160 protein-coding genes, 1 tRNA gene, 1 other RNA gene and 3 pseudogenes (1 of these 165 cut by a window edge) are annotated in these 194,727 nt (G+C 59.1%); 74 read left to right on the top strand and 91 right to left on the bottom strand.

The genetic code is table 11. From position 1 onward, the window contains the following. Nucleotides 1-86 precede the first annotated feature (86 nt). Nucleotides 87-677 carry a 5'-deoxynucleotidase gene (gene yfbR, locus ACW5XC_RS07805; protein WP_042052862.1) on the bottom strand — a complete coding sequence of 197 codons (591 nt, stop codon included), beginning with the start codon at nt 675-677 and terminating at the stop codon, nt 87-89. 63 nt (nt 678-740) lie between these two features. Beyond that, a complete protein-coding gene (locus ACW5XC_RS07800; protein WP_042052861.1) occupies nt 741-1,175 on the bottom strand; it encodes a YccF domain-containing protein in 435 nt (144 codons plus the stop codon). A gap of 441 nt (nt 1,176-1,616) precedes the next feature. Here ACW5XC_RS07800 and tig point away from each other — a divergent pair, with 441 nt between their 5' ends. The 6 genes from tig to ppiD all read left to right on the top strand — a co-directional run bounded on the left by tig (nt 1,617) and on the right by ppiD (nt 10,055). Beyond that, complete coding sequence (tig, locus tag ACW5XC_RS07795) at nt 1,617-2,927, top strand: trigger factor (RefSeq protein WP_005345092.1); 1,311 nt, start codon at nt 1,617-1,619, stop codon at nt 2,925-2,927. An 86-nt stretch (nt 2,928-3,013) separates the two neighbouring features. Next, nucleotides 3,014-3,637 carry an ATP-dependent Clp endopeptidase proteolytic subunit ClpP gene (gene clpP, locus ACW5XC_RS07790; protein WP_005336979.1) on the top strand — a complete coding sequence of 208 codons (624 nt, stop codon included), beginning with the start codon at nt 3,014-3,016 and terminating at the stop codon, nt 3,635-3,637. A gap of 70 nt (nt 3,638-3,707) precedes the next feature. Then, nucleotides 3,708-4,982 (top strand): ATP-dependent protease ATP-binding subunit ClpX, encoded by a 1,275-nt coding sequence (gene clpX, locus ACW5XC_RS07785; protein WP_005336977.1) that lies wholly within the window; start codon nt 3,708-3,710, stop codon nt 4,980-4,982. Nucleotides 4,983-5,123: 141 nt separating this feature from the next. Further along, nucleotides 5,124-7,478, top strand: a complete 2,355-nt coding sequence (gene lon / locus ACW5XC_RS07780; RefSeq protein WP_005336976.1) for an endopeptidase La — start codon at nt 5,124-5,126, stop codon at nt 7,476-7,478. Between the two features lie 240 nt (nt 7,479-7,718). Beyond that, on the top strand, nt 7,719-7,991 hold the full coding sequence (gene hupB, locus ACW5XC_RS07775; RefSeq protein ID WP_005315375.1) for a nucleoid-associated protein HU-beta: 273 nt from the start codon (nt 7,719-7,721) through the stop codon (nt 7,989-7,991). A gap of 150 nt (nt 7,992-8,141) precedes the next feature. After that, complete coding sequence (gene ppiD, locus ACW5XC_RS07770) at nt 8,142-10,055, top strand: peptidylprolyl isomerase (protein WP_042052859.1); 1,914 nt, start codon at nt 8,142-8,144, stop codon at nt 10,053-10,055. Nucleotides 10,056-10,282: 227 nt separating this feature from the next. Here ppiD and ACW5XC_RS07765 read toward each other — a convergent pair whose 3' ends face one another. From ACW5XC_RS07765 to ACW5XC_RS07745, 5 genes are all read right to left on the bottom strand, one after another. Further along, complete coding sequence (locus ACW5XC_RS07765; RefSeq protein WP_040068106.1) at nt 10,283-11,875, bottom strand: ABC-F family ATPase; 1,593 nt, start codon at nt 11,873-11,875, stop codon at nt 10,283-10,285. A gap of 167 nt (nt 11,876-12,042) precedes the next feature. Beyond that, nucleotides 12,043-13,695, bottom strand: coding sequence for a cation acetate symporter (locus ACW5XC_RS07760; protein ID WP_042052857.1), 1,653 nt, complete (start codon nt 13,693-13,695; stop codon nt 12,043-12,045). Further along, complete coding sequence (locus ACW5XC_RS07755) at nt 13,692-14,003, bottom strand: DUF485 domain-containing protein (RefSeq protein WP_040068110.1); 312 nt, start codon at nt 14,001-14,003, stop codon at nt 13,692-13,694. The genes ACW5XC_RS07760 and ACW5XC_RS07755 overlap by 4 nt, the downstream gene beginning before the upstream one ends. Before the next feature lie 105 nt (nt 14,004-14,108). Next, nucleotides 14,109-14,735 carry a 3'-5' exonuclease gene (locus ACW5XC_RS07750; RefSeq protein WP_042052855.1) on the bottom strand — a complete coding sequence of 209 codons (627 nt, stop codon included), beginning with the start codon at nt 14,733-14,735 and terminating at the stop codon, nt 14,109-14,111. 2 nt (nt 14,736-14,737) lie between these two features. Continuing rightward, nucleotides 14,738-16,525, bottom strand: a complete 1,788-nt coding sequence (locus tag ACW5XC_RS07745) for a putative nucleotidyltransferase substrate binding domain-containing protein (RefSeq protein WP_042052853.1) — start codon at nt 16,523-16,525, stop codon at nt 14,738-14,740. Between the two features lie 168 nt (nt 16,526-16,693). Here ACW5XC_RS07745 and ACW5XC_RS07740 point away from each other — a divergent pair, with 168 nt between their 5' ends. The 3 genes and pseudogenes from ACW5XC_RS07740 to ACW5XC_RS07730 all read left to right on the top strand — a co-directional run bounded on the left by ACW5XC_RS07740 (nt 16,694) and on the right by ACW5XC_RS07730 (nt 18,347). Further along, nucleotides 16,694-17,500: a crotonase/enoyl-CoA hydratase family protein gene (locus ACW5XC_RS07740; protein ID WP_042052852.1), complete on the top strand. Its 807-nt coding sequence runs from the start codon at nt 16,694-16,696 to the stop codon at nt 17,498-17,500. An 18-nt stretch (nt 17,501-17,518) separates the two neighbouring features. Continuing rightward, a pseudogene (locus tag ACW5XC_RS07735) lies at nt 17,519-18,037 on the top strand (phage portal protein); the annotation flags it as partial. 58 nt (nt 18,038-18,095) lie between these two features. After that, nucleotides 18,096-18,347, top strand: coding sequence for an ogr/Delta-like zinc finger family protein (locus tag ACW5XC_RS07730; RefSeq protein ID WP_042052851.1), 252 nt, complete (start codon nt 18,096-18,098; stop codon nt 18,345-18,347). 55 nt (nt 18,348-18,402) lie between these two features. Here the strand turns inward: ACW5XC_RS07730 and ACW5XC_RS07725 are convergent, their stop codons facing one another. Next, nucleotides 18,403-19,470 carry a ParA family protein gene (locus ACW5XC_RS07725; protein WP_074042617.1) on the bottom strand — a complete coding sequence of 356 codons (1,068 nt, stop codon included), beginning with the start codon at nt 19,468-19,470 and terminating at the stop codon, nt 18,403-18,405. 382 nt (nt 19,471-19,852) lie between these two features. On the opposite strand from ACW5XC_RS07725, the gene ACW5XC_RS07720 reads away from it, so the two are divergent. Together ACW5XC_RS07720 and ACW5XC_RS07715 are read left to right on the top strand one after the other, a co-directional pair. Beyond that, the gene (locus ACW5XC_RS07720; RefSeq protein ID WP_234918646.1) at nt 19,853-20,023 is read left to right on the top strand and encodes a DUF4113 domain-containing protein; all 171 of its coding nucleotides are present in this window, start codon (nt 19,853-19,855) and stop codon (nt 20,021-20,023) included. A 55-nt stretch (nt 20,024-20,078) separates the two neighbouring features. Then, nucleotides 20,079-20,248, top strand: a pseudogene (locus tag ACW5XC_RS07715) (transcriptional regulator); the annotation flags it as partial. Between the two features lie 10 nt (nt 20,249-20,258). Here the strand turns inward: ACW5XC_RS07715 and ACW5XC_RS07710 are convergent. From ACW5XC_RS07710 to ACW5XC_RS07695, 4 genes and pseudogenes are all read right to left on the bottom strand, one after another. Then, nucleotides 20,259-20,858 carry a DUF6680 family protein gene (locus ACW5XC_RS07710; protein ID WP_052451190.1) on the bottom strand — a complete coding sequence of 200 codons (600 nt, stop codon included), beginning with the start codon at nt 20,856-20,858 and terminating at the stop codon, nt 20,259-20,261. A 93-nt stretch (nt 20,859-20,951) separates the two neighbouring features. Next, complete coding sequence (locus ACW5XC_RS07705; RefSeq protein WP_042052850.1) at nt 20,952-21,344, bottom strand: DUF4160 domain-containing protein; 393 nt, start codon at nt 21,342-21,344, stop codon at nt 20,952-20,954. A gap of 193 nt (nt 21,345-21,537) precedes the next feature. Further along, nucleotides 21,538-22,794 (bottom strand): annotated as a pseudogene (locus ACW5XC_RS07700) (replication endonuclease); the annotation flags it as partial. A 289-nt stretch (nt 22,795-23,083) separates the two neighbouring features. Then, a complete protein-coding gene (locus ACW5XC_RS07695) occupies nt 23,084-24,583 on the bottom strand; it encodes an alanine/glycine:cation symporter family protein (protein ID WP_019445254.1) in 1,500 nt (499 codons plus the stop codon). Nucleotides 24,584-24,931: 348 nt separating this feature from the next. On the opposite strand from ACW5XC_RS07695, the gene ACW5XC_RS07690 reads away from it, so the two are divergent. Further along, entirely contained in the window at nt 24,932-25,369 is a 438-nt protein-coding gene (locus ACW5XC_RS07690) for a GNAT family N-acetyltransferase (RefSeq protein WP_042052849.1), read from the top strand. Between the two features lie 76 nt (nt 25,370-25,445). Continuing rightward, on the top strand, nt 25,446-26,210 hold the full coding sequence (locus tag ACW5XC_RS07685) for a M90 family metallopeptidase (protein ID WP_042052901.1): 765 nt from the start codon (nt 25,446-25,448) through the stop codon (nt 26,208-26,210). 81 nt (nt 26,211-26,291) lie between these two features. Here ACW5XC_RS07685 and ACW5XC_RS07680 read toward each other — a convergent pair whose 3' ends face one another. The 9 genes from ACW5XC_RS07680 to ACW5XC_RS07640 form a co-directional block, all read right to left on the bottom strand. Beyond that, on the bottom strand, nt 26,292-26,888 hold the full coding sequence (locus ACW5XC_RS07680; protein WP_005336948.1) for an acetate uptake transporter: 597 nt from the start codon (nt 26,886-26,888) through the stop codon (nt 26,292-26,294). Between the two features lie 224 nt (nt 26,889-27,112). Beyond that, nucleotides 27,113-30,115 carry a DUF748 domain-containing protein gene (locus ACW5XC_RS07675; protein WP_042052848.1) on the bottom strand — a complete coding sequence of 1,001 codons (3,003 nt, stop codon included), beginning with the start codon at nt 30,113-30,115 and terminating at the stop codon, nt 27,113-27,115. Nucleotides 30,116-30,167: 52 nt separating this feature from the next. Next, nucleotides 30,168-30,929 (bottom strand): substrate-binding periplasmic protein, encoded by a 762-nt coding sequence (locus tag ACW5XC_RS07670; protein ID WP_042052847.1) that lies wholly within the window; start codon nt 30,927-30,929, stop codon nt 30,168-30,170. 36 nt (nt 30,930-30,965) lie between these two features. Beyond that, nucleotides 30,966-31,376: a MerR family transcriptional regulator gene (locus ACW5XC_RS07665; protein WP_042052845.1), complete on the bottom strand. Its 411-nt coding sequence runs from the start codon at nt 31,374-31,376 to the stop codon at nt 30,966-30,968. A 2-nt stretch (nt 31,377-31,378) separates the two neighbouring features. Then, the gene (locus tag ACW5XC_RS07660) at nt 31,379-32,347 is read right to left on the bottom strand and encodes a hydroxymethylglutaryl-CoA lyase (RefSeq protein ID WP_042052844.1); all 969 of its coding nucleotides are present in this window, start codon (nt 32,345-32,347) and stop codon (nt 31,379-31,381) included. After that, complete coding sequence (locus tag ACW5XC_RS07655; protein ID WP_042052843.1) at nt 32,344-34,314, bottom strand: acetyl/propionyl/methylcrotonyl-CoA carboxylase subunit alpha; 1,971 nt, start codon at nt 34,312-34,314, stop codon at nt 32,344-32,346. Before ACW5XC_RS07655 ends, ACW5XC_RS07660 begins: the two co-directional genes overlap by 4 nt. After that, nucleotides 34,311-35,165 (bottom strand): enoyl-CoA hydratase-related protein, encoded by an 855-nt coding sequence (locus ACW5XC_RS07650; protein WP_042052842.1) that lies wholly within the window; start codon nt 35,163-35,165, stop codon nt 34,311-34,313. Before ACW5XC_RS07650 ends, ACW5XC_RS07655 begins: the two co-directional genes overlap by 4 nt. An 11-nt stretch (nt 35,166-35,176) precedes the next feature. After that, entirely contained in the window at nt 35,177-36,778 is a 1,602-nt protein-coding gene (locus tag ACW5XC_RS07645) for a carboxyl transferase domain-containing protein (protein WP_042052841.1), read from the bottom strand. Further along, nucleotides 36,775-37,917 (bottom strand): isovaleryl-CoA dehydrogenase, encoded by a 1,143-nt coding sequence (locus ACW5XC_RS07640; RefSeq protein WP_042052840.1) that lies wholly within the window; start codon nt 37,915-37,917, stop codon nt 36,775-36,777. Before ACW5XC_RS07640 ends, ACW5XC_RS07645 begins: the two co-directional genes overlap by 4 nt. Nucleotides 37,918-38,223: 306 nt before the next feature. Between ACW5XC_RS07640 and ACW5XC_RS07635 the strand changes: the two genes are divergently transcribed. The 8 genes from ACW5XC_RS07635 to ffs all read left to right on the top strand — a co-directional run bounded on the left by ACW5XC_RS07635 (nt 38,224) and on the right by ffs (nt 46,127). Beyond that, nucleotides 38,224-39,381 carry an acyl-CoA dehydrogenase family protein gene (locus ACW5XC_RS07635; RefSeq protein ID WP_042052839.1) on the top strand — a complete coding sequence of 386 codons (1,158 nt, stop codon included), beginning with the start codon at nt 38,224-38,226 and terminating at the stop codon, nt 39,379-39,381. Between the two features lie 140 nt (nt 39,382-39,521). Continuing rightward, nucleotides 39,522-40,301, top strand: coding sequence for an enoyl-CoA hydratase (locus ACW5XC_RS07630; protein WP_042052899.1), 780 nt, complete (start codon nt 39,522-39,524; stop codon nt 40,299-40,301). Nucleotides 40,302-40,322: 21 nt separating this feature from the next. Next, complete coding sequence (locus tag ACW5XC_RS07625; protein ID WP_042052838.1) at nt 40,323-41,435, top strand: enoyl-CoA hydratase/isomerase family protein; 1,113 nt, start codon at nt 40,323-40,325, stop codon at nt 41,433-41,435. Between the two features lie 51 nt (nt 41,436-41,486). Then, complete coding sequence (mmsB, locus tag ACW5XC_RS07620; RefSeq protein ID WP_042052837.1) at nt 41,487-42,407, top strand: 3-hydroxyisobutyrate dehydrogenase; 921 nt, start codon at nt 41,487-41,489, stop codon at nt 42,405-42,407. A 52-nt stretch (nt 42,408-42,459) separates the two neighbouring features. Beyond that, complete coding sequence (locus tag ACW5XC_RS07615; RefSeq protein ID WP_042052836.1) at nt 42,460-43,239, top strand: SDR family oxidoreductase; 780 nt, start codon at nt 42,460-42,462, stop codon at nt 43,237-43,239. 358 nt (nt 43,240-43,597) lie between these two features. Beyond that, on the top strand, nt 43,598-45,034 hold the full coding sequence (gene arcD, locus ACW5XC_RS07610; RefSeq protein WP_005336921.1) for an arginine-ornithine antiporter: 1,437 nt from the start codon (nt 43,598-43,600) through the stop codon (nt 45,032-45,034). 105 nt (nt 45,035-45,139) lie between these two features. After that, nucleotides 45,140-45,928, top strand: a complete 789-nt coding sequence (locus tag ACW5XC_RS07605) for a sulfite exporter TauE/SafE family protein (RefSeq protein ID WP_042052835.1) — start codon at nt 45,140-45,142, stop codon at nt 45,926-45,928. A 102-nt stretch (nt 45,929-46,030) separates the two neighbouring features. Further along, nucleotides 46,031-46,127: signal recognition particle sRNA small type (gene ffs / locus ACW5XC_RS07600), an RNA gene on the top strand. A gap of 320 nt (nt 46,128-46,447) precedes the next feature. On the opposite strand, the gene ACW5XC_RS07595 is transcribed toward ffs, so the two are convergent. Further along, nucleotides 46,448-48,274: an ATP-binding protein gene (locus ACW5XC_RS07595; RefSeq protein WP_042052834.1), complete on the bottom strand. Its 1,827-nt coding sequence runs from the start codon at nt 48,272-48,274 to the stop codon at nt 46,448-46,450. 8 nt (nt 48,275-48,282) lie between these two features. Then, nucleotides 48,283-48,774, bottom strand: coding sequence for a molybdopterin-dependent oxidoreductase (locus ACW5XC_RS07590; RefSeq protein ID WP_042052833.1), 492 nt, complete (start codon nt 48,772-48,774; stop codon nt 48,283-48,285). A 338-nt stretch (nt 48,775-49,112) separates the two neighbouring features. Between ACW5XC_RS07590 and ACW5XC_RS07585 the strand changes: the two genes are divergently transcribed. The 6 genes from ACW5XC_RS07585 (at nt 49,113) to ACW5XC_RS07560 (ending at nt 55,266) form a co-directional block, all read left to right on the top strand. After that, on the top strand, nt 49,113-49,463 hold the full coding sequence (locus ACW5XC_RS07585) for an STAS domain-containing protein (RefSeq protein ID WP_005333409.1): 351 nt from the start codon (nt 49,113-49,115) through the stop codon (nt 49,461-49,463). After that, on the top strand, nt 49,460-49,876 hold the full coding sequence (locus ACW5XC_RS07580; RefSeq protein WP_019445317.1) for a hypothetical protein: 417 nt from the start codon (nt 49,460-49,462) through the stop codon (nt 49,874-49,876). The genes ACW5XC_RS07585 and ACW5XC_RS07580 overlap by 4 nt, the downstream gene beginning before the upstream one ends. Nucleotides 49,877-49,894: 18 nt before the next feature. Then, nucleotides 49,895-52,000, top strand: coding sequence for an SLBB domain-containing protein (locus tag ACW5XC_RS07575; RefSeq protein ID WP_042052831.1), 2,106 nt, complete (start codon nt 49,895-49,897; stop codon nt 51,998-52,000). Between the two features lies 1 nt (nt 52,001). Then, nucleotides 52,002-52,670 carry a P-loop NTPase family protein gene (locus tag ACW5XC_RS07570; RefSeq protein WP_005360129.1) on the top strand — a complete coding sequence of 223 codons (669 nt, stop codon included), beginning with the start codon at nt 52,002-52,004 and terminating at the stop codon, nt 52,668-52,670. A gap of 23 nt (nt 52,671-52,693) precedes the next feature. Continuing rightward, a complete protein-coding gene (locus ACW5XC_RS07565) occupies nt 52,694-54,184 on the top strand; it encodes a SpoIIE family protein phosphatase (RefSeq protein ID WP_042052830.1) in 1,491 nt (496 codons plus the stop codon). Nucleotides 54,185-54,264: 80 nt separating this feature from the next. Beyond that, nucleotides 54,265-55,266: a glycosyltransferase family 4 protein gene (locus tag ACW5XC_RS07560; RefSeq protein ID WP_042052829.1), complete on the top strand. Its 1,002-nt coding sequence runs from the start codon at nt 54,265-54,267 to the stop codon at nt 55,264-55,266. A 288-nt stretch (nt 55,267-55,554) separates the two neighbouring features. Here ACW5XC_RS07560 and ACW5XC_RS07555 read toward each other — a convergent pair whose 3' ends face one another. From ACW5XC_RS07555 to ACW5XC_RS07545, 3 genes are read right to left on the bottom strand one after another with little or no spacing between them, the layout of a single operon-like run. Continuing rightward, a complete protein-coding gene (locus tag ACW5XC_RS07555) occupies nt 55,555-56,190 on the bottom strand; it encodes a sugar transferase (protein WP_042052827.1) in 636 nt (211 codons plus the stop codon). Then, on the bottom strand, nt 56,187-57,380 hold the full coding sequence (locus ACW5XC_RS07550) for a glycosyltransferase family 2 protein (protein WP_042052826.1): 1,194 nt from the start codon (nt 57,378-57,380) through the stop codon (nt 56,187-56,189). The genes ACW5XC_RS07555 and ACW5XC_RS07550 overlap by 4 nt, the downstream gene beginning before the upstream one ends. Before the next feature lie 31 nt (nt 57,381-57,411). Then, nucleotides 57,412-58,467 carry a glycosyltransferase gene (locus ACW5XC_RS07545; RefSeq protein ID WP_236727546.1) on the bottom strand — a complete coding sequence of 352 codons (1,056 nt, stop codon included), beginning with the start codon at nt 58,465-58,467 and terminating at the stop codon, nt 57,412-57,414. 253 nt (nt 58,468-58,720) lie between these two features. Here ACW5XC_RS07545 and ACW5XC_RS07540 point away from each other — a divergent pair, with 253 nt between their 5' ends. From ACW5XC_RS07540 to ACW5XC_RS07530, 3 genes are all read left to right on the top strand, one after another. Then, nucleotides 58,721-60,136: a GumC family protein gene (locus ACW5XC_RS07540; protein WP_042052824.1), complete on the top strand. Its 1,416-nt coding sequence runs from the start codon at nt 58,721-58,723 to the stop codon at nt 60,134-60,136. A gap of 380 nt (nt 60,137-60,516) precedes the next feature. Continuing rightward, on the top strand, nt 60,517-61,368 hold the full coding sequence (locus ACW5XC_RS07535) for a hypothetical protein (RefSeq protein ID WP_143182527.1): 852 nt from the start codon (nt 60,517-60,519) through the stop codon (nt 61,366-61,368). A 296-nt stretch (nt 61,369-61,664) separates the two neighbouring features. Beyond that, the gene (locus ACW5XC_RS07530; protein ID WP_143182528.1) at nt 61,665-62,309 is read left to right on the top strand and encodes a tetratricopeptide repeat protein; all 645 of its coding nucleotides are present in this window, start codon (nt 61,665-61,667) and stop codon (nt 62,307-62,309) included. An 85-nt stretch (nt 62,310-62,394) separates the two neighbouring features. On the opposite strand, the gene ACW5XC_RS07525 is transcribed toward ACW5XC_RS07530, so the two are convergent. Continuing rightward, nucleotides 62,395-63,240, bottom strand: coding sequence for a DUF1194 domain-containing protein (locus ACW5XC_RS07525; RefSeq protein WP_042052822.1), 846 nt, complete (start codon nt 63,238-63,240; stop codon nt 62,395-62,397). A 167-nt stretch (nt 63,241-63,407) separates the two neighbouring features. Between ACW5XC_RS07525 and ACW5XC_RS07520 the strand changes: the two genes are divergently transcribed. Together ACW5XC_RS07520 and ACW5XC_RS07515 are read left to right on the top strand one after the other, a co-directional pair. Continuing rightward, nucleotides 63,408-64,175 (top strand): hypothetical protein, encoded by a 768-nt coding sequence (locus tag ACW5XC_RS07520; protein ID WP_042052821.1) that lies wholly within the window; start codon nt 63,408-63,410, stop codon nt 64,173-64,175. 90 nt (nt 64,176-64,265) lie between these two features. Beyond that, complete coding sequence (locus tag ACW5XC_RS07515) at nt 64,266-64,712, top strand: hypothetical protein (RefSeq protein WP_042052820.1); 447 nt, start codon at nt 64,266-64,268, stop codon at nt 64,710-64,712. On the opposite strand, the gene ACW5XC_RS07510 is transcribed toward ACW5XC_RS07515, so the two are convergent. Genes ACW5XC_RS07510 through ACW5XC_RS07495 form a run of 4 tightly spaced genes read right to left on the bottom strand, consistent with a single transcriptional unit; the run spans nt 64,690 to nt 69,672 of the window. Continuing rightward, entirely contained in the window at nt 64,690-65,166 is a 477-nt protein-coding gene (locus ACW5XC_RS07510; protein WP_042052819.1) for a hypothetical protein, read from the bottom strand. The genes ACW5XC_RS07515 and ACW5XC_RS07510 overlap by 23 nt on opposite strands. An 11-nt stretch (nt 65,167-65,177) precedes the next feature. Then, nucleotides 65,178-67,724 (bottom strand): hypothetical protein, encoded by a 2,547-nt coding sequence (locus ACW5XC_RS07505; protein WP_074042618.1) that lies wholly within the window; start codon nt 67,722-67,724, stop codon nt 65,178-65,180. Further along, the gene (locus ACW5XC_RS07500; protein WP_042052316.1) at nt 67,721-68,920 is read right to left on the bottom strand and encodes a glycosyltransferase; all 1,200 of its coding nucleotides are present in this window, start codon (nt 68,918-68,920) and stop codon (nt 67,721-67,723) included. The genes ACW5XC_RS07505 and ACW5XC_RS07500 overlap by 4 nt, the downstream gene beginning before the upstream one ends. Next, complete coding sequence (locus ACW5XC_RS07495) at nt 68,917-69,672, bottom strand: acyltransferase (protein WP_080771363.1); 756 nt, start codon at nt 69,670-69,672, stop codon at nt 68,917-68,919. Before ACW5XC_RS07495 ends, ACW5XC_RS07500 begins: the two co-directional genes overlap by 4 nt. Nucleotides 69,673-69,971: 299 nt before the next feature. Here ACW5XC_RS07495 and ACW5XC_RS07490 point away from each other — a divergent pair, with 299 nt between their 5' ends. Genes ACW5XC_RS07490 through ACW5XC_RS07475 form a run of 4 tightly spaced genes read left to right on the top strand, consistent with a single transcriptional unit; the run spans nt 69,972 to nt 75,089 of the window. Then, nucleotides 69,972-71,291, top strand: a complete 1,320-nt coding sequence (locus ACW5XC_RS07490; protein ID WP_042052315.1) for a lipopolysaccharide biosynthesis protein — start codon at nt 69,972-69,974, stop codon at nt 71,289-71,291. Further along, the gene (locus ACW5XC_RS07485; protein WP_074042619.1) at nt 71,279-72,685 is read left to right on the top strand and encodes an O-antigen ligase family protein; all 1,407 of its coding nucleotides are present in this window, start codon (nt 71,279-71,281) and stop codon (nt 72,683-72,685) included. The genes ACW5XC_RS07490 and ACW5XC_RS07485 overlap by 13 nt, the downstream gene beginning before the upstream one ends. After that, nucleotides 72,682-73,956 (top strand): glycosyltransferase family 4 protein, encoded by a 1,275-nt coding sequence (locus tag ACW5XC_RS07480; RefSeq protein ID WP_042053848.1) that lies wholly within the window; start codon nt 72,682-72,684, stop codon nt 73,954-73,956. Before ACW5XC_RS07485 ends, ACW5XC_RS07480 begins: the two co-directional genes overlap by 4 nt. Continuing rightward, complete coding sequence (locus ACW5XC_RS07475) at nt 73,953-75,089, top strand: glycosyltransferase family 4 protein (RefSeq protein ID WP_042053847.1); 1,137 nt, start codon at nt 73,953-73,955, stop codon at nt 75,087-75,089. Before ACW5XC_RS07480 ends, ACW5XC_RS07475 begins: the two co-directional genes overlap by 4 nt. A gap of 43 nt (nt 75,090-75,132) precedes the next feature. Here ACW5XC_RS07475 and ACW5XC_RS07470 read toward each other — a convergent pair whose 3' ends face one another. Next, nucleotides 75,133-76,179 (bottom strand): GGDEF domain-containing protein, encoded by a 1,047-nt coding sequence (locus tag ACW5XC_RS07470; RefSeq protein WP_042053846.1) that lies wholly within the window; start codon nt 76,177-76,179, stop codon nt 75,133-75,135. 1,263 nt (nt 76,180-77,442) lie between these two features. Between ACW5XC_RS07470 and hybO the strand changes: the two genes are divergently transcribed. The 11 genes from hybO to ACW5XC_RS07415 all read left to right on the top strand — a co-directional run bounded on the left by hybO (nt 77,443) and on the right by ACW5XC_RS07415 (nt 88,497). Then, nucleotides 77,443-78,576: a hydrogenase 2 small subunit gene (gene hybO, locus ACW5XC_RS07465; RefSeq protein WP_042053845.1), complete on the top strand. Its 1,134-nt coding sequence runs from the start codon at nt 77,443-77,445 to the stop codon at nt 78,574-78,576. Between the two features lie 2 nt (nt 78,577-78,578). After that, entirely contained in the window at nt 78,579-79,619 is a 1,041-nt protein-coding gene (hybA, locus tag ACW5XC_RS07460) for a hydrogenase 2 operon protein HybA (RefSeq protein WP_042053843.1), read from the top strand. Beyond that, nucleotides 79,612-80,799 (top strand): Ni/Fe-hydrogenase cytochrome b subunit, encoded by a 1,188-nt coding sequence (gene hybB / locus ACW5XC_RS07455; RefSeq protein WP_042053841.1) that lies wholly within the window; start codon nt 79,612-79,614, stop codon nt 80,797-80,799. The genes hybA and hybB overlap by 8 nt, the downstream gene beginning before the upstream one ends. Beyond that, a complete protein-coding gene (hybC, locus tag ACW5XC_RS07450) occupies nt 80,796-82,499 on the top strand; it encodes a hydrogenase 2 large subunit (protein ID WP_042053839.1) in 1,704 nt (567 codons plus the stop codon). The genes hybB and hybC overlap by 4 nt, the downstream gene beginning before the upstream one ends. Next, the gene (locus ACW5XC_RS07445; RefSeq protein ID WP_042053838.1) at nt 82,499-83,029 is read left to right on the top strand and encodes a HyaD/HybD family hydrogenase maturation endopeptidase; all 531 of its coding nucleotides are present in this window, start codon (nt 82,499-82,501) and stop codon (nt 83,027-83,029) included. The genes hybC and ACW5XC_RS07445 overlap by 1 nt, the downstream gene beginning before the upstream one ends. Then, on the top strand, nt 83,011-83,526 hold the full coding sequence (gene hybE, locus ACW5XC_RS07440; RefSeq protein WP_042053837.1) for a hydrogenase-2 assembly chaperone: 516 nt from the start codon (nt 83,011-83,013) through the stop codon (nt 83,524-83,526). The genes ACW5XC_RS07445 and hybE overlap by 19 nt, the downstream gene beginning before the upstream one ends. A gap of 131 nt (nt 83,527-83,657) precedes the next feature. Continuing rightward, nucleotides 83,658-85,280, top strand: coding sequence for an ABC transporter substrate-binding protein (locus ACW5XC_RS07435; RefSeq protein WP_042053835.1), 1,623 nt, complete (start codon nt 83,658-83,660; stop codon nt 85,278-85,280). Further along, complete coding sequence (locus ACW5XC_RS07430; protein ID WP_042053833.1) at nt 85,265-86,269, top strand: ABC transporter permease; 1,005 nt, start codon at nt 85,265-85,267, stop codon at nt 86,267-86,269. The genes ACW5XC_RS07435 and ACW5XC_RS07430 overlap by 16 nt, the downstream gene beginning before the upstream one ends. Next, entirely contained in the window at nt 86,259-87,074 is an 816-nt protein-coding gene (locus ACW5XC_RS07425) for an ABC transporter permease (protein WP_042053831.1), read from the top strand. Before ACW5XC_RS07430 ends, ACW5XC_RS07425 begins: the two co-directional genes overlap by 11 nt. After that, nucleotides 87,068-87,856, top strand: a complete 789-nt coding sequence (locus tag ACW5XC_RS07420; RefSeq protein WP_042053829.1) for an ATP-binding cassette domain-containing protein — start codon at nt 87,068-87,070, stop codon at nt 87,854-87,856. Before ACW5XC_RS07425 ends, ACW5XC_RS07420 begins: the two co-directional genes overlap by 7 nt. Then, complete coding sequence (locus ACW5XC_RS07415; RefSeq protein ID WP_042053827.1) at nt 87,856-88,497, top strand: ATP-binding cassette domain-containing protein; 642 nt, start codon at nt 87,856-87,858, stop codon at nt 88,495-88,497. Before ACW5XC_RS07420 ends, ACW5XC_RS07415 begins: the two co-directional genes overlap by 1 nt. Nucleotides 88,498-88,853: 356 nt before the next feature. On the opposite strand, the gene hypB is transcribed toward ACW5XC_RS07415, so the two are convergent. Then, complete coding sequence (gene hypB / locus ACW5XC_RS07410; protein WP_265339890.1) at nt 88,854-89,618, bottom strand: hydrogenase nickel incorporation protein HypB; 765 nt, start codon at nt 89,616-89,618, stop codon at nt 88,854-88,856. On the opposite strand from hypB, the gene ACW5XC_RS07405 reads away from it, so the two are divergent. Next, nucleotides 89,541-89,957 carry a hypothetical protein gene (locus ACW5XC_RS07405; RefSeq protein WP_236727567.1) on the top strand — a complete coding sequence of 139 codons (417 nt, stop codon included), beginning with the start codon at nt 89,541-89,543 and terminating at the stop codon, nt 89,955-89,957. The two genes, hypB and ACW5XC_RS07405, sit on opposite strands and share 78 nt — an antisense overlap. Here the strand turns inward: ACW5XC_RS07405 and hypA are convergent. The 19 genes from hypA to ACW5XC_RS07310 form a co-directional block, all read right to left on the bottom strand. Then, nucleotides 89,935-90,276 carry a hydrogenase maturation nickel metallochaperone HypA gene (gene hypA / locus ACW5XC_RS07400; protein WP_042053822.1) on the bottom strand — a complete coding sequence of 114 codons (342 nt, stop codon included), beginning with the start codon at nt 90,274-90,276 and terminating at the stop codon, nt 89,935-89,937. The two genes, ACW5XC_RS07405 and hypA, sit on opposite strands and share 23 nt — an antisense overlap. Before the next feature lie 84 nt (nt 90,277-90,360). Continuing rightward, complete coding sequence (gene hypE / locus ACW5XC_RS07395) at nt 90,361-91,365, bottom strand: hydrogenase expression/formation protein HypE (RefSeq protein WP_042053820.1); 1,005 nt, start codon at nt 91,363-91,365, stop codon at nt 90,361-90,363. Next, nucleotides 91,362-92,474: a hydrogenase formation protein HypD gene (hypD, locus tag ACW5XC_RS07390; protein ID WP_042053817.1), complete on the bottom strand. Its 1,113-nt coding sequence runs from the start codon at nt 92,472-92,474 to the stop codon at nt 91,362-91,364. Before hypD ends, hypE begins: the two co-directional genes overlap by 4 nt. Next, nucleotides 92,468-92,719 (bottom strand): HypC/HybG/HupF family hydrogenase formation chaperone, encoded by a 252-nt coding sequence (locus ACW5XC_RS07385; protein ID WP_040065728.1) that lies wholly within the window; start codon nt 92,717-92,719, stop codon nt 92,468-92,470. Before ACW5XC_RS07385 ends, hypD begins: the two co-directional genes overlap by 7 nt. A 5-nt stretch (nt 92,720-92,724) precedes the next feature. Next, nucleotides 92,725-95,163: a carbamoyltransferase HypF gene (gene hypF / locus ACW5XC_RS07380; RefSeq protein WP_042053815.1), complete on the bottom strand. Its 2,439-nt coding sequence runs from the start codon at nt 95,161-95,163 to the stop codon at nt 92,725-92,727. Then, a complete protein-coding gene (gene selB, locus ACW5XC_RS07375) occupies nt 95,160-97,085 on the bottom strand; it encodes a selenocysteine-specific translation elongation factor (RefSeq protein ID WP_042053814.1) in 1,926 nt (641 codons plus the stop codon). Before selB ends, hypF begins: the two co-directional genes overlap by 4 nt. 4 nt (nt 97,086-97,089) lie before the next feature. Further along, nucleotides 97,090-98,568: an L-seryl-tRNA(Sec) selenium transferase gene (gene selA, locus ACW5XC_RS07370; protein WP_042053813.1), complete on the bottom strand. Its 1,479-nt coding sequence runs from the start codon at nt 98,566-98,568 to the stop codon at nt 97,090-97,092. Between the two features lie 314 nt (nt 98,569-98,882). Then, nucleotides 98,883-98,974 (bottom strand) — tRNA-Sec (locus tag ACW5XC_RS07365). A gap of 213 nt (nt 98,975-99,187) precedes the next feature. Next, the gene (gene hycI / locus ACW5XC_RS07360; protein ID WP_042053812.1) at nt 99,188-99,679 is read right to left on the bottom strand and encodes a hydrogenase maturation peptidase HycI; all 492 of its coding nucleotides are present in this window, start codon (nt 99,677-99,679) and stop codon (nt 99,188-99,190) included. Further along, complete coding sequence (locus ACW5XC_RS07355) at nt 99,679-100,092, bottom strand: formate hydrogenlyase maturation HycH family protein (RefSeq protein WP_042053811.1); 414 nt, start codon at nt 100,090-100,092, stop codon at nt 99,679-99,681. The genes hycI and ACW5XC_RS07355 overlap by 1 nt, the downstream gene beginning before the upstream one ends. Next, the gene (locus tag ACW5XC_RS07350; RefSeq protein WP_005333324.1) at nt 100,085-100,900 is read right to left on the bottom strand and encodes an NADH-quinone oxidoreductase subunit B family protein; all 816 of its coding nucleotides are present in this window, start codon (nt 100,898-100,900) and stop codon (nt 100,085-100,087) included. Before ACW5XC_RS07350 ends, ACW5XC_RS07355 begins: the two co-directional genes overlap by 8 nt. Next, nucleotides 100,900-101,457, bottom strand: coding sequence for a formate hydrogenlyase complex iron-sulfur subunit (locus ACW5XC_RS07345; protein ID WP_042053810.1), 558 nt, complete (start codon nt 101,455-101,457; stop codon nt 100,900-100,902). The genes ACW5XC_RS07350 and ACW5XC_RS07345 overlap by 1 nt, the downstream gene beginning before the upstream one ends. Before the next feature lie 9 nt (nt 101,458-101,466). After that, complete coding sequence (locus ACW5XC_RS07340; protein WP_042053809.1) at nt 101,467-103,185, bottom strand: hydrogenase large subunit; 1,719 nt, start codon at nt 103,183-103,185, stop codon at nt 101,467-101,469. Nucleotides 103,186-103,265: 80 nt separating this feature from the next. Next, nucleotides 103,266-104,219, bottom strand: coding sequence for a respiratory chain complex I subunit 1 family protein (locus tag ACW5XC_RS07335; RefSeq protein ID WP_042053808.1), 954 nt, complete (start codon nt 104,217-104,219; stop codon nt 103,266-103,268). Nucleotide 104,220: 1 nt separating this feature from the next. Next, nucleotides 104,221-106,104, bottom strand: a complete 1,884-nt coding sequence (hyfB, locus tag ACW5XC_RS07330) for a hydrogenase 4 subunit B (protein ID WP_042053807.1) — start codon at nt 106,102-106,104, stop codon at nt 104,221-104,223. Beyond that, complete coding sequence (locus ACW5XC_RS07325; RefSeq protein WP_042053806.1) at nt 106,104-106,769, bottom strand: 4Fe-4S dicluster domain-containing protein; 666 nt, start codon at nt 106,767-106,769, stop codon at nt 106,104-106,106. Before ACW5XC_RS07325 ends, hyfB begins: the two co-directional genes overlap by 1 nt. Before the next feature lie 679 nt (nt 106,770-107,448). Then, the gene (kup, locus tag ACW5XC_RS07320) at nt 107,449-109,317 is read right to left on the bottom strand and encodes a low affinity potassium transporter Kup (protein WP_024944982.1); all 1,869 of its coding nucleotides are present in this window, start codon (nt 109,315-109,317) and stop codon (nt 107,449-107,451) included. Nucleotides 109,318-109,833: 516 nt separating this feature from the next. After that, nucleotides 109,834-110,691, bottom strand: a complete 858-nt coding sequence (locus ACW5XC_RS07315; RefSeq protein WP_143182529.1) for a hypothetical protein — start codon at nt 110,689-110,691, stop codon at nt 109,834-109,836. 138 nt (nt 110,692-110,829) lie between these two features. After that, nucleotides 110,830-111,867, bottom strand: coding sequence for a bacteriophage abortive infection AbiH family protein (locus ACW5XC_RS07310; RefSeq protein ID WP_202904093.1), 1,038 nt, complete (start codon nt 111,865-111,867; stop codon nt 110,830-110,832). Between the two features lie 325 nt (nt 111,868-112,192). On the opposite strand from ACW5XC_RS07310, the gene ACW5XC_RS07305 reads away from it, so the two are divergent. From ACW5XC_RS07305 to fdhD, 5 genes are all read left to right on the top strand, one after another. Continuing rightward, the gene (locus ACW5XC_RS07305) at nt 112,193-112,792 is read left to right on the top strand and encodes a 4Fe-4S dicluster domain-containing protein (RefSeq protein ID WP_042053804.1); all 600 of its coding nucleotides are present in this window, start codon (nt 112,193-112,195) and stop codon (nt 112,790-112,792) included. A 46-nt stretch (nt 112,793-112,838) separates the two neighbouring features. Beyond that, nucleotides 112,839-114,983: a formate dehydrogenase subunit alpha gene (fdhF, locus tag ACW5XC_RS07300; RefSeq protein ID WP_080771385.1), complete on the top strand. Its 2,145-nt coding sequence runs from the start codon at nt 112,839-112,841 to the stop codon at nt 114,981-114,983. 253 nt (nt 114,984-115,236) lie between these two features. Continuing rightward, nucleotides 115,237-115,479 carry a hypothetical protein gene (locus ACW5XC_RS07295; RefSeq protein WP_235657002.1) on the top strand — a complete coding sequence of 81 codons (243 nt, stop codon included), beginning with the start codon at nt 115,237-115,239 and terminating at the stop codon, nt 115,477-115,479. Nucleotides 115,480-115,895: 416 nt separating this feature from the next. After that, nucleotides 115,896-118,028, top strand: coding sequence for a sigma 54-interacting transcriptional regulator (locus ACW5XC_RS07290; RefSeq protein ID WP_042053803.1), 2,133 nt, complete (start codon nt 115,896-115,898; stop codon nt 118,026-118,028). Then, the gene (fdhD, locus tag ACW5XC_RS07285; RefSeq protein WP_236727566.1) at nt 118,025-118,909 is read left to right on the top strand and encodes a formate dehydrogenase accessory sulfurtransferase FdhD; all 885 of its coding nucleotides are present in this window, start codon (nt 118,025-118,027) and stop codon (nt 118,907-118,909) included. The genes ACW5XC_RS07290 and fdhD overlap by 4 nt, the downstream gene beginning before the upstream one ends. A 101-nt stretch (nt 118,910-119,010) precedes the next feature. On the opposite strand, the gene asd is transcribed toward fdhD, so the two are convergent. The 4 genes from asd to ACW5XC_RS07265 all read right to left on the bottom strand — a co-directional run bounded on the left by asd (nt 119,011) and on the right by ACW5XC_RS07265 (nt 123,634). Continuing rightward, nucleotides 119,011-120,123 (bottom strand): aspartate-semialdehyde dehydrogenase, encoded by a 1,113-nt coding sequence (gene asd, locus ACW5XC_RS07280; RefSeq protein WP_005345266.1) that lies wholly within the window; start codon nt 120,121-120,123, stop codon nt 119,011-119,013. Nucleotides 120,124-120,484: 361 nt separating this feature from the next. Beyond that, nucleotides 120,485-121,792 carry a D-amino acid dehydrogenase gene (locus tag ACW5XC_RS07275; protein ID WP_408649418.1) on the bottom strand — a complete coding sequence of 436 codons (1,308 nt, stop codon included), beginning with the start codon at nt 121,790-121,792 and terminating at the stop codon, nt 120,485-120,487. A 157-nt stretch (nt 121,793-121,949) separates the two neighbouring features. After that, nucleotides 121,950-123,470, bottom strand: a complete 1,521-nt coding sequence (locus ACW5XC_RS07270; RefSeq protein ID WP_042053799.1) for a cryptochrome/photolyase family protein — start codon at nt 123,468-123,470, stop codon at nt 121,950-121,952. Then, the gene (locus ACW5XC_RS07265) at nt 123,470-123,634 is read right to left on the bottom strand and encodes a DUF2256 domain-containing protein (RefSeq protein WP_074042620.1); all 165 of its coding nucleotides are present in this window, start codon (nt 123,632-123,634) and stop codon (nt 123,470-123,472) included. Before ACW5XC_RS07265 ends, ACW5XC_RS07270 begins: the two co-directional genes overlap by 1 nt. 460 nt (nt 123,635-124,094) lie before the next feature. On the opposite strand from ACW5XC_RS07265, the gene ACW5XC_RS07260 reads away from it, so the two are divergent. After that, nucleotides 124,095-125,480, top strand: a complete 1,386-nt coding sequence (locus ACW5XC_RS07260; RefSeq protein ID WP_042053797.1) for a tryptophanase — start codon at nt 124,095-124,097, stop codon at nt 125,478-125,480. Nucleotides 125,481-125,614: 134 nt separating this feature from the next. On the opposite strand, the gene cdd is transcribed toward ACW5XC_RS07260, so the two are convergent. The 3 genes from cdd to ACW5XC_RS07245 all read right to left on the bottom strand — a co-directional run bounded on the left by cdd (nt 125,615) and on the right by ACW5XC_RS07245 (nt 127,724). Next, the gene (gene cdd, locus ACW5XC_RS07255) at nt 125,615-126,499 is read right to left on the bottom strand and encodes a cytidine deaminase (protein ID WP_005333283.1); all 885 of its coding nucleotides are present in this window, start codon (nt 126,497-126,499) and stop codon (nt 125,615-125,617) included. 185 nt (nt 126,500-126,684) lie between these two features. After that, on the bottom strand, nt 126,685-127,371 hold the full coding sequence (locus tag ACW5XC_RS07250) for an LrgB family protein (RefSeq protein ID WP_042053795.1): 687 nt from the start codon (nt 127,369-127,371) through the stop codon (nt 126,685-126,687). Next, nucleotides 127,368-127,724, bottom strand: a complete 357-nt coding sequence (locus ACW5XC_RS07245; RefSeq protein ID WP_005333279.1) for a CidA/LrgA family protein — start codon at nt 127,722-127,724, stop codon at nt 127,368-127,370. Before ACW5XC_RS07245 ends, ACW5XC_RS07250 begins: the two co-directional genes overlap by 4 nt. A 164-nt stretch (nt 127,725-127,888) precedes the next feature. Between ACW5XC_RS07245 and ACW5XC_RS07240 the strand changes: the two genes are divergently transcribed. Then, entirely contained in the window at nt 127,889-129,598 is a 1,710-nt protein-coding gene (locus ACW5XC_RS07240) for a glycoside hydrolase family 36 protein (RefSeq protein WP_042053793.1), read from the top strand. 78 nt (nt 129,599-129,676) lie between these two features. Here the strand turns inward: ACW5XC_RS07240 and ACW5XC_RS07235 are convergent, their stop codons facing one another. Together ACW5XC_RS07235 and sbcB are read right to left on the bottom strand one after the other, a co-directional pair. Beyond that, a complete protein-coding gene (locus tag ACW5XC_RS07235) occupies nt 129,677-130,177 on the bottom strand; it encodes a hypothetical protein (RefSeq protein ID WP_005360277.1) in 501 nt (166 codons plus the stop codon). Nucleotides 130,178-130,332: 155 nt separating this feature from the next. After that, nucleotides 130,333-131,760: an exodeoxyribonuclease I gene (gene sbcB, locus ACW5XC_RS07230; RefSeq protein ID WP_042053792.1), complete on the bottom strand. Its 1,428-nt coding sequence runs from the start codon at nt 131,758-131,760 to the stop codon at nt 130,333-130,335. Nucleotides 131,761-132,103: 343 nt separating this feature from the next. Here sbcB and ACW5XC_RS07225 point away from each other — a divergent pair, with 343 nt between their 5' ends. The 3 genes from ACW5XC_RS07225 to ACW5XC_RS07215 are packed head-to-tail and all read left to right on the top strand — an operon-like array spanning nt 132,104 to nt 135,371. Further along, the gene (locus ACW5XC_RS07225) at nt 132,104-133,417 is read left to right on the top strand and encodes an anaerobic sulfatase maturase (protein WP_042053791.1); all 1,314 of its coding nucleotides are present in this window, start codon (nt 132,104-132,106) and stop codon (nt 133,415-133,417) included. 3 nt (nt 133,418-133,420) lie between these two features. Beyond that, entirely contained in the window at nt 133,421-134,536 is a 1,116-nt protein-coding gene (locus ACW5XC_RS07220) for a tetratricopeptide repeat protein (protein ID WP_042053790.1), read from the top strand. A gap of 34 nt (nt 134,537-134,570) precedes the next feature. Then, a complete protein-coding gene (locus ACW5XC_RS07215; RefSeq protein ID WP_042053789.1) occupies nt 134,571-135,371 on the top strand; it encodes a formylglycine-generating enzyme family protein in 801 nt (266 codons plus the stop codon). Here ACW5XC_RS07215 and ACW5XC_RS07210 read toward each other — a convergent pair. The 8 genes from ACW5XC_RS07210 to ACW5XC_RS07175 form a co-directional block, all read right to left on the bottom strand. Then, entirely contained in the window at nt 135,368-136,303 is a 936-nt protein-coding gene (locus tag ACW5XC_RS07210; RefSeq protein ID WP_042053787.1) for a LysR family transcriptional regulator, read from the bottom strand. The genes ACW5XC_RS07215 and ACW5XC_RS07210 overlap by 4 nt on opposite strands. A 186-nt stretch (nt 136,304-136,489) precedes the next feature. After that, nucleotides 136,490-137,872, bottom strand: coding sequence for a BatD family protein (locus ACW5XC_RS07205; protein WP_042053786.1), 1,383 nt, complete (start codon nt 137,870-137,872; stop codon nt 136,490-136,492). Then, on the bottom strand, nt 137,853-139,583 hold the full coding sequence (locus ACW5XC_RS07200) for a VWA domain-containing protein (RefSeq protein ID WP_042053784.1): 1,731 nt from the start codon (nt 139,581-139,583) through the stop codon (nt 137,853-137,855). The genes ACW5XC_RS07205 and ACW5XC_RS07200 overlap by 20 nt, the downstream gene beginning before the upstream one ends. Next, nucleotides 139,580-140,623 carry a vWA domain-containing protein gene (locus ACW5XC_RS07195; protein WP_042053782.1) on the bottom strand — a complete coding sequence of 348 codons (1,044 nt, stop codon included), beginning with the start codon at nt 140,621-140,623 and terminating at the stop codon, nt 139,580-139,582. Before ACW5XC_RS07195 ends, ACW5XC_RS07200 begins: the two co-directional genes overlap by 4 nt. Beyond that, the gene (locus ACW5XC_RS07190; protein WP_042053780.1) at nt 140,616-141,137 is read right to left on the bottom strand and encodes a DUF4381 family protein; all 522 of its coding nucleotides are present in this window, start codon (nt 141,135-141,137) and stop codon (nt 140,616-140,618) included. Before ACW5XC_RS07190 ends, ACW5XC_RS07195 begins: the two co-directional genes overlap by 8 nt. Beyond that, complete coding sequence (locus ACW5XC_RS07185; protein WP_042053778.1) at nt 141,137-142,120, bottom strand: DUF58 domain-containing protein; 984 nt, start codon at nt 142,118-142,120, stop codon at nt 141,137-141,139. Before ACW5XC_RS07185 ends, ACW5XC_RS07190 begins: the two co-directional genes overlap by 1 nt. An 8-nt stretch (nt 142,121-142,128) precedes the next feature. Then, entirely contained in the window at nt 142,129-143,106 is a 978-nt protein-coding gene (locus ACW5XC_RS07180) for an AAA family ATPase (RefSeq protein WP_042053776.1), read from the bottom strand. Nucleotides 143,107-143,250: 144 nt separating this feature from the next. Further along, nucleotides 143,251-144,789, bottom strand: coding sequence for an arylsulfatase (locus ACW5XC_RS07175; protein WP_236727565.1), 1,539 nt, complete (start codon nt 144,787-144,789; stop codon nt 143,251-143,253). Nucleotides 144,790-145,633: 844 nt separating this feature from the next. On the opposite strand from ACW5XC_RS07175, the gene ACW5XC_RS07170 reads away from it, so the two are divergent. From ACW5XC_RS07170 to rplY, 5 genes are all read left to right on the top strand, one after another. Beyond that, a complete protein-coding gene (locus tag ACW5XC_RS07170) occupies nt 145,634-146,911 on the top strand; it encodes an HD-GYP domain-containing protein (RefSeq protein ID WP_042053770.1) in 1,278 nt (425 codons plus the stop codon). A 120-nt stretch (nt 146,912-147,031) separates the two neighbouring features. Beyond that, a complete protein-coding gene (locus tag ACW5XC_RS07165; RefSeq protein ID WP_042053768.1) occupies nt 147,032-147,454 on the top strand; it encodes a CBS domain-containing protein in 423 nt (140 codons plus the stop codon). A gap of 240 nt (nt 147,455-147,694) precedes the next feature. Then, nucleotides 147,695-151,594, top strand: coding sequence for an ATP-dependent RNA helicase HrpA (hrpA, locus tag ACW5XC_RS07160; RefSeq protein WP_042053765.1), 3,900 nt, complete (start codon nt 147,695-147,697; stop codon nt 151,592-151,594). Between the two features lie 95 nt (nt 151,595-151,689). Further along, nucleotides 151,690-152,577 carry a hypothetical protein gene (locus tag ACW5XC_RS07155; protein ID WP_042053762.1) on the top strand — a complete coding sequence of 296 codons (888 nt, stop codon included), beginning with the start codon at nt 151,690-151,692 and terminating at the stop codon, nt 152,575-152,577. Between the two features lie 116 nt (nt 152,578-152,693). Beyond that, on the top strand, nt 152,694-152,981 hold the full coding sequence (gene rplY / locus ACW5XC_RS07150) for a 50S ribosomal protein L25 (protein ID WP_005333252.1): 288 nt from the start codon (nt 152,694-152,696) through the stop codon (nt 152,979-152,981). Between the two features lie 106 nt (nt 152,982-153,087). On the opposite strand, the gene ACW5XC_RS07145 is transcribed toward rplY, so the two are convergent. Beyond that, complete coding sequence (locus ACW5XC_RS07145) at nt 153,088-153,480, bottom strand: MerR family transcriptional regulator (RefSeq protein WP_005360322.1); 393 nt, start codon at nt 153,478-153,480, stop codon at nt 153,088-153,090. 122 nt (nt 153,481-153,602) lie between these two features. Between ACW5XC_RS07145 and ACW5XC_RS07140 the strand changes: the two genes are divergently transcribed. Beyond that, a complete protein-coding gene (locus ACW5XC_RS07140) occupies nt 153,603-154,778 on the top strand; it encodes a thiolase family protein (protein WP_042053760.1) in 1,176 nt (391 codons plus the stop codon). On the opposite strand, the gene ACW5XC_RS07135 is transcribed toward ACW5XC_RS07140, so the two are convergent. The 11 genes from ACW5XC_RS07135 to ACW5XC_RS07085 all read right to left on the bottom strand — a co-directional run bounded on the left by ACW5XC_RS07135 (nt 154,775) and on the right by ACW5XC_RS07085 (nt 167,076). Next, nucleotides 154,775-155,998, bottom strand: a complete 1,224-nt coding sequence (locus ACW5XC_RS07135; protein WP_042053758.1) for an EAL and HDOD domain-containing protein — start codon at nt 155,996-155,998, stop codon at nt 154,775-154,777. The genes ACW5XC_RS07140 and ACW5XC_RS07135 overlap by 4 nt on opposite strands. A gap of 116 nt (nt 155,999-156,114) precedes the next feature. Next, on the bottom strand, nt 156,115-157,380 hold the full coding sequence (locus ACW5XC_RS07130; RefSeq protein ID WP_042053756.1) for an outer membrane protein transport protein: 1,266 nt from the start codon (nt 157,378-157,380) through the stop codon (nt 156,115-156,117). A 252-nt stretch (nt 157,381-157,632) separates the two neighbouring features. After that, nucleotides 157,633-158,958: an outer membrane protein transport protein gene (locus ACW5XC_RS07125; RefSeq protein ID WP_040065665.1), complete on the bottom strand. Its 1,326-nt coding sequence runs from the start codon at nt 158,956-158,958 to the stop codon at nt 157,633-157,635. 402 nt (nt 158,959-159,360) lie between these two features. Next, nucleotides 159,361-160,140, bottom strand: coding sequence for a DUF3379 domain-containing protein (locus ACW5XC_RS07120; RefSeq protein ID WP_042053754.1), 780 nt, complete (start codon nt 160,138-160,140; stop codon nt 159,361-159,363). Beyond that, on the bottom strand, nt 160,133-160,732 hold the full coding sequence (locus tag ACW5XC_RS07115) for a sigma-70 family RNA polymerase sigma factor (RefSeq protein WP_042053753.1): 600 nt from the start codon (nt 160,730-160,732) through the stop codon (nt 160,133-160,135). Before ACW5XC_RS07115 ends, ACW5XC_RS07120 begins: the two co-directional genes overlap by 8 nt. A 13-nt stretch (nt 160,733-160,745) precedes the next feature. Continuing rightward, on the bottom strand, nt 160,746-162,257 hold the full coding sequence (locus ACW5XC_RS07110) for a BatD family protein (RefSeq protein ID WP_042053752.1): 1,512 nt from the start codon (nt 162,255-162,257) through the stop codon (nt 160,746-160,748). A 20-nt stretch (nt 162,258-162,277) separates the two neighbouring features. Further along, nucleotides 162,278-163,729: a VWA domain-containing protein gene (locus ACW5XC_RS07105; protein WP_042053751.1), complete on the bottom strand. Its 1,452-nt coding sequence runs from the start codon at nt 163,727-163,729 to the stop codon at nt 162,278-162,280. Continuing rightward, the gene (locus ACW5XC_RS07100; RefSeq protein ID WP_074042622.1) at nt 163,720-164,712 is read right to left on the bottom strand and encodes a VWA domain-containing protein; all 993 of its coding nucleotides are present in this window, start codon (nt 164,710-164,712) and stop codon (nt 163,720-163,722) included. Before ACW5XC_RS07100 ends, ACW5XC_RS07105 begins: the two co-directional genes overlap by 10 nt. Further along, nucleotides 164,709-165,248: a DUF4381 domain-containing protein gene (locus ACW5XC_RS07095; protein WP_042053748.1), complete on the bottom strand. Its 540-nt coding sequence runs from the start codon at nt 165,246-165,248 to the stop codon at nt 164,709-164,711. The genes ACW5XC_RS07100 and ACW5XC_RS07095 overlap by 4 nt, the downstream gene beginning before the upstream one ends. Further along, on the bottom strand, nt 165,233-166,135 hold the full coding sequence (locus ACW5XC_RS07090) for a DUF58 domain-containing protein (protein ID WP_042053746.1): 903 nt from the start codon (nt 166,133-166,135) through the stop codon (nt 165,233-165,235). Before ACW5XC_RS07090 ends, ACW5XC_RS07095 begins: the two co-directional genes overlap by 16 nt. Further along, a complete protein-coding gene (locus ACW5XC_RS07085; protein WP_042053744.1) occupies nt 166,126-167,076 on the bottom strand; it encodes an AAA family ATPase in 951 nt (316 codons plus the stop codon). The genes ACW5XC_RS07090 and ACW5XC_RS07085 overlap by 10 nt, the downstream gene beginning before the upstream one ends. A 182-nt stretch (nt 167,077-167,258) precedes the next feature. Between ACW5XC_RS07085 and fadI the strand changes: the two genes are divergently transcribed. Beyond that, on the top strand, nt 167,259-168,569 hold the full coding sequence (gene fadI / locus ACW5XC_RS07080; RefSeq protein ID WP_042053742.1) for an acetyl-CoA C-acyltransferase FadI: 1,311 nt from the start codon (nt 167,259-167,261) through the stop codon (nt 168,567-168,569). Continuing rightward, a complete protein-coding gene (gene fadJ, locus ACW5XC_RS07075; protein WP_042053861.1) occupies nt 168,569-170,716 on the top strand; it encodes a fatty acid oxidation complex subunit alpha FadJ in 2,148 nt (715 codons plus the stop codon). Before fadI ends, fadJ begins: the two co-directional genes overlap by 1 nt. Nucleotides 170,717-170,877: 161 nt before the next feature. Here fadJ and ACW5XC_RS07070 read toward each other — a convergent pair whose 3' ends face one another. From ACW5XC_RS07070 to ACW5XC_RS07055, 4 genes are all read right to left on the bottom strand, one after another. Further along, nucleotides 170,878-172,398 carry a SpoVR family protein gene (locus ACW5XC_RS07070; protein ID WP_019445117.1) on the bottom strand — a complete coding sequence of 507 codons (1,521 nt, stop codon included), beginning with the start codon at nt 172,396-172,398 and terminating at the stop codon, nt 170,878-170,880. Nucleotides 172,399-172,407: 9 nt separating this feature from the next. Beyond that, nucleotides 172,408-173,679, bottom strand: coding sequence for a YeaH/YhbH family protein (locus tag ACW5XC_RS07065; RefSeq protein WP_042053738.1), 1,272 nt, complete (start codon nt 173,677-173,679; stop codon nt 172,408-172,410). 23 nt (nt 173,680-173,702) lie between these two features. Beyond that, on the bottom strand, nt 173,703-175,625 hold the full coding sequence (locus ACW5XC_RS07060; protein WP_005333223.1) for a PrkA family serine protein kinase: 1,923 nt from the start codon (nt 175,623-175,625) through the stop codon (nt 173,703-173,705). Nucleotides 175,626-176,216: 591 nt separating this feature from the next. Then, nucleotides 176,217-178,133: a RecQ family ATP-dependent DNA helicase gene (locus ACW5XC_RS07055; protein WP_042053736.1), complete on the bottom strand. Its 1,917-nt coding sequence runs from the start codon at nt 178,131-178,133 to the stop codon at nt 176,217-176,219. A 355-nt stretch (nt 178,134-178,488) separates the two neighbouring features. On the opposite strand from ACW5XC_RS07055, the gene sstT reads away from it, so the two are divergent. Further along, nucleotides 178,489-179,739, top strand: coding sequence for a serine/threonine transporter SstT (gene sstT / locus ACW5XC_RS07050; protein WP_005345324.1), 1,251 nt, complete (start codon nt 178,489-178,491; stop codon nt 179,737-179,739). A 554-nt stretch (nt 179,740-180,293) separates the two neighbouring features. Here the strand turns inward: sstT and ACW5XC_RS07045 are convergent. The 3 genes from ACW5XC_RS07045 to pabB all read right to left on the bottom strand — a co-directional run bounded on the left by ACW5XC_RS07045 (nt 180,294) and on the right by pabB (nt 183,701). Continuing rightward, nucleotides 180,294-181,592, bottom strand: a complete 1,299-nt coding sequence (locus ACW5XC_RS07045) for a serine/threonine transporter (RefSeq protein ID WP_005345325.1) — start codon at nt 181,590-181,592, stop codon at nt 180,294-180,296. A gap of 216 nt (nt 181,593-181,808) precedes the next feature. After that, complete coding sequence (locus ACW5XC_RS07040; protein ID WP_005351753.1) at nt 181,809-182,375, bottom strand: CoA pyrophosphatase; 567 nt, start codon at nt 182,373-182,375, stop codon at nt 181,809-181,811. A 42-nt stretch (nt 182,376-182,417) separates the two neighbouring features. Continuing rightward, nucleotides 182,418-183,701, bottom strand: coding sequence for an aminodeoxychorismate synthase component I (gene pabB, locus ACW5XC_RS07035; protein ID WP_042053733.1), 1,284 nt, complete (start codon nt 183,699-183,701; stop codon nt 182,418-182,420). 294 nt (nt 183,702-183,995) lie between these two features. On the opposite strand from pabB, the gene ACW5XC_RS07030 reads away from it, so the two are divergent. After that, a complete protein-coding gene (locus tag ACW5XC_RS07030; protein WP_005351759.1) occupies nt 183,996-185,522 on the top strand; it encodes a fumarate hydratase in 1,527 nt (508 codons plus the stop codon). A gap of 207 nt (nt 185,523-185,729) precedes the next feature. On the opposite strand, the gene ACW5XC_RS07025 is transcribed toward ACW5XC_RS07030, so the two are convergent. Continuing rightward, nucleotides 185,730-186,308, bottom strand: a complete 579-nt coding sequence (locus ACW5XC_RS07025; RefSeq protein ID WP_042053731.1) for a PhnA domain-containing protein — start codon at nt 186,306-186,308, stop codon at nt 185,730-185,732. Nucleotides 186,309-186,491: 183 nt separating this feature from the next. Here ACW5XC_RS07025 and ACW5XC_RS07020 point away from each other — a divergent pair, with 183 nt between their 5' ends. The 4 genes from ACW5XC_RS07020 (at nt 186,492) to ACW5XC_RS07005 (ending at nt 190,963) form a co-directional block, all read left to right on the top strand. Then, a complete protein-coding gene (locus ACW5XC_RS07020; protein WP_042053730.1) occupies nt 186,492-187,712 on the top strand; it encodes a methyltransferase in 1,221 nt (406 codons plus the stop codon). Between the two features lie 308 nt (nt 187,713-188,020). Beyond that, entirely contained in the window at nt 188,021-189,484 is a 1,464-nt protein-coding gene (locus ACW5XC_RS07015) for a chitinase (RefSeq protein WP_074042624.1), read from the top strand. A 463-nt stretch (nt 189,485-189,947) separates the two neighbouring features. Continuing rightward, nucleotides 189,948-190,334 carry a GFA family protein gene (locus ACW5XC_RS07010; protein ID WP_080771386.1) on the top strand — a complete coding sequence of 129 codons (387 nt, stop codon included), beginning with the start codon at nt 189,948-189,950 and terminating at the stop codon, nt 190,332-190,334. Between the two features lie 20 nt (nt 190,335-190,354). After that, entirely contained in the window at nt 190,355-190,963 is a 609-nt protein-coding gene (locus ACW5XC_RS07005) for a histidine phosphatase family protein (protein ID WP_042053727.1), read from the top strand. A gap of 129 nt (nt 190,964-191,092) precedes the next feature. Here the strand turns inward: ACW5XC_RS07005 and ACW5XC_RS07000 are convergent, their stop codons facing one another. After that, the gene (locus tag ACW5XC_RS07000; protein ID WP_042053725.1) at nt 191,093-192,388 is read right to left on the bottom strand and encodes a sensor domain-containing diguanylate cyclase; all 1,296 of its coding nucleotides are present in this window, start codon (nt 192,386-192,388) and stop codon (nt 191,093-191,095) included. Nucleotides 192,389-192,445: 57 nt separating this feature from the next. Beyond that, nucleotides 192,446-192,970 (bottom strand): endonuclease SmrB, encoded by a 525-nt coding sequence (gene smrB, locus ACW5XC_RS06995; RefSeq protein WP_005333198.1) that lies wholly within the window; start codon nt 192,968-192,970, stop codon nt 192,446-192,448. 82 nt (nt 192,971-193,052) lie between these two features. On the opposite strand from smrB, the gene prmB reads away from it, so the two are divergent. Further along, nucleotides 193,053-193,988: a 50S ribosomal protein L3 N(5)-glutamine methyltransferase gene (gene prmB, locus ACW5XC_RS06990; protein WP_005360393.1), complete on the top strand. Its 936-nt coding sequence runs from the start codon at nt 193,053-193,055 to the stop codon at nt 193,986-193,988. A gap of 12 nt (nt 193,989-194,000) precedes the next feature. After that, nucleotides 194,001-194,727: the 5' portion of a chorismate synthase gene (gene aroC / locus ACW5XC_RS06985; protein WP_042053723.1), read on the top strand. 362 nt of this gene lie beyond the right edge of the window; the window shows 727 of its 1,089 coding nt (coding positions 1-727); the start codon lies at nt 194,001-194,003; its stop codon lies off the right edge, out of view.

The raw sequence follows: 194,727 nt of genomic DNA, 5'->3' as shown, positions 1-194,727 counted from the left end.
CCCCCTATAATAGCCCAAAAAAAACACCCCCGCCCCCCCGGTCCACCCCGGGCGGGCCCTTCTGTTTTCAGGTCATGTAGACTGGCTTAGTGAGCGTTAAGCTCATCGAGTGGCAGGGAGAAGCTGGCTACGAAGGTGTCGATAAAGTAGCGCATCTCATCGCTCATCCGCGCTTCCAGCATGGCTTCGAGGCGTTTGCGAGCTGGTTCAAACTCCCGATTGCCGGCGTTGATCTCCTCCAGACACTTGGTATAGGCGCAGAGGGTATCGGCATCCTTGACCAGCCTGGCCAGCTCGCCATCTTGGGCTGCCGAATCGAGCAGCGGGCGAAAATCCTCTACCAGTTCCGGCGGCAGCATGCCAAGCAGCCGCTGTTCGGCGGCCAGTTCTATCTTCTTGTACTCGCGGGCGATCTCGGGATTGAAGTATTTGACCGGGGTGGGCAGATCGCCGGTCAGCACCTCACTGCTGTCGTGATAGAGGGCCATCACGGCGGCGCGGTCGGCATTCACGCTGCCGCCAAACAGCCGGTTTTTGATGATGCCGAGGGCATGGGCTACCATGGCCACCTGCAGGCTGTGCTCGGCAATGTTTTCCGGCTGGATGTTGCGCATCAGGGGCCAGCGATAGATGAGTTTCATGCGGGCGAGATTGGCGAAAAAGTGACTGGGTAACATGATGGCCTCAACAAAAGAGAATAGAAAAGGGCAGACCCTAGTCTGCCCGCGCATTTCCCGCAGTTAGCGGATATAGCGGCCCGATTCCGCCTCCTGATTGGTCACAATCATCTGGCCAATGGGCGCCAGGCTGATCAGCGCCAGCTTGAGGTGCTGGATACCGAACGGGATACCGATAATGGTCACGAAGCAGGCCAGCGCGGAAGCGATGTGGCCGATGGCCAGCCAGACACCGATCAGCACGAACCAGAGGATATTGCCAATCAGTCCCAGCGTGCCGGTGCCGATATCGCTCTGGCCGGTCATGGTCTTGCGATTGACCGCCTGCTTGCCAAACGGGAAGAAGGTAAAGGTGCCGATCACGAAGCAGGCACGTCCCCAGGGGATGCCGACCAGCGAGATAAAGCAGACAAGACCGGCCAGCCACCAGGCCAGGCCCATAAAGACACCTCCCAGTACAAACCAGAGCAGATTGAACAAGAAGCGGAAAAAGACCATGTGAGTGACTCCAGATCATCAATTTGGTTGCCACCATAACGAGGGAGGGGTAGGGACGCAATGGTTGATTGGCCCAATCGCCATTTGGCTGGTCAAATTGAGTCGTCGTCCGCAACGGTGACCTGTTTATCGGCGAAAAATGGGTAATAAAGCGGCGTTCGGATGAAAAAAGGTGAGCAAACGCAAAATTATCCTCACTGGATGGTTGAACTAGAGGGCCTCTCTCCCCATATAAAGGGCAGTTTTGCACGAATTGTGCTTGCACGCCGCTCAATGTGGGGGATGTGTGGCTCGACTCGACCAAAGTGCGCCGCTATAATGCCGCGTCATATTTTCTCATCACAAAGACATATCGTTGTCTTTATAAACAGGAAGACTCCGGGCTTTGCCCAGGGGCAATAAAGGGTCAGCACACAGTGCTGAGTTGAACGAGGTAGAAGAATGCAAGTTTCTGTAGAGACAACCCAGGGTCTGGAACGCCGTCTTACCATCACTGTACCGGCCGCTACCGTAGACGCCGCTGTGCGTAAAGAATTGAATGGCCTGGCCAAAACTCGTCGCATCGACGGTTTCCGTCCTGGCAAGGCTCCGGTTGCCATCATCAAGAAGATGTTCGGCGCCATGGCTCACGCCCGCGTTGCTGATGAAATGATGCAGAGCAATTTCATCAAAGCCATCATCGAAAACAAACTGAGCCCGGCCGGTGCCCCGACCATGGATCCGAAAGAGATCAAAGAAGGTCAGGATTTCGAATTCACCGCCACTTTCGAAGTGTATCCGGAGTTCGAAGTTGCAGGTCTCGAGACCATCAAGGTCGAGAAGCCGGTTGCGACCGTGAAGGATGAAGATCTGGCCAACATGATCGACACCCTGCGCAAGCAGCACGCTACCTGGGCTGATGCCGATGTTGCCGCTGCCAATGGCATGCGTGTGACCATGGACTTCGTCGGTTCCATTGACGGTGAAGAGTTCGACGGCGGCAAAGCTGAAGGCTTCAACCTGGTGCTGGGCGCTGGCCGCATGATCCCGGGCTTCGAAGACGCCATCCTGGGCAAGAAAGCGGGCGACGAGTTCACCATCGAAGTGACCTTCCCGGCTGACTACCACGCTGAAAACCTGAAAGGCAAAGAAGCCAAGTTCGCTTCCAAGCTGATCAAGGTTGAAGAGCAGATCCTGCCTGAGCTGACCGAAGAGTTCGTGAAGCGTTTCGGTATCGAAAGCGGTTCTGTTGAAGAGCTGAAAGCCGAAGTGCGCAAGAACATGGAGCGCGAACTGGCTCAAGCCCTGAAAAACAGCGTGAAAGAGCAGGTTCTGAACGGTCTGGTTGAAGCCAACCAAATCGACCTGCCGAAAGCTGCCGTTGCTCAAGAGATCGACGCACTGCGTCAGCAGGCTCTGCAGCGCTTCGGTGGCTTCCAGGGCGGCAACGCTCCCGAGCTGCCGGCTGAACTGTTCCAGGCTCAAGCCGAGCGTCGTGTACGCGTAGGCCTGCTGCTGGGTGACGTGATCCGCACCAACGAGATCAAGGCTGACGATGCCCGTGTAAACAGCATCATCGAGTCCATGGCGACTGCCTACGAAGATCCGAAGGAAGTGATCGAGTACTACCAGAAGAACGAACAGATGCTGAACGGCGTTCGTAACCTGGCAGTAGAAGATCAAGCCATCGACCTGATCCTGTCCAAAGCGCAAGTGACCGAAAAAGAAGTTGCCTTTGACGAAGTGATCAACAAGTCTGGCGCCGCTGCCTAAGAACATTTGACTTAAGGTCAAGACTGTTAAGTATAATGGCTCGTGTGATCTCCACTCGGGCCATTTTATTTTAGGGACAATGCCTTATGTACAAGAACTATAACGATATGACCGATTCTCCCAGCAATGCGCTGGTCCCCATCGTGGTCGAACAGACTGCCAAGGGTGAACGTTCCTACGATATTTACTCCCGTCTGCTGAAAGAGCGGGTGATCTTCCTGACTGGTCAGGTTGAAGATCACATGGCCAATCTGGTGGTTGCCCAGTTGCTGTTCCTCGAGTCCGAGAATCCGGACAAGGACATCTATATCTACATCAACTCACCGGGTGGTTCGGTGACTGCGGGCATGTCCATCTATGACACCATGCAGTTCATCAAGCCGGATGTCAGCACCGTCTGCATGGGGCAGGCCTGCTCCATGGGTGCCTTCCTGCTGGCTGGCGGTGCCAAGGGCAAGCGTTTCTGCCTGCCTAATGCCCGCGTGATGATCCACCAGCCGCTGGGTGGCTTCCAGGGGCAGGCATCTGATATCCAGATCCACGCCCAGGAGATCCTGAAGATCAAAAATACCCTGAACGAGCGCCTGGCGTTCCACACCGGTCAAGACATGGCTACCATCGAGCGTGACACCGATCGTGACAACTTCATGTCCGCCGAGCAGGCCGTGGCCTATGGTCTGGTAGACGGTGTCCTGAGCCAGCGTAGCTGAGCAGGGTGTCCCGGTCTGTTGTAAACTCAACAGGCCGATCCATCCTCTATTGATAAAACGAGGTTGCTGAATGACAGAGAAACGCAAGGGTGAGGGTGATAAGCTGCTCTACTGCTCTTTTTGCGGCAAAAGCCAGCATGAAGTGCGCAAGCTGATCGCTGGCCCTTCCGTCTACATATGTGATGAGTGCGTTGAGCTGTGCAACGACATCATCCGCGAAGAGATCCGCGAGATCTCGCCCAAGCGCGATGGTAACGAGCTGCCAACCCCTCATCAGATCCGCGCTCATCTCGATGACTATGTGATCGGGCAAGAGTACGCCAAGAAGGTGTTGGCTGTAGCCGTCTACAACCACTACAAGCGTCTGCGCAACAGCGGCGAAAACAGTGGTGTTGAGCTCGGCAAATCCAACATCCTGCTGATTGGCCCGACCGGTAGCGGCAAGACCCTGCTGGCCGAGACTCTGGCTCGTCTGCTGGATGTGCCGTTCACTATGGCCGATGCGACCACCCTGACCGAAGCTGGTTATGTGGGCGAGGACGTGGAGAACATCATCCAGAAGCTGCTGCAAAAGTGCGACTACGACGTAGAGAAGGCCCAGCGTGGCATCGTCTATATCGACGAGATCGACAAGATCTCCCGCAAGTCGGACAACCCCTCCATCACCCGCGATGTCTCCGGGGAAGGGGTGCAGCAGGCACTGCTCAAGCTGATCGAAGGGACCATCGCTTCCGTGCCGCCGCAAGGTGGTCGCAAGCATCCGCAGCAGGAGTTCTTGCAGGTTGATACCTCCAAGATACTCTTCATCTGCGGCGGTGCCTTTGCTGGTCTGGACAAGGTGATCGAGCAGCGTTCCGTGAAGGGAACCGGTATCGGTTTTGGCGCCGAGGTGAAATCCAAGGATGCCAAGGCCACCCTGAGCGAGACCTTCGCCAAGGTAGAGCCGGAAGATCTGATCAAGTATGGTCTGATCCCCGAGTTCATCGGCCGCCTGCCGGTGGTCGCGACCCTGACCGAGTTGGACGAGTCTGCCCTTATCCAGATCCTGAAAGAGCCGAAAAACGCGCTGACCAAACAGTACGCTGCGTTGTTCGATCTGGAAGGGGTTGAGCTGGAGTTCCGTGACGACGCACTCAACGCCATTGCTCGCAAGGCGATGGAGCGTAAAACCGGTGCTCGTGGTCTGCGTTCCATCGTGGAAGCCGTGCTGCTCGATACCATGTATGACCTGCCTTCTCTGGAAGGGGTCAGCAAGGTGGTGATCGACGAGACCGTGATCAAAGGGGACTCTGCGCCCTTGATGATCTACGAAAATCCCGAAACCCAGGCTGCTGCATCAGAGTAAATGTCTGATTTTTAATCAAATGGAAGGGGCTTTTTGCCCCTTTCATGCTTTTTACGGTTTCGGCGATTGAATCTCATCTCTGCGCCCCCATATACTCAGCCAAGCGCTTTGCCAACGGTATAACAAGCCGAGAGGACATATATGAACCTAGAGCGTTCAGAACGCATCGAGATTCCCGTCCTGCCTCTTCGTGACGTGGTGGTTTATCCCCACATGGTCATTCCACTCTTTGTGGGGCGGGAAAAATCCATTCGCTGTCTGGAAGCGGCCATGGAGCAGGACAAGAAAGTTCTGCTGGTGGCCCAGAAGGATGCGTCAACCGATGAGCCGACTGTGGAGGAGATCTTCACCGTCGGGACAGTGGCCAATATTCTGCAGATGCTCAAACTGCCGGACGGCACCGTCAAGGTGCTGGTAGAGGGGGGCCAGCGTGCCCGCCTGGAGCGGATGATCGACGACAAAGATTTCTTTGTCTGCGAGGCTCAGTACATCCCCTCCCAAGCCATTGAGGAGAAGGATCAGGAAGTACTGGTTCGCTCCGCCATCGGCCAGTTTGAAGGCTATATCAAGCTCAACAAGAAGATCCCGCCCGAGGTACTGACCTCGATATCGGCGATCGACGATGCTGCGCGTCTGGCTGACACCATGGCGGCCCACATGCCGCTCAAGCTGGAAGACAAGCAGAAGGTGCTGGAGATCGTCTCTGTCTCCGAGCGCATCGAATTCCTGATGGCGATGATGGAGTCGGAAATTGACCTGCTGCAGGTTGAGAAGCGCATCCGTACTCGCGTCAAGAAGCAGATGGAAAAGAGCCAGCGCGAGTATTACCTCAACGAGCAGATGAAGGCCATCCAGAAAGAGCTGGGTGAGCTGGAAGATAGCCCGGATGAGTTTGAAGCCCTCAATCGCAAGATTGAAGAGGCTGGCATGCCGGAAGATGCCCGTGAAAAGGCCCAGGCCGAGCTCGCCAAGCTGAAGATGATGTCTCCCATGTCCGCCGAGGCTACCGTGGTTCGCAGCTATGTGGACTGGATGGTACAGGTGCCGTGGAAGGCGCGCTCCAAGGTCAAGAAAGACCTTGGCAAGGCGCAAGAGGTGCTGGATGCCGATCACTATGGCCTCGAGAAGGTCAAGGATCGCATCCTCGAATATCTGGCGGTACAGGCACGGGTGAACAAGCTCAAGGGCCCTATCCTCTGTCTGGTTGGGCCTCCCGGTGTAGGCAAGACCTCGCTGGGCCAATCCATCGCCAAGGCGACAGGCCGCAAATATGTGCGGATGGCCCTCGGTGGGGTGCGTGACGAAGCGGAGATCCGCGGTCACCGCCGTACCTATATTGGTTCCATGCCCGGCAAGCTCATCCAGAAGATGGCGAAAGTCGGCGTGAAGAACCCGCTGTTCCTGCTTGACGAGATCGACAAGATGAGCTCGGACATGCGTGGCGATCCTGCATCCGCCTTGCTGGAAGTGCTGGATCCGGAACAGAACAACAGCTTCAACGATCACTATCTGGAAGTGGATTATGACCTGTCGGACGTCATGTTCGTGGCCACCTCCAACTCCATGAACATCCCGGGCCCCTTGCTGGACCGGATGGAAGTGATCCGCCTCTCCGGTTACACCGAAGATGAGAAGCTCAACATTGCCAAGCAGCATCTGGTTGCCAAGCAGATCCAGCGCAACGGCCTGAAAGAGTCCGAGATCACCATCGAAGATTCTGCCCTGGTCGGAGTGATCCGCTACTACACCCGCGAGGCGGGGGTGCGGAGTCTGGAGCGCGAGATCTCCAAGATTTGTCGCAAGGCGGTCAAGCGCATCCTGCTGGACAAGAGCATCAAGCATGTTCAGGTCAATCAGGAGAACCTCAAGGAGTTCCTCGGGGTGCAGCGTTTCGATTACGGCAAGGCCACCGACCAGAACCAGGTGGGTCAGGTGTGTGGTCTGGCGTGGACCGAAGTGGGGGGCGATCTGCTCACCATCGAGACCACCAACATGCCGGGCAAGGGCAAGCTCACTTATACCGGTTCCCTTGGTGACGTGATGCAGGAGTCGATCCAGGCGGCCATGACAGTCGTACGGGCCCGTGCCGAGAAGCTGCGCATCAACGCCGACTTCTACGAGAAGCGCGATATCCACGTGCACGTACCGGAAGGGGCAACCCCGAAAGATGGTCCTAGCGCCGGTATCGCCATGTGTACTGCGCTGGTCTCCAGCTTGACCGGTAATCCAGTTCGTGCTGATGTGGCGATGACAGGGGAGATCACCTTGCGCGGCGAAGTGCTGCCCATCGGTGGTCTCAAGGAGAAGTTGCTGGCAGCCCATCGTGGCGGCATCAAGCGAGTGCTTATTCCGAAAGAGAACGAGCGTGACCTTGAGGAGATCCCGGCAAACGTCAAACAAGACCTTGAAATTTATCCGGTTCGCTGGATTGACGAGGTGCTGGAATTGGCGTTGCAGGACAATCCACAGGGGTTTGAGCGCGTTTCTGTCGTGTAAATGTTGATGCGCCGCAAATTTGGCGCATTCGGCGGGTGGTTAAGGCTTGCATGCGCCCGATAACGGAAGTAGCCTTGACCACCGATCGGGTACTCGTGATGAGTCGCAATGCGTTGTGTGGCGCGGGTTTGCGCCAGATTGTCACTTGCAACTGATCAGGAGGCTTGCTATAAAACCTCCACTTGTTGTGGCCAGGGAAATCAGCGCCGCAGCGGTGTTTGATAAAAGGGGAATATAAGAGTGAATAAATCTCAACTGATTGACAAGATTGCAGACGGTGCCGATATCTCCAAAGCTGCCGCTGGCCGTGCGTTGGATGCCTTCATTGATGCTGTTGGTGAAGCGCTGAAAGAGGGTGACCAGGTTGCTCTGGTTGGTTTCGGTACTTTCGCTGTACGCGAGCGTGCTGCCCGTTCAGGCCGTAACCCGCAGACTGGCGCGACCATCGAAATCGCTGCTGGTAAAGTTCCTGCCTTCAAAGCCGGTAAGGCCCTGAAAGACGCTGTTAACTAAGTCGGTCGCTGATATCCGTCGGCTACCGTCCTTGGTCGCAGACCAGACAAGTTAGAGAGTCTTCTCTCATACTGATTGACCAAGGCGCATCGCAATCGGTGCGCCTTTTTATTGTTTACGCCCATCGAGTTCGGGAGCATAAGTACAAACATGATGTTGGATAAACTACGCGAAGGGGCGCAGGGCAAGGTAGCCAAGGTTATCTTGGGCCTGATCATCCTCTCCTTTGCCTTGGCTGGTGTAGGTAGTTACCTGAACGGCCCGGCCCGTACCGCCCCCGCCACCGTCAATGGCACCGAGATCAGTGCTGCGGCACTGGAAAATGCCTATCGTAACGAGCGCGCCCGCATGGAATCCCAGATGGGAGAGGCATTCAGCCAGCTGGCCGCGAACCCCGATTACATGAAACAGTTCCGTCGCGGTGTGCTGGATCGCCTGATCGATCAGGCTCTGCTGGACAGCAAGGCCCGTGAACTGGGTCTGCGCATCAGCGATGAACAGATCAAGCAAGCCATCGTGGCCATGCCGGAGTTTGCCGAGAATGGCAAGTTCAACAATGACCGCTATCTGCAGCTGATCCGTCGTGCCGGCATGACTCCTGAAATGTTCCGTGACTCCCTGCGTCAGGACATGGTGCGTCAACAGTTGATGAGCGCCCTGCTGGGCACCGAATTCTCCCTCAAGGGCGAAGCGGAGCAGCTCGACAAGCTCTACAACCAGACTCGCGATCTGCGTCTGGTGCGTCTGGCTGCTGCCAACTACATGGCTGACGTTCAGGTCTCCGACAACGAGCTGGAGCAGTACTACAAGACCAATGGCGCTCGTTTCATGAACGACGAGCAGGTCAAGGTCGACTATCTGCTGCTGGACGCTGCCAACCTCGCCAAGGATATCAAGGTCACCGAGCAGGATGCCCAGGATTACTACGATCAGCACCAGGATCTGTTCCAGCGTGCCGAGCGTCGCCACGTGGCTCACATCCTGATCCCGTTTGGCAAGGATGAGAAAGCGGCAGAGCAGAAGGCTGAAGCCGTGCTGGCCAAAGCCAAGGCGGGCGATGATTTCGCCGCGCTGGCCAAGGCTAACTCTTCCGATACTTTCTCTGCCAAAAAAGGCGGCGAGCTGGACTGGTTCGAGAAAGGGGTGATGGATCCGGCCTTCGAGAAAGCCGCGTTCGCCCTGAACAAGGCTGGCGATCTTTCCGGCGTGGTGAAGAGCCCGTTCGGTTTCCACATCATCAAGCTGCTGGGGGTTGAAGCAGCCCAGACCAAGCCGTTTGCCGATGTGAAAGAAGAGACCATCACTCGTCTGCAAGCTGACAAGGCCAAGGAGAAGTTCTTCGCCGAGCAACAGAAGATGGCTGACAACAGCTTCGAAAACCCTGACTCGCTGGATCTGACCGCTGACGCCATGGGGATGAAGGTTCAATCTTCCGATTTCTTCACCCAGGCGACTGCTCCGGCTCCGCTGAACGATCCCAAGGTGCTCTCCGTGGCGTTCTCCGAACAGCTGCGCGATGACAACACCAACTCCGACGTGATCGAGCTGGCTGACGGCAAGGCGCTGGTGCTGCATATCACGGGTCACAAGCCCAAAGCGGTCAAGCCGCTGGCCGAGGTGAAAGAGCAGGTGATTGCCGCCATCAAGCATGACAAGGCTAGCGAAGTGGCCCGTGGCAAGGCCCAGGGCCTGCTGGACAAGCTGAAAGTCGGTGAGAGCATCACAGCCGATCTGACTGCACTCGGTCTGAAAGTGGAGACCCACAAAGGGGTTGCCCGCTTCGATCGCGAGCTGGATCAGAACCTGATTGCCCAGGCGTTCACGCTGCCCCATCCGATCGACGGCAAGCCGAGCGTGGCTCTGGTTGCCGAGACCAATGGTGACCGCGTTGTGGTTGCGCTGGACAAGGTCAACGTCCCTGCCGCCGCATCCGGTATGGCTGCCATGCTGCAAGCTCAGCTGGGTCAGGGCAAAGCTCAGGTGGATTACAAGTCTCTGATCGACGAGCTGCGCAAAGCGGCCAAGATCGAGTACTTCACCAGTGTGGAAGCGACCGTCGAGTAATCGGCACTGCACAACCCATTGAAAACGGCTCCTTGATGGAGCCGTTTTTTTATCTGTGGGCAAGAGGAGGAGACTCAAGCTCTGTGCTCTGTGCTCTGTGCTCTGTGCTCTGTTCTGTGGCGTGTAGTCACACCGCGGTTATACGCCATCTCAGTCGTCTAAAAACGGGATATAAAAAAACCGGCACGTGAGTGCCGGTTTTTCATTGCGAGCTTGCAAGGCGGGGGTTACACCACGCCCTGAGTGCGCAGGTAATCCTCGTAGGTGCCGCCGAAGTCGCGGATGCCATCTTCGGTCAGCTCCAGGATGCGGGTCGCCAGAGAGGAGACGAATTCGCGGTCGTGAGAGACGAAGATCAGGGTCCCCTGGTAGAGCTCCAGCGCCATGTTCAAGGATTCGATGGATTCCATGTCCAGGTGGTTGGTCGGCTCATCCATGATCAGGATGTTGGGGCGCTGCATCATCAGCTTGCCGAACAGCATGCGACCCTGTTCACCACCGGAGAGCACCTTGACCGGTTTCTTGATGTCGTCCTGAGAGAAGAGCAGACGGCCCAGTATGGAGCGTACAGCCTGCTCGTCTTCGTTCTCCTGTTTCCACTGGGCCATCCAGTCGAACACGTTGAGATCAGTGTCGAAGTCTTCGGCGTGATCCTGAGCGTAGTAACCGATCTGGGCGTTCTCGGACCACTTGATGGTGCCGGTATCCGGAGCCAGTGCGCCCACCAGTGTCTTGATCAGAGTGGATTTACCGATACCGTTGGTACCCAGAATGGCGACCTTCTCGCCCACTTCCATCATCATGTTGAGGCCCTTGAACAGGGGACCGTCGCCATAACCCTTGGAGACACCTTCCACTTCCAGGATGTTGCGATAGAGCTTTTTGTCCTGCTCGAAGCGGATGAAGGGGTTCTGGCGGCTGGAGACCTTGACGTCTTCAATCTTGATCTTGTCGATCTGCTTGAGACGGGAAGTCGCCTGACGGGACTTGGAAGCGTTGGCGCTGAAACGGGAGACGAAGGATTGCAGATCGGCGATCTGGGCCTTCTTCTTGGCGTTGTCTGCCAGCAGGCGCTCGCGCGCCTGGGTGGCGGCCAGCATGTAGTCATCGTAGTTGCCTGGATAGACGCGCAGCTCGCCGTAGTCCAGATCCGCCATGTGGGTACAGACAGAGTTCAGGAAGTGACGGTCGTGAGAGATGATGATCATGGTGCTTTCACGTTCGTTGAGCACCTGCTCCAGCCAGCGAATGGTGTTGATATCCAGGTTGTTGGTCGGTTCGTCCAGCAGCAGGATGTCAGGGTTGGAGAAGAGGGCCTGTGCCAGCAGCACCCGCAGTTTCCAGCCCGGCGCCACTTCGCTCATCGGGCCGTTGTGCTGCTCGAGCGGAATGCCGACACCCAGCAGCAGCTCGCCTGCGCGCGCTTCAGCGGTGTAGCCGTCATACTCGGCGACCAGACCTTCCAGCTCGGCGGCCTTCATATAGTCTTCGTCGGTGGCTTCGAGGTTGGCGTAGATGGCATCGCGCTCGGCGATAGCCGCCCACAGCTCGGTGTGACCCATCATGACCACGTCCAGTACGCGCATATCTTCGTAGGCGAACTGATCCTGACGCAACTTACCGATGCGCTCGTTGACGTCCAGGCTCACATTACCGCCAGTGGGCTCCAGATCACCACCGAGGATCTTCATAAAGGTGGACTTGCCACAGCCGTTGGCGCCGATAAGGCCATAGCGGTTGCCGCCGCCAAACTTGACGTTGATGTTCTCAAACAGCGGCTTGGCGCCGAACTGCATGGTGATGTTGTTGCTACTTAACAAGGTATGTGTCCCGATTGGTCTGTCAAATGGCGCGCATTATGGCACAGATCCCCCGAAAGTTTTAGCGAGAAGTGTGATCTTGATCGGGGCAAGCGGGGCGTGCAGCCGATTGATGGGCAATAAAAAAAGCCGGCGCGAGGCCGGCTTGGAAGGATGAACTTGATCTGTTAGTGGGAGGTAGCGCCAGAGGCACCCAGCCCGGTTTGGGAACGAACGAACTGCGGCAGGAACTTGGCATGCTCGTCGGCGGCGTTCTGGGAGCTGTCGGTGATGGAGAAGAACCAGATCCCGATGAAGGCCAAACCCATGGAGAAGAGGGCAGGGTATTCGTAGGGGAAGATGGCCTGGGCATGGCCCAGCACTTTCACCCACACGGTCGGACCCAGGATCATCAGGGTCACTGCGCTCGCCAGTCCCAGCCAGCCACCGTAGACGGCGCCACGGGTGGTCAGACGTGACCAGAACATGGAGAGGAACAGCACCGGGAAGTTGCAGCTGGCGGCGATGGAGAAGGCCAGACCCACCATGAAGGCGATGTTCTGCTTCTCGAACAGGATCCCCAGACCAATGGCAACCACACCCAGCACCAGAGTCGTCATCTTGGAGACGCGCAGTTCATCGGTCTCGTTGGCCTTGCCCTTCTTCAACACACTGGCATAGAGGTCATGGGAGACCGCAGAGGCACCGGCCAAGGTCAATCCGGCGACTACCGCCAGAATGGTGGCAAATGCCACGGCAGAGATGAAGCCGAGGAACAGACTTCCACCCACTGCATCAGCCAGGTGGACGGCTGCCATGTTGGTGCCGCCCAGCAGGGCGCCTGTGGCATCCTTGAAGGCCGGATTGGTGCTGACCAGCAGGATGGCGCCAAAACCGATGATGAAGGTGAGAATGTAGAAGTAACCGATAAAGCCAGTGGCGTAGAACACCGATTTACGCGCCTCTTTGGCATCGCTCACGGTGAAGAAGCGCATCAGGATGTGGGGCAGGCCGGCGGTACCAAACATCAATGCCAGACCGAGCGAGATGGCGGAGATGGGGTCGGAGACCAGCCCGCCCGGGCTCATGATGGCGGAGCCTTTCTCGTGCACTTTGACCGCTTCGCTAAACAGGGCGCCGATGTCGAAGTTGACCGATTTCATGACCATGATGGCCATGAAGCTGGCACCGGAGAGCAGCATCACTGCCTTGATGATCTGCACCCAGGTGGTGGCCAGCATGCCGCCAAACAGCACGTAGAGCACCATCAGGATACCGACCAGCACCACGGCCACATGGTATTGCAGGCCAAACAGCAGCTCGATCAGTTTGCCGGCACCGACCATCTGGGCGATCAGGTAGAGGGCGACCACCACCAGCGAACCGCAGGCGGAGAGGGTGCGCACTTCAGTCTGTTTCAGACGATAGGAGGCGACATCGGCGAAGGTGTATTTGCCGAGATTGCGCAGCCGTTCGGCGATCAGAAACAGGATTATGGGCCAGCCCACCAGAAAGCCGATGGAGTAAATCAGGCCATCATAGCCGGAGGTGTAGACCAGCGCGGAGATCCCGAGGAAGGAGGCGGCGGACATATAGTCACCGGCGATGGCCAGACCGTTCTGGAAGCCGGTGATACGGCCACCGGCGGCATAGTAGTCGGAAGCCGAGCGGTTGCGCTTGGAGGCCCAGTAGGTGATGAACAGGGTAGCGGCCACAAAGACCAGAAACATCACGATGGCGGCGACATTAAGGGGCTGACGCTCCACGGCGCCAGAGATTGCATCGGCCGCCAGCAGGGGAGTGGAGGCCAGTGAGGTCAACAGCAGCAACTTGCCTTTCATGATTGCACCCCTTTGAGGATCTTCTGGTTCAGTTCATCAAACTCGCCGTTGGCGCGAAAGACATAGACGCCGGTCAACACGAAGGAGGAGAGGATCAATCCTACCCCGACAGGAATGCCGCGAGTAATGGTCGACCCTTCGCTCAAGGGGGTGCCCAGCCAACCGGGGGCAAAGGCGATGAGCAGAATAAACGCCAGGTAGAGTCCCAGCATCAGAGCCGAGAGGGCCCAGGCAAAACGCTGGCGCTTGGCGACCAGCTCCTGGAAGTTGGGATCTTGCTGGATCCTCAGATAGCTTTGCTGTTCCATTGCAGTTCTCCATGACATGAGTGTCAGCGGTGGATGGGGTAACCCCGACGAGCAGGCAATCTGCTCATGTAAGCAAAATGTGAATTAAATGTTATTTCTCGACAATTAGACTTTGGGATAAGTGAGCGGCGAGCCGCAGGTCAGGCGCAGGTAGATGAGCGCGGCCGTGGTGGCATCGGCAAGGGCGTCGTGGGCGGGCAGGGATGGGAGTTCAAGGTGGCTGCAGATGGCACTTAAGTGAAGGTCAATGGCCGCATCGGGATAGCGGCGATAGAGGTGGTCGTGATAGAGCTGGCTCACCTCGATCCCTCGCTGGGGCAGGGTCAATCCCCACAATTTCTGGCAGGCAAGATTGAGAATGCGCAGGTCGTAGGCGATGTGATAGCCCACCAGTTCACGGGGGCCGATAAACGCCAAAAGTAAGCGCAGCGCGGCTTCCAGCTCCATCCCCTGTTGCAGATCCTGATGGCGCAGACCGTGGATCACTACCGATTGGCTGGTCAGGCTGGCCGGTGGCTGCACCTTGATGGCTAGGGCCTCGCCGGTCAGCAGCCGGTTACCCTGAATGCGCACCGCCCCGATGGAGACGATCTCGGCCTGCTCGGGATCGAGACTGGTGGTCTCGAAATCGAGGGCGATCCGTTCATCTTCCGGTGGGGTGGCAAAGAGCGGCGCGAACTCGCCAGTTCGGAACGCACGGCCATACCAGTAGCGTCGAACACGGCTCAACATGGCTATTGTCTCAGACGAAAGTGCAAGGTGAGCCACTGCTGGAACTTCTTCACCTGATGCAGCGCCTGACGCAACAGATCCCGCTCGCTGTGGCTGAGCTCGCTTGTCTGCACCCGACTATTGCCCCCCTTGAGCTGGCTGCGCAGCCTCAGTCGGATAAAGAGCCGGAACGCCTCTGCCAGATTGCTGCCATAGTCGGCACTGAGCCGATCGGCTGCCACCAGCGCGTCGATACGCCCCAGGGTTGAGGTCTCCAGAATGCCTGCCTCAAGGGCCAGCATGCGGATACCGTGCACCAGCGGGAACAGGCCGCCCCGCTTCAGATCCAGCCCTTCCGGTGGCTGTTCCAGCCGGCCAAACAGGGTGAGGGGGGCATGAAAGGCCACTGCCGGTCGCACCATCTCCGCCAGCAGATCCCGTCTGTCCGCCAACTGCTCGCGCAGCGCTCTGGCCACCGGCAGATGGAGCTGTCGATCCCCCGCGATGGGGTGAGCATCGGCCAGGGTGGCGAGCCAGAGCAGCTCATCCTCTTTTGCCGTGGTGCAGGCGCAGGCAATGGCGCTTTGCCACTCGATGCCTGTTTTTACCCAGGCCGGATTGTTCACCATCACCTGCCCGGGGCACAGCGGGTAGCCGAGTTGCTCCAGCAGACCGCTGAATTCGGCCAGATCGGCTGTCTGGGTGGGCCATGTCAGCCCCTCTGGCAGGATCAGGGCGTTGTCCTGATCGGTTTTGAGGATCTGCTCGCCGCGCCCCTCCGAGCCCAGCATCAGCAGGCAAACCTTATCCTGCACCTCGGAGGGGATCACCAGCGCAAAGGCTTTGGCGATCAGCTGTTCGTTGATGGTGGCGATCAGCTTCATCAAAAAGGCGGTGTGGATCCCTTGGGCAAACAGGGATCGGGTCAATTGTTGCTGCTCGCGGGCGACCGCTTCCAGCGCTGGCAGGCTGTCGGCGCGGGCGATACGCAACGTCAGCACGTGGGAGTGGGTCGAGAAGAGCCCCAGCACCTGGGTCAGTTGCAAGATCCCCGCCACCTCGTTGCCACGCCACACCACCAGTCGCTTGATACGATGGCGGGTCATCAGCAGCAGGGCATCAAACAGATAGCTCTCCAGCGGCAGACCAATCAGAGGAGTAGGGGTCAGCACCGAGAGGGGGGCCGTCAGCGGCAATCCCTTGAGGGTCAGGGCATGGAGCAAGGTCTTGCGGGTTGCCAGCGTGAGGGAGCCGTCGTGGGCCGGGTAGAGCAGGCAATCGGTCCCCTTGCTCACCATGGCTTCGGTCGCCGCCAGCAGTGACAGCTTGCTGTCGACGATAAGCGGTGCCTGCAGGTGGCCGGGTTCGATGCGGGTCAGGATAAATTCCGCCAGATTCTTCTGACCCAGCTGTTCGCGCTGCTCCTGCTGGCGCTGACGCTCGGCCAGATTGGCGGTGAAGTAGCTGGCAAACTGCGGATCCTGCTCACAAAGCGCCAGAAAGGTGTGGCGAGGAATGAGTTGGCAGAGGCTATCTTCCAGCGCGGTGAAGCGGTGGCGGCAGCGACCATCAAACTGGGCGCGCACATCGAACAGATCATCGACCCCGTAATCACCAAACTGGTGGTGAGGAGCAGACTCTTCCACGGCTCCCTTGATGATGAGATAGAGGCCGGGAGGCTCGTCTCCCTCCTTGAGCAGCAGATCCCCGGCCCGAAAATAGCAAAGCGAGAGGTGACGGGAGAGTCGCTCGCGCGCCTCCTCATCCAGTCGGTCGAACGGTGGTCTGGCAAAATTGAACAGGGTTGACATGACAGCGTCCTCTGCTGGCTTGCGGCACTCATGCAGCTCCCAGTGTGACAAAGGGAGGGGGAGGCGACCAGCCGACTTTAGTCTCAGCTGTACCGCTTGTTCACACTCTGATAACGTAGTGGTATGACCAGTGAGTCAGTTTCAAGGATCAAGGAGAGGACAAGGGAGATGGAAAAACCAAGGGTCAAGTGCGAGATCCACGACGGGATTGCCGAAGTGATGCTGACGCGGGGGGATAAACTCAATGCGCTGGACCGCGCCATGTTCAGTGCCATCGACGAGACGCTGACGCAGCTCGCCCGGCACAAGGGGCTGCGGGCGGTGATCCTGCACGGCGAGGGGCGGGCCTTCTGCGCCGGGCTGGATGTGAAATCCATGCTGAGACAGCCGGTGGCGGCGCTCGATATTCTCAAGCGCGAAGCGGACGAGGCGACCAATCTGGCCCAGCGGGTTGCCTATGGCTGGCACCAGCTGCCGGTGCCGGTGATTGCGGTGACCCAGGGAGTCTGTTTTGGCGGTGGCTTGCAGATCGCGCTCGGCGCCGATTTTCGCTTCAGCACCCCCGATTGCCGCTTCTCGGTGATGGAGATCAAGTGGGGCATCATCCCCGATATGAGTGGCTGCGTCACCATGCGCAACCTGATGGGGGTGGATACCGCCATGGAGCTGGCCATGAGCGGGCGCGAGCTGGATGCCGTCGAGGCGAAATCCCTCGGGATGGTGAGCCGGGTCTGCGCCGATCCGCTGGTGGAGGCGCGGGAGTTTGCCCGCACCCTGATCACCAAGTCGCCGGATGCACTGGCGGGGATCAAGCAGCTCTACAGCCAGGCCTGGGCCCGCAGTGACGAGGCGATGCTCAAAGAGGAGACCCGCCTGCAAAAGCAGATCCTGGGGCGACCCAATCAGTGGCGGGCCACCCTTAACAGCCTGTTTCGCTGGCGGCTGCCCTTCGGGCCGCGCCGCAATCCGCTCTGACTGCGAGCTGCACGAGCGATCTACGGTATGCCCGACTACTTGGGTGGCCTGCAGTCGGCGCTGCTCAATCAGGATGCCACCCTGTTTCGGCGCACATACTTTCTTAACGGCGCCCACATGGGGTTCATCTTCTACGCAACCGACCCGAACATGGACGACGACACCGAGGAGGAGATGAAGGAGATGATTGCGAGCAGCAAAGGGGGGGGGGGAACTTCCGCTCCATGTTCGTCAACATCCCGGACGGCAAGCCTGATGGCATCAAGTTGATTCCGGTGGGGGATATCGCCACCAAGGACGAGTTTGCGGCTATCAAGGGGATCACCGCTCAGGACGTATTGACCAGCCACCGCTCTCCAGCGGCGCTGGCCGGCATCATTCCGAGGAGGGCTCGGGGATCCCGAGAAGTACGATGCGACCTATGCCCGCAACGAGGTATTGCCGCTGTGCGAGCTTATCCAGGATGCCATCAACAGCGCGGGACTCCCTCGCTCCCTGCGGGCCGATTTTCGGGAGAATATTGGTTCAACTGTATAAACAAACAGTGTTCGCTGTGGCAAGATAGGCTGTTGATTTGCATAGAAAAGGGGGCGTAATGCGGGTTTATTGCAAAGTGTGTGGCCAGCGGGGCCGCATTACCAAGACCAACCGACTGAGCGATGATGTCTCGGATCTCTACTGCCAGTGCACTGACGCAGAGTGCGGCCACAGCTGGGTGGCCACCCTGTCGTTCGCCCACACCCTAAGCCCCTCAGCCAAGACCACCAACCAGCTGGTGCTGAGCCTGATGGGCTCACTGACGCCAGAGGGGCAGCAGCTGGTATTGAAAGGACTGGGGGCACTATAGCTCCCTTATTATTAAACTTAGATGTTAAAGTTTTTATGCAGTGTCTTCAGGAAAGCTAGACACAATTATTAATTATATAATCGGCTAAACGGTCAAATTCTTGGTCCATTTTTGACATAAGCGCCAACTGATTAGGAGCCCATCTTCCACTAACTTGAAGAGCTCTTGTGGGGTGAAAATTACTTAAATTTTTCAGAGGCACGCTTTGATAAATACTATCAGGCGCCATAACGTTCAAGTCTTCAATTTGAGCGCAAGCAGTTCTTGATACAAAACTAGGTACTGCTTGATATCCAGGGATCTGGCTTCTCAAAAGTGGGGTGAGACTCGTGTCCACAGCATCTTCAATCATTCTTAAGTGAGCTAGATCCGCGCCTACGGCAGTAGGTGTTGATGTTCCTGGTCTTTTTCTAGTATCAAAACCATTAAATAACCAGCCTGCAAATTTTGGTTTTCCTTTTGTTGAAATAAATGTGTCCTGTGGATTTCCTTGTAGGTGTCTATATTTTCCACTTTCCCAATCCTGAACGAACCTTGGCAGCATTTCCCCAATGAGACCAATACAGTAAGCAGAAAAAACATCAGCTGTGCACGGCACTAAAAAATAATCAGAGCAATACAGCGCAGACCTTACAAGTGTATTAAATGATGGTGGAACATCAATTATTACATAGTCATAATTCGTTTGATATCTTTGTATTGCAGCATTTGTAATTAGTGATGGAAGTAGGAAGCGATATAAGCCAGCACCTGAAACAACATCATTACCAACGTTTAGAAAGTCAGACATTGTATTTAACCAGAAATCACCTGGCACTATATGAATAATGCCATTCGTTGGTTGGATTTTTGGAAGGAAACAGTTGACAATAGGCAGCATATTCTGCTGGATGAAAGGCTGAACATATGCACGTATTGTAGAGCCTAATGGGGCTTGAGAAGATTTTGTTAAAATGTTCGTGAATACTGGCTCACTGAGGACAGCGATTGATAAATTACACTGTGGGTCAAAATCAATAAGAAGTACTTTTTTCCCCTTTTCAGCCAAGGATGTTGCAACATTCCAAGTTGAAGTTGTTTTTCCAACCCCACCTTTGTTATTAAATAAAGTCAACGTGATCATTTTATCCCTTTCTTAAAAGACACTATTAAGTAAAATAACAGTTTGATAGTTGTTTAAACTTAATTTACTCATTTAAAGTATGCAATGTCATTAGTGGTATAAATAACAAACATGGCCACGCGCGTATAATACTAACTCATATGAGTATGAGTCACGCTTTATCGTGTGTTAGAAACACGAATCTGTGACTCTGTTCATCCGCTCCAGCTGGCTTAGCGGCCGACGGCAACCAAGTGAGCACCAAGCTGACCAAGCTGGCTATGCCCACCCATGACACTCGAGCCTTGTTGGCCCTGATCCTTGAACTGCTCCTCCGCATCTGGCGCGTAGAGCTGCGTTACCAGAAAAAGGGGGGCATGCTTGCTGATTTCCCCCCGCCAACATGCAGCAGGGCGACCTGTTCGCCGCACAGCAGCAATATCCGCGCAGCGAGGCGCTGATGCAGGTCATTGACAAGATCAACCAGGGGCGGCTGGGGAAGGTCTACTTCGCGGCCCGCGGCCGCGACCCCCGGGAGTGGATGATGAAGCAGGAACAGTTAAGCCCCCGTTAGACCACCGCGCTCGGCGAGCTGCCGGTGGTGAAGTGAGTTCTTCAAGCCCCATCTTTGCCAAAGCACCGATACAGAGTGTGGTCACAGCTGGGTAGCCACCCTGTCGTTCACCCATACCTTAAGCCCCTCTCAGCCAAGACCGCCAACCAGCTGATATTGAGCCTGATTGGGTCGCTCACGCCAGAGGGGCGGCAGTTGGTATTGAAAGGACTTGGGGCGCAATAGCACCCTCATTTCAGCTCGATGGTGGGTTTTCTGGTGCTTGCTGTGCCTCGGAGGCATGAAGATTTACAACGTACATTGGTAAAGGGCGGCCTTTGTTTACAACTTGGTCGAGGCCGTCAAGGATGGCTAGCTGTGTATTTTCAAGATTCCCATGAGCAATTGGACGATAACAGTCTCTTTGAAGCTGGACTTTGTCATAGTCATAGTTCAAACACTGTGCAATTGTGTAAAGCATATTTGTAAATAGTTCGTCTGATTTCTTTGCCCAAAGGTCAAGCGACTCATATTCATTTTTTTGATTTAGATGGCTATTGTAGCTTTTCCAACAGTGAGTTACTGCCTGCTCATGAGATGTTTGATAACGAGTTCGAATGAAAGGCAACATTCGACCATAAAACTCTATGTCAATCATATTTAGAGCTTTCACATGGTCACGGTTGAGGCGTTCTGCTCTGGTAGACATCAGGGTTTGGAAGAGAGACATTCTGCGTGTTCTCTTCTCTTGAAGAGCCTCTATGAATTTTTGAGCTTGTACGGCAAGAATTGGTCCTATAACTACTGCAATTGTCATGACTACATCTTTGGATTCCATGTTTATGGCGTCGAGCACGTAAATACTCCTTAATGGTTCATAACACTTTACTCACCGGTGAATAGTGAGCACAATGAGTAATTTAACCGAGTGTGGTAATTTGTTAGCCTATCATAGGCCCAGATTGCTTATCATCTTTTCCGCACCAACCGAGTTGTCCTTCTCATTCAATTCTATCCATATTTTATTAAGTTCATCTTTTTTTGGGGTAAGAATGGCAAGAAGCTGTTTTTGGGTTTTCCTATCAATATTTCCCGCTAGTACTGAAAAATCGTTAAGACTGATTGAAACATCAATTTTATCGGAGTGAGTTATATGGATGTGTGGTACGTTGTGGCTCACATTCTCTTTTCTGATTTCTACTCTAACTTTATCCTTTCGCATAAGTAGAAACTCTGGAACGAACCGATTGCCAAAAAGCTCTCGCTTTCGTTCTGCCTGAGCCTTTTCTTCTCCACGATATACTTCATCACACAACTTAAGCAGAAAGCCTTCAATGCTCATATATTCTCCGAAAAACAGTGATTAGATGGAAGGTGGTATTAATTCGTTTATATAAACATCTATACAACACAGTATCACATCGGTAATCGTCACAAAAAGCTCACTTTAAAATCAGAATATTACTAACATATATCAATTGTCTAGACGTATTCGCTTGACCACCATTTTTTGCGGCAGGAGGTTTTCTTGTTGTTCATGCCAACGCCTCCCTGTAGTCGTCCTGTTCCTGCAGCCACTCCGGCGCATCCAGCCCTTCCAGTACCCTCCACATCTCTGACTGATAGGGGGCCTGCAGCATCTCTATCCAGCGGTGCGCCCCGGGGTGGCCTTGTGCCTGGTAGACCTCGTTGCACAGCTCAACCAGCATCGGCCATTCTTGGTCGCCTTCCGGTACCGCGTACCCATCCAGCAGATCCTGTTCGTCAGGCTGCCGGCCTTCTAGCTGCCAATCGGGCTCGCTTGGGGTTGCTCGGCTCGATTGCAGCTGGCCGTTTTCAAGCCAGAGGGTGTAACCATCTATCCTTACGCTTGCCCCAGCCCGCAAACGGTCTATAGAGAAGGGTGACAACCCCCATTGTTCCCTCATTATTTGGTCTGAGAAGGCATCAGTATCCGGTAGCGTACAGTTATTGTCAGAGCTCCAAGGTGCCGGGCTGTCGCCCGTCTTAACCCCAACCCCCCTCGCTGCAGCCTCGGCGGCTTTCCTGGCTCCATGGGTACCGGCAGGCACAATTTCCCACCCTTGCAGGCGGGTCTTGATGCCAAGGCGAGCGGAGGTAACGGCCATCAGGCGCTTGATGTCTTCGCCATAGCTGTTGGCCTGCTCCTCGACGAGGTGGGCCAGCTTGATGGGGTGTTCGGCGCGGGTCGCCAGTGCGCCGCCCATGGCGTGCAGATAGCAGCGAAAGATGCCGTTATCTGCGGCAAAGCGGGCCGCCTCAAAGCGTGGGTCTTGCAGCACGGGCTTGGGCGGGCCAACCAGATCGGCATGCTTCTTGGCGTTGCTGATGCGGCGCAGCTCGCGCCATACCCCGACCGGAGCGCCGCCGATCTGCTGGAAGGTGCGAATGCCCCACCAACTGGCCCATGCGACGGCATGCAAGGCGCCTTCATCAGCCGCGGTGCCGGCCTCTTCGTCGTCGTCCAGGTAGGCGCCGTCGATGTTCTTGACAATGTATTTGGCGATATAGCCCGCGGCATCCCCCTTGGCCCGGTCTATCTCTTTCCAGTCAAAGCGGGGTGTAAAGTCGGTAAAGGGTGGGCAGCCCTTGATATCCCGTACCAGTTCTTCGTGGTCATCAGTCAGGGCATAACGTTGCAGGATGCCGATCACCCGGTTGCGATCTTCCGGGCGCATAAATAGCAGCAGGTGCCAGTGCGGGGTGCCGTCGTGGTGGGCCTCGCAAACGCGAAATCCATAAACGGGCGCGTTCCACCGTTTGAGGGCCGCCCCTTGATATTTCATCAGGCGATGACCTATGCCCACTTTGCACCGGATTATCTCAATGACGCGGTCCGCTTTAACCCGCTGGAAAACCATCTTAGGCCAGCTTGATCTTCCGCGAGAATGGGCAGAAAAAAGTGTCCACATTTTGCCAATTTGGGTGTCTTTTCACGTCCCAAAGTGTCCCCTCATGTGGCACTTAACTCCTTGATTTAAATGTAACTCATTGAAGTTTTAGAAATAAAAATGGCAGCCGAGGCTGCCATTTTTTATTGATGTCTTATGTCGTTTTGATTCAGGAGGTCTTGCGATCCTGATCCGGCTCGAACTGATGGCCCGATTTCTCCAGCTCCAGGTTCTCTTCGGAGCGTTTGCCCACCCAGTAATCGGCGTTCTTGATGCCGAGCTTCTCCGGGTGGAATACGGGGTCAATACCTTGTGCCTGCTGCGCTTCATAATCCTTCAGACAGGTGAAGGCGGTTTTTTGCAGCAGCAGAATGGCGATGATGTTGAGCCATGCCATCAGGCCGACCCCGATATCACCCATGCCCCAGGCCAGATCTGCCGTCTTGACGGTGCCGTAGACGGTGGCAGCCATCAGCGCAATCTTCAGCAAGAAGGTGAGCCAAGGGCGATTAATCTTGCGGTTGATGTAGGCGATGTTGGTTTCGGCGATGTAGTAGTAGGCAACGATGGTGGTGAACGCGAAGAAGAACAGCGCGATGGCCACGAAAATGCTGCCAAAGCCCGGCATCATGCTCTCCATGGCGGTCTGCACATAGCCCGGACCTGCTGCGATACCGGCAATACCCGTGTAGATGGCGGCGCCGTCAGGCCCTTGTACGTTATAGAGGCCGGTGATCAGCAGCATAAAGCCGGTGGCGGAGCAGACGAACAGGGTATCGATATAGACGGAGAACGCCTGCACCAGACCCTGCTTGGCCGGGTGGCTCACTGCCGCAGCAGAGGAGGCGTGCGGCCCGGTACCCTGGCCCGCTTCGTTGGAGTAGACCCCGCGCTTTACCCCCCACATGATGGCCAGACCCAAAATGGCACCGAAACCGGCATCCAGACCGAAGGCGCTTTTCCAGATCAGCAGGATCACGCCCGGCAGCTGGCCGATATTGAGGGCGATGATGACGCAAGCCACGATGATGTAGCCCAGCGCCATAAAGGGCACCACGGTACTGGCGAAGCTGGCGATACGCTTGACGCCGCCGAAGATAATAAAGCCGAGCAGCAGCGCCAGACCGGCGGCGGTGACGTTCGGATCGATATTAAAGGCGGTCTGCAGGCTGGAGCCGATGGAGTTGGCCTGCACGCCCGGCAGCAGTACGCCGCAGGCGAAGACGGTCGCGATGGCGAAGGTCCAGGCGTACCACTTCATGCCAAGTCCTTTCTCGATATAGAAGGCCGGGCCGCCGCGGTATTCACCGTTGATCTTCTCTTTGTAAACCTGACCCAGGGTGGACTCCACGAAAGCAGAGCTGGCGCCGAGGAAGGCGACCATCCACATCCAGAACAGGGCGCCCGGGCCACCGAAGGTGATGGCGGTGGCCACACCTGCGATGTTACCGGTACCCACGCGACCTGCCAGGGTCATGGCCAGCGCCTGGAAGGAGGAGACACCGGCATCGGTGCTCTTGCCATCAAACATCAGACGCACCATCTCTTTCATATGACGCAGTTGCAAAAAACGGGTGCGCAGGGAGAAGTAAAGACCGACCCCCAGACACAGGTAGATGAGCGCAGGGCTCCAGATTACACCATTGATGGCATTGACGATTTCATTCATGTACAACAACTCCTTTGTTGTGTTTGTGGCGCTGTCTTGGCGAGATCTTGGCCTCGCTCTCTGTCACTGTTTTCGGCCCTGTCTGTTAACAATCCAGTTAACAAATGAGCGCGAGGTTGAGGGGTTAAGCAGAGCGCAAACACGCGCCATGCATGGCTTGTAACATATCGAGTTGTATCGGTGCTTCCCAGCGAAAAATGTTGCCTTGTTGCAAATTTGTGAATTGACAAGGGCGGGGGGATAATGGCAGGCAGCGTTTTCTATGAGTAAAGATGAGATCCTCCTTGTTGATCTGCGCCAGACAATGTGACGGGCGTAACACAATGGAAAGCAAACATGAGGCCAACAATGAAAAATGACCCTGAGACGTTGACGATCCGTCCCCCCGAGGCCGACGACGGGAGCGCCATCGCCCACCTGTTCACTCAATTGGGGTATCCTGCCGAAGGCGCTGACGTGACGACGCGCCTGTTGGCGCCGGATCCCGCGAGCGTTGTGCTGCTCGCCTCCCAGGGCAACAAGGTGGTCGGCGTGCTGGTGTGGCACAAGCTGGCACCGCTGCATGTTGCACCAGCTTGGGGCCTGATCTCGGCGCTGGTTGTCGATGAAGGGGCAAGAGGGGCGGGAGTGGGCGCAGCCTTGCTCAAGGGAGCTGAAGCAATGGCGCGGGCCGCTGGTTGCGCCCAGCTGGAACTCTCCAGCAGTCTCAAGCGCGAGGCGGCCCACCGTTTCTATCTGGCGCAGGATTATCAGGAGCGGCCGAAACGGTTCGTCAAACAGCTGTAACCTGTTTTTTGCATCAAAAGAAGGAGTAGGCGTGCTGGGATGGTTCAAATGGCTGGGTGGTCGCCCGCAAACGTCCATGAGTGAGGATGAGTTGGCGCTGTGGCGTCAGGCTCTGGCGGCTGTGCCCATCTTGCAAGGGCTCAGCGACACCGAGCAGACGACGCTTATCGGCTTGGGGCAACAGCTACTCAAGCGCAAGACCCTGACCCTGATCGGGGTAGAGCTCAGCCCACGCCAACAGGCGGTGCTGGCGCTGCAGGCGGCGCTGCCCATCTTGCATCTTGGGGCTGACTGGTATCGCGGCTTTCACGAAATCATCATCATTCCCGAGCCCGTGACCCGGCGCCAGGAAGTACAGGATGAGTTCGGGCTGGTGAGCGAGTTTGAAGAGGAGAACGCTGGCGAATCCTGGCCGCAAGGGCCGCTGGTGCTGGCCTGGAGCGAACTGCAGCAAGATGGTGACTGGGACGGCTTTAATCTGGTGATCCACGAGCTGGCCCACAAGCTCGATATGCTGGGCGGTGAGGCGGACGGTACGCCGCCGTTGCCGGGGCCGATGAGCAGCCAGCAGTGGCAACAGGCCTTTCAGAGCGCTTTCGACGAGTTGTGCCAGCAGCTCGACCGGGACGAAGTGACCGCCATCGATCCCTATGCGGCCGAACATCCTGCCGAATTTTTTGCCGTCAGCTGCGAGATCTTCTTTACCGATCCGCTGCGGCTGCAGCAGGTTTATCCCGCGGTATACCGGCAACTGAGCCAGTTCTTTAGCCAGGATCCCGCACTGCGTTTTCCCGCGACCCGTTTGCTGGCGGGGGAGGTGGATGCCGGGTCACTTGGCTGATAACCGATCTGTTGAACGTTTATTCGAAATAGTAAAAAGGCACCCGAGGGTGCCTTTTTCACAATCTGAATGGCTTGCCTATCAGGCAGCGGCTTTCAGCTGTACGGCGGCGGCTTTCTTGTGATCGCCGATCGGCATTACGGTGCGGCCGAACTGCTCGTTGATCACGGTGGCCATGGCCAGGTAGATGGCGCTGGCGCCACAGATGATGCCTTCGAAACCGGCGATGGTGCCGATCAGGGTGCTGCCTGTGAAGTCACGGGCGGCCAGCAGGAAGAACAGCACGGTCAGGGAGGCGAACACGAACTGCTTGGCGCGCGGGTAGTTGATGGTGCCAACCAGCATGAACAGGGTGAACATGCCCCACATCAGCAGATACCAACCCATGTAGGCGTGCGGAGTGGCTTCGGCCAGACCCATGGTCGGCATGATCAGCAGGAACACCAGGCTCAGCCAGAACAGGCCGTAGGAGGTGAACGCGGTCACACCGAAGGTGTTGCCACGCTTGTACTCCATGATGCCAGCAATGATCTGGGCGATGCCGCCGTAGCACAGGCCCATGGCCAGGATCATGGCGCTGATGGGGAAGAAACCTGCGTTATGGATGTTCAGCAGGATGGTGGTCATACCGAAACCCATCAGACCCAGAGGGGCAGGGTTGGCCAATTTTTCGCTCACGTGGCGTTCTCCAAAAATAGAGGTGGGGGTTAACAAAAGACGCGCGATTTTAGGCAGGCTGTGGCGCGCCCGCAAGGGGGCAAGGGGGATAAATCGTAAAAAAACTACGTGATTATTTGCATTAGCGGCCAAATGCTCACCAAGACAGGCTATTTGGTGAGCAAAAGGTGTCAAAATAGTTGAGGGGTTGTATTTTTATTACGCATTTGCGCAGTGCGGCGGCGTCACTGATCCAGTGTCAGGATCACTTTGGCTTCCTTGTCTTCTTCCTTGACCTGGCTGTCGAGCACGAACAGCCGCTCCGGGGCGATCCCCTGGCTGTCGACCAGAAACTCCTTGGTATTTTGCGCCCGGCGCATGGCGAGATTGCGCAGGGATTTGGCGGTGATGAGCTGCTGATCCCGCAGCAGGATCACCGCCTGGGCCCGCAGTGCCGCGCTCTCTTCATCCAGATGGAGGCGATCGGCCAGATCTTCCAGATCTTCGCCAAAGCGCTCTTCATAGGCCTGGGCCAGCGCCTCTTGCAGGGCGGGGTCCTGTTCCAGCAGGTCAAGATCCGCCTGATTGCCGGTGAGCTTGGCCAGTACCCGCTCCAGTTTTTGCCGTTGCAGGATGGGGCGCTCCTCGTTGAAGTTGACCTTGCCGCGAATGTTCATGCTGAGCTTGGGTCTATCCTTGAGGGCCTGCGCCAGCTTGACCAGTTTCTCCTGCTGGGTGGGGGTGAGATCGGGATCCCCCGGCAGGAAGGGAAGTTCGTCGAGATCTTCGGTGCCATCGGCCAGCGAGGCGAGCAGGGAGAAGGGGGAGGTGATCGCCTTGCTCAGGGTGTTGCCCAGCACATCCCAGAAGATATTGCCGATGCTGAAATCCGGTTGATCGAGATCGCCCTTCACCTTGAGGTTCATCTGTATCACCCCGTTGGCATCGCTTAGCAGGGCGATGGCCAGCCCCAGCGGCAGATCCTTGGCCTGATCGCTCTTGATCTTCTCGCCCAGTTGCAGCTTCTTGATGGTGATGTCGTTATCCCCCTCCAGCCGGTTGCCCTCCAGCTTGTAGTGTAGTTTCATGGAGAGCTGCCCCTTGTCGATGGCATAACCGGCATAGGTGCCCGAATAGGGGGTAAAGGTGGTGAGCTCCAGATTGTGGAAAGCGACCGCGATGTCGAGGATCGGGTTGGCGACCAGCAGGTTGGTACCGCCGCGAATGGTCACTGGCGCATAGCGATCCACCTTGCCGTTGAAGGCGAGATCGGAGCGTTGCCCCGGAATATTGCTGATATGGCGACTTTGGCCACCCAGCGAGGCGATATCGGCCACAAAATCCTGACTCAGACTGCGATCAGCAAAGCGCAGGTTGCCCTGCTCGGTGCGCAGCTGATCGATGGTGAAACGAAAGTCGGGAGCCTTGCTGCCTGCCGTCGCGTGAGTACCTTTGGTTGCCGCCGGTTGCGGCAACAGCAGCTGTTGCAGGTTGGTGGTGCCATCCTCGTTGATCTCGATGCGGGCAAAGGGCTTGTTCAGAGCAATGTCCTTGATCCGCATCTGCTGGCTGATGCCGTCATACGTCAGACCGGTGAGAGCCAGGGTGTTGAACTCCAGCAGCCGCTGATTGTCTGCCCGATCGACTACTTTGAGCCCGTTGATATCGAGCCCCCCTTGCAGGGTCAGCTTGCTCAGATCTCCCTGGGCGGTGGTGGCGAGATCAAGTCTGCTCTTGCTGCTCAGCAGCCCGCTTTGCACCTTGATGCGTACCAGATCGGCCAGATAGGGTTGTGCCAGCGTCAGGGGCAGCCCCTGCTGGTTGATGTCGCCGCTTAAGGTGAAAGGAGTCAGGGTCAGTTGGCCATCAAAGGCGAGGGGGCTGCTCTGGTTGAACTGGGTGGCCAGAGTCAGTTTGCTCGGTTGCTCCCCCTTGCTGCCCAGTGGTCCCAGCGCCAGCTTGAGGCCGGAGAGCTGGCGTGCCTGCGGTTTGCCGCTACTCGATTCGGTGAGGGTGAGATCACCCTTGTCGATAAGGATCTGCTTGATCTGCCACTGCCAGGGTTTGTCTGGCGCATGTTTCTTGCTGTTACCGGCTGTTTTTGCTTGTTGTGCCGACTTGGGCGCCGCATTGTTGGCCACCTCGTTTGCGGTGTGGGCCCCTTTGACGGGCTTGGCGGGGGCCTGTTCAATCAGCAAGTCAGCCAGATCCAGCTCCTGCTGTGGGTTGAGGGTGGCCTTGAGCAGGGGCTGTTGCAGGGTCATTTTGCCGATCTGGAGCGACTGTTTCTGGCCATCGACAGCCAATTCGCTCAGGGCCAACTGGCCGAAGCGGGCAAATTCGTCGCCCTTGTGTTTTTTAAGCTGCCAGTTGTCCAGGGTCAGCTTGCCTTTGGACAATTGCCACAGTACCCCTTGCTTGCCCTCTTTAAGCTGGTACTCCACCTCTGCATTGGCGTGGCCTTTGGCCAGATCCAGCTTGAGATAGGGTGCCCAGAGCGGGGCGAAGGGTTTCAGCTCGACCTGCTTGAGGCTCACCTTACCCTGACCCATGCCGCTCATCACATCGAGTTTGCCGTGAGCGGCGAGGCTGCTTTTGCCGTTGATGGCGGCGCTCAGCTGATAGGCGGTCGGGTGATTTGCCTCGGTGCGCAGGTTATCGAGCTTGAGGGTCACTTTTTCCAGACTGAGGGGCGGCAACCAGCCGGGTTCGCTCTCCTTGCGCTGATCCTGATAGCGCACATGCCCGTCAGTGACATTGACACTTGCAATATCGACCAGCAGCGGGGCGCTGGCTGTTTCGGGCTCGGAGGAGGGGGCAGGGGCGAGCAGGGTGGCTAGCGCATCGGTCAGATTGAGCCGAACATCCCCCTTTTTGTCTGCCAGCCGTTGCAACAGCACCACGGGTTTGGTCAGGGTGACGGCGGAAAGCACGACCCCTTTCTGCTGCCAGCTGGCTTGCAGGTCGGGGGTGATAAAGAGCTGCTCAAAACCGATGATGGGCTGCTGCTTGGCATCGAGCAAGGCAGTCGCGCCGAGAGTGAGAGAAGGGTTGCGCAGCCCTACGTCAATCTCCCCCAGCGTCAGTTGCAGGCCATAGTGCTCGGCCAGCCAGCCGGGCAGATAGCGCTGGACCAGACGGGGGGTTTGCCACAGCAGCAGAGTGATCAGGATAAGAAACAGCAGGAAAGCGTAGGCAAGGTAGCGCAGCAAGCGGAGCTTGGGGGACGCGGGCTCGGTGGTGTTCATTTGGTGCACTCCCATTTGGTTCCCGCCATGGTACAGAAAAGCTGGATAGTAATCATGGGGTTGCGTGCTGTTGTACGCCGTACTTTGTCCAAAGGCGATCCAGTTCACCCTTTTTTTGCAGCGCTGCCAGCCACTGTTCCAGCTGGGCAGGGGTAATGGGAGCCTCAGGGTGAAGGATGGCTCGGTGTTGATACTGTTGATCCCATTTTTGCGAGATCAGCAGCTGGTCGGCGGTGTCGGGGTGGGAAAGCAGATATTGGTTAAGGTAGGAAACGTTGAGAATGGCTACCTCACCACGCCCTTTGAGTAGCGCTTGCAGGGCGCTGATGTTGTCTTTGACCAGGGTGATATTGAGCTTGCGCTGCAGGTAGAGGGGATCAGCATTGAACTGGCCGATGCCGTAGTGGTAGCCGGTCACCCCGATGAGATGATGCCGAGAGGGGTCATCGAAAAAGCGCTGATCCCGGCCCGTTTTGTTCAGGGCCACATAGACCTCGCCACCACCGAGGAAGGGGGCTGTCATCTTGAATTTATCGGTGTCCCAGCCCCATTTGGTGTCTTCAAACAGCATCAGCGAGAAACGGCCCAGATCGAGCGCCTTGTAACGGTTGGCGGCCGAGGTGGGAACAAACACGAATCTTACCTCTTGCTGGATCTCGTTTAGCTTGGCGATGAGGTCCAGCGTCAGCCCTTCATAGCGGGAATCGGAGAGTTTGACCACAAAGGGGGCATAGGGGTATCCGCCAACCTTGATGAGGGGATGGCTCCAGCCAGAGAGGCTGAACAAGAGCAAAAACCAGCACCAATATCTCATGGGATCCCCAGGGCAATAGCTTGCTCCCAGATTCGGTTAATCTGCGCCAGTTTTCAAGCTGTTAAGGGAATTAACACAGCGCTGTTCGGCGGCTTCCAGCTCGGCCATCACCATCTGGATATCCTCCAGCTGCTGGCGCAGCACGCCGCGTTTTGCCTCGATCAGCTGGATCATGGAGTGAAGCTGGTTTTTGCTCGATTTGTCGGTGTCGTACATATCGAACAGCTCGCGGATCTCGGCCAGGCTAAACCCCAGCCGTTTGCCGCGAAGGGTCAATTTGAGCCGGATCTTGTCTCGATGGCTGTAGATGCGGGTTTGCCCCTCCCGTAGCGGGGTGAGCAGCCCCTCATCCTCGTAGTAGCGGATGGTGCGCGGCGTGACATCGAACTCGTGGGCCAGCTCCGAAATGCTGTAGGTGATCTCCTTGCCGGGCAGGGAACGGGACATGATCATGACTCCTGTTGCTGGGCGTGTGGCTGGCAGAGGCGGGCACGCAGCCGTTCGGCATTGGCGTGCAAGGCCTGACCGACCCGCGAGCCGTTGGCGCGGCCGAGCTGCTCGCTCACCCACTGGCCGGTGGCCGCCAGTTTGTCGAGATCCACCCCGGTTGTCATGCCAAGGCCGTGCAGCAGGTAGACCACCTCTTCTGACGCCACATTGCCGGAGGCGCCCGGCGCATAGGGGCAGCCGCCAAGCCCCGCCACCGAGCAGTCGATGGTGCGAATGCCGCGCTCCAGCGCGGGTAGCAGATTGGCCAACCCCTGGCCGTAGGTGTCGTGAAAATGGACCGCGAGTCGACCCGCCGGGATCTCGTGCAGCACCGCATCCAGCATGGGCGCCACCGTGCCCGGAGTGCCGACGCCGATGGTGTCCCCCAGCGAAATTTCGTGGCAACCGAGATCCAGCAGTTGCTCGGCCATGGCAGCGACCCGTTTCGGGCGGGTCGGGCCATCGAACGGGCAGGCGATGACGGTGGAGAGGTAGCCGCGCACCTTGATGCCGAGGCGGCGCGCCTCCTGCACCAGCGGGGCGAAGCGCACCAGCGACTCCTCCACGCTGATGCCGATATTGGCGCGGGTAAAACCGTCGGAGCAGGCGGTGAAGAGGCCAATCTCATCGGCGCGGGCGGCAATGGCTGCCTGCAGGCCTTGCAGATTGGGCACCAGAGCGCCGTAACGGGTTGAGCCCTTGCGCGGCAGTGCCTCGAACAGCGCTGCGGAGTCAGCCATCTGCGGCACTTTTTTGGGCGATACAAAGGCGCCAACCTCGATGCGCAGCAGACCGCTATCGGTAAGGCGCTGGATCAGCTCCAGCCGCTGTACCAGGGAGAGGGGCGCAGCTTCATTTTGCAGGCCATCTCGCGGCCCCATCTCCACCAAACTGACCCTGTCGTCACGGACGTCCTGTGATCGGTTCATGGGTGTTCCTCCTGTGAAGCAGTCTCTTCGGCAAAGCGCACCAGCACGGTTCCCTGGCTTACCTGCTCGCCTTGTTTGCACTGCAGGGCTTCAATTACCCCGTCCCGCTCTGCGCGCAACTGGTGTTCCATCTTCATCGCCTCCAGCACCAGCAGGGGTTGCCCCTTGCTGACTGTTTGCCCCTGCTCGATCAGCACGGCTACCACTATGCCGTGCATGGGGGCGATGGCGCCCTGCGCCTTCTCGTTTGCCTGCTCATGGTGGTGGCTGTGCTGCCGATCATTGGCCGCGAAGCGGATGCGCTGGCCCCCCAGGGTCATGATGAAGGTTGCCTCCGAGCCTTCGACCGTCTGAATGGGGATCTGTTGCCAGCAGCCACCCTGCTGCAGCCGGATATTATCGTCACCTCTCTGGTAGCAATGAGTCTCCCCTTGCCACTCAAACTGGCCGCCATGATCGTGAAGGGTCAATACCCGGTGCTCATCACCGATGCGCACCGCCGCTGTCCAGCAGCGATCCGGCCCCAGCCGAAATCCGCAGGCTTGCTGCCAGGGGGAGGTGCCCGCAGGGCGGCTCGCCAGCCAGAGGGTGGCCAGCGGCCAGGCGAGCTCAGGAATGGGCTGTGCTGTGGTGGGGATGGGCCATTGGGTATGGTGGCCCATGGCCAGGACGTCAGGCTCTTCACACAGGCGCAGCAAGAGCGCGCCGTTGTGCATCAGCGGCCCGAGATCCAGCGCCGCCAGCGCATCGGCCAGTTTGGCGAACGCCTCGGCGCGACTCTGGCCGTGGGAGATCAGCTTGGCGATCATGGGATCGTAATAGGGGCTCACCTCATCGCCAGCTGTAACGCCGGTGTCGATGCGCACGCCAACGGGCCAGTGGAGCCAGTGGATAGGCCCGCTGGCGGGCAGAAAACCGGCCGCCACATCCTCGGCGTAGAGGCGCGCTTCCACCGCATGGCCGCGCAGCACCACCTCATCCTGAGTCAGTGGCAGCGGCTTGCCCTCGGCCACTGCCAGCTGCCAGGCCACCAGATCCTGCCCGGTCACCGCTTCGGTGACCGGATGCTCTACCTGCAGCCGGGTGTTCATCTCCATAAAGAAGAACTCATCCTTGCAGAGCAGAAACTCGATGGTGCCCGCCCCCTGATAGTGGATGGCCTTGGCTGCGGCCACGGCTGCCTCCCCCATGGCGCGGCGCAGAGCCGGAGGGATGTCGGGGGCGGGCGCCTCTTCGATCACCTTCTGATGGCGTCGCTGCAACGAGCAGTCCCTGTCCCCCAGATAGATGGCGTTGCCGAGGCTATCGGCAAAGACCTGCACCTCCACGTGGCGAGCCTGGGGCAGATAGCGCTCCAGCAGCACCAGATCGTCACCAAAGGCGGCCTTGGCTTCCCGTTTGACGGCTGCCAGCGACTCGTCAAAGTCGGCCAGCTGATCGACCCTACGCATCCCCTTGCCACCGCCGCCACTGGCCGCCTTGATAAGTAGCGGGAAGCCAATCTGGCTCGCCTGATCGCGCAAAAAGTCCGGCCGTTGATCCGTGCCGTGATAGCCGGGCAGCACAGGTACGCCGGCTGCCTGCATCAGCGCCTTGGCCCCCGATTTGTCGCCCATGGCGAGAATGGCGGCGCCGCTTGGGCCGACAAAACGCAGGCCACGCTGCTCGCAGGCGGTGGCAAAATCGCTGTTTTCCGACAGAAAGCCGTAACCGGGATGGATGGCATCGGCGCGTGCCTCTTTGGCAATCTTCAGCACCTTGCCGGTGTCGAGATAGCTCTCTCTGGCTGGTGCGGGCCCCAGATGCCAGGCCTCATCGGCCAGACGGGTGTGCATGGCATGGGCGTCGGCATCGGAGTAGAGGGCGATGGTGTGAATGCCGAGGTGTTTCGCCGTCTTGATGATACGCACGGCGATTTCGCCGCGATTGGCGATCAGCAGGCGTTTAATCTGAGAGTGATGGGTCATGTCTCATCCTTGAAACGGGGACGCCAGGCGGGAGGACGTTTGTCGAAGAAGGCCTGCATCCCCTCCTGGGCTTCGAGCCCCACCCGAACCCGGGCGATGGTCTCGACGGTTTTCTCTTCGTGCAGGCGGGAAGGATGGGCCTCTATGGCCGCCAGCAGTCGTTTGGTCTCTTTCATCGCTTCCGGCCCGTTGCGGCACAGACGAAGGGCCTGTGCCCGCCCCTCCGCCAGAAGTTGATCCGGTTGGCAGAGTTGGTGTGCCACATTGAGCCGACAGGCGGTGATGGCATCGAACGGCTCGGCAGTGAGCATGTAGCGGCGCGCCTGACGCATTCCCATGGCACGTACCACGTAAGGGCTGATCACCGCAGGCACCAGACCCAGGCTCACCTCAGAGAGGCAGAAGCGGGCATCATCGCTGGCCAGCACCAGATCGCAGGCGCAGATGAGGCCCAGTGCCCCGCCATAGGCGGCCCCTTGCACCAGCGCCACCGTAGGGAAGGGAAGCTCATCGAGGGTCTGCATCAGCCGCGCCAGTACCCGGGCATCTTCGCGATTGTGCTCGAAATCGGCGTGGGCCAGATTACGCATCCAGTTGAGATCGGCACCCGCGCAAAAGTGTTTGCCCTCTGCCCGTAGCAGCAGGGCGTGAGGGCGTTCGGCGAGATCATGACCATGGAGATGGGCCAGATCATCGAGGCAGTCGAGCAGCCCCAGCATCAGGTCGGCATCAAAGGCGTTGTGGCGGGCCGGACGCGACAGCACCAGCTCGGCCAGCGGGCCGTGCCGCTCCAGCCGAAACGGGCCCTGTGTTGAAGAGCCAAGTGCTGAGGAAGTAAGTGGATCTGACATCGTTTTGCTCCTTACATCCGGAAGATGCCGTACTGCTCGGTTTCAATGCGGGCACCCTGACAGGCGGCGAGCGCCAGCGCCAGCACGGTGCGGCTCTGGGCCGGGTCGATAACGCCGTCATCCCAGAGGCGGGCGCTGGCGTAGTAGGGGTGACCCTGCTGCTCATACTGCTCGATCACCGGGGCACGGATGGCGGCTGCCTCCTGCTCGCTCAAATCTTTGCCCTCAGCAGCCAGTTTGTCCCGACGCACCTGCACCAGCACTCCGGCAGCTTGTTCGCCACCCATGACAGAGATACGGCTGTTGGGCCAGCTAAAGAGAAAATCGGGTTCATAGGCGCGGCCACACATGCCGTAGTTGCCGGCACCAAAGCTGCCGCCGACGATCAGGGTGATCTTTGGCACCCGGCTGCAGGCCACTGCGGTGACCAGCTTGGCGCCGTGCTTGGCGATCCCCTCTTTTTCTGCGCTACTCCCCACCATAAAACCGGTGATGTTCTGCAAAAAGAGCAGCGGGATGGCACGCCGGTTACAGAGTTGGATAAAGTGGGCCCCCTTCTGGGCACTGTCGCTGTGCAGCACGCCGTTGTTGGCGAGGATGCCCACTTCCATGCCGCAAATACGGGCAAAGCCGGTCACCAGAGTGGTGCCGAACAGCGCCTTGAATTCGTCAAAGTCAGAGCTATCCACCAGTCGTGCAATCAGCTCGCGGGCGTCGTAAGGGCGTTTGAGAGTGGTGCCCACCAGACCGTAGAGCTCCTCGATCGGGTAGCAGGGGGTCTCGTAGCCGGGGCTGCTCTCTATCGGCTCGTTACCCAGATGAGTAACCAGCGTGCGGGCGATGGCCAACGCATGGGCATCGTCACGGGCCATATGATCAGCAACGCCGGAGTGGGCGCAGTGCACTTCGGCGCCGCCCAGGGCCTCGGCGCTGATCTCCTCGCCGGTGGCAGCCTTGACCAGCGGCGGACCCGCCAGAAAGATGGTGGCCTGCTCCCTGACCATGATCGACTCGTCCGCCATGGCGGGCACGTAGGCGCCCCCGGCGGTGCAGAGCCCCATCACCACTGCCAGTTGAGGGATGTTTTGGGCCGACATGCGGGCCTGGTTGTAGAAGATGCGGCCAAAGTGATCCCGGTCGGGGAACACCTCGTCCTGCATCGGCAAGAAGGCGCCTCCGGAATCCACCAGATAGAGGCAGGGGAGACTCAGCCGCTCGGCGATGGTCTGGGCGCGCAGGTGTTTTTTCACCGTGAGCGGGTAGTAGGTACCACCCTTCACGGTGGCGTCGTTCACCACCAGCATGCAGAGCCTGCCCGAGACCCGGCCGATGCCGGTGATGATGCCGGCGGCGGGCACCGGCTCGTCATAGACCTGCCAGCCAGCCAGCGCCGACAGTTCGAGAAACGGGGAGCCCGGGTCCAGCAGCTGATTGATGCGCTCGCGGGGCAGCAGCTTGCCACGGGCCTGATGGCGGGCGTTGTTGGCCGCGCCGCCTCCTTGGGCGATCTCGGCAATGCGGGCATGGAGATCGTCGACCAGCTCCTGCATAGCGGCCCGATTGGCCATATATTCCGGGCTCGCCGTGTCGAGACGGGAGTGGAGCCTGCTCATGCGTTATCCCCCATCAGCTCGCGGCCGATGAGCCAGCGGCGGATCTCCGAGGTGCCGGCGCCGATCTCGTAAAGTTTGGCGTCCCGCAGTAGGCGGCCGGTGGGGTATTCGTTGATGTAACCGTTGCCGCCGAGCAGCTGGATAGCGTCGAGGGCCATCTGGGTGGCGTTTTCGGCGGCAAACAGGATGGCTGCGGCGCAATCTTTACGGCTGGTGTGACCCTGATCGCAGGCGCTCGCCACCGAGTAGACCAGCGCCCGGCTGCTGGCGAGGCGGGTATACATGTCGGCGAGCTTGCCCTGCACCAGCTGGAACTCGCCGATGGCTTGACCGAACTGCTTGCGCTCACGCACATAGGGCAGCACCACGTCCATGCAGGCCTGCATGATGCCAAGGGGGCCCGCAGCCAGCACCACCCGCTCGTAATCGAGCCCGCTCATCAGCACCTTGACCCCGCCGTGCAGGGTGCCCAGCAGGTTCTCCTGCGGCACCCGGCAGTTGTCGAACACCAGTTCGCAGGTGCTGGAGCCGCGCATCCCCAGCTTGTCGAGCTTCTGGGCGGTAGAAAAACCGGGAGTGCCGGCTTCAACGATAAAAGCAGAAATTCCTTTGGGGCCGGCACTGGCATCTGTCTTGGCATAGATGACGAAGGTGTCGGCATCGGGACCGTTGGTGATCCACATCTTGTTGCCGTTCAGCACGAAGTGATCGCCCTCGCGCTCCGCGGTGAGGCGCATGCTAACCACATCGGAGCCTGCGCCCGGCTCGCTCATGGCCAGTGCCCCCACATGCTCGCCACTCACCAGCGGTGGCAGGTAGCGCGCTTTCTGTTCCGCCGTGCCGTGGCGGTGGATCTGATTGATGCAGAGATTGGAGTGGGCGCCGTAGGAGAGGCCGACCGAGGCGCTGGCGCGGCTTACCTGTTCCATCACCAGCACGTGGGCCAGATAGCCGAGATTCACCCCGTCATACTCCTCCGCCACCGTGATGCCGTGCAGCCCCAGTTCACCCATCCGGGGCCAGAGATCACGGGGAAAGGCGTTGCTCTGATCGATCTCGCTGGCGCGCGGGGCGATCACTTTCTGGCAGAAGGCCGCAACCTGTTCGGTCAGGGCATTCAGGGTCTCATCCATCTGCATCCATGCTCTCCTTGCGGATATGACAATCGGGTAGGAAGGTTGGTTCGACCGGCTGACTCGGCTTCAAGGCTGGCAGTGGTCGGTCCATTTTTGTACTTCACTTCTGCCATAAGTTTACGTTAGCGTAAACGTAAATCAATTGTTAATCTGTTGTGTGTCGATAGAGAGGTGGTAGTGAGAGCGTCATCAGCTACCACGACAACAGCGCCATAGTGGCAGAGCCGACTGACGCAGCGTGTGGGCGCCGCGTCATAAAGCACTAACTCAGGAAAGTAAGCGCGGGGCAACAAGGGAGCGAACGACAAGATGGATTTTACCCTGACAGATGATCAACAGGCGTATGTGGAGGCGGCCGCCGCCTTTGCCGATGAGGCGCTCAAACCCCATGCCGCGCGCTGGGACAAGGATCATGAGTTTCCGATCCCGACCATCAAGCAGGCGGCCGGGCTAGGTTTTTGCGGTCTCTATACCCCGGAGCAGTTTGGCGGATTGGGATTGCCTCGCCTCGATGCGAGCCTCATCTTTGAACGCCTCGCCATGGGGTGCACCTCGACCACGGCGTATCTGACCATCCACAACATGGTGAGCTGGATGCTGGGTAGCTGGTTGCCCACCGAGGTTGCCAAAGAGTGGGTGCCCAAACTGGCCAGCGGCGAATTGCTGGGCTCCTATTGCCTCACCGAGCCGGGGGCAGGCTCAGATGCGGCGGCACTCAAGACCCGGGCGGTGCGCGAGGGTGACAGCTACCTCATCGAGGGGACCAAGGTCTTTATCTCGGGAGCTGGCAGCAGCGATGTGCTGGTGGTGATGGCCCGTACCGGTGGTGAAGGTGCGAAGGGGATCTCTGCCTTTATGGTACCGGCAGATAGCGCGGGCATCGTCTATGGCAAGCCCGAAGAGAAAATGGGCTGGAACAGCCAGCCGACCCGGGAAGTGGCGTTCAACGGAGTGCGAATTCCCGCCCGCTATCGGCTGGGTGAGGAGGGGGAAGGGTTCAAATTCGCCATGCAGGCCCTCGATGGTGGGCGCATCAATATTGCCACCTGTTCGGTGGGCACCGCCCAGCAGGCGCTGGACGATGCGCTGGCCTATGTGCAGCAGCGCCAGCAATTTGGTCACCCGATCAGCGAATTCCAGAGCGTGCAATTTCGCCTGGCCGATATGGCGACCGAGCTGGCTGCCGCCCGTCTGCTGGTGCGTCAGGCGGCTGACAAACTGGATCGCGGGGATCCCGACAAGAGTGCCTGGTGCGCCATGGCCAAACGGTTTGCCACCGATGTGGGTTATCGGGTTTGTGATGAGGCTCTGCAACTCTTTGGCGGCTATGGTTATATCCGCGAGTATCCGCTCGAGCGCTATCTGCGCGATACCCGGGTACACCGCATTCTGGAGGGCACCAACGAGGTGATGCGACTCATCATCGCGCGCCGCATGCTGACCGATCCCGGTTTGTCGCTGGGCTAACCGGTGGTCGCATCAAGGGTGTGTTGCCTGCCACCCGATTTGCACCGTGCCATGCCGGTTTCGGCTTTGTGAGCCAGCCACAGGTTGGTGTCACTCAAGCCTGTCATCATGGCGGCAGCTTCATCGACAAGGACAATGTTATGACAAGGATCAGACTCGAATATCATGGCCATGTGGCCTATATCACCCTCGACCATCCCCCTGCCAATACCTGGACCCTCGCCAGCCTGCAGGCCTTTTTGCAGATGATGGTGGAGCTCGACAGTCGTCCCGATGTGGTGGCACTGGTGATCCGTGGTGCGGGCGACAAATTTTTCTGCGCCGGTGCCGACCTCAATATGTTTGTCGAGGGGAATGTCGAGCTGGCCCGCGAAGTAGCCGAGGCCTTTGGCAAGGCCTTCGAGGCGCTGGCCCGCTTTCACGGCGTCAGTATCGCCGCCATCAATGGTTATGCCATGGGCGGCGGGCTGGAAGTGGCGCTGGCCTGTGATATCCGCATCGCCGAACAGCAGGCGTTGCTGGGACTGCCGGAAGCCTCTGTGGGCTTGCTTCCCTGTGCCGGTGGCACCCAGCGTCTGACCGAGCTGGTGGGGCCGGGCTGGGCCAAGCGGATGATCCTCTGCGGTGAGAAGGTGAGTGCCTCGCTGGCCTACGAGATGGGGCTGGTGGAGGAGGTGGTGAAAACCGGTCAGGCATGGGAGGCGGCGCACCAGATGGCCCATCTGGTGGAGCGCCAGAGCCCGAGCGCCCTGCGCGCCTGCAAAACCCTGATCAATCAGGGCCGCAGTGGTCCGCGGGATGCCGCCTTGCCCCTTGAGCGGTCGCTGTTTCTCGATCTCTTTAGCGATGCCAATCAGCGTGAAGGGGTTGCCGCCTTCCTGGAGAAACGCTTACCGCGCTGGCAATATGGCCCAACATAGTAAATCCATACGGAGCTGTATATGAGTGAGCCGGTCAAGGTTAGCTGTTATCCCACCGAAGATGGTCATCAGATCGGGGTGTTGACCCTCGACAGCCCTGCGTCTCTCAACGCATTGAGCCTGCCGATGATCCAGATCCTGCAACAGACGCTGACCCGTTGGGAGCAGGATCCCGCCATCGTCTGTGTGCTGCTGCAGGGGGCGGGTGAGAAGGCATTTTGTGCCGGTGGCGATATCCGCTCCTTCTATTACCGCAAGCAGGAGGTGAGCGAGGCGGAACTGTTCGAATATGCCCGCGACTTTTTCGAGCAGGAGTATCGGCTCGATCACCACATCCACTCTTACCGCAAGCCCCTTGTCTGCGTGGCGGACGGCATCTGCATGGGCGGTGGGATAGGCTTGTTTGCCGGCGCCGATTTCCGGGTGGTGACCGAGAAGAGCCTGTTCGCCATGCCGGAGGTGACCATTGGCCTCTACCCCGATGTGGGGGCCAGCTGGTTTTTAAGCCGGATGCCGGGGCGGCTGGGGCTCTGGCTTGGTTTGACTGGCGCCCGCTTCAACGGGAGTGATGCCATCGGCCTTGGGCTGGCGGATCATGCCATCGCCAGTGGCGAGCGCAGTGCGCTGTTGTCACGCCTCGCCGTGCTCGACTGGACTGGCAGTGGTGATCCCCGTGAGCAGATCGATCTGCTGCTCAGGGAATTGCACCGTGAGGTGGCGGCCCGCTTGCCGGCGCCAGTATTGCTACCCCATCAACAGAGGATCGATGCCTTGCTGGCGGGACGCACGTTGCAAGGGGTATTGGGTCGGTTGTTCGAGGCTCAGTTCGATGAACATGAAGCTGTGCTCCAGCAGGCGCAGCAGATTTGCCGCACCGGCAGCCCCATCAGCCGCGCCATTTTGTGGCGCCAATATTGGCAGGCTCGCCGCAACTCCCTGGCCGAAGTATTTGCCGAGGAGCTGACCCTCTCGGTCAACTGTGTGCTCAAGGGGGATTTTGTGGAAGGGGTACGGGCACTGCTGATCGACAAGGATAAAGATCCCCGCTGGCAACAGTTGCCACCGGAGGTGGAGTGGCTGGACGAGTTCTATCGCTGGCCGCAGGGGCGCAATCCGTTGACCTGCAAGGAATAACATCTTGGCAACCGGCGGACGCCGCCATCAGCAACGCAAGGAGCAAGCGGGATGACAAGGATAGGGTTTATCGGGCTCGGCAACATGGGGGGGCCCATGGCGGCCAATCTGGCCAGGGCCGGGCACAGGGTGCAGGTGTTTGATCTGGTTGCCCAAAACATTGAGCGCGCCATCGCCGCTGGCTGCATCGCCACGGGGGATGCCCGTGATGCGGCGACCGGCTGCGAGGTGGTGATCAGCATGTTGCCTGCGGGGGAGCATGTACGCGATCTTTGGTTGGGCGAGAGCGCCGGTGAGCGAGGTGGGCAGGATCTGCTGGCAGCACTGCCGGTTGGTGCACTGGTGATCGACTGCTCCACCATAGATGTCGACTCTGCCCGTCAGGTCGGGGAGGCGGCCCGCGCGCGTGGTTTGCGTTTTATCGATGCCCCTGTCTCGGGTGGTGTCGCCGGTGCGGCCGCCGGGACGCTCACCTTTATCGTCGGTGGCGACGGGGCGGATTTCGAGTCAGCCAAGCCCCTGCTCGCCTGCATGGGGCAGAATCTGTTTCATGCCGGGGCGTTGGGGGCAGGGCAGATCGCCAAGATGTGCAACAACATGCTGCTTGCGATCCACATGGCGGGCACCGCCGAGGCGTTGGCCCTCGGGGTGAAGGAGGGGCTGGATCCCGCCGTGCTCTCCACCATCATGGGCAAGAGCTCCGGCAACAACTGGAGTCTGGAGCGCTACAACCCCTGGCCCGGGGTGATGGAGAATGTCCCTGCCGCCCGCAACTATCAGGGGGGCTTTATGACCCGTCTGATGGTGAAAGATTTGGGGCTGGCCATGGCGCTGGCCGAGCATGCTCACAGCGCTGTGCCCATGGGGGCGCTCGCGCGTAACCTGTTCAACCTGCATGCCGCTCAGGGGCAGGGGAGCCGCGATTTCTCCAGCATCGTCGAACTCTATCTGGATAAACAGGGTCCCGCCTGACGGGCCACCTCTCTTCAAGGCATCTCCCTTCGACCAGCTACAAGGAGCATTGATGGATATCAAAGATAAGGTCATCGTTATTACCGGTGCCGGACGTGGCTTGGGACGTGCCATTGCGCTGGCCTTGGGCGCACAGGGGGCGACGCTGGCGCTGCTCGACATCAATCGCGCCGATCTGGAGGCGACCGCAGCCCTAGTGCGCAGCCAGAATGATCAGTGCGATCAAGATAGCCAGTGCGAGCTGTTTGTCTGCAATGTGGCGAGCGAAGCCGAGGTTGAGGCCGTGTTTGCTGCCATCAAGGGGCGTTTTGGCGTGCTGCACGGTCTTATCAACTGCGCCGGCATTTTGCGCGATGGCATGCTGATCAAGGTGAAAGAGGGTGAGCTGGTGGAGAAGATGACGCTGGCCCAGTGGCAGAGCGTGATTGACGTCAACCTCACCGGTACCTTCCTCTGCGGTCGTGAAGGGGCGGCGCTGATGGCGCAAGGAGGGCAGGGGGGCGTTATCATCAACATCTCTTCCATCGCCCGCGCCGGCAATATTGGCCAGAGCAACTATGCCGCCAGCAAGGCAGGGGTTGCCTCGCTGGTGGTGACCTGGGCGCGGGAGTTGGCGCGCCATGGCATTCGGGTGATGGGGATTGCCCCCGGGGTGTTTGCCACCGACATGACGGCGGCGATGAAGCCGGAGGCGATGGCGCGGATGCAGCAGGCCATTCCGGTCGGCACCCTTGGCGAGGCGCAGCAGCTGGCCGAGACGGTGAGCTTTATTTTTGCCAACGACTATCTGTCGGGAAGGATGATAGAACTGGATGGCGGTTTGCGTTTATAGGGATTTACATAATGGGCCCCGGTGTTTCCACCGGGGCTTTTTTATGCAGATTATTTATACAGAGAGTGCCTGAATGGCGATGCATAGGAACCATGCGAGTCAGGTTGTGTTGGCAGAAAAATGAGAAATATCAATGGGTCTTGGTTAATTTGAGCCAGCTCACAGGCCATATGGGTCAGTGCTGTAAAATTGCGCGCGGTCAAGGCGGTGCATGATTGACGGGACGAGGGATTGCGGTCGGAATAGTCATGCAATATAGTTGCCGCCTTTTTCACGGGGTCAGGATTCCCAGCCCCTCCCATATTGCGCGCAGTATGAATACGGACGCTCTGCCGCCGCCTAAATAAACAGGATTGAAATGGACAAGAAACTAGGGCTGGGCGCCCTCATTTCGCTGGTGATCGGCTCCATGGTCGGCGCCGGGGTCTTCAGTCTGCCACAAAACATTGCTGCGCATGCCAGTGCCGGGGCGGTCGCCCTGGGTTGGGCCATCACCGGTCTTGGCATGATCTGTCTCGCGCTGGTCTATCAGAACCTCTCCATGCGCCGCCCCGATCTCGATGGCGGTATCTTCAGCTATGCCAAGGCCGGTTTCGGCGATTTCATCGGTTTCAACGCCGCCTGGGGTTACTGGCTCTGCCAACTGCTGGCCAACGTCTCTTACGCCATCGTAGTGTTCAGCGCCCTGAGCTACTTCTTCGATACGCCTGACAACGTCATCTTCGGTGACGGCAATACGCCGGTGGCCATCACGCTGGCCTCCATCCTGATCTGGTCGGTGCATGCGCTGGTGCTGCGCGGGGTGCAGGTCGCTGCGCTGGTGAATATCGTCACCACCATCGCCAAGATGGTGCCGCTCATCGTCTTCTGTGTCGCGATCCTGCTGGCCTTCAACATGGATACCTTCACTCTGGATATCTGGGGCCAGAACAACATGGAGCTTGGCTCCGTGATGGATCAGGTCAAGTCCACCATGAAGGTGACCCTCTGGGTCTTTATCGGGATTGAAGGGGCCGTGGTGGTCTCTGCCCGTGCCCGTCATCGCAAGGATGTGGGCCGAGCTACCGTGCTGGCGCTGCTCGGCGCCCTGACGCTTTACGTGATGGTGACCCTGTTCTCGCTGGGTGTCATGAGCCAGCCGCAACTGGCGGCGCTCAAGAACCCTTCGACCGCCATGATCCTTGAAGCCGTGGTCGGCCCCTGGGGCGCCTGGCTTATCAACATTGGTCTGGTGGTGTCTGTGATGGGTGCTCTGCTCAGCTGGACCGTGCTGGCCGCTGAAGTGCCCTACATCGCGGGCAAGACCGGTGTGTTCCCGGGCTGGTTTGCCAAGGAGAACAAGAACGGCTCGCCGCAGGTGTCCCTCTGGTGCTCCACCTGTCTGGTGCAGATCTTCCTGATCATCATCTACTTCCAGAGCAGCACCTATCTGGCGCTGGTCAACATCGCAACCTCGGCGGCGCTGGTGCCTTACGTCTTTTCGGGCGCTTATGGCCTGAAGCTGGCATTGAAAGGGGAGACCTATCAGGGTCAACCTCATCAGCGCAAGCGTGACCTGCTGCTGGCCCTGGTGGCGACCGTTTACGGCTGCTGGCTGGTCTATGCTGCCGGTGTGGAGTACCTGCTGCTGGTGGCGCTGCTTTATAGTCCGGGCATCTTCATCTACTGGAAGGCGCGTCAGCATCACGGTCTGCGCGGCCTTAACCGATTGGAGCAGGGGATGACGGCGGCCCTGCTCGGCTGTGCCGTGCTGGCCTTCTACAAGGTGATGGACGGTACCATTCCACTGCACTAACCGGCACAATGAAGAGATGGCCCTCGCGCCATCTCTTTTTTTTCATGCAGATATCCACTGTTGCCCGGCCGTGTTGGCCAGTTTTTGTTTAACACAGGAATTTTTATGCTGTTTATGGGTTACCTCCTGCTGGGCGCCTTTGCCGGTATGCTGGCGGGACTGTTCGGGATCGGCGGCGGTCTTATCATTGTCCCCGTGCTGGTCATTACCTTTCGCGCCCAGGGCATCGACCCTGAAATCATTACTCATCTGGCCCTTGGCACCTCGTTGCCCACCATGATCTTTACCGGATTCAGCTCGCTGCGGGCCCACCGGGAGGCGGGCGCCGTCGATTGGGTGATGATCCGCCGACTCGGCGCCGGCATGCTGATCGGGGGTTGGCTCGGCGGCATGACCGCCAATCTGCTCAGCACCAGCACCCTCAATATCATTATCGGCTGCTTCGCCTGGAGCATGGCGCTACAGATGGGGCTCAACCTTAAACCCAAAGCGGAGCGCCATATGCCGGGGCCGCTCGGCACAGGCATTGCCGGTACCATCATTGGCTGGATGTCAGCCCTGTTTGGTATTGGCGGTGGCTCGCTCACTGTCCCTTATCTGAGCTGGAACTCGGTGCCAATGCGCAATGCGGTAGCGGCCTCTGCAGCCTGCAGCATACCCATCGCGCTGGCGGGGAGCCTCAGCTACCTCTATGCGGGTTGGGATCATGCCGATCTGCCCGAGTGGAGTGTGGGCTACATCTATCTGCCCGCCCTGCTGGGCATTGTGCTGACCAGTACCCAGTTCGCACGCATTGGCGCCAAGCTGGCACACCGCCTGTCACCCACACGCCTCAAGCAGGCCTTTGCCCTGCTGATGCTGCTGGTGGGGGCGAAATTTATGCTGTTTAGCTGATTCATTCAGCAGATTGTTGAAAAATAAGGCAAACGATCTGTTGGAGGGTAGAAAGCCGTTGCATTGAACGCCCAGTTTGCCTATTCTCCTCGCCGGTGGTCCTATTGGTCCTCTCGCATTGATAACCCGTCGACCTGGTCAGGACCGGAAGGTAGCAGCCAAGGCGGGGGACTCGAGTGCCGGGATGTGGCTGGTAGGGCCACCACTTGTTTCTGCAATTCAATAAGTTAGCTTCCTAAAGCCCTTGGTCATCCACTTTGTGTGGACGACGAGGAGCTCATCGATGAATCTCTGGCTCAGTCCCCACGGCATCTGGTATTACCGGAAAGTCACCACGCTCCCCTGTGGTCGCCGCAAAGAGATCAAAAAATCCCTGCATACCCGAGATAAGCCGACGGCCCGTGCAGCTGTTGCGAAGCTGCTTGCCTGCGTGCGTTCCAGACCCAAGCCCATTCAGTTGCCTGCAGACGTCAATGTTGCCCCACATGAGCAATCAGTAGCCAGGAATCAGGGGGGGGATTATTGCTTGGTGACACGCAGGGTGGCGTTGTATTTGAGCCGCCCATGGGAAATATGTCTGTTTATCTCGCTCAGTAGCGTCTCTTTATTGATGGGCTTGGTGATATATCCATTCATGTCATGGGAGAGATAGTATTGCTTGGATTCCGGCATCGCATCCGCCGTCAGGGCGATGATGGGGATATCTGCCCAAGGCATCTGGGAGGTGCGGATCCGGGTGGTGGCCACCAGGCCATCCATCACTGGCATCTGGACATCCATCAACACCAGATCAAATTCGGTGTGACCCAGTTTCTCCAGCGCCTCTTCTCCCTGAACGGCCAATGTGACCTGATGGCCCACGGAGTCGAGCATGGCGCCGATCACCTTGCGGTTGGTGGCATTGTCATCAACCAGCAAGATGCGATAGCTCTCCTGATCCAGCGGCTTGGACGGCAGGCAAACAATCGAGGGGGTCGTGGCTCTAGCGGGCCAGATGTAGGTAAAAGTACTGCCATGTCCCTCACTGCTCTCTACCGAGATATCGCCGCCCATCAGGCGTGCGAGGTTACGGGATATTTCAAGTCCCAGGCCCGATCCGCCATATTGGCGGGTGATCGAGACATCCGCCTGGGCGAAACGTTGAAACAGGTTCTTTAGCTGACTTTTGCTCATGCCGATCCCTGTGTCCTGGATCGAGATGCGTATCGAGTGGCGATCCTGCTCCAACAGGGTGCTATCAACATGGATCTTTACTTCCCCCTGATGGGTGAACTTGATGGCATTGCTCACCAGGTTGAAGAGAATTTGGCGCACCCTCAGCGGGTCGATCATCAACCACTCCGGCGTATCGGGGGCAACAGCCAGGGTCAGTTTGATCCCTTTTGCATCGCAGTTGCTCTGCATCAGGGCCCGGATATCCTCCAGCAACTGGGGCAAGTGATGGGGGGCCAGTTGCAGCTCGATCTTGCCCTCTTCCAGCTTGGATACATCCAGAATGTCGTTAAGCAGACCGAGCAGATGGTTTGCCGATTCGCGCGCCGTCTCCAGATAGTCTCGCTCCCTCGGATCCATATCCCGGTCGGCCAGCAGTGAGAGCATGCCGAGAATGCCATTCATGGGGGTGCGAATTTCATGGCTCATGTTGGCCAAAAAGCTGCTTTTGGCTCTTGTGCCTGCCTCTGCCGCCTGATTTGCCCGCAGCAGTTTGTCATTGAGCTGCTGCATCAGTTTGTGTTGCAGAAACGAGATATTCATTTGCCGCCAGATCAGCAGGGCGAGCACAAAGAGCAGCGCAAATTGCAGGGTCGCGATGAGTGTCGTCGTGATGATCTGCTCCCTCACGCTGTCGCGACGCGCCACATCAAACAGGGTCGCCTGCTGGTTCACCTCCAGAGTCAGCTGATGGAGCAGGGGGAGCAGGGAGGCAAGCTGTTGGCGCAGCTCCTGATGGGCAAGATTGTCGAGCGGCTTGGTGGCTTCCGGGCCGAGCCAGATATCCGCCAGAGAGATGTAGGATCGAATGGCTTTGCTTGCCTGCTGGTAGATCTCTGTTTGCTGAAGCAGGCTGCGATCCTTGCTCTCCAGCACCAGATCCATGCGGCTGACCAGAATATCGTATCTGAGCTGGAAGGTCGGTTGCGACTCATGGAGCAGCGAGCTTTGAAAACGCAGCGCTTCGTTATAGAGCTGGAAATAGTTCCACATCACGTTGTCTTCGCCCTGGCTGGTACTGCGCTGCAGATCCTGAAATTGCCGGTACTGAATGGTACCAATACCGGCAAAGGCTAGGAGCAGCACACAAAGCACCACAAACAAGAAACGTTGACTGGCCGCCATGGAACGCATGATGGGATCTACTCCACTTTTATCGCACTGATCTGCCAGATAGCCCGACCGTAATAGAGCTTGTTTTGCAGTTCGGGATATTGATCGAACGGATAGACAAGGAACAGCGGCCCTTTGTCACGCACCGACAGTGGCTTGCCATTGATCGTGCGGGCGAGGATGACCCGATACTGCTCGGCATCGCTTGTCGGCACCTGTACCGAGTAGTCATTGAGCGCGGTAATGGTGAGCTGTTTGCCGGTTGCCCCGACCTTGGCCAATACATCTTGCAGCAGCGGGCCGCGAAAGGTCTTGGCTTCGTCATACCAGGGGGTATGGGTTTTGATTTCGTGTACCGGTAGTTGATCCAGCATGGCGCTGTCCCACAGGGCCAGAGCCTGATGAGTGGGGCTGCTGATGGCGCCTTCAACCTTCAATACGGCACTGTCAGAGGTGGGGGCTGCGTATGCGGTGCCGCAAAGGGCTACCAGCAGTGGTGCGATGTAAAGGCCTGCTTTCATGATCTCTCCTTCCTGGGAAATGGCGGCATGGGTGCCGGGCCAACGGTGGCTTGTGAGCTGTGTCTAAGGGCAAGCAATAATCGGGCCCGGTGTAATGGGCTTGAATTATCAGTCATTTAGCCTGTTATCGGGCGATCTCGGCCCAGGTGAATTGCAGTTTGCAACGTGCGGGGGAGGTTAATTGCAATTTGGCAATCAAAACGAGGAGTGGGTGTCGGTGAATAAGGCGCAAAGAGTATCATTTGGAGAACAAGAGCCGTGGCACTGCCCGGCATAACATTTGCAACGTGCTGAATGCCGTGACAGCAAATAGTCTGAGAATCGACAAGGAGCTAGCGATGGAAAGCATGACTTACACCCTTAATGATATCCAGGTAGTGGTACTGGAAAACGAGTTTGACGCGATGGCCGTCAGTGAGCTCCGCCCGTTGTTTGAAACCCTCTCGACCCACCCGGGAGATATCCTGGCCGATATCAGCGATGTTCATTTTATCGACTCATCGGGGATCGGAGCCTTGGTATTTCTCTATAAAAGATTGATTATGAACGGGCATCAGATGGCCCTTGTCTGTGGACCCGGTCAACCTCATGACCTGCTGGAAATGCTGCATATCGACCGGGTGATCCCCTGCCATGAGAGCATCAAGGCCTATATGCGTTCCCGTGGCATGATGGCCGCTGCATCATGAAACGCTTTGGTATCCTGCTCTCGTCCATTCTGCTGTCGGGTTGTGCGCAGTGGCCGCCACAGGGGTATGGCGGCATGGCAGAGGCAAGACCCACCCGTATTCCGGTCAATGAGGATGAACGGCGGGTCTGGTCTCGTTATGATGAGCGTCAGAAGGAACTCGACTTGCAGCTGACGGAATTAAAGCAAGCGAGTCTGCAGGGGTGTATGCCTGCCGAGTTGAAACGACTACAATCTCAACGTATTGATATCGAACGGGATATGCACGGACGGCTCTGGTCGGATGTAGCCTGGCGTCAGACCGTGTTGGCACAATCACTACAACAAGTACGTTTGCGGCTGCAACAGACAACAGCGGATGGCTGTCGTGCTGATTGGTCAGGGCTCCCCTTACGCCAATGGGGGCAGACGTAACAGACGAAAAGGATGTCTATGAAACGGGGCGCTCTCGAAGGATTGATCTGTGTTCTCTTGCTGTTGTTCACCTGCCCGTTACTGGCCTCCACCTTGTTGGCTCCCGGTGATCGGTTGGCCATAGTGCAACCCGGTGAGCCTGCTTTTGATCAGCCTTTCCAGATCAACAAGCAGGGGGAGATTGCACTGCCTGAAGTTGGCAACGTCGTGGTGGGGGGGAAGACCCTGCAACAGGCGGATGAGCTGATCCGCACCGCCCTCAAACCTGTTTACAACAACCTCTCTCAATTGACCGTCACCTTGCTGGAGAAGCGGCTGCTGATCAGCGTGATGGGCTATGTCAAAAAACCCGGCAGTTATGATCTGGCGCCCGATGGCAACGTGCAGATGGCCCTCGATGCCGCTGGCGGTCTGGTGCCCGGTGCCCAGCTCAACAACATGCAGGTGCGGCGCGGCAGCACGGTATCTAGCTTCGACTACAAGCGTTATCTCGATACCGGCGATGCCAGCGTGTTGCCGCCATTGCAATCCCTCGATGTGGTGTTCGTGCCAGCATCCCCTTTGATCGGCAACGTGCAGATTGATTTTGATGCGGCAACCCTGGCGGCAGGCGGGGATGGGGATACCGGCAAGGCGATCAAGGTGTTTGGCGAGGTCAACAGCCCCGGCGCCTTCAGTTTCAAGAGTGGCAACTCCATCGTGGATCTGCTGATGCGAGCCGGTGGGGTGACCCGTTTTGCCGGGGTGGAGCGGATCCGGGTGATCAATGGTGATGCCCCCGAACTGTTCGATCTCAAAGCCTATCTCGACTCCGGCAACAACAAGCTGCTGCCCAATCTGGCGCCGGGCGCCACCATCTTCGTGCCCAAGGATGAAGAGCAGATAAAACGGGGGGCACGTACCATCTACATCATGGGCGAGGTGTTCAAACCCGGCGCCTATGAGGGGCGGGAAGGGGACTCCTTCCTCGATATTCTGGCCAATGCCGGCGGCCCGACCCGCTATGCCGAGAGTCGCCAGATCCGTTTGCTGCGCACCGATGGCACGATCGAACCCATCGACTTGCAGGCCTATACCGAGGGGATGCAAAAGGCGCTGCCCCAAGTCAAACCCGGTGATGCCATCTTTGTGCCGGAAAAGACCGATATCAACGAGAAGTCCTGGTTGAAGGTGGCCCCCGGGCGGGCGGTGATGGTGATGGGGGCGGTGCGGATCCCGGGCCGTTATGAATGGTCTGACGAAATGTCGCTGCTGGATCTGATCGCCCACGCCGGTGGCCCCAGCGAGCGGGCCGATATCGCCAAGGTGCAGATCCTGACCGCCGAAGGGGGGCAGGCCACGCCAACCCTGTTTGATCTCGACAAGTTCCTTCATCAGGGCGGGGCGCTGGCCAGCCTGCCGAAGATCCGGGCCGGATTCACCATCATGATCCCCGAGCTGCCCACCGATCCCAGTGACAACAAATCCCAGTGGGTGCGCCAGTCACCGGACAGTTCCATCTATATCTTCGGTCAGGTCGGGGCCCCCGGTCGCTATGCCTTCAATGAGCAGATGGGCTTTATCGACATCCTGTCGGCCGCCGATGGTCCGACTGCGGCGGCGGATCTGCGCAATGTGCGCATCGCCCATCGCAGTGGCAGCACGGCGCGGGTCAGCAAGCTCGACCTTGCCCTCTACTTTGAAACCGGCGATGAAACCTTGCTGCCCAAGGTGCTGCCCGGCGACTCCATCTACCTGCCGGAGAAGAATCGTCCCTGGCTCGATGAGCCCAAGGAGAACACCATTCGGGTGTTGGGGGCGATTGCCCGCCCTGGGCGCTACCGCTTTGACTCCTCCATGACCCTGCTGGATCTGCTGGCCGAGGCGGGGGGCCCGACCAGCAGCGCCTATATCAAGAAGATTGTGGTGATCAACATGGCCACCAGTGGTCAGGGGGATCAGGCCCGCAGCTTCGATCTCGACGGCTTTGCCAAAGAGCCCGACTTTAGCCAGTTGCCGGTGCTGCGTGCAGGGGACACCGTCTTTATCCCTGACAGCAAAAGCAGCAACTGGGCCATCTTCATGGATGGCATGCGCGACATTTTGACCACGATCTCGGTGGTGGCCCTGGTCGGGACGCTTTGATATGAGCATCCCCATTCAATATCTGGAGCTCGAATCCCTCTACGCGGCGACGGTCGCCCGGGGGATCCGCTCGCTGGCGGTCACCTCGTCGGAAGGGGGGGAGGGGGTGAGCTCCATCTGCGATGCGCTGGCAAGGCGCTCGGAGGCGGATGGGCTGCGCACCCTGCTGGTGGATCTCAACCTCTATCATCCCGGCCGCGCCACGGCGGTTGCCTGGGGGCCCAATGATGTGCCCGAGCCGGTGGCCACTGGCCGCTCCTTGTCCCTGCTCCCGGCGCCGGGCAAGGATCTGATGGCCTTTCGCAACAAGGATACCTTGCGTCAGCTGCTGGTTCGCTGGCTGGAGCATTACGATGTGGTGATCTTCGATACCTCGCCGCTCACCGCCCTCAATCGGGGCAATATTCCGGCCGATCAGGTGTGTGGGGCCTGTGAAGGTGCGCTGCTGGTGGTATTGGCCGGGGTGACCCCGACGACCGTGGTACAAAGTGCGGTGGATAAACTGACCCGTGCCGAGGCCAATCTGATTGGCGCAGTCTATAACGACAAACTCAACCCGGGGCTGGCTAGCGAGATCCTGCGCGAACTCAACCGGCTGCCCAGCAACCGGGTGACCGAATGGCTCAAGCGCTGGTGCCGGCGCAGTGCCTTGCTCAATTTCCGGATCTGATCGCCCGCTGATGGAGGCCCGATATGGATGACTGGTTGCGATCTGCTCCGGCAACCCTGCAGTCGGTGCGCGAACTGCGCAACCGGCTGGCGCAGGGACTCTCCCTGTTTCAGGTCTCCCCAAAGGATCAAGCCAACTGGCTGCTCTGTTTCAGTGAGCTGGCCACCAATAGCGTCAAACACACAGCTCCTCCCGCGACCCGGCTCTGGCTCACGCTGAAAGAGGATGAAACGGGTTTGAGTCTGATAGTGGAGGATGATGGTGGCCCGCAACCCGGCCTTGCCAGCGCGCCGTTACCCGATGAGCTGCAGGAGGGGGGATACGGGCTGGCGCTGGTGCACCAGCTGTTTGCCGAGGTGCACTTCTCTCGCGACGGTGAGCGCAATCGCGTGACCCTTCGCCAGCAGGGCCCGGTCAACCAACTGCCGGTGCTCGCGGTGATCGACGATGACAAGGTGATGCGTGCCCTGCTCACCGCCTATCTCCATGAGCACTACCGGGTTGAAAGTTATGCCGACTCCCATGCCGCCCTGCTGGCGCTCGGAAAGCAGCCCCCCGCGCTGGTGCTCTCCGATATCGAGATGGAGGGGATCGATGGCTTTGGGCTGCGCCAGCAGTTGATGAAGGATCCCAAGATGAAGGGGGTGCCCTTTATCTTCCTGACCGGTCATCAGGATCAGTGGACCCAGAGTCGGGCGGGGGCGCTGGGGATCGATGACTTTCTGGTCAAACCCATCACCAAGCAGGACCTGTTGCTGGCGGTTTCGCGGGTGCTGCAACGCTCGGAGCAGCTCAAGTCGCAATGGGGCGAGCAGCTGGATCAGCGCATGACCTCGGCGCTGCGGCCGTTATTGCCCGCCACCTCCATCGGGGGATACCAGCTGGCGTTGCAAACCCGGGCCGCCACCGTGGGGGGCGGGGACTTTCTGCTGGTCAAGGATCGGGTGCTGTGGCTCGGGGATGTGATGGGCCACGACGCGGAAGCCAAGTTCTTTGCCCATGCCTATGCCGGTTATCTGCGCGGCTTGCTGACTGCCCACGATCTGGAGCGTGCCCCCGCCCGTTTGCTGACCATCTTGTCCAATGCGGTTCACAGTGATCCGCTCCTTGGGGCTACCCTGCTCACCACCCTCTGCATTGAACTCGGCAACGAGGGGCGGGTGCAGTGGGCCAGCGCGGGCCACCCGGCGCCCTGGCTGGTCGGGCCCGGTACCATCCGTCAGGTCGGCGTGACCGGCCCCTTGCCCGGTTTGCGCCCGGATCCCCACTTCGTGACCAATGAGCGTCAGCTCAAGCCCGGCGAGATCCTGCTGTTCTGGACCGACGGCCTGCTCGATAGCCGTGACGCAGAAGAGCGCCAGCGCTGGGAGTCGCAGCTAAAAGAGATCTGCCTGACTTCGGGGCCCGGTCTTGAGCAACTGGCTCATCGCATTGCCCGCTGGTTTGATGAACGCATCAATGATGCCGCCCTCGATGACATGACCCTCCTGCTGGTCGCCTGTCCCGGCGCCTGATCCTGCCCCTCTTTACCTGACTGGCCCGCTCTATGCAGCGCCTCATTTCAGGTGGCATGGAGCCACGGGAGGAGGGCCTTATGTTACCCATGCAACAGATCTGGCTGGCCATCGATGCGCGTCAGGTCGGTGGAATAGAAGTTCACATTATCCACTTGGCCAACGATCTGCTGGCCAGGGGATTTCGCCCCACCATAGTGCTGGTGAGCAACCACGGCATGACCCCCTTTACGACCCTGCTCAAGCAACAGGGCTTGCCCTACGAGGTGTGCCACAACAGCCGCGATTTTATGCGCCGTCTGGCCCGCCAGCCTGCTTCTGTGCTGATCCATACCCACGGCTACAAGGCCGGGGTGCTGGGGCGGCTGACAGCCTGGTTCACCGGTAAATCGGTGGTCTCGACTTTTCACAGTGGAGATGACGGGGAGGGGTTGCTGAAGTTTTACAGCTGGCTGGATCGCACTACAGCGCGTTTTGCGAAGTGTATTGCAGTAAGCGAGCCCATCGCTCGCAAATTGCCTGTGCCGAGCACGGTGATCAGCAACTTTGTCCCCATGCCTGCGACGCCGGCTACGGTAACTGGCAACCGGATTGCCTTTGTCGGCCGCCTCTCGCCGGAAAAGGGGCCGGAGGCATTCTGCCAGCTGGCCGCCTTCTGCCCGGACGGGGCGTTTCATCTCTACGGGGATGGCCCCATGAAAAGCGCTTTGTTGCAGCAGTATGGTGATCGCGTCCAGCTTCATGGTTTCCAGAACATGGCCAATGAGTGGCACAACATCGACCTGCTCTGCATCACCTCCCGCTTTGAAGGGTTGCCGCTGGTGGCCCTTGAGGCGATGGCTCACGGCATACCGGTTTGTACCTTTGCGGTGGGGGGGCTGGTCAATCTGATCGACCATAAATCCAATGGCTGGCTGGTGGAGCCCGGCCATGTGCGGGATATGGCGGAGCTGGTCAACTACTGGCTGCGCAGCGATGGGGTGGTGCGCAGCAAAATGAGTCAGGCGGCCCGCAACACCATAGCCCGCGGATACAGCGTGAGCAACAGAGTGACCGATATTCTGGCCGTCTACGGCGCCTGAATCACGGAGAAACCTGTCAAAACGAGTGGCCGCTGGCCACTCGTTTTTTTATGTGCCGGTGTTAGGGGTTGCAGGGGGCGGATTGCTTCTGTGATCACGCAACGCTCGGGTTTCTGCGGTTGGTCAAACTGGCATCAGGCCTGTGGATGGGGCCAGATGATGGCGATCAGATCGCTGACTTCTTTGTGATCACCGCGGACGTGCCACAAAGATGCGCCATAAAAAAGGCCATTGCAGTGGCAATGGCCTGATGGGCGTTGAGATATGGTTGAGGTCGGCGCGGCGGAATTAGCGCCCCTTCTTGCCGACCATGATGGCAATCGTCTTGCCGATGATATGCATATCCTGCACCAGCCAGCGCCAGGGGTGGAGCAGGGCAACCGAGTAGGCCAGATCGAACGCCAGCTTGCTGCGCACATCATCCAGCGACTCGTCGTAACCCTGATTGACCTGCGCCAGACCGGTAATGCCGGGGGCCACTTCATAGGTGCGTTCGATAAAGTACGGCACCGCATCTTCCAGCCGGTTGGCGATCCCGGGTCGCTCCGGGCGGGGGCCGATCAGCGACATCTCCCCCTTGAGCACATTGATAAACTGCGGTAGCTCATCGAGCCGGGTTTTGCGCAGGAAGTCGCCGCTGCGGGTGATCCGGCTGTCCCCCTTGCCACACCAGACCGGCCCGGTAGCCGCCTCGGCGTCGGCGCGCATGGTGCGAAACTTGATCATGAAAAAGAGCTCGGTATGGGTGGCGTGGCTGCGCCCGATCCGCAGCTGACGAAAGAAGACTGGCCCCGGGCTATCGAGCCGGATGGCCAGCATGATCAGCGGCCACAACGGCAGCGTCAACAGCAGGCCAAGAGTGGCACCGAGCAGATCCATGCTGCGTTTGACCACCAGGGTCAATCTTGGAATGGGGTGTGTCATACGGCTTTCTCCTGTGACATGAAACGTATGGGGGCGCGCAGGCAGTAGCGCAGGGTGCCCATGCCGTTGTACCAGTGTCCGAGCACCAGATAGTGGATCTTGCGAAACAGATTGGGCCAGGGGTGCACAGGGGTCAGCTGGATCAGGATGACCAGCAGATACCCCAGCAGTTGCAGCCCCAGCAACAGCTGAAATAGCAGGGATTGGGTGGCCAGCGGGATGGCGCAGAGCCACAGCAGGGTCAGGCAGAGCGGCATCAGCACCCGCAGCCCCTTGCCACTGGCAAAGTTGAAGGCAACCCAGCCGAACTTGGGGTGCAGCAGGGGCAGCAACCGCAGCAGCTGCTGGGTGTTGCCGGCCCCGATCCGCTGGCGCCGTGTCGCCTCCAGCACGGCATCGGAAACTTCCAGCTCCAGTGCGGCGCAGCGATTGTCATAGACCGCCCGATACCCTTTGGCGATGGCCTGCATCGGCAGGATGAAATCGTCGTTGATGGTATCGGCGGCCAGCGGGGTGAGGCACTCCCGGCGCATCATGTAAAAGGCCCCGTGGGCCCCCAGCATGCCGCCAAGGGCCGACTCGCAGAGCTTGATCTGGCTTTGATAGTGCCAGTAACTCTCCTCGCCCTGAGAGCCCGGTTGCCAGAAGCGGTACGCTTCCCCGACCACCCCTACCTTGGGATCGGCAAAATGGGCGACCGCCAGCAGCAGGCTGTCGATGGGCAGCAGGGCCGAGACATCGGTGAGGGCCACCAGATCGCTGTGCACCCGGGTCATGGCCTCGTTGAGCACGGCGACCTTGCCGCGATTGCGGGGGTGATCAAACAGCCTGATCTGCAACTGCTGCAGGGCGGGATCACCGAGCTGGCTCAGCGCAATGGGGTAGCTGTTGTCGCTGCAGCCGTCGAAATGCACATGCACCCACAGCTTGTCGGCGGGGTAATCGAGGCTGGCGAGGTTTTGCAGCTTGGCTGCGATGGTCGCCGCCTCGTTGTAGACCGGCATCAGCAAAGTGATGGTCGGCAGCGCCTCATCGGCGGCGTCTGTTTTGAATCCCCGATCCAGGGGGCGGGGCGGATTGGCGACCTTGCGCGCCTGCCGACCACCGAATTTGAGCAGCAGGGGATAGCCCACATGGTGGTAGACCACCAGTACAGCGCACAGCCAGAACACGATCATGATCCATTCCATGGGATGCTCCTCTGGTCATCGGGTCGCTTGATCAGCGGCTGTAAAGCTGCTGATAGGCCTGAGCCATCCGGCTCAAGCTGCTTTGCTGGCACACAAACTCTCGGGTGACGGCACGCAGGCTATGGCACTGCAGCAACCCTTGTGCCAGAAGCTGGGCAAGGCGGCCGGGATCCCGCTCCGACAGGATATGGCCGCTGGCCTGACAGACGATCTCTCTGGCCGCCCCCACATCGCTCATCACCACCGGCACCCCGCACGCCTGTGCTTCCAGCACGCAGAGCGGCATCCCCTCCGCCAGCGAGGGGAGGCAGAAGAGATCCAGCCCCTGATAAAAGCGCGGCATGTTTTCGACCAGCCCCAGAAAATGGACCCGATGGGCGATCCCCAGCTGCTGACACTGTTGTTGCAACGCATTTTGCAAACTGCCGACCCCTGCCAACGCAAGATGCACCTCCTCCGGCAAGGTGCGGACCGCCTCCAGCAGCAAGGTGTGACCCTTGACCGATTCAAGGCGTGCGGCGCAGCCAATCAACTTGACTCCTTGCGGCAGCCCCATCTCCTGACGGGCGAGGGCGGCGGCGCCCGGGGCAAAACGCTGCTCATCGATGCCGTTGGGGATCACGGTTGGCGACAGCTGGCCCAGCTTGGCCAGCAGCTGGTTGGCCACCGGCGTGGCATCGGCCACCAGAATGGGTTTGAAGGCGCGCAGCCCCCACAGGGCCAGCGTGCGCTGATGGGGATCATCGAGATACCAGGCATCGTGCTCTGTGTGTACCAGGGTGGGCACCCGGGCCAGCCGACTGGCCAGACCGCCATAGAGCATGGGCCCCAGATGGTGGGTATGTACCGCGGCGGGCTTGAGTTGGCGCAGCAATCGGGTGAGCCGCCAGAGGGTTGCCAGCGACCAGCCCGCGGGCTTTTCCAGACAGTGAATGTGGCCAGCAAAGGGATGCAGAGCGGGCCATGCCCTTAGCACATCTCCTTTGCGCCCTTCGAGGGAGATGATATGCACCGGCTGCTCGGCAGGGCTCGCCTGAGTGAGGTTGAGCACCATGGTCTCCAGCCCGCCGGGCTGCAGGTGCTGCACGATTTGTACGACAGGTTGAACAACAGGTTGTAAGACGGGCTGGGCGCTGGCGCTCCCGCGGGGATGGGGTCTGTGCGACGGGGTTGATGACAACATGGTTCGCGCTCCGGCAAGGGAAGGGGTGACACCCCGGATAGCGGGAGAATGCGAATCTTGTACCACTCTTGCGATCTGCCCACAGAGGCGATCAGCTCCTCTGGTGGCATTGCCTTTGCATCGTGCGGGGGGAGGGCTTTTCTCAGGGAGTGATGCCATGCCTGTCCAGTTCTATTACAACCTCTACATCATTCTCTTTGCCGCCTGGCGCCGTCGTTATCTGCTGGTGATCCCGGTACTGGTGATGCCGCTGGTGGGCGTGACGGTCGGCCTGCTCACCCCCAAGGAGTATGAGAGCCGCACCACCTTTATGGTGCCGCAAGATGCCAACCAGACCCCGACCCTCAAGGATCTGATCACTCAGGAGAGCCTGAAAGATCGCTTTGCGGTGCTCGAAGCCCTGCTGCGCAGCCGTTATGTGCTGGATGGAGTGGCGCGGGATCGCGGTCTGGTCAATGACGAGACCCCGCCAGCTCAGCGCGATGCCATCATGGACTGGCTCTCGAGTGCCGTCTCGCTGCGGCTGATCGGCGATGAGGTGATCGAGATAAAGGTAAAAGCGGATTCGGCGGCCAACAGCGCCGGTTTGCTCGAAGCCATTTCGCGGCGCTTTTTCTTCAACCTGCTTAGCAAGGGGCGCCAGTCGGCGGAATCGTCCGAACGTTTCCTGCAAAGCCAGCTCGACAGCCGCCGCAGCGAACTGCAAGAGGCCGAGCAGCTGCTCGCCGACTTCAAACGGGAGCATGCCAGCGCCTTGCCCCAGCAGCAGAGTACCAACGTCGCCCGTCTCTATGGTTTGCAGGAGCGTTATGCCGAGAGCCTGATCACCTTGCAGCAGGCCAAGGCCCGGGTCGATCAGCTATCGCTGGGGCAGGAGAGCCAGCTGGCCCGCCAACTGGATGAGAAGCTGCAACTGATGCGCACCGAGCTGGTGTTGCTGCAGGCTCGCTACAGCGACGAGCACAGCAAGGTGCAGAGTTTGCGCTATCAGATTGACCAGTTGCAGCAGGAGTTTGAGCAGCTCAAATCCCAACCGGATATGGCCCGCGGGCCCGAGTGGCAGCTGGCCCAGACGCAGCTGACGGAGGCAGAGCAAAACGCCGCTGGCTTGAAGAGTCAGCTCGATGGGCTGGACAAGGTGGTTGACTCCCAGGGGGATACCGAGCGCCAACTCGCCGAGCTGGAGCGGGATCTTGCGGTCAAACGCACCCTCTATCAGGATTTGCTGCTGCGCTATGAGAAGGCCAAGGTGACCGGCGATCTGGGCAACTTCGAGCAGGGGGAGCGGATCAAGGTGATCGACAAGCCCTTTGCACCCAGCAAGCCGAGCAACTACCCGCTCTGGCTGTTTCTGCTGGCGGGCATTGTTGGCGGGTTGGGGCTCGGCTGCGGTCTGGCGCTGGTGGCCGAACTGGCGGATGCCAGCCTGCGCCGCTCCGATCAACTGGCCGCCCTGGTCAAGGCGCCGGTGCTAAGCCGCATTCCCTACTGCGAGCCGGTGCCGGACTATCCATCCAATAGTGATCATGCGCTGGATGGGCAGGTGTTGCCCTTGTCACCAGAACCGGGGTGATTGCCGTAAAAGCGGGCTGCCAGTCTGAATCTGGATATTTCTGAAAAGGCCTTGTGATAAGGCCTTTTTATATCGTGCAGATAGCGGAGTAAACATCGCGGCAGGCCGATAAAAGAGGATTGAGGCTGCATTTTTAATTTCCGCTTCTTGACTGTGGTTTTATCCAGTGATACAAGTGGAGCTGGCGTAAGACGTTGATAATACACTTATAAATCAGAAACCAGTCGGTAATCTGTGATTTTAAAATGAGTTAGTGGTTGTGATGACGAGTGGTAGGGTGGAGTTAGATGAAAGGTGTTACTCACTCATTAATAGTGCCTCCATCTAACTACAGGTTAAGGTAAATAAAGAGTGGAGTGTGTACATTGCTTCAGGAGTTAATGGTTTTTTTTGCATCAGCACGTGGTGTAGACGTATTTTGGTCGCCATTATCAGTTACTGTCCTAGGGGGGCTTATTCTAGCCATACTACTAAGGAATGGAAGCACAGACAAAGAAGCCATAAGGAGAAACAAAGGGTTAACGTTAACTGAAGTAAAGAATTTAATTCAGTCTGAATTGGATAATCGGCCTAGGCAGCAGTCAATACATGTCCAAAGTTCAAATAGTAAGAATCAATCAGGCAATGATGATTTTTTTGTTTTTTTTGTAATAGGGTTAGTATTCTTATCAGTAGGTTATGCTCGATATCAAAACCAAGTGTTAGATTACTCGGTAGTTGCAGCAACATCGCTCTTCGGTTTTTGGGTAGCAACAATATTATTCTCGTTATTTAAAGGGACTATTTCTGGTCGCGGATGGGCTACATATACAATTGTTGTTTGCGTGCTATCACTATTAGCTTTACCCATTCTTTACCTTTCATTAAACCCAATTTATGCTCCAGATGGTATAACCAATCTCCAGCAAGTAGCCACAGATTCTGGTTTTTTTGGGCTCATTAAAAATTATGGGGCGGAGGGAGTATCTTTCCTGTTTTTTCAAGTCATAGGTTTTTTTGTTTTATATGGGTCATGGTTATTCATACTACTTTCACTCATCTACATGGCTTCATCTACTTTGGTTGTATCAGGGGCTCGGGGGCGGCAACTTTGGTTTTGGTTGTCCATAAAAACATCTAAATTTGGCAAGCCTGTTAAAGGCACAATTATAGTTTCAGTATTGTACTTGGTTTCATTTTTCCTGATAAGTGGTTTGGTTTACAAATGGTTGTTACCTGTAAGCAATCTTTAACAAGCTGCAGAGTATTAATTTATGCAATGCTAGGCATTATGAGTATTTTGGAGCTTGGGTGATGGAGATAGCGGTGATACTCCACGTCAATATGGCAATAATGTTACGACCGTTGCCAGTTCGAGAGTGAGTTTTGGGGCAGAGAAGTGGCAAGATGGAAGGGTTTTGGCGAGTTAAAGAAACATATTACAGAAAGGCCGCGAACGTCCGATTACGCTTCGCTAATCGAACCTACAGTCCTTGCTTGCTGCAAGTATCGAATGTTGCAAGGCAGCTTATTTCAAACGTGAGGATCGATGAATCAACCCATGGCGCTCACTGATGGCTACACGTTTTGCATCGCAGGCACCGGTACGGAATACCGCTTGTGCGCTCCTTTTCTGCTCCCCGAAGCGGTAGACCCAGTAGCCATGCTGGCTGTTGTCAATCAGTCCCTCGACCTACATCCTTGTGCTGCATTATCACAAGATGCTTCAAGAGCTCGGAGCGCTGCCGCCTTTATGTTGCTATGTGTGGGACGAGCCGCGCAGGCAGAAGCCATTCTCCGAGAGGTGATCTCCGCGCAGATGGTTTCAGAGGACGATATTGCTCGCGTTAGCTCAGAACTACGCCTGGTGCAGGTTTTGCAGCGGCTCGACCGTTTGGACGAAGCTGTCAGCTTGGCCTCCCAAGTAGTTGAACGGTTGCAACCAAACTCCCTTATGCGGCATTTCGCACTGCATCATCTTGGCAAGGCTCTCGTACAGACCGGCGCCTATGATAACGCTCGCGCCGTGCTGTCAGAGGCGCTCTCTCTACGCCAGGCGCTGGGCAAGAGTGAACTTATCGCATCCACTCTGGGGGCGTTATCGTTGTTGCCCTCAGAAGAACAAGCGGCGCATCATCCATATGGTCAGACTTGGCATATTGGTCAATCGGGCGAATTTCGTCAGGGCGACTAGCCTTTTCGCGCTGTATTCAGGTCATCGTCGCCCCAAAAAAATCAGGGAGCCATGGCTCCCTAATCGCGACACACGGGGTGATAAATCAGCCGATGGCGGGCGCCAGTTGCCCGTTGGCGGGCTGCAGGCGTTCTTGGTTACGGCGTTGATAGCGCCAGGCCAGCAGTAGCGGCATACCGAGCAGCAGCTGGGCGGCCAGCGGGATCTCCTCGATGGGGGCGGCCAGTGCCCCTTCCGGAATAATGCCCCCCTCAATTTCGGCCGCCAGTTTGAGCTCCAGCGCATTGCCAAAGTCGGCGAAGGTGGTGGCATTGATAACAAACGCATCCTGACCGCCCGCCACGTTCTCCACATACCACTCTTGCAGCACCCCATCGGCATAGTCCTGACCTATGGTGATGCCGTTGATGGTATCAATGCCGGAGGCGAGCAGTTGATCCCGCACGGTAGAGGTATCCAGCCCGTTGTTCTGGATACCGTCACCTGACACATCCATCACCTGGCGGGCGGCGGTGTAGTTGTTGGTATCAAACTGCTGGGCACCAAAGGCCATGGCCGAACCGGGGGCCGTCATCCCCGCATAGGGGCGTACCAGGGCATCCAGGGTGGCAGCGAAGTTGTTGATGGAGGTCATATCGTAGAGGTGGAACCAGTCGGTCATCACGCTCTGCTGGTTGCTGCTGCTCCACATGATCATCTGTACGGCGATGGACCCGAGTTTGCCGCCACTGGTGTCGAGGATGGCGCTTTGTACATCCTGACTGTAAAAGGCGTCCACATACCCCTGTAATTGCAGATTGAATTCCGATGAACTGACGCTGCCCGACACATCCATCAGCAGTTGCAGTTCGGTATCGACTTCGGTCAAGGCGTATGCGGGGGAGGTTACCAACAACATCCCCAGCAGCCCTGCCAACGGTTTGAGTTTCATTGCTCACTCCTTCTCCCTGGCGCTAGTGCCAGCAGGGGGAATGAATAAAGCGTGCCAGCTTTGTTGCATCCTCTGACTTGGCTTGAGCCGGGTGAGACCGGGCAGGCATGGAACTTGCGAGAACTTGCGACAGCACTCAAAAGCGCTGATAACCGGCAGGAGTTGCGATGGAGATCCGTCCCTGGCAGTGGGCACCCAACTGGCTGCTACTTGGTTTGGCCAATCAGTGGGGCATGGTGTGGCTCAATATGGGCCACTTCAACCTGCTGGTGGTGTTGCTGATTGCTATCTGGTGGCAAATTGCATCGCGGGTTGCACCGAGCTGGCGCCCGCATCCACTGGCGCTCGCCCTCTTTATCCTGCTGATCCTGATCCCCAGCGCCAGTTGCAAGGCGCTGGCCTGTCTGTTGCTGGTGGCCTCGCTATGGCGCCGTCATCAGAGTGGCGATGAGCGGGCGGTGTTGCAGATTGTGCTCGCCTTTACCGTGGCGGTGTTGTGGGGGCAGCAGGTGTTTGCCCTGCTCTCCGGCCCTGTGCTGGCGCTCGACGCCTGGGGTGTGGGCCAGTGGTTGCAGATGCTGGGCTGGGAGACTCGCCTTGATGGCAATCGCATCGAGCGGTTGGGGGGCCATGCGCTGATCGTACTCAAGGGGTGCTCCTCGTTTTCTCAACTCTATCTGGTGGTGCTCTCCTGGCTGGTCTCCTGCTGCTGGCTGGCGCCGGAGCGCCCCCTCTACCGGCAGTGGCCCATGTTGCTGCTGGTTTGCCTGCTCTATATCGGGGCCAATCAGCTGCGGTTGGTGCTGATGAGCCTGGATCTGCGCTGGTATGGCTGGCTGCATACCGGCTCGCTGGCCCAGCTCTACCAGTGGGCAATCATGTTGCTGGTGATGACCATCCTCTTTCTAAGGGGGCGCCGTGATGCGCCTGTCTAAGGGATATCTGCGGTTGGTGGCGTTATCAGAGCCGGGTGGTCAATATGATGTTGCTGGTGATGACCATTCTCTTTATCCGGGGACGCCGTGATGCATCTATCTAGGGGATATCTGTTGCTGTTGCTGGTGGCGCTGCTCAGTGTTGCCGCCATGGGCTGGCGTTATCAGAACCGGGCAGTTAACGAGGGAGCCAAACCCATGCTAATGGAGCTGGTCCAGTTGGGATGGCGCTTGCGGGTGGCTACGCCGGTATTGGGCGGCACCTATGTCAGCTATCAGCTGGCCCATCCCCGCTGTGACGGCCTGCTGCAGGCCATGCAGGTGGCGCCGGATCGGGAGGCGATGTCAGTGACGCTGGCGGGTGAAGGGATGAGCCAAGGGGTGATGTTTTTAGGCGAGCTGCACCAGAGCCCGCCGCTGCTCTCGTACCGTCTTACCCAGGGTTGGCGCAAGTTGTGGGGGCTGACCCCCTATCCCCTCTATCGGGTGGCCTTGCCGACCACCTGCCTCGGCCTTATTGCGCCGCCGCTGGCGTGACCGACCCCGATTCACCGTTTGGCAGAATGCGGATCAGCAAGGTATTGGGGGCCAGCATGGGATCATAGCGGGGCTCCAGTTCAATGGCGCGAGCTCCCAGCAAGCGGGTGAGGGCGGTCAGCCGCACGCTCGCTATCCGCGCACTCTCCAGCATGTCGGTTTGCAGCCCGGGGCCGCTTACCAGCGCAATCCGGGCCGGATCCTTGCGGCCTAAAAACTGATGCAGCAGCTGCTCCTGATCCGCCGCAAGTTGCGTCTCCGCGTTCTGGTACTGCAGTTGCAGCTGGGGCTGTTCGGCCATTTGCTGTTCCCGCAACTGGTTGAGGATCGGCAGGGTCTCATTGACCGGCTCCTGACGGGTGCAACCGGTGAGGATCAGCAGCGGCAGCATCAGGGGCAACAGGCGGTGCAGGGCGCTGTCTTTGGCTGTTGAGCGGGGAGTCTGGTTGGCCATACGCAGTCACTTCAGGAGGATGAGTTGGCACCAGTTTGCAATGTTTTCAATCCCTTGGCCAGTTGTTCAATCTCTCGGCGCCACTGGATCCAGGCGGCAGAGGGCAGTTGCTCTGCCACCTGCCAGCGGGTCGGCAGCTGATCCCGCAGGCGCTCCAGCAGCACGGCGGCCTCCACCTGATAGCGGGCCTCCTGTTCTAGCCAGGCAAGCCAGCGCAGATCTTCGATGGCTTGCTGCAACAGCAACAGATCGTGAGAGAGGCGGTGTGCCTCGCAGGCTTGCGGGCCGAGCAGCATAAAGTCGCTCTCCCGCCCATCGGTGGGGTCGTAGGGCAGGGCGGTGGGCATGCGGCCATGCCACTGCAAATAGCCTTCGGCGCCGCTTTGCCACAGATAGAACCCGGCGGCTCTCGGGGTGCCCAGATTGTAAAACCAGGGGGTGACCTTGTGCTGGCGCACCCGTGCCACATCGGCCTTGTCGGCGCCAAAGCCTGCGTTGATCAGGGCAATCTCCACCTCTGCCAGCAGACCAGCCTGACCCGGATGATTGAAGTGGCCTGCGCGGATCACCGCCGGATCCCGCCGTTTCATCTCCCGCGCCAGGCTGGTAATGGCGGGCAGGGTGGCAAGCTCCGGCTCATCAAACAGGCTCCATGCCAGTGGGGGCAAGCCGCTGGCGGTCAGCCCCTGTTGCCGCGCCTGCCACTGATCAAGCTGGCTGGCAGGGTTGCCCCCCCAGCGTTTGAGCGGGGTATAGGCCAGCAGGGGCGGCACAAAGCCGAGCCCGGCCGCTTCTCCCATAATCTCCCGCATCCCCGCTTCATCCTGTGGCAGGGCGGGCGAGAGGCCGCTGATCCCGAGTTTGGCGAGCCGCTGCAGGTCGCAGCGACTGGCCGCGGCGATCTGCGCTTTTAACGCCTCGGGGTTGGGGCTCAGCCAGTTCAGATAGGGGGGCGCTTCGACATAGATGCCGATCGGCTTGCTGGCCGCGGGCAGAGTCATCGGCAGCACCTCGATAGTCAGCGGTAACTGCACCAGTTGCTGTTGGCTGAGCAGCTGAATATTGCCCAGATAGCGCCCCGCCGGCGCATCGCGGGGGATGGTGATCTGCAGCACCAGACGCCGAGGTACGTCTGCCAGCAGGGTGAGCCCGGCGATCCCCTCGACCAACTCCTGATCCGAGGGAGCCAGCAGGGTGCCGCTCGCCTGCGGGCGAACCAGATGCCACTTGCCGTAATAGGGGGTCAGCGCCAGCGGCGATCCTGCCTGCTCGGGGGGCTGGATCACCAGCAAGGGGGCCGGATCGTCGGTGGCGGCGTGGATGGCAAACTCCAGCAACAGCTGGCTGCCACGGGCGGCCAGCACGGGTTGCGCAGCCTGCTGCAACGCCTCGGCCGCAGATAGCGGGGCGATCTGCAGGGTTGGGGCTGCATCCGTAATCGGCGTGAGGCTCAATTGCTGCGCAGCTGGGGCTGGGGCTGGGGTTGGGGAATAGGGGGCCAGAGTCCACTTTTCCAAAAACAGCTGGCGCTGCTTGGTCAGCACGCTTGCGGTAGCGTCAGCCAATACGGCGAGATCTTTTCCACTATTCGGGAGAGCCTCTTTGCGGGTGCTGGCCGGATAGGGGGCAAGCAGCAGCCCCGCCAGGTATTTGGCATCCGGTGAGTGACCCACCAATGTGATAGTGAGCGGGCCGCCGGGGTGGTTCAGGGTGACATGAACCGGGCCGCCCTGTCGTGCCCCGAACAGCTGCCAGGGATCCGGATTTGGCAGTGCCTCGCGAGATTGCCCCGCCAGATAGCGCTGCGTTAGCCACTCCTGCGGTTGCCACTGCTCGGCCCAGATGGGCTCGCCATTGACCAACACGCTGCGCTCGAAGGGGTGGGGCAGGTACTCCCATTCACCTGGGTCATCCAGCCAGAGGGTGAGCTGGTAGCGTCCTTTGGCCAGGTCCAGCCGCACCCCGTCGAGATTGCGCAGCCCATCGCGCACAAGGGCATCGCCGGAGGGACGCAAGATGGGGGTGGGGTGGCCAATCAGCCGGGGATCCCCCGGGCTCAGGGGCTCAAAGCCGGTAAAGCGGGGCGCAGCCGCCGCCCCCAGATCCAGCGCAATGGTGCCCGCAGGCAGGGTCAGACCGGGTTCCCAGTACCAGCGGTGAATGGTCATTGAGGGGGCGTTATCGGCCATAAAGAGATAGAGCTTGGTGAGTTTGTCCAACGCCAGTGCTCTGGGCTGGCTGGTGCGCCACTCGCTCAAGGCAAAGCGCTGGGTGAAGGGGCCGGGTGCGACAATCCGCTCCAGATTGACCCGGCTGCGGTAGTTGACCGAGGCCTCGTCGTCGATACGCAGGATCAGGGTTTGCGGGTGGGCGCTGGGGTTATGGCCCTCGATCACCAGTTCATCATCGCTGCCTATTGGCCAGTTCTGGGTGCTCAGATCGAGCCGCTGGGGTGTCTGGTTACTGGTTAGGGGCAGCGGGGTCTGCCCCTCCAGCCGGGTAGTGGCCATTGCTGCATTGGCGCAGAGCAGGATAACCAGCCAGAGCCCTCTGCTCATCCGGGCAGCCCCTTCAACCAGTTGTTCAGCTCGGCAGCCTTGTGATCCCAGCTTTGCAGGGCCACCTGCTGTTGGCGCGTGTGGCGCCCTTCGCTGCGGGTGAGCCCCTCCCAGCCACTCTCCTGAAACCAGCCCGGATTGGGTTGATCAAAGGCGGCCCGGTTGATGGCCTGGGCCAGGCTCTCCCCATCGTGGGGGAGCTGGATCTGATCCCGATAGCCATCGAGGGCCGGAAAGTCGGTGCTGACGATGGGTCGTCCTGCGGCCAGATACTCGCGCAATTTCAATGGATTGCAGGCACGGATCTGGGCGTTGTCGACAAAGGGCAGCAGGCTCACCTGCCAGTGCTGGGCATAGGCCGCCAGCGTGTGATGGGGACGGGGCCCCAGCAGATGGATATTGGGGAGCCCCTTGAGGGGGGAGATATCGGTCTGGACCGGGCCAATCAGTACCAGATCCCAATGGGGCAGGGCGGCCGCCGTCTCTGCCAGCAGGGGGATATCAATCCAGTCGCTCAGGCTGCCGTAAAATCCGGCAATGGGACGGCCGGAGGGGAGATCCGCTGGCCGCTCTCTGGGGGGCATAAACAGCTCGAGATCCACGCCGTGGCTGAGAAGCCGGGTTTTATGGGAGGGAAAGCGGCTGGCCAGCGCAGGGCTGGCGGCCAGAATGAGATCCGCTTTTTCCACCAGTCGGGCCTCGCAGTGAGCGATGGCCTGATGATCCACCCCCGCCAGCGCCGAGAAGTCATCGCCGCAGTAGTAGATGACCGCCCGCTCTTCGAGCTTGCCAATCAGGTCGACGGCGCTGGGCAGGGAGATCCAGAGCAAGGGGCGATCCAACTCGGGCAGCTGACGCCGGATCTGCGCTGCCAGCCAGTGGCCATTGATTTTGCCCGCCAGCCGACTGCCGGGCAGCGGTAAGGCGAGCGGCGGCAGAACCCGGGGGCTGCTGACCTCTGATGGCGCAACCGACTGGCCGCCAGAATGGCGCGCGCCGCGCAGCACGGCCCCCAGTTTGCGGACGATGCGGGTGAGATCATGAAGGGTAAAGCGGGGACAGCGCATGCCGATGGAGTTGACCCAGAGCACTTGATAATCGGGCAACAGACGCTTGATCAGGTGTTGGGTGCTGGAGGGGTGCTGGCCCCAATCCTCTCCCAATACCACCAGTTGCGGCAATGAGTGTGGTTTCATGCAAAGGTCTCCGAAGCGTGTGCGGGGTCGCTGTGATCCTGTGGCTGCAACGGGCGCAGTACTGTGGCCGGGACACCCGCTGCCAGCACACCTGCGGGCAGATCCCGGGTGACGACGCTGCCTGCGGCGACAATGGTGCCGGCGCCTATGGTGACACCGGCCATCACCATCACCCCGGTGCCAAGCCAGACATCCTGCTCCAGCACAATGGCCCCCACCTGTTCATCGCGATCCGGCAGGCCCCGGGCGCGATCGCGGGCGTTGATCGGATGCCCCGGGTAGCCCGCCAGAAAGGCACGCCCTGCAATCCGGACGTTATCCCCCAGCACTATCTTGCTGCCCACCGCCAGGGTGGTTTGCCAGCCAATCCCGACATTGCGGCCAATCACCAGTCGTGGTGTCTGGCTCGATGCCCGGCCGCTGATAGTCATGGCGGCGCTGAGGCGGCAGTCGGCACCAATTTCGATGGTGACCGGGCCGCTGATATAGGGGATGCCGCCATAGAGATAGAGGCGCGGGGCGGGGGCCGTGAGGCGAGATTGAAACAAGGGGGTCCACCAGAGGGTGCGGGTTAGAGTCGCCAGCGCGTTGCTGCCCAGCAGATAGAGCCGATAAAGCAGCCGATGCAGGGGAGGGATCACGGGGAATGACCAGTGGCGGGCACTTTTGGCCAGGCTCCATACCCGGCGGGCCAGTGGCGTTTCCCCCTGTTTGGCCCAGCTTTTCATCCGGTGCAGGTTGATGGTGTTCATGGCGACCTCTCCCTCTGGTGCAGTCCGTTGCTCGCTAAGCAGAAAGCAGGGATCGGGCCAACAGGACGACCCCTGTTAGAACGAGCTAAATGGGGCTAAGAGGAGGGGCAGATTGCGCCGGTCGGTGCAATTTGCAGCCCGCGTTGTGCAAAACGCAAATGCCAGTCTCATTCTGGGCTTGTTCAGACCGGTTAAGCCGCGCAGAGGGGCTATCGCTTCTGGGCGGGAGTGAGTGGCGTGGGCTTTGCATTAGCGGTAGCTGACCCGAAGCGGGATGCTTCGGGAGGCTGGGAGGCCCTATGAAACTTGGTGTGAACCAGATTGCCATGCTCTATTACGCCGGTGGCTTGCTCCTGATGAAGGGGATCTCCCTGCTGATGCTGCCGGTGTTGACCCATCAGCTGCTGCCTCGCGAATACGGCCAGCTGGAGGTGCTGCTGACCCTCATCAATCTGGGTTCCCTTATTTTGGGCTTCGGGCTGGTGGATGCCCTCTACCGCTTTGCCGGATTGGCGAAAGATGAGCAGGAGCGCCAGCAGGTGGTGGCCCGCATGTTTGGTCTGGTCTGGATGATCGCCCTGGCCAGTCTGGTGCTGCTCTGGCTGCTGGCGCCTGTGGTGCAAGCCTGGCTGCCGGTTGAAACCCGCCTTGCGGATGTGCGCTGGGTGCTCTGCGCCCTGCCGTTTGAAGGGGTGATCGGCGTGCCGCTGGCATGGCTGCGGATGCGCAATCAGGCCCGGCTCTTTTTCGTGGCGACCGCAGGCAAGGCGGTGATCCAGTCGGTGCTGACCGGCTGGTGGCTCTGGCTCGGTTGGGGCGTGAGCGGGGTGCTGGCCTCCGGCACCCTGACCTGCGTTGCACTGGCGCTGCTGCTGAGTCTCTGGCAGTGGCGAGATAGCGGGATCCGCTTTGACTGGCAACACTATCGGCCGCTGCTGCGCTATGGATTGCCCCTGGTGGTGAGCGGGCTGGCAGGCTTTGCCCTGAGCGGACTGGATCGCTGGTTGCTGGCCGATGTGGTGGGGGAGGCGCTGCTTGCCTACTACGCCGTTGCGGGCAAGCTCGCGCTGGCGGTGGGGTTGTTGCTGCAACCCTTTGCCCTCTGGTGGTATCCCCGCCGTTTCATGCTGCTGCGTGAGCCGGATGGACTGCGGCTCAATGCCCACTACAGCGTGATGGGGTCGGTACTGGGGTTTGTCACCGCGGGGATTGTCGGGCTCACTGCCCCCTTGCTCATTCGCTGGCTGACCCCGGAGAGCTATCACGGGGCGATCGCCTATATTCCGCTGCTGGTGCTGGGTATGGCGGTGCGCAATGTTTCGGACTTGCTCAATGTCGGCTGCTTTAGCGGCGAGAAGAGCAATGCTCAGATGGTGATCAATCTGGGCTGCAGCGCCCTTGGGGTCGCAGGCTTTCTGCTCGCCATCCCCCCCTTCGGGGTTGCCGGGGTGATCTGGACCCTGCTGCTGGTCTATCTGGTACGGGCGCTCGCCTTTTATCTGGTGAGCCAGCGGTTGCTGCCGCTGCCGTATCGCCTCTCGACCCTCTGGGCCAGTTCGCTTGGGGCGCTGGCGATGGTCTGGCTCGGCCAATGGTGGGCAGGATCATGGCTCGTCTAACGCCAGCCATCTGGGCAAGCACCATCTGTCTGGTGCTGGCCTTGCTCTGGTGGCGGCTGCCCCATCCCTTGCTGCTACCGGTGCTCGGCCTTGCCATTCCCGCCATCTGGTTTGCCCTGCGCTGGCCCTTCTTGATGGTGCTGGGGTTTGTCACCTTCTCCTTCTTTCGGCTGCATGAGGTGTTCCCCCAGCTCTATCCCCTCAAGATCCCGCTGCTCTTCTCGCTGGCCGCCATCGGTGCGCTGGTCTGGCACATTTTGCTGACCGGCCGGATCAAGCCCTACTGGAGTCCAGCCCTGAGCTGGCTGACGGCCTTCTTTGTGATGGTCTCCATCGGTGTGCTGTTTGCCAGCAACCGGGGTGAGGCGATCGCCACCTGGACCGGCAGCTACAGCAAGATCTATCTGATGACCCTGGCCACCGCCTGGCTGGTGCGCACTCCGGGGGATTTTGCGCTGGCGGTGCGCACCTTTGTGGTGGCGGGCTGTCTGGTAGCGCTGGTGGCCCTCTACAACAAGGCGAGCGGGATCGGGCTGGTGGAGGGCACCCGGGTGACCATAGGGCGCGAGCTGGGCTCTGTGCTGGGGGATCCCAACGATCTGGCGCTGGTGCTGCTCTTTCCTGCCGGTTTTTCGCTGAGCTTGCTGCTCAATCAGGGTAATGGGGTGGGGGGGCGTTTGCTGGGGGGGCTCGGCTTTGCGCTGACTGCAGCCGCCATTATCGCCACCCAGAGCCGGGGTGGTCTGCTGGGTATCTGCGCCGTTGGTGGCCTGTTTGCCTGGCAGCGGGTGAAGTCGAAAACCCTGTTGATCTCGATGGGGATGGTCGCGCTGGTGGTGCTGTTTGCCGCCGCCGGGATCAGCGACCGGGCATCTGGCGGCGCCGCCGAGAGCGGGGTCGATGCCTCGGCCATGGGGCGGATCTACGCCTGGCAAGCGGCCTGGGGGATGGCGCTGGGCCATCCGTTGGTGGGGGTGGGCTTGTCCAATTTCTATTACAACTACTTCTTCTACAGCCCCCATTGGGATGGGCTTAATCATGCGGTGCACTCCACCTGGTTCGGGGTGCTGGCTGAAACCGGCTTTGTCGGGTTGGCGCTGTTTATCGGCATGGTGACGGTGGCCCTGCGCAGTTGCTGGCGTTGCCAGCTTGCTGGCATGCCTCCTGCAGTGATCACGGCAATGCAGGGGGTGATGGCCAGCATGGTGGGGTTTGTGATTTCGGGATCCTTCCTGACCCAGGGGTTTACCTGGCCCATCTATCTGGAATTGGCGCTGGCCGTCGCCGCCATCAAGTACGTGCAGCAGGCGGCCAGAGAGGTGAAGGCCATCTCTGAGGATCATCAGGAGGCAACCCTGTTGCCGGCAGTGCCACCAAAGGGAGCAAGAGGATGAACGCAACCCCTGTTTTGCTGGTTCACTACGGAGAGGACTGGATCCGCGGCAGCGAACGCTGCCTGCTGGATCTGCTGGCCCACCTCGATCGCAGCCGCTTTACGCCGTTGCTCTGGTGCAATAGCCCGACGCTGGCGGCAGAGGTGGCCACCCTCGGGGTAGAAACCATGGTCGAGCCGTTCAGCCTGCTGCTGGGATGGCAGGCGCCCCATTTTGATCTTGCGGCCCATCGGCGCCTCTCCCGGCGAGCCAGAGAGCTCATCACCGAGCGGCAGATTGGGCTGGTGCACGCCAACAGCGCGGCTCCTTGTCAGTGGCTGGCGGGGGTCTGTCGGGCGTTGCAGGTACCGCTGGTGTGCCACCTCCATGCCCGTTACCAGCCAAGAGACAGGTTCAGCCTGCGGGTCCATCAGGCAAACGTGCTGATCGGGGTGAGCGAGCCGGTGTTGACCGGTTGGCGCCAGGATGGCTGCATGGCCGATCGGTTGATCCGGGTACCCAACGGGGTGGATGCTGCTCGCCTGAATGGCGGTGCTCACTGGCCGGTCGTCGGCATGCTGGGCTTGCCACCGGGGGATATGATCATCGCCACCGTCGGCTCATTGATCAAACGCAAGGGGATTGATCTGCTGATCCGCTCGCTGGCTGCCCTGATGGCATCGGGGGAGGAGGCTCAGTTGCTGATTATTGGCAGCGGTCCGGAGCGGGAAGCATTGATGGCGTTGGCTGTCGAGCTCGGGGTGGCCGAGCGGGTCCACTTTCTCGGCGAGCGACCAGACAGCGCGGCTATCTTGCGCGGCGGGGTGGATCTGCTGGTCTCCGGAGCCCGTGAGGAGGTGTTTGGTCTGACGTTGGCGGAGGCGGGCATGTTGGGGCTCCCGGTCAGTGCCTATTGGGTGGGCGGCATCCCCGAAGTGGTGGAGGAGGGGGTGACCGGTTTGCTGGCAACCCCGGGGGATTGGGCCGAGATGGCTGATCACTGGCGGCAATTGAGCAATCCGCAGCGCCGATGTGAAATGGGGCGGGCCGCTCAGTTGCGTGCCGCACAGCTGTTCACGGTGGCGCGCTATGTCGACGGGGTCACGGCGGTGTGGGACGCCGCGCTGGCTGGTCGTTGGCACGCCACGGCCCCCACACCCTTCCGACCACTCATTCATTGGGCGGGGCTACGACTCCTTGCCAGAGGGCGCAATATGCTGGCGAGTGGGATGGCAAAAGTGGCGCAAAAAGTGCAACTGGGGTTTGGCCGCCGTAAGGGAGCAGCAAGATGAGCATGCAAACTGAGCCGGTGTTTGGAAAGATCATCGTTGTGGATCCTATCCCATTTCGCGGGGGCTCCAAGGTTGCGACCGAAGTGCTGCTCGATGAGTTGGCCAAACGGATGCCCGGGCTCACATGCCATGTGCTGACCCAGGATCCCGACTCCTGGTCCCGTTGCCAGCATCATCCTCTTTGGCTGCCCCACATATTGAAGGGGCGGGAGTCCGGCATCGGCTATCTGCTCAAACAGGGGTGGCAGACCCTGCTCATCCTCTGGCTGATGTTGCGTTTGGGGGAGGTGAAGTGCCTGGTGGCGGCGTCCGGGCCTGGGGTGGATCTCTGCTGTTACTGGGCGGCCCGCTGGTTGCGGTGCCGGGTGGTTCAGCTGATCCATGGCCCTGTGGGGTGCTCGGGCCTCTCTGCCAGAGCCTTGCAACGGGCGAGTTTTGTGTTTTATCTCGAATCGACCCGCAGCTCCCTGGCGGCGTTGCTGGCCCGGCTTGGCGAGACCGAGTTCCCGTCACACTGGCAGCCATTTACCAACGGTTTGAGCGAGATTGATTGGCCCAAAGTGACCCTGGGGGGGCCTCGTATTTTGTGGGCGGCCTCGTTGCTGCGCTGGAAGGGGCTGGAGACCATGCTGGCCGCCCATCAGATGATCCCTGATGCTCGCCCCGAGCTGATGGTGTGCTATCTGCAACCCAAGGGCACGCTGCAGCCCTGCAGCCAGCCTCAGCCACAGCTGCCAGACACGCACTGGTATGCCAACCCCGCCAATCTTGACGAGATCCGATCTCAATGCGGCATTTTTGTCTCCACCAGTCATCAGGAGCCCTTTGGCCTCTCCATTCTGGAGGCCATGGCGGCAGGATTATGCGTAGTGATCCCGGCCGATGGGGCCTGGTGGGATCGACACCTCACCGATGACGTGAATTGCCGCAAATATCAGCCAAACGATCCCGGCGATCTGGCGCAGGTGCTGGCCAGCCTCAATGCCATGCCCGACGTGGTCAAGCGACTTGGCCATCATGCCCGCCTGCATGCCATGGCCCATTACAACGCGGCGGATACCTATCAAAGCACACTGGATCAGTGGGAAGGTATGTTGCGATGGGATGCGTTGAGCCTTGCCGTGCATGGTTAGCGCGCAGTGGTTCCCCACGGGGAGGATGGGGGTGTATGAGGGATTATGGGCAGACTGGTTGTGGGAGGCTGGGTGACTCCGCCACTCTGATGCAGTTACGGCCGGATGATTTGGCGGTATAGAGCGCAGCATCAGCCAGTTTGACCAGTTCAGATGGCTGCCAGTGACTCGATGGTCTGAGGCAGGCAACACCCATGCTAACGGTCACCAGACCGGTGGCATTTTGTGCGTGTGGCTGCGCGAGTGCAAAAATCAGCCGCTGGATATGTTGGGCAATTTCATAGGCGGATTGACGCTCGACATGTGGCAACAGGATGACAAATTCCTCTCCGCCGTAGCGAGCCACCAACTCCCCCGAGCGGCGCCCGGATTGCGCCAGGGTATGGGCCAGCAATCGAAGGCACTCGTCACCGGCAACGTGGCCATAGAGGTCGTTGAACTGCTTGAAATGATCGATGTCGAGCATGATGAGCGCAATCGGCATCTCTGTCTGAATACAGCGCTCCCAGGCCTGGTTCAATGAGTTGTCGAACAGACGACGGTTGCCGATGTTGGTGAGCCCGTCGGTATTGCTGAGCGCTTCCAGTTTCCGGTTCGCTTCCGCCAGCTCCTTGGTTCTGAGCTCGATAATGAGCTCCAGCTCATGTTGGCGCTCCTCAAGACTGGTCATCGGGTAAATTTCGCTTTCCCGAGCCGCACTGTAAGGGATGGAGATACTGCTGTGAGCAATTTTCCACGCCATGGCTTCGTGTCGAAAAATCAGCACCAACCTGGCGGTTCTGCGGGAGAGGATAGGTTCTGATTTCGGTAGATGGATATGAAAGAAGGCGGTGACTGCTACCACATCAGCGGCCAGATCTTGCAGGGATACATCGAGTATTTCCAGGCGGATCCTGCCCGGGATCTGGGCAAAATCGCGGCGGGTTATCCGTATCCACTCATCCCTATCGGTAACCAGAACATCACTGCTGCCGGCAAAACCGCTGAAATTGTCGCTAAACCGCGTGGTGAGCCGATCATCCCGTGATGAATACAGCTCGATGTACTCATCAAACAGTGAGCGGATCAACTGTTCCCGTTCAGTGGTCATTGCGCTGGGCCCATGTGAAGTGGTCACGTTTTTCAAACGTTCGATTGAACTATAGTCAATTATGTCATTTTAATTGGCTATCTATCTTGATTTTTCTCGTTTTTTTGTTCAATACCCGCACTTGGCAAGTGTTCGTAGGGCCCGCCAGAAACAAGGCTCCATGGCGTGGTTATCAGAGGCATTCAGGGGGGGAGGCATTCTCTCTGCAACTGCAACTGCTGCGGGCTGCATTTCACGAGGTGAGCAGGGCTGTCAACGATTTCGAGTTCGATCAGACAAGGTAGTGGCTGGAGCCACTGCTCGGCTGATGATTAACACCCTTATCGTTTGTCATGTTCATCGTCATCCCAACTCATTTTTTAGGGTTGCCATTGAACAAGAACAATTATCATCTATATCGATAGAGATGGATATTTACGCTCTGGTTAATTACGCAGGGTGACGTGAAGGTAAATAGTGTGAATGCGTGCGGTAACATCTGTAACCGGATGCGCGAATGCATCGCGAGTTAAATATGAACACTATGTTGCAGGCAGCCTTCCACCTTGCCTTTTCTCTTACCATTAATTTGAATGCAGATTCACGATGATGCGTAAACATATCCGTGAACGCGATATTTTACTCACCAGCATCCAACACAATAAAGAGTGGGGGAGGCCATACTGATATGCATACCTCGGCGGCATCTTGTCACTAAGCTGTGTTAAACGGCAGGGAGGCCAAGCGAGGTTGTACTGTGTGGGCTAGCAGGAGCAATCATCTCCCTGCAGTGCGGGCAAGATGCAAGCAGATATCAAGCGACAGCAGGTAAATCGTGCCTTGCAGGCCATGCTTGCTACCGGTGGTAGCTGGCCATGAGACCGTTCTGGTGTGGGGGGGCAAGTCAGGAGGTTGTCCCGTGGATGACTGTATGGAATATGCAATGGAATGAGTAAAGATATATTCAATGGATCATTTATTGGTGGGCATCAGTATTGTGAAATGAGCGGTATAGCCAAGATTTCAATCATGTTAATTTGGCTCACAGTGAAAGAGAGGATATGCGGTGATTAATTATTTAATATCCAATTAAGTTCATAAAATTTACGGAGTCGCCAAATATCTCTTTGGGGGTAATTAATTTCTTTTGTGATGTGGCTCGCTATGAAAATAGGGGTAAGCCGGTCGAAATTGATAGAGATCAATACTGCAGGGTGGGTGAGTCCTTAGCATTTCTGTTATTAAGCATTTATCTAACAAGTGCTCACTACGGGAATAAGAAGAATGGTCGAGGATAATTTTTTATCGGCTCATGGGATTAATCGCCGTGATTTTATGAAATTGTGTGCCGGGATGGCCGCAACCCTGGGATTAAGTCAGCATGCCGTCGCCAAGATGGCCACTGCGCTCACCAGCCCCGAACGGCCGCCGGTGATCTGGATAGGGGCGCAGGAGTGCACCGGCTGTACCGAGTCGCTGCTGCGGGCCACGCACCCCACCATCGAGAACCTGATCCTCAATACTATCTCCCTCGAATACCATGAGGTGCTCTCGGCAGCATTTGGCCATCAGGCTGAAGAGAACAAGCACAACGCCATGACCCGCTACAAGGGCAAGTATGTGCTGGTAGTGGATGGCTCCATTCCGCTCAAAGATGGCGGCATCTACTGCATGGTGGCCGGTGAGCCCATCGTCGACCATATTCGCCGCGCGGCTGCCGATGCGGCTGCCGTCATTGCCATCGGCTCCTGTGCCGCTTGGGGCGGGGTGCCCGCCAGCGGTGGCAACCCGACCGGCGCCGTCAGCCTAGAAGAGGCGCTCGGCAATATCGGTACTCCCATCATCAATATCCCGGGCTGCCCGCCCAATCCCCACAACTTCCTCACCACGGTCGCCTACTACATCACTTACGGCAAGCTGCCGGCGCTGGATGCCAAGAATCGTCCGCTGTTTGCCTATGAGCGGCTCATCCACGAAAACTGCGAGCGCCGTCCGCACTTCGACGCAGGTCGTTTTGCCAAGGAGTTTGGTGACGAGGGCCACCGTCAGGGTTGGTGTCTCTATCATCTGGGCTGCAAGGGGCCGGAGACCTACGGCAACTGCTCGACTCTGGAGTTCTGTGATATCGGTGGTGGCATTTGGCCCGTTGGTATCGGTCATCCCTGCTACGGCTGCAACGAACAGGGTGTCGGTTTCAGCAAGGGGATCTTCCAGCTTGCCAAGGTTGAGAATCCGACCCCGCGGGTCAACAAGCCCGATGTGGCCATTCAGGAGGGGGGTCATATCTCTCCCACTTCCACCGCGCTGATCGGCGGTGCCCTCGGGGTGCTGGTTGGGGTGAGTCTGATGACGGTACGTGAACTCGGTCGCCAGCAGAAGCGCCATGAAGCCGGGCAGCATCCGTCACGGGAGGAGTGACCGTGAACAGACGCAACTTCCTCAAATTTGCCTCCGTCGGCGCGCTGGCTGCCGGGGCCACCGTGCCCGGCACCGCGCTGGCGGCTGCCAAAAACAAGCCACCCATTCCCGGTGCGCTTGGCATGCTCTACGACTCCACCCTCTGTGTCGGTTGTCAGGCCTGCGTGGCGGAGTGCCAGCGCCTTAACGGCAACCCGGCCAATCCGGCGGGCGAGCAGACCTGGTCCAACAACGACAAGCTGAGCCCCTACACCAACAACATCATTCAGGTGTGGAAGAGCGGCGCGGGCGAGCACAAGGATCAGCTGGTGGATGGCTATGCCTACATCAAGAAGCAGTGCATGCACTGCGTCGATCCCAACTGCGTCTCCGTCTGCCCGGTGCAGGCCCTTAAAAAAGATCCCAAGACCGGCATCGTTCACTACGACCCGAGCGTCTGTACCGGTTGCCGTTACTGCATGGTGGGCTGCCCGTTCGACGTGCCCAAATATGACTACGACAACCCGTTCGGGGCGATCCACAAGTGCGAGCTCTGCAACCAGAAGGGGCTTGAGCGGATTGATCAGGGTAAATTGCCCGGCTGTGTCGAGGTATGCCCGACCGGTGCCGTTATCTTCGGCACCCGCGAGGAGCTGATGGCCGAGGCCAGGCGTCGTCTGCTGGCGACTCCGGGCAGCGAATATGCCTACCCGCGCCAGACCCTCAAGGCCAACGACCCCTACCTGCACGAGGTGCCCAACTACCAGCCTTACGTCTATGGCGAGAAGGAGGGGGGCGGCACCCAGGTGCTGGTGCTGGCCGGGGTGCCCTACACCAAGCTCGACATGCCCGATCTGCCGGAGCTCTCCTCCGGGGCGCGCTCGGAGCATATCCAGCACACCCTCTACAAGGGGATGGTGCTGCCAATGGTGGTGCTGACCGGTCTCTCCGTGCTTATCCGTCGCAACACCAAGAACGGTCACGATCATCACGATGGTCACGATCAGGGCAAGGGGACGTCGGTCGATCAAGGGAAACAACAGGGGGGCAAGGATCATGAGTAACCACAAGGCACATCCCCTTGGCGGCAAGCTGGTCAGCTGGCCGGTGCTGGTGCTGGCACCCTTTGCGGTGCTGTGCGGCATGCTTATCCTCAAGCGCCTGATCTTCGGGCTGGGCTCGGTGACCGATCTGAACGGGGGTTATCCCTGGGGTCTCTGGATCTCCTTTGACCTCTTGATCGGCACCGGTTTCGCCTGCGGTGGCTGGGCGCTGGCCTGGGCGGTTTACGTCTTCAACCGGGGCGAGTATCACCCGCTGGTGCGACCGGCCCTGCTGGCGAGCCTGTTCGGTTATTCGCTGGGCGGCCTCTCCATCACCATCGACGTCGGCCGTTACTGGAACCTGCCGTACTTCTACCTGCCCGGTCACTTCAACACCTCCTCGGTGCTGTTCGAGACGGCGGTCTGCATGACCATCTACATCGGGGTGATGGCGCTGGAGTTTGCGCCCGTGCTCTTGGAGAAGTTCGGCTGGAAAACCTCCATGGCGCGACTCAACAAGATCATGTTCTTCATCTTGGCGCTGGGGGCACTGCTGCCCACCATGCACCAATCCTCGATGGGCTCGTTGATGATAGTGGCGGGGGAGAAGATCCATCCGCTCTGGCAAAGCTACGAGTTGCTGCCGGTCTTTTCGCTGCTGACCGCCTTCATCATGGGTTTTTCCATCGTGGTATTTGAGGGCTCTTTGGTGCAGGCGGGACTGGCGGGGCGGGGCCCCAATGAGAAGTCGCTCTTCTACAAGCTGACCCAGGTGATCGATATTTTCCTGATCCTGTTTGTGGCGCTGCGCTTTGCCGAGATCGTCATCCACGACAAGTCGGAGTATCTCTCCGAGTTCAATCGCTTCTCCATCATGTTCTGGAGCGAGATTGCGCTGATGATCTTCCCGTTGCTGGTGTTCCACTGGGACAAGAGCCGCCGGGATTCGCGCATGTTGTTCCTGGGGGCCCTCAGCATGCTGCTGGGCGCCGCCCTCTGGCGGCTGGATTACTCCCTGCTCGCCTTCAACCCCGGCAATGGCTACCACTACTTCCCCTCTGCGGAGGAGGTGCTGATCTCTCTGGGCTTTGTTGCCATCGAGGTGTGTGCCTATTTGCTGTTGATCCGGCTGTTGCCGGTACTGCCATCACTTGAACGTGTTCACCAAGATTATCAGGCCCGAGGGAAAGCCAACGTATGAGCCAACGTATCACCATCGACCCCATCACCCGCATTGAGGGGCACCTGCGTATCGACTGCGAAATCGAAGGCGGCAAAGTGACCAAAGCCTGGTCGTCCGGCACCATGTGGCGCGGGATGGAGGAGATCGTCAAGGGCAACGACCCGCGCGATGCCTGGATGATTGTGCAGCGCATCTGCGGGGTATGTACCTCCATTCACGCCATTGCCTCGGTGCGGGCGGTGGAGAACGCTATCGGCGCCAAGGTGCCGGTCAACGCCCAGTTTATCCGCAACCTCATCATCGCGGCCCACAACATCCACGATCACATCGTCCACTTCTACCAGCTCTCCGCGCTGGACTGGGTGGATATCACCGCGGCCCTTGAGGCCAATCCGCAAAAAGCGGCGGACATGCTCAAGGGGGTATCGACCTGGTCCCTCAACAGTGCCGATGAACTGACCAAGGTGCAGGATAAGATCCGCGTGTTGGTAGCGAGCGGCCAGCTCGGCATCTTTGCCAACGGCTACTGGGGTCACAAGGAGATGAAGCTGAGCCCGGAGGTGAACCTCATCGCCGTGGCACACTACCTGCAGGCGCTGGAGTGCCAGCGCGATGCCAACCGCATTGTCGCCATTCTGGGGGGCAAGAGCCCGCACATCCAGAATCTGGCGGTGGGCGGCGTGGCCAACCCCATCAATCTGGATGCACCTAGCGTGCTCAACCTGGAGCGGCTGCTCTACGTGAAGAGCTTTATCGACCGGCTCGGTGAGTTTATCGAGCAGGTCTACAAGGTGGATGCCGCCATCATCGCCGCCCACTACCCCGAGTGGCTGAACCTCGGGCAGGGGGCCAAGCACTATCTGAGCGTGCCGGAGCTCCCCACCGACGCCAACGGTGGCAGCTTCCTGATGCCGGGCGGCTATATCGAGAATGGCAATCTGGCGGGTTATCGCCCCATCGAGAGCCATCAGGATGGCTGGCTGATGGAGGGCATCGCCGAGAGCAACAAGCACGCCTGGTACAAGGATGACGAGCCCCTCAAGCCGTGGGAGGGCAAGACCGAGCCTAATTACACCGGCTGGCAGGATGACGGCAAGTACTCCTGGGTCAAATCCCCCACCTTCTACGGCAAGGTGGTGGAGGTGGGGCCACTTGCAGACCTCCTGGTCAAGCTGGCCGCCAAACACCCGGAGACGGTGGCGCATTTCGATCAGCTGAACGGCATCTACAAGGCGCTCACCGGCTCGGCCATCAAGACCGAACAGCTGCACTCCACCATGGGCCGCATCATCGGCCGTGCGGTGCGCTGCTGTGTGCTCAAAGATACCCTGTCCCATCAATGGAAGGCGCTGGTCGACAACATCGGCAAGGGGGACACCACCGCCTATATCAAGGCGGAGATCCCGGCGGATAAAGAGTTTCGCGGGGTGGGCTTTGAAGAGGCGCCGCGTGGCATGCTCTCCCACTGGATCGTCATCAAGGATGGCAAGATCGAGAACTATCAGGCGGTGGTGCCATCGACCTGGAACTCGGGCCCGCGCAACTTCAACGATGAACCCGGCCCCTACGAGCAATCGCTGGTGGGCACCCCGGTAGCCGATCCGGCCAAGCCGCTGGAAGTGGTGCGCACAGTTCACTCGTTCGACCCCTGCATGTCCTGTGCGGTGCACGTGGTGGATACCCAAAATGGCGAAACGACTCAGGTGAAGGTGTTGTGATGAACATCCTGATCCTGGGCGTCGGCAACCTGCTCTTGAGCGATGAGGCGGTGGGGGTTCGCATCGTCGAGGCGCTGGGGCGCAACTACCGTTTCGCCCCCGGCATCGAGCTGCTCGACGGCGGTACCGCTGGTATGGAGCTGCTCGAAGCGATGGCCAGTCGCGATCACATCATTCTGGCGGATGCGGTGCGCAGCGGTAATCCGCCGGGCACCGTCGTGACCCTGAAGGATGAGGAGATCCCGACCCTGTTTGGCCGCAAGATATCCCCCCATCAGCTGGGACTGGCGGATGTGCTCTCGGCGCTGCACATGACGGGGGAGTCGCCGAAGCGGCTCACTCTGATCGGCATTGAGCCTGAATCCCTCGAACCCCGCATCGGCCTCACCCCAGTGGTGGCAGCTGCCATGGGGGAGGCGACGGATCGGATTTTGACCCTGCTCGCTGCCGTTGGTGCGCCCGCCATTCCGCTCTCTGAGCAGGAGAAAGCTGAACAAGCGCGGGAGGGCCTATGGCGCAATCCTATTTAAGTGAGGTTGATGCTGTGCAGGAGTTTGCCGGCTTTGCCAGCAATCCCGCGCCTCTGCTGGTAGCCCAGTACGAGCGGATCGCTCGCGAAGAGATGCAGGCGTTGCCCTTCTATCACCCGGACATGCCAATCGTTGCGGAGTGCGTGGTGTTTGAAGGTCAGTGGCTCGGCTGCGTGCTCACCCCCTGGATGCTGAGCGTGGTGGTGCTGCCGGGGCCGGATCTGCTTTGGCCGGTGCGTAGCAACAGCGATCGGCTCGCCCTGCAGCTCCCCTGCGGCAACATGACCTTTATGGTGGGTGAACTGCCCGAGACAGGACAGTTGCTGGCCTGCTCCCTGATGTCGCCGCTCGATCCCCATCTCGGAGCCGGGGAGGGGCGAGCACTGGTGAGCAGCACCCTCAAGATGCTGCTCTCCTTGCCGGTGCAGCAAGGGGCTGGCGGCGTGGATCTGGGTCGCAGACGACTATTCGGTGCCCGGCGCAGTCAACCGGCATAGTCGCTAGGTTTCACGCGAAATCAAGTTTAGAATAGGGGGCCATTTTGGCCCCTCACTCCCATGTTCAGACACGCATTCCACCGCTTTTTTGAGTGATGATCCGTGAGTGGTACAAAACAAGAAGGATCCCCATGACTGTTTCTCGCAATTCCCTTCGCCATTACGCCAGATCCAGCGCTACCGCCCTGTTGACCCTGCTGCTGGGCACTGCCTCTCACGCGGCGCTGGCCGCTGCCCAACCTGTGCCTGCCGAGCTCAAGCTCGCCATCGGCAGTGAGCCCACCGAAGGGTTTGACCCTCTGCTTGGCTGGAGTCACGGCAGCTACCTGCTGCTGCACAGCCCGCTGCTCAAACAGATTGCTGGCGATAGTGCCGATCTCGGCTGGCAGAATGTGCTCACCCAATCGGTGACCCCGAGCAAGGATGGCAAAGGATGGCTCATTACCCTCAAGCCTGACCTGAAATTCTCCAACGGCGCGCCGCTCACCGCCGAGGATGTGGCCTTTACCTACAACAGCGCAGCCAAGGGCGGCGGCAAGATCGACATGGGCAACTTTGTCTCGGCCAAGGTGCTCTCACCCACCGAGGTGGCCATCACTCTTAGCGCCCCTCAGAGCACCTTCGTCAACGTGCTGGGATCCTTGGGGATAGTGTCGAAGCGGGATTACGATGCAAAAGCATATGCCCAAAAGCCGGTCGGTGCCGGCCCTTACCGGTTGGTGAGCTTCCTGCCCGGTCAACAGCTGGTGGTGGAGGCGAACCCCTATTACGCCGGTGGCCACAATGACTTCAAACGGCTGGTGTTTGTCTTTATCGATGAAGAGAGCGCCTATGCCGCGGCCCAGAGCAGCCAGCTCGATGTGGTGCGCATTGCCCCGTCACTGGCGCCCACCGTGACTGCTTCCCTCAAGCTCTGGGTGCGGCCGAGTGTGGAGAACCGCGGCATCGTCTTCCCCATTCCTGCTGCTGGTAAAAAAGATGCCAAGGGTTATCCCATCGGCAACGACGTGACCTCGGATGTGGCGGTGCGCCGCGCCATCAACTACGCCATTGACCGCAAGCTGCTGGCCGATCAGCTACTGGAAGGGCACGCCATCCCCGCTTACAGCGCGGTGGAAGGCTTGCCATGGCTAAACAAAGCCACCGCCTTCAAGGATGGAGATGTCGGCCACGCCAACGCCCTGCTCGACGAGGCGGGCTGGAAGATGGGCAGTGACGGCATTCGCCACAAGGGCGACCTGCGCGCCGCCTTTACCCTCTGGTACACCAGCGGTGACAGCACTCGCCGGGATCTGGCGGAAGCGGTGCGAGCCATGCTCAAACCCATTGGCCTGGAGGTGAGCCTAAAGTCCGGCAGCTGGGAGCAGGTGGAGCGGGAGATGCACGCCAATCCGGTGCTGATGGGGTGGGGGAGCCTGGATCCCATGGAGCTCTATCACCACTATCAGAGCGGCTCCGGTGGGGTAGAGTTCTACAACCCGGGCTATTACAGCAACCCTGTGGTGGATGGCCACCTCAAGCAGGCGCTGGATGCTCCGAACTGGCAGGCTGCCGTGCCGTTCTGGCAACAGGTGGAGTGGGATGGCAAGACCGGCGCCGGAGTGCTGGGTGATGCCGCCTGGGCCTGGCTGCTCAATGTGCAGCACACCTATCTCGCCAACAGTTGCATCGATCTTGGCAAGGGGGCGCCGGAAATCCACGGTAGCTGGTCCCTGCTCAACAACCTGCAGGATTGGCGGTGGACGTGCCGTTAAGTTCGTCCACTATGATTACTGCCACTCTAAAAGCCCTGCTGCGTCTGGCAGGGCTGTTATGTCTGGTCTCTGTCGCCACCTTTGTGCTGCTGAGTTACTCCCCCATCGACCCCATCAAGGCCTATATCGGTAACGATCTGCTCCATGTGCCGCCGGAGCAGTACGCCCGCATCGCCGCTCGCTGGGGGCTGGATCAACCGCTCTGGCTGCGCTACTGGCACTGGTTTAGCCAGGTGCTACGGGGGGATCTCGGTTACTCCATGCTCTACAACGCGCCTGTGGGTGAGGTAATAGGCCAGCGCTTTGCTGCCTCCTTCCTGCTGCTGGCGGGCGCCTGGCTGCTCTCCGGCTTTTTCGGCATTTTGCTGGGGCTGTGCGCCGGTCGCTATCTCAATCGCTGGCCCGATCGCCTGATTTGCCGGTTTGCCTATCTGCTCGCCTCCCTGCCCACCTTCTGGGTCGGCCTGTTGCTGCTCGCCCTGTTTGCGGTGCACTGGCCGCTACTGCCGGTCTGCTGCGCCTGGACGCCGGGGCTCGCTGCCGATGAGGCCGATTGGGCATTACGGGCGCGCCATCTGTTGCTGCCGGTGACTACCCTGGCGCTGCTCGGGCTGGGCAACATTGCCCTGCATACCCGGGGGCGGGTGGCCGAGGTGCTGGAGAGCGACTTTATCCGCTACGCCCGCGCTCAGGGGGATGGCGGCTGGCCCATGCTGCGTTTTCACGTGCTGCGCCACGCCCTGACCCCGGCGCTCTGCCTGCAGTTTTCCTCGCTCGGTGAGTTGATTGGCGGGTCGCTGTTAGCGGAGAAAGTTTTCTCTTATCCGGGACTCGGGCAGGCCACCGTGGATGCGGGGCTGCGGGGGGATATTCCCTTGCTGATGGGCATAGTGCTCTTTTGCACCGTGCTGGTTTTTATTGGCAACACGGTGGCCAGTGTGCTGTTGGCCCGCATCAATCGGGGCTGGGAGGGTGAGCATGCTGTTTAATCCGCTTCCCTCCATACTGCGGCTGGTTTTTGCCCTGCTCGGATTGGCGCTGCTGGCCACTTACGGCTGGAGCCTCTCTCATCAGGATGTGCCGATGGATCTGCTGGCGCGCCAGCAACCCCCCTCGCTGGCCCACTGGTTTGGCACCGATCAGATGGGACGGGATCTCTGGTTGCGCGCCTTTCAGGGTACCCTCACCAGTCTGGAGCTTGGCATCAGCACGGCGCTCTGCAGTGGCCTGCTGGCCATGGTGGCGGCAAGCGTCTCGCTCATCCATCCCAGATGCGATGCAGCGGTGCGAATGGTGATCGACGCCATGCTGGCGCTGCCCCATATGCTGCTGCTGATTTTGATCTGCTTTACCGTGGGGGGCGGCATGCGCGGGGTGATCCTGGCGGTGGCGCTGACCCACTGGCCCAAGCTGGCGCTCATTCTCTGCGCAGAAGCGCGACGGATAGCTTGCAGCGACTATGTGGTGCTGGCCCGCTGTCAGGGGATGGGGGCGCTACGTCGCTGGCGCACCCACCTGCTACCGGGCCTGTTGCCCCAGTGGTTTATCGGCACCCTGCTGATGTTTCCCCATGCGGTGCTACACAGCGCGGCCTTGAGCTTTCTCGGCTTTGGTCTGGCGGCCCACGAGGCCTCCCTTGGCCTGCTGCTGGCCGATGCCTTGCGTTATCTGGCTGGTGGCGGCTGGTGGCAGGCCCTCTTCCCGGGGCTGATGTTGCTGCTGCTGGTGTTGCTCTTTGATCAGGCTACCCGCGCCTTGCAACAGCTGCTGTGGCACAGGAGTGAACCATGCTGAGTTTTGATCAGGTGACCATAGAGGCGGCCCACTACTCCTGGCTGGGGCGACGCAGCTGGCAGCCATTACTGACCGATATCAGCCTGCAACTGGCGCCGGGGGAGATAGTGGCGCTGGTGGGGGGGAGCGGCGAGGGCAAGAGCCTGCTGCTGCAAAGCGCTCTGACATTGCTGCCGGACAATCTGCGCATGCGCGGCAGCATCTCTCTCGATGGCACGCCTCTGTGCGATGCCAGCCGGGCCAGCCTGCGCGGCCACACCCTCTGCTATGTGCCGCAGGGGGTAAGCGCCCTCAATCCGCTGCTGACGGTGGAGCGCCAGCTTGGCCGCGCGGCGCGCCTCTGCGGTCAGAGCGGTTCTCGCGAGCGGCTCGGCGAGCAGCTGCTGCGCTACCAGCTGCCCGCTTCCACCCTGGACCGCTATCCGCGTCAGCTCTCCGGCGGCATGGCCAAGCGCATTCTGGCCTGCACCGCGGCGCTCGGCGGTGCCCGCTACATTCTGGCGGACGAGATCACCGCCTGGCTCGACGAGGGGCTGGCCTGCCAGCTGCTCAGCCAGTTGCGTGAATTGGCCATTCAGGGCAGCGGCATCCTCTGGGTGACCCACGATCTGGCGCTGGCGGCCCGCTTTGCCGATCGCATCGTGGCCCTCCATCAAGGGCAGGTGAGCGATACCTTGAGCTGCCACCATCTGCGCCAGGGGCAGGGGAGCGAGATGCTCCGTGCCCACTGGCAGGCACTGCCGGAGTTCAACTCGCTCTTCTCTATGCCGGAGGTTTCCTGATGTTTGAAGTACGAAATCTCACCATAGCTCAGGGGGAACGTCCCCTCTGGCAGGGACTATCGCTGACGGTGAAAGCGGGCGAGCGGCTGGGCATCTCCGCGCCGAGCGGCCATGGCAAGACCACGTTGGGGCGGGTATTGGCGGGTTGGCAACCGGTTGGGGCCGGCGGGCAGATCCTGCTGGATGGGCTGCCGGTGCCTGAACAGGTAAAAGGCTATAACCCCATCCAGCTGGTGCCCCAGCACCCGGAACTCACCTTCAATCCCTATCGCACCACCGGCCAGGCGCTTTGGGATGTATGGCGCCCCGATGAGGCCATGCTGGCCCGCTTTATGGTCAAGCCTGAATGGCTCGGTCGTAAACCCGGCCAGCTCTCCGGTGGCGAGCTGGCCCGCATCGCGCTGCTGCGCGCCCTCGATCCCCGCACTCGTCTGCTGATTGCCGATGAGGTGACTGCCCAGCTGGATCCGCAGATTCAGCGCCAACTCTGGCGGGAGTTGATGGTTGAATGCGAGCAGCGCGGGCTTGGTATGCTTGTCTTCAGTCACCAACAGGCATTATTGCGCCAGATCTGCCATCGGGTGCTGCGCTTTGGTGAGGTGCCTGCGGAGCAGGAGGCTATGGCCCGTAGCGTGGCCTGAGGATTGGCTTCCCCCTCATCCCCAGCCCTTCTCCCGCAAGGGGAGAAGGGAGCAGAAGGTGCCATTTCGCCAGGCTCGGGGTTTAGGGTTTGGAGAACCTCTGGGTTTGAAAATATGGCTGGTTGTTATGCTCGAAGCTCCCCTGAGGGGTTTGAGGGCGTCGTATAGTCGCGGCATCCACAAACCGGTTCCCTCTCCCTGGGGAGAGGGTCAGGGTGAGGGGACGCGAGTATGAGGCGCGGGCCATTCGGTATAGAGAGAGAACGCCTGATAAGGTTTGTAGATAATAGGGAGGGAGGTATCAGCCTCCCTCTTTTGCTTTCTAACGTTATCAGCGGCGTTTAACCGGTTCAGGTTCAGGCAGTGGCCAGCCAGTTAAGCCAGGCATCCATCCCTTCGCCGGTGGTGGCACTGACCTGGATCACCTGAATATAGGGGTTGACCCGTTTGGCGTTCTCGATGCAGCGGGCCACGTCAAAGCTGACGTAGGGCAGCAGATCGATCTTGTTGATCACCATCAGCTGGGCGGCGGCAAACATGTCCGGGTATTTCAGCGGTTTCTCTTCCCCTTCGGTAACGGAGAGGATCGCCACCTTGTACTTCTCGCCGAGATCGAAGCTGGCGGGGCAGACCAGATTGCCCACGTTCTCGATAAAGAGGATTCCCCCTTGATTGGCAGGCAGCTGGTGGCAGGCGTCGTGCACCATTTTGGCGTCCAGATGGCAGCCCTTGCCGGTGTTGATCTGCACAGCAGGCACGCCGGTGGCGCGGATACGGTCCGCATCGGCGCTGGTCTGCTGATCCCCTTCGATCACCGCACAGGGGCGCTTGTCTGCCAGCTGGTGCAGGGTTTCGCACAGCAAGGTGGTTTTGCCTGACCCCGGGCTAGAGACCAGGTTGAGCACCAGCTGGGCCGCCTCGTCGAAGTGTTCGCGGTTGTGGGCCGCCAGCGCATTGTTCTTGGCCAGTACATCCATCTCGATGGCGATCAGCTGGCGCTGTCCCATGCCCGGGACCGACAATCCCGCTTCCCCTTTGCCGTAGTGCAGATCACCCTGCTGATGGTCATGGTCATGGTCATGGTCATGGTCATGGTCGTGGCTGTGATCATGGGAATGCACGTGGGAATGGCCGTGGTCATGAGAGTGGACATGATCATGATGATGGTCATGGGGGTGATCATGGTGGTGCTCATGGGGGTGATCATGCCCCTCATGGCTTATGGGAGCCCGCACCCCGTGGTAGTGGTGATGGACATCCCCCTGATGGTGGTAGTGGTGGTGAATGATCAGGGTGCGCGGTGCGCTCTGCTCGTGGTCATGGTGGTGATGGGGCTCATGACCATGTTCATGGTGATGTTCATGTTCGTGATGATGCTCATGATCGTGCTCATGGCCGGCAATCCGCGCCTGGCCGCATCCGCATACGCTACACATATCAACTTACCTCGATGTCGGTGATGCGCAGGCTATCACCCTGCGCGACTCGTAATTTGTATCCGCCACACCCGGGACAGGCCTGCCCGCGCTCGGTGAGGGTGACCGTCTGGTTGCAGTCGTAACACCAGGCCTCTGCCGCCTGATGCTGAAAGTGCAGCTGGGCGCCCTCGACGGCGGTGCCCTTGGCGGCCGCCTCGAAACAGAACGCTATGGTGTCCGGGTCAACGCAGGAGAAGTTGCCGACCTCAAGCCAGAGGGCGGTCACCTTGTTAAAGCCCCGCTGGGTGGCCTGCTCGGCAGCCAGATCGATGGCAGCCATGGCCAGAGACATTTCGTGCATGGTGACTCCTTAACCGATATGAGGAGGAGCAGTGACTCCTCCCCCTAATTGGGAAAACGGCATATGGGTGAACGGCATGGCCGCTCAACAGATCCGCGGCAGCAGCTCCCCTTGCGGTAGCTCCAGATAGCGGCGGCTGCCCCAGGGGTTGTTGAGGATCACCTTGTGGCGATCGCTCGCTTGCACCACGCCGATCTGGCTGGCTGCTGGGTTGAATTGCCGCAAGATGCCCAGCGCGTCCTGTGCCTGTTCGGCAGGCAGGGCCAACACCATGGTTCCTTCATTGGCGAGATCATGGGGCTCGAAACCGTAGAGCTCGCAGAGGCCGCGCACCGGATCGCACACCGGAATGGCGGACTCCTCCAGCTCGATGGCAACGCCGGAGGCGCTGCTCCACTCGTTGAGCACGGCGGCAAGGCCACCGCGGGTGGCGTCGCGCAGGGCGTGAGGGGTAATACCAGCTTTAAGCAGCGCTTCGACCTGTGGCCAGAGGGTGGTGCAGTCGCTCTTGAGATCAGATCCCAGTTGCAGGGCGTCACGGGCCATCAGGATGCAGGCGCCGTGGCTGCCGATATCCCGCGACACCAGAATGGCGTCACCGGCCTTGAGATTGCGAACCGAGATGCCCCGGCTCTGTTCGGGCAGGGGGAAGGTACCGACCCCGCTGGTGTTGATAAAGATCTTGTCGGCCGCTCCCTTGGGTACCACCTTGGTGTCGCCGCAGACGATACGGGCGCCGCTGTTGGCAAGCTCTGCTGCCATCGACTCGACGATGCGGGCCAGATCGGCGTAGGGGAAGCCCTCCTCGATGATAAAGCTGCAGCTCAGATACTCGGGCTTGGCCCCCATCATGGCGAGATCGTTGACCGTACCGGCGATGGCCAGCTTGCCGATATCGCCCCCCTCGAAGAAGAGCGGCGAGACGGTAAAGCTGTCGGTGGTGAAGGCAACGGGGCCGCTCACCGGCAGATGGGCGGCATCTTCACCGCGCAGCAGGATCTCGTTGCCAAAGTGGCGAAAGAAGAGCTGGTTGATCAGCTGATTCATCTCGACGCCGCCGCCGCCGTGGCTTAACTGAATTTCTCTCATTGGATCCCCATATATCGGTAGTAGGCATTGCAGGCCCCTTCGGAGCTGACCATGCAGCTGCCCATGGGCTGGGTCGGGGTGCAGCCCCGGCCAAAGACTTTGCACTGGTTTGGCTTGGCCAGGCCGCGCAGGATATCGGCGCACTGGCACGCCTTGTGGTCATCGATGGGAGTCTGATTAAGCGCAAAGTGACGCTCCGCATCGCGCTTGGCAAAGGCATCGCGCAGGCGCAGGGCGGAGGCGTTGATATCCCCCAGACCTCGCCAGCGAAAGTGCTCGCGGGTCTCGAAAAAGCGCTCGACCAGCCGCTGGGCGGCTTTATTGCCACTGGCGGTGACGGCACGGCTGTATTGCACCTCCAGCGCGTAGCGACCCTCCACCTTCTGGCGCACCATCATCAAGAGCGCCTCCATCACATCCACTGGTTCGAAGCCACTCACCACCACCGGCACCTGATAGCGATCGACGATAGGCAGGTAGATATCGGCGCCGGTGATGACGCTGACGTGGGAGGGGCCGATAAAGGCGTTCACCTTGGCAACCCCGTCGGCCATCACCGCATGAATGGCGGGGGGCACCAACACATGGTTGATATGAAACAGCAGGTTCTCAATCCCCTCAGCTTCAGCCGCAGCCAGCAAGGCGGCGGTCATGGGGGTAGAGGTCTCGAAACCGATGGCGAAGAAGACCACGGTTTTGTCCGGGTTCTCACGGGCGATACGCAGGGCATCGAGGGGGTCATAGACCGGGCGGATATCGCTCCCCTTGGCCCGCTGTTGGGCCAATGTGCCTTTGGAGCCCGGCACCCGGATCATGTCCCCCAGGGTGACCAGAATGACGTTTGGTTGACTCGCCAGCTCGATGGCCTGATCGATGCGCTCTTTTGGCATGATGCAGACCGGGCAGCCGGGGCCGTGGACGAACTCGATGCTGGCCGGCAGCAGCTGGTGCAGGCCGTACTTCATGATGGTGTGGGTATGGCCACCACACACCTCCATCACCCGCAGCGGTTCGGGCAGATCTTTGGCCAGTTCGGTGATCTGGGCGGCGAGGGCGCGGATCACCTCGGGCTGGCGAAAGCCCTGAAAGAGATCATTGAGGGTCAGCATGGCAAGATATCCTGTTTGGGCATCAGGGCCACCATCTGGCGGAAGCTCTCGAGGCTGGCCTGCGCCTCCTCTTCGTCAATCTTACTCATCACAAAGCCGATATGGAGCAGCACATAGTCGCCCACCTGGAGGGGCTCCTCGAGCAGCATGCAGCTGACGCGCCGCTGCACCCCCAGGGTATCGACGGTGACGCAGTTATCTTCGGGGTGCAGCTGCACCACCTGAGAGGGGATGGATAGACACATGGATTTCAGGACTCCGACAAGGTGGTACAACCGGTGGTGACAGGCTGATGCGTGGCAAGATGGTGGATGGCAAACCAGAGCTGACCGGCGGCGATGCCACCGTCATTGAGCGGCAGGGTTTCGCTGGTCAATACCTGCCGACCGGCGGCTTCGAGTGCGGGCACCAGCTGATCCATCAGCACCCGGTTTTGAAAGACGCCGCCCCCCAGCGCCACCGGATAGCCGGGGAAACGCCCGGCAAGGGCGATGACCAGATTGCTGATGGCGCGGATAAAACCGGCGGCCAGGCTGGCGGTGGAGGTGCCTTGGCGCCGCTCGCTGACAAGGGTATTGATGAGCTCGGCCCACTCGATCTGCAGCGGCCCTTCCGCTGATTGGCTGAGATCAAAGGCAAGGGGTAAGGGCTGTTCATCAGGGGCCAGCTGCAAGGCAGCCGCCTCCAGCAATAGCCCCGCTTCGCCCTCGTAATCGGGGGTGTCGATCACTCCCAAGAGCGCTGCCACCGCATCGAACAGTCGACCGATGGAGCTGGTGTAGGGGGCGTTGCGACCGAGATGCCAGAGCTGGTGCAGGTTGCTGATCCGCTTAAGGGGCAGTTGCTTGATCAACGGAATATCGAGGGCACTGATCTGCTCAGGGCTGTGCGATTCAAACAGCAGCCCCAGCAGCTGACGTACCGGCTCGCGAATGGCCGCCTCGCCGCCGATCAGCTTGAAGGGGGCAAGGTGGGCAACCCGCTCAAATCCCTTAACGTCTGCGATCAGCAGCTCGCCGCCCCAGAGGGTGCCGTCATCGCCAAGGCCGGTGCCATCGAAGGCAACACCCAGCACAGGGTCCGTGATGTTGTGCTCGGCCATCACCCCCAGCAGGTGGGCGTGATGGTGCTGCACCTCGAGGTGGGTCGCACCCTGATCCTGACAATAGCGTTTGGCCCACTGGCGGCTGAGGTAGCCGGGGTGGCGATCCGACACCAGAACTTCGGGTTTGAGATCGTAGAGATCGCGAAAGGTCGCCAGGGTCTGCTCGAAGTGCTCCTGCATCGGCAGGCTGTGCAGATCGCCGATATAGGGGCTGTAGATGCGCTGGCGGCTGAAGGCGAGCGCCAGTTGGTTCTTCTGTTGCGCCCCGACCGCCAGCAGCGGCGCCTTGACCGCCTCGTGCAGGCTGGGAGTGCAGGGGGCATAGCCCCGGGCGAGGCGCAACGTCTGGCGTCGCCCACCGGCCCACTGCACCAGACTGTCGTCGCACGGGTGCAGGATGGGGCGGTTGTGATCCAGGATGCCGTCAATCTCACTGCCGAGCTCCCTGACCACCACCTCGGATTCGATAAGGATTGGGCTGCCGCGACCATTGGCGCTGGTGGCCACCAGCGGCATGGCGCAGGCATCCAGCAGCAATTGGTGGAGTGGGGTATAGGGGAGCATGATGCCGAGGTAGGGGATGCCGGGGGCGATCCCCTCGGCCAGCGGCGCGGTTGTCAGTAGGGATTCTGAGAGTCGATCATCATTTTTGCGGTTGCGCAGCAAGGTGATGGGTCTGGCCTGAGAGGTGAGCAACTTCCACTCGTCTTCGCTGCCGGTGACATGCAGTTTGGCCTCGGCAAGGGAGCCCATCATCACCGCCAGCGGTTTGCGTTCGCGCCGTTTGAGCATTCGTAATCTGGCAACACTCTGTTCATTGCGGGCATCACACATCAGGTGATAACCCCCCATCCCCTTGACCGCAATCAGCGCCCCCGCTTGCAGGGCGCGGGCCGCCGCTTGCAGCGCATCCTCGCGCTCGGCCAAGGCATCGCCGCTGCCATTTCGCCAGCTGAGATGAGGCCCACACTCGGGGCAGCTCACCGGCTGGGCGTGGTAGCGTCTGTCCAGCGGGTTTTCATAGGCCGCCGCGCAGCGCGGGCACATGGCAAAGCCCGCCATGGCGGTATGGGGGCGGTCGTAGGGGAGGCGGCGGATGATGGTGTAGCGCGGGCCGCAGTGGGTGCAGTTGGTAAAGGGGTAGCGATGGTGGCGATCGTTGGGGTTGGCCACGTCCGTGGCGCACGCCTCGCACATCCCCTGATCCGGCGAGATGGCGACCGTGGCCGCGCTCTGCTGCTGGCTCGCTTTAATTCGAAACTGGCCATGAAATTGGCCATCGAAGTCGGGATCATGAGCAAGGGGCAATTCCCGCTCGCTGAAGTGATCGATGCGGCTTAAGGGCGGCGCCAATTCCCGCAGTTCGCCGGCAAAGGCGGCGAGCTGCTCGGGGGAACCCTCGGCGCCGATGGTGACGCCGTTGGCATCGTTCAAGACATAACCGGCAAGGCTGTGGCGCAGCGCCAGTCCATAGACAAAGGGGCGAAAGCCGACCCCCTGCACGATACCGTCGATATGAAATTCGCGGCGCAGCCGGTTGGCCGCATGACTCGGAGAGCCAGAGGGGGCGATGGTGGCGCTCATGCCGGCTCCATCTCATCTTGAGTCTGCGGCAAACGCAGCACCCGGCGCTCGTTCTCCTCGCGCCGCACCCAGCCATCCATCTCCATGCGCAGGCAGAACGGAATGGCGTATTTACGCGACAAGCCGGTGATCTCCTTGAGGGATGCCATGTCGATCAGATCTCCCACCTGCTGGCCCGCCAGCACGGCGGCGACCATCTGGTTGTAAAGGGCGGCGTCGTAGTATATGGGGCCATCGAGCTGCACCAGATACTTGAGTCGCGCCAGATTGCGCAGCTGCTTTTGCAACGCACCTTTTTGTAGCAGACCCTGCTGCAGGGCGGCGGGCAGCTGGCGGGTGATAAAGGGGTCCAGCTCCACGCCGCCGGGGCCCAGTTTACCGGGCTCGTACCCCTCCTTGCCTTGATCTCGCACCACCTTGAGCACCAGCTGTGCCTCTTCCCCCAGATCATCTTCCGACTCGCCACTGCCCGGTTGCCACTTGTCATGGTGCAGACGAATGAGCTGCTCGCTTTTGAGCTGCTGGAGCAGGGCCTGAGTGACCGGCAGGGCGATGCCAAAGCGGGTTGCCAGCTCGGCGGCACTCAGCGGTTCGCTGGTCAGCGTGGCGAGCAGCTGGTCGCGGCTTTGGGCCAGCCAGCAGTTATCCAGCAGCCACTCACCGAGGGGGGTGACCAGCTCGGGCCGCTGGTCAAAGCTGCTGGCCAGCACATAGCCGTTGAGCCCCAGTTGCAGGGTGGCCGGGTTGTAGTGCTCCAAGTCATCAGGCAGCTCGCCCAGCAGGGTGTGCAGCGCCTTGCGTCTGGCGGGATGGATGTCGCCGCACCAGACGATGCGGGCGCCGTGCAGCAGTTCGCTGCTGCCGTGGCGAATGATGGCGAGCGGCTGGCCAAAGAAGCAGGGGATGGGGCTGGTAAAGATCAGTCGCGCCAGCTGGGTATCCTTGATGGGCAGCTCTTTTATAGGTGCCTCTTTTATCGGCACACAACGGGCTCGGCCATGCCAGCTGCCAAGGGCCACTTCGACCTCCTTGTTGTGCAGAGAGGGGCGCAGTGTCTTGTTACTCAGGCTCTCGGCGTTGAGTCGCACGATAAGGTGGGTTGCCGCCTCGCACTGGCCAGCGGCGTTGGTAAGGCAGTGGCCGCGGGCCACCTCCTTGTGGGGCACCTTTTTAAGGCCCACCGCCACCCGGCAGACGGCGCCAATCTCGTCGACGCTCTGGTGATAGGCCTGCAGGGAGCGCACCTGCACCTCCCGATCGGCGGGGTAGAGGCGCAGCTTGTCCCCCACCTTGAGGCTGCCCTGTTGCAAGGTGCCGGTCAGCACGGTACCGGTGCCGTTGGCGGTAAAGACTCTGTCTACATACAGTCGCGGGGAGGCCTGTTCGCGGGGAGCATGATGCTCAGCCATATCTCCCAGCTGGCAGACGATGGCGGCGTGCAGGGCAGTCATATTCTCGCCGGTTTTGGCGCTGACGCTGACGATATCGGGCACCATGCCGCTCTCGTCCATCACCCGCTCCAGCAGGCTCTCTTCCAACAGCAAAAGCTCGTCGGGGGAGACCAGATCGCACTTGTTGATGCAGACCAAGAGACGCGGCACCCCCATCGCCTTGAGCAGGCGCAGGTGCTCGCCGGTCATCGGCATCCACCCTTCGTCGGCGGCAATGACCAGCAGCACCAGATCCAGACTCCAGAGCCCCGCTACCATGTTGCGGATATAACGCTCGTGGCCGGGCACGTCGATGACGCCTATGGTGTTGCCCTGACCGTCGTCGAAGTGGGCAAAGCCGAGATCCTGGGTCATGCCGATGGCCTGCTCATGGGCACGGGCAGTGGTGATCCCGGTGAGAGCCTTGATCAGCAGGGTCTTGCCGTGATCCACATGGCCGGCAAGACCGATAACGGCGCGATAGGGGGTCATGGGATCAGGGCTCCTCGGTCGCTTTTGTTGCATTGAACGGGGCGGGCAGCAGCAATTCCTTGAGTTGGGCGATCAACAGATCCATCTCGGTCGGTAGCAGGGTTGCCATATTGAGCAGCACCTTCTGCTGGCGCACGGTGGCGATGACCGGCACCGGCAGTTCGCGCAAATCATCGAGCAGCTGCTGGGCCGGGCGCGGGTCGGTGCATTCGAGCGCAGGGGCCGGGTAGAACTCGTCCGGCAATGTGCCGCCGCCCACAACCAGCTGGGCGGGGACCGGCACAAAGCAGCCGGGCAGGGCGGCCATCAGCTGGGAAGCTCTCGCCTGCATGGCGGCCGGGTTGCTCAAGGTACGCTGGGCGATACCCTCGCCGACGGGAGATTTGTTGAGCTTGTGGATGAGCAGGCGTTCGAGCAGGGCGTAGACGATGCGGCTCGGGCGGAAGGTACGCATCATGGGGTGTTTTTCCAGCCGCTTGATAAGGTCGCTGCGGCCACTGATGATGCCCGATTGCGGGCCCCCCAAGAGCTTGTCACCGGAATAGCAGACCAGATCTGCCCCCGCCTTGATGTACTGGCGCACCGAGGTTTCATCCGGTGCAAACTCTTCGGTGGTCAAGCCCGACCCCTGATCCACCGCCAGTACCACGTGTTCGGGCAGGGCGCGGGCCACCTCGCCGATATCGGGGGATTCAGTAAAGCCGCGAATGGCGAAATTGGATCTGTGCACCATCAGTACCAGCGCGGTCTGATCGGTGATGGCATCGAGGTAATCTTTGGCGGTGGTGATATTGGTGGTGCCCACCTCCACCAGTTTGGCGCCGGAGAGGGCCAGAATGTCGGGAATGCGAAAGCCACCGCCAATCTGGATCTGCTCGCCGCGCGAGACGATCACCTCGCGCCCCTTGGCCACCTCCTGCAGCAGCAAAAAGAGCGAGGCGGCGTTGTTGTTGACCACCAGCGAATCCTCGGCCTGGGTGAGGCAACGGAGCAGGGGAGCGATCAGCCCCTTGCGCCCTCCGCGTTTGCCGGTGGCGAGATCCAGCTCCAGATTGTTGTAGCCGGTGTTGAGGTCACGCACCTCGTCCCACAGCTCGTGACTTAACGGCGAACGCCCCAGATTGGTATGCACCAGGGTGCCGGTGGCGTTGATCACCCGGGTTTGACGCTGGCGCAACTGCTGTTGGCAGCGCTTGGCAATCAGCGCCTCGATCTGCTCGGGTGCGACCCCATGTTGGCGAAAATCTTCGCTCTGGCGCAGCTCGCTCAGGGTATCGCGCACCGCCTGAGTCACCAGCGGGCGGCTCAGCGCTTCGATAAAACCGGCGAGAAAGGGTTGCTGCAGCAGCTGCTCCACTTGCGGCAGACGGCGCGTTGGTTGCTGGCTGTTCTGTTGCTGTGAATCTGGCAGTGAATCGTCGGCAGCCTGACCTGATGCGGGCTGGCGGTGGGGGATGGCTGGCGCGTGAGACGAGTTCGGCATGGGATTACCAGTGCAGTGCGTGGGTTCGGGATGCGCACCGGTTTGCCGATAGAGAGGCCGAGCTGACGGGTTATGGCACTGCTGGCGATTTGCGGATGACTGCAAACTGGGTGCATCAATGAGCGGGTATAAATTAATGCTGCATCGATGCTGATAAATTAATTTTTGGCCAGCGAGATAACCTGACTTCGGATTATATTGGCAAGCGGAAAGCACCTTTTTTAAGGTATTACTTCAAACATATTGAACAAACAATGGAAATAACATCCAGGCCGAAAAATTCAGCGAGAGAGTATTTGTTCAATAGATAAATTTGGCGGAAGAGGCAGGAATCGAACCTGCCAAAGCCTTCTCGGCTCACATCGGTTTTGAAGACCGAGGAGGCCACCAGACCCCATCAACTTCCGTAACGGTCGCCATTTTGTGGCAAATTTCTGTGACTGGCAACGCTTTTTTTGTCATAAAAAAGCGAGAGTTAGCGATTTTTTGAAAAAATCAAAGAACCTTGTTTTATATCAAGTTCAGCACAATTAGCCCGATGTTTTTAATTTAACATCGGGCCTCGATCACATTGCCGGAACCGTCGGTCAATAACGGTCGTTAACAACTCGACAAATAATCACCGCTTGGCGTTGGCAATATTCCACTGATCCAGTTTATCTATTAACAGACTGGTGTCACTGGCGGCATCAAGATGCTGATAAAGATAATCCATCGCCTCGCTCACCATCTCGGTCATCGGGAAGGAGAACGCCACGATGGCCGGTTGTACCCCGACAAAGATCACCTCGGGGACAAAGGTCTTGAGCTCGTCGATCAGGAAATTGAGCGGCATATTGTGGGTCGAGAAGATAAACATCTCGGCGATGGTCTCGGGGGGGATCACCTGCAGGGTCCCCGCCTTCTCGCCGATCTCGGCGGCATCCACCAGCACCACTCGCTCCGGTTGCAGTTCCCGCACCTTGTAGACCACATTTTCCGGCGCGATGCCGCCGTCGATATGGATCCAGCCGGACAGGGGGGCGGCTTGCAGTTTGTCGGCAAGATAGGGGCCGGCACCGTCGTCCCCCATCATGGCATTGCCCACGGTCAACACGAGATTGCAGCCCATCAGCGGCTCCTTACCATCAGGTACATATGGGGGTCGTTAAAGAGGGCGGTGAGCTGATCCATAAAGGTATTGGTCCAGCCCAGCTCCTGCTCATCGAGCACGCCTTCGGCTTTGCGCAGTCGATCGAAGGCGCAGGCCAGCATATGGCAGTGCTCGCGATAGATGGTGATCTCGCCAAAGGTGAGAAACCCCTCCATCTTGCGGCGCGCTTCGCTCCCCTCTGGCAGCTTGGCTACCCAGTCGTGATAACCGGTCAGCGAGCAGACCAGGTCTGCTCGCAGGCAATCGACGATGCCGAGGTGATGGCCGATGGCGAGGCTGTAGTACATCACCTCTTTGGCTTCCTCGGGGACGTCGAACTGCTCGTCGACGAACTTGCGCGAGAGGCGATAGAAGAAAACCTCGTCAGCCATGCACCGCCTCTCCCTTGCCGGCCGCCCGGTTGAGGCAGGCGTTTGCGAGGTTGTTGACGATCTCCGAGAGGCGCGGATCGTCGTGCTGATCGAGGTAGCTCTGGATGCGCAGATCCACATCCTGCTGGGTCGCCCCTTCGAGCAGGGCCATAAACTCGTCGGCGATGATCCGCCCCTGCCGGTAACCGGCCATGCGGCGCGCTTCGCGCTCGATCATCACCCGGATTTCGTTGGGGATGCCGGTGTGGCGCAGTTCGACCCGCTCACCCGGTTGCACCTCGTGGCTGGTGGCTTTGAGTTTCTGTTCCAGCAGACCGAGCGCCACGGCAAAGCCGTAGATGGTAGCCGCCGGTGTCGGAGGGCAGCCGGGGATATAGACATCCACCGGTACGATCTTGTCGGTGCCGCCCCAGACGCAGTAGAGGTCGTGGAAGATGCCGCCGTCACAGCCGCAGGCGCCGTAGGCGATGCAGATCTTGGGATCGGGCGCCGCCTCGTAGGCGCGCAGGGCCGGTACCCGCATCGCCCGGGTCACCGCGCCGGTAAAGAGCAGGATGTCGGCGTGGCGCGGGGAGGCGACCACCTTGATGCCGAAACGCTCGGCATCAAACAGCGGGGTGATGGTGGCGAAGATCTCAATCTCGCAGGCGTTGCAGCCTCCGCAATCGACCCTGTAGACATAGGCCGAGCGGCGAATGTCCTTGAGCAGGGTCTTCTTGAGTTTGGTGATCTCGGGATCCTGTGCCAGCGGCACGGCGCGGGTATGGGCATGCCCGACAACCGGTTCTATGCCTTTGATCTTGCTCATCACATCCACTCCTTTTGTGCGGCCATCGGTGTGGCTATCGGTGTGATCAGGGCCGAGTCAGGCTGGCTCAGCATGCTCTGTTTTCGTTTGCAGTCGGGGCAGTGGTGCAGCCGCTCCGGTGTCGTGAGTGGTGTGCCTGCCTGCTTGAGGGTGTCCTCCACCAGCGCCACCAGCTTGCTCGGGGCAAAGTAGGTGCCGCACAGGGTGCAGGGGGCCAGCGCGAAGCGGGCCTCCTCATAGAGATCGGCCTTGTTGGTCACCGCCAGCTCGAACTCGGGGGAGAGGGCGATGGCGCGGGTCGGGCAAACCTCCTCGCAGCGGCCGCAGAAGATGCAGCGCGCCATGGAGATCTCCCAGCGCCGTTCGCCGGTCTCCATGTCCACTTCCATCACCAGCGCATTGGCCGGGCAGGCCTTGGTGCAGGCGGCGCAGGCGATGCACTGATCCGCCTGATATTTCGGTTTGCCGCGAAAATCCCGGTTCACCTCGTAAGGGGCGAAGGGGTACTTGGCGGTCGGGGTGCCAGCCTTGAGGATGGTCTTGAACAGCTTGATCATGATGACCCCTTATTTCAGCGGAGAGTTTTTGCGATCGATGCCGTAGCGCTCGATCTCCTTGTAGGAGACCACGGTGGATTTGCCCTTCTTGGGGTCGACCAGGGTGACCCGGTCGGTACAGGAGTAGCAGGGATCCAGACTGCCGATGATGAGCGGCGCATCCGCCACGGTATTGCCGCGCAGCATGTAACGCAGGGCAGGCCAGTTGGCGTAGGTGGCGGCGCGGCAGCGCCAGCGGAACAGCTTCTGGTTATCTCCCGTCATGCTCCAGTGGACGTTCTCGCCGCGGGGCGCTTCGGTAAAGCCCAGCGCAAACTTGCCCGGCTGGTAGGTGAAGCCTTCGGTCAAAAGCGGCCCCTCCGGCAGGTGCTCAAGGCCGAACTCAATCATGTCGAGGGAGTCGTAGAGCTCGTGGATCCGCACCAGCACCCGGGATTGCACGTCGCAACCCGCCTTGGTCTGGATCTCCATCGGCAGCTCGCGGTAACCGGCAAAATCGTGAACCCGGCGCACGTCACGCTTGAAGCCGCTCGCCCGTACCATGGGGCCGACACAGCTGAAATCGCGGGCAATCTGCGGCTCGAGCTTGCCGATACCGATGAGGCGGGAGGAGATGTTGGCGGTATCCAGCAGCATGGCCACCAGGGGTTTGAGCTCATCACGCAGCTCGCGCACCAGCTGGGCACCCTTGATGCGATCTTCCTTGAAGATGTCGCGGCGCACCCCGCCAATCAGGTTGAGACCGTAGGTCTTGCGGGCGCCGGTCAGCAGCTCGGCCAGGGTCATGGATTTTTCCCGCACCCGGAAGAACTGCATGAAGCCGGTGTCGAAACCGGTGAAGTGGCTCGACAGGCCGATGTTGAGGATATGGCTGTGCAGGCGCTCCACCTCCAGCAGCACGGCACGGATCATCTTGGCCCGCTCCGGCACCGGAATGCCCATGGCGTTCTCCACCGAGGTGGTGTAGGCGACACTGTGGGTAAAACCGCAGATGCCGCAGACCCGGTCGGTCAGAAACGCCACTTCGTTGTAGCCCATGCGGGTTTCCGCCAGCTTCTCCATGCCGCGATGGACATAGAAGAGGCGGTAGTCGGCATCGATGATGTCTTCGCCATCGACGAACAGACGGAAGTGGCCCGGCTCGTCGGAGGTTATGTGCAGCGGGCCGACCGGCACGATGCGGTTGGCATCACTGCCGAGCTCATTGACGAAGGGGTAGGTCTCGGTGTCGGTGGTGGGCATCGGGCGCTGGCGGTAATCCATGGCGTCCTTGCGCAGGGGATGGATATCCTCCGGCCAGTCGTCCGGCAGTACCAGACGGCGTTCGTCCGGCAGGCCGATGGCGCGCAGGCCGTACATGTCGCGGATCTCCCGCTCGCCCCACACCGCCGCCGGAATGGTCGGGGTGATGGAGGGGTACTCCTGGGTATCGGCATCTACAAGCACCTTGACGGTGATCCAGCACTTGGTATCGCCCTCCATGGAGAAGACGTGGTAGACGGCGAAGTGGCCGTTGAAGCTGCGCTCGTCATTGGCAAAGGAGAGCGGAAGCCAGCCCCCCAGCTGGTGGAAGATCAGGCTGGCGGTTTCGACCAGACTGGTGGGTTTGACGGTAATGGTGGCCTGATCGGCGGTTTGCCACTCCTCGTCGACGATGGCGTGGGGTAGTTGTGCTCGCACCTGCTGGATGTAGTCGCAGCCGATGCGATCCGAAATGGCGATGGTCATGCAGTTCTCACTTTAATGTTCGGGAATGAGCATTCACAAATGATGAAATCGGAAAAAGTTGCTGTGCTGGCGGGCATGGCTCAGACCCCGACCAGATAGGCGAGCAGCGCCAGCAGGGCCAGCCCCAACCCGTAGCGGGTGAGCTTGTGGGTGCGCACGAACTGGGTGCGGGCCATGGCGTTTTCGATGATGCCAGCCAGCAAAAAGGCCACCAGCAGCTTGCAGGCGAGGATCAGCGCCGCACCGATGAGCGCGGGCAGACTCCAGTTGGCTGCCTTGCCGAAGGGGAGGAAAATCACCAGAAAGAGCTGCACCACCACCAGCTGCTTGAGGCCGATGGAGAGCTTGAGCAGGGCCAGCCCCGCACCGGAATACTCGGTGAGCGGCCCCTCTTGCAGCTCCTGCTCGGCTTCGGCGCAGTCAAAGGGCAGCTTGCCCATCTCGACAAACACCGCAAAGGCGCAGGCGGCGCCCGCCAGCAGGGTGGCGATGGGCGCGGCCAGCGGCTGGGTCGCCACATAGTTGCTGATATTGCCCAGATCCGAGCTGCCCACCATCATCGCCATGATGAAGCAGGCGAGCACCAGAATGGGCTCCACCAGAATGCCGAGGGTCAGTTCGCGGCGGGCGCCGATCCCTGCAAACATGCTGCCGCTGTCGAGCCCCGCCAGCGAAAAGAAGAAGCGGAAGATGGCGAACAGATAGATGTCGGTGATGAGATCCCCGGCGATGGGGAAGGGGGACTCGTGGGTCAGGGTTGGCAGCGCCATCCCCACCAGCAAGAGGGCGGCGATCAGCAGCGCAGGCATCAGGTTGAAGATGATGCCGGCAGGCTCGGGGGTCACCTCCTGGCGGCGCAGGAGCTTGGCGATATCCCGGTAATCCTGCAGCGGACCCGGCCCCTGACGGGAGTGCATCTTGGCCCGTAGCACCCGGTTGAAACCGGTGGCGAGCGGCGCCAGCGCCAGCATGGCGATGGCCTGGGTCAGGGCGAGGGCAACCATGCCCCAGCTCGGCATTTCAAGAACAGGCATATCAGACTCCTACAGCCATCAGGATAAAGAGCGCCAGCACAACGCCATGCAGCAACCAGCCGGTCATTCCGCTGGTATCGCTCACCCCGTGCAGGGCGCTGGCCAGATCGAGCTGCGGCTGCTTGCGATAGAGCGGCGCGCAGAGTTGGCGCAAGGTGTGGGTGACACCGCCAGAGGTGAGGCTCATGCGCTCCTCGTAGGCGTAACCACAAGCCCACGGGGTGCCTGCGTGACGACGACCCAGCTTGGGCCCTTTGAAGATGGCCAGTACCAGCAGCGGGATGAGGAACAGCCCCAGCAAGGTGATGGCGATAACGGGTGGGGATAGGATCGCCTGGCGGCTATCGAGTGGCAGCAGGGTGGCGCCGGTGGCGACGCTTATCTGGCTCGTGACTTGAGTAGAGACGAGGGCCTGACCATAGCTGGCGATATGGGGGGCAATCCAGGGGGCGCCCAGACCCAGCACCAGACAGACCGCAGCCAGCAGCAGCGTGCCTGCCACCATGGCCCCCGGCACTTCGCGGGCGTGGCTCGCGTGTTCGCTGCGCGGTGCGCCGCAGAAGCAGATGCCATACACCTTGACGAAACACATCACCGCCATGGCGCCGGTCACTGCCAGCATCACTACCGCGAGCGGCGCGACGACAGAGGTGCCGAGTTTGGTCATGGAGAGCAGGGATTGGTAGATAAACCACTCGCTGACAAAGCCGTTCAGCGGCGGCAGCGCCGAGATGGCCATGGCACCGATGAGGAACGCCAGCGCAGTCCAGGGCATCAGCTTGGCAAGACCACCCATCTTGTCCATATCCCGGGTGTGCAGGCGGAACATCACAGAGCCGGTGCCCATAAAGAGCAGGCTCTTGAAGATGGCGTGGTTGAGCAGGTGATAGAGGGCGCCGAGCAGCCCCAGCACCACCAGCGCCGGCTGCTGGTTGGCGATGCCGATCATGCCGATGCCCATCCCCATCAGGATGATGCCGATGTTCTCCACCGTGTGGTAGGCGAGCAGCCGCTTGAGGTCATGCTCGGCCAGCGCAAACAGCACCCCGAGCACCGCCGAGCAGGCACCGAAGATCAGCACCACATAGCCCCACCAGAGCTGGCTGACGCCGAGAAAATCGATGCTGACTCGCAAGATGCCAAACAGACCCAGCTTGACCATGACGCCGGACATCAGCGCCGAGATATGGGACGGCGCAACGGGCTCGGCCACCGGCAGCCAGCCGTGCAGCGGCACGAAACCCGCGCGCAGACCAAAGCCGCAGAAGCTGAGCAGGAACACCAGCGAGGCCAAAGCGCCCGCCAGATGGTGCTCGCGCAGCGCAGCGAACTCCAGCGAGCCGCTTTCACGGCAGAGCAGCCAGAAGGCAACCAGCACCAGCGCCATGCCGATATGGTTCATCACCAAGTAAAGCCGGCTCTGTTTGGCAGCATCCGGGTTGGTCTTGACCAGCCAGTAGGTGGTGAGGGTCACCAGCTCGTAGCAGAGCAAGAAACCGAGCGCATTGTCGGCCAGTACCATACCCACCATGGCAAAGAGGAAGAGGTTCATCAGCGCGCCGATGGCCACATCCCCCTTGCCCTGATATTCGCGGATATAGGCAAAGGAGTAGAGGGCGACGGCGACGCCGACGGTGCTAATCACCAGCAGCATCAGCGCGGAGAGCATATCGAGGTGCACCGAGCCCAGCAGCCAGAGTTGGCCGTCGACGGGGGCGCCTTGGGCAAAGATCTGGATGGCGGCAACCAGACCCGCGAGCGACCCCAGCAGGGCAAGGCCGCTGTTGAGACGGTTGGCCAGTGCGGGCAGCTTTTGCAGCAGCAAACCGGCGGCAGCGCCCAGCAAAAAGAGCAGGAGCGTGGCCATAACAAGGGGGGACAACATCAGCGAACTCCCTCTGTGGTAGATAAATCGGAGGCAGGGATCGCCGTGGCAGGCGCCGAGAAGGCGGAGGCCCCTTGCGGGTTGGTGTCGGCCGCTTGCTGGCGACGGATACGGGCGGCGCGTTCGGTGTCGCCGTCATTGACCAGCTTCAGCGCCTGGGAGGGGCAGGCTCCGACACAGGCGGGGCCTTCGGCGCGAAACTCGCACAGGTCACACTTGACCGCGATGCTGCGCACCCCCGGTTCCCAGCTCAGCAGATCCTCGCCAAAGCAACGCAGACCGGCGGAGGTGGAGGGGTTGCTGGAGCGGATGGAGCAGGGGATATAGGTGTCGTAACTGGTGGCCACGGCCACCGGACGGCTGCCACCGCTCTGGATGGCGCCAAAGGGGCAGGCCACGGCGCAGAGATTGCAGCCGATGCAGAGCGACTCGTTGAGTTGCACGCAATCGCCGGTCTGGCGAATTGCCTCGACCGGGCACACCTTGATGCAGGGGGCATCGTCACAGTGACGGCACTGAACCGGCATGGTCGCCTGCTCGTGTCGCATAACGGTTAAACGGGGGGCTTGCTGCAAACCTTGCGCCTTGTGTACCTCGCTGCAGGCCGCCATACAGGTGCCACAGCCGATACAAAGCTTGGGGTCAGCGATAACGAAGCGGTTCATAGCCTACCTTGTCGTGTCGCGAACGGAGAAAGTAGGGGCAGGTTGGCAAGATACGGGCCAGATTGGTTTTTGCAGTGAAATTGGTTTTAAGTTTCTGTTTTTAAATGAATAAAAATTTCGCGTGGTTGGGTGAACGTGCTGATGTGGCTGTCGAACTGTGACGTTCGTCACTTGTGACGAAGCCATCGGGAGGGTTCGTCACCATGGAAAACGCAGCATGGGTAGGGTGCAAAGAACGCAGTGAATTGCACCGTTGGCAGCATATGGTCGCAGTGGTTTGCTCCCTTCTCCCCTTGCGGGAGAAGGGCTTGGGGATGAGGGGGAAAGTCAGCCATATGGTCGCGGTGCACGGCGCTGCGCTTGTTGCACCCTACGGCGGTGGTCTGTTCGGATAGAGGCCGCCTGTTTTGAAACCGTAGGTTCGATTAGCGAAGCGTAATCGGACGCACGATAACGCAAATATATCGGCAGCATACCGGGAGCAGGGGGCAATGAACGCAGTGAATTGCACCGTTTGCAGCATATGGTCGCCGTGGTTTGCCCCCTTCTCCCCTCGCGGGAGAAGGGCTGGGGATGAGGGGGTCGGTCATTGGGGTTAACGGAAAAGAAGAGGGAGGCCAATGCCTCCCTATCTATTTACTGACGTTTTCTATGCCATCAAAAGGCCATCAACCCGCCATCAGATATCCACCTGCGAACCCAGCTCGATGACCCGGTTGGGCGGGATCTCGAACTGATCCGGGGCACGCAGGGCGTTGCGCTGCAGCAGCATAAAGAGCTTGCCGCGCAGATAGAGATACCAGGGGCGGTCTTTCATGATCAGCGACTCGTGGGCCATAAAGAACGAGGTCTCCATCATCCGGCAGCTCAGCCCCTCGGCGTTGCAGCGGTGGAAGATCTCCTCCACGTTCGGGGTTTCGCGCCAGCCGTAGCTTGCCACCACCCGCCAGAAGGTGGGGGAGAGCTGCTCGATGCAGACTCGGCGCACATTGTGGACGTAGGGCACATCCTCCACCCGCAGGGTGAGCAGGATGATCCGCTCGTGCAGTACCTTGTTGTGCTTGAGGTTGTGCAGGAGCGCATGGGGGATCACATTGACCACCCGCGACATATAGACCGCAGTGCCGGCCACCCGGGTCGGCGGGGATTTTTCCAGCGAGGCGATCATCGGCTCAAGGGAGTTGCCGTGCTCGTTCAGGCGACGAATAAGCTGGAAACGCTCGCTCTTCCAGCTGGTCATCACGGTGAACATCACCGCGCCCAGGGTGAGCGGCAGCCAGCCGCCGGAGAAGATTTTGGCGAGGTTGGCGGCAAACAGCGGCACGTCGATACAGAGCAGCGCGGCAAACAGGATGGCCACCAGATACTTGTTCCAGTGCCAGCTGTTCTTGGCCACCGAGCAGGAGAGGATGGAGGTAAGCACCATGGTGCCGGTCACGGCGATGCCGTAGGCCGCCGCCAGATTGCTGGAGTGCTCGAAGCTCATGATGACGATCACCACCGAGATATAGAGCATCCAGTTGATGACCGGAATATAGATCTGGCCGGACTCCTGCTCGGAGGTATGAACGATGCGAATGGGGGAGAGATAACCGAGCCGCACCGCCTGCCGGGTCAGCGAAAAGACCCCGGAGATCACCGCCTGCGAGGCGATCACCGTCGCCATGGTTGCCAGCAGCAGCAGCGGTACCAGCGCCCATTTCGGCGCGAGCAGGAAGAAGGGGTTGGCAATGGCCGCCGGGTTACTCAGCAGCAGCGCACCCTGACCGAAGTAGTTGAGCACCAGCGAGGGCAGCACCACGATAAACCAGGCGAGGCGAATGGGATTCTTGCCAAAGTGGCCCATATCCGCGTAGAGCGCCTCCACCCCGGTGATGGCCAGCACCACGGCGCCGAGGGCAAAGAAGGAGGTGGTCTGGTACTGGATAAAGAAACGCACCGCCCAGATGGGGTTGAGCGCACCCAGCACCTCGGGGTTGTGGATGATGCCGCGCAGCCCCAGCACTGCCAGCGTCATAAACCAGATCAGCATGATGGGGGCAAACAGCTTGCCCACCATGGCGGTGCCATGTTTCTGGATGGCGAACAGCAGGGTCAGCACCAGCACCGAGAGGGTGACGATATAGGGGTCGAGGGCGGGGGTGAGAATGCTCAGACCCTCGATGGCCGACATCACCGACATCGCCGGGGTGATCACCACCTCGCCATAGAAGAAGCTGCCGCCAATCAGGCCGAGGATGATCAGCAGCGGCGTCCAGCGGGTGGAGGCGTTGCGGGTCGCCAGCGACATCAGGGTGAGAATGCCACCCTCGCCGGCGTTGTCGGCCCGCATCACAAAGGAGAGGTACTTGACCGACACCACCAGGATCAGCAGCCAGAAGATCAGCGAGAGAAAGCCGAGAATGGAGGCCGGCTCGACGCCGAACCCGAATTGACCTGACAGGCACTCGCGCAAGGTATAGAGCGGGCTGGTGCCGATATCGCCATAGACTACGCCAATCGCCGCCAGCATAACGCCGGACATGGCTTGTTGTTTATCACAGTTCATGAGTTCATCTTGTCAGTTTGATGTTTACACGTTTGCCAACGCACAGCAGCCCGACCTATCAGGAAAATCGTGATATTTAATCGGGAGAGAATTAATGGATTGCGATGGGAAAGGGCGCTAACGGAATAGTGATCTGCTTGTCATGGAACACAGTCTGTTCATCTGTCATTAAGCTTATAATGACACACACTCTGCGGGACTATGCTCAGTTATAAATAATCAAAAGTTCAATTTGAGTAAGAGAATTAATTATCCGGCGATTGAAATAGGCCGCGATAATGCAGGCAACTGTTTGTTTTATCTAGCGAAGTGGTTTGGCTACTCTCTTTTACCAAAATGGATAATAAATAGACGATAAAGTAATCACTAATTAAATGCTGGCAGGATGGCAAAGGGGAGGGGGGGGCAATGGAGTCTTTATTTGGAAGGGGAAAAAGGTAGGGTGCAATGCGCTGCGCTTATTGCACCCAACGTACTACGATTCTAAATATATCCCCCCTTAATTTATACCGAAAGTTACACGTTAAATCCAAATGAGATCTCAGCAAAAGGAGAGTTATTGTTATCAGATATGTTTGTTGTAATACTTGCCTTACACCACCTTCTCACGTTATCAATATATTCTTGCCTAGCATTTTTTAACTCAGACAACTCAAGTGAGCTCACAACAGATTCTAAGCCTGAAAAAGCGGTTTTATTGTCATAAAAAGGGGCAATAATACCTGTTGAGCACCACATTGTGATTAATGACCATATGCGACATAAACCTTTTAGCTCATAATCTAAGTCTGTCCACTGAACTTTTGGTAATTGTTCATTATGAGCAATGACTTTGTTTCTATATCTCATGGGATTGGATGTGTTGTTATTGATCCCGTTTATGAACGAAGATAGTTTGTCAACCTCTTCTATAGAGGTAAGGCTAGAATCTTTAATATAATGACTGACGTTATTCCAAACATTCTTCAATGAATGGTCGTCTTTATGTCCGCTCAATAGTTTTCCGTATGATGCGAATATTTTATAAGTGCATCCAGATAACCATTGAGAATGAAACATATAAGTTTCAAAAGGATTGCAATTAGTTTTAACTGTCTGAAAAGAAAATATGATCGCGCGAATCTCAATGATGTCTAATATTAGCTCATCAATCCCTATGTGATATCTCCCTGACTTGTAATATTCACTATTCAAGTAGCTTTTGGTGGCTTTTGCTCGTTCATGCCAATATTGCTTTTTCTCTTGATCATTAGCATACGCATCCTGATAACGTTTGTAATCCTCAATGCGTTTTAGCAAGTCATTTTCAGTTGCGTGCTTTGATGTTGCTTTGAGGGCATATAACTGTGCATTTTCCTCTGATTCAAATTTCAACTCACACTCCTAACGCTTTTAGAAAAACAGTTAACAGAACCAATCGTGCAAGAAATACAACCGTAAATATTTAAATTAAAATATATTTTGGGTCATCAAGCTTGTGAGGTTAAATTGTTTTGGGGTTACTGTGGAATATCAGAGTTCATCATAAGTGATGATTTCAATTTTTCCTCGGCTAACACCACACTTCAGGAGACTTTGTATATGTTTTTCTTTATCTGATACGTGGTAGCAATAAACTTTCCACATAACATCACCAACCTGATTCTTGATACGCTGAAAGTATGGCAAATCAATATTATTTAATGAATGGCCGATAATCACCACATCGTTAATATCATTTAGGTTACAAAAGTATTCCTCATTTTTCTCCAATACTGCTTCAACAGGTTTTCGTAGGGCGTACAGAGGATATCTGGCAATACTTTCTGCTTCTGAAAACATATGACCACTATATTCTCCGTCCTTATCAAATTCTGATGGCTCTGTAATATTCTCACCATGGCCAAAAATCAGTGCATTGTGTCTGGCTGCACTTCCATGAATATGCAGAACATGATCATCTTCAATGTTGTAGACAGATTGAAGTGTTGAGGTGTAATTGAAGTTAATAAATGTTGAATTAGTATTGAAAATAATTTTTTGTTCTGTGTCAGTTACATCAATACTATTAACCCAGTCAGTAAATGCTTCTTCGATATTAGAAACGTGAATTTTTGTTTGCTCAGTAAGCTCATCCTCTAGACCATAAATATCTCGTGGTCTAAAATCCTCTGAATTAACATCGACCTCATTGTGAATCGACAAGAAATTCTCTGCATCAAAATTACCAAGCGCATTTTCAAAATCATGCCAAGGCTGGTGATAACGTAAATCAAATGAATAGTACTCTTCTATTTCATCGAGGAAATCTTTTGCAAAATCATAAAAGTCGTTATAGCCTGTAGGTAATTCATGCCATAGGTCAAACCCATTGCCAATTATATAAAGTGTTTTCATATGATAATTATTCCGTAGCTTAGATAATATTTGAAATAATTTGCTCGCTATATTTTTGGCAAAAATACTTAAACCATACTTATTTATCTGCATGGAGAAGGTCTCAACAGCGCTGGTTGCCAACTGAAGCATGCTATCCAATTGGGTAGAGGGTAAAAAGGGCAATCGGCGCATAATCTGTCCGAGATCAATAAATTAGTCATTGATTGGATGTTGTTTGTTCGCTTGAGCTGAAAGGGCAGGGTGATGGCCTTTGTCAGCCGGTGTCGAGCTCGTCACTTTTGTCGTGTCGATCACACTTCCCATCCCGTCGTCACCCTCGTCAGCGGTGATAAACAGCACACTACGTTTTCTAATTACTTCTTTATTTTCAGTGGCTTGTGAATTTTTATCGCACCTTTGGCCCGTTTTGGTCTGATAAATGCTTTGTGGGGGGCTGGCCGCCTCTTTGCCTGTCGGCGGGCGGCCCGGTGTAACGAACCATTTAGGATCCCTCTCTATGAACAGCTTCGTGATTGCAGATCCCAGTCTCTGTATTGGGTGTCGTACCTGTGAGGTGGCCTGCGCCGTTTCACACCAGTCAGGGTCTTGCAGCGGGACCCTTGAGCGGGAGGGCGGCCTGCATCTTGCCATCGAGGATGGACATCTGGTCTCCAGGGACAGCTACTTTCAGCCGCGCCTGAAGGTGATCGTGGGCAGCAAGGTGACCACGCCGGTGCTCTGCCGCCAGTGTGAAGACAAGCCGTGCGCCATGGCCTGCCCGAACAATGCCATCGTCAGCGAGGATGGTTGCGTCAAGGTGTTGCAGGAGCGCTGCATCGGCTGCAAGTCCTGCGTGGTGGCCTGTCCTTACGGCGCCATGGCGGTGGTGCTCAAAGAGGTGCCCCCGGCTGCAGATTCGCTCTTCAAGCGTCCGCAGACCAAGGCGCAGGCGCTCAAGTGCGATCTCTGCCGTCACCGCGAGGCGGGCCCGGCCTGTGTCGAGGTGTGTCCGACCCAGGCGCTGCGGCTGGTCACGCCGGAGCATCTTGAAACCCTGAATCGGCAGAAGCAGCTGGCCAGTGCCGAGGCACTGCTGGCGATGCCGACGCGGGTGTGAGCGGGCTTGCCGAGCCGTTTTTCGTTAACAAACAAGAGTGTGAGTCATGAAAAAAGTCATTACCGTGTGCCCCTATTGCGGCACCGGTTGCAAAATCAACCTGCTGGTTGAAAACGACAAGGTGGTGGGGGCCGAAGGCGCCAACGGCCGGACCAACGAGGGGCAGCTCTGCCTCAAGGGCTATTACGGTTGGGATTTCTTGAACGACACCAACCTGCTGACCCCCCGTCTCAAGAGCCCGATGATCCGCCGCGAGCGCGGTGGCAAGTTCGAAGCAGTCTCCTGGGACGAAGCCATCGAGTTTGCCAGCAGCCGTCTCTCTGCCATCAAGGCGAAATATGGCCCGGACGCCATCATGACCACCGGCTCTGCCCGTGGCCCCGGCAATGAAGCCAACTATGTGATGCAAAAATTTGCCCGTGCGGTGATTGGGACGAACAACGTCGACCACTGCGCGAGGGTGTGACACGCACCCTCAGTCTCCGGTCTGGAGACAACTGTAGGCAACGGCGCCATGAGCAACGCCATTCCCGAAATTCAAGAGACCAAGTGCCTGCTGGTGTTTGGTTACAACGCTGCTGACTCTCACCCCATCGTCGCTCGCCATATCCTCAAGGCGAAGGCAAACGGGGCCAAGGTGATTGTGTGTGATCCCCGCATGGTGGAGACCGCCCGTATCGCCGATCAGTGGCTGCCGCTCAAAAACGGTTCCAACATGGCGCTGGTTAACGCCTTCGCCAACGTGTTGATCAATGAAGGGCTCTACAACAAGGCCTTTGTCGCCAACTACACCGAAGGGTTCGAGACCTTCAAGGCGACGGTAGCCAAGTACACCCCGGAATATGTGGAGGGGATCACTGGCCTCAAAGCCGCCGATATCCGCGCCGCCATTCGCACCTATGCCGAGTCGCCTGCGTCCATGATCCTGTGGGGCATGGGGGTGACCCAGTACGGTCAGGCGGTGGACGTGGTCAAGGGGCTCGCGGGTCTGGCGCTGCTGACCGGCAACTTCGGTCGCCGCGGCACCGGTTGCGGGCCGGTACGCGGTCAGAACAACGTGCAGGGCACCTGTGACATGGGGATGCTGCCGCACCAGTTCCCGGGTTATCAGTCGGTGGCCGATCCTGCCATCAGCGCCAAGTTTGCCAAGGCGTGGGGCGTGGCGTCGCTCTCCCAGAAACCCGGCTATCGCCTGACGGAGCTTGGCCATAAGGTGGAGGAGGGCAAGTGCAAGGCCTTCTACATCTTCGGTGAAGATCCGGCCCAGACCGAGGCAGATCTCGGTCAGTTCCGCCGCACTCTGGCGGGGATGGAGCTGGTGATCGTGCAGGATATCTTCATGACCCAGACCGCCGAGATGGCGGATGTCATTCTGCCCGCCACCAGCTGGGGCGAGCACGAAGGGGTCTACAGCTCGGCGGATCGCGGCTTCCAGCGCTTCTACAAGGCGGTGACGCCCCCTGAGAACGTGAAGCCGGACTGGGCCATCTTCTCGTTGATGGCGACAGCCATGGGTTACCCCATGGAGTACCACAACACCGAAGAGATCTGGGATGAGATGCGTGCGCTCTGCCCGCTCTATGCCGGGGTCAGCTACGACAAGATGGCCGATCTCAAGAGCGTGCAGTGGCCTTGCCCGACCGAGGATCACCCGGGTACCAGCACTCTGTTCGAGGGGAATGTGTTCACCACCCCGAGCGGCAAGGGTCAGCTGATCGCCTCCGAGTGGCGGCCGCCGCTGGAGCAGCCCTGTGCGGAGTACCCGCTGGTGCTCTCCACCGTGCGCGAGGTGGGTCACTACTCCTGCCGATCCATGACCGGCAACTGCTCGGCGCTGCAAACCCTGGCCGATGAGCCCGGCTATGTGCAGATCCACCCGAGCGATGCCAAAAAGCTCGGGGTGAAGGATCAGGCGCTGGTCTGGATCTCGTCGCGCCGTGGCAAGGTGATCACCCGCGCCAACTACAACGACCGGGTCAACGCCGGGGTGGTCTACATGACTTACCAGTGGTGGATCGGGGCCTGCAACGAGCTCACCATCGAGCACGTCGATCCCGTCTCCCACACGCCGGAGTACAAGTACTGCGCGGTGAAGATAGAGCGCATCGACAATCAGCCTGAGGCGGAAGTGTACGTCCAGACTGAATACAGCGCGCTCAAGGCGAAATTGCGCAGCGCAGCCAAAGGCTGACCCGCCCTAAAAAAGGACGTTCTGCACAAATAAGGGAACCCGACTCGGATTTATCGAGTCGGGCACCCTTTTATTACCCAAAAACAGGGGATAAATGATGCAACATGAAATTGGTCGCTTATTCGGAATTTTCTATATTGGCACCTATCTGGCGGCGATATTGCTGGGAATAGGTTGCTATATTTGGCGCGACGAGATGATATTTCTGCTCGGCTTCGGTTTTTTCGGCTGTTTTATGGCAGCAAGGCTTGCCATGAACAGCGTATTTTCTGCCTTGAGTATTTCCAGTGCCTGGCTGATCGGGTTTATCTCCACCACCTTGATCAACGGCCTGCTGCTGGGGGTGATCACCCTGCTGATCTACCTCACTCACCAGAGCGTCACCGCCGAGCTTGCCGACAACGCCAGCTGGCTGCTGATGGCCTTCCAGAGCTTGTCGGCCCTCTTTATCTTCGGTGGTCTGAAGTGCTGCCACAGCCGGATCATCACCTCATAAATTACCGATTTATGAGCAGCAAACGCCATCTTGAAACCCGTAGTCAGCGAAGAGGAGAGGCAGATCTGACAGTTGACGGCGGCCCACTTTTCGGACGCCTTAATTGAGATCAAGAACTGATGAAATAACCGGTTAAATATGGCCATCAGATATATTAAATCGGATTGTAATGAAATTTGAGCTCATCTATGATGAGTCGCCATTCCAATATATCCCCCGATAACGATGTTACTTTTTGTTGTCGTTCGTTAATAACAACTCTGGAATTGCAACATGCGACAATTTTCGTCACCGCTTTTCTTATTGGCAGCCGCTTTTACGGGCTGCGGCTATTTATTTTGGTGACGAGTGCTTGTCGTGATGCGATGGCATGGACAGCCTGACTGGTGACTAAATCGATATAACGTGAGGCCGCAATGCTAAATGTGAGTGCCATCCCCCTGGACGAGATCTCTCCCATCTGGGACGACGGTTTCCTCCTGCTCTCCAAATCCCTCCTGTCGGCCGTGACGCTCGATGATTTTATCCACAAACTCAACAAGATAGATGCCAGCTTCGGCGGCGTGACCCGGGTCAACCTGATCCTCAACATGGGGGCGGACGAGGAGGCCATCTTCTATTTCATGGGACATTCCGGCCCAAAGCATCTGGTCTGCCCCAAGGCAGAGCTGCACCTCTCCCCCCGTCCGACCAAAGAGACCCCGGAACAGGCCATCATTCTCGCTGCCGCCCGCTTTGAGAATCGCTGCCCGGCGCTGGATCGCGAAGGGGTCTACGGGGGGCTGCGCTCCTACTGCCAGCTCCCCATCACCACCGCCCGCAGCCACCTTGGCGGGGTCGAGTTTATCAACACCCAGCTCGACAGCTTCACCATGGAGACCCTGGCCAAACTGACCCAGCTGGCGGCCATTATCGCCATTGCGCTGGAGAACGTGCTCGACAAGGAGCGCACCCTGGAGCAGGCCAACTCCCTGCGTCTTGAGCGCGACAGCTGCAAAATTCTGGTGGATGTGACCAATGCAGTGATCAAACTGGTGCGCATCGCCGAGCTGCCCAAGAGCCTGTTTACCATCCTGCATCACCACTTCGGCATCAGCAGCTTGTGTCTGGCGGAGTACAACGCCACCTCCGACAGCTTCAAGAGCTATCTGGTCAATCAGCACCAGAGCGAGCAGCCGGGCATCATCGATCACTCCTGTTTTGAAAAGAAGTGCCTGCAGGGGGCCCTTGGCCACAGCGAGCCGTTTTTCGTCTATCGCGAACACGGCCACGGCTGCAGCAATCGCTGTCGGTTTACCTCCCAGATCCTGCCCCCCGAGGCCGACAGCTCCTGCATTTTGCCGCTGCGTTATCGGGGCAACCTGCTGGGGGTGTTGATCCTCTCGCACCCCAACGCCGACTTCTTTGCCGATATCGATATCTCATTGCTGGAGCAAGTGGCGGCGCGCACCGCCATTGCCATGAACAACGTGCAGGCGCAGCAGGAGATCTCCAACACCAACGGTGCCAAAGAGAAGACCATTCGCATCAACGAGCCGCAGATGCAGGGGGAGTTTCCCCACATCATCTACCAGAGCGCGGTGATGGAGAGCGTGCTGGAGAAGGTGCGGCTGGTGGCCGAGAGCGACAGCACTGTGCTGATCCTCGGCGAGACCGGTACCGGCAAGGAGCTGATCGCCCAGGCCATTCACGCCCTGAGTGCCCGCCACGACCACGAGATGGTGAAGGTGAACTGCGCCGCCATCCCGACCGGCCTTATCGAGAGCGATCTGTTTGGCCACGAGAAGGGGGCCTTTACCGGCGCCCTGACCCAGCGCATCGGCCGTTTCGAGCGGGCCCACAAGGGCACCCTGTTCCTCGACGAGGTGGGGGATATGCCGCTGGACTTGCAGCCCAAACTCTTGCGGGTATTGCAGGAGCACGAGCTGGAGCGGGTGGGGAACAGCAACCCCATCGCAGTGGATGTGCGGCTGGTGGCCGCCACCAACTGCGATCTGCTCTCCATGGTCAAGAACAAGCGTTTCAGAAGCGATCTCTACTACCGCCTCAACGTCTTTCCCATCGAGCTGCCGCCCCTGCGCGAGCGGCGCGAGGATATTCCGCTGCTGGTCAATTTTTTTATCAAGAAGATCGCCAAGCGGATGCGCCGCACCATCACCTCTATCCCCGCCGATGCCATGAAAATGCTGGTGTCACTCCCCTGGTACGGCAATATCCGCGAGCTGGAGAACGTCATCGAGCGCGCCGTGGTGATGACCCGCGGCCATGTGCTCAACCTCTCGCCTGATGAGCTGATGCCCCTCAAGGGCTACCACAAGATTGAGACCCTGGTTTATGACGAACCCGCCACGCCGCTCTTTACCGAGGAGGGGCCGATTGATGAGCGTGAGGCGATCATCGCTGCCCTGCGTGACTGCAACGGCATCGTCGCTGGCGAGCGGGGGGCGGCCAACCGCCTTGGCATGAAGCGCACCACCTTGCTTTCGAAAATGAAGCGGCTCGGCATCTCAGCCAGAGATCCCGAGATCATTGACGGGGTTGCACCATGAGAGAGGTAATTGAGCTTGAGGTGCGGAGTGAGCGGAGCGAGCAAAAACAGAACGAACAGTGCGAGCAGAGAGAACAGAACGAGCTGGCCCGCTGCGCTATCCACCGCGAGGTGGTGCACTACCGCGCCGATACACTGACCTGCGACAGCGAAATGGCGCTCCCCTCCGAGACGCCGGTGGCGCTGGTCTACAACGGCATCGCCCACAGCGTGATGATGTGCTCGGCCTCCGATCTGGAGGATTTCGCCATCGGGTTTTCGCTATCCGAGGGGATCATCGACAGTCTGCTCGATATCCACGACATCGAGCAGATCGATGGCTGTCAGGGGATTGAGCTGCATATCACCCTGGCCAACCGCTGCGTCCATCGCCTTAAAGAGAAGCGGCGCACCCTGGCGGGGCGCACCGGTTGCGGCATCTGCGGCAGCGAGAGTCTGGAGCAGGTGATCCGCAACCAGCCAAGCTTGCCCGATAGTCAGCGCCTGGCGGTGGGCCATATCGACAAGGTATTGAGCGCGCTGCGCCCGCTCCAGCTGCTGGGTCAGCGCACCGGCGCCACCCATGCGGCGGTGCATCTGGACGGGGAGGGCAATATTCTCGCCATCCGCGAGGATGTGGGGCGCCATATTGCGCTGGATAAGCTGGTGGGCCATCTGTGCCGCACGGGTCGCCGTGATGGTGCCATTCTGGTGACCAGCCGCGCCAGCTTCGAGATGGTGCAAAAGTGCGCCAGCGCCGGGGTGGAGATCTTGCTCGCCATCTCGGCCGCCACCGAGCTTGCGGTCGAGCGTGCCGAGCAGACCGGGCTGACGCTGGTGGGCTTTTGCCGCCCCGGGCGGGCCGAGATCTACAGCGGGTGCCAGCGTATCCTGCTCAAGTAATGGCAAGGCCGTGAACCCGCTAAACGGGTAACGAAAACAGCCAATAAAAAAGGGCGGGGAGTGTGACTCCCCGCCCTTTTTGTATCTGTTTCTGTGGCGGATTAGCGCGCCAGCAGGATACGCAGCATGCGGCGCAGCGGCTCGGCGGCGCCCCACAGCAGCTGGTCACCCACGGTAAAGGCGGCCAGATACTCAGGGCCCATATTGAGTTTGCGCAGACGACCCACCGGAATGCTGAGGGTGCCGGTAACGGCAGCCGGGGTCAGCTCGCGGGCTGTGATATCGCGATCATTGGGGATCACTTTTACCCAGTCGTTGTGGGCAGCCAGCAGCGCTTCGATCTCCGCCAGCGGCACATCCTTTTTCAGCTTGATGGTAAAGGCCTGACTGTGGCAGCGCAGGGCGCCGATCCGCACACAGAGACCATCCACCGGAATGACGGCGTTCTCGATACCCAAAATCTTGTTGGTCTCAGCCTGACCCTTCCACTCTTCACGGCTCTGGCCGTTGTCGAGCTTGGTGTCGATCCAGGGGATAAGGCCACCGGCCAGCGGCACGCCGAAGTTGTCCACCGGCAGGGTGCCGGAGCGGGTCTTTTCAGTGATCTTGCGCTCGATGTCGAGGATGGCGGAGGCAGGATCGGCCAGCTCAACCGCCACTTCGTCGCGCAGCATCCCCATCTGGGTGACCAGCTCGCGCATATGGCGGGCACCGCCACCGGATGCCGCCTGATAGGTGGCCACACTCACCCACTCCACCAGATCGGCCTTGAACAGGCCGCCTAGGGCCAGCAGCATCAGGCTGACGGTGCAGTTGCCGCCAACGAAGGTCTTGATGCCATCGTTCAGGGCCTGTTCAATCACATCGCCGTTGACCGGATCCAGAATGATGACGGCGTCTTTCTCCATCCGCAGGGAGGAGGCAGCGTCAATCCAGTAACCCTGCCAGCCAGCGGCTTTCAGGCGCGGATAGACATCCTTGGTGTAGTCGCCGCCTTGCGCGGTGATGATGATATCCTGCTTGGCCAGCGCTTCGATATCGAAGGCGTCTTGCAGAGTACCGGCATCGACGCCGAAGTTGGGAGCCGCCTCACCGGCCTGGGAGGTGGTGAAGAATGTGGGTTGAATATGGGCGAAATCCTGCTCTTCCTGCATCCGGCTCATCAGAACCGATCCCACCATGCCACGCCAACCGACCAAACCTACTTTTTTCATATTGTCCTACCCTGGATTGCTGCTAAAGAAACTCGCGATGACACCCGTAACCCCTTGTCTGGCGACGCCTGTTTACAAGCGGTTTACAGGCCATATAAAAAATATGCGCTGCGAAAAATGCGTCTATCCACATTACGGATTGTGACGGCTTGCGCAAGTCGAATTGCGCAATATTCTGTGCCGTTTGCTGCATTAACCGGCAGCCAGAGCACCGCTCAGGTAGACGGGGAGGGAGAAGGTCAACATCAGACGAAAAGGCCACCGTTTATGGCGGTGGCCTGTCAATAAAGCGGTTGAGGACGTTCTCTGCTGTTGTCTGGGGGCGTAGTTGGCGAGTGAAACAGCCCGACAGCTTGGGCGCTTAGCCGTAACGGGCCAGAGTGAGCCCCTCATCGCTGATGGCGGGCTCGCTGCCGCTGATCAGATCGCACAATAGCTGACCCGAACCGGCCGCCATGGTCCAGCCCAGGGTGCCGTGGCCGGTATTGAGCCAGAGGCCGGGAATGGGGCTTGGCCCCACCAGCGGGGTGCCGTCCGGCGTCATGGGACGCAGGCCGGTCCAAAACTCGGCTTGGCTGATATCGCCCCCCTCGGGGAAAAGATCCCCCACTACCATCGCCAGAGTGTCGTGGCGTCTCGGATTCAAGGCGAGGTTGTAGCCCGACAGCTCCGCCATGCCGCCGACCCGGATCCGCTCGTCAAAACGGGTGATGGCCACCTTGTAGGTCTCGTCGAGCACGGTACTGCGCGGTGCGGCCTCGGCGTTGATCATCGGCAGGGTGAGGGAGTAGCCCTTGACCGGATAGACCGGCAGCTCCAGCCCGAGCGGGCGCAGCAGCGGCCGTAGAAAACCGGTGGCATAACTGCCGAGCGCGCAGACGATGGCATCGGCGCGATAGCGCTGCTCGCCCGCCCGCACCGCCACGGCGCGGCCGCGTGCTTGCTCAATCTCGTCGATATCGCAGTTGAAGACAAACTTGACCCCGAGCTTCTCGGCTTCAAGGGCAAGGGCCTTGGTGAAGCGGAAGCAGTCGCCGGTCTCGTCGCCGGGCAGACGCAAGCCGCCGACGATTTTGCCGCGCACCCGCGTCAGCGCAGGCTCTGCCGCTTCGCAGCCGCTGGCATCCAGCGACTGGTAGGGGACGCCATACTCCTCCAGCACCTCGATGTCGCGCTGACTGGCATCGAGCTGGGATTGGCTGCGAAACAGCTGCAGGGTGCCGAGTTGGCGCCCTTCGTAATCGATGTTCAGCTCGTCGCGCAGCAGCTTCATGCAGTCGCGGCTGTATTCGGCCAGACGCACCATGCGCCCCTTGTTGGTGGCATAGGCGGTCGGAGTGCAGTTGGCGAGCATTCTGAGCATCCAGCGAAGCTGGAAGGGGTCGGCGGTGGGGCGCACGGTGAAGGGGGCATGCTTTTGCAGCATCCACTTGGCGGCCTTGAGGGGAATGCCGGGGGCCGCCCAGGGGGCCGCATAACCCGGGGATATCTGCCCGGCGTTGGCATGGCTGGTTTCAAGGGCGACGCCCCCCTGTCGCTCCAGCAGGGTCACCTTGTGACCCGCTTTGGCCAGATACCAGGCGCTGGTTACCCCTATCACGCCGCCACCGAGAACCACTATCTCCATATCGTCTTTCCTTGACTGATCTCCTGATGTGGCCACCACCATAATCAGCCGCCACAGGATATTCAACTGCTCTGCGCAGGATTGGGATCTCCGTCTGCTTGCCGGTCACAGGCTGGTGTTTGGTGCGATGACGCGCCTGATTGCCAGCGTAAATCGCTGCGCTGTTGTCAGTGTGAATGTGCCAGGGGACATGGCCCGCTTACAACTGCTCCAGCTTGATCTGGTAGTGCTCCGCCGTTGCCAGAATGGCTTGCTGCTGCGCTGCGGCTTGGCCATCCCAGTTGGCATAGGGGAGGGCGAGGCGGGGATTGCCGCCCAGTTTGTCCCGATTGCGCCAGAGAAAGTGCCAGTAGAGGCTGTTGAAGGGGCAACTTCCGTCGCCGTGGCGTGCTTTGACCTGATAGTGGCACCCCTTGCAGTAGTGGCCCATTCGCTCGAGATAGGCGCCGCTGCTGGCGTAGGGCTTGCTGCCCATCAGGCCGCCATCGGCAAACTGGCTCATGCCGCGGGTGTTGGGCAGCTCGACCCACTCGATGGCATCCACATAGATACCGAGATACCACTGATCTACCTCGTCAGGATCAATCCCCGCCAGCAGGGCAAAGTTGCCGGTCACCATCAGCCGCTGGATATGGTGGGCGTAGCCGTGCTCAAGGGATTGCTTTATGGCATGGCGCACGCAGGCCATCCTGGTTTCGCCGCTCCAGAAAAAACCGGGCAGCGGCCGCTTGGCCCCCAGAAAATTGGTGCGCTGATAGTCGGGCATCTTGTCCCAGTAGAGGGCACGGACAAACTCGCGCCAGCCGAGGATCTGGCGAATAAACCCCTCCACCTGCGCCAGCGTGATGGTGGCCTGATTGGCCTGCCAGTGGGCTTCGGCTGCGCGGATCACTTCAAGCGGATGAAGCATCTTGCTGTTGAGGGAAAACGACAGGCGGCTGTGAAACAGACTCCAGCCCCGCTCGCTCAGGGCATCCTGATAGCGGCCAAAGTGAGGCAGGCAGTGGGTGAGAAAATGGGCCAGCAGCTCGCGACTCTGGCGCCTTGTGATGGGCCAGGGCAGCCTGCTTGCATCTGCCTCGCCGATGGTGCTGACCCCGTGGCGGGTCAGCATGGCATCAATCTCGATCACCTCGTTGGCAAAGGTGAGGGGCGCCGGGATGGGCTGGCTCGCCGGCAGCTTGGCGCGATTCTCGTCATCAAAGTTCCAGCGCCCGCCAAGGGGTTGGCCGCGCTCATCGAGCAGCACTCGGTATTGCTTACGCAAGGCGCGGTAGAAGAACTCCATCCGGCTGTGGGGATAGCGCTGCCAGCCATCGCGGGGGGTGAGAAAATGTTCGCTCTCCACCTCGGTGGCAGGGATGGCAAGGCCCGCCGCCCAGCTTTTCAACTGGCTGGCAAGGCGCCACTCGTCCGGGCTCTGCCAGGCAAAGCTGCTGGCCTGATGTGCTTCGAGCTGAGCCTCCAGCAAGCCGGGCAAGTCGGGCCAGCGGGCACTCTCATCAAGAGTCAGGTAACAGACGCGGTGGCCCGCTTGGGTGAGGGCTGCCGCGAAGGCGCGCATGGCGGCAAAGAAGGCCAGCACCTTCTGGCGATGGTGGTGGCAGTAGTCGGTCTCCTGACGCAGCTCCGCCATCAGATAGCAGATTGCCGGATCCGGGGTGCGAAACCAGCTGTGAGCGGTGTTCAGCTGATCACCGAGAACAAGGCGCAGCTCCATCAGGCTGGCTCCTCATTATGTTGATGGCTACGGAGACGAGCGTGGCGACAGCGCTCGCTGCAGTAGCGAACCTCCTCCCAACTGCGCGCCCACTTGCGCCGCCAGCTGAAAGGGCGCTGGCAGACGGGGCAGATCTTCTCGGGCAGATGGGGTTTGCGATGCATGATGGCTTCCGGCCTTGACTGATGGGGGATGTGGCGTGTGGGTAGGGAGAATAACGAAGCGGGAGCGCGGGCGGATCAACCTCGCTGCCAGTTTGCCGCTCAGATGCGCACTTTGTGAGCGGGCGCACAGCCCGTCGGTGCGCCCCTTGTTTGCCAATTAACCAGCCGTTAACGTGGCGAAGCTGCCCGCTGGCAGCACCCATCAATGGATCTTGTTGGCCACCGACTGTCTACAACCGATATGGAGGGGAGTGATGCCAATCATGACAGCTACGCCCCGGGCAGCTTGCCTGCTCGCCCACTGGTATACCCGGGATCCCATTCTCACCTTCGATTTTCCTCACCGCTGATTGGCGGCACCCGCCGTTTGAATTTGTCAGCCGGACGACCCTGATCGCGCCGGCCTCTTTGCCAATCCCGATTTCATACACACTGGCCCCGCGCCGGTGAGGAGTCTTTTATGCGTCGTATACCCGAGCCGTTTCGTATCAAGATGGTCGAGCCCATCAAACAGACCACTGGCGCCGAGCGCCGTGTCGCCCTCGAGACCGCTGGCTGGAACCCCTTCCTGCTGCTGGCTGAAGATGTCTATATCGATCTGCTGACCGACAGTGGCACAGGTGCCATGTCCGATCGCCAGTGGGCCGGCATCATGATGGGGGATGAGGCCTATGCGGGCAGCCGCAACTTCGTCGAGCTGGAGCGCACGGTGCGCGAGATTTTTGGCTACCAGCATGTGATGCCCACCCATCAGGGGCGCGGGGCCGAGCAGATCCTCTTCCCCGAGCTGGTCAAGCGCTGCAAGGGCAAGGCTCCTGTCTTTATCTCCAACTACCACTTCGACACCACCAAGGCCCATGTGGAGTTGGCTGGCGCGCGGGCCATCAACCTGCTCACCCCGAAGGCCCTCGACACCACGGCCCCCTACGCCTGGAAAGGGGATTTTGATCTCCCTCGCCTGAGTGACACCATCGAGACCCTGGGGGCCGACAACGTGGCCGGCATCATCATCACGGTGACCTGCAACAGCGCCGGTGGTCAGCCGGTCTCCATGGCCAATATGGAGGCGGTCTCGGCGCTGGCCCGTCGCTACCATATTCCGGTGGTGATCGATGCCGCCCGCTTTGCCGAAAACGCCTGGTTTATCAAGGAGCGGGATCCGGCCTATGCCAAGTGCAGCATCAAGGAGATAGTGCGCCAGATGTTCGCACTTGGGGACATCTTCACCATGTCGGCCAAGAAGGACGGGTTGGTCAATATCGGCGGGTTGTGTTGTTTTAAAGAGGATCTCGACCTGTTCCGTGCGGTGCAGGTGCGCTGCGTGGCGATGGAGGGGTTTGTCACCTATGGCGGCCTCGCCGGGCGGGATATGGCGGCGCTCGCCATCGGCCTGCGCGAGGGGATGGATGAGGAGTATCTCACCTATCGCATCAGTCAGGTGGCCTATCTGGGTGAGCGGCTGGCCGAGGCGGGCATCCCCATCCAGACCCCCACTGGCGGCCATGCGGTGTTTGTGGATGCCAAAAAGCTGCTGCCCCATATTCCGGCCGAGCAGTTCCCCGCCCATGCGCTCGCCTGCGAGCTCTATCTGGAAGGGGGCGTGCGCGGGGTGGAGATTGGCTCCCTGTTGCTGGGGCGCGATCCCGCCACTGGCAAGCAGGAGGCGGCGGACTTTGAGTTGCTGCGTCTCACCATTCCGCGCCGGGTCTATACCCGGGATCACATGGACTATGTGGCCGACTGCCTGATCGCGGTGAAAGCGCGGGCCAGCGACATTCGCGGGCTCACCTTTGACTACGAGCCGCCGCTGCTGCGCCACTTCACCGCGCGGCTGAAACCGGTCTGATCAGCAACCGGTTAGACGGGGTGATCAACCGCGCCAAACCGTGCAGATCACCGGTCGCTCCCGGTTAAACGGCCAAGTAAAAAAGCCCCCGCACCAAGGTGCGGGGGCTTTCGTTTATCGACGCAAAGCTGGGGTCAGACCGCCTGATACTCCAGCTCGACGGAGCCCAGTGCCTTGAGGGTGGACTGGGCGGAGTCACGCTGGCTGATCTGGCCGTTTTTGTTCTCCAGCAGCACGGCGCGGCGGATGGTGGCGAGATCTTCGCCATTAAGCACCGCATGGGCGCAGGCCATCTGCATCGGCGGCAGGCTGGGGTTGAAGGCGGCGTTCTCGGCGTAGCGGCCCGAGAAGATGCGACCATCGGCAAACTGCAGCGCCACCGCGGCATAGCCCTGGCTATAGGGGGCGTAGCTTTGACGGGCGGCGGCCAGCGCGGCTTGCCACAGCGGGTCTTCGCTTTGAAGCTCAAGCTCTGCGTGATCCTGCGGGCTCATCAGCGCATCTGTGATGTCGAGATCCGCCGGGCCAAACGAGTGGGGCAGGAAGGATTGCAGGGCGCTCAGGTCATCGGGCAGAGAGACTTTCAGGATCTTGGCGGTGCTCAGCTCGTTCATGAACTGACGGCAGTGGCCGCAAGGGGTGTAGTTGACGGTGATTTCGCTGATCCCGGTCTCGCCACCCAGCCAGGCGTTGGAGATGGCGGACTGCTCGGCGTGCACCGAGTGGAACAGACCCTGGCCCGCGAACTCCATATTGGCGCCGAAGTACCAGGTGCCGCTCAGGCCACAGGCGATGGCACCGACATAAAACTTGGAGATGGGGGCTACCGAGCAGGCGGCAGCCAGCGGCAACAGGGCGAGGCGCAGGGCGCGATCATCGAGACCTGTGGCGGCTTTCAGGGTGGCGACTTGCTCCGGCGTGAAGCGGGCGTTGAAGTCGGCACTATCCAGCATGGGCTGCACGGCTGCTTTGAGCGGGGCAGAGAGGGTATCGAATGGCTTGGCAAAACGGGGATGCATAGTGTGTCCTCAAAGGCCAATTGGGCGGCCATTGTAGGGAGCAAGCTCGGGTAAATGTGTGAGCAGGCTCACGCCCTGACGGGCAAACGGATGGGGATGGTAATGGAAACGTTTGTCTTGTGCAAATTGTGCGGCAGGTCGCACCCCGACAGCGCTGCAGAGCTGTCGGGGTGGCTAATCATCGGTCAGGTGAGCCAGTGATAGATGGCAAAGAGGAGGGGAGCGACGGCAGCGGTGAGAATGCCGCACACCACCATGGCGAGCGATGCAAAGGCCCCCTGGGTGATCCCCTTCTCGGCGGAGGTGGCGGTGCCGATGGCGTGGGCACAGGCCCCCATCGCGAGCCCTTGAGCTTCCGGGTCGGTCACTTTCAGCAGTTTGAGCAGCGGGTAGCCGATCAGGGCACCGACAATCCCCACCACCACCACCACGGCGGCCGCGATGGCGGGAATGCCGCCGATGGACTGGCTGACGCTCATGGCGAGCGGGGTGGTGATCGATTTGGTCGCCAATGAGGCGAGCAGCGCCGGATCTGTGCCCATAAAATGACCGATCAGCAGGGTTGTGCACACCGAGATCAAGACGGAGGCGAGGGTACAGATTAGGATGGGCTTGAGCTTGGCCTGGATCTGGCGCGCCTGTTGATAGAGCGGCAGCGCCAGCGCCACCACGGCGGGCTCCAGCAGCATGGTAATGGGGCTGCTGCCGCGTTCGTACTGCTCAAGGGGCAGGTTGAACCAGAGTAGCAGGCCGATGATCACCCCGGTCGGCACCAGCACTGGGTTGATGATGGGCCAGGGCAGACGGCGATAGAGGGTGCGGGTGGCGAAATAGAGCGCCAGGGTCAGGGGAATGGCTAGCCAGAAGATCATTTGTTCATCCTCTGGTAGAGCCGACCGACGGTGGCGAGGATCAGCACGATCCCGAGCACGATGCAGAGCATGATGACGCCGAAGGATTGGCGCAGGGGCTCAAGCCAGGCCACCAGTCCGACTGCAACCGGCACGAACAGCACGCCCATGTGGCGCAGCAGCAAGCCTGCCCCCAGCTCGACCCAATGCAGCTTGATCAGTTGCAGGGAGAGCAGCACAAACAGCAACAGCATGCCGATGATGCTGCCGGGAAAGGCGAAAGGCAGGATGGCTGCCACGGATTTGCCTGCCAGCAGGCAGGCGACGATGACCATAAAGTCACGAAAGTACAGCAAGGCGCGTTGCGCGATCACGTGAACCTCATCGACTGGGAAGAAAAATCGCAGTTTACCAGAGAGGCCGGGTCGCGGCATTAAAACAATAACAACTGAAATCAGTTCGTTTGAAGCTGATTTGTATGCAGATTATCTGTTGAACATTGTCTGATAGAACCCTTTTCGAACTACAAGGAGTAGTGATGACATCCCTCTTGTCCCGAGTTCGCCAGCTGGCGAATGATAATGCGTTGCCACCCCATCTGCTTCAAACCCGTCAGTGGGAAGGGCCCCTGTGTCGGGTGCGACTCGACAACACTGGCGCTGATGCCACTCCGGTTGACCGCTGGGTGCTGTTTGACGGCAAGCTTGGCCTGCCGGTGGAGAGCGCCATCTATGGCGAAGGATTCCAAATGCTGGCCCAGACCATGGGGTGCTGGCAATCACCGCAACATGTCGGCCGTTGCCCCGATGCCAGCGTCTATCGCATCACCGATGACAATGGCTACCACACCATCCACAACCTGTTGCTGGTGGAGCATGGCAAGGGGTGGCTGCTGCTCGCCTTTGCCAGCTGCCACCGTTTTGGCGGGGAGTTTCGCCTCTATCCCGATGGTTGCTTGCAGATCCTGATGAACTGCGAAGGGCGAAAACTTGCGGCTGGTGAGCATTGGCAGAGCGAGGCGCTGATCTGCCTCGAAGGGGCGGAGCGCGAGGATCTGCTGGCTGAGCTGGCACGGCTGATCGAGGCCGAACATGGCTCTCTGATCGGCAAGGTGAGTGAGCGCCCGAGCGGCTGGTGCTCCTGGTATCACTACTACGCCGAGGTGAGCGCTGCCGATATTCGCGAGAACCTGCAGGTGCGTGCCGAGCGCTTCCCGGCCCTGCGCTATGTGCAGATCGACGACGGCTATCAGGCCAAAATGGGCGACTGGCTTACCCCGTCGGCCAAGTTCGAGCAAGGTGTAGCCTCACTGGCTGCCGAGATCAAACAGGCTGGCTGCGAGCCAGCCCTCTGGGTCGCGCCCTTTATTGCAGAGCCCGGTTCACAGGTGTTTCAGGAGCATCCCGACTGGTTTGTGAAGGGGGATGACGGCCTGCCGCTCCCCTCCGAGCGGGTCACCTATGGCGGTTGGCGTTGTACTCCCTGGTATGTGCTGGACGGCACCCACCCCGAGGTGCAGGCGCACCTCGAGCGGGTGTTCCGTACTTTGCGTGAGCAGTGGGGCATCCACTACTTCAAGCTCGATGCCAACTTCTGGGGCGCCATCCATGGTGGCCGTTTCCATGATCCGGCCGCCACCCGGGTTGAAGCCTATCGGCGCGGCATGGCCGCCATCCTGCGTGGTGCTGGTGAAGGCGCTTTCCTGCTCGGTTGCAACGCCCCCATCTGGCCAAGCCTTGGGCTGGTGCACGGCATGCGGGTGAGCGATGACGTGGAGCGCAATGGCCACCGCTACCGCCAAATTGCCCGTGAAGCCTTCTGCCGCGCCTGGCAAAATGACAAGCTCTGGGCCCTCGACCCCGACTGCATTTGCCTGCGGGATCTACCGAGCCAGCAGGCAAGCCAGGCGGATTACAGTTTCCATCTGGCAGCGCTGGTGGCAAGTGGCGGCATGATGCTGGCCGGTGATCGGCTGCAGGATCTCGATGAGGAGCAGGCGGCGCACCTGCGCAAGCTGCTGGCGCTTTGTGCGGCCCGGGCACCCTCTGCCCGCTTCGAGTCGATGGATTTTGCCTGCGGCGAAGTGAGCCTGCCTGAGGGGGGCACCCTGCTCTGCTTGTTCAACTGGGAGGGGCAACCACAGGAGTTTCTGCTGCCGGAAGGGGGAAGCGATTTTTGGCAGGGGCAGGCAGTCGGCACAACCGTGACCCTGCAAGGGGGCGAGGGGCGGGTGATCCACTACACCTGATCACAGCGTCACCATAAACAATTCAGGCTCCATCACGGAGCCTGAATTGTTTCAATCAGCGGTTATCAGCCACGTTTTTCAGTAACGCCACTCAAAACCGACGGCGTATTTGGCGGAACCATAGCCCGGGATATCACTGCCGGAGGCGATCGCCTTGAGGGTCAGCAACGGGGTGATGGGCACCCCCAGACCAAAACCGATGGCCAGTTGATCATTGGGGTTCCCCATCAGATCGACTCGCATCACCCGATAGAGGGACATGTCCTCGCTCAGGTGCATATAGGCTTGCGAAGCGCGGTTATAGACCTGACCAAACACCTCCAGCTGGAAACCTGACTGGGCGCTGATGGCCAGCGGTACCCCGACAAACTTGTAGAGATGGGAGCCGTTGAAGTAGCTGTTGGTGATCAGGGGAGTGAAATCAGTCTGCTGATAAAGGGTGTTGAAGTTCTGTTCTACGATGCGATAGGTCTGTTCGGGCAGGCGAGCAAGATAATCCGGCACATCGAACCGGTATGCGGCGTTGGCTGCCAGCGGCAGCAGGGCCAGTAATCCGAGCAGTGCGTGGTGACGAGGCATCAGCAAATGGCTTCCGTTCGGCCAAAAAGATCTCTTGCTTGGGAGACATCCGCTCAGGATGTTGCAAGATATTGGTTTTTGGGGAAATCCCCTTCGTCATTATGACCTGAAGAAGGGGACGGGCGGGAAGGATTTATTGTGAAACTACTCACAACTCATAAATCTTCCAGATAGTGGTAGAGACTCTTTAGAATCGCAAAGTTCCGTTCGTTACTCTGGTTCTGCTCGGCCAGCGCCTCGAGACGGGGCACATAGTCCGGCAGACGGCGGCTGAAGTAGTCGCTGCAGTGCAGGCGCCAGCGTTTCTGCTCTGTTTCGCTCAAGGTGTGTGGCCAGTTGCGGGCGCGGTAGCGGAACAGCATCTCCGGCAGCCGGGCATCGGTAAAGGCGAACTCCCGCTCACCCAGCAGGTCCGCAGGGGTGGCACGCACCAGATCCATGGTGGACTTGTCGCCGTGACCGAAGAAACCGGCGTAGAGCTGGGTATCGGGATCGCCGTCATTGCTGCCCGCAAACTCCTGATTGAACACTTCCACCAGTTTTTCCCGCACCTCGGGATGGGCGCGCAGCAGATCCAGGCTCTTGCGGCACTGCTCCCGATCGATGCCGAGCTCGTCGGCGCGCTCCGCGGTCAGGGTGGCGGCCGGCGCCAGTACCGGGCACTTGTTGATGTGCACCAGCTTCACCGGAATGCCCGCCAGATCCCCCAGCTCCTCTTTCTTGGTATAGAGGCGCTCGCGGATCTCCTCGCTGGTGAGCTCGATAAGCGGGGTGGGGTCGCGGGTCAGGTCGACCATGATCACCGCGTTCTGGTTGGTGGGGTGCCAGGCGAGCGGTGAGACCCAGCTTGCACATCCCTGCCAGGGGGAGAACATGCCTGAGACGTGTACCAGCGGTTTCATGGTCACCACGTCAATCAGCGCCTTCACCTTGTTTTTGTTACGCAGATCAAAGAGATAACCAAACAGCTTGGGTTGGGCTTTTTTCACCAGCTTGGCCATCTCGATGGTGGCCAGCACGTCCGAGAGTGCATCGTGAGCATTGGCGTGGGCGACGCCGTTGGCGACCGTCAGCTTTTCAAGTCTGAAACTCGGTTTCCCCTCATCGTCAAAGGCCCACTCGATCCCCTCCGGCCGCAGGGCATAGCAGGCCCGCAGCATGTCGAGGATATCCCAGCGGGAGTTGCCGTTCTGCCAGCTGTAGGCATAGGGGTCATAGAAGTTGCGATAGAGGGTGTAACGGGTCACTTCATCATCGAAGCGGATGCTGTTGTAACCCAGCACACAGGTATTCGGCGTGGCGAACTGCTCGTGGATCTGGCGAATGAAATCCGCCTCGCACAGCCCGTCCTTCATCGCCTTTTGCGGCGTGATACCGGTAATCAGGCACGCCTCCGGATCCGGCAGGTAGTCTGCCGGAGGCTTGCAGTAGATGACCAGCGGCTCGCCAATGATGTTGAAATCCGCATCGGTACGAATACCGGCAAACTGCGACGGCCTGTCCTTGGCGGGGCTGATGCCGAAGGTCTCGTAGTCGTGGAAATAGAATGTTGGCTCGTTGCCCGCGTGTGCTTTTTTGCTCATGTTGCTCGAGATGAGGTATCCGATGACGGTAGCGCCTGGCGCTAGGGTGGGCGGTGCCAGGCACCACAATTGCCTGCATGGTAAACCATAGCGCAGGCAGAACGAAGGGCGAGCCGTGCAGGTGGCGGTTTATTGGGCGGTTGCTCCCGATATCTTAGGCATTTCTGTCTTGCTCAGCGGGACTATACGACCAATTTATCTCGTAGGATGCGATGATTTTTTATGACATCAAAATGTTAGCCTGGTCCCATATCCGCTGGTTATAAGGGGTATAACCAGCGTGTGACGGCGGGAGCCTTTAGACTGCAGGCCTCAAAACAGCAATTTTGCAGGTGGTGCAGTTATGGTGATTACTCAGGGTCCACAGTTCAACGGCAAGGCATCCAAACGGATGCATGTGATGGCCAAACCTATCGGGGCCGTGTGTAACATCGACTGTACCTACTGCTACTACCTCAGCAAGCAGGATCTGCTGGAATACAAGAAGGGATGCTCGCCCCAGATGGACGAGCAGACCCTTGAGACCTATATCCGCCAATATATCGAGGGGCAGAATACCCCCGAGATCATCTTCTCCTGGCAGGGGGGCGAGCCGACGTTGCTCGGGCTCGACTATTTTCGCAAGGTGGTCGAGTTGCAGCGCAAATACCAGCCGCAAGGGGTGGTGATCGCCAACGATCTGCAGACCAACGGCATCCTGCTCAACGATGAGTGGTGTGAATTTCTGGCCGCCAACAACTTTCTCATCGGTCTGAGCATCGATGGCCCCGAGTTGCTGCACAACGCCTATCGGGTCAACCGAGCCGGGCGCGGTACCTTCAATCAGGTGATGACGGCGGTGGCGCTGTTGCACAAATACAAGGTGAAGTTTGCCACCCTGACGTGCGTCAACAACCTCACCAGCAAGAATGCGCTGGAGGTTTATCGCTTCCTGCGTGATGAGGTGAAGTCGCCCCAGATGCAGTTTATCCCCATCGTCGAGCAGAAGAGTTTTCGCACCACCGCGCCCCAGACCTGGCAACCGCAGGAGCAACTCAAGCAGGGGGACAAGCGCCTCAATCCCTGGCATAAAAATTCGGTAGTCGAGCCCTGGTGCGTCTCGGCTGAGGGGTGGGGGGATTTTCTCATCACCATTTTCGATGAGTGGGTGCAGCAGGATCTGGGGCGGGTCTTCGTGCAATATTTCGAGGCGAGTGTCGAGACCTGGATGGGACGCAAGAACCCCCTCTGTACCTTGGGGGAGATCTGCGGCAAGGGGCTGGCGATGGAGCCCAACGGCGATGTGTTTGCCTGTGACCACTATGTCTATCCCAAGTACAAGATCGGCAATATCCACCATCAGCCGCTCAGTGAGCTGGCGTATTCGCCCGCCCAGCAAGCGTTCGGCTTTGCCAAATCGCGCAGCCTGCCCCGCCAATGCCAGCAGTGTGACTACCAGTTTGCCTGCTATGGGGAGTGCCCGAAGAACCGCTTTATTCGTACCCACGAAGGGGAGGCAGGTCTGAATTACCTCTGTGCCGGTTGGTACAAGTTTTTCAGCCATATCGATCAGTCGATGGCCTATATCCTGCGCCGTGCCGGTTATCCGGTGGCCCATGGCAAGTACCGTGATGCGGTGATGAATAACGGCGTCATGACACATGGTCAGAGGAAATAAGCGATGCAGAGCATGTTGAGTCGCCACGAGTTTCGTCGCACCCGCTCCGGCACCATGGGCTCCTTGTGGCTGGCCCTTGGCATGGCCTTGTCTGGCGCAGCGCTGGCGGTAGCCAGCCCTGAGCCGCTGGTCACCACATCAGCGAATGAGGCATCCACTGCATCCGTGGCGGCCAGTGCCCCCTCAGCCGCCCAGATCCAGCAGTGGGCCTACAATGCGCAGGATATCTCCCTGCCAGTGGTGGAGCGGGCCGATGCCCTGCGCCAGCTGGCGGCTTATCCGAACCAGAACAGTCTGGTGGCGGTGGCCAGAACTCTGCGCGACGAGAGTGCGCTGGTGCGAGAAGCTACGGTCGTGGCTGCCGACCCTTATCAGTTTGCGCACCGCTGGCGACTGCTCTCACCGCTGCTGGCTGACAGCAGTGCCGAGGTTCGCCGCGCAGCTACCCTCAATCTGGCTCGCGATTATGGCGCCATGAATGAGGGGCAACTGAGCGCCATTGGCCAGCCGCTGGCGGAGTTGAGCGAGTATCTCGCCCGGCAGCAGGACCCTGCGCAGCAGCTGTTGCAGGCAGATCTCTATCGCTGGACCCGGCAGTGGGACAAGGCGCAGGCAAGCTACGAACAACTGCTGGCCAATCAGCCCGATAATCCCCTGATCTGGCTCGGCCTCTCTGACAACTTGCGAGCCCAGCAACGGGATGCCGAGGCGCTGGCCCTGCTTAACAAGGGGATCCTTGTGCTGCCACAGAATGCCAACCTCCATTACGCCAAGGCGCTGACTCAGGTGCGCCTCGATCAGAAGAGCGAAGCGGCAGTCACCATGGCACAGGCGGCGGAGCTCGCTGGCAATAACAGCTACTTCTGGTATCTCAACGGGGTGCTGCAAGAGCCGCTGGATCTCGAGAAAGCCATCGGCTCGTTCGAGCTTGCCTACCGGATCTCCGGCGCGCCGGAGCAGCTCTATGCGGTGTGCGATATCTACCTTCGCCACGATCACCCCAAGAGCGACGCCTGCATGAGTGAACTTGGCAAGATAGCGCCCCCCGAGGTGCTGGCCGAGCTCAATAGCAAGCGCGCGAGCAAGACGAGCACGCCGCCGGTTTCCGCTGGCCAGTGATGGCTGCCACTTCTCTTACTGCACAGGTCAGGTTATGACGATCATACCGTTCAAATTCGCAATTCCGTTGCTGGCGACCACCCTGCTGGTGGCCGGCTGCACCCTCTCGGTCAAACAGGGCAACCAGCCGCTCCATACGCTGCGACAGAAGATTGAAGCGGACATGGTGCTGGTGGAAGGGGGCCGTTTTGAGATGGGCTCCAACGACCCTGCCGCCAAAGCGAGCGAAGGGCCGCAGCATGCGGTCTCGCTCAACAGCTTCTACATGGCAAAATTCGAGGTGACCCAGGCCCTGTTCGAGGCGGTGATGGGCCCCTCCATCAGCTATTTCCAGGCGCCGGATGTACCGGTCAACAACCTCAGCTGGCAACAGGCCAATCTGTTTGTGACAAGGCTCAATGAGTTGACCGGCGCTCACTACCGCCTGCCCACCGAAGCTGAGTGGGAGTATGCAGCCAGGGGTGGCAAGCTGAGTAAAGGTTATCGTTACAGCGGCTCCGATCAGATTGACGAAGTGGCCTGGTACAGCGGCAACGCCAAGAATCGCGCCTATCCGGTGGGGCTGAAAAAGCCCAACGAGCTGGGGCTATACGACATGACCGGCAATGTGGGGGAGTTTGTGGCTGATGCCTATGAAGAGACCTTCTATCGCCACAGTCCTCAAGAGAACCCGAACAATGCCCAGGAGAGCAAGAGCCACCTCGCTCATAAGTCGGTGCGAGGCGGCAGCTACGCCTATGAGGCTGAATTGTCTGAAAATTTCCGGCGTGATTTCGCCAGCCAGTCGGTGATGATGGCTGACATGGGATTGCGACTGGTGCGAGATGCCCGCTAGGGCTGATCGATGGAGGTGGTCAGCCCCAGCTCGCTGACCACCTCGAACAGCTGCTGGCGTAGCCAGCGGTGGCCCGCCTCGGTGGTCCGGCTGGGATGCCAGATGGCCGACAGGCTGAATACTGATTCCTCGAAGGGGAAGGGGAGTACCCGCACATCATACATGCCGGCAAAGGTATTTATGATGGAGGTGGGCAAAACCCCGATGATCTCGCTGCATGCAATGATGGGCAGCATCTCCATGGCGGTCGGCACCCGTACCACGATATTGCGGTTGGCCATTTGCGGCAGGTGCTCGGCGGTGATCATGCTGCCTCTGACCTGCCACTGGGCCAACGCCACATGCTCCTCGGTAAAATAGGCCTCCACCGTCAAGTCGCTGCCCAGTCGCGGGTGGTTGCTGGCACACACCACCTTCACCTGTTCGCCATAGAGCACCTCGCTCTTGAGCATGCTGCGCCCGCTCTGGGTCATGTCGATGATGAGATCATAACGCTGCATCCGCAGGTCACTCTCCATATCCTCGGTAAAGAGGGGATGCACCTCGAGCGAAATACCTGGGGCGTGTGCCCGGATCTTGCACAGCAGCGCCGGGACCAGTTGGGCGCTGACCAGTCTGACACAGGCGATGGAGAAGACTCGCTGGGAAGTGCGTGGATTGAAAGTGCGCGAGGTCGAGAGGGTCGAGCTGAAGTTTTTCAGCGCGGCCGCCATCGCCGGATAGATGTCGATGGCAAACGAGGTGGGCTCCATCCCCACGACCTTGCGATTAAACAGAGGATCACCGTAGATCTCCCGCAGTCGCTTGAGGGCCTTGCTGACGGCGGGTTGGCTGATCTCCATGCGTGTCGCCGCCCGGGAGAGGCTGCGCTCTTCATAGATGGCGACAAAGATCGGGATCAGGTTCAGCTCGGTACTTCTGATGTCTAGCAAGAGAGGCCTCGTTACATGTTCGTGGAAAAATCACACTGCCTTGGTACTGCCGGGTAGCCGGAGGGGAGAACCTGCCACGCCAGTCAGGTGGCGTGGCAGCCAGCGGGTATCCCACCTTGGCAGTGTAATGAAGTGGGCAAAGTGGGACAACCAGTGCAGGGGGGGTTGCTGCGTGGCGCACTTTATTTATCTGTTGGCGTTGCAGGATGATTGATCCGCTGAGGTCGGTTTGCCAGTCAGGGGGGTCAGTTCCGGCAGAGCCGCTTGCCAGCCGATAATGTGGCCCAACCGTGAACGGATGTTGCCAAGACTGGCGTCCCGTTGCCTTTGCAGGCGCACCAGCAGGCGCCAGCCCATCCTGAGCGCATCAGCCCGATCAAGGGGAGCTTGCTGGAATACAACCTGTTGTTGCTGCCAAGCCGGATCGGAACTGACACGGCTAAGTTCCAGCCAACCCCTCTTGGCCCGCAGATAGCGATAGGCAAGTACCCGCACCGCTCCCCACTGCCTGCTCCAGATGGCGGCTCCATATTGCCAGCCGAGTGGGCGAGGGTGGTGACGGTAGTAACGGGTCATAGCCAGGAGCGCCAGCACCAGCAGGGCTACACCACCGGCTACTCCAAGCAACCGATGCCAGTAGGCCGCCAGCCAGGAGGCGGGAGTGTGGCGTACTTGCAGGGTCTGCCCAGGGAGGGTCAGGGTTTGGAGCTGGCCAGTCTGGCTGTTCCACCAGGCAAGCTCCAGCGCGGGCAGGGTCAACTCACCACCGCGCTGCACGATGTAGGTAGTCTGATCTTCCCGTGTCGAGAGGTACTCCCCCCGCTCCTGGGTATCGTTCAGTCGGGTTTGCGCCGGATAGGCCTGTACCCGCCCATCACTTGCAAGCGGAGTGATCAGCGGCGGGATCAGTACCGAGAGGGTATCCTGCCCGCTGGCGGTTACGGTGCGGGTGATAGCATCCCCCACCCGCAGCTCGCCATCAGCATGGTCATCCGCAGAGCGCTGCCAACGCTGGCTCAGGGTGAGATTGCTGGCGCTCAGCCAACGCCCGCCGACCGTCAGGGCTGGGTCGGGCAGAGCGGCGGCAAAACGCTGAGGGTGGGTGGTGAGGGTGATCTGCCGGGAGCCCCCTTCAGGGCGCGCCACGGTGGCCCGCACCGCGATGGCGGGGATCTCGAACTGGCCGGATTGCAGGGGATAGAGCGTCAGCTCCCAGCGCTGGTGCGACCAGGTCTCGCCATCGCGGCGCTGGGTGAAGTTGGTCGCCAGCTCGCTGCGCTGCTTGATCATGACCCCCGGCAGCTCGAACTGGCCGATGCGGGTACCCGCGGTAAACCAGCGGTTGGTCGCCAGCTCCAGATAGAGGGTGATCTGTTGGTTGACGGCATAGGGGCGCTTCTCCTCCCCCTGATCTTTGAACCAGCTCTTGAGGGTCACCTGAGTGGCGTCAGTCGCATCAGCGGCCTCGGCAGCCTGTGCTTCGACCGTGAGCAGCAAGGCCCCGAGCAGGGTAGCGGTCGCCACATATCCGCACAGCCAGTGGCGGAGTTTATTGTGCCGGTTGCACATGGGTAGGCTCCTTGTGGGTGGCAGAACGAGGACGGACGGTTGCGCCCGTTTGTTGCGCTTGTAGCTGGAGGCGGAATTTGGCTTGCAGGAAGTCACCGGGATCAGACTCCACCCGGCGCAGCCACTTTTCGGCCTGTGCCGGATTGGCCAGGATCTGATCTGCGGTCAGGGTTTCGCGCGCCATCAGGGATGAAGCCACGGTCTCTTCTGCCCCGTCGGCACTGCGTGGCTCATCATCGGGCAGTTCGCTGGAGTGATCAGGTCCATCCGGCGTGCCGGTCTGGCTCTGACTGGCGCGGTTGATCTCGTCAACAATCCCGCTCATCACCTGATAGTTATGGGCGGCTGATTGGCGCACGCTCGGGTCGCTGGCCTCGTCAGCCAGTTTGCGGAACAGCCGGCGGGCGGCCAGATACTCACGTTGTCTGGCGAGGGCATTGCCGGCATAGAGCAGAGCCTGTTCTGAGTCGGCTTGCAGGAATGCTGACTGGGCCAGCGCAAACTCGGCACCATAGTAGTAGGCCACCCCCTTGTAGAAGGGATCTTCATAGTGTTTAGCCGCCTCCAGATAGTCCCCCTGCTGGAAGTACCACTGCCCCTGCTGATCCGGGGTGAGCCAGAGGTTGAACCACTGCTGTTTCAGCTCCTTTGCCCAGTGATTGATCGCAGGCTCTGTCGGCTCTGCGGGTGCCAGCGAAAAGGTGGTGGCCTGCGCAGGCGTCGTCTGTAACAGGGAGATACCGATGGCTGCCACCAGACCCCACTGCACCAGCCAGCCTTTGCGAAACCAGAGCAGCAGCAGGGCGACGACCGGAAAGAGCAGGTAGTAACCCATGTCCTGCCAGGGCATCAGGGAGTCGTTGTGGATCAAAAAGTTGCGTTCAATCCCCCGGTTGATGCGTTCTACATCGCCATTATCCACCGTCATGGTGAGCAGGGTGCCATCGCTGTCACTGGCCAGTCGCCGTAGTGAGGCAAGCTCCAGCGGGCGTTTGCCACTCAGGGCCGGGTCGCCAGCGGCCAGGATCAGCAACTGACGGGATTGACCACGGAAATAGTCAGCCAAGGGGGCAATGGCGGCGGGGCTGATGCCATCACTCACCAGCAAAACTGTGCTGCCGGTCTCATCGGCCAGAAGCTCGGTGAGCAGCGGGATCACCTGTTCGGTGCGCTTGCCCGCTTTAGGCATGATCTCGGGACGGATGGCGGCGAGGATAGGGTCATAGACGGCACTGTCACGGGTCAGCGGCATGGCGGTGTGGGCCGAGCCGGCAAAGACCACCAGCCCGTTGCGCCCGCCATCGCGGGTCGCCAGCAGATCGCTGATTTTCTGCTTGGCCCGCGTCAACCGGTTGGGGGCGATATCCGTTTCCAGCATGGAGTCGCTGTTATCGAGCAGGATCAGCAGGGCGCCCTGATCTTCGCCAAAGGGGGAGGGTTCACGGCTCCAGGTCGGCCCTGCACAGATCAGGATGGCGAGCCCCATCAGCAGCCCCAGCATCTTGAGGGGCAGGTTCTTTTTCCAGCCGGTGTCCCCCAGCGTCAGCGCCTCGCGCAGATGGGGCGGCAGCCGCTGTTGCCAGCTGTTCGCTTCATCCATGTGCCAGCGCAGCAGCAGGATGGCGATAAGGGGGAGCAAGGCCAGCAGCCACCAGGGGCGCAGAAAGTGGGCATTCAGCCAGAGCTGTTGCCAGTAGAGGGGATCCATCATGGCGTGTCTCCTGAGAGAGCAGTGCGCAGGCGGTAGCGCCTGAGGGTCAACAGGGAAAAGAGGGTGAGATAGAGGCCAACGCTGACGGCGATGAGGTAATGGTGCAGGCTTTCGCGGGTCTGAAAGCGGGTGCTTTCGTAGCGTTGTGGCTCCAGCTCACCGATCACCTGATAGGCGCGCGTCAGCTGCGCCTCATCAAGAGCCTGAAACAACTGGCCGCCGGTCAGGGTCGCCAACTGTTGCAGGGTATCGAGATCGAGTGCCTGTTCGCCGACGGTGGCCGGGTCCCCCATGGCGATAGTATGCAGTCGCACACCGTTGACAGCGGCTACCCGGGCCGCATCCCGCGGGGTGACAAAACTGCCGGTGTCGTTGCCATCGGTAAGGATGATGACGACTTTCTCCCGCTTGGCGCTGTTCTTGTCTTGTTGCCCGTGGCGATCACTGTTGTTGAACACTTTGATTGCCAGACCGATGGCATCCCCCAGATGGGTGCTCTGGCCTGCCATGGCGACATCGGTCTCCTGCAGCAGGGTTTGCCAGGTGTCGAGATCGGCGGTAAACGGCGCCTGGAGAAAGGCGGCATCGCCAAACAGGATGAGCCCGAGTCGATCTCCTTTACGCGTTGCAGCAAATTGTTTAAGCACCTCTTTGGCGGCGTCGAGCCGACTGAGGGACTTGCCGGGGTCGGGGGAGAAGTCGGTCTCGGCCATGGAGCCGGAGAGATCCAGCACTATCATCACATCCCGCCCGAACCGCTCGCGTACCTGAGGCGGGCCATAGATGGTGGGCTTGGCCAGCGCCAGTACCGCCAGTAGCCAAACGGTGATCAGGGCGATCCGTTGCCACCAGCTGGCAGTCAGCTGGGTTGCCCCCTCACGCGGCGGCTCATCCAGCAGGTCGATCAGCAGATCGAAGAAGGGTACCTTGATGGCACTCTGCCGGGTGCGATAGGCCGGAATAAGGCGAAACACCAGCAACGACAGGGGCAGCAGCCAGAAACAGTGGGGGTGGGCAAACTCGAGACCGGCATCAAGCATGATGGGCCTCCGTCGCCAACGAGGCTGTTTGTATTGGAGTCTGGTGGTGGGCAAGCCAGTCGTTGCAGAGGGAAACGAGGCAGAGCTGATCACTGACGGTTAACACCACTTGATCACAGACCAGCGATACCAGCCAGCGCTCCCCCAGTTCGGTAGCGAAACGGGGCTGCCTATCAGCCATGGCATTATCGAGAGTCTGCAGCAACGCCATGCCAAACAGCTTGCCGTGCCGGGGATCTAGGTGGGTCAACACCTGCTTGATCAGGTGAAACAGTGCCAGACTGGCCCCGGCATCAGACCAGTTGATCGTGCGCAGGGCCGCCTGCGCTTCACGGCGGTAACGCTGTTGCCACCAGCGCTGTGCTCGGTGATAGAGCCAGAGCAGCGCCAGCGCCCCCAGGCTCAGCGCCAGCAGCAGCCAGCCTGCGGTTTGCGGTTGCCAGCTGATGGTGGGTGGTACGGTCACGTCCTGCAATTCGCGCAGCATATAGGTGCCGGGCAGCTTGTGGTTCATCAGTGGTCTCCTCCCAATGCGGTAATGAGGCGGGCGAGGTGGTGGCCACCAGTGTCGAGGGTGATAAGCGGCAATCCCTTGAGGGCCATCAGTCGCAGCAGTTGCTCTTTTTTCAGCTGCTGCTGGCGGGCTAGCCCCTGATCCAGCACAGGTATCTGGTGGGGAGCAATATTGAGCTGGTACTGGCCATCGCCGACTACCCAGCGGGCGTCTGCGGCTGTGGTCGACAGGGTCGACTCGAGGGGATCGGCGATGTGCAGTGCCAGCACATCGTTGTGCTGCTGCAAGTAACCGATGCGGGCTAGGTCGGCCTCGGTTACTCCAGCCCAGTCGCTGAGAAAGATCAGGGTGGTATTTTTCAACTTGAGGCGGCCCAGCATCGCCAGCAGGGGGGCCAGACCGGTCGCCTCGCTGTCGCGGCTGATGGCCGAGAGAGCATGATTGGCGGCACAGAGCTGGCGCAGTCCTGCCAACCAGTGGCCACGGGAGCGCTGGCCGCGCAGCCACGCCACACCATCGCAGTACAAAATGGCGAGCCCGACCCGATCGCTCTCTTTGAGTACTTGCCAGCCGAGCAGGGCAGCGACTTCGGCGGCCACCACCGACTTCATCACCTCCACCGAGGAGAAGAACATGCCGCTGCGCTGATCAACGCAGAGGATCACGTGACGATCTTTCTCTTCGCTATAACTGCGCACATGGGGGCGGCCGGTGCGCAGGGTCACTTTCCAGTCCAGGGTGCGAATATCATCCCCTTGCTGATAGTGGCGCAGTTCTTCAAAGTTGAGCCCACGGCCGCGAAAGCGTGACGGGTGGCGGCCGCACAGCAGGTTGCCGCTGTTTAGCCTGGGTAGCAGTGAAAACTGGCCGACCAGCCCCTGTAGCCGGACCAGTGTCAGGTAGTCGCAGTGGATGCGGGGGTCACCACTGGGCGGTTGCCCGCCCTGTGTCAGCCTGTCATGGGATAAGGAGCGAGGTATCATGGTATCGCTTACCCGATGACGATGTGATCGAGCAGAGTCATCACCACCTGCTGGGGATCCACCCCATCTGCCAGCGCGTCATAGCTGAGGGTAAAGCGGTGGCCAAGCACGCTGGGCACCATGGCGCGCACATCGTCAGGCAGCACATGGTTGCGCCCTTGCAGCCAGGCATAGGCGCGGGCGCACTTGTCCAGAGCAATGGATGCGCGGGGGCTGGCGCCGACCGCAATCCACTGTGGCAGCCCGGTAGCCGGGTAGCGATCGGGGTGTCGGGTCGCCATGACCAGCGCAATGATGTAGTGCTCCACCAGCGGTGAGACCGTCATGGCCGAGAGCTCTGATCTGGCCTGCAAGATGAGCTCAGGGGAGAGGGGGGCGAACCCCTCGTTCTGCTCACGGGTACCGCGCTCTTCGGCCCGCACCAGCCGAATGATGGCAAGCTCTGCCTCATCATCGGGGTAGGCGACCGAGACCTTGAGGGCAAAACGGTCCATCTGGGCTTCTGGCAGCGGGTAGGTCCCCTCCTGCTCGATGGGGTTCTGGGTGGCCAGCACCATAAAGAGCTCGGGCAGGCGATGGCTCTTGTCACCGACGGTGACGGTGCCTTCGGCCATCGCCTCCAGCAGCGCCGCTTGAACCTTGGCGGGGGCGCGGTTCACTTCATCGGCCAATACGATGCTGTTGAAGATGGGGCCTGGCTGGAAACGCAACTGGTGGGCTCCGTCACGCTCCTGATACATCTCGGTGCCGGTCACATCGGAGGGGAGCAGGTCGGGGGTGAACTGAATGCGGCCGAAGCTGGTATTGAGGGCTTCTGCCAGCGCCTTGACCGAGCGGGTCTTGGCGGTACCGGGCAGACCTTCAAGGAGCACGTGGCTATTGGTCAGCAGGCCGATGACCAGGGCGCGGATCACATGGGACTGGCCGACCACACTGTGACCAACCTGTTCGATGAGTTGCGAGATCTGTTGTTGCAAGGGGTTCATAGGGTTTTCCACAGGGTACATTTAACGAGACAGAGATCGGGCTAGGAGGGGGCCAACGGGTTTTCAATTTCCAGCCGGCACGGGGCGAGCCGGCTGGAAATTGAAAACGCCCACCAGAGAGTGATGGGCGTTGGAGTCACCGCCTTACTTGATGGTGGCCACTTTTTGCTTGAGTGCGTCCAGCTCTGCCAGTTTGCCCTTGAGCATCAGGCTCTGGGAGCTAATGCTGGCCGGGTTCATCTGGAAGCTTTGTTGCATCGGGTAGTTGGGCAGAGTGTCGAAGAACTCTTTCAGGATCCCCTGTACCGGTACGAACAGCCACATGTTGTCTGCCATCCAGCGCATATACATGCCTGACTCGTGTGGTGCTTTTTCGAACGGATCGGCGCGCAGGTTGATGATTTGCGGCCAGTTCGGGGTAGCTCGGACGGCATCAGAGATGTTGCCCTCCATGGTGGCAAAGTTCAGCTTGAAGTCATTCCAGCGCACGGCGTTGAGCTCGCCGTTTGAGGAGAAGTAGAGCATGGAGTTGCGCGGGGAGGTGTCGGCTTTTCCGGCGAGGTACGGCATGAAGTTGTAACCGTCCAGTTTCACCCGCCATTGTTTGCCGTTGGCCTTGTAGCCCTTGGCCAGCTTCTCTTTCACATCCGGTACACCGGCAGCGGCCAACAGGGTCGGCATCCAGTCCTGATGGGCCATCATGGCGTTGACCTTGGTGCCTGGCTTGATCACGCCCGGCCAGCGAACCAGTTGCGGAACCCGCATCCCGCCTTCCCATGTGGTGCCTTTTTCGCCATAGAAGGGGGTGGTGCCGCCATCCGGCCAGCTGACGGTCTCGGCGCCGTTGTCAGTGGTGTAGATCACGATGGTGTTGTCGGCGACCCCCAGCTCGTCCAGTTTGTCGAGCAGGATCCCCACCTGATCATCGTGCTCCAGCATGCCATCGGCATAAATGCTGACGCCGGATTTACCCTGATACTTCTCTTGCAGACGGGTCCAGACGTGCATGCGGGTGGCGTTGTGCCAGATGAAGAAGGGCTTCTTGGCCTTGACTGCTTTTTCCATGAACGCCAGCGATGACTCGAGGAACTCTTCGTCAGCATGCTCCATGCGCTTGCGGGTCATGGGGCCGGTATCTTCAATCTTGCCGTCGGCAGAAGATTTGATGACGCCGCGTGGGCCGAACTTCTTCTTGAACTCCGGATCTTTCGGGTAGTAGTAGGTTTCCGGTTCTTCTTCTGCGTTCAGGTGATAGAGGTTGCCGAAGAACTCGTCGAAGCCGTGCTTGGTCGGCAGGTGCTGGTTCTGATCGCCCAAATGGTTCTTGCCGAACTGAGCCGTCATGTAACCCTGTTCTTTGAGCAGATCACCGATGGTGGGTGCCCAATCCGGAATGCCGTGGGTGGATCCGGGCATGCCGATGGTCAGCAGACCGGTACGGAATGGCTCTTCACCGGTAATGAAGGCGGCGCGGCCGGCGGTGCAGGATTGCTGACCGTAGTGATCGGTAAAGAGGGCCCCTTCATTGGCGATCCTGTCCAGGTTCGGGGTCTGGTAGCCCATCATCCCCTGGTTGTAGGCACTGATGTTCCAGTAGCCGATGTCATCGCCCATGATGGCAAGAATATTGGGCTTGGCGGCTACTGTGGCACTACCAGCGGTGGCCATTAAGGCAAGGCTCATGGCTATTTTGTTTATTTGAATGGCCATTATTGGCTCCACTCCTAATCTGATGTGAATTGGTACACAAAATGGGCGATGAAAGCAGCGTGCGTTTAACGCGGTGGAAATATCATCCCGTGCAGGCTGTTGGAGGGGATGGAATACCCGGATGGGCATATTCCCCTTTATCGCTGTCGTTATGATCTGCAAAGAGTGATATGACCTAATAGCCCGAGTTAACCGCAGCTTGGAAATCAGCTTTCAACAGTTTTACTCTATAAATCCCGTTTATCCTTGTCGCCTTATAGCGAATATAACCGCTGGTTATCCGTTATTTTTTCTCCAACCCTTCGGTCGCAGGCTATCGGGTGGGCTGCGAGCGAGCATGGGAAGCTGTATCCAGAAGGAGGAGGTGTCTACCGCTATCGATGGCGACAAGGCGAATAAATGGGTGATGGAGTTCACAGTTCGGCTAATCAATTTAGGGGATGAGAGCAGTTATGAGCGTTGTGGTGTGCCTTTATTAAAATATCTTACTGGCAAGTCGAGCACTCTTTAATTCTGATTAAGTCATGATTAAGTAAAGTTGGGGTGTTGATTGTTTCTCTTAGATATGAGTTTTTAAAACTGCTCACAATCTCATCGCGAGATTTAAAAAGTCTGCTCGCATATTTTTGAACGGATACATATGACTTGAATGGGAGTGGCCAAATAAATCCAGCTGTAATTTTTGTCTATTCAAGGTGCCAGGGTCATAAATGCCTATAAAAACAAGGTAAAAGGCTCGGCTATTGACTAAGTTGATAGAAGGCGAAGCATAAAACAGCGCCAGTTTGATACAACAACATCGCATGGGACCCGGATCATGGACAGAGCGCAGGGCGTAGCCCCTTTTTCGTTGCAAGTGGATCTAAGGCAGGTGGTGTATGCCCTGTCAGCCTCGCTGGATCTGGTGGGAATTGGCGATGTGGCCCACGGTAAACGGGTCGGGATTATGGCTGCCGAGTGCAGCCGGGAGCTGGGGATGAGTGAGGCCGAACGCTGTCTGCTGTTCGAGCTCGGAGTGCTGCATGATATCGGTGTCTCCTCGACCATCACCCATCATCATCTGGTCAGCGAGTTCGATTGGGAGTCCTCCCAGCGCCACTGCGAGGTGGGATATCAGCTGCTCAAGGATTTCCGTTTGCTGGCCCCACTGGCCCTGCCTATCCGTTATCACCACACCCACTGGCACCAGCTGCGTGAGATGGCTGATGTGGACCCCAATGTAGCCCGTCAGGCCAACCTTATCTTTCTGGTGGATCGCTGCGATGCGTTGGCGGCGCCCTACTATGGCGATGGTTCATTGTTGATGCATACCAACGAGATCCGCGCACGCCTGCAGGATTTCCGTGACGAGTTCTTTGCCCCCGAGCTGGTGGATGCCTTCCTCAAGGCGTCTCGCTCTGAGGCATTCTGGCTGCAGTTGGAAGCGCGCTCCATCAATGATTACATGCTGGAGATGCTGCAGGTGCGGGAGCCTTGCCTGACTTTCAACGGGGAGCTAAAAGCGCTGGCGCAGATCTTCTCTGGCATTGTCGACGCCAAAAGCCCATTCACGATGACGCATTCGCTCGGTGTGAGCAGGTTGTCTCGGGCATTGGCCGAGCAGATGGGAGTCAGTGCCATACATTGTGACATGCTGGAGATCGCCGGTTTGCTGCATGATCTGGGCAAGCTCAGGGTGCCGGACGAGATCCTTGACAAGCCTGCCAGCCTGACGAAAGAGGAGCGGGCCATCATCAATACTCACAGCTTCGAGACTTACCAGATCCTGCGCCATATCGAAGGGTTTGAAGAGATTGCCTGCTGGGCGGCTTATCACCATGAGGAGCCTGATGGGGAGGGCTATCCGTTCCACCTGCCGGCATCCGCCATGGCGCTCGAAGCGCGGATCCTGCGGGTCGCTGATATTTTTCAGGCAATGGTGCAGGACAGACCTTATCGCCGCGGTCTGCCGGCTCGTGACGCATTGACCTTTATGCAGCAACTGGTGGATCAGGGGCGGGTCGATCCCGCTGTAGTGGCGGTGCTGGCCGATCACCTGCCGCAGATGATGATGGCAGCCATTCCGGATCGCGAGCCGGATCATGCCATCAATTGAGGGAGGGGCTGGCCGCTGACTCATACTGCCGCGAGCCAGCTATGCTTGGAACAAGCCGAGCATGGTGCCGGTACCGGCGCACAAGACGCCAGCTTGATGGACTACCGTAGGGGAGCAGATATGGAATCGCTAAAAGCCAAGGATTATATGCAGAGCAGACCCGTCACCTTCACTGCCGACATGATGGTGCAAGCTGCGGTCGAGAAATTTCTGAACAGTCATCAGCTCGGTGGCCCGGTGGTGGATGGGCAGGGCCATCTGATTGGCTGGATCTCCGAGCAGGATTGCATCGCAGTGCTGCTTAAGGAGGCCTATCACTGCGAACAGGTGGCGCAGGTCAAGGATGTGATGCGCAAGGAGGTGTTGTCGGTGGGACCCGATACCAGCATTTTGAGCCTGGCGGAGATGATGATGGGGCAAAAGCCGAAGATCTATCCGGTAGTGGAGGAGGGGCGTCTGCTCGGTGTCATCAATCGTCACAACGTCATGCAGGCCATTCACGCCCAGCTCACCACCTGTTTTGTCCATCACACCCACGGTTAACCCTGCTTTTCTCTCTCCCAAGGCAAGCTTCGGCTTGCCTTGGCTATTTCATATACTGCGATTTATTCATGTTATGCCATCTTACAATGGTTGTTTTGTCATGTTTGAGGATCGGCCAAGCTCTCTGTCTTCCCATATATAACGCTACGTTAAGGCTTGCACCGTTCCGGCTCGCTCTTTAGGATCGCTCGCAGCTAATCGATATGGCCCCTTTGGGCACCTATTTAAGGAATTCGTACCTTGTCTCTCTCTATCGAGGCGCTGCGCCGCCGTCTCTCTGCCTGCATGAACCTCGACGCCCGCCGCCTTTCCAGCCGTCTGCACAGGGTCAAGAAGCTGCCCGAGGTCAAGCAGGCTGCCGTGCTTGAGACTATTGCTGCTGATTTGGCCGTCGCCGAAGCGCGCTATCAAACCCGTCTGGCCGGAGTGCCAAAGGTCACCTATCCGGACAATCTGCCAGTCAGCCAGAAACATGCGGAGATCGCCAAGGCGATTCAAGAGCACCAAGTGGTGATCATCGCAGGGGAAACCGGTTCGGGCAAAACCACCCAGATCCCCAAGATCTGTCTGGCGCTCGGGTGCGGGGTGAAGGGCTTTATTGGCCACACCCAGCCGCGCCGTCTGGCGGCCCGTACCGTGGCGGCCCGTATTGCCGAGGAGATGGAGTCCGAACTCGGCCACTACGTGGGTTACAAGGTGCGCTTTACCGATCAGGTGAGCGAGCAGACCCACATCAAACTGATGACCGACGGTATCCTGCTGGCGGAGATCCAGAACGACCGGATGCTCACCCAGTACGACACCATCATCATCGATGAGGCCCACGAGCGCAGCCTCAATATCGACTTCATTCTGGGCTATCTCAAACAGCTGCTACCAAAACGCCCCGACCTCAAGGTGATCATCACCTCGGCCACCATAGACCCCCAGCGCTTCTCCCGCCATTTCAACAAGGCGCCGGTGATCGAAGTCTCCGGTCGCACCTATCCGGTGGAGGTGCGCTACCGTCCACTCACCAGTGACAAGAGTGAAGGGCTGGAAGAACGCGATGAACTGCAGGGGATTTTCGATGCGGTGGAAGAGCTGGCCCGCGAAGGGCTGGGGGACATCCTCATCTTCATGAACGGCGAGCGGGAGATCCGCGATACCGCCGATGCCCTGCGCAAGCTCAATCTGCGCGACACCGAGGTGCTGCCGCTCTACGCCCGCCTCTCCAACGCCGAGCAGAACAAGGTATTCCAGCAACATGCCGGACGGCGCATCGTGCTCGCTACCAACGTGGCGGAGACCTCGCTGACGGTGCCGGGCATTCGCTACGTCATCGATCCGGGCACCGCCCGCATCAGCCGCTATTCCTGGCGCACCAAGGTGCAGCGCCTGCCCATCGAGCCGGTCTCCCAAGCCAGCGCCAACCAGCGCAAAGGGCGTTGCGGTCGGGTGGCAGACGGTATCTGTATCCGCCTCTACTCGGAGGAGGATTTCAACGGCCGCCCGGCTTTTACCGACCCCGAGATCCTGCGCACCAATCTGGCCTCCGTCATCCTGCAGATGTTGGCGCTCGGCCTTGGCAACATGGAGGCGTTCCCCTTCGTCGAGCCGCCCGAGTCACGCCATATCAAGGATGGCCTGACCCTGCTCAAAGAGCTGGGGGCGGTAAGGGAATTGCCCGCCACCGGCGAGCGCGAAGCCAAACTGCAGCTGACCGAAACCGGTCGCCAGCTCTCGCGCATCCCTCTTGATCCGCGTCTGGCGAAGATGGTGATCAGCGCGGCGCAGACCGGCTGTTTGAGCGAGGTGATGGTGATCACCGCCGCCCTCAGCATTCAGGATCCCCGCGAGCGGCCCATGGAGAAGAAGCAGGCCGCCGACGAGCAGCACAGACGCTTTGAAGACAAGGATTCCGACTTCCTCGCCTTCGTCAATCTGTGGAACTACCTGAAAGAGCAGCAGGATACCCTTGGCAGCAATCCGTTCCGCCGCATGTGCCAGAAGGAGTTTCTCTCCTACCTGCGGGTGCGCGAGTGGCAGGACATTCACTTCCAGCTGCGCCAGACGGTGAAAGAGCTTGGTTTTAAAGCCAACCATGAACCTGCAGATTTCAAGACGGTGCACTGCGCGCTGCTGACCGGCCTCTTGAGCCATATCGGCAACAAGGATCTGGAAAAACCGGAGTTTCTCGGCGCCCGCAACGGCCGCTTTCACCTGTTCCCGGCCTCGGGTCTGTTCAAGAAGCCGCCCAAGTGGGTGATGGCCGCAGAATTGGTGGAAACCTCGCGCCTCTACGCCCGTATCAACGCCAAAATTGAGCCCGAGTGGGTGGAGCCGCTGGCAGGCCACCTCATCAAGCTGCACCACAGCGACCCCCACTGGTCGAAGAAAAACGGCGCCGTAATGGCCAAGGAGAAGGTGACCCTCTATGGCCTGACCCTGGTCAACGAGCGTACCATCAACTTCAGCCGTATCGATCCGGCGCTGTGTCGTGAGCTGTTTATCCGCCGCGCGCTGGTGGAGGGGGATTTCGAGACCCGTCACCGTTTCTTCAGCGATAACCGCAAGCTCTTGGCCGAGGTGGAGGCGCTGGAGCACAAGTCGCGGCGTCGCGACATCCTGGTGGATGACGAGGATCTGTTCCGCTTCTACGATGCCCGTTTGCCGGAGGAGGTGATCTCTGCCCGTCACTTCGACAAGTGGTGGAAAGAGGCGCAAAAGCGGGATCCCGAGCTGCTCAACTTCGAAAAAGAGATGCTGATGAAGGGGGATGCCGCCCACATCAGCGATCTCGACTACCCCAACTTCTGGCAACAGGGGCGCCTCAAGCTCAAGTTGACCTATCAGTTCGAGCCGGGTGAGGCGGCGGATGGTGTGACCCTGCATATTCCGCTGCCGCTCCTGAATCAGGTGGAGGTGAAGGGGTTTGAGTGGTTGATCCCCGGGCTGCGTCACGAGCTGTTGGTGGCCCTTATCAAGTCGATGCCCAAGCCGATGCGCAAGAACTTTGTGCCGGCGCCCAACTATGCCGATGCGCTGCTCGCCAGTATCAACCCCGAGCAGGGGCCGCTACTGGACGAGATGGAGCGCCAGCTGCGGCGGATGACTGGCGTGACCGTGCCCCGTGAATCCTGGGACTGGGCTGCGGTACCCGATCACCTGAAACTCACCTTCCGGGTGGTGGATGACAAGCACAAGAAGGTAGCGGAAGGCAAAGATCTGGAGGCATTGAAAGAGTCCCTGCGCGGCAAGGTGCAGGAGACCCTGTCGCAAGTGGCGGATGATGACATCGAGCAGTCCGGTCTCACTCTGTGGAGCTTTGGCGAGCTGCCGCAAGAGTACAGTCAGAAGCGGGGCGGGTTCGAGGTGAAGGCCTATCCGGCCCTGGTGGATCAGAAGGATTCGGTTGCCATCCAGCTGGTGGAGAGCCCTGTGGTGCAGCAGCAGCTGATGTGGGCCGGTCAGCGCCGGCTGGTGCTGCTCAACGTGCCATCTCCTATCAAGTATCTGCAGGAGAAGCTGCCCAACAAGGCCAAGCTGGGGCTCTATTTCAACCCGTTTGGCAAGGTGGCGGAGCTGATAGATGACTGCATCGCGTGCGGCTGCGACAAGCTGATCGAGCAGCATGGCGGGCTGGCTTGGGACGAGGCCGGTTTCGAGGCGCTCAAGGAGTTTGTCCGCGCCGAGCTCAACGATGCGGTAGTGGAGGTGGCCAAGCAGGTGGAAGCCGTGCTGACGCTGTCCCATGAGATCAAGAAGCGGCTCAAGGGCAAGATGCAGCTCGACACCGCTTTTGCCATGTCAGATATCCAGCAGCAGCTCGGCAACCTTATTCACAAAGGTTTTGTCACCGAGACCGGCTGGCAGCGGTTGCCTGACTTGCTGCGCTATCTGCGCGCCATCGAGCGTCGCCTGGAGAAGCTCGCCATCGATCCCAACCGGGATCGGGTCTACATGCTCAAGGTGCATAGCGTGGAGTCGGAGTACAAGGCGCTGCTGGCCAAGATCCCCAAATCCCAGCTTGTTCCCACCGAGGTGGCCAATATCCGCTGGATGATCGAGGAGCTGCGCGTGTCGTTCTTTGCCCAGAATCTGGGGACCCCTTATCCGGTCTCCGATAAACGGGTGCTTAACGCCATCGCTCAGTGCTAAGCTGCTATCTAACTGTTTTAACAGCATGATAGCGGGTGATGAGAAGGGGTTGCCGGTCAGGTAGCCCCTTCAAACCGCAAATCAGGGAGGCAAGGATGCTGGGGATCTGGTTGAGTGTGGCGCAGGTGGTGATCAGCGGTTACCAACCCATCGCGGAACAAACCTGGGTACAGTTGAACCCGGAATATTACCCGCTGGCGCGCACGCCGCCTGCGATGTTTGTGGCTTGGCGTGGCAATCAGTTTCCGTCGCTGGCCCAAAAGCAGAAGCACGGTCGCTGGCAGATCCTCTTTCCCGCCCGATTGGTGCCCCCTTTCGATCTGTTCGAGGGGGAGGCGCAGCTCTCCAAAACCTATCTGGCAAGGCTGCGGCGCATCGACGAGATGGCTTACGGGGTCGTCCCCGGGCAGGCTGTTGCGGCTGCTGCAATCGTGCAGCAGGGGAGTGGTTCCCCTGATTATCACGCGCAACCTGTCGCGCCCTTTATTGCCGAGTTCCGCACACCCCAAGAGGCGTTCGGTGGTGTTGATATGCCCAGCGATCCCGCCGAGAACGAACCTCTTCTGGTTCAGCTGGGGGTGACCTTTCGCACAGCGGGGATGAGTGGTATCCAAGGGTATGAGGGAGTAGCGAGCACCGATATAGCGCTCGCCAGCCACACGGATAGCTTATCCGCAGGCAGTGACATCATGCTTACCCTCTCGGCTCCTGCGGCCGGCGGTCCACAAACTGTGTGTCATCAGGTCGCCGCAGGGGAGACCCTGTGGCGTATAGCGAACCAGTTATCCAGTGCTCGGGGAGCCGATACCTACAGCTATTTGCTGGCGCTGGTGGCAGAGAACCAGCAGCGGCTTGGCAAGAGCATTCGAGTCAGAACGGGGGAGGGTCTCTACTGCCCGCGCGCCGAGACCTTGGCGCGGTTTGATGCCCTGAGCCCGGCTCAGCGTCAGCAGCAATTCGCCCGGTTGGAGCAGGGGCGCTAAATGCAGAGTCGGTACCTTGTATCAGAGTTTGGCCCGTGGTAGTATTCGCGCTCGTTTTGCGAGGTGCTGACCGGTCGCAGTTAGCACCATAAATTCATCCAAAAGAGATACATACTATGTCTTTCGTATTCCAAGCTGAAGTCCGTTCTGACCTGGGGAAAGGTGCGAGCCGCCGCCTGCGTCAAGCTGACCAAGTTCCTGCCATCGTTTACGGTGCAGGTAAAGAAGCTCTGTCCATCACTGTTGACCACAAGAAAATGATCCTGGCTCAAGAGAAGCCGGAATTCTATGAGTCTGTACTGACTCTGGTTATCAACGGTGAAGAAGTTAACGTAAAAGTGAAAGCTATCCAGCGTCACCCGGTACGTTACAAGCTGATCCACCTGGACTTCGTTCGCGTTTAATAGCGAACCGTCAGGTTGAAGAAAAGCCACTCTCAGGAGTGGCTTTTTGCTATCTGGTATCTTGTGAGCAGGCTGAAGGGACTTACCTGATAAGCCAGCAAGGCGGTTATCCCAGCTGGCTAAGGGCTTGTTGGCAACGCTGCTCGGCGGCATCAAGCTCCAGCAGTACCATCCTGATATCTTCCATCTGCTGTTGCAGTGTCTCCCGTTTTTCCTCAACCAGTCCCAGCATGGTCTGTAACTGGGTGCGGCTGCTCTTGTCGGCATCATAGAGATCAAACAGCTCGCGGATCTCGGCGAGGCTGAATCCGAGCCGCTTGCCGCGCAGGGTGAGCTTGAGGCGAACCCGATCCTGCTTGCTGTAAATGCGGGTTTGTCCCTCTCGGGCGGGATTGAGTAACCCCTGATCCTCATAAAAGCGGATACTGCGCGTCGTAATATCAAATTCCCGGGCCAGCTCACTGATGCTGAAGCGCCGTCCTTCATCCTTGTTGTTCATACAGACTTCTTGGCGAACTAAATCCTGTCTGCACCTTACCTAAACGTAAACTGCACTGCAACTCTTGTTCCATTGCGTCAGAACCCCTATGTTATGGCCATGTAACAAACAGAGGCAGGCAAATGGATATTGCAATTGTGGCGGCAAAACGGACTCCGATGGGGGCGTTTCAGGGGGCATTGGCAGAGGTGACTGCGCCTGAGTTGGGTGCCTATGCCATCGAGGCGGCACTACAGCAAAGTGGGCTGAGTCCGGAGCAGGTCGATGAAGTGTTTATGGGCAATGTGCTGGCGGCGGGCGTGGGGCAAGCGCCAGCTCGGCAGGCGTTGTTGAAAGCAGGGTTGCCAGATAGTGTGCCTGCTACCACGGTCAACAAGGTGTGCGGATCCGGCATGAAAGCTGTGATGCTGGCGGCGGATACCATCCGCCTTGGTGACAACAGGGTGGTGGTGGCAGGGGGGATGGAGAGCATGAGCCGTGCCCCCTATCTGCTGGATAATGCTCGCAGCGGCTTTCGGATGGGGCATCAAAAGGTGCTGGACCACCTCTTCCTCGACGGTTTGCAAGATGCCTATGATGGCCAGCTGATGGGGATACATGCCCAGCGCAGCGCCGATCAGGCCGGTTTGACCCGCACTGCCATGGATGAGTTTGCCCTTGCGTCATTGCAGCGGGCCCGCGATGCGCAGCAAGCCGGCGCGTTTGTGTCCGAACTGACAAGCGTCTATCGCGGTGAACGCTTGTTGCTGGCCGAAGACGAGCAGCCCGGCAAGGGCAGACCGGAGAAGATCCCTACCCTGAAGCCTGCGTTTGGCAAGGAGGGCACCATTACGGCGGCCAATTCGAGCTCTATCTCGGACGGTGCGGCGGCGCTGATATTGATGGATGGCGCCACGGCGCAAGCCTGGCAGGTACCAGTGCTGGCACGGATCGTCGGTTATCAGAGCCATGCAGCATTGCCCGCCGAGTTTACCTCTGCGCCCATTGGCGCCATTTCACGCTTGCTGGCGCGTCTGGCATGGTCGGTGGAAGAGGTGGATCTGTTCGAGATCAACGAGGCCTTCGCCATGGTCACCATGCTGGCCATGAGCGGGGTCGGCATCCCTCATCACAAGGTCAATGTGCATGGTGGGGCTTGTGCGCTTGGTCATCCGCTGGGGGCGAGTGGCGCGCGCATTCTGGTGACGCTGATCGCCGCGCTGCGGCAACGGGGTTTGCGGCGAGGCGTGGCCGCGCTCTGTATCGGAGGCGGTGAGGCGACAGCTATCGCGGTCGAGGTGAATGACGAGACGAGTTAATTGGTGGCTTCCATCGCCAGCAGTTGTTCCGTGACCCAGGTGGTGGCGGCCAGATAGAGGTGACTAACCTTATCCTCGCTCAGCCCCAGGCGGGCTGTTCTGGCCGTTACCCGCGACCAGTTGGCGCTCTCGTAATCTTCACAAAACGCGAGGTAGAAACCCAGATTGCCTTTGCGCTCCAGCAGCGCCAGTCGAATATCGTCGATAAGAGGGATAGTGCCGAGCAGCTTGTCCATCGGCTGCTCCATCAGTACATCCAGCAGGGAGAAGAGACCGGTGATAAAGGCCTGTTGTGCCTGCTGGCTCGGGGCGTGGGCGTGGGCCAACAGTTCACAGAATCGAGCACGGATCATCGACATCTGGTAGAGTTCGGCGCTCTTGCCCTTGCCCGCACTGGTCGCGGCTACTAGCGAGACAAAGCGTTTTAGCTGGGTGTTGCCCAGATAGATGGCAGCCTGGCGAAATGACGAAATAGGGTTGGTGTGGCCTTTGAGATGGTTGACATAGCGCAACAGCTTGAGGGAAAGGGAGATATCCTGACTGAGCAGCTGCTCAATCTTGTTGATATCAGGCTCTGCCTCGTTGACCACGTTGAGCAACTGCATCACCACGACTTGCGCAGGCTCCATGGTGGCTTGCTTGACCATCTCGGGTCGACTGAAGAAAAAGCCCTGGAACAGCTGGATCCCCAGCTGTTTGACCCGCTCGAACTCCGCCTTGTCCTCTACTTTTTCCGCCAGATAGGTGAGCCCCAGCGTCTGATGCCGCTGGATAAACACTTTGATCTGCATCAGGGGGGTGGCACGAAGATCAAACTTGATGATGTGGATAAAGGGGAGGAAGCGCTCCCAATCCGGCGACATGGTGAAGTCATCGAGTGCCAGTTGATATCCCAGCTTGTGCAACTGTTTCACCTTTTCCAGCAGGGCATCATCCGGTGGGGAATCTTCCAGGATCTCAATCACCACTTTTTCGGGCGGCAGGCACTCTGCCAATCCCTCCAGCAGCAGTGAGTGGGGGAAATTGATATAGCAGGGGCGGCCCCCCAACAGCTGATCGATATTTTGTTGCAGGAACTGTTCGACCACCAGGCGTGACGTCGCCTGCTGGGAGGAGATACTCGGGAAGACATTATTCAGACTATCGCGAAAGAGCAGCTCATAGGCATGAGTGTTGAGGTCTCTGTCGAGGATCGGCTGTCTTGCTACGTAGGAATACATGCCTTGCTCCAGTAAAGGTACTGGGTTGATTTTATGGTGTTGCAGAACACTATGCCAGTGTTCACCTTATTGAGTAAGGCAATAATTGGCATAGCGTTTTTTTGCAGGGAAGGAATTTAGAAGAGATAGCTCAATTGTGCACCAGCCAGCCAAGCATCTCCTTCGGAGGTACCATCAAAGCGGGATTGATAGCTGCCTTGGGTGAAGCTTTCATGCACGTCTACTTTCTTGCCATCGATCAGGGTCAGCCCCAGATCCACGCTCAGGTTGGGCGTGAACTGATACCCCATTCCCAGGCTATACCAGAGGCGATCGGCATCCGGGATGGAGATGGTACGACGATCGGCTGGCACCGGGCTGGCATCATAGGCCATGCCGGAGCGCAGTTGCCATTTGGCATCCAGTTGATAGGTCATCCCCAGAGCATAGCGCCAGCTATCTTCCCAATGCTCTTCTTTAATTGGTAGGGTGCCCAGATGAGCGAGATTGGCCGTCAACGATGTAAACTTGCTCCAGTCAGTCCAGTTGATGCTGCTATGGATCGCCAGTTTATCGTTTATCTGCTGGAAGAGTGCCAGCTCAGCCGTCGCAGGCAGCGGCAGCACCAGATTGCCTTGATCGCTGATGCTTACAAATGTACCCGGCACTACTGGCACTGGCTTACTCAGGGTCGCATCCCCCTTGAGCTTGAGATCAACGCCATTGCGGTAGGAGAGACCTATCCGGGTTCGCTCGCTGGGGGTCAAAAGAATACCTGTGTTCCAGCCGAGTTCGCGGCCATCGCCTTTCACATGCTTGGCAATGACGCTTTGACCATTGGTTAGGGTGGTGGGATAGGTGCCGCCTACTTCCCCTTCACCCTGAATGAGAGAGAGCCCCACCCCAATGGAGAGCATGTCGCTGACGCGATAAGCCAGCGCACTCCCCAAATCGACGGTTCTGATGTCAGAGATATTACCGAAATGACCGGCATGATAGCCCTGCGGCATCTTGATCCCCAAGCCGTAGTGAGAGGTGGCAGATAATCCCATGCTCAGACGTTCGTTAATCGGCGCAATGAAATATAGGTTCGGGATCCAGGCATCATCTGCGATATCGTTGGCTATGGCATTCTGGGTGCCGAAATTGTCGCGTACCTGGCCGCCGATATTGACATCCGGTTTCAGGTAGATAACGCCACTAGAAAGAGTAGGGCTACGAAAACGGGTGATAGCACCGGGATTGCGGCCCAATACTGAGGCATTGTCCGCAATAGCGGCCTCTCCAGCAAAAGCGCGGCCAAGACCCGTCGCTGATTGTTCTGATAACTGGTAGCCCGCGGCATGGGTCTGACCCGCGATCACCAGCAGGGCGATGGCGGATGGTTTGATGATGGGATGCATGGCAAGATCCTTGCTGTTACCCGAAGGTTCAATCGGTCATATGAATGGAGGCAGGATTTTATATGGTATGACCAGTAAGGCAACGGTAATGGCCAGTATCTGGATAAAACAAGATTTAATGCTGGGAAGGCGCGATCTAATAGCTTGATTAAAAAAGAAAAATAAACACATGTGTGCTACATGTGTGCGCTGAAATGGCTATTTCGGACAAAAAAAGAGCGCCTGATGGCGCTCTTTCAATTTTATCAATAATCAGAACTTCATGTTGAATTGGGCAGAGGCCAGGAAGGCGTTGCCGTGGGAAGTACCCTGCCAGCGTGGATTGTTGATAGTTCCATCGTGGCTTACCAAGCCCTCATTAACATCGACCTTCTTGCCATCAAGGTAGGCCATGCCAAAGTCAACGCTCATATCGGTGTTGATATGGTAGGTGGCGCCAGCGCTATACCAGATACGATCTGAGTCCGGAATACTCAAACTACGGTATTCAGCTTCAATCGGGGTGTTGTCATAGGCGAAGCCCAGACGCGCTTCCCAAGCCGGATTGATATACCAGGTACCACCGATGGAGTAGCGAGTAGAGTCTTTAAACTTTTCTGGCTTATAAAGACATACGCCTGGTTTGCCCGGAGAGTTACAACTGGCGCTTGTGGCATTCAATTCTTGGAAAGCACTCCAGTCAGTCCAGTTAACAGAGTAGTGAACGGCAAACTGTTGGTTCAGGCGATGATAACCGGCAAATTCAGCTTGAGCAGGCAGGTCTAGCTTCAAGTTACCATCTACAGTTGCGCCTTTGGTTGTGGTTGTGGAGCCACTAAAGTCACCGTCAAAGCTCATATCGACTTGTGAACGATAAGTCAGAGCAAAACGATGGTTTTCGTTAACTTCATAGAGAGTACCGATGTTCCAGCCAAAGCCCCAAGTATCCCCTTTAAGATGAGCGACGGAGGTCTCTGCAGGAGTTCCTGTTGGTTTACCAAGTACACCAGCAAAGCGATTCAGCTCTGCAGCACCATAAACAGCGTTAATACCAGCACCGATGCTGAGTTGTTCGTTAATTCGGTAAGCGATGTTTGGGTTGATATTGAAGGTGATAAGGGATGTATCACCAGCGCCCGAGCCGGCCGCAAAATTTTTGTCATATTCGGTAGACAGGCCGTAGTTGGAAAATAGACCAATACCCCATGCCCACTGGTCATTTAACGGTTGAATAAAGTAAGAGGCCGGAACAAATGCTGCTGGCGCAATCCCAGAAGCAGAGGCGTCACTATTAAAAACGTTTGGAATTGAAGCCCCGTTAGGAAGTGTGAGGTTACCACTAGTTTTTCCCTCCACATCAACATCCGGTTTGATGTAGGTGCCGGAGACAGAAACTGCCATCTTGTCGAAGGTGGTCATGGCGGCCGGGTTACGGGCCAGCACGGAGGCGTTGTCGGCAATAGCTGCTTCACCGGCATAGGCGCGACCCAGACCGGAGGCCGAGTGCTCGTTCAACTGGAATGCCGCAGCATGGACTTGACCGGTGGCCAGCGCGATGGTTGCGGCAATCAGGCTCTTTTTGAAAATAGTTGTCGTCATGGTGTTCTCTCTTGTAGGCAGATTTTTTTGCCGATATTGGCTGCACGTTCAATGCAAACCTCGACAAAATCCGTTTTTATTTCAGCTTCTTCCCAATCAATTCTGGCGTGATTCTATGGATCTGGTAGGAGGTAAGAAATCAGACCAGTGACAGCAGAATACATAAAAGTGATCGATGTGTTAATCATTTGTTTTAACTTGCTGTTTAATTCATCATTTTCACGGTCTAAAGGCGTAATATTGACCTGGATTGCCGATCTCCGTCACAAAAATAATTTTGTCAATTTTTCGAAATCTTGAGGCAAATGAGTGGCAAAGAGGAGTAATCAGGGGGAGAACAGGCAGCGGCTCGTGACCGCTGCCTGCAATTGAGGATGGTTCTGAGGTTGTTAACCGGCGATGTTAAATGTCCCACTGCAGACGTGACTGCAGGGCGTTGGCAACGGGGGCAAGTGGCTCTTTCATCTCGCCAATCAGTACCATGTTGGCGCCTTTGAGCTGGACAATCTCTCCTTTGAGGGTGCCATCTTGAAAGGTGGCCTGTTGCAGGGTTAATGGCACATGTTTGGGCACTAAAAAGAGAGTGACTGGCCCCATCTTTCCCTGGATCACCATGTGCAAGGCTGGTCCTTGATAAAACGAGCAGTGATTGACATAGGTCACCTTGAGCCCATCCATCCCGCTTAAGGTGGCGCCATACTTCTCCATCTTGGCATTGATGTTATGCAGATTGACCTGCTCATCGACACCTTCAATAAAGGGTTCTTCGCCATAGACATGAGCCATCGCCACCTGTGCGAGGGAGAGGGCCGCAGGAGCTGTTTCTGGCAGCGTGATCCAGCGGGTGCTCATTCCCAGCAGGAAGGCGACCGATGCAGCCAGGGCGATCTGGCGCCAGGATGTTGATGTCCGGAGCTTGACTGGCGCCGTGCCAAGGGGTCGGGATGGCGGCATCTCATCTTGCGCGTCACTGTCTTGCAGCATGGCTTGCCTGAGCAGGATCCGTTCGGCCAGTCCGGCGGGAACCTCTACCTGCATGGCGCGCTTGAGGCTTCTGTCGAACTGCTTCATCTCGTCGAGATAGTTCCGATTGGCTTGGCTGGCGTCAGCGGTTCTGAGAAAGTCCGGTTGTTGATCGTTGGGCTGGATCATGGCGTTGCGGCGAAATTCGAGTTCATCCATGTCCGTGTCCTCTTGCTTGGTTCTTCTGCTCCATCGCCTCCTTGATCTGGTTGCGGGCGCGAAACAGGCGGGTCATGACGGTGTTCTTGTTGAGGCCGAGCATCTCGGCAATCTCCTCACCACTGAATCCTCCCACGACTTGCAGCAGCAGTGGCTCCTGGTACTCCTCGGGTAACCGGGCGATGTGACGGTGCAACCACTCGTTCTCCATCTCCTGTTCACTGTGCAGCGCATCGTGCTGGGGTTGAGGGTGATCGTCGAGATCCACCAGCTCCAGCTGTTTGCGTTCAAAGCGGCGGGCGTTTTCCCGTCTGAGGATAGTGATCAGCCACCCTTTGGCCGCCTTGTCATCCTGCAGGGTGTCGATAGCCTTCCAGGCACGCAGGAAGGTCTCTTGCACCAGATCTTCCGCCACGTTGGGATCCCGGGTCAGCCAGTAGGCATACCGATAGAGATCGCCATGCAGCGCATGAACCAGTGCTTCAAATATGGTTTGTTTGTCAGCCATGGGATCAGAGACCGGCGAAGTGGCCGGATCATTTCCACCAATATGCTGCTGAGCACGTTTTTTTCTAAAAAACAGCAGTGCCATAGGGCAATCCTTGTCAGGGGGCGTGGCGGCGGGAGCGGGAACTCCCGTGCGCCAGCAGGTAAATCAGATGCGCAATACCGGCCGTTTCATCAGCCCTGAGGGACCGCGCCAGAGCGCGCCACTCGATGGGCGGGCCAGAAGAGGGCCGTGCAAAACAGGCTCGCTCGAGTGCGGCGAGCCCGTTGCCGAGCCGATTATGCCCAGCGTCTGGCAACTGGCCTAATTGATAATAGGAGACCTGCCAGCGCAAGGTCGCCCATCGGGTCAGTGCCTTGCGACTGGCATCCGGCTGGTGTCGGGCAAGGGCACGTTGCAGTTGATAGAAGGCGCGCCAGCGGGGCCAGTGGCGCCATAGCGCACGCAGCGTTATGGCCAGCACGGCCCACCAAAGGCTCTCTCGCAGTGCCATCTGCGATGTCTGCTGATCAGGTTGCCGATTTGTCGTTGCCTGAAACGTCAGCGTGATGGCTGGCAGGCTGGCCTGCTCAATCCGGCCACTTTGGGTATTAAACCAGGGCAGATCAATGGGGGGCAGCTGGTAGTCGCCGCTCTGCTCCGCGACCAGAGTCTGGCGCCACTGTCGCTCAAACAGCAGCTTGCCATCTCGGTAACGCTCCTGCTGTTGCTCGCCATCGGGATGTGCCTGTATGCCGTTTGGCAGTTGATGGGCCATCAGGGGGGCAAGCTGTATCTGGCCGCTGTCACCATTTTCCATGGTCAGGGTGAGGATCCGGATCAGTGGTTCACCCACTTCCCCCGTGGAGGCCGGTTCAAGCCGTTGACTCAGGGTCAGCCGGGTGGCCACCGGCGTGGCGGGGGCTTTGTCGACCCGAACCTCGAGTGGTGCCGCACGGGCCGAGAGTTTTTGCGGCTTGTTCCCTTGCTGCGTGAGCTGTCCCTGCAAGCGGGGTGAGTCGAGGAGCCATAGCCCAGGCGCTTTTGCCTGAATGAGCCAGCTGCGGGTGAGCCGGCCGGGTAGACCAGCCTGAACGGGGGCGATCCACTCGTCGCTACCGAGGCGACGGATGGTAAAGTGGGCAGAGCTGAGCTCGCTCAGGGCCGGGTTTTGCATGCTGGTAGGCAGCCAAAGAGTCAGGCGGTAGATCACCGGCTGGCCGGGATAGAGAGGGCCCTGATGATCAAGGCTGGCCTGCATCTCGAGGGGCGAGGGGGCTGCGGGTTGCGGCAGCGCCGCTGTTTTCACCTCTCTCAATGGCAGGGTGAGCGAGGGGGTGAACTCATTTCCGAGCTTGAGCGGGGCAATCACCACCTTTGTATTAGCGGGTGAGTCGCTCTGGTGCAGCGGGATCTGCCAGCGAGTCAGTTGTTGTACCGGGGTCGTGACCCGGCTCATGGTCACTCTGCCCACTGCAAACTGGCGCAGTAGGGGGGTGAGCTCAAGCTCGCTGCTCTGGCGCTCGCCATCCGCTTCGATGATCAGCAGCCAATCGCTGGGGTCTACCCCCGGCAGCAGCTCTGCTCGGGGGGGCAAGGCCCAGCAAAGTGGACTCGCGAGTGCGAGCAACAGCCCCCATCCTGCCCGCGTCACCAGGGCTCCTCCACCTTGATCAGATCCCGGCGCAGCGCCTCTTTGCGCAGTCGCTGCTCCAGCAGCAACACCGGGGGAGAGGGGGGCAGGGGCATTGCTGCAGCCTGCTGTTCAGCCGATGGCTTGGGTTGCTTGCTGGTGCTGGTATCGGGAGCGGCGGCCGTACCGCCTTGCAACAGAGAGAGGTTATAGAGCGCATCTTCATGGCCGGGTTCAAGCGCCAGAGCGGCCAGATAGGCCTCTTTGGCTGCGGCAAACTCCCCCAGTTGCAGCAGGGCATTGCCGCGGTTGTAGTGGGCAGTGGCGCTCGTCACTTCTTGATAGGCTGCGATAGCTTGCCGATAGACTCCGGCCCGATACCAGGCGTTGCCGCGCCAGACTGGATCGTTGAAGGTGCGAGCTGCCCGTTGAAAATCCCCCTCTTGATAAGCCTGCATCGCTTGCAGGTCTACCCTCTCTGCTGCTTGCAGGTCTTGTGGCGAAAGCAGCTGAGCACCCACCATCAGCGCCATCATCAACCGGGCGCCGACTCTGGCCAGCAAGGCCAGCGATAACAAGGGGATCAGCAGCCAGGGGCCTAAATCGAGAGGCGCCGGGGTGAGGGCCGAGGTCGTGGTGGGGAGGGGAGCAAAGTGGGGGACATCGCTATCAAGCCATTGCAGCTCACCGCCGAGGCGATTGGCCAGTGCGGCAATGGCCTGACTATCGGGGGCGGGCAACTGCGCGGGCATGCGGGTGGCAAACCCCAACTCATTGGCCGGAATGGCGGGCATGGGTGCCGGTTGACCGCTGCTGGCAAGCAGAATATCGAGGCGTGCCGACTGGGTGTGGCGGCAAAGAAGCCGTTGCTGGCAGGGCCACAGAGCGGCGATTTGGGTCATCTGATTCCGGGTGAGGTCGTCGGTGATCAGCAGCAGACGCGCTTGTTCTCCAGGGGCCAGCTGCTTCATGGCAAGTTCCACCGCCCGTGCCGGGTTGCTGCCCTGCAGCGGCATGATATCGGGGCGCAAGTCGGGCAGTAGCAGCGAAAGGGCCTGATGATCCCGGGTTGGCGGCATGGCGAGGTAGGCGTCGCCTGCGTAGAGGATCAGCGCAATGCGCTCGCCCTTGGCGCTGCTCAGCAGCTGCTGTAATTGCCATCTGACCCGGGTCGCCCGATCTGGTTTGAGATCGGTGGCGGTCATCGAGCGTGACAAGTCCAGTAGCCAGATATCTAGCGGTGGTGCAGGCTGCTGTTGCAGCTCACCGCGCAGTGCCGGTCCACTCAGGGCCAAAATGACGGGCAGGGTTGCCAGCCAGAGCCAGGGACGTTGAGGACGGGATGCTGGCAGCAGATAAGCCTGCATCGCAGGTGCGAGCAGCGGGGGCTGGCGACGACGGTGCCACCCTTGCCAGAGCCAGGGGATGAGTGCGATCAGCCACAGGGGGCGGAGCAAGATCAGCTCCATCTGCGCGCGCCTCGTGCCAGCCAGTTACGCACCATGCGAAACTCCAGTCTGCCGTGCCTTGATGGCAGAAGCAGCAAGCCACAAAGCAGTGCCAATGGCCAGGGGTAGAGCTCGATCACCGGCTGGTACTGGGCAACGGGCATAGGGGCAGGTTCAAGGGCATTGAGAGTCGCATTGATGGCATCGAGATCGCTTTGGGTTCGCGCCCTGAAATAGCGCCCCTGTCCTGTCCGGGCCAGCGCTTGAAGAAGCGGCTCGTCCAGTTCGCTGCTGGGATCGGCCTGACCGCTGCCCGCCTCATCGTAGGGTTGGATAAAGGTATCGGGATCGGCCCCGACCCCCAGCGTGTAGATCCGTATTCCCTGCGCTGCGGCGAGTTTGGCCTCCTGCAGCGGGTCGGCATTGCCTGCGGTATTGCGGCCATCAGTGACCAGCAGCAGGGCGGTGGGGCGACCCGGATCCCCATGCTGACGTGCCAGCTGGATCGCCTCGCCAAGGGCGGTGGTTCGGCCGACCAGATCAAAATCGAGCTCGTCGCTCAAGGTCAACAGCGCCGGGATCTCCTGAGTGAGGGGAGAGAGCAGATAGGCGTGATCGGCAAAGACGATGAGGCCCACCCTGTCTCCGGCCCGTTTGGCGATCAGCGCCTTGATCTGCTGGCGCACCGCCGTCAGCCGTGCTTGCTGCTCGCCGTTATCGAGCATATCAGGGGTGCGCATGCTGTCTGACAGATCCACCGCCAGCAGCAGATCCCGACTCCCCTCATATTGGACCACCGGTTCCCCCCACCACTGGGGGCGGCAGAGGGCGAGGATAAGGGCGCACCAGAGCAGCATGGCGCGCCAGAGCGGCAATCCGGCCTGAGGGCGCAGCAGCGCAAACCCGGGGTGAGCCAGATAGCCGCGGCGCAGGGGCGGCAAGCCGAAGCGCACCAGCAAGGGCAGTACCAGCGCCAGCGCAAACCAGGGCCAGGCCAGGATCATGAATGCCTCCGTGCGGTTTTACGCCCCGAGCGGGGGGAGAGCTGCAAGAAGAGGGTCTGACCCCAGCGCCGATAATCTTGCCGCAACTGTTCGCACTGCTCGCTGCTCGGGTTCTGGCTGCCATAGAGCCAACCGCTCCAGTGAGGGGCGAACTGGCTGAAATCGCTGCCCCCGTGGCGATCGACGAAGGCGAGCCACGCCTCTCCCTGCAATTGGCGCGCCTCGGGCCAGCGTTGCAGTGCTTCATGACGCAGGGCCTCCTGTATGCGTGCCACCAGCAGCGCCGGATCTCCCTCCAGCTGATGACACCAGCGGCGGTAACGTATCACTCTCCGGGCAATCAGGACGATCAGTAGCAGCAATAAGCCGGTGATCAATAGCCACAATAGCGCCAGCACTCTGGGATCAAGACTCTGTTCAATCAGATCCGGCCCCGGGTGGATGTCGCGCATCAGGGCGGCCAGCGGCGGGGTGATAGCCTCGGAGGCGGGACTGGCGCTGTCGAGTTCGGCGGGCGAGATCATCCCTGATGACATAACCCCTCCTGCCACTGCTGTTGCAGCGTCTGGCTGTTATCGAGCAGATAGAGGCGCTGCACCAATGGCAACAGCAACTGCTTGCCGTGGGCCAGCTGCTGCTCGGCGGCATGCCGGTAGCGCTGGGAGAAACCGGCATGGCTCCCATCCAGCCAGCCTTGATAGTGCTGCCCTGGCCGATCGATAGCCACTGGCAGCTGGCCGTCAGGGGGAAGGGCTGCCTCGAGGGGGTCACGGATCTGCCAATAGTGAATATCGTGGCGGCGGGAGAGCAGCTGCAATTGCTGACAGAGCGCCGACTCGCAGGGTCTGTGATCGGTGATGATCGTCAGCTTGGCACCGTGAGGCAGCTTCACGCCGGACAAGGTGTCGCCCAGCGAGTGAGAAAGCGCCCGGCGGGCCAGCCCTTGCTGATAGTGATGGCAGAGGGATTCGAGCAGGGGCAGCACGCTGCCGCGCTGGCTCTGGTGATTTGGGATAAGCCCGTGGCAGATCAGGGTGTTGTGCAGCTTCTCCCCTTGCCAGATCAGGGCTGCAGCCAGCTCGCACCCCAGTCGCGCCTTGAGCTGCAGCGTGGAGCCGAAATACATGGCGGGGGAGAGATCAAGCAGCAGCCAGTGCGCCTGATCCAGCTCTTCACTATAGAGACGGGTATAGGGACGACCGAGGCGTGCGGTCACTCGCCAGTCGATATGGCGCACCTCGTCACCAGCCTGATAGGCGCGCAGCTCCCGAAACGTGAGTCCGGGAGAGCGGACCGGTTTGCCGCGTTCGCTGCTGCTTCTGCCTGCGTGAGGTGGCTTCCTGGCCTTGGCCCATAGCCGGATATTGAGCAGCCGTGGCAGCGACAGGGCGATATCGGGATGCAGACCGGGTTCTAGGGGCATGGCACCTGATCCAGCAGTTGGGCGATCAGGATATCGTTATCCAGATTGTCGGCCAGTGCCTGATAGCTGGGGATAAGGCGGTGGCGCAGCACCGGATAGGCTTGCAGCTGAATATCTTCCGGCAGCACATAATCACGTCCGGCAAGCCAGGCTCGGGCGCGGGCGGAGCGAGCCAGCCCCAGCGTAGCCCGAGGGCTGGCCCCCACGGCAATCAATGGCTCAAGGGCAGGGCACAGGCCGCTGCCCGGGCGAGTGGCGCAGACCAGCTCCACCAGATAGTGTTCCAGTCGGCTTTGCATGGTCACCGCCAGCACCTCGCTGCGGGCACGTTGCAAGGTGCTCTGGCTCAGGATCACTGGTGCCGCGCCAAGCTGTTCGCCGCTGGCGTTGAGCTGCAAGATGGCGAGCTCCATGGTGGGGCTCGGGTAGTCCACCATCAACTTGAGCAAAAAACGGTCGAGCTGAGCCTCCGGCAGGGGATAGGTTCCCTCCTGCTCGATAGGATTCTGGGTGGCGGCGACCATAAAGAGAGGCGGCAGCCGCCAGCTCTTTTTGCCCACGGTGATCTGGTGTTCGGCCATGGCTTCCAGGAGTGCTGATTGCACCTTGGCCGGCGCCCGGTTGATCTCGTCCGCCAGCACCAGATGGTTGAAGAGGGGGCCTGGCTGGAATACAAAACTGGCATCCTGCGGGTGAAACACCTCGCTGCCGGTGAGATCGGCAGGAAGCAGGTCGGGGGTAAACTGGATACGGGCAAAGCGCCCTTCGACGGCGCCAGCGAGCGCCTTGACGGCGCGGGTTTTGGCCAGCCCGGGAGCCCCTTCGATTAACACATGTCCTTCACATAACAGGGCAATCAGGAGCCCTTCTATTAGCTCCTCCTGCCCCAGGATCTGACTGCCAAGATAGTCCCTAAGTGCTCTGAACTCGGCCGCTGCCATGCGATAAACCCGTTGTTTTTATGGAAGTTGATCTTTTTATACTCCAGTTGCTCCCCAAGGGCGAGCAAAGGGGCCTTGCCGTGCTTAATTTAGTTTCAATCAGCTGTATGAAACTTGTGATTGGATTGTTAAGATGTGGCGCAATGAGGTCAGACCTCTGCCTTTTAAACCAAGGAGCCAGGATGAAACAGCCATTGAAACTGACGACTCGCCAGGGCGAACGGATTGCCGTCGTGGCGGGGCTGCGTACCCCCTTTGCCAAGCAGGCCACCGCCTTTCATGGCGTGCCTGCAGTCGATCTCGGCAAACTGGTGGTGAGCGAAATGCTCGCCCGTACCGATCTTGATCCCAAGCTTATCGACCAGCTGGTGTTTGGTCAGGTGGTTCAGATGCCGGAAGCCCCCAACATTGCCCGTGAAATCGTGCTTGGCACCGGCATGAGCGTCAATACCGATGCCTATAGCGTCTCCCGCGCTTGCGCCACCAGTTTTCAGGCGGTGGCCAACGTCACCGAATCCATCATGGCCGGTACCGTAGACATCGCCATCGCCGGCGGTGCTGACTCCTCCTCCGTGTTGCCTATCGGGGTGAGCAAGAAGCTGGCCCGCGCCCTGGTGGATCTCAACAAGGCGCGCAATCTGCAGCAGCGCTTCAATATTCTGCGGACATTGAGGATCAAGGATCTGCTGCCGGTGCCGCCCGCTGTGGCGGAATATTCCACCGGCCTCTCCATGGGGCAGACCGCCGAGCAGATGGCCAAGAGCCACCAGATCAGCCGCGAGGCGCAAGATGCGCTGGCTCACCGCTCCCACACTCTGGCCGCGCAGGCTTGGGCCGATGGCAAGCTCAGTGGCGAGGTGTTTACCGCCCATGTGCCGCCCTACAAGTCGCCGCTGGAGCGGGACAACAATATCCGTGAAAGCTCGGATCTCGCGAGCTACGCCAAGCTCAAGCCGGTGTTTGACCGGGTTCATGGCACAGTGACTGCGGCCAACGCCACGCCGCTGACCGATGGCGCCGCCGCAGTGTTGCTGATGCGCGAAGGTCGGGCGAAAGAGCTGGGACTCGAACCGCTTGGCTATATCCGCAGCTTCGCCTTCTCGGCCATCGATGTCTGGCAAGACATGCTGATGGGGCCCTCCTACGCTACGCCGCTGGCGCTGGACAGAGCTGGTATCACGCTCGGTGATCTGACCCTGATCGACATGCACGAAGCCTTTGCCGCCCAGACGCTGGCCAACCTCAAGATGTTTGCCAGCCACGAGTTTGCCCGTGACAAGCTGGGCCGCGATCAGGCCATCGGCGAGGTGGACATGGAGAAGTTCAACGTCCTCGGTGGTTCGCTGGCCTATGGCCACCCCTTTGCCGCGACCGGTGCGCGGATGATCACCCAGACCCTGCACGAGCTGCGTCGTCGCGGCGGGGGACTGGGGCTCAACACCGCCTGCGCGGCGGGTGGATTGGGCGTGGCTATGGTGTTGGAGGTTGAATGATGAGCGCTAAGACTTTTTCCCTGGATGTTCGCAAAGATGGCATCGGCATCCTCACCATGGATGTGCCGGGCGAGAGCATGAATACCCTCAAGGCCGCCTTTGTGGAGGAGATCCGCACCGTGCTGGCCGAAGTGAAACGCAACAAGGATTTGATCGGTCTGGTGATCACCTCCGGCAAGAAGGACTCCTTCATCGCCGGCGCTGATATTACCATGCTGGCCGCCTGCACCAGTGCCAAGGATGCCGAGACCCTGTCGCGAGAAGGGCAGGAGATCTTTGCCGAGATCGAGGGGCTGACCATTCCGGTGATCGCCGCCATTCACGGCCCCTGCCTCGGTGGCGGGCTGGAGCTGGCGCTGGCCTGCCATGGTCGGGTGGTGACCGATCACGGAAAATCTGTGCTGGGATTGCCGGAAGTGCAGCTCGGTCTGCTGCCGGGCTCTGGCGGTACCCAGCGTCTGCCTCGCCTCATCGGGGTGGCCAAGGCGCTGGATCTGATGCTGACCGGCAAGCAGGTGCGGGCCAAACAAGCCAAGAAATTGGGGCTGGTGGACGATGTGGTGCCGCCGTCAATCTTGTTGGATGCTGCCATCAAGCTGGCCAAGAAGGGCAAACCGCGCCATCAGTTGAAACGGGATCTGCAGGGCAAGGTGCTGGAGACCAACAAGCTGGGCCGCAAGGTGCTGTTCGATCAGGCCAGCAAGGGGGTGAAAGCCAAGACCCGCGGCAACTACCCGGCGCCGGAGCGGATCCTGGATGTTGTGCGCATCGGCGTGGAGGAGGGGATGAAAGCCGGTCTGGCCGCTGAATCCCGCCACTTTGGCGAGCTGGTGATGACAGCCGAGTCTGCCGCTCTGCGCTCCATCTTCTTTGCCACCACCGAGATGAAGAAAGAGGTCACCTATCAGGGGGCCGAGCCGCGCAAGGTGGGCCACGCGGCCGTGTTGGGCGGTGGTCTGATGGGGGGCGGCATTGCGTTCGTCACCGCTACCAAGGCGGGCGTGCCGGTGCGGATCAAGGATGTGGCAAGCGCCGGGATCGGCAATGCCATGCGCTACAGCTACGACATTCTGGCCAAGAAGCTCAAGCGTCGTCACATCTTGCGCAGCGAGCTGGAAAAGCAGATGAGCCTGTTGACCGGTACCCTCGACTACTCCGGTTTCCACCGGGTGGACATGGTGGTTGAGGCGGTGTTTGAAGATCTCAATCTCAAACACCAGATGGTGAAAGACGTGGAGCGCGAGTGTGGTGAGCACACAGTGTTTGCCTCCAACACCTCTTCCTTGCCCATCAACCAGATTGCGGCAGAGGCGGCGCACCCGGAGCGAGTCGTGGGGCTGCACTACTTCAGCCCGGTGGACAAGATGCCGCTGGCGGAGATCATCCCCCACGCTGGCACCAGTGCCGAGACGGTCGCCACCACCCTGGCTTTTGCCCGTGCCCAGGGCAAAACCCCCATCGTGGTGAAGGACGAAGCCGGTTTCTATGTCAACCGCATCCTGGCGCCCTACATGAATGAGGCGGCAAGACTGGTGCTGGAAGGGGAGCCGGTGGAGGTGCTGGATAGCGCGCTGCTGGACTTTGGCTTCCCGGTTGGCCCCATCACCTTGCTCGATGAGGTGGGGATCGATGTGGGCGCCAAGATCTCCCCCATCCTTGAGAAAGAGCTGGGCGGCGAGCAGTTCCAGGCGCCCAAGGCGTTCGACAAGCTGCTGCAAAATGATCGCAAGGGACGCAAGAACGGCAAGGGCTTCTACCTCTATGGCAAGGCGGCACCGCGCAACAAGCTGACTGGCAAAGAGGGCAAGAAGACGGTGGACGAGAGCGTCTATGGCGTGCTCGGCATCAAGCCGTCTGCCAAGCTGGCTCGTCAGGAGATCGCCGAGCGCTGCGTGTTGCTGATGCTTAATGAAGCGGCCATGGCGTTGGATAGCGGTGTGGTGGCGTCGGCCCGTGATGGCGATATCGGCGCCATCTTCGGTATCGGCTTCCCACCATTCCTTGGCGGCCCGTTCCGCTACATGGACACGCTTGGGATTGATCATCTGGTTGGCCGTCTGGAGTATTACCAGAAGCGCCATGGCGACCGGTTCGCCCCCTGTGCCCGTCTCAAGGCGATGGCCGCAGAGCAGCAGACCTTCTACTGATAATCGCTGCAGAGTGACCGCAAGGCAAAGAGGCCCGCACATTATGCGGGCCTCTTTCTATATTGTGGTTTGTTCGGGTTGTGCTGCGATGATGAAGGCAGAGGCGAAAGCTGATAAAAAACGGCCCACTGAAGTGGGCCGTCGAGATATAGGGGCATGGGTCAGATCCCCGGTTTGCGCTCCGGACAACGGCCGATGATATCGGGTGGTAGTTCACCGTTGTCCTGCTCCAGCACTACATCAAACCCCCACAGCTGATGCAGGTGTTTGAGCACCTCATGGCGTGAGTCGCCAAGGGGTATGCGGTTGTGGGGCACATAGCGCAGGGTGAGGGAGCGATCCCCCTTCACGGCAACGTTGTAGACCTGAATATTGGGTTCCAGATTGCTGAGGTTGTATTGGGCCGACAGGGTATTGCGCACCTGACGGTACCCCTCGTCATTGTGGATGGCGGAGACCTTCAGATAGTTCTTCAGATCGTCGTCATCAATAGCGAACAGCTTCATATCCCGCATCACTTTCGGGCTTAAGAACTGGCTGATAAAGCTCTCATCCTTGAAGTTCTGCATGGCAAAGTGGAGGGTTTCGACCCAGTTGCTGCCGGCATAGTCGGGGAACCAGTATCTATCCTCCTCGGTCGGGTTCTCGCAGATGCGGCGCAGGTCGGTAAACATGGCAAACCCTAGCGCATAAGGGTTGATCCCCGAGTAGTAGCGACTGTTGTAAGCAGGTTGATAGACCACATTGGTGTGGCTGTGCAGCACCTCCATCATGAAGCGATCGCTCAGCTTGCCCTCGTCATAGAGGTGATTGAGGATGGTGTAGTGCCAGAAGGTGGCCCACCCCTCGTTCATCACCTGAGTCTGCTTTTGCGGATAGAAATACTGGCTGATCTTGCGCACGATGCGCACCACTTCCCGCTGCCAGGGCTCCAGCAAGGGGGCATTCTTCTCGATGAAGTAGAGAATGTTCTCCTGGGGCTCTGCGGGGTAGCGCCTGTCCTCCACGCCAGCCGCTTTATGCTGTTTGGGCAGAGTACGCCACAGCTCGTTGACCTGAGTCTGCAGATAATCTTCCCGCGCCTTCTGGCGCCGCTTCTCCTCGGCCATCGAGATCTTCTGGGGACGCTTGTAGCGATCGACCCCGAAGTTCATCAGGGCATGGCAGGAGTCGAGCAGCTGCTCCACTGCCTCGATGCCATGCTTCTCTTCACACTGGGTGATGTAGTTCTTGGCGAACAGCAGGTAGTCGATGATGGAGGAGGCATCGGTCCAGGCTTTGAACAGGTAGTTGTTCTTGAAGAAGGAGTTATGACCGTAGCAGGCGTGGGCCATCACCAGCGCCTGCATCGGCATGGTGTTCTCCTCCATCAGGTAGGCGATGCAGGGATCTGAGTTGATGACGATCTCGTAGGCCAGCCCCATCTGGCCGCGCTTGTAGTTGCGCTCTGTATGGATAAAGCGCTTGCCGAACGACCAATGCTGATAGCCGATGGGCATGCCGACGCTGGAGTAGGCATCCATCATCTGTTCGGCGGTGATCACCTCGATCTGGTTGGGGTAGGTGTCCAGCTTGTAGAAACGGGCGACCCGGGCGATCTCCTGGTGATAGGTCTCCAGCAGATCGAAGTTCCAGTCTGGTCCGTCATCCAGTGGCGCTACACGTTTTTCTGTTTCGATCATGTGACCTCCTCACGCCGCTTGTTTCTTGAACAGCTCGCGGAACACCGGATAGATATCCTCGACCTTGCGAATGTGCTCCATCGCAAAGTGGGGGAACTGGCTGGCTACCGACTCATATTCGTGCCACAGGGTCTGGTGGGCACGGGTGGTGATCTCGATGTAGGAGTAGTACCGCACCCTTGGCATGATGTCCCGCGCCAGGATCTCCCTGCATTGCGGTGAGTCATCGGCCCAGTTGTCACCATCCGACGCCTGCGCCGCATAGATGTTCCACTGGTTGGCGGGGTAACGCTCATTGATGATGTCGTTCATCATCTTGAGGGCGCTGGATACGATGGTGCCGCCAGTCTCCTGGGAGTAAAAGAACTCGTGTTCATCCACCTCCTTGGCCTGGGTATGGTGGCGGATATAGACCACCTCGACGTTCTTGTAGGTCCGGCTCAGGAACAGATAGAGCAGGATATAGAAACGCTTGGCCATCTCCTTGGTGGCCTGATCCATGGAGCCCGAGACGTCCATCAGGCAGAACATTACCGCCTGGCTGGAGGGGACGGGCCGTTTGACGAAGTTGTTGAATTTGAGATCGAAGGTGTCAATAAACGGCACCGCATCGATCCGTCGTTTCAGCTCTCTGATCTCCTTCTCGAGCAGGGCTATTTCCGCAAAGTGCTCGTTGGGATCGGTGGCCAGCAGAGCCAGCCGCTCTTCCAGTTCGTGCAGTTGGCGTTTCTTGCCCGCTTGCAGCGCCATGCGCCGCGCCAGCGAATTTTGCAGGGAACGCACCACGTTGATGTTGGCGGGCACCCCGTTGGAGGTGTAGCCCGCCCGATAGGTTTTCACCTCCATTAGCTGGTTGAGCTGGGTTTTCTGCAGCCTGGGCAGCTCCAGATCTTCAAACAGCAGATCGAGATACTCATCCTTGGAGATCTGGAACACGAAGTCATCGGCCCCTTCACCCTGATTGGATGCCTGCCCCTCGCCGGAACCCTGTCCGCCGCCCCCTCCTTTGGGGCGGTCAATCTTGTCGCCGGAGACGAATTGATCATTACCGGGATGCACCATCTCCCGTTTACCGCCTTGCCCCTGATGGAAATGGGGCTCGCCGATATCCTTGGTCGGGATGCTGATGCTCTCGCCCTTGTCTACGTCCTGAATGCTGCGTTTGGAGACAGCATCCGAGACCGCTTGTTTTATCTGCTTCTTGTAGCGGCGGATGAAGCGCTGCCGATTGACAGCGCTTTTGTTTTTGCCGTTGAGCCTGCGGTCGATAAAATGCGCCATAACTCCCCCTTGAACAGTCAGGGTCAGGATGACTTGCGTACCCTGAGATACCATTCGGAGAGCAGTCGCACCTGTTTACGGGTGTAGCCTTTCTCCATCATCCGTTCGACAAAGTTATCGTGCTTCTTCTGCTCCTCAGCCGAGGTTTTGCTGTTGAAGGAGATAACCGGCAGCAGCTCTTCCGTGTTGGAGAACATCTTCTTCTCGATCACGGTGCGCAGCTTCTCGTAACTGGTCCAGTTGGGGTTACGGCCTGCATTGTTTGCCCGGGCACGCAGCACGAAGTTGACGATTTCGTTACGGAAATCTTTCGGGTTGCTGATCCCGGCAGGTTTTTCAATTTTCTCCAGCTCGCTGTTGAGGGATGCTCTGTCAAACAGCTGGCCGGTTTCGGGGTCACGGTACTCCTGATCCTGGATCCAGAAGTCGGCGTAGGTGACGTAGCGATCGAAGATGTTCTGCCCGTACTCGGAGTAGGACTCGAGATAGGCAGTCTGGATCTCCTTGCCGATGAACTCCACATAGCGTGGGGTCAGATAGCCCTTGATGAACTCAAGGTAGCGATCGTGCAGCTCTTGCGGGAACTGCTCGCGCTCGATCTGTTGCTCCAGCACATAGAAGAGGTGCACCGGGTTGGCGGCCACTTCCGCGTGGTCGAAGTTGAAGACGCGGGAGAGGATCTTGAACGCAAAGCGGGTAGAGAGACCATTCATCCCTTCGTCCACACCGGCGTAGTCGCGATACTCCTGATAGCTCTTCGCCTTCGGATCGGTGTCTTTGAGGCTCTCGCCATCATAGACCCGCATCTTGGAGTAGATGCTGGAGTTTTCCGGCTCTTTCAGCCGTGACAACACCGAGAACTGGCCCAAGAGTTCAAGGGTGCCCGGAGCGCATTTGGCCTCGGTCAATTCGCTGTTGATCAGCAGCTTCTCGTAGATCTTCACCTCTTCCGAGACGCGCAGGCAGTAAGGCACCTTGACGATGTAAACCCGGTCGAGGAAGGCCTCGTTGTTCTTGTTGTTGCGGAACTGCTGCCACTCAGATTCGTTGGAGTGGGCCAGCAAGATGCCGTCAAAGGGTAGGGCAGAGAGACCTTCGGTACCGTTATAGTTTCCCTCCTGGGTTGCTGTCAGCAGCGGGTGCAGCACCTTGATGGGGGCCTTGAACATCTCCACAAACTCCATAACCCCCTGGTTCGCTTTACACAGCGCACCTGAGTAGGAGTAGGCATCGGCATCATCCTGGGCGAAGTGCTCCAGCATGCGGATGTCGACCTTGCCGACCAGTGAGGAGATATCCTGGTTGTTGTCATCACCCGGTTCCGTTTTGGCGATGGCAATCTGATCGAGGATGGAGGGGTTGACCTTCTCCACCTTGAACTTGGTGATGTCGCCGCCAAACTCGTGCAGGCGTTTGGCCACCCAGGGTGACATGATGGGACGCAGGTAACGGCGCGGGATGCCGTACTCTTTTTCCAGGATCTCCCCATCCTCTTCGATATCGAACAGGCAGAAGGGGTGATCGTTGACCGGTGAGCCCTTGATGCGATAGATGGGCACCTTCTGCATCAGGGATTTGAGTTTCTCTGCCAGCGAGGATTTACCGCCGCCAACGGGGCCCAGCAGATAGAGGATCTGTTTCTTCTCCTCCAGCCCCTGGGCGGAGTGTTTGAGGTAGGAGACGATCTGTTCGATGGCCTCTTCCATCCCGTAGAAATCCTTGAAGGCGGGATAGCGTGCCACGACGCGGTTGGAGAAGAGTCGGCTCAGTCTGGGGTTGGCTGAGGTGTCTACCATCTCCGGCTCACCAATGGCGGTCAGCAGACGTTCGGCTGCGGAGGCGTAGCAGGCTTTGTCCTGCTTACACATATCCAGGAACTCCTGGATGGTATATTCCTCTTCTCTCGCTTTTTCATATCGCTGTTGGTAATGCTCGAATATGCCCATAACTTTGCCCTCGTTATAGTCGCTTACCCTGAAAAAAGTGGATGACTGCTTTTGTGTTGTGCGCTTTTAAAGCCTAGTCAACAGACTCCAGTAATCCATCACGGTTGATAGGTTAAATTCTGAAGAAACCTGCCCGATCCTTGTGCGGGGAGGGTCAGTCAACAACACCGCTATGTTACTGACTGTTAAATTATTTTTGCCACGATAGTGAGGTAAATGTCAAAGACATAAAAAATAAATGTTTATGGGAAAGAGGGAACTTATTGCGAAAAGATTAAGGGGGTTGACGAAAGGCAATGGGGCTGCGGGTTGGCGGGGTTATGGATGAGAATGTCATTACGTGAACGTCAACGTAAATTACTTTGTTTGGAGTTTTGGCTCTAATTTTTACATTGACGCTACATTTTGAGTGCCCTAGATTGGCGATGTGTGAGCAGCAAGATGCTTTAGCAAGAGAGTTGACTGTTGCCTCACCAAGCTCTGTTTAAGCACGTTTCCGTTGGCTTGACCCTCGCAACCGCGAGGGTCTTCTTTTTCTGTGTCTGTAAACGCTTGTTTCTGCTGGTGGCTATTGACGCCGCCAGCACTCATCTAGCAAGGGTAGGCTTGTTGCACTGCCGCCAGGACGCGGGCAAACGGGTGGGCGGCCAACTGGCCTGCACCCGCCAGCGATTTGGCCTTGATCCGGCTGGCCAGCGGTGTGGTGATGCCGCACAGGAAACGGGCCAGAACACGCGCATCCACCGAACCTGTCTTGGCAATCAGCGGATCGCACCAGGCGCGGATCCCCGCCTCGTTTGGCATGGTCAGTGAGGGTAGGGGCTGGAGATGTGCCACCTCGCCGCGACAAACCGAACAGTGGCCACAATGAACCGGCGCCACCTCATCGGCAAAATAGCGGGCGAGGCGGTGGCTCAGGCACTCACTTGAGGTGAAAAAGTCGAGCATGGCTTGCAGTCTGGCCAGCTCGCTCCGCTCTTTTTGCTGGAACAGGGCGTGCAGGGCATTTGCTTCCTGCTCGTTGTCCCACCCCTGACGGGTGATCCGGTAGACCTCGGTCATCTGTTTGCTTTCAAGCTCGATCCAGCCTTGCTGCTGCAGGTAGTCGAGCGCCGCAACGGCCCGCTGCCGCTCCCCCTGATAGCCCTGCCAGAGGGCATCAAAGTCCATGGTGCACCAGCTGCGCGCTTGCGGGGCGCAGGTGAACAGCTGCTCCAGAAAATGGCGGCGATCCGGATTGAAGCGGCTCACTATCTCATCTTTATCCAGCACAAATTTGAAGCGGTAGTCGGCGTAATAGCTGTAGGCCGGGGTGATGATGCCCGCCATCTCCAGATAGACCAGCAGGGTTTTAAGGGGCAACTGGCGGATATTGGTGTCGTTGGAGAGGCGCAGCAGGGTGAATTCCCACTCGCTTCCACTCTGCTTGATGATGGCAAGAAGTTGGAGAATGGCACTCAAATCCGGCGTATCGCCGTAGACGAAGTTCTCCAGCACCGGCAGCTGGCTCTGGTTGGCCAGCACGATACAGCGCGATGGTTGGCCATCCCGTCCGGCGCGGCCAATCTCCTGGCTGTAGTTCTCGATGGATTTGGGCAGATCGTAGTGAATGACCCGCCGGATATCCGCTTTGTCGATCCCCATGCCAAAGGCGATGGTGGCGACGATGCAGTCCACCTTGCCCGCCATGAAGTCGTGCTGGATTTGACTGCGCAGCGCCGAGTCGAGTCCGGCATGATAGGCGCGGGCGTTGATCCCTTCTCTAATGAGTTGCTCGGCACAGGCTTCTGCGGTGTGTTGCAAGGTGACGTAGACGATGGTGGGGGCCGCCGGATCGTTGGCCAACTCCTGCGTGAGCCAGCTATCCCGCGCATCGGGCGCCAGGGGAATGACCGCCAGATCAAGATTGGGGCGATAGAAACCGGTAACCACGACCCCCTCCGGCGCGATGCCGAATTTGGTCTGCATATCCTGAATCACCGCCGGTGTGGCGGTGGCGGTGAGCAGCAGCACCTGCGGGATCTTCAGATCATGGCGATAGCTCGGCAGCTTGAGGTAGTCGGGGCGAAAGTTGTGGCCCCACTCAGAAATACAGTGAGCTTCGTCAACCACCAGCAGTGATAGGGGCACTTGCTGGATAAAACGGCGAAAACGCTCGTTCTTGAGTCGCTCTACCGAAATCATCAGGATCTTGAGCTGGCCATCCAGCGCCTGCTGCATCACTCGTCGACTCTCCTCCGGGCTCTGGCTTGAGTCGAGGGTAGCGGCGCTTATTCCCTTGCTTTTGAGGAAGGTGAGTTGATCGTGCATCAGCGCCAGCAGCGGCGAGATAACCAGGGTCAGGTGAGGCAGGGCGAGGGCAGGTAGCTGATAGCAGAGGGACTTGCCGGAGCCGGTGGGAAAGATGGCGGCGGCACTCTGACCTGCCAGCACCCGGCTGATCACCGCCTCCTGACCTGGTCTGAGTGCGGAGAAACCAAAATATTGGTTGAGCAGGGATGGGATCATGGCAAGGCTCCGCGGCAAATGGGGGATGATAGCACAGCGACACCGGTCACGGGTGGCACAGGAATGGTCGTGAGGGTGAGGGCAGAGAGTGTCGATAAAACGTACAAAAATGGGTGGTTGCGCTGTGGTTAAGGTTTTGTTGCGGTTTTTTGTGATGGAAACGGGATATTTTTTGGTGAGTCTCTGGAAAAAAAAGATGGCGAATGGGATATTCCGACATGCAATCCGGTGACTGGCGGATCGGCCCGACAGAAGGCTGGCCACAGACACCACATCCGGGCGACAGGGGTCTCCCGATGAGTGGTTGCAGACAGGACTCATGATTCATGCACTACGGTGCTTAGGGACTTTTTTGATGACACAACAACACCCCCTCCTTCGGCTGGTCAATAGCACCAGCCTGGTCAGCCAGATCCTGGTTGGTCTGGTATTTGGTATCTTGCTGGCACTGTTTGCGCCCGAGTGGGCGAAAACGGCAGGTCTGCTCGGCAGTCTGTTTGTTGGCGCACTGAAAGCAGTAGCCCCTCTCCTGGTATTCGTACTGGTGATGGCGGCCATCATTGGTCACAAGCAGGGTCAGAAGACCAATATTCGCCCGCTGCTGGCTCTCTACCTCTTTGGTACCTTCTCTGCGGCCGTGGTCGCGGTGATTGCCAGCTTCCTGTTCCCCTCCAACCTCCATCTGGTGGCCAATACTGCCGAGATCACCCCGCCAGGCGGGATCACCGAGGTGCTGCAGACCCTGCTGTTCAACGTGGTGACCAACCCGGTCAAGGCGCTGATGGATGCCAACTATATCGGGATCCTGGCGTGGGCCATCGGTCTGGGTATCGCCATGCGCCATGCCAACGAGAGCACCAAGGCGCTCATCACTGACCTGTCTCACGGTGTCTCCGCCATCGTGAAAGCGGTGATCCGCTGTGCTCCGCTCGGGATCCTGGGTCTGGTTGCCTCCACGCTGGCAGAGACCGGCTTTGACGCCCTGTTTGGCTATGCCCAACTGCTGGTGGTGCTGATCGGCTGCATGCTGTTTATCGCCTTCGTGGTCAACCCGTTGATCGTCTTCTGGAAGATCAAGCGCAACCCCTATCCGCTGGTGCTGACTTGCCTCAAAGAGAGCGGTGTGACCGCCTTCTTTACCCGCAGCTCTGCCGCCAACATCCCGGTCAACATGGCGCTCTGTGAAAAACTGCGCCTGCCCAAAGATACCTACGCTGTCTCCATCCCGCTGGGTGCCACCATCAACATGGCAGGTGCGGCCATCACCATCACTGTGCTCGCCATGGCGGCGGTACATACCCTGGGGATGGAAGTGGACATGGCAACGGCCGTGCTGCTCTCTGTGGTTGCCACCGTCAGTGCCTGTGGCGCGTCCGGTGTCGCCGGTGGCTCCTTGCTGCTGATCCCGCTGGCCTGTAGCCTGTTTGGTATCAGCAACGACATCGCCATGCAGGTGGTGGCCGTCGGCTTTATCATCGGCGTGTTGCAGGATTCTGCCGAGACAGCGCTGAACAGCTCCACCGACGTGCTGTTCACCGCCGCTGCTTGCATGGCCGAAGATGAAACCCTGCTGGATGTGGCTCCGGTACCGAGCCGCGAAGCCTGATCTCGCAACGGTCAGTTTCGCAACACACTTGCGCCCTCTTCGGAGGGCGCTTTTTATTGCCGGCTTTGCTCTGTATTCCTCTTTGATCAATTTCATTGGCTGATGTGCCGGACATTCTGTCGCCCTTCTCCAGGGCGCTGCCTTATCTTTATCCCTTCGAGTTGTGCTTCCTCCTTCTGTTGTGCGCTACACATTTTTGCCTGCTCTGCCAACAGCCGATTGCTATGGCTTACCCCAGATCTTCAAGACAATCACAGCATCACAGAAGAACGAAGATAGCTGGCTGCGGCAGATGAGCTCAACCCGTCCTATCAGACACGCCATCATGATTTGGTGAGGGGGAGTAAACGTGTTGGCGATATTGAGCTGCGGGTATGGGGGCGTCATGTTGATACCCGAAGTGCTCTGTCATGGCGCTGGTGAGCATGCAGATATCCAATAAGGTGGGGGAATAATAAGGAGAGAGCAGGGGAATCGCGGAGGCACAGATTGCAGAGATAAAAAAGCCAGCAGAGTGTTCGGCTGGCTTTTTGCTATCAGTGGCAGGTGGGGGATTAACCGACCAGCTGATAGAGGATGGCGGAGATGGCGATCATCCCCATCACAGCGACAAATACGTTGCTGATATGGCCCTGATATTTCGCCATGGCCGGTACGCGCTTGATGGCGTACATCGGCATGATGAACAGGATGGTAGCGATGATCGGGCCGCCCAAGGATTCAATCATGCCCAGGATGGAGGGGTTGGCAATGGCAGTGCCCCACAGGGTCAGGATGAAGAAGGCGATGATGAACATCTCGACTTTCTTGGCGTTCGGCTCTTTGCCGGACTTGCGCATGTTCTGCACGATCATCCCTTTCAGACCTTCACGGGCACCCAGATAGTGGCCGAAGAAGGAGGAAACGATGGCCACGAACGCAACCAGCGGACCAAAGTAGGAGATGATGGGGCTGGCATGCTGGTTGGCCAGATAGGAGAGCACGGCGATGTTCTGAGCCTTGGCTTCTGCCAGCTGGGCCGGTGTCAGGCTCATAACGCAGGAGAAGACGAAGAACATCACGAAGCCCAGCAGCACCATGGCGGTACGTTTGAGAATGGCATCGGCTTTCTCGACAGCCTGATCACCGTGGTCGCGGCGCTGGGCCAGGGAGAAGCTGGAGATAGCCGGGCTGTGGTTGAAGGAGAAGACCAGTACCGGGATGGTCAGCCACAGGGTAGTGGCGAAATCCTTGGCAGAGGGTACTTGCTCCAGCGCCGCGCCGGTCCAGTCCGGGATCAGGTAGAGGGAGATACCGGCCAGAATGGCGATCAGCGGATAAACCAGCAGCTCGGTCACTTTCAGCATCAGCTTTTCACCGGCCAGCATCACCGACATCATGCCCATGATCAGCACGATGGAGAGGATCCAGCGCGGCGGGGCACTCATCTGCAGCTGGTTGACCATAAAGCTTTCGACGGTGTTGGTGATACCCACGCCGTAGATCAGCACGATGGGGTAGATGGCGAAGAAGTAGAGCAGGGTGATTAATTTACCGGCACCCACGCCAAAGTGCTCTTCCACCACTTCGGTGATGTCTGCATTTGGCTTTTTGGAGGAGAGCACGAAGCGGGCCAGACCACGGTGGGCCAGATAGGTCATGGGACCTACCAGCAGCGCCATGACGACCAGCGGCCAGAAACCGCCCATACCCGCGTTGATCGGCAGGAACAGGATCCCCGCGCCAACCGCGGTCCCGAACAGACTGATGACCCAGGTAGAGTCGCGTTTTTCCCAACGAGTGGTTTGAGTTGAGCTGATCCCTTGCTCTGTTGACGCCGCAACTCCCTGCGTGCCAGTGACTGTGTTTGACATCTATCTCACCCCGAATGTGTGGTTCTTATTAAGTCGGCGCAAGGATACGGTTTTTCTAATCAAAAATGTTGATCAAATTCATCTTTACGGCACGAAAAACCGCACTTTCTTATGGAAATGTGATCAAAACAAGAAAAATTCAATTATTGTTTATCAATTGGCACGTTATTTTAGTGTTAATGATTAAATCTCGCTCAGCCAAATGTAGGTAAATTGTTATTTTGCGAGATGCTGGGCTAATTGGTTGATCATGCTGGCGGTAGCCCCCCAGATAAAGTGCTGTTGCCAGGGGATCCAGTAGATGGTGTGCGCTTTCCCCCCTCTGGAAAGGGTCAGGGGGATGTGGTTGCGCCGATCCAGCAGATGGGTCAGCGGCACTTCAAAGGCGTGATCCACCTCATCCGGACTCAGGATGAGGGGATAGTTGCCATCGAGCAGCCCCAGCACCGGCAGCACCTCGAATCGTGACACTGTATTGAGCGGGTTGAGGGTGCCGATCACTTCAATCAGCCGGGCCGGAATACCGAGCTCCTCTTCGGTCTCCCGCAGCGCCGTGGCAATCAGGTTTTCGTCGCCGGGATCCTGTCGCCCGCCGGGAAAGCTGATCTGCCCCCCATGATGACGTAGCCGTGGGCTGCGCCGGGTCAATAACACGCTGAGCCCCTCGTCGCGCATCACCACCGGGATCAACACCGCCGCCGGACTGAGCCCGCCGATGGCGAGGCGATGGGCCGGGGCGGGTCGCTGCAACTGGAAGCGGGTCAGCAGTTCGTGGCGATCCATGGCGGGGAGCTCTCCTGTGCGTTGGCCAGACAGTGGGGAGGGTTACAGCGCCGACAGCGGCGGCAGGATGCGGGCAACCTTGTCATAGGTCTCCTGATATTCGCTGTCGGCGTCGGAGTCGGCGATGATGCCGCCACCGGCCCAGCAGTGCAGACGACCCGCTTCGGCGATCAGAGTGCGAATGCAGATGCTGGTATCCATCCGGCCATGCTGGCTGAGATAGCCGATGCTGCCGCAATAGGCATTGCGGCGCTGTGGCTCCAGCTCTTCGATGATCTCCATGGCGCGGATCTTGGGGGCGCCGGTGATGGAGCCACCCGGGAAACAGGCCCGCAGCAGATCGACCCCTTGCCAGCGTGCATCCAGCTCACCATGGATGGTGGAGACCAGATGATGTACCGCCGGAAACGACTCCACCGCAAAAAGATGAGGCACGCTGACCGAGCCAGGCCGGCTGACCCGACCGATATCGTTGCGCAGCAGATCAACGATCATCAGATTCTCTGATCTGTCCTTGTCCGCCTGCGCCAGCTCCCGCGCGACTTGCCGATCTGTGGCCGGATCGGGGTGGCGAGGGCGAGTGCCCTTGATGGGTTTGGTTTCGATATGACGGCCATCGAGCAGCAGGAACCGCTCGGGGGAGAGGCTCAGCAGCGCACTCTCCGGCAGGCGGATAAAGGCTGAGAAGGGTGCCTTGTTGGCGGTTGCCAGCAGGCAGTAGGCCTGCCACTCATCCCCCTGATAGGGGGCGCTGAAACGCTGGGTCAGGTTGATCTGGTAGCAATCCCCCGCGGCAAGGTATGCCTGAATGCGGGCAAACTTCTCGCCATACTCGGCGCGGCTCATATTGCTCTGCCACGCCCCCAGCAAGGCAAAAGCGGGGGCCGGTTTGGCCTGCTGCTGTTCAAGCCAGGCCAGCCGGGTGGCAAGGCCTGCTTTATCCCCCCAGTGCACCAGCTGCCAGTCGCCGGTCGCCACATTGCGCAGCAGCGCCCAGTCGTAGATGCCCACCGCCATGTCTGGCACCGCGATATCGGCGGCGGCCTGCACTGGCAGTCGCTCGAAGCGACGGCCCAGATCATAGCCAAACAGGCCGAGGGCGCCGCCAATAAAGGGTAGGTGAGTGGCACACAGATCCAGCTCCCCCAGCAGCTGTTGCTGGGTATGAGCCAGCAGGGCGAGGGGGTCTTCGTGGTGTTTGCTGATATTCGCCTTGACACGCAGAGTGGTCACTTCGCCGCGGGTTTCGAGGGTCGCCAGCGGATCGGCAGTGATGATATCAAAGCCGTTATCAGCGCCGAGTGGCCCCGCCGATTCCAGCAACATGGCCCACGGCTGATGTTGCAGGCGGGCAAAAAGCTGATGGAGCTCAGCACTATGGTCTAGATGATGGATATGAAGTGTTGGCGTCATTTTATGTTACACAGGCAACAGTTTGGTTCCCGAACCCTAGTCGGTGCTGGTGGGCAAGCGTATCATAGGTGTCGGTGACTTAAGAAAAAACTGCCGTGTCGTTCGTTTTTTGCTGGTTGATAGTTTTTAGCCAGCACGTCAGCACGGCCCATCATATGGAAGCCCTTGCCCTGCTCCGTGGCAGAGACAAGGACCAGTGAGGATGATATGAGCATTATAAAAAAACAGGATTTCATCGATTCTATCGCAGATGCCCTCCAGTACATCTCCTATTACCACCCGTTGGATTTTGTTCAGGCTGCCAAAGCGGCGTATGACCGCGAGGCCAACCCGGCCGCCAAAGATGCGCTGGCCCAGATCCTGATCAACTCCCGCATGTCCGCCGAAGGTCATCGTCCGCTCTGCCAGGACACCGGCATCGTGACCTGTTTCGTCAAAATTGGTATGCAAGTCCAGTGGGACAGCGACATGACGGTGCAGGAGATGGTGGACGAAGGGACCCGTCGTGCCTACACCAATCCTGACAACCCGCTGCGCGCCTCCGTGCTGGCCGATCCGGCCGGCAGTCGCAAAAACACCAAAGACAACGCCCCTGCCGTGGTCCATATCGACATGATCCCCGGCAACAAGGTGGAAGTGAGCATCGCGGCCAAAGGCGGCGGCTCCGAGAACAAATCCAAGATGGTGATGCTCAACCCCTCTGACGATATCGTCGAGTGGGTACTGAAAACCGTGCCGACCATGGGTGCTGGCTGGTGCCCGCCCGGCATGCTGGGCATCGGCATCGGCGGTACTGCCGAGAAAGCGGCGGTGCTGGCCAAAGAGGCTCTGATGGAGCACATCGACATTCAGGAGCTGATCGCTCGTGGCCCGCAAACCACCGAAGAGAAGCTGCGGGTCGAGCTCTACGACAAGGTCAACAAGCTGGGGATCGGTGCCCAGGGGTTGGGCGGCCTCACTACCGTGCTGGATGTGAAGGTGAAATCTGCGCCGACTCACGCCGCCTCCAAGCCGGTGGTGATGATCCCCAACTGCGCCGCGACTCGCCACGTTCACTTCGAGCTGGATGGTTCAGGCCCTGCCGAACTGACTCCGCCGAAACTGAGTGACTGGCCGGAGATCACCCGTGAAGCGGGTGGCAACGTGCGCCGCGTCAACGTCGATGGCATCACCAAGGCCGAGCTGGCCAGCTGGAAGAGCGGTGATACCGTACTGCTCTCCGGCAAGATCCTCACCGGTCGCGACGCCGCCCACAAGCGTATCGCCGACATGCTGAAAAATGGCGAAGGGCTGCCTGAAGGGGTCGATTTCACAAACCGCTTCATCTATTACGTTGGCCCGGTCGATGCGGTGCGTGACGAAGTAGTTGGCCCGGCTGGCCCCACCACCTCTACCCGGATGGACAAGTTCACCGACATGATGCTGGGTGAAACTGGCCTTATCGGCATGATCGGCAAGTCCGAGCGTGGTCCGAAAACCGTCGAGAGCATCAAGCAGCACAAGGCCGTCTATCTGATGGCGGTGGGCGGCGCCGCCTATCTGGTGGCCAAGGCGATCAAGAAGGCGCGCGTGGTAGCTTTTGCCGATCTCGGCATGGAAGCGATCTACGAGTTTGAAGTGGAAGATATGCCGGTGACCGTAGCGGTCGACTCCGAGGGTAACAACATCCACGAAACCGGCCCGGCCTACTGGTCGGCCAAGATTGCCGAGCTGGACGGCAAGCTCTCCTCCTGAGTGACCATTTCCGCTGCCGGTTAACGACATCGGCCATGTAAACAAGGCGCATCCATCCGGATGCGCCTTTTTGCTTTGGCTGGCCTGTTATGGGCTCATCAGGTTGGCCGTTTGTGGCAAGCGGGCATAAAAAAGGATGGCGTGACGCCATCCTTTTTCGTTGTGCTTGTGCTCTGGTAGTAGACAGCAGAGCAATCGCCCTTGGCTTTAGGCCTTTTTCAGGTAGGCCGCAACCAGAACGATCTGCACGCCGTTGACCTTGCCTTCAATATGGAGCGGGTTGTTGGTCAGACGGATGCCCTTGACCAGGGTGCCGCGCTTGGCGGTAAAACCGGCACCTTTCACGTCCAGATCCTTGATCAGGGTAACGGAGTCGCCCTCTTGCAGCACGGCGCCATTGGAGTCAACTGTCGGTACGTTGTCGTCATCTTCGTCAGCAATACCAGCTTCAGCCCAGGCCTTGGCTTCGTCTTCCATGTACATCATGTCCAGCAGATCCTGAGCCCACACTTCACCCTTGCCGGAGAGTGCTTTGAGCTGGCGCCATGCCATCACCTGCACCGCAGGCACCTGGCTCCACATGCTGTCACTCAGGCAACGCCAGTGGTTGACCACCAGGGTATCCGGTTGTTCCAGCTGACCACGGCAGGTGTCACAGATAGCAACGCTGTGATCATCGTCGCTGGCGGGGGAGTGAGGCACCACGAAGGCGGTCAGCGCCTGCTCGGCGCTGCACAGTTCACACTTGGCGCCCGCGCGCGCTTGCAGAATGGCGTTGATGGTCATGTTGTTGGTCCCATAGCTAGTGTAAAGCGTCCCGCGTTGGCGGGGCGCGTGAAAGAGGGGGCGGAATATAGCATAAAACCCCGTACTTTGTCAGGTCTGCCCTGGCTCACAGGGTGGGTGGTGCTGTTGCGCGGCGCTGATACGTCAGGTATTGAGAGTGCAATTTGAAGCGGGATCGCTAGAATGAGCCTCCTTTTTGACTGCAAGGCAGGGGCATTCGTGCTGGCTCAACGTTTTCAACAACTGGATCGACTGCTCACCCGCTACCAACGCTGGTGGCAATATCAGCCATATCATCATCTGACCATGGCCTTTGCCGATGAGGCGCCCGAACTGGCGGCGTTGCTCAATGGGCTGACGCTCTGCCAGTTGGCAGAGCTCGATGCGGATATGGATGCACTCAGCACGCTGCTTGCCCCTTGGATTGCCGAGGGAGCCGAGCTGCAGCAACTCAGCCAGCTTGCCCCGTTTACCCCGGAGCCCATCACTTGCAGCAAGGAGATGGCGCTGCATATGCCGGGGCGCAAGCAGGCCCAGATCGAGTCGTTCACCGCCTGTCTGCCGGCCCATCAGGGCCCCTATCTGGAGTGGTGTGCCGGCAAGGGGCATCTTGGGCGGCTGGTGTCACTTCATCGACAGGCTCCGATCCTCAGTCTGGAGTTGCAAGGGCAGCTTTGTGACGAAGGTCGGCTGCTGGCCGAGCGGGATGGCGCCAATATGACCTTTACCTGCGCCGATGCCTTTGCCCCCGAGTCGGCGGTGCTGATCGCCCCCGAACATCATGCCATGGCACTCCATGCCTGCGGTGAGCTGCACACCCATCTGCTGGAGCGGGTGGCCGAGCGCGGTGCCCGCGGAGTGACCATCTCTCCCTGTTGTTACCACCTGATCCGCAGCAGCCACTATCGCCCGCTGTCGGCCGCGGCCAATGCCAGCGAGCTGGTGTTGAGCAAGGCGGATCTCAAGTTGCCGCTACAGGAGACGGTGACTGGCGGTGCGCGGATCGCTCGCCTGCGTGAGCAGGAAGTGGTGTGGCGGCTCGGGTTTGACTGCCTGCAGCGTCAGGTGCGCGGTGTGGATGAGTATCTGCCGGTGCCCAATATGCAAAAGAGCCTGTTGACCGGCACATTTGAGGCATTCTGCGTTTGGGCTGCTGAACGCAAAGGGATTGTGCTGCCCGCCGGGCTGGACTACCCCGCCTGGTTGGAACACGGGGAGCGCCGCTTTGGTGATGTTGCCCGCATGGAACTGGTGCGCCACCTGTTTCGCCGTCCCCTCGAGATCTGGCTGGCGCTGGATCGCGCGCTCTTTTTGCAAGAGCAGGGCTATCGGGTCGAAGTGGGGGAGTTCTGTGCCAAACCCATGACCCCGCGCAATATCCTGATCCGTGCCGTGCGTGCCTGACATCCGGCTATTTTGAGCATTTTTCTTGAACATTGATGATGGCTGACAGGTTGAGCCTGCCAGCCATTTTTTTTCATCACGAACAATGACCGTATGGCTGGTCACCTGGCCGTCTCAACTGTTCTAAAAATGGGCGACAGATCACGCTCTGGTGTTTTCGTTTGGGTTCCTTTTCTTTGTTTCAGCTGCACTGAACATCACAAGGTGAAATGGCTCACAAATTCTGCTTATTTCTTAATTCTCATCGTGAATTTAGTTGTTGAAACACCTACTCTTGGAACGCATTAATTCAAACAAGGACGATAAACATGTTCAAACCCAAGCGTTGTGCCTGGCTGATCGCTGCCGCCTGCGCATTGCCAAGCTATGCCGCAATGAGTGCAGCCATGAATATTCAACCCGACCCGCAAAATGCGGGAGGATATGTGATTGCGGCCCCGGATCTGGCCGCCATGGAAAAAGCCAAGACGGCTAATCCCATGTATGCAATATGGGCCAAGGCATTGGCGACCCGGTCAAATAAAATCGTTGATGCCATTGAACCGGGTCTGGCAAGCAATCCTGACAACGTAAAACGGGTTGAACGGGTATTTCCCCAATCTGAATGGGAATATTTAACCCAGATGGCAGCGCCGGAATATACTTATGTCCGCTTCTTGCGAGCCATCGGTAAATTCCCTGCGTTCTGTGGCGAATATACTGACGGGCGTGATTCTGATGCGATCTGTAAAAAATCCATCGTGACCGCCTTTGCCCACTTCTCTCAGGAGACCGGTGGCCATATTGCCAAGGAGAACGTCTCCGATAACCCGCTGGGGCTGGAGGAGTGGCAACAGGCGCTGGTGCATGTGCGGGAGATGGGCTGGTCAGAGGGACAGACCGGCTATACCACCGGCTGTGGCCAGAACGACTGGCAGAACAAGAAGTGGCCTTGCAGCACGGGTCAGGGGTACTTCGGCCGCGGCGCCAAGCAGCTTTCTTACCACTTCAACTACGGTGCCTTCTCCGAGGCGATGTTTGATGGTGATGCCTCCGTGCTGCTCAACAACCCGGGGCTGGTGGCGGACTCCTGGCTTAACCTCGCTTCTGCCATCTGGTTTTTCCTCACCCCGCAGGCCCCGAAACCGGCCATGCTGCACGTGATTGATCGTACCTGGGTACCCTCCAAACGGGAAGCTGACGCCGGTATCGGCTATGGCTTTGGCACAACCATAAACGTCATCAACGGCGGCATCGAGTGTGGCGAGCAGAACAAGGACAAGGGGCAGCCGGTCAATCGCATCCGCTACTGGGAAGGGCTGGCCAACCACTACCAGATCCCGATCAAGGCGGATGAGAAGAACACCTGCTGGCAGCAGACTCCCTATGGCAGCCTCAATCTCAACGGCGCTACCGACGTGCTCTACACCAACTGGGATGGCAACTGGAAATATTATCCGGATCGCCCGGGCGGTTACTCCTTCGAGTGCGAGCTGGTGGGCTTCCAGACCGCTTATTCTGCGCTGGTGCCGGGTGATTACGAGAAGTGCGTGACCAACTTCTACGGCTCCCACGCCAACTGGCCGAAAGTGCGGATCGTCGCCAAGCTCGATCCCGCCCCGGTCGATCCGGTTGACCCGCCGGTTGATGGTCAGCCTGCCTGGGATGCCAGCAAGGTCTATACCGCTGGCAGCAAGGTGAGCTACAAGGGCGCCGTCTATCAGGCCAAATGGTGGACTCAGGGGGATGATCCCGCCAAAGGTGGCCCCTGGGTTGTAGTTCCTGCCAAATAAGATGGCGTAATTTAACTCCCAAAGAGGAGAGGGGGGATAACTCCTTCTCCTCGTTAATTATCAACAGTGCATCACTGAATATTATCTTGTATTTTTAATGGTGCTTATGTTCTAACTGATAAGGTGAGTTTCTATCTGAAATTTGAAATGGTGTTGAAGCAAAGTTAAGAATAAAATTTATATTCAGGTTCGTTAGCCCCCATAAACTAGCATCTTATGATGAGCGTAGTGCGCTACTTGCGAATACATTTTCCACCATAAAATGAAACCTCTCATTGCGAATATGAGGAGTATTTTCTCTATTGGTAAACTGTCATTTATCACCTGAAATGGTGAGGTCTTGCTATATCACTCTGATTTATCTCGGTACATTGTCGCTTATTCTCTTGAGAAAATAGATGTAAACGGCCGGTTTATATTGGTAATCTCTTTGGCTTGTGCAAAATTGCAACGAGGGGGCGAGGTGAAGGGGGGGTGTCATTGCGGGGCGATCCGTTATGAGGTGCTGACTGCACCTTTTGCAGCCGATTTTTGTCACTGTCGGGATTGCCAGCACACCACGGGGGCACCGGTCGGGGCCTGGATGGACTTTCGCGCCGAAGAGGTGCAGTGGTTATGCGGCAAACCGACCGAGTATGCGTCTTCAGATTTTATCCGCCGGGGATTTTGCGCCGAGTGTGGCTCCTCCCTTACATATCGCAGTACCCAGTACCCTGAGTATCTCACGTTGGCCATCACCTCCCTCGATAATCCGGATGCTGTTGCGCCAACCTACCACATCCATACCGAAAGCCAGCTTCCCTGGTTGCCGATCCAGGACGAGTATCCCCGTTATCCCAAAGGGAAGTAACCCCAACAAAGGAGGTTGGCATGGAGCTGGTCGTTATCCGCCATGGCGAGACGCAAGCCAATGCGGAAGGACGGTATCAGGGTGCACTGGATATCGGGCTTAATAAGAGTGGCCAGAGGCACATTGCCCGATTGGCTGACGAGATAGCGGCCACTCAGGCCCCGTTCGATCGGCTGCTGGCGTCCCCGCTGCTGCGAACAAGGGAGAGCGCTGCCATCTTGTCTCGTCAGTTGGGATTGCCTGTGGAACTTGTGCCTGCCTTTCGTGAGCGGGATGTCGGCCTGTTTGAAGGGCTAACGCAGGTAGAGGCAAGAACACGCTATCCCGAACTGTGGGCGCGCAATATCACCCGGCGCTGGGCTGAAGCTCCTCCCGGTGGTGAAACCATTGATGAGGTGATTGCCCGGGTCTCGCAGGGACTCACGGAACTTGCTTCGACCATGCAAGGGGAGCGGGTATTGCTGGTGGCGCACGGTGTGGTCGCCAAGGTGATCCGCGCTGTAACGATGGCCGGTTTTGATGACTTCTTAGAGTGGCAATTGCCCAACGGCGGCATGCTGTCGGTGAGGCTCTCTCTGGCTGATGACGGCCCACTGCGCTTTAGCCGTCCCCTTGATGGTGGTGATTGAAGAGTGCACCAAAAACAGGACGAAAAAAGCGCTACCGAAGAGAGTAGCGCTGCTTTTTGTGTACGTTGCGGTTGGTTATCTCTGCAGGCACAGGTTAGCAGTGTCATCAGAGGGCAGGGGCGTGCGCCATCAGGTCGGCTCCGGCTCCTCTTTGCGGCAGCAGTTGCGCCCCTGTTTCTTGGCCAGATAGAGGGCGGTGTCGGCTCGTCTAACCATCTTCTCTGCAGTGTCATGGCTGCCCTTGCTGGCGCTGATCCCGATACTGATGGTGAGGGAGATCTCAAGAGCCCCGTCCAGTGCATGGTGCTGGGATTCGATGGCGAGCCTGATCCGCTCTGCACTGGCCCAGGCGAGCTCGAGGGAGGTTTCCGGCAGCAGCACGATAAACTCTTCGCCACCCCAGCGACCCAGCATGTCCACCTCCCGCAGCTGTTTGCTGATCCGTTTCACCAGACTCAGGATCGCCAGATCCCCCTGCTGATGGCCAAAGGTGTCGTTGACTTCTTTGAAGTGGTCGATATCGATCAGCAGCAGGCTCATGGTATGGCCGAAACGCTGGCAGCGTTGCATCTCGGCGTTGACCAGCTCGTTGAAGCGGCGCCGGTTGGCAATGCCGGTGAGGGGATCCGTGGTAGCGGCGACCTTCAACTCCTCCACCAGTCGGGCTCGCTCCGAGATATCCCGCAAGATGGCGGTCATCTCGGTGGTCGGGCCCAAATTGATCTTGGCGATGGTCACCTCCAGCGGAAATTCGCTGCCGTCTCGGCGCAGACCCATCACCGAGGCGCGGGCATGCATTGGGCGCGAATTGATGGGGGAGCTGCTGAAGGCTTTGAAATAGGTTTCGTGATTGGCGCGAAAACGCTGGGGAAGCAGGGTTTCCAGCCGCTTGCCGAGATAACTCTCGTCGATGCCGAACATCTCGCAGGCGGCGGTATTGATAAGCTCGATGCGTGACTCGCTGCTGACACTGATGATGCCGTCATAGGCGGAGTTGACCACTGCCTCGAAGCGGCGGCGACTGGTGGTGAGCGCCTCTTCCAGCTGCATCCTGGCGGTGATGTCGATGGCGGTCACGATAATCCGGTTGATCCGTGCCTGCTCGGGGATGATGGGGGAGAGAATAAAGCGCCACCAACTGGTGCGCGACAGGCTGTCGATGGGCAGCTCGCTCTCGAGCCCTGTCTGCATGCGCACACATTCGTGCATTGGCGGCTCGATGGTATTGGTGATGTAGCGGGGAAACATCTCGCTCAGCTGTTTGCCAATGCTGCCAAGGACATCCATCTCGAACGCCTTGGCAAAAGTATCGTTGGCAGAGACCAGCACAAAGTGATCATCCTTGTCGAGGCTGAACACCGCCACGGCAGCGCCGATGGCGTCGAGAGATGACTTTATGTCGGCATGGGAACCCTGTGTAAACATGCGACCTCCACGGCGAATAACATATTGATATTCAGTATAGTGTGGTCGTTTGGCTAACTACTCTTCGATATCCAGCAACACCAGAATGGCGCTGTCGCCGCCCCATTCACGGGGTGCCTGATGGAAGGCGCGCACATTGGGGTGCTGGGCCAGCCAACTGGGAATGCGCTGTTTGAGAATATGTTTGCCGATGCCGTGCATCACCGAGGCGACGTGAATGTTCTCTTTCTGGCAGAGGGTGAGCAGGGCGGCCAGCTCCTGTTTTGCCTGCTGCTGATTCATGCCGTGCAGATCCAGGTAGATCTCCGGCGGATAAATGCCCCGCTTGAGCTTTTTCAGCTCAAATTTTGACACATCTTCCCGCACGTAACGGGTCGGCCCATCATCGTCGAGATGGGGCTGATACTCATCGCTGAAATAGTGGTCAACCCCAAGCTTTTCGCGGGTTTCGCGCAATTCGCGTTTCTGCTTGACCGGGCGTAACTCGGCCCTTATGGTATCTTGCTTGATTTTCCGGGTACCTTTTATCGCATCGCGGAACAGCAGGGTTTCCTCGTCTGTCGGTGAGGGCGTTTTTTTCATCAGATGCTCATGTATTAGGTATGCGTCTTGCCCGCAACGTAAACGGGGCTCGGGCCGGATATTACTCGACTTGGAGGTGGATTTGGACAAGATATTTATCGATGAGGTGGTTGCCGAGATGCACACCATCCAGGACATGTTGCGTTGGGCCATGAGTCGTTTCAACGACGCCGGGATTTTTTACGGTCATGGAACCGACAACGCCTGGGATGAAGCTGTGCAGCTGGTACTGCCCGCGTTACATCTGCCACCGGATGTAGACCCGGCCATGCGCCACTCCCGTCTCACCAGCAGCGAGCGTCACCGTATCGCCGAGCTGATTATCCGCCGCGTACAGGAGCGGGTACCGGCCGCCTATCTTACCAACAAGGCTTGGTATGCCGGTTGGGAGTTCTACGTGGACGAGCGGGTGCTCATTCCTCGTTCCCCCATTGCCGAGATGGTGGCCAACCGTTTCGCACCCTTCCTCAAACATGAACCGACCCGGATCATGGACTTGTGCACCGGCTCAGGTTGCATCGCCATCATCATGGCCCACGAGTTCCCGGAAGCGGAAGTGGATGCCATCGACATCAGCATCGATGCGCTGAACGTGGCTGAACGCAACATCAACGATCACGGGCTGGAGCAGCAGGTCATTCCTATCCGCTCCGATCTGTTCCGCGATCTGCCGGCGGGCGACAAGTACGATCTCATCGTCTCCAACCCGCCCTATGTGGACTCCGAAGATATGTCGGATCTGCCGGACGAGTTCCGTCACGAGCCCGAGCTGGCGCTGGCGTCCGGCTCCGATGGTCTCAAGCTGACCAAGCGTCTGCTGGCTCATGCGGCAGATTTCCTCAAGGATAATGGCGTGCTGGTGGTCGAAGTGGGCAACAGCATGATCCATCTGGAAGCCCAGTTCCCCGAGATCCCCTTTACCTGGGTTGAATTCGAAAACGGCGGTCACGGCGTCTTTGTAATGACCCGTGACGAGCTGGTGCAGTATCAGGATCATTTCGCCATCTACAAGAACTAAGCAGGAGCGCGCATGGCAGGGAACAGTTTTGGTCAACTCTTTCGGGTCACTACCTTTGGCGAGAGCCACGGCCTGGCGCTGGGCGCCGTGGTCGATGGTTGCCCGCCGGGGCTGGAGATCAGCGAAGCGGATCTGCAGGGGGATCTGGATCGGCGCAAGCCGGGCACTTCTCGCTACACCACGCCGCGCCGTGAGCCGGATGAGGTGAAGATCCTCTCCGGGGTGTTTGAGGGGAGAACCACCGGTACTTCCATCGGGCTCTTGATCGAGAACACCGATCAGCGCTCCAAGGATTACTCCGACATCAAGGATCTGTTCCGGCCGGGTCATGCTGACTACACCTACCACCAGAAGTATGGTCAGCGGGACTATCGCGGCGGTGGTCGCTCTTCCGCCCGCGAAACCGCGATGCGGGTAGCGGCGGGGGCGATCGCCAAGAAGTACCTGAAACAGGTGCATGGCATCGAGATCACCGGTTTTCTATCCCAGCTTGGCCCCATCAAAGCGGAAGGCTTTGACGCGGCGCAGATTGAACAGAACCCCTTCTTCTTCCCCGATGCGGGCAAGCTGGAAGAGCTCGATCAATACATGCGTGACCTGAAAAAAGAGGGCAACAGTATCGGTGCCAAGGTGCAGGTCATTGCCAGCAATGTGCCGGTGGGTCTCGGTGAGCCGGTGTTTGATCGTCTCGACGCCGACATTGCCCACGCAATGATGGGCATCAATGCGGTGAAAGGGG

Source organism: Aeromonas sp. 25-AL00135, from assembly GCF_054052385.1.
This window is presented reverse-complemented; position numbering and strand designations above follow the sequence as displayed.

Bases quoted from the DNA above. Each gene is read 5' to 3' on its own strand.
- yfbR (WP_042052862.1), bottom strand. From the start codon at position 677: ATGTTACCCAGTCACTTTTTCGCCAATCTCGCCCGCATGAAACTCATC.
- ACW5XC_RS07800 (WP_042052861.1), bottom strand. From the start codon at position 1,175: ATGGTCTTTTTCCGCTTCTTGTTCAATCTGCTCTGGTTTGTACTGGGA.
- tig (WP_005345092.1), top strand. From the start codon at position 1,617: ATGCAAGTTTCTGTAGAGACAACCCAGGGTCTGGAACGCCGTCTTACC.
- clpP (WP_005336979.1), top strand. From the start codon at position 3,014: ATGTACAAGAACTATAACGATATGACCGATTCTCCCAGCAATGCGCTG.
- clpX (WP_005336977.1), top strand. From the start codon at position 3,708: ATGACAGAGAAACGCAAGGGTGAGGGTGATAAGCTGCTCTACTGCTCT.
- lon (WP_005336976.1), top strand. From the start codon at position 5,124: ATGAACCTAGAGCGTTCAGAACGCATCGAGATTCCCGTCCTGCCTCTT.
- ppiD (WP_042052859.1), top strand. From the start codon at position 8,142: ATGATGTTGGATAAACTACGCGAAGGGGCGCAGGGCAAGGTAGCCAAG.
- ACW5XC_RS07760 (WP_042052857.1), bottom strand. From the start codon at position 13,695: ATGAAAGGCAAGTTGCTGCTGTTGACCTCACTGGCCTCCACTCCCCTG.
- ACW5XC_RS07755 (WP_040068110.1), bottom strand. From the start codon at position 14,003: ATGGAACAGCAAAGCTATCTGAGGATCCAGCAAGATCCCAACTTCCAG.
- ACW5XC_RS07750 (WP_042052855.1), bottom strand. From the start codon at position 14,735: ATGTTGAGCCGTGTTCGACGCTACTGGTATGGCCGTGCGTTCCGAACT.
- ACW5XC_RS07745 (WP_042052853.1), bottom strand. From the start codon at position 16,525: ATGTCAACCCTGTTCAATTTTGCCAGACCACCGTTCGACCGACTGGAT.
- ACW5XC_RS07740 (WP_042052852.1), top strand. From the start codon at position 16,694: ATGGAAAAACCAAGGGTCAAGTGCGAGATCCACGACGGGATTGCCGAA.
- ACW5XC_RS07730 (WP_042052851.1), top strand. From the start codon at position 18,096: ATGCGGGTTTATTGCAAAGTGTGTGGCCAGCGGGGCCGCATTACCAAG.
- ACW5XC_RS07725 (WP_074042617.1), bottom strand. From the start codon at position 19,470: ATGATCACGTTGACTTTATTTAATAACAAAGGTGGGGTTGGAAAAACA.
- ACW5XC_RS07720 (WP_234918646.1), top strand. From the start codon at position 19,853: ATGCAGCAGGGCGACCTGTTCGCCGCACAGCAGCAATATCCGCGCAGC.
- ACW5XC_RS07705 (WP_042052850.1), bottom strand. From the start codon at position 21,344: ATGAGCATTGAAGGCTTTCTGCTTAAGTTGTGTGATGAAGTATATCGT.
- ACW5XC_RS07695 (WP_019445254.1), bottom strand. From the start codon at position 24,583: ATGAATGAAATCGTCAATGCCATCAATGGTGTAATCTGGAGCCCTGCG.
- ACW5XC_RS07690 (WP_042052849.1), top strand. From the start codon at position 24,932: ATGAAAAATGACCCTGAGACGTTGACGATCCGTCCCCCCGAGGCCGAC.
- ACW5XC_RS07685 (WP_042052901.1), top strand. From the start codon at position 25,446: ATGAGTGAGGATGAGTTGGCGCTGTGGCGTCAGGCTCTGGCGGCTGTG.
- ACW5XC_RS07675 (WP_042052848.1), bottom strand. From the start codon at position 30,115: ATGAACACCACCGAGCCCGCGTCCCCCAAGCTCCGCTTGCTGCGCTAC.
- ACW5XC_RS07670 (WP_042052847.1), bottom strand. From the start codon at position 30,929: ATGAGATATTGGTGCTGGTTTTTGCTCTTGTTCAGCCTCTCTGGCTGG.
- ACW5XC_RS07665 (WP_042052845.1), bottom strand. From the start codon at position 31,376: ATGTCCCGTTCCCTGCCCGGCAAGGAGATCACCTACAGCATTTCGGAG.
- ACW5XC_RS07660 (WP_042052844.1), bottom strand. From the start codon at position 32,347: ATGAACCGATCACAGGACGTCCGTGACGACAGGGTCAGTTTGGTGGAG.
- ACW5XC_RS07655 (WP_042052843.1), bottom strand. From the start codon at position 34,314: ATGACCCATCACTCTCAGATTAAACGCCTGCTGATCGCCAATCGCGGC.
- ACW5XC_RS07650 (WP_042052842.1), bottom strand. From the start codon at position 35,165: ATGTCAGATCCACTTACTTCCTCAGCACTTGGCTCTTCAACACAGGGC.
- ACW5XC_RS07645 (WP_042052841.1), bottom strand. From the start codon at position 36,778: ATGAGCAGGCTCCACTCCCGTCTCGACACGGCGAGCCCGGAATATATG.
- ACW5XC_RS07640 (WP_042052840.1), bottom strand. From the start codon at position 37,917: ATGCAGATGGATGAGACCCTGAATGCCCTGACCGAACAGGTTGCGGCC.
- ACW5XC_RS07635 (WP_042052839.1), top strand. From the start codon at position 38,224: ATGGATTTTACCCTGACAGATGATCAACAGGCGTATGTGGAGGCGGCC.
- ACW5XC_RS07630 (WP_042052899.1), top strand. From the start codon at position 39,522: ATGACAAGGATCAGACTCGAATATCATGGCCATGTGGCCTATATCACC.
- ACW5XC_RS07625 (WP_042052838.1), top strand. From the start codon at position 40,323: ATGAGTGAGCCGGTCAAGGTTAGCTGTTATCCCACCGAAGATGGTCAT.
- mmsB (WP_042052837.1), top strand. From the start codon at position 41,487: ATGACAAGGATAGGGTTTATCGGGCTCGGCAACATGGGGGGGCCCATG.
- ACW5XC_RS07615 (WP_042052836.1), top strand. From the start codon at position 42,460: ATGGATATCAAAGATAAGGTCATCGTTATTACCGGTGCCGGACGTGGC.
- arcD (WP_005336921.1), top strand. From the start codon at position 43,598: ATGGACAAGAAACTAGGGCTGGGCGCCCTCATTTCGCTGGTGATCGGC.
- ACW5XC_RS07605 (WP_042052835.1), top strand. From the start codon at position 45,140: ATGCTGTTTATGGGTTACCTCCTGCTGGGCGCCTTTGCCGGTATGCTG.
- ACW5XC_RS07595 (WP_042052834.1), bottom strand. From the start codon at position 48,274: ATGCGTTCCATGGCGGCCAGTCAACGTTTCTTGTTTGTGGTGCTTTGT.
- ACW5XC_RS07590 (WP_042052833.1), bottom strand. From the start codon at position 48,774: ATGAAAGCAGGCCTTTACATCGCACCACTGCTGGTAGCCCTTTGCGGC.
- ACW5XC_RS07585 (WP_005333409.1), top strand. From the start codon at position 49,113: ATGGAAAGCATGACTTACACCCTTAATGATATCCAGGTAGTGGTACTG.
- ACW5XC_RS07580 (WP_019445317.1), top strand. From the start codon at position 49,460: ATGAAACGCTTTGGTATCCTGCTCTCGTCCATTCTGCTGTCGGGTTGT.
- ACW5XC_RS07575 (WP_042052831.1), top strand. From the start codon at position 49,895: ATGAAACGGGGCGCTCTCGAAGGATTGATCTGTGTTCTCTTGCTGTTG.
- ACW5XC_RS07570 (WP_005360129.1), top strand. From the start codon at position 52,002: ATGAGCATCCCCATTCAATATCTGGAGCTCGAATCCCTCTACGCGGCG.
- ACW5XC_RS07565 (WP_042052830.1), top strand. From the start codon at position 52,694: ATGGATGACTGGTTGCGATCTGCTCCGGCAACCCTGCAGTCGGTGCGC.
- ACW5XC_RS07560 (WP_042052829.1), top strand. From the start codon at position 54,265: ATGTTACCCATGCAACAGATCTGGCTGGCCATCGATGCGCGTCAGGTC.
- ACW5XC_RS07555 (WP_042052827.1), bottom strand. From the start codon at position 56,190: ATGACACACCCCATTCCAAGATTGACCCTGGTGGTCAAACGCAGCATG.
- ACW5XC_RS07550 (WP_042052826.1), bottom strand. From the start codon at position 57,380: ATGGAATGGATCATGATCGTGTTCTGGCTGTGCGCTGTACTGGTGGTC.
- ACW5XC_RS07540 (WP_042052824.1), top strand. From the start codon at position 58,721: ATGCCTGTCCAGTTCTATTACAACCTCTACATCATTCTCTTTGCCGCC.
- ACW5XC_RS07535 (WP_143182527.1), top strand. From the start codon at position 60,517: ATGGTTTTTTTTGCATCAGCACGTGGTGTAGACGTATTTTGGTCGCCA.
- ACW5XC_RS07530 (WP_143182528.1), top strand. From the start codon at position 61,665: ATGAATCAACCCATGGCGCTCACTGATGGCTACACGTTTTGCATCGCA.
- ACW5XC_RS07525 (WP_042052822.1), bottom strand. From the start codon at position 63,240: ATGAAACTCAAACCGTTGGCAGGGCTGCTGGGGATGTTGTTGGTAACC.
- ACW5XC_RS07520 (WP_042052821.1), top strand. From the start codon at position 63,408: ATGGAGATCCGTCCCTGGCAGTGGGCACCCAACTGGCTGCTACTTGGT.
- ACW5XC_RS07515 (WP_042052820.1), top strand. From the start codon at position 64,266: ATGCATCTATCTAGGGGATATCTGTTGCTGTTGCTGGTGGCGCTGCTC.
- ACW5XC_RS07510 (WP_042052819.1), bottom strand. From the start codon at position 65,166: ATGGCCAACCAGACTCCCCGCTCAACAGCCAAAGACAGCGCCCTGCAC.
- ACW5XC_RS07505 (WP_074042618.1), bottom strand. From the start codon at position 67,724: ATGAGCAGAGGGCTCTGGCTGGTTATCCTGCTCTGCGCCAATGCAGCA.
- ACW5XC_RS07500 (WP_042052316.1), bottom strand. From the start codon at position 68,920: ATGAAACCACACTCATTGCCGCAACTGGTGGTATTGGGAGAGGATTGG.
- ACW5XC_RS07495 (WP_080771363.1), bottom strand. From the start codon at position 69,672: ATGAACACCATCAACCTGCACCGGATGAAAAGCTGGGCCAAACAGGGG.
- ACW5XC_RS07490 (WP_042052315.1), top strand. From the start codon at position 69,972: ATGAAACTTGGTGTGAACCAGATTGCCATGCTCTATTACGCCGGTGGC.
- ACW5XC_RS07485 (WP_074042619.1), top strand. From the start codon at position 71,279: ATGGCTCGTCTAACGCCAGCCATCTGGGCAAGCACCATCTGTCTGGTG.
- ACW5XC_RS07480 (WP_042053848.1), top strand. From the start codon at position 72,682: ATGAACGCAACCCCTGTTTTGCTGGTTCACTACGGAGAGGACTGGATC.
- ACW5XC_RS07475 (WP_042053847.1), top strand. From the start codon at position 73,953: ATGAGCATGCAAACTGAGCCGGTGTTTGGAAAGATCATCGTTGTGGAT.
- ACW5XC_RS07470 (WP_042053846.1), bottom strand. From the start codon at position 76,179: ATGACCACTGAACGGGAACAGTTGATCCGCTCACTGTTTGATGAGTAC.
- hybO (WP_042053845.1), top strand. From the start codon at position 77,443: ATGGTCGAGGATAATTTTTTATCGGCTCATGGGATTAATCGCCGTGAT.
- hybB (WP_042053841.1), top strand. From the start codon at position 79,612: ATGAGTAACCACAAGGCACATCCCCTTGGCGGCAAGCTGGTCAGCTGG.
- hybC (WP_042053839.1), top strand. From the start codon at position 80,796: ATGAGCCAACGTATCACCATCGACCCCATCACCCGCATTGAGGGGCAC.
- ACW5XC_RS07445 (WP_042053838.1), top strand. From the start codon at position 82,499: ATGAACATCCTGATCCTGGGCGTCGGCAACCTGCTCTTGAGCGATGAG.
- hybE (WP_042053837.1), top strand. From the start codon at position 83,011: ATGGCGCAATCCTATTTAAGTGAGGTTGATGCTGTGCAGGAGTTTGCC.
- ACW5XC_RS07435 (WP_042053835.1), top strand. From the start codon at position 83,658: ATGACTGTTTCTCGCAATTCCCTTCGCCATTACGCCAGATCCAGCGCT.
- ACW5XC_RS07425 (WP_042053831.1), top strand. From the start codon at position 86,259: ATGCTGTTTAATCCGCTTCCCTCCATACTGCGGCTGGTTTTTGCCCTG.
- ACW5XC_RS07420 (WP_042053829.1), top strand. From the start codon at position 87,068: ATGCTGAGTTTTGATCAGGTGACCATAGAGGCGGCCCACTACTCCTGG.
- ACW5XC_RS07415 (WP_042053827.1), top strand. From the start codon at position 87,856: ATGTTTGAAGTACGAAATCTCACCATAGCTCAGGGGGAACGTCCCCTC.
- hypA (WP_042053822.1), bottom strand. From the start codon at position 90,276: ATGCACGAAATGTCTCTGGCCATGGCTGCCATCGATCTGGCTGCCGAG.
- hypE (WP_042053820.1), bottom strand. From the start codon at position 91,365: ATGAGAGAAATTCAGTTAAGCCACGGCGGCGGCGGCGTCGAGATGAAT.
- hypD (WP_042053817.1), bottom strand. From the start codon at position 92,474: ATGCTGACCCTCAATGATCTCTTTCAGGGCTTTCGCCAGCCCGAGGTG.
- ACW5XC_RS07385 (WP_040065728.1), bottom strand. From the start codon at position 92,719: ATGTGTCTATCCATCCCCTCTCAGGTGGTGCAGCTGCACCCCGAAGAT.
- hypF (WP_042053815.1), bottom strand. From the start codon at position 95,163: ATGAGCGCCACCATCGCCCCCTCTGGCTCTCCGAGTCATGCGGCCAAC.
- selB (WP_042053814.1), bottom strand. From the start codon at position 97,085: ATGACCCCCTATCGCGCCGTTATCGGTCTTGCCGGCCATGTGGATCAC.
- selA (WP_042053813.1), bottom strand. From the start codon at position 98,568: ATGCCGAACTCGTCTCACGCGCCAGCCATCCCCCACCGCCAGCCCGCA.
- hycI (WP_042053812.1), bottom strand. From the start codon at position 99,679: ATGGGCTGCAATCTCGTGTTGACCGTGGGCAATGCCATGATGGGGGAC.
- ACW5XC_RS07355 (WP_042053811.1), bottom strand. From the start codon at position 100,092: ATGGCTGACGAGGTTTTCTTCTATCGCCTCTCGCGCAAGTTCGTCGAC.
- ACW5XC_RS07350 (WP_005333324.1), bottom strand. From the start codon at position 100,900: ATGAGCAAGATCAAAGGCATAGAACCGGTTGTCGGGCATGCCCATACC.
- ACW5XC_RS07345 (WP_042053810.1), bottom strand. From the start codon at position 101,457: ATGATCAAGCTGTTCAAGACCATCCTCAAGGCTGGCACCCCGACCGCC.
- ACW5XC_RS07340 (WP_042053809.1), bottom strand. From the start codon at position 103,185: ATGACCATCGCCATTTCGGATCGCATCGGCTGCGACTACATCCAGCAG.
- ACW5XC_RS07335 (WP_042053808.1), bottom strand. From the start codon at position 104,219: ATGCCTGTTCTTGAAATGCCGAGCTGGGGCATGGTTGCCCTCGCCCTG.
- hyfB (WP_042053807.1), bottom strand. From the start codon at position 106,104: ATGTTGTCCCCCCTTGTTATGGCCACGCTCCTGCTCTTTTTGCTGGGC.
- ACW5XC_RS07325 (WP_042053806.1), bottom strand. From the start codon at position 106,769: ATGAACCGCTTCGTTATCGCTGACCCCAAGCTTTGTATCGGCTGTGGC.
- kup (WP_024944982.1), bottom strand. From the start codon at position 109,317: ATGAACTGTGATAAACAACAAGCCATGTCCGGCGTTATGCTGGCGGCG.
- ACW5XC_RS07310 (WP_202904093.1), bottom strand. From the start codon at position 111,867: ATGCGCCGATTGCCCTTTTTACCCTCTACCCAATTGGATAGCATGCTT.
- ACW5XC_RS07305 (WP_042053804.1), top strand. From the start codon at position 112,193: ATGAACAGCTTCGTGATTGCAGATCCCAGTCTCTGTATTGGGTGTCGT.
- ACW5XC_RS07295 (WP_235657002.1), top strand. From the start codon at position 115,237: ATGAACAGCGTATTTTCTGCCTTGAGTATTTCCAGTGCCTGGCTGATC.
- ACW5XC_RS07290 (WP_042053803.1), top strand. From the start codon at position 115,896: ATGCTAAATGTGAGTGCCATCCCCCTGGACGAGATCTCTCCCATCTGG.
- fdhD (WP_236727566.1), top strand. From the start codon at position 118,025: ATGAGAGAGGTAATTGAGCTTGAGGTGCGGAGTGAGCGGAGCGAGCAA.
- asd (WP_005345266.1), bottom strand. From the start codon at position 120,123: ATGAAAAAAGTAGGTTTGGTCGGTTGGCGTGGCATGGTGGGATCGGTT.
- ACW5XC_RS07275 (WP_408649418.1), bottom strand. From the start codon at position 121,792: ATGGTGGTGGCCACATCAGGAGATCAGTCAAGGAAAGACGATATGGAG.
- ACW5XC_RS07270 (WP_042053799.1), bottom strand. From the start codon at position 123,470: ATGGAGCTGCGCCTTGTTCTCGGTGATCAGCTGAACACCGCTCACAGC.
- ACW5XC_RS07265 (WP_074042620.1), bottom strand. From the start codon at position 123,634: ATGCATCGCAAACCCCATCTGCCCGAGAAGATCTGCCCCGTCTGCCAG.
- ACW5XC_RS07260 (WP_042053797.1), top strand. From the start codon at position 124,095: ATGCGTCGTATACCCGAGCCGTTTCGTATCAAGATGGTCGAGCCCATC.
- cdd (WP_005333283.1), bottom strand. From the start codon at position 126,499: ATGCATCCCCGTTTTGCCAAGCCATTCGATACCCTCTCTGCCCCGCTC.
- ACW5XC_RS07250 (WP_042053795.1), bottom strand. From the start codon at position 127,371: ATGATCTTCTGGCTAGCCATTCCCCTGACCCTGGCGCTCTATTTCGCC.
- ACW5XC_RS07240 (WP_042053793.1), top strand. From the start codon at position 127,889: ATGACATCCCTCTTGTCCCGAGTTCGCCAGCTGGCGAATGATAATGCG.
- ACW5XC_RS07235 (WP_005360277.1), bottom strand. From the start codon at position 130,177: ATGCCTCGTCACCACGCACTGCTCGGATTACTGGCCCTGCTGCCGCTG.
- sbcB (WP_042053792.1), bottom strand. From the start codon at position 131,760: ATGAGCAAAAAAGCACACGCGGGCAACGAGCCAACATTCTATTTCCAC.
- ACW5XC_RS07225 (WP_042053791.1), top strand. From the start codon at position 132,104: ATGGTGATTACTCAGGGTCCACAGTTCAACGGCAAGGCATCCAAACGG.
- ACW5XC_RS07220 (WP_042053790.1), top strand. From the start codon at position 133,421: ATGCAGAGCATGTTGAGTCGCCACGAGTTTCGTCGCACCCGCTCCGGC.
- ACW5XC_RS07215 (WP_042053789.1), top strand. From the start codon at position 134,571: ATGACGATCATACCGTTCAAATTCGCAATTCCGTTGCTGGCGACCACC.
- ACW5XC_RS07205 (WP_042053786.1), bottom strand. From the start codon at position 137,872: ATGTGCAACCGGCACAATAAACTCCGCCACTGGCTGTGCGGATATGTG.
- ACW5XC_RS07200 (WP_042053784.1), bottom strand. From the start codon at position 139,583: ATGATGGATCCCCTCTACTGGCAACAGCTCTGGCTGAATGCCCACTTT.
- ACW5XC_RS07195 (WP_042053782.1), bottom strand. From the start codon at position 140,623: ATGCTTGATGCCGGTCTCGAGTTTGCCCACCCCCACTGTTTCTGGCTG.
- ACW5XC_RS07190 (WP_042053780.1), bottom strand. From the start codon at position 141,137: ATGAACCACAAGCTGCCCGGCACCTATATGCTGCGCGAATTGCAGGAC.
- ACW5XC_RS07185 (WP_042053778.1), bottom strand. From the start codon at position 142,120: ATGATACCTCGCTCCTTATCCCATGACAGGCTGACACAGGGCGGGCAA.
- ACW5XC_RS07180 (WP_042053776.1), bottom strand. From the start codon at position 143,106: ATGAACCCCTTGCAACAACAGATCTCGCAACTCATCGAACAGGTTGGT.
- ACW5XC_RS07175 (WP_236727565.1), bottom strand. From the start codon at position 144,789: ATGAGCCTTGCCTTAATGGCCACCGCTGGTAGTGCCACAGTAGCCGCC.
- ACW5XC_RS07170 (WP_042053770.1), top strand. From the start codon at position 145,634: ATGGACAGAGCGCAGGGCGTAGCCCCTTTTTCGTTGCAAGTGGATCTA.
- ACW5XC_RS07165 (WP_042053768.1), top strand. From the start codon at position 147,032: ATGGAATCGCTAAAAGCCAAGGATTATATGCAGAGCAGACCCGTCACC.
- ACW5XC_RS07155 (WP_042053762.1), top strand. From the start codon at position 151,690: ATGCTGGGGATCTGGTTGAGTGTGGCGCAGGTGGTGATCAGCGGTTAC.
- rplY (WP_005333252.1), top strand. From the start codon at position 152,694: ATGTCTTTCGTATTCCAAGCTGAAGTCCGTTCTGACCTGGGGAAAGGT.
- ACW5XC_RS07145 (WP_005360322.1), bottom strand. From the start codon at position 153,480: ATGAACAACAAGGATGAAGGACGGCGCTTCAGCATCAGTGAGCTGGCC.
- ACW5XC_RS07140 (WP_042053760.1), top strand. From the start codon at position 153,603: ATGGATATTGCAATTGTGGCGGCAAAACGGACTCCGATGGGGGCGTTT.
- ACW5XC_RS07135 (WP_042053758.1), bottom strand. From the start codon at position 155,998: ATGTATTCCTACGTAGCAAGACAGCCGATCCTCGACAGAGACCTCAAC.
- ACW5XC_RS07130 (WP_042053756.1), bottom strand. From the start codon at position 157,380: ATGCATCCCATCATCAAACCATCCGCCATCGCCCTGCTGGTGATCGCG.
- ACW5XC_RS07125 (WP_040065665.1), bottom strand. From the start codon at position 158,958: ATGACGACAACTATTTTCAAAAAGAGCCTGATTGCCGCAACCATCGCG.
- ACW5XC_RS07120 (WP_042053754.1), bottom strand. From the start codon at position 160,140: ATGGATGAACTCGAATTTCGCCGCAACGCCATGATCCAGCCCAACGAT.
- ACW5XC_RS07115 (WP_042053753.1), bottom strand. From the start codon at position 160,732: ATGGCACTGCTGTTTTTTAGAAAAAAACGTGCTCAGCAGCATATTGGT.
- ACW5XC_RS07105 (WP_042053751.1), bottom strand. From the start codon at position 163,729: ATGGAGCTGATCTTGCTCCGCCCCCTGTGGCTGATCGCACTCATCCCC.
- ACW5XC_RS07100 (WP_074042622.1), bottom strand. From the start codon at position 164,712: ATGATCCTGGCCTGGCCCTGGTTTGCGCTGGCGCTGGTACTGCCCTTG.
- ACW5XC_RS07095 (WP_042053748.1), bottom strand. From the start codon at position 165,248: ATGTCATCAGGGATGATCTCGCCCGCCGAACTCGACAGCGCCAGTCCC.
- ACW5XC_RS07090 (WP_042053746.1), bottom strand. From the start codon at position 166,135: ATGCCCCTAGAACCCGGTCTGCATCCCGATATCGCCCTGTCGCTGCCA.
- ACW5XC_RS07085 (WP_042053744.1), bottom strand. From the start codon at position 167,076: ATGGCAGCGGCCGAGTTCAGAGCACTTAGGGACTATCTTGGCAGTCAG.
- fadI (WP_042053742.1), top strand. From the start codon at position 167,259: ATGAAACAGCCATTGAAACTGACGACTCGCCAGGGCGAACGGATTGCC.
- fadJ (WP_042053861.1), top strand. From the start codon at position 168,569: ATGAGCGCTAAGACTTTTTCCCTGGATGTTCGCAAAGATGGCATCGGC.
- ACW5XC_RS07070 (WP_019445117.1), bottom strand. From the start codon at position 172,398: ATGATCGAAACAGAAAAACGTGTAGCGCCACTGGATGACGGACCAGAC.
- ACW5XC_RS07065 (WP_042053738.1), bottom strand. From the start codon at position 173,679: ATGGCGCATTTTATCGACCGCAGGCTCAACGGCAAAAACAAAAGCGCT.
- ACW5XC_RS07060 (WP_005333223.1), bottom strand. From the start codon at position 175,625: ATGGGCATATTCGAGCATTACCAACAGCGATATGAAAAAGCGAGAGAA.
- ACW5XC_RS07055 (WP_042053736.1), bottom strand. From the start codon at position 178,133: ATGATCCCATCCCTGCTCAACCAATATTTTGGTTTCTCCGCACTCAGA.
- sstT (WP_005345324.1), top strand. From the start codon at position 178,489: ATGACACAACAACACCCCCTCCTTCGGCTGGTCAATAGCACCAGCCTG.
- ACW5XC_RS07045 (WP_005345325.1), bottom strand. From the start codon at position 181,592: ATGTCAAACACAGTCACTGGCACGCAGGGAGTTGCGGCGTCAACAGAG.
- ACW5XC_RS07040 (WP_005351753.1), bottom strand. From the start codon at position 182,375: ATGGATCGCCACGAACTGCTGACCCGCTTCCAGTTGCAGCGACCCGCC.
- pabB (WP_042053733.1), bottom strand. From the start codon at position 183,701: ATGTTGCTGGAATCGGCGGGGCCACTCGGCGCTGATAACGGCTTTGAT.
- ACW5XC_RS07030 (WP_005351759.1), top strand. From the start codon at position 183,996: ATGAGCATTATAAAAAAACAGGATTTCATCGATTCTATCGCAGATGCC.
- ACW5XC_RS07025 (WP_042053731.1), bottom strand. From the start codon at position 186,308: ATGACCATCAACGCCATTCTGCAAGCGCGCGCGGGCGCCAAGTGTGAA.
- ACW5XC_RS07020 (WP_042053730.1), top strand. From the start codon at position 186,492: ATGAGCCTCCTTTTTGACTGCAAGGCAGGGGCATTCGTGCTGGCTCAA.
- ACW5XC_RS07015 (WP_074042624.1), top strand. From the start codon at position 188,021: ATGTTCAAACCCAAGCGTTGTGCCTGGCTGATCGCTGCCGCCTGCGCA.
- ACW5XC_RS07005 (WP_042053727.1), top strand. From the start codon at position 190,355: ATGGAGCTGGTCGTTATCCGCCATGGCGAGACGCAAGCCAATGCGGAA.
- ACW5XC_RS07000 (WP_042053725.1), bottom strand. From the start codon at position 192,388: ATGTTTACACAGGGTTCCCATGCCGACATAAAGTCATCTCTCGACGCC.
- smrB (WP_005333198.1), bottom strand. From the start codon at position 192,970: ATGAAAAAAACGCCCTCACCGACAGACGAGGAAACCCTGCTGTTCCGC.